This is a genomic window from Allobosea sp. NPDC055353, from assembly GCF_053644975.1.
This window is the reverse complement of record NZ_JBSHMC010000002.1, coordinates 385266-607559: the sequence shown is the minus strand read 5'-3', so window position 1 is coordinate 607559 and position 222294 is coordinate 385266. Positions and strand designations below refer to the sequence as shown.

Sequence of the window (222294 nt, the reverse complement as noted above, 5' to 3'; positions counted from 1 at the left end):
GCGGGGTCGTCGCAGCCGGGGAGATTGCCGTACATCGGGAAGGTGCGGTTCTCCGCGCGGTCCGCAGGATGGACGAAGCGGCCGTTCGCTGCATTGGCCGCGAAGCCCGTGATGCAGGCGATGGAAACAAGGGCGGTTCGCAGCAGGGCGCGGCGCATCGAATCAGGCCTCGTATGGGAGGGCGAAGTTGGCGCGCACGATGGCGGTGCGCCGGGCGCCGGTCAAGACGGCAGAGACGCCATGCGGAGAAGTTGGGCCGGCACGAATCCGCCGCGCTGGCGCGATCCGCGGCAATCGGACAGATTGATCGGATAAACATGGGGAAACGACATGACGGACTGCTTCGACGATCCGACGGCGCGCATCGAGGATGCGGATGCCTTGCGCGGCCATATCGGCCCGGTCTCGCCCCTGGCGACCGGCAAGGTGCTGCGCCGGCTCGACCAGTTCTGTCGGGATTTCATCGCGCTCTCGCCGTTTCTGGTTCTCGCGAGCTGCGATGCCGAGGGTAATGCCGATGCCAGTCCGCGCGGTGACGGGCCGGGCTTCGTGCGCGTGCTCGACGACAATACCCTGCTGATCCCCGACCGGCGCGGCAACAACCGGGTCGATTCCTTCGGCAACATCCTTTCGGCCCCGGGTGTCGGGCTCGTCTTCATGGTGCCGGGGATTCCGGAGACCCTGCGCGTCAACGGCAAGGCGCATGCGACGCGCGATGCCGCTCTGCTGGCGCCTTCCGTCATGCAGGAACGCGTGCCGGTGACCGGGCTCGTCGTCACGGTCGAGGAAGCCTATTTCCATTGCGGCAAGGCGCTGATCCGCTCGAAGCTGTGGGACCCGGCCTCGCAGGTGCCGCGCAACTCCTTCCCGACGCTCGGCCGCATCATCGCCGACCAGACCAAGGCGGTCGATGGCGACGAGGCCGACCGCAATCTCGAGGAAGCCTATCGCCTGCGCCTGTATTGAGAGTGCCCGCTCAGCCCTCGCGCATGCCGCGGGCTGAGCGATCCTGCCGGCGGCGGTACAGCAGCGTGCCGAGTTGCCAAGCGGCGAAGGCAAGGAAGCCAAGGCCGATCAGGCTGCGGTTGCGGGCCGATTCCGAGAGATTCGCAAAGCTCCTGTCATAGGAGAGCAGCAGGATTTTCCCTGCGCTCGTCGCCTCGTAGACGAGCCCGGCATCGGGATCGACGAGGAAGCGCAGCGGCTGGCCCCAGCGAATATTGCCCAGGCCATCGACCCAGAGGTTGCGCGGCGGTGCGTAGGTCTGGAGCATCCGGCCGGATGCGACGAGGGGAAGGAGCTGGGTGCGATAGCCGCCGCGATTGCGGCCGATGCCGTCGCTGATAATGGGCATCTCGACCGAGATCGGGCCGACATGCTCGGCAACCGACAATCGGTCTCGGGGCAGGGGGCTGGCCAGCCAGCCTGAGAGCGCCATGAAGAGGCCGAAGCCGGCCGCACCGAGGCCGACGGTGACGATCCAGGCGTCTGCTGGCTTCCGATCCGTCGGCGTGCCCTTTCGCGTGTCAGCCCTGCTGGCGGATCGTAGCCGCTTTCACGACGGGTTTGTAGGGCGCTACGGTGGCCCGCCGCTCCAGGACGAGCAGGACGAGGCCGGCCGCGACGATCAGCGCCGCGCCGCAGAGCATGGCCGGGGTCGGCCAGTCGCCGAAGATGAACCAGCCGAAGACCAGCGCCCAGACGATCAGGGTGTATTGATAGGGCACGACGACCGAGGCCTCGGCCAGCTTGAGCGAGCGGGTGACGCAGATATGCGCGCCCATCGCGACGATGCCGAGCAAGGCGAGAAGGGCGGCGTCCTTCAGGCTTGGCGTCACCCAGCCGAAGGGCAGGAGCGCAAGCCCCATCAGGAGCGCGCCCAGCGTCTGCCAGGCGACCAGCGTGACGTCCGGCGTGCCGCGCAATTGGCGGCCGGCGATCATCATCGCGGCGAAGAAGAAGCTGCCGAGCACGGCAATCAGGGCCGGCATCGACAGGCTGGCGCCGCTCGGATTGAGCGAGACCGCGACGCCGGCGAAGCCCAGCGCAAGGGCGAGCCAGCGCCGGCCGTCGATGCGCTCGCCAAGAAGCAATGCCGCGAGGATCACCACCCAGACCGGCGCTGCGAGCCAGATCGTCATGGCGTCCGCGAGCGGCAGGTAGCTCACCGCGAGATAGAACAGTGCGACTTCGCCCGAGCTGAACAGGACGCGCAAGGCCTGCAGACCGGGACGCTCCGGCCGCAATGTCCGCTGCACGCCCTGCTTGAAGACGAAGGGCAGGATGACGACGAGCGCCGCCAGGCTGCGCACCACCAGGAGCTGCCCGACCGTGTAGGTCGCGACCAGCCATTTGCCCATCACGTCGTTCAGCGAAAACAGCAGGATGCCGATGAGCATCATGGCGATGCCGGTGAGCGAGGCGTTGCGGGCGGTCATGTCAGGCGAGGGTTTCCAAGGACGAGCCACCACTGGCCGAGTTGGGAGCGCGTGGCAATCCGCACCACCGCATGCCTGCATGAGTTCTCTATATTAAGTATTGACTTAATTAAGTGATTGTAAAATTATTCGGCCATGGATCGCTTTGCCGCCCTTGCCGACCCGACGCGTCGCAGCATCATCGAGATGCTGGGCGAGCGGGCGCTTTCGGCGGGAGAAATCGCTGCAGGCTTCAGCGCCAGCGCACCGGCGATCTCGCAGCATCTCAAGGTGTTGCGCGAAGCAGGGCTGGTGAGCGTCGAGGTTCGTGGACAGCAGCGGATCTATCGGCTCGACCCGGCAGGGCTCGCGGCGTTCGACGCCTGGCTCGGCAAGGTCCGGCGCTTCTGGGGGCACCATCTCGATATCCTGGAGCAGGAACTCGCAAAGCCCGAACCGGGCGAGGGAGACAACCGATGAACGAATACGGTGTCGTGCTGGAAAGCGGGGCGGTGCGCTTCGAGCGCCTGCTGCCGGGGCCCGTCGAGCGGGTCTGGTCCTATCTCACCGAGTCGGAGAAGCGCGGGCGATGGCTGGCCTCAGGCGCCTTCGACTTGCGGGTCGGTGGCCAGACGGAGATGCTGTTCAAGCATTCTGAGATCACCGACGAGACGCCGCCGGAAGCCTATCGCGAGGTGCACGAGAATGGCGTGCGTTCGACCGGGACGATCACGCGTTGCGAGCCGCCGCGGATCATCGCCTTCACCTGGGGTGGTGGCGGGGAGCCGGAATCCGAGGTCGAATTCGAGCTTGTCCCGAAGGGCGAGAAGGTTCTGCTGGTGCTGACGCATCGCAAGCTTGCGAACAAGGCCGAGATGACCAGCGTCTCTGGTGGCTGGCACCTGCATCTGGGCTTGCTGGAGGACCTGCTCACCGGCGCTCCGCGGCGCGGATTCTGGTCGCGCCTCAAGATGCTCGATGCAGAATATGCTGCGCGCTATGCCGACCTGCCCGAGCCGGGGCAGGGCTGATCAGAGGCTCGCCGCCGCCCGCGCCGCCTGGTCGTACTGGCCGGAGAGCGAGCGCATGGCGGCGGCGATCTCGGAGAGCCGGGCCGGGTCGGCACTGGTGGCGCGGATCGACTTGACCAGGAGCTGCTCGCGGATCTGGGCATAGCGCCGGCAGGCTTCCTCGCCGGCTGGCGTGACCTCGACGGTCTTTTCCTTGCCCTTGCGGCCGCCCTTCAGCAGCTTCAGGCGCTCGAGCTTCTTCAGCGAATAGTTCACCAGATGCGTGTCCTCGATATTGAGGACGAGGCAGATATCGGCCAGCCGCTTGGCCTTGCCGCGGTGGTTGACGTTGTGCAGCACGAGCACGTCGAGCGGCGAGAGATCGGCGATGCCGGCCGCCGCCATGCAGCGGATCATCCAGCGCTGGAAGGCATGCACGCTCATGCTCAGCGCGAATTCGAACTCCGACAGAGCCGGCAGCGCTCCCGAGGCGAGATGCCCGGAAGAGACGATCGGGCCGAGGTCGTCGGGGGCCGGGGAGGTCATCGCGCTCGATCATCCTGAAGAAAAGAGCTTCGTCATCCCGGACACGCCGCGCGAGCGGCGCCGATCCCGGATCCATGCCTGAGCCGTTCCGGCATGGATCCCGGGTCTCCCTCCGGTCGCCCGGGATGACTGCTATCGTGTTTCGATGTGCGGCGAGGTTGCCCGCCTCACATCTTCTTGTAGGCGTCGACGATGGCCTGGCCCTCGGCGCCGGCCTTCTTCAGCCAGTCGGCGGTGAGCTGCTCACCGGCCTTCTTGAAGCCGGCAGCGAGCGCGGGCGAGGGCGCCTGGACCTTCATGCCCTTGGCCTTGAGCTGCTCGATGTACCAGCCGGCCTTGTCCTGCCACATCTTCCAACCGCGCTCCTCGGCCGTTGCGGAGGCCTTGAGGATCGCGTCCTGCGTCGCCTTGTCGAGGGCGTTGAAGGCCGCCTTGTTGACGAAGGTGGCGTCCTTCGGAATCCAGGCCTGCGTATCGTAGAAATGGGTCAGCGATTCCCAGACCTTGGAATCGTAGCCGGTGCCGCCCGACGACATGAAGGAATTGACCACGCCGGTCGCCAGCGCCTGCGGCAGTTCCGCCGCCTGGATCGTGACCGCCTGCATGCCGAGCAACTCGCCGAGGCGGGCGGTGCCGACATTATAGGCGCGCCATTTCAGCCCCTTCATGTCCTCGATCGTGTTGATGTCCTTCTTGGTGTAGACGCCCTGCGGCGCCCAGGGGACCATGAAGAGGAGCTTGATGCCCTGCGCGTCGAGCTTCTTCTCGATCGCGGCCTTGGACGCGGCGTAGAGCTTGCGCGAATCGGCGAAGGAGGTCGCCAGGAAGGGCACGACGTCGATGCCGAAGATCGGGTCCTCGTTCTCGTGGTTCGAGATCAGGACCTCGCCCATCTGGGCCTGGCCGGTCTGGACCGCGCGCTTGATCTCGGGCGCCTTGAACAGCGAGGCGTTGCCGTGGATCGTGATCGAGAGCTTGCCACCGGTGGCCGCCTCGACGTCCTTGGCGAAGAGGACGAGATTTTCCGTATGCGGATTGTCGTTGGGATAGGCGGCAGGCAGGTTCCACTTGGTCTGGGCCGAGGCCGATGCGGCGCCAAGCGTCAGGGCAGTGGCGGCGACGCCGGCGACGAGGAGGCCCTTGATGAAGTCCTTGCGATACATGGTGTTGTCTCCGTTCCCTTGGTTTTGATGCGTTATCATTGAGGCGGAAAGGCCATCTGAGGCAAGACCATCACGATCCACGGGAAGATCGTGATGATCGCGACCGCAGCGACCAGCAGGAAGAAGAACGGCAGCGCCGCCAGCGCGACCGTGTTCGAATCCTTGCCGGACATCGTCTGCAGCACGAAGAGGTTGAAGCCGACCGGCGGCGAAACCTCGGCCATCTCGACGATCAGCACGAGGAAGATGCCGAACCAGACGAGGTCGAACCCGGCCGTCTTGATCATCGGGATGACGATGGCGGTGGTCAGCACGATCATCGAGATGCCGTCGAGTGCGGTCCCGAGGATGATGTACATCACGGTGAGCGCAGCGATCAGCGCGTAGGGCGAGAGGTGCAGTGAGTCGACCCACTCGGCCAGCGCCGCCGGGATGCCGGTATAGGCCATCGAGGTTGACATGAAGGAGGCGCCAGCCAGGATCAGCATGATCATGCAGGTGATCCGGGTGGTGCCCATCACGCTCTGCCAGAACGCTTCCTTCGTGAGGGAGCCGGACCACCAGGCGATGCCGAAGGAGCCAAGCACTCCCCAGGCGGCGCACTCGGTCGCCGTCGCCCAGCCGAGCAGCAGCGACAGGAAGACCAGCAGGATGAGCAGCATGCAGGGGATGAGCTGCGCCGATTCCCTGAGCTTCTCGCGCAGCGGCATCTTCGGCTCGCGCGGCGGCGACTGGTCGGGATGCAGCAGGTGCCAGACGATGATGTAGCCGGAATAGAGCGCCATCACGAGCAGGCCGGGCAGGAAGCCCGCGAGGAAGATCTGGATGATCGAGACATTGGCCGCCACCGCATAGACGACCATGGTGATCGAGGGCGGGATCAGGATGCCGAGCGTGCCGGCGCCGGCGAGCGAGCCGAGCGCGAGCTTCTCGTTGTAGCCGCGCCTCTTCAGCTCGGGCAGGGCGATCTTGGCGACGGTGGCGCAGGTCGCGGCGGAGGAGCCGGAGACCGAGCCGAAGATGCCGCAGGCGAGCACGTTGACGTGCATCAGGCGGCCGGGCAGCCAGTTGAGCCAGGGCGCGAGGCCGCGGAACATCTCTTCGGAGAGCTTCGTTCGGTAGAGAATCTCGCCCATCCAGATGAAGAGCGGCAGTGCGGCCAGCGTCCAGGAGGCGCTGTTGCCCCAGATGGTGGTCGCCAGCACGGAGCCGGCGGGAATGCCGCCGCCGACGAACTGCATCGCAACCCAGCCGCAAGCCATCAGCGAGATGGCGATCCAGACGCCGCCGGCCAGAAAGACGGCCAGCAGCAGCAGGAGCAGCCCGGAGATTTCGATCATCGACATGGCGTCAGACTCCGCTCGCCATGGCGCGCTCGACGATCTCTTCGTCCGACTGCGCAGGGGGCTTCTCGTAGCGCGGCTCCCGGCCGCGGATGACGACATGGACGAACTCGTCCAGCATCGCGATGAACAGGATGATCAGGCCACCGGAATAGCCGAGCTGCGGTATCCAGAGCGGCATCGGCACGACGCCGCCGGCGACGTCGTTGAAGGCATAGGACTGCCAGGTCATGATCGCCGCGTGCCAGGCGAAGAAGCCGGAGAAGCCGAGGCCGAGGATCAGCGAGAACACCTCGAAGACCCAGCGTCTGCGGCCCTGGAAATGGTCGATCAGCAGGCCGACGCGAATCATGTCGCCGGACTTGAAGGTGTGGGCGAGGCCGAGGAAGGCCAGCGCCGCCATGCACCACGAGGCGAAATCGTCGCCGGCCGGGATGTTGAGGCCGATCTCGCGGCCGATCGACATGCCCATCATCAGCAGGAAGATCAGGATGAGGAAGATGCCAGCCGCGTAGCCGGCCCAGAGATAAAGCGTATCGAGCGTGCGGCGGATCATGGCGCGCGCCGCTCCTGCCGAACAGGAGCGCATCCGCGCCCGGTTGCCAGGGTTGCTCGCATCGTCGCATCCTCCGCTTTCGCGCCGGCCTGGCCCCTCAGCCATGTTCCAGCCACAATCGGGATCGTAGCCGGCAGAATCGCCTTGTCAATAACTCATCGACGATTTATCGATAAAACGTCAGCGTAAATCATGGCTGGCTTGGCGGAGGGGAGAACGTCTTATGTCGGCGGCGCATTGGGACTTCTGGATCGATCGCGGCGGCACTTTCACCGACGTGATCGGACGCGATCCGGCTGGCAATCTCCATGCCAGGAAGCTGCTCTCCGAAAATCCCGGCGCCTATCGCGACGCCGCCGTGCAGGGCATCCGTGACCTCCTCGGCCTCAAGGTGGGCGAGCCGATCCCGGCCGAGGCCATCGGCGAAGTCCGCATGGGCACCACCGTCGCCACCAATGCGCTGCTGGAACGCAAGGGCGATCGGACGCTGCTTGTCACCACCAAGGGCTTCCGCGACGCGCTGCGCATCGGCTACCAGGCGCGGCCGGACATCTTCGCCAAGCAGATCATCCTGCCCGAAGCGCTGTACGAAGCGGTCGAGGAGATCGACGAACGCGTGCTGGCCGACGGCACGGTCGAGCGCGCGCCTGACGAGGCGGCTATCCGCGACGCCTTGCAGGCACAATACGATGCCGGTTTCCGTGCTCTCGCGATCGTCTTCATGCACGGCTATCGCTACACGGCTCACGAGCAGGTCGCGGCCCGGATCGCGCGCGATATCGGCTTCCCGCAGGTTTCGGTCAGCCACGAGGTCTCACCGCTGGTGAAGCTGGTCGGGCGCGGCGACACCGCCGTGGTCGATGCCTATCTGTCGCCCATCCTCGGCCGCTATGTGCAGCAGGTTTCCGAGGAGCTCGACGTCGCCCGCACCGGCGCGCGGCTGATGTTCATGATGTCCTCGGGCGGGCTCACGGCCGCCGAATTGTTCCAGGGCAAGGACGCGATCCTGTCCGGCCCGGCCGGCGGCGTGGTCGGCCTCGCCGAGACCGGCCGCTCGGCCGGGTTCGACAAGGTGATCGGCTTCGACATGGGCGGCACCTCGACCGACGTCGCCCATTTCGACGGCGAATATGAGCGCGCCTTCGAGACCGAGGTTGCCGGCGTGCGCATGCGCGCCCCGATGATGCTGATCCATACGGTGGCGGCGGGCGGCGGCTCGATCCTGCATTTCGACGGCGCGCGTTTCCGCGTCGGACCGGATTCGGCCGGCGCCAATCCGGGGCCGGCCGCCTATCGCCGCGGCGGACCGCTCGCGGTGACCGATGCCAACGTCATGGTCGGCAAGCTGATCCCGTCCTATTTCCCGGCGATCTTCGGGCCGCAGCAGAACGAGCCGCTCGATGTCGCGATCGTCCGCAACAAGTTCGCGGTGCTGGCGGCCGAGGTCGGCGACGGGCGCAGCCCTGAGGAGGTCGCGGACGGGTTCATCCAGATCGCCGTCGCCAACATGGCCGAGGCGATCAAGAAGATCTCGGTCCAGCGCGGCTATGACATTACCCGCTATGCGCTGAACTCCTTCGGCGGCGCCGGCGGCCAGCATGCCTGCCTCGTGGCCGATGCGCTCGGCATCAAGACGGTGCTGCTGCATCCGTTCTCCGGCTTGCTCTCGGCCTATGGCATGGGCCTCGCCGAAATCCGCTCGACGCGGACATCGGCGCTGGACGTCGCGCTCGACGGTGAGGCCAAGGCCGCGATCGAGGAGGTCGCCGCAAAACTCGCCGCCGATGCCAAGGCGGAGGTCGCCGGCCAGGGCGTGGTGGAGGGCGACATCGCGATCCATGTGCGCGCCCATATCCGCTATTCCGGCACCGATACCGCGATCGCGGTTCCGGCCGGCACGCGCGCCTCCATGCAGGAGGCCTTCCAGACCGCGCATAAGGCCCGCTTCGGCTTCATGGACGAGACCAAGGCGCTGGTCGTCGAGGCGGTCGAGGTCGAGGCGGTCGGCGGCGGCGCGAAGTTCGAGGAGGCTGCGTCTTCCGAGCAGGCGGGCGAGCCGGTTGCTGCCGAGCGCACGCGCTTCTTCGCCAAGGGGCAGTGGCATGACGCGGCGATCGTGCGGCGCGAGGCGATGACGCCCGGCCAGAGCATCACTGGGCCCGCGATCATCATCGAGCCGAACCAGACCGTCGTCGTCGAGGAGGGCTGGAGCGCGAAGCTCACGGCTCGTGACCATCTCGTGCTCGTCCGCGTCAAGGCGCTGGTGCAGCAGGCGGCGATCGGCACCAAGGCCGACCCGGTCATGCTCGAGATCTTCAACAACCTGTTCATGTCGATCGCCGAGCAGATGGGCGTGACGCTGCAGAACACCGCCTATTCCGTGAACATCAAGGAGCGGCTCGACTTCTCCTGCGCGGTCTTCGACCAGACCGGCGCGCTCGTCGCCAACGCGCCGCATATGCCGGTGCATCTGGGCTCGATGGACCGTTCGGTCGAGACCGTGATCGCCAACAACCCCGTCATCAAGCCGGGTGACGTCTATTGCCTGAACGCGCCCTATAACGGCGGCACGCATCTGCCGGATATCACGGTCTGCACGCCGGTCTTCGACCCGCAGGAGAAGGACATCCTGTTCTGGGTGGCGAGCCGCGGCCACCATGCCGATGTCGGCGGCACGGCGCCCGGCTCGATGTCGCCGCTCGCGACGAAGATCGAGGAAGAGGGCGTCTATATCGACAATTTCAAGATCGTCGATCAGGGCCGCTTCTGCGAGGAGGAACTGGTCAAGCTCTTGACCGGCGCACGCTATCCGGTCCGCAACGTCGTGCAGAACGTCAACGACCTGAAGGCGCAGATCGCCGCCAACGAGAAGGGTCTGGCGGAGCTGAAGAAGATGATCGGCTCCTTCGGCCTCGACGTGGTGCAGGCCTATATGGGCCATGTCCAGGACAACGCGGCCGAGAGCGTGGCGCGGTTGCTCACCAAGCTGCACGATTCCGAATTCACCTATCCGATGGACCAGGGCTGCGCGATCAAGGTGAAGATCACCATCGATCGCGAGAAGCGCGAGGCGACGGTCGATTTCACCGGTACCTCCGAGCAGCGCCCGGACAATTTCAATGCGCCGGCGCCGGTGACGCGGGCCGCCGTGCTCTATGTCTTCCGCGTCATGGTCGACGACGCGATCCCGATGAATGCGGGTTGCCTGCGTCCAATTCGGATCGTCGTGCCGGAAGGCTCGATGCTGGCGCCGCGTTATCCGGCGGCGGTGGTGGCAGGCAATGTCGAGGTGTCGCAGGCGGTGACGAACACGCTGTTCGGCGCTCTCAAGGCGATGTCCTGCTCGCAGGGCACGATGAACAACCTGACCTTCGGCAACGACCAGTACCAGTATTACGAGACGATCTGCTCGGGCTCGCCGGCCGGTCCCGGCTTCGACGGCACGTCGGGCGTGCATGTCCACATGACCAATTCGCGCCTGACCGATCCGGAGATCCTGGAGACGCGCTTCCCGGTCGTGCTGGAGGATTTCCACATCCGGAAGGGCTCGGGCGGCAAGGGTGAGTGGACGGCTGGCGACGGCACCTCGCGCACCATCCGCTTCCGCGAGACGATGGATTGCGCGATCCTGGCTTCGCATCGCCGGGTCCGGCCCTTCGGCGTCGATGGCGGCGAGGCGGGCGAGCTTGGCAAGACGCTGGTGCGCCGGCTTTCGGGCGCGGTCGAGGAGCTGAAGCCCTCCGATCAGACCCTGCTCCAGGCCGGAGAGGCGGTGACGGTGATCACGCCGACGGCCGGCGGCTATGGCAAGACGAAGAGCTGAGGCGCATTTGCCGTCATGGTCGGGCTTGTCCCGACCATCCACGTCTTCGCTGGTCGAAAGTCGCGTTCAAGACGTGGATGCTCGCCACAAGGGCGAGCATGACGCGTAAGCGTTCGTGCCTCTGGTCAGAATGCGCGGATCATCCTTAGCTCCGTCTCCTGACCATGGAGACGGACATGCCCCAGACCTGGATGATCACCGGTGCCAATCGCGGTATCGGACTTGCCATCACCATCGAATTACTGCGCCGGGGCGACCGCGTGGTCGCGGCGGCGCGCAATCCCTGGGGTGGAGCGCTCGCCGAGCTTGCGGCCGAGCATCCGGCGGCGCTGATTCCGGTCGAGCTCGACGTCACTTCCGACGCCAGCATCGCCGCGGCGAAGGAGGCCCTGGCCGGGCAGCCGATCGACGTGCTCCTCAACAATGCGGGCCTCTACGGCCCGCGCGACCGGCAGAGCGGGCTCGATGTCGATTTCGACGCCTGGCGTGAGGTCTTCGAGGTCAATGTCTACGCGCCGATCCGGGTCGCACAGGCGTTCCTGCCGAATGTCGAGGCCGGGCAGGGCCGCAAGATCGCGACGATCTCGAGCCGCATGGGCTCGCTCTCCGCCAATCCGGGCAATGCGCTGATCTACCGCTCGTCAAAGTCGGCGGTGAACATGGCCATGGTCGTGTTCGGCAACAGCGTGCGTTCGCGCGATGTCAGCGTGATGCTGTTCCATCCCGGCTGGGTCCAGACCGACATGGGCGGCAGCGGTGCCGACATCACGCCGGCTGAGAGCGCCAAGGGCCTGATCCGCACCATCGACGCCTCGGGCATGGCGCAGACCAACAGTTTTCGCGATTATACCGGCGAAGCGATCGCCTGGTGACGGTCGGCCGCCTCAGCTCGCCCGCGTCGAGGCGAGCCAGAGACCGCCGCCGACCAGGAAGCCGCCGCTGAGCTTCGACAAAAGCCGGACGCGGCTGCGCGACAGCAGGTGCCCGGCCTTGCCGGAAAGCAGGGCATAGGCGCCGTCGCTGAGCGCGGCGAAGACCAAGGCCGTCGCGCCCATGATCGCGATCTGGGTGGGGTGGTCACGCGCTGGGTCGAGGAATTGCGGGAAGAAGGCGCCGAAGAACAACAGCGTCTTCGGGTTGCTCAGCGCAACCAGCGCGCCCTGCAGGAAAAAGCCGCCGCGCGGCGGCTTCGCCGGAGCCTTGCCGTCGAGATCGGCGCCGGCCGAGCGGAACATCTTCCAGCCCAGCCAGATCAGGTAGGCCGCGCCGGCCAGCCGTACCCACTCGAACCAGTGGCCGAGCGCTGCGATGACCGAGCTCAATCCGATGCCGGCGACGAGGACCATGATGCCGAGCCCGGCCTGGGTTCCTGCCACGTTGAGGAGGCCGGCGCGGGTACCGTGCTTCAGGCTGTTGGCGACGATCAGCGTGACCGTCGGCCCGGGTACGATGATGATGACGATGCAGGCGATGAGATAGGCGGCATAGACTTCAAGCGACATGGCGCTGACCTCCGGCAATGCCGCACAGTGATCTGCCGAACTTGGCCGCCTGTCCAGATGCTTCGCCTTGCTGCGGACGGGAGGTCGCGATGGTGCTGACGGGTTTTGAGGTGAAGCCGCTGACGCCCGAGCGCTGGAGCGATCTGGAGGATCTCTTCGGCCCGCAGGGGCCCTGCTATGGCTGCTGGTGCAACCATTTCCGGATGCCGCAGCGCTTGCGCAAGCCCCTACTCGGCGAAGGTGCGCGGCAGCTCTTCGAGGATCGCGTGAAGAAGGGCCCGCCGCCCGGCGTGCTCGCCTATGCCGAGGGCAAGCCGGTCGGCTGGCTGCAGGTCGGGCCGCGCGCCGATATCCCGGAATGGAACAATCCGCGTCGCGCCTCGACGCCGCTGCCAGATGCGCCGGCAGAGGACACCGGCAACTGGGCGGCTTCCTGCTTCTTCGTGCGCAAGGGCTTTCGCGGCAAGGGTGTCACCGGCGCGCTGCTCGACGGGGCCGTCGCCTTCGCACGCGCGAGCGGGGCGCGCTTGATCGAGGCGGCGGCCATGGACAACCAGGACAAGCGCAGCACTGAAGGGCTCTATGTCGGGCCGGAAAGCGTGTTCCTGCGCGCCGGCTTCGTGGAGGTCGCCCGCCAGAAACCCGGGCGGCCGCTGCTCAGGCTGATGCTCCGGGCATAGTCGCCGCGGTCAGCGCGAGAGGCCGTTCAGGAAGGCCGTCAGCCGGTCGAGCGCCTGCTGCCCTTCCGGGCGGTCGAGATCGAACTGGTACTCATGCGGCAGCTTGGGAGCGAGCTCGGGCGGGAAGAACAGGGTGTCGACTCTGACGCCGCGGTCCCGCAGGGCCTGCGCCATTGCCACCGATTGCGGCGCCAGCGGATCGCCGTTTCCAACCGAGATGAAGCTCGGTGGGAAGGCCTCCGTGACATAGCGCGGGACGGAGGCCTGGGTCAGGCGCTCGCTGTCCAGCGGGTTGGCCACGCCGAAATAGGCGGAGAGGACCGAGCGGACGAAATTGCCGAAGAAGCCCGTCAGGTCGATGGCGGTGAGGTCGAAGGCGCCGCAGAACAGCACCGTGCCCCGCAGGCTCGCGGGCGCGATGGCCGGCTTCAATCCGAGCAGTTCGCCATAGTCCTTGCCGGTCAGGCCGGCCGCGAGCTGGGCGGCGATATGCGCGCCGGCCGAATCGCCTGCGAGAACGATGCGCGTCGGGTCGAGGCCGAGGCGCTGCCCTTCGCGCTGCAGGAAGCCGAGCGCAGCATTCGCCTGCAGGACCGGTGTGGGATAACGGCCGGTCGGCGCGCGGGTATAGCCGACTGCGACGACCGCGAAGCCGCGCCCGGCGAGGATCTTGAGATAGGGCGCGACATCGCCGCGATCCCCGGCGACGAAGGCGCCGCCATGAATCCAGACCACGGTGGGGCGCCCCGGTTCGACGCGGCCACCCGAGGGGAGATAGACGTCCAGCCGTTCTTCCTCCGCGCTGCCATAACGGATGTCGCGCTGCTCGCGGATGCCGAAGGGGACGTGGCCAGCGAGCGCGGCCGTGGTCTTCGAGGCGCCATAGGCGAAGGCGAGGCGCGTCAGCAGCGTCGTGGGCCAGGGCGACAGAGCGAAAGCGGCATAGCCGATGAAGGCAAGGCCGAGACAGAGCAGCAGAATCCGTTTGGCGCGTCGTCTCATGATGCGAAGCTAGGCCGGCCTGCGATCCCGGGCAATCGGGTCGAATTCCGATCGACGGGGCAACGGGGTGGATTATTGTATAACCGGCTAAACTATTGATATTATTGCGTCATCACGCTTCGCGTTAACCTCGTGTTCGTTTGCCTCTGCCACATGGACGGCAGCTACGAGACTGAGGCGGCGATGCGGCGACTGGGACTGACGGCGAAGATCATGATTCTCTTCGCCCTGCTGGCTCTCGCCGGGGCGCTGGGCCTTGCCAGCGCCTTGCGTGGTTTTGATGAGGCAAGGCGCATCGATGCCGCCGCCTTCTCGGATATCCGCCTCGCCGGCAGCGCCTCGCTTTTGTCCAGCCGGATCGCAGCCGCCGCGCTGCTCAGCCGGGTCGACACGGACAGCTCCCCGCAGGAGATCGAGGCGATGATCGGCAAGCTGGATGCCGCCATCGAACTGGTCGACGCGGCGCGGGCGCATCTGATCTCCGCCCTGCCGGCGAGCCTGCGCGAGGCCAATCCGACGCTCGATGCGCGGATCAAGACCTTCATCGCCTTCCAGCATGGCATCGTCGATATCGGCCAGCGCATCTCGGCCAAGGCCGCCTTGCTGGAGGCGGGCGCGGCTGAGGCGCGCGTCAATGTCGACGAGATCGTTGCGACGACCGCGGCCTTGCGCGACGAACTTGCCAAGCGGGCAGGCGAGACCTCGATCCGCGCCAGCGCGCGAGCAGAAGCTGTTCGTCTGCGGACGATCCTTTTCGCGGTACTTCTCCCGCTGGGCGGCGGGCTTCTGGCCCTGCTGATGCTGCGCAGCCAGTTGACGCGGCCCTTGCGCGATCTGATGGAGGCGATCCGGCAGGCGGTGGCGTCCGACCGGATCATCGACGTTCCGCATCGCGACCGGGCCGACGAGATCGGCCAGCTTGCCCGCGTCGTGCGCCAGCTCAGCGAGATCAGGGCGACCTTGGTGACCCGTGAAAGCGAGGCCGATGATGCGCGGCGCCTCGAACAGCTGCGCAATGCCGAGTTGGCCGGGATCGCCGACGAGTTCGAGGTGCGGCTCGGCGTCCTGCTCGGCGAGATCGGCCGGTCGAGCGAGGTGCTGCGCATGGCATTGCAGGATGCGGCGGTTCGCGTGCACCAGATCTCGCGGAGCACCGAGACGGCGGCCGCTTCCGTCGATGGTGCGGGGATTGATGCGCGACGCTCCAGCGAGGCGGCGCTGCGGCTGGATTACGTCGTCGGCCAGATCAATCGCGAGGTGAGGCGGGTTTCGGAGATGGCGACCGGGGCGACCCGCGAGGCGGCCGGGACCCATGCGCTGGTGACGCGCTTGAGCGAAAACGCCGCCCAGATCCGCGATGTCGTGGGCATCATCGACGCCGTGGCGCGCCAGACCAATCTGCTCGCCCTCAACGCGACGATCGAGGCTGCGCGTGCGGGCGCCCATGGCCGCGGCTTCGCAGTGGTCGCCGCCGAGGTGAAGACGCTCGCCAACCAGGCCTCGGACGCCGCCGGGCGGATCGTCAGCCGGATCGCGCAGGCCGATGAGGCATTGTCCCATGCCGCTGAGGCGGTGTCCGCTATCGGCGCGAGCGTTGCGGCGGTCGAGCAGACCGGGACCGAGATCGCGACGATGGTCGGCTCGCATGTCGAATTGCTGGGTTCGCTCGGCGAGACCGTGGCGCGCATCTCGGATGTGACCGGCACGGCTGCGCTGGCGATGGGGGAGATCGCGGCCGCCAATCTCCAGACCGTCGGCCAGGCCGATACCGGGGCTGCGAGCGCGAGGGAGCTCGACCGGCGGATCAATGCCCTGCAGGCGGAGGCTGCGGCTTTTGTCCGGCGTTTGCGTGCCGCCTGAGCGGTTTCGGGTGCGCCGGGCTTGCCTCACAGCCCGACTCGGCCCCATCTGCGTCATGCCTTTTTCGACGATGATTCTGCGATGAGCTGGTCGCCCCAGCAGGATATGGCTTTGACCGCCGTGGCGCGCTGGCTGCAAACCGGCGAGCCGCAACTCTTCCGCATGTTCGGCTATGCCGGCACCGGCAAGACCACGCTCGCACGCCATATCGCCGAGGCCGTCGACGGCGACGTCGTCTTCGCCGCCTATACCGGCAAGGCCGCGCTCGTGCTGCGCAACAAGGGCTGCCATGGCGCGCAGACCATTCATTCGCTGATCTATCGCTCGCGCGGCGTCGACGAGGAAAGCCCGATCTTCGCGCTCAACCGCGACAGCGCAGCGGCCAAGGCCAAGCTGATCATCATCGACGAATGCTCGATGGTCGACGAGGAGCTGGGGCGGGACCTGCTCTCCTTCGGCACGCCGGTGCTGGTGCTGGGCGACCCGGCGCAGCTTCCCCCGGTCAAGGGCGGCGGCTTCTTCACCGAGCAGGAGCCGGACGTGATGCTGACCGAGGTCCACCGGCAGGCGGCGGACAATCCGATCGTGCGGATGTCGATGATCGTGCGCGAGGGCGGGCAGCTCGAACTCGGCGATTACGGGCCGAGCCGGGTGATCCGGCGCCATGAGATCAATCCGGAGATCGTCATGGGGGCCGATCAGGTGCTGGTCGGCATGAACAAGACGCGGCGCAACTACAATGCCCGCATCCGCCAGTTGATGGGCCGCACCGATAACAGCCCCGTCGCCGGCGAGAAGCTGGTCTGCCTGCGCAACGACAAGAGCAAGGGGCTGCTCAATGGCGGCTCCTGGATCGTGCAGGAGATCAAGACCTCGAAGAAGGGGCTGGTGACCATGCGGGTGACGCCGGAGGACGATGCCGGCGCCAAGGCGGTCAAGGTCTCGGTGATGCCGAATTTCTTCGACGGCACCGAGGAGGAGATCCCGTGGGAGCTGCGCAAGCACACCGACGAGTTCACCTTCGGCTATGCGCTGACCGTGCACAAGTCGCAGGGCTCGCAATGGGACGATGTCGTGCTCTTCGACGAGAGCTTCGCCTTCCGCGAGCATCGGGCGCGCTGGCTCTATACCGGCCTGACGCGCGCGGCCGAGGCGGTTACGGTCGTGGTCTAGGCTCTGGTGCGAAGGGAGCGATCATGGCGAAGGACGAGGTTCAGGATGCGGCGGCTTCCCGGCTGATCGACGAGAAGATCGAGTCGCTCTCCGACTGGCGTGGCGCGACGCTGGCGCGGATGCGCGCGCTGATCCGCGAGGCCGATCCCGATGTGGTCGAAGAGGTGAAGTGGCGCGGCGTGCCGGTCTGGTCCCATGGCGGGATCATCTGCACCGGCGAGACCTATAAGAGCGTGGTCAAGCTGACCTTCGCCAAGGGTGCTTCGGTTGCCGATCCCGCTGGACTGTTCAATTCCAGCCTGGACGGCAATGTCCGGCGCGCCATCGATATCCGTGAGAACGAGGTGATCGACGCCGAGGCCTTCAAGGCGTTGATCGATGCGGCAGTGGCCCTGAACACGTCCCGGCCGCGGCGCCGCTAAGGCTGCCCGGCCCATCAGATACGAAAAAGGGCCGCTGATGCGACCCTTTCGTTACACGCCTGCTTCCCGGAGCTGCGTTCCAGGGCTCACGCCCATTCGCGCTGCTTCAGCTTCGCCTCATAGGCGTCGATCTTCGTGCCCTTCTCCATGGTCAGGCCGATATCGTCGAGGCCGTTGAGCAGGCAGTGCTTGCGGAAGGGATCGATATCGAACTTGATCTCGCCGCCGTCCGGACCCTTGATCGTCTGGTTCGCGAGATCGATCGTCAGCGTCGCGTTGGAGCCGCGCGCGGCATCGTCGAACAGCATGTCGAGCTGCTCCGGCGTGACCTTGATCGGCAGGATGCCGTTCTTGAAGCAGTTATTGTAGAAGATGTCGGCGAAGCTGGTGGAGATCACGCAGCGGATGCCGAAATCGAGCAGGGCCCAGGGGGCGTGCTCGCGCGACGAGCCGCAGCCGAAATTGTCGCCGGCGACGAGAATCTCCGCTTTGCGGTAGGCCGGCTGGTTCAGCACGAAATCGGGATTCTCCGAGCCGTCCTCCTTGTAGCGCATCTCCGAGAACAAAGCGGTGCCGAGGCCGGTGCGCTTGATCGTCTTCAGGTACTGCTTGGGGATGATCATGTCGGTGTCGACATTGACCACCTTCATGGGCGCGGGCGTCGAGGTCAGGGTGGTGAAGGGCTGCATGGCGAAGACTCCGATGGGCCTTTTGGCGATGTTCTTGCGATGAAGGGTTTCAGAGCTGCGAGGTCAGCAGCTTGAAGCTGGCGAAGGTGAAGAAGGCGGCGAGGCAGGCCTCGACCTTGCGGCGGATACGGCGGTAGCCCGCGATCATCGATGCCGTCGAAAACAGCACGGCATAGAACTGATTGATCGCGAGCGAGATCAGCATGCAGCCGCCGATGATGGCATAGAGCACGACGGATGGTGTGTCCGGCCGCAGGGCGAGCGCGATGATCGCCGTCCAGCTCAGGATCGCCTTCGGGTTGGTGATGTGCATCAGGTAGCCGCGCAGGAAGGTGCGGCGCCCCGAAGCGGCGGCCTTGACCGGAGGCATCTCGGCGCGCATGGCCGAGCGTGCCGAACGCCAGGCCAGGAACAGCAGATAGAGGCCGCCAACGATCTTGATGGCATAGAGCGCGCCGGGATGAGCCACGATGATGCCGGTGACGCCGATCGCGGCGAGGATGCCCCATGTGAGGGAGCCGGCGGTAACGCCGAGCGCCAGGGTGGAGCCGGCGCTGCGCCCGCGCTCCATCGAGGTCGCCATGACCTGGAGATTGCTCGGGCCGGGGCTTGCGACCGCCAGGATGAAGGCGGAATAGACCAGCATCAGGCCGGGCAGGTTGCGGATCAGTTCGTCGAGCATCGCCTAGCGCTCCGCCGCGGCTTCGATGGCTTCCATGTCCTCGTCGGAGAAGCCGAAATGGTGGCCGATCTCGTGGATCATGACATGGCTGACGATGGCCCCCAGGCTCTCGTCATGCTCGGCCCAGTAGTCGAGGATCGGCCGGCGATAGAGATGGATGGTGTTGGGCATCTGGCCGGTCTGCGGAGCATAGCCCTGCTGCGGCAGGCCGACGCCGCTGAATAGGCCGAGCAGGTCGAAGGGACTCTCCGCCTCCAGCTCCTTGAGCACGTCGTCCTCAGGAAATTCGGTGACGTTGAAGATCACGTCGGAGCAGAGCGCGCGGAATTCCTCCGGCAGGCGGTCGAAGGCGGCCTGGGCCAAAACCTCGAACGCCTCCTGCGACGGCGCCTTGGCCCCGTCCCAGTCGATCTCCGCGGCTTTTACGACCCTCGCGTCCACGGCCTTGCCCATCACCAGATCTTCAATTGGTAGCCGAGCCACCAGGCCAGCACGATGACGCCGAGGAGCGAGAGGGAGCGGCCGATGCGCCGGCCCCAGAGCTCGACCTTGTCGCCCTCAGGCGCATCGGCGCCCGAGAAGTGATCGGCCGCCCGGCCCATTGAGGAGCCGAGCAGGCTTTCGCTGTCGCGCTTGACCCGGTCCAGCGCCGCCTTGGATTCGGCTTCGCGGGGATCGTTCGACATGGTCAGTTCCCCGCTTGTCCGCCTCAGCCCAGCGTGCGGACGTCGACGAAGCGGCCGGTGAGGGCCGCCGCCGCCGCCATCGCCGGCGAGACCAGATGTGTCCTGCCGCGATAGCCCTGACGACCCTCGAAATTGCGGTTCGAGGTCGAGGCGGCGCGCTGGCCGGGCTTGAGCTGATCCGGGTTCATGCCGAGGCACATCGAGCAGCCGGGCTCGCGCCATTCGAAGCCGGCGGCGAGGAAGATCTTGTCGAGCCCCTCGGCCTCGGCCTGCTCCTTCACCAGACCGGAGCCGGGAACGATCATGCCGTAGTCGAGGCTTTCATGGAGCTTCTTGCCCTCGACGATGCGGGCGACGGCGCGCAGATCCTCGATGCGGCCATTGGTGCAGGAGCCGATCCAGATCACGTCGAGCTGGATGTCAGTCATCTTGGTACCGGCGGTCAGGCCCATATACTCGAGCGCGCGCTTCTTCGAGGCGCGCTTGACCTCGTCAGCGATCAGCTCCGGATCAGGCACCGCGCCGGTGACCGAGATCACGTCCTCGGGGCTCGTGCCCCAGGAGACGATCGGCGGCAGGTTGGCGGCGTCGAGGCGGATCACGCGGTCGAAATGCGCGCCCTCGTCGGTGCGCAGCGTCTCCCAGTAGCGGACGGCGGCGTCCCAGGCGGCGCCCTGCGGCGCCTTGGGACGGCCCTTCAGGTAGGCGAAGGACTTCTCGTCCGGCGCGACCATGCCGGCGCGGGCGCCGCCCTCGATCGACATGTTGCAGAGGGTCATGCGGCCTTCCATGGTCAGGCCGCGGATGGCCTCGCCGGCATACTCGATCACCGAGCCGGTGCCGCCGGCGGTGCCGGTCTCGCCGATGATGGCGAGCGTGATGTCCTTGGCGCCGACGCCGGGTGCAGGCGTGCCGTCCACCTGGACGAGCATGTTCATCGCCTTCTTCTGGATCAGCGTCTGGGTGGCGAGCACATGCTCGACCTCCGAGGTGCCGATGCCGTGGGCGAGCGCGCCGAAGGCGCCATGCGTCGAGGTATGCGAGTCGCCGCAGACGATCGTGGTGCCGGGCAGGGTGAAGCCCTGCTCGGGGCCGACGATGTGGACGATGCCCTGACGCTTGTCGAGTTCGTTGAAATACTCGACGCCGAAATCCCGGGCGTTCCTGGCGAGCGCCTCGACCTGGATGCGGCTTTCCTCTTCCGCGATGCCCTTGCTGCGGTCGGTCGTCGGGATGTTGTGGTCGACGACGGCGAGCGTCTTCTCGGGTGCGCGGACCTTGCGGCCGGTCATGCGCAGGCCCTCGAAGGCCTGCGGGCTCGTCACCTCATGGACGAGGTGGCGGTCGATATAGAGCAGGCAGGTGCCGTCCTCCTGCCGGTCGACGACGTGGTCGTCGAAGATCTTGTCGTAGAGGGTGCGGGGTCCGGTGGTCGCAGTCATGGCTTGAGGCCTCGGTCTTCGGAAATCTGCGTGAAGATTGATGCGCCGGCTCGCTTTGGCCGGCACGCAAAAACGGTTCGCCTGTCGCCGGCCGCACGGAGGCGGCCGGTCTCAGGCGCCGGTAAGGCCTGCGGCAATCGAGGCGGTAAAGCGGCCGAAAAAGCGCCATGGCAGCCGGGCATGGTCGTGCAGCGCGGCAAAATCCTGCGTCGTCGGCAGGGGCGGCAGATGGCCCTCTCCCTGCACGACGCTGAAGCGCTGCAAATGATGCTCACACGGCGACATGGCTACTGTTTAGCAGTTCCAATCAAGCCGGACAATCGGCGCCGTTGCAGCTGCGCCATCAGCGTGACGCAGAGGTATCGACGCTGACGACAACGGACATGCCGGGCGCCAGCCGCTCGGCGAGAGGCTGGTCGGGGTCGACGGCGATGCGCACCGGCACGCGCTGCGCGATCTTGATGAAGTTGCCGGTGGCGTTGTCGGGGCGGATGACACTGAACTCCGAGCCGGCTGCCGGTGAGAAACGCTCGATCCTGCCGGTCAGGCGGGCGTGACGCAGGGCATCGACGGTGAAGCTCACCGGCTGGCCGGCGCGCATGCCGGCAAGCTGCGTCTCCTTGAAATTGGCGACGACCCAGACCTGGTTCGGCACCAGCGCCATCAATTGCGTGCCGGCCGAGACATATTGCCCGAGCCGGGCCGAGACTTCGCCGAGCCGCCCGTCCTGCGGGGCGATGATGCGGGTATTGCCGAGGTCGATTTCGGCGAGATGGACGGCGGCCTCGGCGCCCTCGACCGCCGCGACCAGCGACTGGCGGTTGACGATCGCGGTCTGGATGTCCTGCCGGGCGACATCGACGGCGGCATTGGTCGCGGTGATCGCGGCACGGGCCTGGTCGAGCGCCTGCTGGCTCTGGTCGGTCGAGGTCTGGCTGACGACGCCGCGCTCGCGCAACGGTTCGATGCGGCCCCAGTTGGCCTCCGCGGTACGCAAGGCCGCCTCGGCGCTGGCGACATTGGCGACGGCGGCGCGCAGGCGGGCTTCGGCGGCGGCGCGCGACTGGTCGGAATTGGCGAGCCCGGCACGCTGGGCGGCGAGGCCGGCGCGGGCCTGCTCCAGCTTCTGGGCGTAGATGCGGTCGTCGATGCGCAGGAGCAGGTCGCCCCGCTTCACCGTGGCGAAGTCCTGCACCGGCACCTCGGCCACATAGCCCGCGAGCTGCGGCGCGATCACGGTGATCTGGCCGCGGACATAGGCGTTCTCGGTCACCTCGATCGCGCTGGAGAAGGGCGGCAGGCGCCAGGCGTAGAGGATGACGGCGAGGCCGATGAGGCCGATGGCGAGTGCCACATAGGTCGAGACGGAGCGGAGGATGCGGGTCATGGCGGGGCTGGGCGGTCAGGGAGCGGGTTGAACGGCGGGAGGGGCAAGGCGCTTGCGCAGTTGCAGATAGGCGAGGTGGGAGAGGAGGCCGAGCAGCGCGAGGCTCGCGATGGCCGAGATCAGCATGAAGGCGTCGTTATAGGCGAGAACGATGGCCTCCTGAGAGGCCCGCTGGGTGAGCAGCGTCACGCCTTCCGCCCGCAGCAGCGTCGGGTCGGTCAGGACATGGCTATAGATGCCGCCAAACTGGTTGACGCGCTGGGCGAAGAACGGCTCGGACAGGACAAAATGCTCGGCCAGCACGTTGAAATGGAACGTGGTGCGCAACGTGATGAAGGTGCCGAAAAGAGCCGAGCCGAGCAGCCCGCCGATGCTCTGCGTGAACAGGAAGACGGTGATGAAGCTCAGGATATAGATCGGGCCGCGCGCGATCGCGCCGCCCATGCCCTGCGCCATTGCCGCCGGCAGGAAAAGGCCGGAGCCATAGGCGACGAGGGCCTGGCTCAGCCAGATGTCATGCGGACGCGTCTGGCTGGTGGCGCCGCTGTCGAGCCAGGCGCCGAGCGCAACGCAGGCGAGCGCGGTGCCGTAGAACCAGTTCTCCCGGCCGGGCCGCAGCAGCAGCGCGCAGGTCACGCCGCCGGCCAGGATCGCGCAAAGGATCAGGCCGTAAAGCGGCATGGTCTGTTCATTCTGGATGCCGAGTGCCTGAAAGAAATTCGAGGCGCCGACCGTCTGCTCGGCCAGCACGATGCGCATCAGGAGAATGGCGCCGGCGAAATGCAGCGTAGCCGGACTGGTCAGCCAGCGGATGTCGATGAGCGGGCTGTCGCGATGCAATTCGACGATCACCGCCAGCGTCAGGCAGATCACGGCGCAGGCGAAGAGCCAGCCCAGCCAAGGCGCCTCGAACCACCAGTAGATGCGCCCTAGGCTGAGGGCGACGGCGATCGAACCGAAGCCGATCGCGATGAGCAGGTAGCTGACGATGTCGAGGGGGCCGATCCATTTGACGCGCGGCGGCGTGGTCAGCGGCAAGGCGAAGACGAAGCCGAAGGCGACCATGGCGAGGCCCATCTCGAAAAGCGTCAACCCGTGGAAGCCGCCGAGCTCCAGCAGCCAGGGCGAGATCAGGCGCGTCACGGGGATGCCGAGCGTGGTGTTGGTCAGCGCGAGCGACAGGCCGACGGTGAGCTTCTTCTGCGGCGGCAGCGGCTCGATCATGTAGAAGAAGGCGAGCGAGGACATCGGCGCCGCCGCCATGCCGCTCATGAAGCGCACGACCACGGCCGATGGCAGGTCATGGACGAAGGCGAGGTTCAGGAAGGCGGCAAGGACGAAGCCGGCGAGGCTGATCTCGGCGAAATTGCGCAAGCCGTACTGCATCCGGATCTTGATCAGCGCGATCGAGAGCGAGACGTTCGGGGCCATATAGGCGGCGATCAGCCAGTTGGTCTCGGCCAGCGTGGCGCCGAGCTCGCCCTGGATCTGGTAGACATTGGTGTTGACCAGGTTCGCGCCGATCTGCTGGGTCATGGCCAGCGTCACCGAAGCCAGCATATAGGCGAGCGCCCGGGCCGGCGGCATGGTGAGCCCCGTGGGAGCCGGTGCCGGCGCGGCAGGCGCAGCGGTGGTTTCGGGCGCGCTCATGGCGCGGCGTTCCGCCCGGCGGCGATATTGCGCGAGGTGCGGCGCAGGACGTCAAGCGCCGCTTCCATCTCCGCGGGGGCGATGCCCTGCAGGATGCCGGCGCGCAGCTCGGTGAGGAAATTCAGGATGTCCTGCGCCTGGGCCCGGGCGCTTTCGGTCAGGAAGACGCGGCGTGCACGCCTGTCGCCCTCGACGGCGCGGCGCTCGATCATGCCGTTGCGTTCCAGCCCGTCGAGGAGCCGAACCAGCGTCGGCTGCTCGATGTCGAGCAGGCCGGCGAGGTCGGACTGGATCGGGCCGTCATCCCGCGCGAGTTCCATCAGCAGGCGTGCCCGCGACAGGGTCAGGCCCATGCCGCGGGCACGCTCGTCGACAAGCGCTCTCAGCTTGCGGTTGACGGCGGCAAGTTCGCCGGTGAACGCGGCCTGAAGCTGGATGAGGTCCATAGGAGCAACATAAATAGCATGCTAATGATTGTCATACTTATATGCGCTCTTGGCGCATATCAAGCGATAGTAAAGCTGTTTGGTATGCGTTTTAAGAATGACCATTTCGGTCCGCGGGCAATAAAAAACGCGGCCCCGAAGGACCGCGTTCCAATCTTTTTGCGCTGAGGCTTCGGCTTACTTGCCGGCGGCCTTCTGGCCCTTGGCGGGCTTGGCATCGACGCGCTCGGCGATACGGGCCGACTTGCCGCGACGATCGCGCAGGTAATACAGCTTGGCGCGGCGCACCTTGCCCTTGCGGATGACCTTGATCGAATCGAGGTTCGGCGAGAACAGCGGGAAGACGCGCTCGACGCCCTCGCCGTAGGAAATCTTGCGAACGGTGAAGCTCTGGTTGAGGCCGCCGCCGTTGCGGGCGATCACGACGCCTTCATAGGCCTGGACGCGGCTACGCTCGCCTTCCTTGACCTTGACGTTGACCTGCACGGTGTCGCCGGGCTGGAAGGCGGGAATGGCCTTGCCTTCGCTCAGCTTGGCAATCTGCTCGGCGTCGAGCTGTTCGATGATGTTCATGGGTCTCTCCATGGCCGTTGTCGCGTGTGTTCACGCGGGCGTTACGGCGCGCTGTTTTCAGTTGAGTGCGGGGCCTTACAGGAGCGCGGGGAGTTTGTCGAGCGGCAATGCCGGCTTGTTGGCGGCGCTGCCGGCATGCATAGCCTGTGCGGAAGCGACAAGCTACCGGACGAGATGCCATGACCGATCCCGTTATCAAGACCGCCCTCGTGACCGGAGCCGCGCGCGGCATCGGCCTCGCCACCGCCAAGCGCTTCCTGACCGAGGGCTGGCAGGTCGGCCTGCTCGACATAGACGGGGCGGGGCTCGAGCGGGCCGCGGCCGAGATCGCCACGCCGGAGCGGACGCTGGTGCTGACCTGCGACGTGGCCATGCCCGCCCAGCTCGAATCCGCCTTCGCCGGCATGGCCAAGCGCTTCGGACGGCTCGATGCCCTCGTCAACAATGCCGGCACGGCGGTGTTCAAGCCGATGCTCGAAACCAGCCATGACGAATGGCAGCGGGTGCTGGCGGTCAATCTCACCGGGCCGTTCCTGGCGACGCAGCTCGCGGCGCGGGCGATGGCGGACAATGGCGGCGGCGCCGTCGTCAACATCACCTCGATCTCGGGACTGCGCGCCTCGACCCTGCGCGTCGCCTACGGCACCTCGAAGGCCGCGCTCGCCCATCTCACCAAGCAGCAGGCGGTCGAACTCGCGGGGCTGGGCATCCGCGTCAACGCGGTCGCGCCGGGGCCGGTTGAGACGGCGATGGCCAAGGCGGTGCACAGCCCGGAGATCCGGGCGGATTATCGCGATGCCGTCCCGCTCGGCCGCTACGGGCTGGAGGAGGAGCTGGCCGAGGCCATCTTCTTCCTCTGCTCCGACCGGTCGAGCTATATCACCGGGCAGGTCCTGGCCGTCGATGGCGGCTTCGATGCCGCCGGTATCGGGCTCGCGACGCTTCGCGGCGAGCGGCGCAATCTCTGACGGCGGTACTGCAACCAGCTCGCAGCGGCTTCGCGCCACATTTGTCATTCCGGGGCTTCGCGCAGCGAAGAGCCCGGAACCCACGACTGGGCGAGCGGCTGGCAACGCGGCATGAAATGTCCCACCCAGTCGTGGATTCCGGGTTCGCGCCTGTGGCGCGCCCCGGAATGACAAAAGGTGGTGCAGCAGATTCAGTCGGCTGCGGAAAACGTCCCTACCCCATCGCCTCACGCTTCTTCAGCAGCTCGTTGAGCATGTCCTGCTGCTCGCCGAGCCGGTTGGCGAGGGCTTCCTCCACGGCGGCGCCGGAGGCTCCCGTCGCTTGTTCCATCAGCTCGGAGATATTGCGCCGGAGGAGGGCGATGCGCTCGTCCAGGTCCATTTGCGAAGCATTCTCGGGCATCGGCTGTCTCCATGCATCCCTGCGGCCGCTGCGGCGGTCCGCCCATAGAATGTCCGGCGATCCTTCAGGTTCCCCTGCTTCGGAGACGCAGGGAGCGTGAAGGTGCCGGCTCGCTTCTCGTGCGGGCAACCCCGCGGATCTCCCGATGAAATCACGGGTCCCGGCGGAGCGATAGCCGTTCCGATACCGGTGATGGTCCGGGCCTCGCCCGTTCGCCGCGACCGTGCCGATAAAGCGCTTGCGTCCGCTCCCGATCGGCGCGAACCTCTCCTCAACTGCCTCTCCGACGGCCGCCCGACCCCGTCGGGCCCGAGCGACCGCCGCCCATCCGGTGTGAGCGCATTCGCTGTTCCCGCCGGCTTCCACCGCGCCGGAGCCGGGGCCGCTCGAACCTCTCCTCCATCGCGGCCAGCCCCGAAGGAGGAAGTCATGCCTGCATCGGCTCAGAATGGCGGTCCCGCAAACGGCACCCGACGCGCGGGGCCGCGATGCATCGCGATCGTCGGCCCCTTCCAGAGCGGCAAGACCACGCTGCTCGAAAGCATCCTGATGCGATGCGGCGCGCTGACCCGCACCGGCACGGTCAAGGGCGGCAACACGGTCGGCGATGCGGCGCCGGAGGCGCGCGCGCACCAGATGAGCACGGAGCCCACGGTCGCGACCGTCGATTTCCTCGGCGATACCTTCCATTTCATCGACTGCCCCGGCTCGGTCGAGTTCCTGCACGAGATGCGCCATGTGCTGCCGGCAGTGGATGCGGCCGTCGTGGTCTGCGAGGCGGATGACAGGAAGGCGCCAGCGCTGGAGCTCGTGCTGCGCGAGCTGGAGGAGGCCGACATCCCGCGCTTCCTGTTCCTGAACAAGATCGACACGGCTTCGCGCCGGGTGCGCGAGACGCTCGGCATCCTGCAACGGGCCTCGCGGACGCCGCTGCTGCTGCGCCAGATCCCGATCTGGAAGAACGGGATCGCGGTCGGCTTCATCGACCTCGCGCTGGAGCGGGCCTTCATCTATCGCGAGCATGCGCCGAGCGAGATCGTGCCGCTGGCCGTCGACGAGGCGGGCCGCGAGAAGGAAGCGCGGTTCTCGATGCTGGAGCGGCTCGCCGATTACGACGACGACCTGATGGAGGAGCTGCTGGGGGACATGGAACCGCCGCGCGACCGCGTCTTCGACGATCTCGCGCGCGAGTTGCAGCATCGCCATGTCGTGCCGGTGCTGATCGGCGCAGCCGAGCGCGGCAATGGCGTGACGCGGCTGCTCAAGGCGCTCAGGCACGAGGCGCCCGGTCTCGCCGAGACACGCGGGCGCGCCGGCATCCTCGCCGAGGGACCGCCGCTCGCCCAGGTGATGAAGACCTGGCATTCGAGCCAGGGTGGCAAGGTCTCGCTGGCGCGGGTGATGCGCGGGCGGCTGGCGGAGGGCGATGTCGTGACCTCGTCCGGCGGGGCGGAAGCCCGTATCGCCGGTGTCCTCGCCCTTAAGGGAGCGGAGCAGAGCCGAAAGCCTGCGGCGGAGGAGGGCGAGGTCGCCGGCTTCGCGAAGCTCGACGGCATCGCGACAGGCGAGGCCTTCATGCTCGGCAAGACGCGGGCGAGCGTGGTCAGCGCGGTCGCGCCGCCCGAGGCCGTCCATGCCTTCGCCATCGCGGTGAAGGACCGCAAGGACGATGTCAGGCTGGCGGCGGCCTTGCAGCGCCTGACCGAGGAAGACACCGCGCTCGCGGTGACTCAGGTGCCGGAACTCGGCGAAACCCGGTTGTCGGGCCAGGGCGAGATGCATCTGCGCGTGGCGCTCGAAAAGCTCGCCGGCCGCTATGGCGTGACGGTGACGAGCAAGGCGCCGCAGGTCGGTTATCGCGAGACGATCCGCGGCCAGGCGGGAGCGCGGGGCCGGCATCGCAAGCAGAGCGGCGGCCATGGCCAGTATGGCGACGTGGTGATCGAGGTCGCGCCGCTGCCGCGCGGGGAGGGCATCCAGTTCGTCGACAAGATCACCGGCGGTGTCGTGCCGCGCCAGTATATCGGCTCGGTCGAGGCCGGCATGCGCGATTTCTGCGAGAAGGGGCCGCTGGGCTTCCCGATCGTCGATGTCGCGGTCGCCTTGACGGACGGCTCGTATCACACCGTCGATTCCTCGGACATGGCGTTCCGGCAGGCGGCGCGGCTGGCGATGAGCGAGGCGATGCCGCAGGCCAAGCCGGTGCTGCTCGAGCCGATCCTGTCGGTCGATGTGGTCATCCCTTCCGAGGCGATGTCGCGGGCCTCGGCGCTGATCTCGGGCCGGCGCGGGCAGATCCTCGGTTACGATACCCGCGCGGGCTGGCGCGGCTGGGACCAGATCAAGGCGCTGGTGCCGGAAGCCGAGATGACCGGCCTGATCGTCGAGTTGCGCTCGGCCACCTCGGGCGTCGGCTCGTTCAGCGCGCGCTTCGATCATCTGGCGGAACTCGCCGGCAAGCCGGCCGAGGCGGTGGTTTCCGCGCAGGCGCTGACCCTCGCGCAAGCGCGCTGATTCTGCCTTGGACCCACCCTTCGCTCCGGGAGCCGTCATTCGGCTCCCGGTTTGGGCTTGATTTCATGCAGGGCGAACTGTTTAGATGTAAACATTCCACGGTCGATGGCGGTCGGCGCTTGCGCTGCCGGCCGCTGTTCCGCACTGTACGATCATGAAAATGCACCGGAACCCGCCGTGAGGCGGCCAACCGGGCAACTGGAGGGAACGATGACTGCGACCGGCGCCACGCAGGCCAGGAATGCCTCGCGCCCGTGGCTCGCGCATTATCCGCCGGCCGTGCCGCCCGAACTCGACGAAGCGAAGATCGGGACGCTGGCTGACCTGATCGGCTCCGCTTGTTCCACCCATGCCGATCGGCCGGCGTTCGAGAGCTTCGGCAAGGCGATCACCTTCGCCGAGACGCGCCGCGCCGCTGAGTCCTTCGCCGGCTGGCTGCAGGCGCAGGGCCTGAAGAAGGGCGATCGTGTCGCCCTGATGATGCCGAACATCCTGGCCTATCCGGCAGCGATCTTCGGCGTGCTGCTCGGCGGCTTTACCGTCGTCAACGTCAATCCGCTCTACACCGCGCGTGAGCTGACGCACCAGATCAACGATGCCGGGGCGCGGGTGCTCGTGGTGATCGAGAACTTCGCCCATGTCGTCGAGGAAGCGAAGCCGAACCTGAAGCTCGACGCCATCGTCATCGCCACGGCCGGCGACCTGATGGGCTTCAAGGGCAAGATCGTCAATTTCGTCGCGCGCCGGGTCAAGAAGGTGGTGAAGCCTTACGATCTTCCCGGCTCCATCGGTTTTCAGCAGATCCTGCACGGCGGTGCCCGGATGACGCCGGTGACGGTCGTGCCTGAGGATGTCGCCTTCCTGCAATATACCGGCGGCACGACCGGCGTCGCCAAGGGCGCGACGCTGACGCATCGCAACGTCGCCGCCAACGTCCAGCAGGCTGGTCTCTGGCTCGAATGGATGCTGGAGCCGCCGCTCGGCCGCAGCGACTACCAGCACGTCATGGTGACGGCGCTGCCGCTCTACCACATCTTCGCGCTGACCTGCTGCTGCATGTTCCTGCTGCGTATCGGCGCCAAGAGCCTGCTGATCGCCAATCCGCGCGACATACCCGGCTTCATCAAGACGCTGAAGGCGAGCCGCTTCACGCTCTTCTCGGGGGTCAACACGCTCTACAATGCGCTCGCCAACCATCCCGAGATCAAGGAAGTCGACTTCTCCGAGATGCGCTTCGCGGTTGCCGGCGGCATGGCGACGCAGGCCGCGGTCGCCAAGCAGTGGAAGGCCGTGACCGGGCGCCCGATCATCGAGGGCTACGGCCTGTCGGAGACCTCGCCCGTCGCCACCATCAACCGGCCCGATATCACGGAGTTCAGTGGTACGATCGGCTATCCGATTCCCTCGACCGAGATCGCGATCCGCGACGCCGAGGGCAACGACATGCCGCTCGGCGAGGCCGGCGAGATCTGCATTCGCGGGCCGCAGGTGATGGCGGGCTACTGGAACCGCCCGGACGAGACCGCCAAGGCGATGACCGCCGACGGCTATTTCCGCAGCGGCGACGTCGGTATCATGCTGCCGGACGGGCAGACCAGGGTGGTCGACCGGATGAAGGACATGGTGCTGGTCTCCGGCTTCAACGTCTATCCTAACGAGGTCGAGGACGTGCTGGCCTCGCATCCCGGCGTGCTGGAATCGGCCGTCATCGGCCTGCCCGACGAGCATTCCGGCGAGGCTGTCACCGCCTTCGTCGTCCGCAAGGATCCGACCCTGACGACGGATGCGCTGCGGGCCTACTGCAAGGAGAACCTCACCGGCTACAAGGTGCCCAGGCAGATCTTCTTCCGCGAGAGCCTGCCGAAGACCAATGTCGGCAAGGTGCTGCGCCGGGCGCTGCGCGAGGAGGTCGTCGCCAGGCACTGACGCTGGGCGACGGTCGACAGCCGGTCGGGCAACGTGCCATCTCTTGTCGGCTTTCGCCGGGACGGGTGACCGTCTCGCGCCGCCGGAGATCCTTGCCGCTTGCCCCATCGCCTTGCCGAATTGCCGCTGCTGCGCCGCCTGAAGCCCGGCCTCCATGTCTATGAGGAGGAGGCGTTGAACGCCGAGCCGGCGCTCGCCCTGCTCGGCGATCCGATCACGCCGGTCGATGCCTTCTTCATCCGCAATAACGGCCATCTGCCGGAGATCGACGAGAGCGGCTGGACGCTGACCGTCGATGGCGAGGTCGAGCGTCCGGCCGTCTGGACCGTCGAGGGTCTGCGCCAGCGCTTCGAAACCGTCACGGTCACCGCCGTCCTGGAATGCGCCGGCAATGGCCGTTCGCAGTTCTCGCCGGCGACGGACGGGCTGCAATGGCGGCTCGGCGCTGTCGGCTGCGCGCGCTGGACCGGGGTCAGGCTGGCGGATGTGCTGGAACATGCCGGCCCCAGGCAGGGGGCGGTCTATACGGCCCATCACGCGCCGGACCGGCAGATCGGCAAGCCGGATAAGGCCGCGCTCTCGCGCGGCTTGCCGATGGCCAAGGCGGTGGCTCCCGAAACCCTGATCGCCTTCGCCATGAACGACGAGCCTCTGCCGCGCCTGCATGGCGGGCCGTTGCGCATCGTCGCACCGGGCTATCCCGGTTCGGCCTGGCAGAAATGGCTCGACCGGATCACGCTGCGCGATATCGAGCATGACGGCGAGAAGATGCGCGGCACCGATTATCGTTTGCCGATCCATCCGGTGCGCCCGGGCAAACCGCTCGATCCGGCGAATTTCGCTGTTATCACCAACATGCCGGTGAAATCGCTCATCACGGCTCCATCAGACGGTTTCGTGGTGAAGCAAGGCGAGCGGCTGAAGGTCGCGGGCTTCGCCTGGAGCGGGGCCGTGCCGTTGGAAGCCGTCGCAATTTCCAGCGATGGCGGCGAGAGCTGGCGCGATGTCGAATTGCAGCCGGGTGAGGGGCGTTTCGCCTGGCGGCGCTTCGAGGCGGAGATCGCGGCTGAACAGCCGGGCCCCTTCGTCGTCATGGCGCGGGCGCGCGATGCCGAGGGCGGCGTCCAGCCGCTGGAACCGGCCTGGAACCCGCGGGGATACTGCAACAATCAGGTCCAGCGCGTGCGCGGCTCGGTTGTCGTGTGAGGCTTTGAACCTTTTGGCGAGTTGCTGCGTCTAATATGCGGGTCTGCCATTCCGGGCATGGCTCTGCCGCCTCGGTCACTCCTCCTCCCATCGGCGACCGAGGCGGCCACTCTTCCCAGGAAAATGAGCTCAGGCCGCCAACAACGCCTTGCCGTCGGCGGCGTGGCCGGTGACCGGCACGATCTCGCCCGGCGCGATGTCGCTGGCGAAGCGGATCAGCGTGAAATCCTCGGCGCGGCCGGTATTGCCGCGTTCGGTCAGCACTCTGAGCGGACGGCCGATACGCTCACGGAGATGGCGTTCCTGCGCGGCGCCTCCCGCCACACGCAGCCGCGCGGCGCGCTCCGAGACGATCTCTCCCGAAAGCTGCGGCATCCGCGCAGCCGGCGTGCCGGGGCGTGCCGAGTAGGGGAAGACATGGACGAAGCTGAGCCCGCATTCCGCGACGAGGTCGAGCGAGCGGGCGAACATGGCCTCGTCCTCGGTCGGAAAGCCCGCGATGAGATCGGCGCCGAAGACGATATCGGGACGCAACGCCCGGATCTCGGCGCAGAAGCGGATGGCGTCGTCGCGGCCGTGGCGACGCTTCATGCGCTTGAGGATGAGGTCGTCGCCGGCCTGCAGTGAGAGATGCAGATGCGGCATCAGGCGGGCCTCGGTCGCGAGCAGGTCGCGCAAGGTATCGTCGACCTCGACGGCGTCGATCGAGGAGAGGCGCAGGCGCTGTAATTCAGGCAAGGCGCGCAGGATCGCCCCGGCGAGCGCTCCCAAGGTCGGCTCATCGGCCAGGTCGCGGCCATAGCTGGTGAGGTCGACGCCGGTCAGAACGATCTCGCGGGCGCCTGCTTCGAGCAGGGTGCGGCATTGCGCGACGACATCGGCGATGGCGAGCGAGCGCGAATTGCCGCGGCCGAACGGGATGACGCAGAATGTGCAACGATGATCACAGCCGTTCTGGACCTGGACGAAGCCGCGCGTATGGCTGGCGAAGCGGCCGGTGACAGGCGCGCGCAAGGCTGTGCGGGCCATGATGTCGCCGACATCGAGCTTGTCCGCAGGGGTGTCGGGATGGCCGAGGCTGTTGGAGCGAGCGAGCGCCGTCCAGTTCTCGGGGCGCAGCTTCTCGTCATTGCCGAGGACGCGGTCGACCTCCGGCATCTCGGCGAAGCGCTCGGGTTCGATCTGCGCGGCGCAGCCGGTGACGATGACGGGCCTGTCCGGCTGCTCGCGCTTGAGGCGGCGCACGGCCTGCCGCGCCTGCCGGGTTGCCTCGGCGGTGACGGCGCAGGAATTGACGATGGCGGCGTGCTTCAGCCCGGAGACTTCCGCCTGGAGCCGCAGCGCCTCGCTCTCGACGATGTTGAGGCGGCAGCCGAAGGTGACGACCTCCAGCGGCATCAGGCGGCGCTCGAAAACAACGCCGGGTCGAGCGTGCCTTCCCATTCGAATTCGACCGGGCCGGTCATCAGGACATGGCCGTCGCGCTCGCGCCATTCGATGGCGAGATCGCCGCCGGGCAGGCTGACGGTTGCCTTGCGTGCCGTGAGCTCGCGGCGCACGCCTGCGACCAGTGCCGCGCAGGCGCCCGAGCCGCAGGCCTGGGTGATGCCGGCGCCGCGCTCCCAGACGCGCAGCACGATATGGTCGGGCGCCTTGACCGCGGCGAGCTCGATATTGGCGCGGTCCGGAAAGATCGGGTGGTTCTCGAGCAGCGGGCCGATCTGTTCGAGATTGTAGGCATAGGGGTCCTCGACGAAGAAGACCGCGTGCGGATTGCCCATGTTGACGGCGCAGGGCGTGTGCAGGATCGGATCGTCGATCGGCCCGATCTGCAATTCGAAGCGGCTGGTATCGTCGAAAGGCTCAGCTAGCGGGATCTGGTCCCAGTCGAGGCGCGGCGCGCCCATGTCGACGGTGAAGAGCGTTTCGCCCTCGCGGAAGGCCGGCAGCAGGCCAGCCTTGGTCTGGAGCGTGAGCCGGGTCTTGTTGAGATCGCCCATCTGCGGATCGGCGATCATCGCCCAGGCGACGCAGCGCGTGCCGTTGCCGCAGGCGCCGGCTTCCGAGCCGTCGGTGTTGTAGATGCGCACGAAGGCGTCGGTCCCGGGCGTCGCGGCATCGTGAAGGACCATGAGCTGGTCGAAGCGGGCGCGGGGCTCGGAGGCGATCGCGCGGGCTTCCGCTTCGCTGACGACATGCTTGGTGCCGCGCAGGTCCAGCACCGTGATCTGGTTGCCGAGCCCGTTCATCTTCAGGAACCGGCGATTGGCCAGAGCGTTCATTTGGTCACACGTCCCGTGAATAGTGGGTCTATGGCGGAGACGACGTGAAAAAGCCACCCTCGTCCCCGTTCCCTAGGACAAGGTGGACATTCTATGTTGCGCCGCAAGGGCGCGAATCGCGTGAAACTCAGGGCCGTCATGATGCGGTATTCCCGGATTTGTGTTCTGACGCTTGCCGGCCTGGCGAGCCTGTCGAGCGGAATGGTCTTTGCCCAGGCACGCGTGGCGCCACCGACCGCCGTCGAAACCGCGCCGCTCGCACCGCCGCCCGGCGTCAGCCCTGCCCAGGTGCCGTCCGCACCGGCGCAGACGCCGCCCGTGCCGGTGCCTGATCCCCAGCCGGGGCCGCAGCCGGTCCAGCCGGCCCCGCCGCCGCCGAACCCGGTGACGCCGCAGCCGGTGCAGCCCGCGCCGACGCTACCGGGGCCGGCCGAGCCGCAGCCGGTACAGCCGCCGCCGACCCTGCCGCCTCCGGGCCAGTCCCTGCCGGCGCCGCCCGTGCAGCAGCAGACCGGCGTGCCCGATCCCAATGCGACCTTGGCCGGCAAACGCGGTGATGCCAGCGATATCGACGAGATCACGCTCGCTGCGAAGCCTGTCCTGCTCCTTTCGGGGCAGGCAAGCTGGGACCAGGGCTTCCAGAAACTGTCCGAGAGCTTCAACGCCCTGCGCGCCGAGGCGCAGAAGGCGGGCCTGCCCGTTGCGGGCCGTCCGCTGTCGCTGTTCGTCGAGACGACGGATGACGGCTTTCGCTTCGATGCGATGCTGCCGGTCGCCGCGCCCGCCGGAGGGCCGCCTCCCGCCTTCGGCGACGGCGTGAAGCTGAGCGCCTCCCCGACGGGCAAGGCCCTGCGCTTCCTCCATGTCGCGCCCTATGACGACATCGATTCCACCTACGAGACGATCACGGCCTATCTGGAAGCCAAGAGCATCACCGTGAAGGATGCTTTCCTCGAGGAATATGTCAGCGACCTCAAGGACCCCGGCGATCCGAACCTTGAGATCAACGTCTACGTTCAGCCGAAATAGTTTTCGCTGTCATTCCGGGGCGATCCGCAGGATCGAACCCGGAACCCACGACCGGGCGAGCCTTTGCCCGGTTTGATTCCTTGAGGTTGCACCCAGTCGTGGGTTCCGGGTTCGGCGCGATGCGCCGCCCCGGAATGACAAGGGCCCTCAAACGCTCCAGCTCAGACCTGGCCGCATCGGCCTGAAGCGCTCTTCCGGCAGGCCAGCCTCGGCGAGCGCGGCCTTCAGCGCCTCGGGCGGGCGCTCGACGCCCTCGTCGGTGAGCTGGAAGGTGCCCCAGTGATGGCCGATCGCCTGCTGTGCCCGCAGCGCCAGCATGACCTTCACCGCCTCGTCAGGGTTCATGTGGTTGTCCGACATGAACCAGCGCGGCTCATAGGCGCCGATCGGCAGCACGGCCAGATCAAACGGCCCGTGCTTGCTGCCAAGCTCCTCGTAGAGCGAGCCGTCATGGTAGCCGGTGTCGCCGATATGGAAGATCTTCGTGGCTGGTGTTTCGAGGATGTAGGAACACCACAGCGCCATCCGCCGGTCGAAAGCGCCGCGCGCCGACCAGTGATAGCTCGGCACCAGCGTGATGGCGACCTTATCCGAGAGGGTGAGTCGATCGTTCCAGTCATGCGCCTCGGCGCGGGCGTCGGGGATGCGGGCGCGGACGATCGAGTCATTGCCGAGTGGCATGATCATGCGCGGTTGGTCTCTGGCATGCAGCAGGGCCAGCGTCTCGATGTCGAGATGGTCGTAATGGTTATGCGTGATCAGCACCGCATCGATCTTCGGCAGATCGGCGAAGGCGACGCCCGGCGCGTTCACACGCTTGGGCCCGATGAAGGAGAAGGGGCTCGCGCGCAGCGAATAGACGGGGTCGACCAGCAGGCTGAGGCCGGCGATCTGATAGAGGAAGGAGGCATGGCCGAGATGGACGATCCTGACGCCCTCGACGCTGGCCGGGGGCTTGTCCTGCGGCGGCGCCTGATAGGCGAGGGGGAAGGCCTCGCGTTCGCGCTTGCCGGTCTGCCAGCGCAGCACGTCGGCGAGGCCCTTGTTCACCGTGCGGCCGTCGCTGAAGAGGAGGCCGTTGAAATGGTCGCTGACGGGGCCCTGGTAATAGGGATTGCGCGAGCGGGAGATCGCAGCCCAGGCAGCGCCGGTCGAAGCCAGCAATGCACCGAGGCCAACGAAGGAGAGAAGCTTGCGGCGGGTCATGGTGTAGAACAGGTAGGCGGCCGCGACGCAGCGTCAAGACCGCCCTTCCGGATTGGCCGATCAGTTGCTGCCGGAGCGGATCGCGACCGTGGCGACACCGGCGCCGATCAGCAGCGTGCCGCCGGCCTTGTTGAACATTCCGATCGCACGGGGATTGCCGATCACGGTCCGTGCCCGCGAGGCGATCAGCGCGTAGCCCATGGCATTGGCGAAGGCGAGCGTGATGAAGGTCGCCTCGAAGATCAGCATCTGCGTCCAGAAATCGCCTTTGGTGTCGAGGAACTGGGGCAGGAAGGCGACGAAGAAGGTGATGCTCTTCGGGTTAAGCGCGGTCACCAGCCAGGCGTGGCCGAGCATCTTCCAGCCTGGGGCGGCGTCCTCGCGTGGCTTGGCGTCGAGCGTGCCGCCGGCGCGGAAGAGCTTGATGCCGAGCCAGACCAGATAGGCTGCGCCGATCCATTTCAGCGTGGTGAAGACCAGGGCGGAGGTGGCGAGCAGGGCACCGACGCCGAGCATCGACAGCGTCATCGCGATGAAATCACCGAGCGCGACGCCGACGGCGATCGGAAATGCGGTGCGCCAGCCCTGGCCGAGCGCATAGGAGATGACGAGGAGGATCGTCGGTCCGGGGATGACGAGGAGGACGGCGGTGGCGGCGGTGAAGGCGATCCAGGCTTCGAAGGTCATGATGGTGGTGGCTCCGCTAAAGACCAGAGCCATCACCAGAAGCGGGGGTTTGTAAAGGGGCGAATTGCGCCCCTTCCAGGCCGGTTCAGAGCGCGCGGCGGAGGAAGTCGCAGAGCGCCGTACGAACGGCAGCTTCAGGAGCCATCTGGCCGGGCTGCACGGTGAAGGCGATGTCGATGCGCGTGCCCGTGGGCTGCTTGCGGGTGGTCACCTTCAGGAGCTGCGGACGGCCGGAGCCGGTGACTTCCTGGACGGCGGTGATCGTGCCGCTCGCCTTGTCGGTCCGGATGTCCATGAAGTCGCGGTCGGCCTGGATCGCCCTGGTGATGATAGGCAGCACGGCGGCTTGGGATTTCCTGGTCAGCTCCCAGGTCTTGTAGGTAATCTGAGAGACCATCGGCACGCCGGCGGAGCTGAAATTGGTCATGCAAGGTTGAGCTTGCCCCTGCGTCATGCCTGCGATCAGCAACGGAGCAGCGAGAGCGAATGCTATTCCTGGAAATTTCGTCATTGCAATGCGTATCCTCTATCAAAGAACGCAATTGCTAGCTGCAACGACCAGTTCCTGTCATCTCGGAATTTCCGTTCATCAACGCCTTTGGATGGGGGCGATCGGGCCGGTATCGAGCGTCACACGCGGTTCGGGATCGGCCGCGACGACCAGCGCCCACCAGACGCGGTAGCTGGTGCGCGGATCCTTGGAGAGCGCGATGCCGTAGCGGGTCGCCTCCTTCATCCGCAGATTGGTGTCGTGGCCGGGCGACTTGCGCCAGCCGTCGAACGCCTCCTCGACCGAGAAATAGCCGCCGCCGAGATTTTCAGCGGCGCGGGCGCTGTCGACGCCGGCTGCATGGATGCGCGCGGTGAAATTGCCTCCGGCATCATGCGAGAGCGCGTTGGCCTTGACCATGGCATCGGCCTGGCGCTGGGCCATCGCCATCAGGCGCGGGTCCGGCCGGACCGGGCCGAGGCCGTTGCTGGCGCGATAGGCGTTGAGAATGCGCCCGGCCTGGGCCGGATCGAGCGAGACGGCCGCGACCTTCTCGACCATGCGCGGATCGAGCGGGCCTTCACGCCTTGGATCGCCGGCACAGGCGGCGAGCAGAAGGGCGAGGGCCAGCAAGGTCGAGGCAGGTTTCAGTTTCATGGGCCGGCATGTTTTGCGAATCGGGCGCGCAGCGATGCTGTCAGATCGGGGCCATTCTACGGCCGAGCCTCACAATTTCGTGTAGAAGTTGAAACGCCTATAGTGGAAGGGCGCCGCTCCGGGGCGTCATTCTCGGGCTTGACCCGAGAAACTCGGAAGGTGAGGTGTGGGGAGCCCTTCGGCGGGAGATGCTCGGGTCAAGCCCGAGCATGACGGCCAAGAGCCGGCTCCGCTGGCTCGCAAAACTTGACTTTCGCCACAGTCTTCCGCTTTAAGACTGCATCCGTTTCGCCGACATCGCCGAAACCACATCCGCCGACCGGGCCGCGCAAGCCGCTTTCATGAGCCCGGAGGTCAACGCCCGACAGCGCGATTGCGCCCTCGGGCGCGAAACCGTTTGGCGATGAGGCTCTGGCGCTGAAGGCTTCCTGAGGCAAGCAGGCAGGTCCGCATGTTCGGCACGCTGAGCGACAGGCTCTCCGGCATCCTCTCGGGGCTGACCCGCAGGGGTTCGCTGACCGAGGAGGACGTCAACGCGGCTCTCCGCGAGGTTCGGCGCGCGCTGCTCGAGGCCGATGTCGCGCTCGAGGTCGTCCGGTCCTTCACCGACAAGGTGCGCGAACGCGCCGTCGGCGCCGAGGTGCTGAAGTCGATCACGCCCGGCCAGCAGGTCATCAAGATCGTCAACGACGTCCTGATCGAGACGCTGGGCGGCGAGGGCGAGAGCATCAATTTCGATGCCGTGCCGCCGGTCCCGGTCCTGATGGTGGGTCTGCAGGGTTCGGGCAAGACCACTTCCACGGCCAAGATCGCCAAGCGCCTGACCGAGCGCCACAAGAAGAAGGTGCTGATGGCGTCGCTCGATACGCGACGCCCGGCCGCCATGGAACAGCTCGCCATTCTCGGCCAGCAGGTCGGCGTGCAGACGCTGCCGATCGTCGCCGGCCAGTCGGCCGTGCAGATCGCCAGGCGCGCGGTCGAGGCCGCCCGCCTCGGCGGCTACGACGTCGTGATGCTCGACACCGCCGGCCGCGTGACGCTCGACGATACGCTGATGGCCGAGGTCGCCGAGGTGAAGGCCGCGACCAATCCGCATGAGGTGCTGCTCGTCGCCGACGCTCTGACCGGTCAGGACGCGGTCAACACGGCGCGCGCCTTCGATGCCCGCGTTGGCCTGACCGGCATCGTGCTGACCCGTATGGACGGCGATTCGCGCGGTGGTGCGGCGCTCTCGATGCGCGCCGTCACCGGCAAGCCGATCAAGCTCGTCGGTATCGGCGAGAAGGTCGACGAGCTCGACGAATTCCATCCCTCGCGCGTCGCCAACCGCATCCTCGGCATGGGCGACATCGTCTCGCTGGTCGAGAAGGCGGCGCAGACGATCGATGCCACGCAGGCGCAGGCCACCGCGCAGCGCATGGCCAAGGGCCAGTTCGACCTCTCCGACATGCGCGCGCAGCTCCAGCAGATGGAGAAGATGGGCGGCATCGGCGGCGTGATGGGCATGCTGCCCGGCATGAAGCAGGCGCAGTCCCAGCTCGCCAATGCCGGTGTCGGCGACACGATGTTCAAGCGCATGATCGCCGCGATCGACTCGATGACGCCGGCCGAGCGCAAGAATCCCGACCTGCTCAAGAACAGCCGGAAGAAGCGCATCGCGGCCGGCTCCGGCACCTCTGCCGAGCAGATCAACAAGCTGCTCAAGATGCATCGCGGCATGGCCGATGCCATGAAGATGATGAGCAAGCAGAAGGGCGGCATGCTCGGCAAGCTCGGCTCGATGTTCGGGCTCGGCGGCGGCCTGCCTGCCGGCATGCCCGATCCCTCGAAGATGGATCCGGCGCAACTCGCGGAACTGCAGAAGCAGCTCGGCGCGGGCGGCGGTCTGCCCTCGATGCCGCCGGGCGGTTTTCCCGGCCTGCCGAAGGGCGTCACCCCGCCGGCCGGGATGATGCCGAAGCTGCCGGGCCTCGGCGGCAATGGCCTGCCCGGCCTGGGTAATCCGTTCGGGGCCAAGAAGAAGTGATTCCCGTTCTGGAAACAGAGCGGTTGCGGCTGCGCGGCTGGACGGCCGCCGATTTCGACACGCTCGTCGATTTCTATGCCGATGAGAACCTGACCCGCTATGTCGGCGGCATCAGCGACCGCTGGGATGGCTGGCGCCGTTTTTCCGCCATGGCCGGCCATTGGGCTCTGCGCGGCCACGGCCTCTGGGCGGTGGAAGCGAAGGCGGACCAGCGGCTCGTGGGCTGGTGCGGCCTGCTTTCGCCGGAAGGCTGGCCCGAGCCGGAGATCGGCTGGAGCCTGTTCGCAGGCGAGCATGGTCGCGGCTATGCGACCGAGGCTGCGCTGCGCGCCCGTGACTATGCCTATCGTGACTTGGGATGGACCACGCTGATGAGCCTGGTCCACCCCGATAACCGACCCTCGATCCGCGTCGCCGAGCGTCTCGGCGCGCGTTTCGAGAAACCCTTCGTGATCCGTGGCACCGAGGTCGGCATCTACCGGCACCCGGCCGCCACGCCTGCGAAACACTGAACCAAAACCAAACCTGACCGGAGAAGACCCATGTCCCTCAAGATTCGCCTGACCCGCGGCGGCGCCAAGAAGCGCCCGTACTATCGCATCGTCGTCGCCGACGCCCGCTCGCCGCGCGATGGCCGCTTCATCGAGAAGATCGGCTCCTATGACCCGATGAAGCCGAAGGATTCGGCCGAGCGCGTCGTGCTCGACACCGAGAAGGTCCAGGCCTGGCTCGCCAAGGGCGCCCAGCCGACCGACCGCGTGCTGCGCTTCCTCGATGCCGCCGGCCTCGCCAAGCGCCCGGCCCGCAACAACCCGAACAAGGCTGTTCCCGGCGAGAAGGCCAAGGAACGCGCCGAGAAGAAGGCCGAGAAGGCCGCTGCTCCGGCTGCTGAAGAAGCCGCCGAGGCGTGAGCCTGATCGTCCGCACGTCAATCTCGGGCGGGGCGCAGCCTCGGCCCGAGGGTTTTCTCAAGGAGATGCCCGGCTCAAGGCCGGACATGGCGTGCTGACATGAACGACCTCATCCTGCTCGGTGTCGTCGGCGCGCCGCATGGCGTGCGCGGCGAGGTCAGGATCAAGACCTTCACCGGTGATCCCCTCGGGATCGCCGGTTACGGCCCGTTGTCCGACGGCAAGGGCCGCAGTTTCGAGATCACCGATATCCGCCCCGCCAAGGAGGTGGTCGTCGCCCGGCTCAAGGGCGTGACCACGCGCGAGGCGGCCGAGGCGCTGAATGGCACCGAACTGTTCGTCGCCCGCGACAAGCTCTCGGCCGGCGAGGACGAAGACGAGTTCCTGCATGCCGATCTGATCGGCTGCAGCGTGGTCGGGCCGGACGGCACTGTGCTCGGCAGCGTCACCGTGGTCGAGAATTACGGGGCCGGCGACCTGCTCGACATCGAGACGCCGGACGGGCGCTCCGTCCTGATGCCCTTCACCAAGGCCTTCGTGCCGCGCATCGACATCGCCGCGCGCCGGATCGAGGCCGAGCCGCCGCTTGGATTGTTCGAGCCCGACGATGACAAACGATAGGCCGGCCCGCGCCCTGATCTTCGACATGGACGGCACCATCGTCGACAATATGCGTTTCCATGACGATGCCTGGGAGAGCTGGCACGTCAGCAACAAATTGCCCTTCGATCGCAGCACCTTCGCGGCGCGCACGGCCGGCATGGCCGGCAACGAGATCATCTCGTCGTATTACCCGCAGGCGGCCGTGGCCGAGCTCGATGCGATGAGCGACGCCAAGGAGGCGCTCTACCGGGAATCCTACCTGCCCCATGTGACGCCGACTGCCGGCTTCCTCGAACTGATCGCGCGCGCCGAGGCGGCGGGCGTGCCGATGGCCGTCGGGACAGCGGCTCCGCCGGCCAATATCGAGGTGGTGCTCGATACGCTCGGCCTGCGCCAGCGCTTCGCGACCATCGTCTCGCCGAGCCAGGGCTTCCGCGGCAAGCCGCATCCGGACATGTTCCTGGCCGCGGCCGAGCGGATGAAGGTCGACCCCGCTGACTGCATCGTCTTCGAGGATGCGCCGCTCGGCGTCGAGGCGGCGCGGCGCGCCGGCATGCGCGCCGTGGCGCTGCTGACCATGCTCGGTCCCGAGGGCTTCGCGGGCTACGACAACCTGATCGCCTCGGCTCGCGATTTCACGGCGCTGGACGGGCTGCCGGCGCTGCGCTTCAGTTAGTCAGTCTTTTCCAACCGCGGGTCATCCCGGACAAGCGGCGAAGCCGCGCCGATCCGGGATCCATGCCTGAGCCGTTCCGGAATGGATCCCGGGTCTGCGCTTCGCTTAAGCCCGGGATGACAGGTTGGAAGCAATTGCCGTAATCCAAGGTCGACCATGTCCTTCCGCGCCTCGATCCTGACGCTCTATCCGGAGATGTTCCCGGGGCCGCTCGGCATCTCGCTGGCGGGCGAGGGGCTGCGCAAGGAGCTGTGGTCGCTCGATACCCATCAGATCCGCGAGCACGGCATCGGCCGCCATCGCAATGTCGACGACAATCCGGCTGGCGGCGGTGCCGGCATGGTGCTGCGCTGCGACGTGCTGGCGGCGGCGATCGACGCGGCCGTGCCGGCGGATGATGCGCGTCCGCGCCTGCTGATGTCGCCACGCGGCCGGCCGCTCAAGCAGGAACAGGTTCGCGATTGGGCAGAGGGTCCCGGCCTGGTCATCGTCTGCGGGCGCTTCGAGGGCGTCGACGAGCGCGTGATCGAAGGGCGCAACCTGATCGAGGTCTCGATCGGCGACTACATCCTCTCCGGCGGCGAGATGGCGGCGCTGACGCTGCTCGATGCCTGCGTCCGCCTCATCCCCGGCGTGATGGGCAAGGTCGCTTCGGGCGAGGACGAGAGCTTCGAGAACGGGCTGCTCGAATACCCGCATTACACCCGCCCGCGCGACTGGGAGGGCAGGGGCCTGCCCGAGGCGCTGCTCTCCGGCGATCATGCCCGCATCGCGAAATGGCGGCGGGCGGAGGCGGAGCGGATCACGCGGGAGCGGCGGCCGGATCTCTTGAATCCTTCTCCCCTTGGGGGAGAAGGTGGCAGCGCGAAGCGCTGACGGATGAGGCAAGGAGGGCGTCGCGCTGCCCTCATCCGCCTGCCGGCACCTTCTCCCCCGAGGGGAGAAGGGCACTAACGATATTCCGTCACCGGCAGCTTCTCGGCCAGCCAGCCGCCCGGCCCGAGCATGCCGCCCCGCACACCCGCAAGATCGCGCCAGCCACGCCCGGCGAGCTTCTGTGCCACGGCAACCGCCTGCGCACCCGTGCGGTCGATCAGGACGATGCGCTTGCCGGGATTGTCGAGGCGAAGCCCGGCGATCCTGACCTCGAAGGCCGGTGCGTCGATGTCGAGAGCGAGAGCACCCTGCGGCAGGCCGGTATCGGCCCATTCCTGCGCATTGCGGATATCGACGAGCAGGATGCGCTTCGCCTGCGCCGCCTCATGAGCCTCGCGGGGCGAGAGCGTCGCCGCCGACTGCCCGAAAACGAAAGAGGCCGGGAGCATGAAGCTCCCGGCCAGAACGATCCGGCGCGTTGCGGCGCCTTTGGTCATGGTGCTCAGCGCAGCTCGGCGCAGAAGCGCTGGATGCGGCGGCAGGCCTCTTCCAGCTTCTCGTCCGAGGTGGCGTAGGAGATGCGGAAATTGGGGCCGAGGCCGAAGGACGAGCCGTGCACGGCCGCGACGGCTTCCGCTTCCAGCAGGCCCATGACGAGGTCTTCGTCGGTCTCGATCTTCTTGCCGTTCGGCAGGGTCTTGCCGATCAGGGCCGAGCAGTCGGGATAGACGTAGAACGCGCCTTCCGGCACCGGGCACTTCAGGCCGCGGGTCTGGTTCAGCATGGAGACGACGAGATCGCGGCGGCGCTCGAAGGCCTTCCTGAAGACCGGGATGTGATCCTGCGTGCCGTCGAGCGCCTCAACCGCGGCCCATTGCGAGATCGCCGAGGTGCCGGACGTCTGCTGACCCTGGACAAGGTCCATGGCGTTGATGAGCGTTTGAGGGCCAGCGGCGTAGCCGATGCGCCAGCCGGTCATGGCGTAGGACTTCGAGACGCCGTTCATGGTCAGCGTGCGCTCGTAGAGGGCGGGCTCGACCTGCGCCGGGGTGACGAAGGTGAAGTCGCCATAGACGAGATGCTCGTACATGTCGTCGGTGAGGATCCAGACATGGGGATGGCGCATCAGCACATCCGTGAGCTTCTTCATCTCGGCATGGCTGTAGGCCGCGCCCGACGGGTTCGAGGGCGAGTTCAGGATCACCCATTTGGTCTTCGGGGTGATCGCCTTCTCGAGGTCCTCGGGCTGCAGCTTGAAGTCGTTCTTGAGATGGGTCTCGGCATAGGTCGCCGTGCCCCCGCAGAGCGCGACCATCTCGGGATAGGAGACCCAGTAGGGCGAGACGCAGATGACCTCGTCGCCGGGGTTCAGCGTGGCCAGCAGCGCGTTGTAGATGACGTGCTTGCCGCCGGTCGAGACGATGGTCTGGCTCGCCTTGTAGTCGAGGCCGTTCTCGCGCTTGAACTTGCGGGCGACGGCCTCGCGCAGCTGCGGGATGCCGGAAACCGGGGTGTACTTGGTCTCGCCGCGCTTGATCGCGGAGATCGCCGCTTCCTTGATATTGTCCGGCGTGTCGAAATCGGGCTCGCCGACGGAGAGCGAGATCACGTCCTTGCCCTGGGCTTTCAGGTCGCGGGCCTTCTGCGTGATCGTGATGGTCGCGGACGGCTTCACGCGCTTCAGGGCATCGGCAAGAAAGGCCATGGGACTGATCTCCGGGGGAGGCGGACGGGTGAGCGCGGAAAAGGCGCGCGCGTGGTTTATGACTCAAGGCCAATGATCGCAAGCGCAACTGCTTGATGTTTTGCAGAAGCGTCATGAATTCCGGGCGGTTTGCTCTTGCACCGCGAGCATGCGAAGGCCCGTCCATGACAAGCTCTGCCGGACCGATCGCCGTTTATGTCGATGCCGACGCCTGCCCGGTGAAGGACGAGGTCTATCGTGTCGCCGGCCGCCACGGCCTGCATGTCTTCGTTGTCGCCAACAGCTTCCTCAATGTGCCGCGCGAGCCCTGGATCGAGCGTGTGACAGTGCCCGGCAATTTCGACGCGGCCGACGACTGGATCGCCGAGCGGGTCTCGCGCGGCGCGATCGTGATCACCGCCGACATCCCGCTGGCCGATCGCTGCATCAAGGCCGGGGCGGATGTGATCGGGCCGACCGGAAAACCCTTCACCGAGGCCTCGATCGGCATGGCGCTGGCGACCCGCGACATGATGGAAGACCTGCGCGCGATGGGCGCGGCCAGCGGCGGGCCAAAACCGTTCTCGGCGAAGGACCGCTCCGCCTTCCTGCAGGCGCTCGACCTCGCGGTCCAACGGCTGAAGCGGGCCGGCTTCGGCGCCTGATCCCTCAGATCTCCGAGAAGTCGCCGCCGCGCCCCTTGCCGGCAGCGAAGCGGCCGGCACCAGCCGCGCCTTCCGTCGCGATGGTGCGGACGCCGCGCTGCCACTCCTGCCGGAGAGCTTCCTGAACGGCCAGACCATGGCCGGCGATGGCGCTGGCACGGTCGGTACGGACGGCACCCTGCGGGAAGCGCGCGATCTCCTGCGCCATCGCCTCGGCTGCCGCACGGGCCTGACCTTTCGGGGCGACCGTCTCGCACAGGCCGATACGCAAGGCTTCTTCGGCGGCGACCTTGCGGCCGGTCATGATGATTTCGAGCGCGCGGCCCTGGCCGACGAGGCGAGGCAGACGAACCGTGCCGCCATCGATCAACGGAATGCCCCAGCGCCGGCAATAGACGCCGAAATAGGCATCCTCCGCCATCACCCGGATGTCGCACCAGAGCGCGAGTTCCATGCCGCCCGCGACGGCCGGCCCCTCGATCGCGGCGACCAACGGCTTGCTCATCTCCAGCCGCGAGGGGCCCATCGGCCCGCGGGGCGTCGTGCCGCCGGCGGCGGGAAAGGCGAGCTCTTCGACGATCTCGCTTTCGAAGCGCCCGGCATCGGTAAAGGCCTGGGCATATTTCAGGTCCCAGCCGGCGCAGAAGGCGCCGCCTTCGCCCCAGAAGACGATCGCCGCTATGTCCTCGTCGCCGTCGAGTTCGAGGAAGGCGCGCGTGAGCGCATCGGCGCTGTCGGGGTCCATCGCATTGCGCGCTTCCGGCCTGCTGTGGACGACCGTCGCGACCTTGCCCTGCCTCTCGATCCGTACCGCCATTGTCCGCCCTTCCTTTGTTTCCCATGCAGATTAAGCCGTGTTTTCGAGCCCATATCTGGCGCTGGACGCATGGCGCCTTTGCCCGTAAATCTCGCCGGAAAGCAGGCCCGCCATCCAGGCGGGTATCCGGGAGGAAGTCCATGTCGTTGACCCGCCGTTCCACGCTCGGCCTGATGGCCGGCGCCGTATTCGCTCCGTCCATCGTCCGGGCCGAGAGCTTTCCCAGTAAGGTCATCACCCTGGTCGTGCCCTATCCGGCGGGCGGGCCGACCGATGCCATCGCACGCTTCGTGGCGCAGGATCTGACGATCGCCTTCGGGCACAATGTCGTGGTCGACAACCGCGCCGGCGCCTCGGGCGCCGTCGGCACGCGCGCCGTCGCCCATGGCCCGGCGGACGGCTACACCATCGTCTTCGGCAACAACCAGACGCATGGCAACAACATGTTCCTGCTGAAGGAGCCGGGCTACGACGCGGTGAAGGATTTCGCGCCGCTCGCCGGCGTCGGCGCCTTCGAGCATGCCTTCGTCGTGCGCAACGGCCTGCCGGCCAAGAACATCCAGGAGCTGATCGCGCTCGCCAAGGCCGATCCCGGCAAGCTCAACTATGGCTCGACCGGCGTCGGCTCCGGCTCGCATCTGGCGATGGAGCTGTTCATGCAGCGCACCGGCATCAAGATGACGCATGTGCCGTTCCGCGGCGCCGCGCCGCTGGTGCAGGAAATCATCGCCGACCGCATCGATGTCGCCAACTCCACCTTGCCGAGCGTGCTGGAACAGATCAACGGCGGCGCGCTCAGGGCGCTGGCCCTGGCGAGCCCGGAGCGCAATCCGCGCGCCAAGGACATTCCGACGCTGCGCGAGCAGGGCGTGAGCAATGCCGACGCCGATTCCTGGGCGGCCTTTTTTGCCCCGGCGAAGACGCCGGACGCCGTGCTCGACACGCTGTCCAAGGCGGTGATCGCCTCGCTGAACAAGCCCCAGACGCGGGAGGCGATCCTGAAGCTCGGCTTCACGCTCAAGGTGCGCGATCCCGCGGCGTTCAAGCCCTACCACGCCCAGGAAATCGCGACCTGGAAGCAGATCATCGCGGATGCCGGCGTGAAGCCGGAGTAAGCGGGCACCGTCTCAACCATTCCGGCTGGCGCATCGCTCCGGCCGGAATGGCCGCGCCGATCGCCTCACTTCGTCGTGAGTTGGCTGCAACGGCTTGGCGGTCGGCAGCGTTCCCCTCTATCTCCGGTCTGTCGATCGGATGAAGCGAGGAGCGGACCATGCGGCGGTTGGGACTGGTTGGGGTGCTCGGGACGGTGCTGTTGGTCGCGGGCCTGTCGCTGCCTGCGTCTGCCCAGAAGCGCTACTCCTCGAGCGCCGGGGAGCTTTCGGTCGAGACCGTCGCAAGCGGGCTCGAAAACCCCTGGGGCCTCGCCTTCCTGCCGGATGGACGCATGCTGGTCACGGAGCGGCCGGGCCGGCTTCGGCTCGTCGAGACCGATGGCAAGCTCTCGCGGCCGATCACCGGCCTGCCGAGCGTGATGGCGCGCGGGCAGGGCGGTCTGCTCGGCATCGCGCTCGATCCCGCCTTCGCCCAAAACCGCCTCGTCTATCTGTCCTTTTCCGAGCCGCGCTCGGGCGGCAACGGCACCAGCGTCGCGCGGGGCCGGCTGAACGAGCGGGGCACGGCGTTGACGGCGGTTGAAGTGATCTTCCGGCAGATGCCGACGATCAGCTCCAACATGCATTTCGGCTCGCGCCTCGTCTTCGACCGGACGGGTGCGCTCTTCGTCACGGTGGGCGATCGCTACAGCCAGCGCGACCAGGCACAGAACCCGGCCAATCATCTCGGCAAGATCATCCGTATCCGGCCGGAGGGCGGGACGCCTGCCGACAACCCGAAGAAAGACGGCTGGGCGCCGGAGAACTGGTCGATCGGCCATCGCAACGTGCAGGGCGCGGCGCTGCATCCCGATACCGGGCAGCTCTGGACCGCAGAGCATGCGGCGCGCGGCGGCGACGAGGTCAACACGCCCAAGGCCAGGCTGAACTATGGCTGGCCGGTCATCACCTATGGCATCGACTATTCCGGCGCGAAGATCGGCGAGGGTACGGCGAAGCCCGGCATGGAGCAGCCGCTGTTCTACTGGGACCCGTCGATCGCGCCGTCCGGCGCCGCCTTCTATACCGGATCGGCCTGGCCGGCCTGGAAGAACTCGCTCTTCGTCGGCGCGCTCGCCGGGCAGATGCTGGTCAGGCTCTCGACCGAGGGCGAGAAGGTGACGGGCGAGGAGCGCCTGCTCACCGATATCGGCGCGCGCATCCGCGATGTCGTCCAGGGACCGGACGGCTTTCTCTACCTGCTCAGCGACGATGCCGACGGGAAGGTGCTGCGGGTGCGGCCCGCTCGCTAGGCGCCGGTCACGGCCCGCAATCCCATTCGCGCTCGATGACGAAGACCTTGCGGGTCGCGAGGCTGCCGTTCGGATCGTAGAGATCGCCGACATAGTATTCGGTGCCGGCGGCGTCATGGGCGCTGCGCTCGACCTGGAGCGACCAGCCGTAGCCGACCTGCTTGCTGCCCTGCCAATTGCGGTGGACGGCGCCCGCTGAGGGACCGGAGAGGATGCGCGCGTTCTCGTCGCTCGGGCTGCAGGTCGGGCCGGCGAGGGCTGTGGCGGGAGCGAGCATGAGGCCGCAGAGAATCAGTGCCGTCTTTTGCAAGGCAGTCGGTCCTGTCGAGGGAGGTGGAAGCGCGGCGCTCAGGCCTTGGCGTGGAAGATGAAGAAGGCGCCGGCCGCGATCAGGGCAAAGCCGACCGCATGGCTCCAGGTCAGCGATTCCTTCAGCCAGAATACCGAGAAGCCGGCGAAGACGGTCAGCGTGATGACCTCCTGCATGGTCTTGAGCTCGGCGGCGGAATAGACGGCGGAACCGATGCGGTTCGCCGGTACGGCCAGCATGTATTCGGGCAGGGCGATCATCCAGCTCGCGAGGATGGCGAGCCAGATCGCCGTGCTCTTGTAGCTGAGATGCCCATACCAGGCGAAGGTCATGAAGATGTTCGAGCCGAACAGCATGGCGATCGGCAGGAGATGGGCCATTGAGAGCGAGGGCATGCCGGAGGCCTTCTGCGCGGCGGCGGGACAGGTTGGCTGCATTCCGGCGTTCAGCCGAAGCGCAGCTTCATGGTGATGATGGCGAGGACGAGCAGCAGTGTCAGTGCATTGGCCGCGATGACCGGCCAGGACAGGATCTGGATGCCATAGCTCAGCCAGAGCGCGGTGCCGGTCGCGAAGAGCCCTTGCGTCCACAGGGAGATCGCGCGCGTATCGCGGGTGCGGATGGTCCGCCAGGCCTGCGGCAGCCAGCACAGGCTGGTCAGCGTGGCGGCGGCGAAGCCGAGGAGTTCGACAGCGGCTGGCGACATGGCGGGCGAATCGCAGGAGGGATGCAGGCTTCCCAATAGCCGGTTTCGCTTCTTCGTGCCGCCATTCTCGATGGTTAACCTCCCTTAACCACAGCGCCCTAGTTTCGCGTCATTCAAGCGATTCGGTGGAGACCCATGCGCGCGATCACATTGGCCTTGCCCCTCATCCTCATCGCCTCCGCCGCCTCGGCGCAGGGCGGCTTCCAGTCCTGCCTCAACGGGTTGCGGTCGGCCGCCGCCGCCAAGGGCGTCTCGGGCGCGACCTTCGACCGGGCCATGGCCGGCGTCGAGCCGGACATGAAGATCATCGAAGCCATGAACAATCAGCCGGAGTTCAAGACGCCGATCTGGGACTATCTCGGCACGCTGGTCGACGAGGAGAAGGTCGCGGAAGGTCGCGCGATGCTGCGCCAATACGCCTCCATCTTTGCCGCCGCCGAGCGGCGCTTCGGCGTCGACCGCCACACCATCGCCGCCGTCTGGGGCGTCGAGAGCGATTTCGGCAAGGCGCGTGGCAAATGGCCGCTGGTGCAGTCGCTCGCGACGGGCGCCTGCCTGGCGCCGCGCCGCAATGCCTTCTTCAAGGGCGAGCTGATCGCGACGCTGCAGATCATCCAGCGTGGCGACGTCAGGCCCGAGCGGCTGTTCGGCTCCTGGGCCGGCGCCTTCGGGCATACCCAGTTCATCCCCTCGACCTATCTCAGGCTCGGCGTCGACGGCGATGGCGACGGCCGGCGCGACCTGGTCGATTCGATCGCCGATGCGTTGCATTCGACCGCGAATTTCATGGACAAGGCCGGTTGGGTCACCGGGGCGGTCTGGGGCTACGAGGTGCGTGTGCCGGACGGCTATCGCGGCGCGGCCGGCCGCAATCCGAAGCGTTCGCTGTCGCATTGGGCGGCGCAGGGCATCGTGAAATACGACGGCTCGCGGCTCGACGGCCATGGCAATGCCGGGCTCCTGATGCCGGCGGGCCGCAACGGGCCGGCCTTCCTTGTCTTCAAGAACTATGACGCGGCCTACAGCTACAATGGCGCGGACTCCTACGCGCTCGCCATCTCGCTCCTGTCCGACCGTTTGCGCGGTCGGCCGGGCGTGCAGGGCGACTGGCCGACCGACGATCTGCCGCTGTCGCGCGAGCAACGCCGCGAACTCCAGCGCCTGCTGATCGCGCGCGGCTACAATGTCGGTGAGCCGGATGGCGCCGTCGGCTCGCTGACCCGTGCAGCGATCAAGGAGATCGAGGCGAAGATCGGCATGCCCCAGACCGGGCGGCCGGGCGAGAAGGTGCTGCGCGCGCTGAAGGGCGGGCGGGTCTGAGTTCAGCATCGAGGTGTGTCCGCTTTGTCATTCCGGGGCTTCGCGAAGCGAAGAACCCGGAACACACGGCTGGGCAGGTCGCCATGGTCTCGTTCCGTCGTAACGACCGAGGTCTCACCTGGTCGTGGGTTCCGGGTTCAGGCCTGCGGCCTGCCCCGGAATGACAAATGGCACCGCCTCGCAGAAAACGGGTGGCGTCGCGGGAGGGCTTGAGAAAAGCCTTCCCGCCGCATCTGAAGCTTCCGGAGACGCCATGACCCGCCGCCTGATTTCCACCGGCTCGCCCTTCGAGCGCAGTTTCGGCTATTCGCGTGCCGTGATCGACGGCGATCTCGTCTTCGTCTCCGGCACGACCGGCTACGACTACGCCACCATGATCCTGCCGGACGATCCGGCAGAGCAGGCGCGCAACATCTTCCGCACGATTGGAACCGTGCTGGAGGAGGCGGGCTCGTCGCTGTCGCAGGCCGTGCGGGCGCAGTATTTCGTCACCGATCGCAGCTATTGCGAGCCGGTGCTCGCCGTCTGCGGCGAATTCTTCCGCGAGATCAGGCCCGCTGCCGGCATCTATGTCGTGGCCGGGCTGCTCAAGCCGGAAATGAAAATCGAGATCGAGGTCACGGCTCGCCTGCCGAAGGCCTGAGGGCGCCACGAGCATTTCCGCGCTTCTTCGAATCGCGGAAATGCTCGTGGTCGTTGTTTTGTCGCAGTTTCTTCACGCGAACCGGTGCCCACTTCGCTCGAAAATGCTCTCGCCCCGCACAGGGCAGGGCTGCATCGCGACGCTTGCGCGCGCGTCGCAGCCCCCGTAATCACCCGCCAACGCAAACACGCGACGAAGCGAGGCGATCCATGGCGACCCACAAGCTCCTGCTGCTCCCCGGCGACGGCATCGGCCCCGAGGTGATGGGCCAGGTCGAGCAGATCGTCTCCTGGTTCGGCAAGCAGGGTCTCGGCTCCTTCGAAATCGAGAAGGGCCTTGTCGGCGGTGCGGCCTATGACGCGCACAAGCAGGCGATCTCCGAAGGCGACATGAAGCTGGCGCAGGACGCTGATGCCGTGCTGTTCGGCGCGGTCGGCGGACCGAAATGGGCGGATGTGCCCTACCAGCACCGCCCGGAAGCCGGCCTGCTGCGCCTGCGCAAGGATCTCGGCCTGTTCGCCAACCTGCGCCCCGCGATCTGCTATCCGGCGCTGGCCTCGGCCTCCTCGCTGAAGCCCGAGGTCGTCGAAGGCCTGGACATCCTGATCGTGCGCGAGCTCACCGGCGGCGTCTATTTCGGCGAGCCCAAGGAGATCGTCACGCTGGAGGATGGCTCGAAGCGCGGCATCGACACTCAGGTTTACACCACGCCTGAGATCGACCGGATCTGCCGCGTCGCCTTCGAGCTGGCCCGCACCCGCCGCAACAAGGTCTCCTCGGCCGAGAAGCACAACGTCATGAAGACCGGCGTGCTCTGGAAGCAGACGGTCACCGCGCTGCATGCGGCCGAATACAAGGATGTCGAGCTCGAGCATGTGCTCGCCGACAACTGCGCCATGCAGCTCGTGCGCTGGCCGAAGCAGTACGACGTCATCGTCTGCGACAACCTGTTCGGCGACATCCTCTCCGACGTCGCGGCGATGCTGACCGGCTCGCTCGGCATGCTGCCTTCCGCCTCGCTCGGCGCCGAGGACCCGACTACCGGCAAGCGCAAGGCGCTCTACGAGCCCGTCCACGGCTCGGCGCCGGACATTGCCGGCAAGGGCCTCGCCAACCCGATCGCGATGATCGGCTCCTTTGCCATGGCGCTGCGCTACTCGTTCGGCGCGGGCGAGGCGGCGGATCGGCTCGAAGGCGCGATCGCCGACGTGCTGGGCTCCGGCACCCGCACCAAGGACATCGCGGCTCCCGGCGCCAACGCCGTTTCGACCAGCGAGATGGGCCAGGCGATCATCAAGGCGCTGGAAGCGCGGAGCTGATATCTGCCGGACGTGACGAGGGAGAGAAATTCTCTCTCCCTCGTGAATTGCCGTTACCCCGCTTTCGTGGCCTAACAACCGCCAACGAAAACGGAGTATGTCCGTCATGCTGATCAAACGCCGTGCCGGCTGGGACATGCCGGAAAACCAGGCCACGCCCGAGAGCGTGTTCCTCAACCGCCGCCAGTTGATGGCCGCAGGCGCCGGATTGATCGCAGGAGCGGCATTGCCGGGCAGCGCGACCGCGCAGACGCCCGATCCGACTCTCGATCTCTACCCGGCCAAGCGCAACGCGGCTTACGTGCTCGGCGTGCCGCAGACGGCGGAAGACGACGCCGCCAACTACAACAATTTCTACGAATTCGGCATGTCGAAGGACATCGTCGACGCTTCGCGTCGGCTCGCCACACGGCCCTGGAGCATCCAGGTCGACGGCCTCGTCGAGAAGCCTTTCGAGATCGGCTTCGACGATCTCATCCGCAAGCTGCCGCTGGAGGAGCGGCTCTATCGCTTCCGCTGCGTCGAGGCCTGGGCCATGGCGGTGCCGTGGACCGGCATCCCTCTCAAGTCCTTCGTCGCGCTGGCCAAGCCGCTTGCGGGCGCAAAATACATTCGCTTCGAGACCTTCATGAATCCGCGCGTCGCGCCGGGGCAGAGCCAGCGCTGGTATCCTTGGCCCTATACGGAGGGGCTGACGATCGCGGAGGCGGCGAACGAATTGCCGCTGCTGGTCACCGGCATCTACGGCAAGCCGCTGCCGACGCAGCACGGCGCGCCGATCCGCCTGATCACGCCGTGGAAATACGGCTTCAAGTCGGTGAAATCGATCCGCAAGATCAGCTTCGTCGCGGAACGCCCGAAGACTTTCTGGGAGGGCTTGCAGGCCTCGGAATACGGCTTCTGGGCCAATGTGAACCCGGCCGTGCCGCATCCGCGCTGGAGCCAGGCGAGCGAGCAGATCCTGGGCTCGCGCGAGCGGCGGCCAACCCAGATCTATAACGGCTATGGCGAGCAGGTCGCGGGCCTCTACAAGGGGCTGGAGGGCGAGAAGCTCTTCATGTGAGGCAGGCGCTCGATGTGAGCTAGGCACTCGACAGGTTTCGGGTGCCGTCTCCTGCCGTCGGCGTGATAGATCTCATGTCATCCCAAGCCGGAACGACACGAGTCGAGCATGGCCAACCAGCATTTCCATCTGTTCGAGACCACGATCGGCCCCTGTGCCGTCGTCTGGGAGGGCGAGCGCTTCATCGGCGCGCAACTGCCCGAGCGGGACGAGGAGGCGGCGCGCAAGCGCCTGTCGCGGCGTTTTCCCGAAGCCGATGAAGTGCCGGCAGAAGGCTTCGTCGCCGAGGCGGTGGCCGGCATTCGCGCGCTGTTCGACGGCGAGAAGCGCGACCTCTCCCATCTGCCGGTGGCGCTGGAAAACGTCTCCGACTTCAACCGTAAGGTCTATGAGGTCGCGCTCGCCATCCCGCATGGCGAGACGCTGACCTACGGCGAGGTGGCACAGCGCATCGGCGATCCCGGTGCGGCGCGGGCGGTCGGTGTCGCGCTCGGCCAGAATCCGTGGCCGATCATCGTGCCCTGCCATCGTATCCTGGCCGCTGGCGGCAAGACCGGCGGCTTCTCGGCCGAGGGCGGCGTCGAGATCAAGCTGCGCATTCTGACCATCGAGAAGGCGCGCACCAGCGCCGAGCCCAGCCTGTTCGACGCCCTGCCGCTGGCGGCCCGGCCCGGACGGCACTGAGGAGCGGGAGGCCACCTGGCCTCTCGCAGCTTGAAATCACGCAATGTCCCCCTTGCAGCCCCGCTGCTTGCGTGCTCGGGCGCGCGGCCTCTACTGTTCCGGCCTTTCCACCCTCCACTGGGGACTATCATGGCCAAACTGAAGCTCGCCGTCATCGTGGGCAGCAACCGCCGCGAATCGATCAACCGCAAGCTGGCCGAGGCGCTGGTGAAGCTGGGCGCCGGCGCCTTCGACGCGACCATCGTCCAGATCGACGACCTGCCGATGTTCAACCAGGACCTCGAGCCGAACCGGCCGGAATCGACCCTGCGCCTCAAGCGCGAGATCGAGGCGGCCGACGCGATCCTAATCGTCACGCCCGAGCACAACCGCTCGATCCCGGCCGTGCTGAAGAACGCCATCGACTGGGCCTCGCGCCCCTATGGCAAGAATTCCTGGGCGGGCAAGACCGTCGCGGTCACCGGCACCAGCGGTGGCGCGGTCGGCACGGCCGTCTCCCAGAACGAATTGCGCATGATCCTGACCAACCTCGCCGGCGTCGTCGTCGGCAGCCAGGTCTTCGTCACCTTCAAGGACGATCTGATCGACGCCCAGCACAACATCACCAACGAGGCCACGCGCGGCTTCCTGCAAGGCTTCATCGATAATTTCGCCAAGATCGCCGGCAAGCTCGCCGCCTGATGGAAGCAAGCTCTGCGCTTGCTTAAGGCGTCGCCTCCGGGCGGCGCCTTTTTCGTTTGGTGAGCTCCAATTGCACGCTGGGCCGTCATTGCGAGGAGCGGAGCGACGAAGCAATCCAGGGGGATTGGGCTGAACGGTTCGACCCAGTCCCCCTGGATTGCTTCGCTATGCTCGCAATGACGACAAGGTCGGGCACGGAGCCGTCGGGCGAGACCGCGGGAAGAAGCGCGCGTCTCGAAAGCCGCCAGCCGTCAGGCAAAAAAGAGCCGGCGTCCCCAAGGGGAGCCGGCTTTGTAAGTTTGAAACATCTGGCGAAACCGCCAAACATCTCAGAGGGGAACGGCTGAAACGAACTCAACGCCGGGAGGAGATTGCGGAGCCCGTTTCGAACAACCGTGAGTTCAATATCGGCTATGACCTGCCGTTTTGCAATGCAACATATCTTGGGGCCGCCATGCGCTGATTGCATGAACCAAGGGCAGATGGCGTGAATTTGAGCCTAAATGATTGAGAAATATGCGTTCATTGCAGGGGCGGAGCTGCGCGGAAAGGTTGCAGGTCCTCCGAAAACCGGGATTTCGTCTGCTCCTGAACAGTTTTCAGGCGAACTGTCCGAATATGGCGCATGCGAAACGCAGGAATGGTCACAAAACCGCCAGAATCAAATCGGGCGCCTTCCGGCGCCCGATTCTTCGCGTAGGCAGGCGAAATCAGTAGGTCCAGCGCTGGGCCTTCTGGATGAGGAAGTCGCGGAAGACCTGGACGCGGGCGACCGACTTCATCTCCTCGGGATAGACCAGATAGCTTTCGAGCTGCGGCATCTCGGTCTCGCGCATCAACTGCACGAGGGGCGAGCCGGTCTCGATCAGGTAATCCGGCAGCACGGCGATGCCGGCACCCGAATCCACCGCGCGCTTCATCGCAGTGATGTTGTTGACCGTCAGGTGGATCGGCCGCGGATTGCGCTGGTCGCGCCCCATCGTGCCGAGCCAGTGCACCGCCGTCAGATAGGACGGCGAGGTGCCGCCGAAGGAGAGGATGCGGTGATTGTCGAGATCGTCGTAGCTCTTGGGCTCGCCGAAGCGCTTCACATAGGCCGGTGAGGCGTAGACGTGGAAGTGCACCGTGAAGAGCTTGCGCTGGATCAGGTCCGGCTGCTGCGGCTGGCGCAGGCGGATCGCGATATCGGCCTCGCGCATCGACAGGTCGAGTTCCTCGTCGGTGAGGATGAGCTCGACCCTGATGTCGGGATAGAGGTCCAGGAACTCGGCGAGGCGTGGCGTCAGCCAATGGCCGCCAAGGCCGCGCGTCGCTGTGACCTTGAGCTCGCCTGAAGGATGCTCGCGCGTCTCCGAGAGCTGCGAGCGTGTCCGCTCCAGCCGCTGCGTCATCTCGCGCGCCGCCCGCCAGAGCAATTCGCCCTGCTCGGTCAGGATCAGGCCGCGCGTATGCCGGTGGAACAGAGGCGCGCGCAGCTCACGCTCGAGCGCCCCGATCTGCCGGCTGACGGCCGATTGACTCAGGCCGAGAACATCGCCAGCTTTCGTAAAGCTGCCTGACTCCGCGACCGTATAAAAGATTCTAATGCGGTCCCAATCCACCGCGCTTCCCCCGCTATGCGTTTTTTGCATGATGGGGGATAAAGGCGTGGTGCGTCAATGTCTGTGTGGCAGAAGTCTGCGTTATTCGCCGTGAATCTGGTGACGCAACCCATCAGAGTCAGTGATGGGTTGCGCCAAAGGCTTCATTCCGCTGCTTCGCGGCGATCCAGCGCGCTGGCCGCGAGCCAGCGTTCGGCATCGAGCGCGGCCATGCAGCCCAGGCCGGCTGCCGTCACCGCCTGACGGTAATGCTCGTCGGTGACATCGCCGGCGGCGAAAACGCCCTCGACATTGGTCCGGGTCGTACCGGCCTCGACATCGAGATAGCCGGATTCGTTCATGGCGAGCTGGCCGACAAAGAGCTCTGTCGCCGGCTTGTGGCCGATGGCGATGAAGACACCGTCGGTCTTCAGTTCGCTCTCGGCGCCGGTCTTGAGGTTCTTCAGGCGCAGATGCGTGACACCGGGCGGGGTGGTGCCGCCGCAGATCTCGGCGATCTCGCTGTCCCAGATCACTTCAATCTTCGGGTGCTTGAACAGGCGCTCCTGCATCACGCGCTCGGCGCGCAAGGCATCGCGGCGGTGAATGAGCGTCACCTTGCTGGCGAGATTGGCGAGGTAGAGCGCTTCTTCCACGGCGGTGTTGCCGCCGCCGACGACCGCAACCTCCTTGTTGCGGAAGAAAAAGCCGTCGCAGGTGGCGCAGGCCGAGACGCCGAAGCCCTGGAAGGCCTGCTCGGAGGGCAGGCCCAGCCACTTGGCCTGGGCGCCGGTCGCGATGATCAGCGCGTCGCAGGAATAGGTCTCGCCGCCATCGCCCCAGAGCCGGAACGGGCGCTGCGAGAGATCGACACGGGCGATGTGGTCGGAGACCATCTTGGTGCCCATGTGCTCGGCCTGGGCGCGCATCTGCTCCATCAGCCAGGGGCCCTGGATGACGTCGGCGAAGCCGGGATAGTTCTCGACATCGGTGGTGATCATCAACTGGCCGCCGGCCTGCATGCCGGAGATCAGCACCGGTTCCATCATGGCGCGGGCGGCGTAGATCGCAGCGGTGTAGCCGGCCGGGCCGGAGCCGACGATCATGACGCGGGCGTGGGTGTGGGCCATCGTCTCAGTTCCTCTCCTGCGGGCTCGGGGCCGCAGTCTCGATCCGTCAGATACGCAGGCGTCGCGCCGAAACAAGAGCGGCCCGGTTCAGGAGCCCGTGAACCTCAATGCCGCCCGGTGGCGCAGCCAGCCTTGCCGTATCGCATCGGCTATGATCGGCGTTGAGTCTATCGGTTCGTAAGCCTCGCCTTCAAGGCGTCCACAGAAGCGATGCACAACGCCCTCGCGTTCCAGTGCCGAGATAAGCGCCGCGATCTTGGGGTGGCCTCCCGTCGGCTCGAAGACCAGCACGGGCACGCCTGCTGCTGCGGCCTCGCCGATCATGTTGGTCGAGTCGGCCGTCACGACCACCGCATCAGCATTGGCGAGCAGGGCGAGATAGGGATTCTCGCCCGTGCCGTCCCACCACCAGCCGCCATGCCTGGCGAAGACGGCAGCGACGGCAGCAGCCAGCGCGGGTGAGGTGCGTCGCGACGGCGAGCCCATCAGGTTCGCGCCCGAAGCGGCGAGCTCGTCGAGATGCTTGGCGAGGCGCTCGATATCAGTCTGATCGAAGCGGTGATGCCGGCTGTCGCCACCAACAAGCACCGCGACGCGCGGCGCGCTCAAGCCGGCGATAGCCGCGGGTGGCGCGGCGCGGGCGGCGGCCAGCTTCCCGGGCGTCAGACGATGCGGCGAGGTGGTGGTGACCAGGACGTTGTCGCCGCGCAGCCGGTCATGGCCGGAGACCCAGATCAGATCGGCCGTGCCGGGGCCGGTGCGCGGGTCCTTGAGGAAGACGGTGTAGGTCGCGCCGTTCGAAGCCTGCTTCAGCGCGCGCAGATAGGCGACGGCGCGCCGGCCCGACGCGATTGCGATGTCGGGGAAGGGGGGCTTGAGCGGGCTTGCCGGCCGGTCCGGCGCCTCGCGCGGATCGATCGGCCCGCGCGGCATCAGCCAGGCCCAGGGGCGGCGCGGTTTCACCCGGCGGATTTCGGGTTCGACGCCCAATCGTTCGGCGACGCCCAGGCACTGGAGTTCGTCGCCGGCCTTGCCGTCGGTGAGGACCCAGACGGTCGGCCCCGGATTGTCGTGCATGGCGGTCTGGGCTTGTGGCATGCGCCTTGTATCGCTTGGCCGCGCCGTCTACACCAGCGCGACCTTCACGCGGGAATGTTCGTTGCGCCCCAAACTCGACGATATCGACCTGCGCATCCTGCGCGAGCTCCAGGCCGATGGGCGCATGACCAATGTCGAGCTCGCCAGCCGCGTCGGCATCTCGCCGCCGCCCTGCCTGCGGCGCGTGCGTGCGCTGGAGGGAGCCGGGCTGATCCGCGGCTATCATGCCGATCTCGACGAGCGGAAGTTGGGCTTCGAGGTCGTCTGCTTCGCCTACGTGCATCTGGCGAGCCAGGCGGAGGCGGATCTCGTCGCCTTCCAGGAGCGGATTCGTGCCTGGCCCACCGTGCGCGAGTGCTGGACGCTCTCGGGCGATATCGATTTCTCGCTGAAATGCGTCGCGGCCGACCTGAAGGCCTTCCAGGACTTCGTCGCCGAACTCACGGCGATGCCGAATGTCCGCAATGTCCGCACCGCGCTCGCCCTCGACCGGGTCAAGGACGAGCCGATCGTTCCCTTCGGCTGACAGCCGCGTCCTCAGCCCGCGAGATAGTGCCTGATCCACCAGGCATTGTTACGGGCGAGTGCCCTGAGGCGAAGCGGGTCGATATCCGCCACCAGGGGATTGCCGGCGCCGCTCGACGATTCCGTGGAGCGGATCGGGTAGCTGGCGAGCGGCCGGCCGCTGCGGTCGTAGAGCGTGGCCGTGCTTTCGAGATAATCGTCGCTGGCGCCCGAGAAGCGACCGCCCCGGATATCGCTGGCGAGCCAGAGGCGGCCGATGGTGACGACGAGGCGCGTTCCGGCGCCGCGTTGCAGCGTCGGTCCGAGAATCTCGGTCAGGGTTTTCGCCAGTTCGGCCTTCACCATCGGCAGGTTCGGCCCCCACGCCTCGACGACCGAGGGCAGGGCCTCGACCCTGATGCTGCCGACTGCAGCCCCTTGAGCCGCAGCGGGTGAAATGGCCGGCGCCAGGGCCAGCGCGGTGGCGCCGAGCGCGGATGCCAGAACATGTCGACGCGTCATCATGGTCGGATCTCCGAAAAAGCCTGTCGCTTCAATGTAGGTGCGAAGCCGCGATAGTCCATGGCCGCAGCCTTCCCGCCGATCATGCCCGGGGGTGGTTGCCAAGTCGTGTCGAAATGCGGCCTATCGAGGCGGGGGAGACGCGCGGCCCGTCGCGCGCGGCAGACAAGGGGGCACTATCGTGGATCGCTGGTTGACGGAGTTCGTGAAGCTCTGGGTCGTGATCGACCCGATCGGGACCCTGCCGGTCTTCCTGGCCGTCACGGCGGGCTTGAGCGCCGCTGCTGCGCGGCGCATCGCGCTGCACGGCTCGCTCGTCGCCTTCCTCGTGCTGCTGTTCTTCATCCTGCTCGGCCAGGTGCTGCTGAGCGCGATGGATATCGAACTGAGCTCCTTCCAGATCGCCGGGAACATCGTGCTGTTCCTGTTCGCGCTGACGATGATCTTCGGCGAATCGAAGCTGGAGGAGGACCAGAAGCTGCTGCGGTCCTCCGATCTCGAAAGGGCGGTCTACCCTCTGGCCATCCCCAGCATCGCCAGTCCGGGGGCGATGCTGACCGTCATGACCGTGACTGACAATTCGAAGTTCAGCCTCACCGAGCAGGCCGAGACCGTCGGCCAGATCGCGATCATCTTCGCGGTCATGCTGGGGCTGTTGTTTTGCGCCTCGCGGATCATCGCGGTGATCGGCAATGCCGGTGCCAGCGTCATCAGCCGCGTGATGGGGCTGATCCTGGCAAGCGTCGCCGTGGACGGCATCATCAAGGCGATGCGGGTCGTGCTGGCGGGGTAGGTGCCAGCAGGGCGTCATGGTCGGGCTTGTCCCGACCATCCATGTCTTTGCTATTCGAAAGCGGTGTTCAAGGCGTGGATGCTCGCCACAAGGGCGAGCATGACGGGTGTGGAAAAGCGTCGACTCAGCGGAAGACGACGCTGACGACTTCGTAGGACTTGCCGCCGCCGGGCGTGTTGACCTGGACGGAATCGCCGACCTTCTTGCCGATCAGCGCGCGCGCGATCGGCGAGCCGATCGAGACCTTGCCGGACTTCACGTCCGATTCCGGTTCGCCAACGATCTGGTAGCTCTTCTCTTCCTCGGTATCGTCATCGATCAGCTTGACCGTGGCGCCGAACTTGATGGTCTCGCCGCCGAGCTTGGAGACGTCGATGATGTCGGCGCGGCCGATCAGCGATTCGAGCTCCATGATCCGGCCCTCGTTGAGCGACTGGGCTTCCTTGGCCGCGTGATATTCCGCGTTCTCGGAGAGATCACCCAGCGCGCGCGCTTCGGCGATCGCGGTGATGATGCGCTGGCGCTGGACCTGCTGACGGTCTTTCAGCTCGGCCTCCAGGGCAGCGAAGCCGCCCGCGGTCATCGGAACCTTTTCCATTCTTTCCGTCCCATAAGCTCCGAAAGCGCGGCCCACCGGCGGCATATCGACCGCCGGTTCCCGCGCTTCCGCTCAATATCCGAATTCGCGACGAACGGCCTGTCAGGCCGCGCGTTCGAAATACGACTGCAAGGATCGTACTTCGAGATCGCCGCTGCAATAGGCCTTGATGCCCTCCGCCGCCGCGATCGCGCCTGCCAAGGTGGTATAATAGGGCACCTTGTGCAAGAGGGCGGTGCGCCTCAGCGGGCGGGAGTCCGCAAGAGCCTGCGGCCCCTCGGTGGTGTTGAAGACGAGCTGGATCTCGCCGTTCTTGAGCGCGTCGACGACGTGCGGGCGCCCCTCCAGGACCTTGTTGATCTTGGAGGCCGCGATGCCCTGCTCCTGCAGGTGGCGCAGCGTCCCGCCGGTGGCGAGGATGCGGAAGCCGAGATCGGCGAGGATGCGGACCGCCGGCAGGATGCGCGGCTTGTCCTCGTCGCGCACGGAGACGAAGACCGTGCCCTTGACCGGCACCTTCGAACCGGCGCCGAGCTGGCTCTTGGCGAAGGCGGTGTCGAAGGAGCGGTCGAGGCCGATGACCTCGCCCGTCGAGCGCATCTCCGGCCCGAGCAGGACGTCGACGCCGGGGAAGCGCGCGAAGGGGAAGACCGCCTCCTTGACGCCGACATGGGTCAGCGCCGGCGGCTTCAGGCCGAAGCTCGCGAGGCTTTCACCGGCCATGACGCGCGCCGCGATCTTGGCCACGGGGACGCCGATCACCTTGGCGACGAAGGGCACCGTGCGCGAGGCGCGCGGATTGACCTCGAGCACGTAGATATCGCCGTCCTTGATGGCGTACTGGACGTTCATCAGGCCGCCGACATCGAGCGCCAGCGCCATCGCCCTGGTCTGGCGCTCCAGCTCGGCGATCGTCTCGGCCGAGAGCGAGCGCGGCGGCAGCGAGCAGGCCGAATCGCCGGAATGGATGCCGGCTTCCTCGATATGCTCCATGATGCCGGCGACGAAGACGTCCGTGCCGTCGCAGAGGCAGTCGACATCGACCTCGATCGCGTCCGACAGGTAGCGGTCGAACAGCAGCGGGTTCTTGCCGAGCACCGTGTTGATCTGGCCGGTCTTGTCGTTCGGGTACTTGGCCTTGACCTCGGAGGGGATCAGCGAGGGCAGGGTGCCGAGCAGGTAGTCCTCGAACTGGACCTCGTCGCGGATGATCGCCATGGCGCGCCCGCCGAGCACATAGGACGGGCGCACGACGAAGGGCAGGCCGAGCTCGGAGACGATGATGCGAGCCTGCTCCACCGAGTAGGCGATGCCGTTCTTGGGCTGCTTGAGGTGCAGCTTGTCGAGCAGGCGCTTGAAGCGGTCGCGGTCCTCGGCGAGGTCGATCATATCAGGCGAAGTGCCGAGGATCGGAATGCCGGCCTCTTCCAGAGCGTTGGCGAGCTTCAGCGGGGTCTGGCCGCCGAACTGGACGATGACGCCCATCAGCGTGCCGTTCTGCTTCTCGGTCTCGAGGATCTCGAGGACGTCTTCCGCCGTCAGCGGCTCGAAATAGAGCCGGTCGGAGGTGTCGTAGTCGGTCGAGACCGTCTCGGGGTTGCAGTTGACCATGATGGTCTCGTAGCCGGCGTCGCGCAGCGCGTAGCAGGCATGGCAGCAGCAATAGTCGAACTCGATGCCCTGGCCGATGCGGTTCGGCCCGCCGCCGAGAATGACGATCTTCTTGCGGTCGGACGGATTGGCCTCGTCGGCGGCCTTGCCGGCGAAGGGCATGGCATAGCTCGAATACATATAGGCGGTCGGCGAGGCGAATTCGGCCGCGCAGGTATCGATGCGCTTGTAGACCGGGCGGACCTCAAGCGAACGGCGCAGGGTCCTGACCTCCGCCTCGCTCTGGCCGGAGACGGCGGCGAGGCGCTTGTCGGAGAAGCCCATCGCCTTGATCTGGCGGAAGGCGCCGGGCGTGGTCGGCAGGCCGATCTGGCGGATCTTCTCCTCGGTCTCGACCAGCTCGCGCATCTGGGCGAGGAACCACGGGTCGATCTTGCAGCTCTCGTGGATCTCCTCGTCGCTGAAGCCGGCGCGCATGGCCTGGGCGACCTGGAGGATACGGTCCGGCGTCGGTGTCGAGATCGCCGCCTTGATGGCGTTGCGGTCGTCGCCCTTGCCGTAGCCCTCGATCTCGATCTCGTCGAGGCCGTCGAGCCCGGTCTCCAGCGAGCGCAGCGCCTTCTGCAGCGATTCCTGGAAGGTGCGGCCGATCGCCATGGCCTCGCCGACCGATTTCATCGCGGTGGTCAGCGTCGGCTCGGAGCCCGGGAACTTCTCGAAGGCGAAGCGCGGGATCTTGGTGACGACATAGTCGATCGTCGGCTCGAAGGAGGCCGGCGTCGCGCCGCCGGTGATGTCGTTCTCGATCTCGTCGAGCGTGTAGCCGACGGCGAGGCGCGCCGCGACCTTGGCGATCGGGAAGCCCGTGGCCTTCGAGGCGAGAGCGGAGGAGCGCGAAACGCGCGGGTTCATCTCGATGACGATCATGCGGCCCGTGGCAGGATCGATCGCGAACTGGACGTTGGAGCCGCCGGTTTCGACGCCGATCTCGCGCAGCACCGCCAGCGAGGCGTCGCGCATGATCTGGTATTCCTTGTCGGTCAGCGTCAGGGCAGGCGCGACGGTGATCGAATCGCCGGTATGGACGCCCATCGGATCGAAATTCTCGATCGAGCAGACGATGATGCAGTTGTCCGCCTTATCGCGGACGACCTCCATCTCGTACTCCTTCCAGCCGAGGACGCTCTCCTCGATGAGGACTTCGCTGGTCGGGGAGGCGTCGATGCCGCGCTCGACGATGTCGATGAACTCGCCCTTGTTGTAGGCGATGCCGCCGCCGGTGCCGCCCATGGTGAAGGACGGGCGGATGATGGCGGGCAGGCCGATATCCTCCAGCGCGTCGAGCGCCTGGCCGAGCGTCTTGATGTGGTGCGAGCGCGGCGTGTCGAGGCCGATCTTGGTCATCGCCTCGCGGAAGAGCTCGCGGTCCTCGGCCTTGTCGATCGCCTCGGCGGTGGCGCCGATCATCTCGACGTTGAACTTCTCCAGCACGCCCATCTTCTTGAGAGAGAGCGCGCAGTTCAGCGCGGTCTGGCCGCCCATGGTCGGCAGCAGCGCGTCGGGGCGCTCCTTCTCGATGATCTTGGCGACGATCTCGGGGGTGATCGGCTCGACATAGGTCGCATCGGCCAGGTCCGGATCGGTCATGATCGTCGCCGGGTTCGAGTTGACCAGGATGATCCGGTAGCCCTCGGCCTTCAGCGTCTTGCAGGCCTGGGTGCCGGAATAGTCGAATTCGCAGGCCTGTCCGATGATGATGGGGCCGGCGCCGATGATCAGGATGGACTTGATGTCTGTGCGCTTGGGCATGATCTCGACCGGTCTTGGGCAGGCGCGCGCAAGGCCGCTCCGGTCGGGCGAGCGGAGCCGTGCGAGCGTCTGAATGAATGCTAGGCGCTCGCTATAGACGGCGAAGGTCGCGGGGGAAAGCTAAAAGCGCTTTCCCCTTCGCTCAACGCACAGGGCTTGCGCTCAACGCACAGGCCTTGGTGCTGGGATAACCAGATCGATCTCCAGCGGACGGGGCTGCCGGCGCTTGCGCCGCATGGCGACGAAGAGCACCGCGAGCGCCGCGACCTCGCAGGCCGCGCCGACGAAGCCGAGCGGCCAGGTGCCGGCATGGCGCATCACCTGCTGGCCCAAGGCCGCGCCGGCCGCGATGCCGAAATAGAGCGCCGAGGCATTCAGCGAGAGCGCGACCACAGCCGCATCCGGCGCCATCGCCGCCAGGCGCGACATCTGCGAGGGATGGCCGGCCCAGCCCGCCGCGCTCCAGACGAAGAGCGCGAAGGGAATCGGCCAGATCGCCAGGGCCGGCGGCAGGCTGACCGCGATCAGCGAGGCGGTGAAAAGCGCTGCGGCCAGGATCGACAGCACCACGGCAAGCGAGCGCTCGGGGCCGAAGCGATCGCTGGCGATGCCGCCGAGCTGGTTGCCGATCGCCGAGCCGATGCCGGAGACGACGAGCGTCGCGGCGAGCCAGGGGCCGGTGATGCCGGCATGGTTGGTCAGGAACGGCGCGATATAGGTGTAGAGAACGAAGGCGCCGGTGGTCCACAGCATGGTCGTGGCGAGCGCCAGCAGCACGTCGCCGCGGCCCGCGACCTGAAGCCGCTCGCGCATCGTGTTTGTGCTGTGCGGCAGGCCCCTGGGCAGTTGGACCAGAAGGCCCGCCAGCGAAAGCGCGCTCAAACCCGCGACGATCAGGAAGGCGAGGTGCCAGCCGCCGAAACCGACGACGGCCGTGCCGATGGGGATGCCGAGAATCAGCGATACCGTCATGCCGCCAGTGACGAGCGCGATGGCGCGGCCGCGCCGCTCGGGGGCGGATACCGCGACGGCGACCGCATTGGCGGCAGGCATGAAGACGCCGGCGGCGAGCGCCATGACGATGCGGGCGGCCATCACCACCCAGAAGTCGTTGGCAAAGGCGGCGCCGAGATTGGCGAGGCCGAAGACGGTCATCGCGCCAACCAGCACGGTCTTGCGGTCGGCATCGCCGAGGACGGTGGAGAGGATCGGCGAGCCGATGGCGTAGGCGAGGGCGAAGATCGAGATGAGCAGGCCGGCGGTGTCGACGGAGACCGCGAGGCCGGAGGCGAGATGGGGCAGGATGCCGGTGACGATCAGGCTGCCCGTGCCGATGGCGAAGGCGCCGCCGGCGAGCGAGAGAAGGCGCGTATCCATGGGAATGATCCTTGCGGATGATCGCTGTTTCGAAAGCACGGTTCGAAATTCAAGGATCGTTGAAATAAACCTGCCTCGCAATTACCACAAGGGTAATTTCAATGAATGTTGAATATTGTCAGGAGCGGCGGCATCGCCTATCTCGGAGGCGATGAAGCCGGTTTTTCACCCCGATATCGAGGACGTCGCGCCTGCCGACGTGTTCGGCGCGCTGGCCGATCCGATCCGGCTCGGCATCCTCGTCGCGCTCTCGGACGTCAACGAGGTCGACAAAGCGCGCTGCAGCCATTTCATCGCCTTCGCCTCGCCTTCGCTGCTGTCCTACCATTTCGCCAAGCTGCGCGAGGCCGGCATCACCCGCATGCGGGTGGAGGGCACGTCGCGCTATCTCAGCATCCGGCGCGAGGAGCTGAACCAGCGCTTTCCGGGACTGATCGACAGCGTGATCGAGACGGCGCGGCGCGATCCCAACCTGCCGCGGCTCGGGCCGGAATGGCTTTCCGGCAGCGACGAGGCGCAGGGTCAGTCTTCGTCTCGTTGACAGGCCTCCGAACAGGTTTAACGTCTTTGCTTCCGCGATGGCGTCGAGCCGGTTCGCGATACGGCACCGGCCACGCCCCAACCCGAGGAGCATGGCCATGCGTACTGCCGACCCTCAGAAACTCGATGCTTTGGTGGGGCGTCTCGTCGGTGATGTCGGCGCTTCCGTTACCGGCGCCCTGATCGTGCTGGGCGACCAGCTCGGCCTTTACAAGGCGATGGCCGACGGCAAGCCCGTCACCTCCCAACAATTGTCGGAGAAGACCGGCCTCAAGGAGCGCTATCTGCGCGAATGGCTCGCCGGCCAGGCATCGGCCGGCTATGTCGACTATGACGAAGGCAGCGACAGCTTCAGCCTTTCGGCCGAGCAGGCGATGGCCTTCGCCGAGGAGGACAGCCCGGCGTTCTTCGCCGGGGCTTTCGAGATCGTCCAGTCGATGTGGGTCGACGCGCCGAAGGTTGAGGAGGCCTTCCGCAGCGGCTCTGGCCTCGGCTGGCACGAGCATAGCAAATGCCTGTTCCGGGGCACCGAGCGCTTCTTCCGGCCGGGCTACAACGCGCATTTGACGGCGGACTGGATTCCGGCGCTGAACGGCGTCAAGGCCAAGCTCGAACAAGGCGCGACCGTTGCCGATGTCGGCTGCGGGCACGGGTCCTCGACCATCCTGATGGCGCAGGCCTATCCGCAATCGCGCTTCCACGGCTTCGACTATCACGGGCCCTCGATCGAACGGGCGCGGGAGGCGGCGGAGAAGGCCGGCGTCGGCGACCGCATCACTTTCGAGCGTGCGTCAGCCAAGGATTTCCCGGAGCGGAAATACGATCTCGTGACCATGTTCGACTGCCTGCACGACATGGGCGACCCGGTCGGAGCCGGCAAGCATGTGCGGGAATCGCTGGCCGAGGACGGGAGCTGGATGATCGTCGAGCCCTTCGCGCACGATCATCTCAAGGACAATCTCAATCCCGTCGGCCGGATCTTCTACGGCGCCTCGACCATGATCTGCACGCCGGCCTCGCTCTCGCAGGAGGTCGGGCTCGGGCTGGGTGCACAGGCCGGCGAGATGCGGTTGCGCAAGGTCGCGATGGATGCGGGCTTCCAGCATTTCCGCCGCGCAACCGAGACGCCGTTCAACATGGTGTTCGAGGTCAGAGCCTGAAGCCGCCTGGCTAATCACTGTTCGGCAGGCGCCTGTCGGGCGCTTGCCGTGCGATCCGTGTTGTCCACCGGCGGCGCAGAAGCGGGTTGAGTTTGCGAAGCGATAATGTAATGTTATAGTATTGCATTATGCCTTGGAGCTTCCCGTGCCTTCCATCCCCCTCGCTGCCGCCGGCCTCGCCGGTTGCCTGCTCGCCTCCGCGGCGCTCGCCCACGATCATGCGCCCCTGCGTGGGCGCCTGGTCTTCGCCGATCATGAGAAGCCGGTCGTCCGCATCCTCGACCTCGACAGCGGCGAGGTCACGCACAGCTTCGACGTGCCCAAGGCCAATCCCGGTTTCGCCGGCGTTTCCGGCGGGCGCTATGTCGTGATCAAGACCGGAGACGAGGCCGGCACGCTTGGTATCCTCGATACCGGGCTGATCGCGGAATCCCACGGCGATCATGTCGATCTCGACAAGGCTCCGCCGAAGCTGCTCGATTTCTCCGTGAAGGGCAATCGGCCGGCGCATGTGCTCTCCGGCCATGGCCAACTTGCGCTGTTCTTCGACGGGCTGCGGCCCTGGGAGGGCAAGAGCGAGCCGAAGGCGGTGCTGGTTGCGATCGATAGCCTCGCCAAGGACAAGCCTGCCGTTACGGTCTGGCCGAGCCCGGCGCCGCAGCACGGCATCGCGGTGCCGCTCGGCAACCGGCAATGGCTGATGTCGATCCCCAATCCCGCTTATGCCAGGGGCGACGACCGCAGCGCCTCGTCGCGGCCCAACGGCTTCGAGATTCTCGCCGAGGGTAAGGACTGGAAGCGCGTCGCGCTGTTCGACGATGCCGGAAAGCCCGACGCCTCCTGCAAGCTCTTCCACGGTTCGGCCGAAGCGCGCGGCGGACGCCATGTGTTCGGCTGCGCCGAAGGTGAGGGCGGCGGTTTGCTGGTGTTGTCGAAGGCCGGCAAGGGGACCAGTGCGGCATGGAGCGGGCGCAAGCTCGGCTATCCCGACGAGCGCCGCGTCAGCGCGCTGAAGTCGCGCGAGAGCGGGCGCCATCTTGTCGGCAATTACGGGCTGAAGGCGCCCTATGATGCGCTGCTGCGGATCGACCCGGACGCGAAGGCGCTGAAGATCGAAGACGTGCTGGCGGTGCCGGGCGGGCAGGCCGCCTGCCAGTTCGAGCTCAGCGGCAATGGCAGCCGGCTCGCCAATCTGACGCCGGACGGCAAGCTGAGGATCTACGAGATCGCGCCGGCCTGGAAGGAGCTGGTCGCCTTCGAAGCGGTCCCGGCCTTCGACTGCGCCTATGGTGCCAAGACGCCGACGCCGAGTCTTGCCGTGATCGGCGGCAGCGCCTTCGTCAGCGATCCCGCCAATGGGCGCATCCGCGAATTCCATCTGGATACGCTGAAGCAGGGGCTCGACATGCCCGTCGGTGGCATGCCGGCCAATCTGGCTGGCAGCGACGCCGGCTGACGGGCTTCCGCGAACCTACGGCATCCTCTAGGAAGCGCGGATGCCGCTTCGCCAGTATCCGCGCCAGTTCCGCCAGCTCGCCGCCTATGTCCTGGCCGGGGGGCTGACCGCCGTCGCGCATTACGGCGTTCTGATCGGGCTGGTCGAGCTTGGCCACGTCGATCCCGTGCCGGCGACGCTCGCCGGCTTCATCGTCGGCGCGCTGGTGTCCTACGCACTCAACCGCTGGATGACCTTCGATGCGACACGCACGCACGCCCAGGCCGGCTGGCGCTTCGCCCTGATTGCCGCTGGCGGCTTCGTGCTCACCGGCATCCTGATGCATCTCTTCGTGGCGCGGGCGGGCTTGCCCTATCTGCCGATGCAACTGGTCACCACAGGCGTGGTGATGGTGTTTTCCTTCCTCGGCCACAAGTTCTTCAGCTTCGCGGACAGGGCGGCGTGAGCCATAGGCTCGCACCGCCCTGTCCGGCTGTTACGGCGTCGGGGCGACGGTCAGCGTGAGCTGCCTGCGGCCGACACGGCCTTCCTTGTCGGTAGCCTCGATCTCGATGACGTGGCTGCCGCTCGGGACAAGGACGGAAGGCGCGTCGATCCCGGCCGGCGTGATGAACGGCTTGATCCGCTGCGTGATATCGATCGGCGGCTGGCGCCGGTAGAAAACGCGCACGGTCGCCGGGTCGATCGGCACGCCGTTGCTCGGCATGAAGCGCACGGCGAGGCGGAAGGGCTTGCCGTCGACGCCCTTGTCCGGGGTCGGCAGCGTGTCGATGCCGGGGCCGCGCGTCAGGTTGCGCGTGCTCGCCACGGTCTTTGGCGGGGCCGGCAGGCCAGCCTCCTCGCGGGTGATGAGGAGGATCGGATCGGCGGCTTGGGCCGCCGACAGCATGGCGGCGGTAGCGAGAACGGCAGGCAGCATGTGCCGAGCGAGCACAGACTTCATCATCGTCCTATTTCACTCCCAGGATTGCGGCGATGAGACCGGCGACCGCGGAAATGGCGGTGCCGGCCATCAGGATGGTGGTTTCGATGGTCTTCAGCGTTTCCATCGGCACCTTGCCGTGGACGGCCTGCAGCCCCTTTCGCAGTTCCGGCAGCGAAACGAGGCCACGCGCGGTCAGCGCAGCCTGCGTCACGCGCAGCAACATCCCCGAGAACATCGAGGCGCCGATGCTTAGCGCGTAGAACGAAGTCTCGCGCCAGGCTGCCGGCCCCTGCGGAAGGAGCGGTATGTTGTCGTGCCAACTCAGCAACGCGTTCATGGTCGCGACGGAAAAAATCGCGAAGGCGATGGCAACGCCGATATCGAAGGCGATCAGGCGCGGGCGGAGGCCGAAATAGATCAGGCCCGTCAGGAACGGGATCGCGATCGAGGACAGGCGCAGGGCCCAGAGCGGCAGGTCGAGCCAGAGGATGACCGCGCAATAGGCGAGCAGCAGCAGCACGAGGCCGAAGGGCAATACCCAGAAGCGCCGGCGCACGACCGGCAGGGCGCGCGGCTCGGCTTCCCGCCAGGGCCCGGCAGGCTCGACGGCGGCAGCTCTTTGAGGTTCCGCCTCCCAGGTGCGGGCTATGGCAGCGCGATCTTCTTCCGCGCTTTTCTCGAAGGCGGTGAGGCGCTGTTCCAGCGCTTCGAGGCGATGCAGCAACGGCAGCACGGGGGTGAGGTCCCGGCCGCAGCAGCGGCACGACAGCACGCCCCGATTGAGCGCGGCATCGCAGTAGGGGCAGACGAACTGGTCCTGCACGGAAATCTCGCGCCTTAAGGGGCAAGCCGCGCTCAAAGCCATATCTGATCCGCGAGATCAAGGCGTTTGGCGAATTTCCGTTAGGTAATACCGATGCAAGACGCCGAATTTCCTGCTCGAATTCTACTTTCGTCTATATCTTGGCCTTGGTTGCCTTGAACGTCATCCGGTGCGGATTGTGCCCGAAGTTCTTGGGTTGCTGCACATCGGCGAAGCCCGCTTCACGGATCAGGGCGGTGATCGCGTCCGCGGTATAGGTCGAAAGGCCGTACTGCGCCCTGAGCTTGCGGTAGTCCGAGAAGACGGTCCGGACGAGGCCGCCAAGCGCAGCCAGCAGGAAGCCGCCGCGCCAGGCGAAGGCGAGCAATTGCGAGGCGTCGGTCAGCGGGCTGACATCGGGCGGGATGACGTCGGCGACGACCAGTGCACCGCCGGGCTTCAGCCGGTCCCGCCAGATTTCGAGCAGCGCCTTCAGTTCGTCGCGCGAGAGATACTGGAGCAGGGAGTTGGCAACGACGAGATCGAGCGAGGCCGGGGGCAGGGCCTCGACCTCCTCCGGCGAGACCACGACGATATTGTCCTTGCGGCCGAACTGGGCGCGCAGCTTGTCGCGGACGTTCGGCGCCGCCTCGCAGAGATAGAGCTTGCCGCAGGCCGCGGCGACACGGGCGGCATCCAGCGCCTCGCCGCAGCCATGGTCGAGAACAGTGGCGTCGCCGGCCGGGATATGCGCGATGAGATCGGTCGCGATGGCGCGGTAATGCAGGGCCTTGTGGCGCGGCGAGACGTAGATCGAATGCTCGCCATTCCAGAAATCGCGCCAGGACATGTGTTCGGTCGACCCTCGGGTTGCAGAAATCTCTCGATGACTACGCACAAGCCGGGTGGCTCTGCAACAGCCGGGGGTTTCGAGGGCGCGGGGTTTCGGCTTTAGTTGGCGAATCGAGACGGGGGGCGTCCATGTTGCTGCTGCCGCGATTGCTCAAGCGGTTCATCCGCCACGGCCGCCTGACGGTCATCACGCCTGACGGCAAACAGCATGTCTTCGGCGCGGGGCCGGCGGAGCTGCTTTTCGCCGGCGTCACCAAGACGGCGCCAGCCGTCACCGTGCGCTTCCACGACAACCGCGTCGAGCGCGAGCTCTTCCTCAATCCCGAGCTCGCTCTGGCCGAAGGCTACATGGATGGGCGGATCGATTTCGAGGAAGGGACGATCCACGACCTGCTGACGCTGTTCTGGCTGCAGCGTAAGGAAATGCGCAAGGACCCGCTGCAGCAGGCGATCCGGAAGGTGCGGTTCAAGATCCGGCGCTGGCGGATGCACAACCCGCTCGGTGTCGCCGGCAAGAAGGTCAAGCATCACTACGACATCCCGACCGACTTCTATCGGCTCTGGCTCGACGAGACGATGACCTATTCCTGTGCTTACTGGCATACGCCGGAAGTCGGATTGGAAAACGCGCAGAAGGCGAAGCTCCGGCATCTCGCGGCCAAGTTGAAGATCGAGCCCGGCATGAGCGTGCTCGATATCGGCTCGGGCTGGGGGGAGCTTGCGATCTACCTCGCCAAGGCCTGCGGCGCGAAGGTGACCGGGCTTAACGTCTCGCCCGACCAGATGGCGGCCGCCCAGAAACGGGCCGAGGCGGCCGGTGTCGGCGATGCCGTGACCTTCATCAACAAGGACTATCGCGAACTTGGCGGCACGTTCGATCGCGTCGTCTCGGTCGGCATGATGGAGCATGTCGGCGTCGCGCATTACGGCGAGTATTTCGGTGGGATCCGCGAGCTGCTGACGCCGGATGGGATCGCGCTCGTCCATTGCATCGGCCGCGTCGGCCCGCCGGGCTTCACCGGGCCGTTCTTTGACAAGTACATCTTCCCGGGCGGCTATGCGCCGGCTTTGTCGGAGGTGTTCGCGGCGCAGGAGCAGACGGGCCTGTGGGCCTCCGACTGCGAGTTCTGGCGCCGCCATTACCACTGGACGCTGGAAGCCTGGCGCGAGCGCTTCATGGGCAAGCGCGAAGAGGTCGTCGCGATGATGGGCGAGCGTTTCGCGCGGATGTGGGAATTCTATCTCTGCGCCTGCTCGATCTCCTTCGATATCGGCGGCGACATGGTGTTCCAGCTTCTGCTCGGCCAGCATAAGAGCGCAGTCCCGATCATCCGCGACTATATCGCGGATGATGAGAAGGCGCTGGAGGCGAGAGGGTTCTGAACGGGGCCGCTTTCCGTCATTGCGAGCGAAGCGAAGCAATCCAGGCAGACCGGGTCGAAGCGCTCTGCCCTCCCGCCCCTGGATTGCTTCGTCGCTTCGCTTCTCGCAATGACGGCAAGGGCCGAGTCAGGCGCTTCACCGCTTGAGGTTGACGACGACGACCCCGGCGAGCGCCATGGCGCCGCCGATCAGCCCGAAGACGGTGGGGATTTCGCCGAGCCAGAGGAAGCCGATCAGCATCGCCATCGGCGGTACGGCGTACTGGAAATTCGAGGCGCGGGCGGCCGGCAGGCGCGAGAGCGTGATCGCCCAGGTGCCATAGGCGATCAGGCTCGGCACCACCGCGAGATAGACCACCGACCAGAAGGAGATCGCGGGGGCGGCCTGCGCCTGCGCAATTGCGCCGGGCAGGAAGGGCAGCAGCACGAAGCCGCCGATCGCCATGTTCCAGGCCGCGACATGGAGCGGCTTGTAGCGGGCGAAGAGCGGCTTCTGCACGACCGTGGTGATGGCGTTGCAGAAGGCGGCGCCGAGGATCAGCAGCACGCTGATGCCGATCTCGACATCGAGCCCCTTGCCGAGCGCGATGACGCCGATGCCGGCGAAGGAGATGGCCGTGCCGAGCCAGGCCGTCAGGCTGAAGCGCTCACCGAGGATCATCATGGCGAGCACGGCCGTCATGATCGGGTTGGTGTTGATGATGAAGGCAGCCGGGCCCGCCGGCACGACGCGCTGCCCGAAATTCAACAGCAGCGCATAGCCCGCGATGAAGATCACGCCGCCGACGAGGAAGCGCCAGATGTCGCCAGGCTCAGGCAATTTTGCTCGCGTCGCGAGGAGGAAGAGCGCGGCCGGAACGCCGGCGAGCGCGAAGCGCAGCGCCGCCATTTCGGCCGGGCCGAAGCCGGCCAAGCCAGCGCGGATCGCCGGGAAGGAGGAGGCCCAGGCCATGACCGTGAAGGTCACGGTGAAGACCAGCGTCGGGTCGAGGCGCTGGCTGCCGGAGGCGAGGGCGGGAGAGGCGCAGCTTGAGGAGGACATGATGTCGTTCCTTCGATGGGAAGAAGTTGCTCCCGATAAGCGCTTCGGCGAGCTGATTGACAAACGAACAATTCGCGCATGAGCTGTGAGAATGGATCACAGCTCGAACCTGCCGCCGCTCGATACCCTGCGTGCCTTCGAGGCGGCTGCCCGCACCGGCAGCTTCTCCTCGGCGGCCGAGGCGCTGAACCTGACCCATGGCGCGGTCAGCCGGCAGGTCGCCAAGCTGGAGCATTGGCTGGGCCTGCGCGTCTTCCTGCGGCAGGCGCGCGGCGTGTCGCTGACGCCGGAAGGCCAGCGCCTGCTCCAGCGCACGCAGGAGGCTTTTGCGCTGATCGCCGACAATTCCGAGCGCTGGCGTGAGGTGAGGGGCGCCTCGGTCGTGCGGGTCAGCGCGCCGCCTTCGGTCTGTGCGCTCTGGCTGATGCCGCGACTGGCCGTGCTGGAGGCCGGGACGCCCGCGCTGCGGATCGTGCTGCAGGTCGAGCACCGCAAGGTGGATTTCGAAGAAGAAGGCGTGGATCTCGGGATACGTTGCGGGCGCGGCGGCGCGCCGGACCGGCTCTCGCTCAAGCTGTTCGAGGAATGGTGCTTCCCGATCGCATCGCCGCAACTCGCTGCTGAGATCGGGAAGGGCGCGCCGCAACGCCTCCTTGCCCAGCCGCTGATCCACGACTCGGATGCCGCCGGCTGGAAGGCCTGGTTCGCGGCGCAGGGACTGGATTATCGCCCGCGCCCGCAGGACCGGCGCTTTGAGGACTATAATCTCGTGCTGGATGCCGCAGCGCATGGGCTCGGCATCGCCCTGGCGCGTCCGCCGCTGGCGCGCGAGCAACTGGCGGCGGGGAGAATCGTCCGTGTCGACGAGCGGGAGGCGCTGAACCCGGTTTCCTACTGGCTCGACCGGCCGCTGGGGGCTTTGCGGCCCTCAGCTGCGGCACTGGCCGAGCGGATCGCGCTAGAAGCGGGTGCCGGCCGAGGGGATATCGCGGCTTTTCTCAGCCGGGAGGCCAGAGCAGCCTGATCAGCGCAAGCTGTGCCGCGGAGCCGCAACCTCGCCGCGCTGGCTCGCGCGGGCCATCTCGAAGCTGTCGGCGATGCGCCGTGCCCGGACGATGAAGGCCTGTGCGATATCGGGCGGACAGACCTCGTGCGCCGTGATCTCGAACAGATCGAGCCAGCGGTCGAAATGCTTGCCTTCCAGCGGCAGGATCAGGTGCGGGCGCATCGGACGGCCATCATAGCGGCCGGTGCGCAGCATCACGCCGCTCCAGAAATCGGTGATCTTGCCGATATGGTGGTCCCAGTCCTCGACCGCGGCCGCGAAGACCGGGCCGATCAGCTTGTCCTCCCGGGCTCGCGCATAGAAGGTGCGGACGAGCTCGGCGATCATCGGCTCGCGCAGGTCGGGATGGGCAGCGCCCGGGTAGATCAGGGGATTGTCGGTCATCGCAGGATTGTTCGCGTTTCCGGTATTCTCTTAGGAGAGGGGCGCGAAGGCTAGGCCTGCGCGACCTCTGCGACCTTGTGAGGCAGGGCGGCGGACTGTGCGGGTTCGGCATGGCCTTGTTCCAGGAACAGCCGCATCTCCTCGGCGAGCGCGAAGAAGCGATCGCGCACGGCCTTGGCATGCGGATTGGCGCGCTCGATCGCCATGAAGACGTTGGGGGCGTCGTAGCGGACCATCTCGGTCGCCTGCATCAGGAGGTCGAAGCTCGCCGTGGTCATCGTCCTGGGCAGGGGTTCCATCCGGACCAGGATCTTGGCGATGAGATGGGTCAGGCCCTGCACCATCGCAACCTCGCGGTCATGCGCGTCGGCGGTGGTGACGATCACCTTGAGCTTCAGGACATGGCGCAGGAAGGCAGCGATCCGTGCTGTGCTGCGACTGCGGATCGGGCAAAGCGCGATCTTGAGGCCGGCAAGCCCGTTGCGGGCGCTCTGCGGGCCGAAGAGCGGGTGTGTGCCGATGATCTCGACATCGTCGGGCAGCGCCGCCTGCATGGCGCGGGCCGGGCCGATCTTGACCGAGCCGACATCGAGCACGATGGCGCCAGCCCGCAGATGCGGGCTCAGTGACGCGATCGCCTCGGGGATCGCCGGGACGGGCACGGCGAGGATGACGAGGTCGCAGGCCGCGACGTCCGCAACGGTCGCAGACTGCAAGCCCTTTCCGTTTGCATCGGCCGCGGGCGCGGCTGCCGGATCACAGACGCGCAGCGCGAAATGCGGCTGGAGCTGGCGGGCCATCAGGCGGCCGAAGGCGCCGAAACCCATGATGCCGATGGTGGAGATGGTTCTGATCTTGGAGGACATCGTTTTCGCTCGGTGGTGAGCCGCGATGCCGGGTGATCTGCCTGAATTCAACCGCCAGCGCGGCGGTTGAACATGGGAATGCCACCGCCTCTATGAGGACGGGGCGTAATAGCCGTGAAGGAAGGCGAACAGGCTGATCATGGCTCGCTTAAAGCGCGCGAGGCCGGCGCTTGTCAATCGAGCGGGGGCGAATAGGCGGTCAGCGTCATCAGGCGGTCCTCGATCGCGCCGACCATGTCGCCCTGCTCGATCTTGGTGACGCGCTTGATCTCGATCCATTCGGGATCGGCCATGAAGCTCGCCCAGGCCGCCGCCTTCGTCTCGGCATCGGGCCAGGCGAGGATATAGGCGAATTCGGTGCGGGCGGCGCTGGCCGTCTCCCACATCGCCATGATCCTGAAGCCGTGACGCGCCATGATGCGGGCGGCATGGTCGCGGAAACGGGCATGGAAGGCCGCCTTGTTGCGCTCGAAGATCTCGTAGATGCGCAACTGGTGGATCATGCCTGTCTCCTTCGGCATCAGGACGGCCCTCAGGCCGCCTTCTTCGCCTTCTCGGCCGCCATCAATTCGGTGAAGCGGATGAAGAGGTAGTGGCTGTCCTGCGGGCCGGGCGAAGCTTCCGGGTGGTGCTGGACGCTGAAGGCCGGGCGGTCGGTCAGCGCGATGCCGCTGTTCGAGCCGTCGAAGAGCGAGACATGGGTCTCGACCGCATTGCCCGGCAGGCTCGCCGGATCGACAGCGAAGCCGTGGTTCATCGAGACGATCTCGACCTTGCCTGTGGTCTTGTCCTGCACCGGATGGTTGGCGCCGTGATGGCCCTGCTTCATCTTCATGGTCTGGCCGCCGATGGCGAGCGCCATCATCTGGTGACCCAGGCAGATGCCGAAGGTCGGGACCTTCCGGTCGAGCAATTGCTTGATCACCGGCACGGCGTATTCGCCGGTCGCGGCCGGGTCGCCCGGGCCGTTGGAAAGGAAGATGCCGTCGGGATTGAGCGCGAGGATGTCCTCGGCGGTCGCGGTCGAGGGCACCACGGTGACGTCGCAGCCGGCCTTGGCGAGCAGGCGCAGGATATTGCGCTTCACACCGTAATCGATGGCGACGACCTTGAACTGGCTGCTGTCGCGCTTGCCGTAGCCGGCCGGCCAGATCCAGGGCGTCTCGTCCCAGTCATAGCGCTGCGCGGCGGTGACCAGCGGAACGAGGTCGAGACCAGCCATCGAGGGCAGCGCGGCTGCCTGCTTCTTCAGGCGCTCGATGTCGAAGACGCCGTCCGGGCTATGGGCGAGGATCGCGTTCGGCATGCCGTTGTCGCGGATCAGCGCGGTCAGCGCGCGGGTATCGACGCCGCAGATGCCGACGATGTTGCGAGCCTTGAGCCAGGCGTCGAAATGGCGGTTGGCACGCCAGCTCGACGGCTCGGTGATGGCGGCATGGAGCACGCAGCCGCGCACGCCGGAAGAGGCGGCAGCGTTCACCGTCTCGGTGTCCTCCTCGTTCACGCCGACATTGCCGACATGCGGGAAGGTGAAGGTGATGATCTGCCCGGCATAGGACGGGTCGGTCAGGATTTCCTGGTAGCCGGTCATCGCCGTGTTGAAGCAGACCTCGCCCGGCGCCTCGCCGATGGCGCCGAGGCCGAAGCCTTCCAGCGCCGTGCCGTCGGCCAGCACGAGGAGTGCGGTCGCGTGCGGTTCGGTCCAGCCGCCTGCGGCGGGGTTTCCTTCGGTGGCGGTCATGTCTATGTCTCGGTCCAGGCCGCGCCAGCGGCAGAATGCGGGGGCGGGGTTGTCGAAATCCACTCCGCCGGTCTGGAACGCGAGCCTTAAAGAGCCGGGCCCGGCCCGTCAATCAAAGCCGGCGCAGGCCGCACAAAAGAAAAAGGAACAACGAGATGACGAGCCTGCGCGAGCGCTTCACGGCCGACATGAAGGAAGCGATGAAGGCCGGCGAAAAAGCCAAGGTCGCGGCGATCCGCCTGATCAGCGCGGCGCTGAAGGAAAAGGATATCGAGGCGCGCGGCGCCGGCAAGGGCGAGGCGACCGCCGACGAGATCCTCGGCGTGCTCCAGAAGATGATCAAGCAGCGCCAGGAATCGATTGCGATCTACGACGCCAACAACCGCCCCGAGCTCGCCGAGGGCGAGCGCGTCGAGGTCGCGGTGATCTCGTCCTACCTGCCCAAGCAGATGTCCGACGACGAGGTGAAGGCCGCGATCGACAAGGCCGTGACTGATACCGGCGCGACCGCCGTCAAGGATATGGGCAAGGTCATCGCCAGCTTGCGCGCCGCCTATGCGGGCCAGATGGATTTCGGCAAGGTGAGCCCGATGGTGAAGGCCGCGCTCGGCGGCTGAACCTGAAGCTTTCGGCGATATTTCGCCACATCCGGCGGCCAGCTTTGGCGGCAAAGGAGGAATCCGATGCCGCATCTGACAAGCAAAGCCGCTGTCCTGGCCTGTCTCGCTTTGGGCGCGACGGGTCTCGCCCCGGCCCGGGCCGCCGGCTGGGACGCAAGCTACAACATGGGCACGCTCGCCGTCGGCGTCGCCACGCCCGAGAAGGCACGCCTGACCTTCTATTGCGGTGACGCGGCCGCGGCGCGCGCCAACCCCGCGATCAAGGGCGGGCCCTATCTGGAATTGTCGCTGCCGAAAGCTGCCGGGCTGGAGAAGGTCGCATCGATCACGATGGTGATCGATGGCAAGGGAACGACGATTCCGGTTGCCGCGAAGCCGGATATCGACAGCGTTTCCTTGAGCTGGGAGCCGGGCAAGAGCTTCGGGCGGCGCCAGATGAAAGGGGTCGTCGCACGGCTTGCCAAGGCAAAGGCGATTGCGGTCTCCGTCGCGGGAAGCGACGTGCGACTACCGGTGGAGGGCGCCGCGAAGGCGCTCGGCGAGGACCCGCTCGGCTGCAAGTGACGCCTGCTGACGCGCCCCTGTTGAATGCTGCGGATAACCCGGTTTCAGGCGATTGTCTGTTGGCTTCCGGGGCGCGGAGGTCCAGATAGAGCCCCATGAAATTCCCGCCCTCCGTCCTTGATGAGATCAAGGCGCGGCTGCCTGTCTCGGCGGTCGTGGGCAAGCGCGTGCGCCTCCAGAAGGCAGGGCGCGAATGGAAGGGGCTCTCGCCCTTCAATGCCGAGAAGACGGCCTCCTTCTTCGTCAACGACCAGAAGGCGTCCTTCTTCGATTTCTCGTCGGGCAAGAACGGCGACATCTTCAAGTTCGTGATGGAGACCGAAGGGCTCTCCTTCCCGGAAGCCGTCGAGAAGCTCGCGGCCGAGGCCGGCGTCATCCTGCCGAAGATCACGGCGGAGGCGCAGGTCCAGGAGGAGAAGCGCAAGGGGCTGCACGAGGTCGTGGAGCTCGCGGCGCAATTCTTCGAGGCCGAGCTGATGGGCGATCGCGGCGGGGGAGCAAGGCGCTATCTCGCGACGCGCGGGCTCGACGGCGAGGCGCGCACGCGCTTCCGCCTCGGCTATGGCCCGGTCGACCGTTTTGCGCTGCGCGATCATCTGGCGGGCAAGGGCGTTCCAGCCGAACTGATGATGGAGGCGGGGCTGCTCGTGCATGGCGAGGAGATCGCCGTGCCCTATGACCGCTTCCGCGACCGGGTGATGTTCCCGATCCATGATGCGCGGGGACGCGTGGTCGCCTTCGGCGGGCGGGCGATGAGTTCCGAGGTGGCGGCGAAATACCTGAACTCGCCGGAGACACCGCTCTTCCACAAGGGCTCGCTGCTGTTCAACCACCACAATGCCCGCAAGGCCGCGCATGACACCGGGCAGGTCGTGGTCGTCGAGGGCTATGTCGACGTCATCGCGATGTCGCTGTCAGGCTTCCCGCAGAGTGTGGCGCCGCTCGGCACGGCCCTGACCGAGGATCAGCTCGGCCTGCTCTGGCGCATGGCCGACGAGCCGGTGATCTGCCTCGACGGCGACAAGGCCGGCCGCAAGGCCGCGAGCCGGGCGATCGACATCGCGCTGCCGCTGCTGGAGCCGGGCAAGTCTCTTTCCTTCGCCCTGCTGCCGGACGGGCAGGACCCGGACGACCTCGCTCGCTCGGGCGGGCGGCAGGCGATCGCGGAGGTGGTCGCGGCGGCGCGCCCGCTGGTCGACATGCTCTGGCAGCGCGAGGTCGAGGCCGGCCCGCTCGATACGCCGGAGCGGCGCGCCGCCTTCGAGCGGCGCCTGAAGGAGCCGCTTGGCCAGATCCGGGACGAGACCACGCGCAAGCATTACCGCCGCGAGATGGACGAGCGGCTGGCACAGCTCTTTGCCAGCGCCGCCCCGGCGCGGCCGGAGCGCGGCGGCGGAGGCGGGCATTTTCAGCGCGGCCGGGGCGGGCAGTCGCCGCGCGGCGGGTTCGGCCGGCAGGTGCCGCCCTGGCTTGCCGGGCCGCTCAAGGCGTCCAGCGCGGTGACACAGTCGCGCATGATGGCGAAGCTGCGCGGCGAGGACCAGCGCGAGGCCTTCATCCTGCTGGCGCTGGCGAGCCATCCCGATCTCATCCTGCGCTGCGCCGACGAGATCGCAGAGCTTTCGCTGGACGGGACCGCGGCCGAGCGTTTCCGGCAGGCGCTGCTCGATTCCGTCGAAGACACGCTCGACCGGGAAACTCTTGCGAATCGGCTGGCCCAGCCGCGAGTCCGGGAAGCGCAGGGCCATCTCATGGCCGTGACCGGGCCGGCCGAGCGGCTGAAACTCGCCCAAGATGCTGATCCTGAATCGGTTTTCGACTCGATTCATCAGGCTCTCGTCTTGCATCATCGCGCGCGGACGCTAAATAGCGAGTTGAGAGCAGCCGAGCGCGCCTTGGCTGACGACGCGACCGAAGCCAATTTCGCCTGGATCAAGGACGTCAAGGCCCGCCTCGAGACGATCGAAGGCACCGAGGCCATGTCCGAGGATTGATCGCCCAGCGAATGGTGGACGCGGGTCTTGCGCGCGCAAGCTGTCGGGTGGTTCACGATTCGTCAACGACGTCTGGTGCCATCTGCGAGCAATGATTTGGGTGGGTGAGCGCGCCGGGCCTGCGGTCGCGCCGCCCTTTTATGCGTCGGTATATGGCTTTCTCGGCCAGAGCCGGCGCGAGTGCGGAGCGCTGATTGATGGCGACTAAAGCGAGCGAACGGGAAAAGACCGATCAGGTCGCGCCGGATGCCCCCCCGACTACCGACGGCCCGTTGCTCGACCTGACCGATCAGGCCGTAAGGCGGATGATCAAGCTCGCCAAGAAGCGCGGCTATGTCACCTATGACGAACTGAACGAAGTTCTACCCTCCGAGGAATTCTCCTCCGAGCAGATCGAGGACGTGCTCGGCCAGCTCAGCGAGCAGGGCATCAACGTCGTCGACAACGAGGACCCGGAAGCCGCCGGCGAAGAGCGCGCAGCCCGCAAGGACGGTGGAGCCGACGAGGAAGAGCCCGAGGGCGGCGACATGGTCGACGCCTCGCGCCAGACCCTGCCGGTCGAGACCAAGCGCAACCTGGAGCCGACCGAGCGCACCGACGATCCCGTCCGCATGTATCTGCGCGAGATGGGCTCGGTCGAATTGCTCTCGCGCGAGGGCGAAATCGCCATCGCCAAGCGCATCGAGGCCGGCCGCGAGGCGATGATCGCCGGGCTCTGCGAGAGCCCGCTGACCTTCCAGGCCATCATCATCTGGCGCGACGAACTCGTCGACGGCAAGGTGTTGCTGCGCGACATCATCGATCTCGAAGCGACCTATGCCGGCCCCGACGGCAAGAACCCGGCCGTCGCCGGCGAGGAAGAGGCCGAGGAGAGCGAGCAGGCCGAAACTCCGGAGGGCGAGACCCCGCCGGACATGGACGACGACGACATGGAAAACAACGTGTCGCTCTCGGCCATGGAGGCCGAGCTCAAGCCGCGCGTGCTCGAAACCTTCAACGCCATCGCCGACGACTACAAGAAACTGCGCCGCCTGCAGGACCAGGACATCGCCAACCGGCTGGAGAACACCAAGCTCTCGCCGTCGCAGGACCGCAAGTACAAGAAGCTCAAGGACGACATCATCACCGCGGTGAAGTCGCTCTCGCTCAACAACAACCGCATCGAGGCGCTGGTCGAGCAGCTCTACGACATCAACAAGCGCCTGATCGGCCACGAGACGCGCCTGCTGCGCCTCGCCGAGAGCTACGGTGTCGGCCGCGAGGACTTCCTCAAGCAGCATGTCGGCGGCGAGCTCGACCCGAAATGGGTCCTGCGCGTCTCCAAGCTCGGCTCGCGCGGCTGGAAGGAATTCGTCGCGGCGGAGCTGGAGCGGATCAAGCAGCTCCGCGAGGAGGTGCACACGCTCGCCTCCGAGACCGGCCTGGAGATCCAGGAATTCCGCAAGATCGTGCTGATGGTCCAGAAGGGCGAGCGCGAGGCCCGTCAGGCCAAGAAGGAGATGATCGAGGCCAACCTGCGTCTCGTGATCTCGATCGCCAAGAAGTACACGAACCGCGGCCTGCAGTTCCTCGACCTGATCCAGGAAGGCAATATCGGCCTGATGAAGGCGGTCGACAAGTTCGAGTACCGCCGGGGTTACAAGTTCTCGACCTACGCGACCTGGTGGATCCGGCAGGCGATCACCCGCTCGATCGCCGACCAGGCCCGCACGATCCGCATTCCGGTCCACATGATCGAGACGATCAACAAGATCGTCCGGACCTCGCGCCAGATGCTGCACGAGATCGGCCGCGAGCCGACCCCGGAGGAATTGGCCGAGAAGCTGGCCATGCCGCTGGAGAAGGTGCGCAAGGTCCTGAAGATCGCCAAGGAGCCGATCTCGCTCGAAACTCCGATCGGCGACGAGGAGGATTCGCATCTCGGTGACTTCATCGAGGACAAGAACGCGATCCTGCCGATCGACGCAGCGATCCAGAGCAACCTGCGCGAGACCACGACGCGCGTGCTGGCCTCGCTGACGCCGCGCGAAGAGCGCGTGCTGCGCATGCGCTTCGGCATCGGCATGAACACCGACCATACGCTCGAAGAGGTCGGCCAGCAGTTCAGCGTCACCCGCGAGCGCATCCGCCAGATCGAGGCGAAGGCGCTGCGCAAGCTGAAGCATCCGAGCCGCTCGCGGAAGCTGCGGAGCTTCCTCGACAACTGAGATCAGAGCGGCTTTCTGCCGACCACGAACAAGGCCCGCTTCCGCACTGCGGAGGCGGGTTTTTCTTTGGGCGGCTCATGGCGCCCTTCGTTGGATCGTTTGTCCCACGAACGTAGGATGCCGCCGGGCCGGCCGCTGGCCAGTCTGCCGCCGCCTTGTGGCCCGGAGGTTGCTCATGCTGCCCTTCACCTATGACGCGCTTGCCGAACGCTTCGCCACGGTTCGTCCCTGGGCGAAAAAGACGATCGGCGACAAGACCAATCGCTGTGCCATTTGCATGGGCTATACGCTGCGGCTGACGCCGTCTGAGGACGATGCGACGATCGAGAAGCTGGCGGAGGTCGCAAGCCAGGTGAACGCCGATGCCGGACCCGCTGGCGGCGCGCGTCCGCTGACCACGCTCAGCGCCAACTTCTTCATCCGGGCGGCGGAGCTGGAGCCGCGCGTCAGGCGGGTTTATGGCGAGCCGGACATCCAGGGCGTCTCCAACAAGGTCTGGCGCTCGGTTCTCGGCAAGAAGGGCGTGCTCTATCTGGAGGACTGCTACCAGACAGAGGGCGACAAGAGCACGTCGTTCCTGTTCTTCCAGCGCGTGAACGGCGATCACTGGGACCTGTTCAACGGCATCAACATGGTCGCCGAGGAATACCTGCTCAGCGGCAACAGCCATGCGGGCCAGCTCTGCTTCTGGATGGCGCGATAGCTTTTCGTGTGGCGAGCGCATGGGGGCTCGCCAAGAAAAAAGGGCGCCGATGGCGCCCGTTCGTCGGGACCGGAATGGCCTTACAAGGTCCGCGCCAGCGCGACGAGTTGCTCCCAGGCTGCGCCCCAGCCGTCGTGGAAGCCCATCTCCTCGTGCTGCTTCTTGCCGGCGGCATCCTTGTGATAGGCGCGGGCGATGTAGAGCGTACCGCTTGCGTTCGGCTGGATCGTCACCGAGGCGGTCATGAAGCCACCCTCGATCGGGCGGAAGCCCGGGCCGAGCGCATCGGTGAAGAGCAGGAAGGTTTCCGGCACCACCGCCAGCACGCAGCCGTTATTGTCGTGCTTCTCGCCGTTCGGTCCTTCCATCACCGTGTGGAACTTGCCGCCGGGACGCAGGTCGAGTTCGCAGGCGGTCGTCTTCCAGGGCGCGGGCGTGAACCACTGCATCAGCAGCTTCGGCTCGGTCCAGGCGCGCCAGACCAGGCGCGGTGGTACGTCCGTCTCGCGCCGCAATTCGAGGTCGAGCGCCGGGTCGAAGGCGGTCGCATGCGTATCGGTCATCCGTTGTCCTCCTGATTTTGCAGTTGCAGCACCAGCCGGTCGAGCTGGTCGAGGCGTCTGGTCCAGAGCGAGCGCTGCGCCTCCAGCCAATGTTCGGCCGCGGCGAGCGGTTCCGCCCGCAGGGTGCAGGTGCGCACGCGCCCGGCCTTGCGGGTGGCGACGAGACCGCAATCCTCCAGCACCTTGAGATGCTGCAGGAAGCTGGGAAGCGCCATCTCGAAGGGCTTCGCCAGTTCGCTCACCGAGGCCGGCCCACGGCCGAGCGCCTGGACGACCGCCCGGCGCGTCGGATCGGACAGCGCGCGGAAGGTATCGTCGAGGGCAGGCTGGGTTGCGACCATGCGCCTCGATAACGTGCCGGTAATACTTAGGTCAATGCCTAAGTTTTGAGGGGGCGGCGGGACCTTGATCTTCGCTGCGGGAGAGGGCTTCCTGCGCATCCCGTTTCCGGAGGCACCCATGTCGCCCGAATTCCTCCTCACCTCCCTCATCATCGTCGCTTCGCCGGGAACGGGCGCGATCTACACCATCGCCGCTGGCCTGACGCGCGGCTCGCGGGCGAGCGTGCTCGCGGCCTTTGCCTGTACGCTCGGGATCGTGCCGCATCTGATCGCGGCGATGATGGGGATCGCGGCGCTGCTGCATGCCAGCGCGCTGGCTTTCGCCATCGTCAAATATGCCGGCGTCACCTATCTGCTCTACATGGCCTGGCAGACGCTCCGGGAGCATGGCGCGCTCAAGGTCGAGACCAGGGCGGATGCGCGCTCGGCCTGGCTGGTGCTGCGCGACGGGCTGGCGCTCAACCTGCTCAATCCCAAGCTCTCGATCTTCTTCGTCGCCTTCCTGCCGCAGTTCATCGCGGCCGACGAGGCAAGCCCGATGGCGCGCATGCTGGAGCTCTCCGGTGTGTTCATGGCGATGACCTTCATCGTCTTCGCGCTTTACGGGCTGTTCGCCGCGGCGATGCGCGACAAGGTCATCAGCCGCCCGGCGGTGATGGCGTGGCTGCGTCGCAGCTTCGCCGCCGCCTTCGTCGCGCTCGGTGCCAAGCTCGCGCTGACCGAGCGCTGATGGCGCGGCAGGCGATCCTGAGCGTCGAGACGCACGGGCCGGGGCTCTACGAGTTTACCGACCGCGCCATCTCCTTCGTCAAGGCCGGTGGCGAGGTGAGCGGGCTTTTGACGCTGTTCGTGCGCCACACCTCATGCTCGCTCCTGATCCAGGAGAATGCCGACCCGGATGTACGCCGCGATCTCGACGCGTTCTTCCGCCGGCTGGTGCCATCGGCGGATGATCCGGCGATGGCCTATCTCGTCCATCGCGACGAGGGGCCAGACGACATGCCGGCTCATATCAAGGCGGCGCTGACGTCGGTCTCGCTCTCGATTCCGGTGATGGGCGGGCGCCTCGCGCTCGGCACCTGGCAGGGCATCTATCTGTTCGAGCACCGCCAGCGGCCGGATCGGCGCGAGGTCGCCCTCCACCTTTCGGCGTGAGATCAGGCCGGCGGCGCCACCACGAGCGCGACGAGACGCCGGACGACCGGCAAGACCAGGAGCAGCGTCGGGAAGGCCACGACCCAGGACAAAGCCCAGGAGGCTGGCCAGGTCTGGAGAAACGCGGTGGTCGGACCGAGGGCTTTCAATGTCGAGATGCCGGAGACGACGAAGGTCATCAGGATCGACAGGAAGAACGGCATCACCACGCCGGCGTAGCGGGCGGGGAGGCGAGGGTAGGCGGCGCTGGTCATGGGACAGGCTTTCGCAAGGGGCAGGCCGTTCGGACGCATCCGATACGACTTGCGCCGAATGGATGCGTCGTCTGACGTGAGACGCTTACGAACGGGAGCGAAGCCCGATCGCGGCTGCATAGTCGATCGGAACGGGGTTGCCAAGCCGCCTACCGCGCCGCGAACATCTCAGGCTCCGGCAGCGGCTCCCAGGCCTCGCCCGCGCCGATGAAGCAGCTCCTGCCGGAGGGCGTGGTGGCCAGCAGCGTCCAGCTGCCGGTCGGTCCGACATAGAGTTCGAACAACACGCCGCTCTCGGCCAGTCCGCTGCCGATCATGCGCTCGCCGAAGGTGTCGCGCAGCTGGCCGACGACATGGTTGCGATCGGCGCAGGGCGGGCCGCGCGGCGAAGGGGACTGGGCGAGTACGGACGTCGCCAGCGTCGCGCCGGCCAAGCCCGCGATCATCAGGAATTTGCCGAGTGTCATGACCACCTCCCTGTCCGGAGGCAGCCGCTGGAGCGGCAGGATATCGGGAAGCCTTGCGGCTGCCCTGAACATTATCAATGTGGGAAGCGGCGAAACGCCGTTCAAGCGGCGGAGCCGACGATGGCGTTTGCTCGATCAGGCGAAACAGCGCTCCCCTTGGCGCGGTTCCTGCCCTATACCGGGCCGCAAGCAATGCGGAGGCACCATGTCTTTCTTCAAATCGCTGTTCGGGGGGCGCAAGCCGGCCGAGGACAAGCCTGCTGGCCCGGTCAAGAGCATCGAGCATAACGGCTTCACGATCCATGCCACGCCCTACCAAGAGGCGGGCCAGTACCAGCTCTGCGGCGTCATCGAGAAGGTCGTCGACGGCGAGACGAAGAGCCATCGTTTCATCCGGGCCGACCGCTTTCCCGGACAGGCCGAGGCCGCCGACTTCACCCTGGTGAAGGGCCAGCAGATCGTCGACATGGAAGGCGACCGCATCTTCCGCTGAGGCGAGAGCGCAGCAGTTTGGAATGATTCCTGCCGCTAACGCGCGGCAGGGCTGCCCCGCAGGCGCTTGCCCGGCGGATTCCAGTCGCTAAAGCTGCCCGGAGAAGAGCCATCTCCCAAGATATGGCCGCCGAGGAAGCATGTCCCAGGACGCCGACCGCTACCAACCCGATTCGTCCTATGCCTGGCTGAGGCTCGCCGTCGCGCTGCTGGTCGGTACGATCGCCTGCGTCGGCTCCTGGTCGGTCGTCGTCGTCCTGCCGGCGATGCAGGGCGAGTTCGACACGCTGCGGGCCGGCGCCTCGCTGCCCTATACCTTCGCCATGCTCGGCTTCGGCGCCGGCAACATCATCATGGGCCGGGTGGCGGATCGCTACGGCATCATGGTGCCGATCGTCATGGGCGCCTTCCTGCTTGCGGCCGGTTATGCCGCAGCGGCGATGTCGCATTCGCTCTGGCAGTTCGCGCTGGCGCATGGGCTCTTGATCGGCATGGGCAGTGCCGCCGGCTTCTCGCCGCTGATCTCTGACCTGTCGCACTGGTTCCGCAAGCATCGCGGCCTTGCCGTGGTCTGCGGTGCCTCCGGCAGCTATCTCGCCGGCGTGTTCTGGCCGCAGATCATCACCTGGGGCGTGGCCAACCATGGCTGGCGCGCGACCCATTTCGGCATTGCCGTCGTCACGCTGGTGGTGCTGCTGCCGCTCGCGCCGTTCTTCCGGCGCCAGCCGACGGCGGCGACCATGGCCGCGGCGGAGGCGAGCAGCGCCGGCGCGCGCGGCGATCTCGGCCTCAGCGCCGGCCAGCTCCAGCTCCTGCTCTGCGTCGCGGGCTTCGCCTGCTGCGTCGCCATGGCGATGCCGCAGGTCCATATCGTCGCCTATTGCGGCGATCTCGGTTACGGCGTCGCACGCGGCGCCGAGATGCTCTCGCTGATGATGCTGCTCGGCATCGTCAGCCGCATCGGCTCGGGCTTCGTCGCGGACCGCATCGGCGGCGCGGCGACGCTGGCGCTGGGCTCGCTGATGCAGGGCGTGGCGCTGTTCCTCTATCTCTGGTTCGACGGGTTGCAGTCGCTCTATGTCGTCAGCGGCATCTTCGGTCTGTTCCAGGGCGGCATCGTGCCGATGTATGCCGTCGTCATCCGCGAATACCTGCCGGCCAAGCAGGCGGGCATCCGGATCGGGCTGGTGATGTCGGTGACCGTGCTCGGCATGGCCTTCGGCGGCTATCTCTCGGGCGTGATCTTCGACTATTTCAGCTCGTACCGGATGGCCTTCCTCAACGGGCTCGCCTGGAACCTCGTCAATCTCAGCATCGTCTGCTGGCTGATGCTGCGGGCCCGGCGGTCGCTGCCGCCGCTTCAGGTCGCGGGCTGAGAGGGCCGGTAAGTGCCGAAGCACCAGACATGCCCTTCCGGGTCCTTGCAGATGAAGTCGCGGCTGCCATAGGGCTGGTCGGTCGGCTCCATGCAGATTTGGGCGCCGGCCTTGCGGGCGCGTTCGCAGCGCGCGTCGATATCGTCGGTGGCGATATAGGGCGAGGCGGTGGTGCCACCGAGCTCGACCGGGCGCGAGACCAGCTTGCCGAACTCGTTGCCCTCGGATGAGCCGAGCATCACGAAGCTCGAACCCATCCTGAGCTCGCCGTGGAGGAGCGTCCTACCGTCCTCCGAATAATAGGCAGCGTGCTTCTCGAAGCCGAAGGCCTCGATCAGCCAGTCATACATCCGCGGCGCATCGGCATAGCGCAGCGAGATGATGATCATCGGCTCGGGCTTGGGAGTGCTGGCGCTGGACATGGCATCGATCCCTGTTCGCGTGGCCTGCCGCGATTGTCGGCGACATCGCCGGGCAACGCAAAGCGTAGCCGCTTGCGCGCCCGCCGCAGCGTCAGCATCATCGGCCAAGCGGATTCCCCGCCTGCCTGAAGGACGCCCATGAGCCCTGCCACTGACGGACCCGAGGAAGCGCCGCGCGGGACGCTGACCGTGCGCACGATCGCCATGCCGGGCGATACCAACGCCAATGGCGACATCTTCGGCGGCTGGGTGATGTCGCGGATGGACCAGGCCGGCGGCATCGCCGGCGTCGACCAGGCGCAGGGGCGCGTCGTCACCATCGCGGTCGAGGCGATGACCTTCATCCGGCCGGTCAAGGTCGGCGACGTGCTGAGCGTCTATACCGAGATCGAATCCATTGGGCGGACCTCGATGAAGATCCATGTCGAGGCCTGGGCCAAGCGCTTCCGCACGACGCTGCACGAGAAGGTCACCGACGCCACCTTCACCTTCGTGGCGATCGACGAGGAGGGGCGGCCCCGGCCGGTGCCGAAGCCGGAAGGTTAAGGGAATTTAACCTCCTCTAACGTAACATGAATCCCGCTTCTGCCGCGGTGATTCAAAAGAATCCACTTTTAAGCGTTCTTTAAGCGCAATTGGAGGATGCTGCGCTCCAGACCGGGGGTGCGCCTCGGCTGGGGGACTTCCATGGCCTTTCGACGCTGCATGCGGATCCGCCCGCCTGGCTCATATGCCGGGGGAGGGAGGGGATTCGCGCATCAGTCTGATGATCGAGGCCGGTTCAGGGTGAACCTGAGCGGAAGTGTCCTCCTGTTTTCCGAGCTCCTCCCCAGCGTTGCGTGAATTCCGGAGTACGACTTCATGACGAAAGCCAAGCCCGCGCGTGAGGGCAAGCCGTTGCGGATCGGCATCGCGCCGCGCATCTACGCCGCTCTCGGCGTGATGACGGCCCTGACCATCGTCTCATCCTCGGTCGCCTGGTTCTCCTATAACAGCGTCGACCAGACGGTCGACGATCTGGTCGGGCAGAAGATGCCCGTCGTGGAACTCGCGCTCGAGCTCTCGCAGGCGGCGACGCAGTCGACTGCATTGGCGGCTCGCTTCAGCGAAGTATCGACCCTCCAGCAGCGCTCGGCCCTGACCGGCGAGCTCGACAGCGTCGAGGCGCGCCAGCTGGAGCTGCTGCGGCGCATCGCCGAGCAGGGCAAGGTCGACAAGTCCAAGCCGCAATCGGCGATCGACGACCTGGCGCGGCAGATCAACGACATCAACGACCTGACGGGAGAGCGGCTGCGCAACGCCGCCGATACCGCCACCGCGCTGGCCGCTCTGTCCAAGGCCCGCGAAGGTTTCAGCGCCATGGCCGATTTCGAGACGGCCGACGCCCAGTTCAACGTCAAGATGAACATCACCAGCGCCGCGCAGCTCAGCGGCGCCGAATTCGATGCCGCCCTGTCCAAGGTGCTGGACAAGGATCTGTCCTCGCTCCAGACCGCCCAGGCGCTCCAGCTTCAGATCAGCGAGACGGTCGGCCTGCTGCGCGAGATTTCCCAGGTCGACAGCACCGAAAAGCTCGAGTTCGCCAAGTCGCGCCTGAAGGCCCAGCTCGGCCAGGTTCGCGGCCTCCTGACGGCGGCGGACATGCTGCAGGCCAACCCGGCGCGTGGGCAGGCGGTCAGTGCCGTGACCGATCTCGGCGAAGGCGCCGGCGGTCTCGTCGCCATCCGCGAGCGCGATCTCGCGACGCAGGCCGCGATCGTCGCAGGCCTGAAGAATCTCGACCAGGCGGCGCAGAAGGTTCGCCGCGAAGTCGGCGAGCTGGTGACGGCTGCCCGTGGTGGCGCCATCGCCGGGCGCGACTCGACCAAGGCCCTGATCGAGCGGAGCGAGCTCACGCTCGCCGCCATCGGCATCGGCGCGCTCCTGATCGCGTTCGCACTGTCCTTCTTCTTCGTCCGCCCGATGATCATCGGGCGCCTCAACCGGCTCTGGGCCGCCACCCGTGCGATCGCCGACGGCGCGCTGGAGACCGTGGTCGACACCAAGGGCAATGACGAGATCTCCGATATCTCGAAGAGCGTGCTGCTGTTCCGCGACAACGCGGTGGCGTTGCGTGCCGCCGAGCTCGCCAAGGTCGAGGACGAGGCGCGGGCGCAGGAGCAGCGCCGCGAGATGATGCGCGAATTGGGCGAGGCCTTCGGCGTCGTCGTCGCGGCCGCCGCGGCCGGCGACTTCACTCAGCGCGTTGCCGCGCAGTTCGCCGACCCCGAGCTCAATGCGCTCGCCGGTTCGGTCAACACGCTGCTGGAGACGGTCCAGACCGGCCTGCTGGAGACCTGCGACGTGCTCGCCGAGCTCTCGGCCGGCCATCTCTCGACCCGGATCGAGGGGCTCTACCAGGGTGCCTTCGCCGAGCTCAAGGACGGCACCAATGCGCTCGCCGAAGAGTTCGAGAGCACGCTCGCCCGCCTGGCCGAGACGGTTACCGCCGTCCGCAGCGCGACCAGCGAGATCCTCGACGGCGTCACCGATCTCGCCGAGCGCACCAGCGAGGAGAGCAACGCCGTCTCGATGGCGACCAATCAGCTCGGCGCCTTCGCCGGCACCGTGAAGAAGACCGCGAGCGAGGCGGCCCAGGCGACCGGCATGGCGCAGGGGGCCGAAGAGCGCGCGCAGCAGGGCGAGAAGGTCGTGGCCTCGGCGCTGGAAGCGATGCAGCGCATCCGCCAGTCCTCGAGCAAGATTTCCGAGGTCATCGCGATGATCGACGAGATCGCCTTCCAGACCAACCTGCTGGCGCTGAACGCCGCGGTCGAGGCGGCGCGCGCCGGCGATGCCGGCAAGGGCTTCGCCGTCGTCGCGACCGAGGTGCGCAGCCTCGCCAAGCGCTCGGCCGATGCCTCGAACGACGTCAAGAAGCTGGTCGAGGCGGCACATGGCGACGTCAAGGTCGGCGTTGGCCTGGTCGAGGAAACCTCGGCGATGTTCGGCGCGATTGTCTCCTCGGTGAACGAGCTGACCGGGCTGATGAACGGCATCTCGCAGACGGCCCGCAGCCAGGCGAGCGACGTCTCGGCGATCAACACCGAGATCGACGGCATCGGCACGATGGCGCACCAGAACGCCGCGCTGGTCGAGGAGACGAACGCTGCGCTCGCCCTGACCGACGAGCAGACGCGGGCGCTGACCGAGCATATCGGCCGCTTCACCTTCCGCCAGGGCCACGCGGCCGAGCATGACGAGCGTGAGGTCCCCGCCGCAGCATGACGCGCGCGATCGGAGCGATCCCGCTCCCCTGAACGCAACAGGGCCTCTCGGCCGGCCGGGAGGCCCTTTCGATTCCGGCCGCATGTGCCTTGCTTGCCGGGCGGCGGCGATGCTAGGCGAGGAGCGGGCCGGTAGCTCAATGGTTAGAGCTCGCTGCTCATAACAGCGCCGGTGCCGGTTCGAGTCCGGCCCGGCCCACCACTTCCGTTTCAGATCAATGCCTTGGCCAGAGGATTGTGCCGAGGCATTCTGGTGCTCGATCCGGCCTCTAGGCGAGCGGCTTGAGTTTGGCCTCGATCCGCGCCCGCTGTGGCTCGAGGAAGGGTGGCAGCGCCAGCCGTTCGCCGAGCGTCTCAAGCGGTTCGTCGACCGCGAAGCCGGGGCCGTCGGTTGCGATCTCGAACAGGTTGCCGCCCGGCTCGCGGAAATAGAGCGAGCGGAAATAGTAGCGCTCGACCTCGCCGCTGGAGGGAATCCGGTTCTCCGTCAGATGACGCGACCAGCCCTTCATGCCTTCGAGGTCCGGAGTCCGGAAGGCGACGTGGTGGACGCCGCCTGCGCCTTGTCGCGCGACGGGCAGGCCAGGCTGGACCGCAACGTGCAGCTCCGCGGCCGGGCCGCCTTCGCCCATCGCGAAGACATGCACCTCGCCTGCGCCGTCCGGCGAGGCGTAGCTGCGTTCGCGGCGCATGTTCATGACCTGCGTCAGCACGGCTTCGGTCGGGCCGAGACCGGGCACGCTGATCGTGATCGGGCCAAGCCCGCGGATCTGGTGCTCGGCCGGAACGGGGCTGCCTGACCAGGCATAAGCATCGCCCGTGCCGCCATCATCGATGAAGCGCAGGCGCTGGCCCTCCGGGTCCTCGGCGTCGAACGATGCCCGGCCGTCCAGCAGCGACACGTCGTCCTTGGCGTAGCCGCCGGCCGAAAGGCGCTCGTGCCACCAGTTCAAGCTGTTCTCGCCCGAGACGCGCAGAGCCGTGCGCGAGATCGAGTGCGTGCCGCGCCGTTCGGGCGCAGCCGGCCAATCGAAGAAGGTGATGTCCGTGCCGGGGCTCGCCTGTCCGTCGGCATAGAACAAATGATAGGCCGAGGTGTCGTCCTGGTTGACGGTCTTCTTGACGAGGCGCAGGCCAAGCGTGTCGGTGTAGAAGCGCTTGTTTCCGGGCGCATCAGCAGTGATCGCCGTCAGGTGATGGATGCCGCTGAGTTGAAGAGCCATGATCGTCCCTTTCTGGTTTGTCCTGCCAGATATCGAGGCGCCGGCTTGGCACAGTAGGTGTCGTTTCAAGAACGGGTTGTTCGAGAATTGCGAACAGATGGTCCTTGCGACCTGATGTCACCATTTCTGGTTTGGTGTGCAAATCCGAATTGGTTCCGCGTCCTGCCATGACATCGCCCAGAAATGACCAAACCGGCTTCAGCCTGTGACCGCATTTGCACGGCCTGATACGGCTTCCATCGGCAAAACACAGGAGGATACTCCATGCGAACCGCCATGATTGCCATCGGCACTGCATTGATCGTCTCGGGCAGCGCGATGGCGCAAGCTCCGGCGTCGCCGACAGCACCCGCGCAATCGGCTCCCTCCACTCAAAAGGAAACGACGATCAAGTCGATCAGCGTCGTCGACATGGACGCATTGCCGGCTGCCGCCCAGGAGCAGGTCAAGCAGCAATCGGCGGCGCAGCCGGCCGGACAGCTTCAGCAGATCCAGGCCACGATCGAAAACGAGCCGAAACTGAAATCGGCCCTTGCCGTGAAGGGCTTCACGTCCCGGGACGTGGTGATGGCTGCGCTCGACAGCGAGGGCGAATTGACCATCGTCGCGAAACGGGCGGCGTAAACGGGATCGATCACCCCTCCCGGAGGATGCGGACGAGTTCCGTCTCGACCTCCGGGGGATGGCCGAGGGCTTCGAGCTTCGCGACCGTCGCTTCGATCGGATAGTCGAAGCTGCGGAGTTCGAGGACGCCATCCTGCCAGACCGCATAGCTCGGCCGAGGCTTGCCGCCGCGCGGCTGGCCGATGCTGCCGGGATTGACGACGGTCTTGGTCCCGATCCTCCGGATGAAGGGCATATGCGTGTGCCCGACCAGCAGCACGTCGGCATCGACGCTTTCCAGCTCGGCCGCCCAGCCATCCGCATCCTCCAGCAGGTAGCCATAATGCGGGTCCGACGGCGTGGCGTGGACGAGCCGGAACCGGGTACCGTCACGCACGGCCTGGACGGTCAGCGGCAGCTCGCGCAGATAATGCTTCTGCTCTTCGCTCAGCTCTGCCGAGGTATGACGGCGTGTCGCCTCGGCGATGGCGCGGAATTTTGGCGTCCAGCGGCTGTCGTCGTCAAAGCCGACGGCATGGTCGTGGTTGCCCTGGATCGCGATATCGGCCCGGTCTTGGACGATCTCGACGACTTCGCGCGGCTGCGGACCGAAATTGACCTGATCGCCGAGCACCCAGAGCTCGTCATAACTCTCGGAAAACGCCCGGAGCGCGTCAAGGTTGCCGTGGATGTCGGAGATGATCGCGATCTTCATAGGCTGGCTCGTCAGATTGTCGCGGATGGCTCATACGCGCATGAGCCATCCGTAGGTCCTGCTTAAGCCTGGCGCTTCGCGAAGGCGAGCCCGACCGGGGCTCAGACCGGGATCAGCGTCGCGACATGGCGATCCGTCGGGCGATCGCTTTCGGCAAGGCCTGCGGTCACGCCGGCGCGGTCGGCCGGGCTGCGGTTCTGGCTGAGCTTGCGCTTGCCTTCGAGTGTCGCGATCGGCATGCGCAGGCCGACGATGCCGCGCAACTGCGCCTGGATGAACTCGGGTGGCGCGTCGGAGACTGCCCAGGGCGCAGCGCGTTCGCCCTCGTGCAGATTGGTGAGGCGCGTCACGACATCGAGCAACCGGGCGGGGTCGTCGAAGAACTCGACCGGGCCGGAGGCGTGGACCGTGACGTAATTCCAAGTCGGCACGACCTTGCCGGTTTCCTGCTTCAGCGCATACCAGCTTGGCGTCACATAGGCGTCGGGCCCGGCGAAGATGGCGAGGCCGTTGCCGATGACGGGTGCGTGCCATTGCGGATTCGCCCTGGCGAGATGGCCGTAGATCACGCCATGCTCACCCTCCGCCTCATCGATGAAGAGCGGCAGCGGGGTCGCCAACGGGCCGTCCACCGTTGCGGTGATGAAGGTTGCGAGGCGCGCGGCCCGGATCGTGGCCAGCAGGCTGTCCCGGTCCTCGTCGCGAAAAGCCGGTGGGGTATACATGCGGGAACTCCTTGTGCCGGCGCCGTCATGCCTGCAATCTGGACCGATCGGAATATCCAGTTCTGAAGGTTTTCTGTGGTCCAGTTGGAAGCGCAGGGCGTCGCCCGTCGGATCATCGCCGCGATCAAGCAGCGGATCCATGGCGGCGAATACAGGCCCGGCGATCGCCTGCCGTCGAGCCGGGCGCTCGCCGTCGAATGGGGCGTGTCGCGCACCACGGTCACGGCTGCTTATGCGCAGTTGATCGCGGAAGGTTATCTGCTCAATCGCCCCGGCGCGCGTGCGGTCGTCGCGCGTGGGCTTGCCGCGGCGCCGGCACCCAAGGTTGCTGCGCCTGCAAGCGAGCGGACCCTGTCCGATTTCGCGCGGCGCCTGCTGTCCTTCCCCGCACCAGCCCGGTTCCAGACCTATCGCGTCGCCGATCTCCGCTATGGCGACCTGAACGGAGCGGATTTTCCGATGCTGGCCTGGCGCCGCGCGCTCAACCGGGCGAGCCTGCGCCGCGCCGAGCGTCTGCGTTACAGCGATCCGCAGGGCTCGGCTCCACTCCGGGCCGCCCTGCAGAGCTATTTGTGGCGCGCCCGCGGGATCAGCTGCGCGCCGGAGCAGATCATCGTGGTCAACGGCTCGCAACAAGGTCTCGATCTCTGCGCCCGGCTGCTGCTCAATCCTGACGATCGCTTCGTCATGGAGGATCCCGGCTATGTGCTGGCGCGGCATGCCTTCGCTGCCGCGGGCGGCGTGGCGGTCCCTGTTGCCGTCGATCGCGAAGGCATTCGGACGGACGGGTTGCCGACGGCGCGCGCAGTTTATGTCACGCCATCCCATCAGTATCCGCTGGGAAGCGTGCTTTCGGCGGCGCGGCGACGGGCCTTGCTGGACTGGGCCGCCGAGGCGCGGGCGGTGATCGTCGAGGACGATTATGACGGCGAATACCGGCACGGCGTCGCGCCAATTCCGCCCTTGCAGGCCTCCGCGCCGGATAAGGTCATCTATCTCGGCACGGTCTCGAAGACGCTCTCGCCGACATTGCGGCTCGGCTATCTCGTCGTGCCGCTCGATCTCTGCGGCGTCTTCGCGGAGGCCAAGCGCCTGACCGACCGGCATACGCCGCTGCTGGAGCAGGAGGCGCTGGCGGAGTTCCTCACCAGCGGGGGCTACGAGCGTCATATCCGCAGCATCCGCCGGCGGAATGCGGAGCGCAGGGCTGCGCTGTTGCAGGCTCTGGCAGTGGAATGCGGCGCGCGCCTGACCGTGACCGGCGCGGATACGGGCCTGCATGTCGTCGCCTGGCTGAACGGTGTTCCGGCGGAGCGCGAGGCGGCGGTTGTGGAAGCGGCCCGCGAGGCGGGGGTCGGCCTCTATCCGATCGGGCCGCTCTATGCGTCCGGGGCGGAGCGCCCACCAGAGGCCGGTTTCGTCATCGGCTATGCCGCGCATGATGTCGACGTGATCCGGCGCGGCGTTGCCGGGCTGGCCAAGGTGCTTGCGGCTATCGGCTGACCGTCAGTTTCGCAGGCCGCCGAGCATCAGGTCGCAATAGTCCTGAGCGAAGGACGCGGCGCGGCGGCCCTTGCCTGGCTTGAACCAGCGCACCATCCAGTTGAGCATCGAGAGCACGGCGCGGCTGGCGGTGTCGATATCGATCGGGCGGAAGGCGCCTTTGGCGACGCCGTCGGCGATGATCTGCCGCAGGGCCTGCTCGTGCTCGCCGCGCAGTTTCTGCGCCTCGGCGATCATCACGACATTCTCCATGCCGCCATAGCCGACGAGCATGGTGAGGAAGCCATCGTAGTGCTCCTCGAAGAAATCGGCATGGGCGGTCATGAAGCCGGCCAGCGCCTCTTCGGGGCCGGAGGTTTGCATCGTGGCTTGCAAGACATGCTGGCGTAAACCCTCCAGCGTGCGCACGATGATCGCCTCGTAGATCTCCTTCTTGTTCGGGAAATAGTGATAGATCGCGGCTTTGGTGACCCCGACGGAGGCGGCGAGTTCTCCCAGCGACGTCCCGTCATAGCCGTCGCGGGCGAAGAGCCGGGCGGCATCGTCGAGGATGCGGTTGCGTGCATCCGGAATGATCGGCGGGCGTCCCTGGCGCTTCGGTTTGATTTCGGTGTTACCGGGTGCCGACATGGCTTAAGTCAGCCGATCGCGCCGGAGGACCGCAGCCGTTCGATCTGCTCAGGTCCAAGGCCGAGATGCTCGGCCAGAACCGCGTTGGTATGCTGCCCGATCGCAGGCGGCGGCGTCGGCTCCCGGCCGGGGCTTGCGGACATGCGCAGCGGACTGCGGACCGAGCGGAAGCTGCCGATGGCCGGAGCGGGCACGGAGACGACGCTCTGGCGCAACGCCGCGATGTCGCTGGTCAGGGCCTGGCCGACGCTGCGGACTTCGCCGGCCGGGACGCTGGCGGCACGCAGGTCAGCGAGCAGCGCGGGCAGACTCAGGCTTGCGAAATGCTGTTCGAGCAGGGGGAGCAGCGTGTCGCGATGCTCGGTGCGCTTGCGGTTGGTCGCGTAGCGCGGGTCGTCGGAAAGATGGGCCAGGCCGATGACCCGGCAGAAGCGGCGGAACTGCTCTTCAGTCCCGACGGCGATGGCGATTCGGCCGTCGCTGCAGGCGAAGATCTGGTACGGCGCGATGCTGGGATGGGCATTGCCGTAGCGGCCGTGTTCCTTGCCGGTGTTGAGATAGCCCGAAGCGACATTCGCGAGGAGGAACAGGGCGCTGTCGTTGAGGCCGATATCGAGCCACTGCCCCTCGCCGGTGCGCTCGCGCATGTAGAGCGCGGCGAGCACCGCCTGCACCGCGTTCATGCCGGTGACGAGGTCGATGAAGGCGACGCCGAGCCGCATCGGCTCGCCGTCGCGCTCGCCGGTGATCGCCATGAAGCCGGATTCGGCCTGGATGATGAAATCGTAGCCGGGGCGTTCTTCGAGTTCGTGCCCGCGCCCGTAACCGGAGATCGAGCAGACAATCAGGCGTGGATTGATGGCCTTGAGATCGTCATAGGTCAGCTTGAACTTGCGGAGCGAAGCCGGCCGGAAATTCTCGACGAGGATATCGGCCTTGCGGGCGAGCTCGACGATGATCTCGCGACCCTCAGTCGTGCCGATATCGACGGCGAGGCTTTTCTTGTTGCGGTTGGCACCGAGATAATAGGTCGAGATGCCCTCGACCGAGGGCGGCATCCAGCCGCGCGTGTCGTCGCCGGCGCCGGGCTGCTCGATCTTCCAGATCTCGGCGCCGAGATCGCCCAGCGTCATGGTCGCCCAGGGGCCGGCGAGAACGCGGGTGAGATCGAGAACCTTGATGCCGTCCAGTGCCGCGCCCATCGCCTGTCGCCTCGCGTTCCCGATATTTACTTACCGGCTGGAAGGTATTTAACTGCCCCGCCTTGTCAAGGAAGCCCGAGCGGCCGGGCGAGAGCAAGCGAGGGAGACGGCGATGGCCTTGGACAGCGAGACGATGCAGGGGCTGCTGGAGAGTGTGGCGCGCTTCGTCCGCGAGCGCCTGCGGCCTCTGGAGCATCAGGTCGCGCAGGAGGATCGCATTCCGCCTGAGATCCGCCGGGAAATCGCGGAAATGGGGCTGTTCGGCCTGTCGATCCCGGAGGAATATGGCGGCCTCGGCCTGACGATGGAGGAGGAGGTCCGCGTCGCCTTCGAGCTCGGCCGGACCTCGCCGGCCTTCCGCTCGCTGATCGGGACCAATAACGGCATCGGCTCGCAGGGGCTGATCATGGACGGCACGCAGGAGCAGAAGCAGCGCTATTTGCCGCGACTGGCCTCGGGCGAGATCATCAGCTCCTTCGCGTTGACCGAGCCGGAGGCGGGTTCGGATGCGGCCTCGCTGAAGACTTCGGCGCGAAAGGTCGAGGGGGGCTATGTCCTCAACGGCACCAAGCGCTTCATCACCAATGCCCCGCATGCCGGGCTGTTCACGGTGTTCGCACGCACCGATCCGTCGCAACCCGGCGCGAAGGGTGTTTCGGCCTTTCTCGTCGAAGCGGGCACGCCGGGGCTCTCGCTTGGGCCGATCGACAAGAAGATGGGCCAGAGTGGCTCGCATACCTCCGACGTGATCTTCGAGGATTGCCGCGTGCCGACTGACGCCCTGCTCGGCGGGCGCGAGGGGCAGGGTTTCCGCACGGCGATGAAGGTACTCGATCGCGGGCGGCTGCACATCTCGGCGGTCTGCGTCGCGATGGCCGAGCGCGTGATCGAGGACAGCCTGCGCTATGCCGTCGAGCGCAAGCAGTTCGGCCAGCCGATCGCCGAGTTCCAGCTCGTGCAGGCGATGCTCGCCGACAGCCGGACGGAGGCCTATGCGGCGCGCTGCATGGTGCTGGAGACGGCGCGGGCCAAGGATCGGGCCGAGGATGTTGCGACCGACGCCGCCTGCTGCAAGCTCTTCGCCAGCGAGATGGTCGGGCGCGTGGTCGATCGGGCCGTGCAGATCCACGGCGGGGCCGGCTATATCGCCGATCACGGCATCGAGCGCTTCTACCGGGATGCGCGCCTGTTCCGGATCTACGAGGGCACCTCGCAGATCCAGCAGATCGTCATCGCCCGCAACATGGTGAAGGCGCTGGGCTGAACGAACTCAGCGCCGTTCGTCGAGCGCGTCGCGGACGCCGTCGCCGAGCAGGTTCACCGCCAGGATCAGCAGGCAGAGCCCGGCGCCGGGCAAGGCGATCAGCCAGGGGTCGAACAGGATGTGCTCGCGCCCTTCCGCGATCATCAGGCCCCAGGAGGGCGTCGGCGGCTGGGCGCCGAGGCCGAGGAAGGAGAGCGCGGCCTCCAGCAGGATGACGTTGGCGATCTCCAGCGTCGCGACCACGATCAGCGTGTTGCGCAGGTTCGGCAGGATGCCGTGCAGCATGATGTAGAGATGCGAGGCGCCGAAGGACTGGGTCGCCTGCACGAACTCGCGGCTGCGCAGGCTTTGCGCCGCGGCGCGCACGACCACGGCGAAACGGTCCCAGAGCAGGAGGCTCAAGACGATCGCGAGCGTCTTCAGGGAGGCGCCGCCCAGCGCCACCGCCGCGAGCGCAACCAGCACGATCGGCAGCGAAAGCCGGGTCGTCACGATGAAGCTGATCGCCATGTCGGTGCGGCCGCCGAAATAGCCGGCGGCGAGGCCGAGCATCGTGCCGATGAATCCGGCGCAGAGCGTGACGCCGAGCCCGATCAACAGCGAGACGCGGGCGCCATAGAGCAGGCGGGCGAGATAGTCGCGGCCGAGATGGTCGGTGCCGAGGAGGTGTGCCGGGTCCGAGCCCGGATACCAGAAGGGCGGGATCATGCGCTTGCCGAGATCCTGCGCAATCGGATCATGGCTCGAGAGCCAGGGCGCGAAGATCGCGACGAAGACGATGACGGCGAGCAGGCCACCACCGATGCGGATGGCGCTGCTGGCGCTCAGGCCCTTGAAGAGCTTGCGCCGGCGGATGGCGGGGCTGTCGGCGATCGACATCAGGCGCTCCTCAGGCGGGGATCGAGCCAGGCATTGATCAGGTCGGCCACTGTCGTCAGCGTGACGTAGATCAGCGAGAGGATCAGGATGATCGCCTGCACCACCGGCAGGTCGCTGCGCAGCAGCGATTCCCAGGCGAGGCGCCCGAGACCGTTGATGGCGAAGACGCTCTCGATCACGATCGAGCCCGAGAGCATCAGGCCGAACTGCACGGCGGCGAGCGAAACCAGAGGCAGCACCGCGTTGCGCAGGGCGTGGACCAGCAGCACGCGTGGCTGCGAGGCACCCTTGGCACGGGCGGTGCGGATATAGTCGGCGGTGAGCACGTCGATCATGCCGGCGCGGGTGAGGCGCATCAAAGCGGGCATGGCGTAGTAGCTGAGCACCACGACGGGCAGGATATAGCCCTGCCAGCTCTCGGTGCCGGAGATCGGCACGAGCCCGTACCAGACGCCGAAGACGACGATCAGGATCAGGCCGAGCCAGAAGCTCGGGATCGCCTGGCCGAGCACGGCGAGCATCAGGGCGATACGGTCGATCGTGCCGCCGGGCTTGAGCGAGGCGAGGATGCCGAGCGGGACGGCGACCACGAGCGCGAGCAGGAAGGCGAGAGAGCCGAGGACGAGCGTGACCGAGAGCCGCTCCGCGATGATCGGCGCCACCGGCAGGTTGAAATAGAGGCTCGTGCCGAAATTGCCGGTGAAGGCATTGCCGATCCAGCTCAGGAACTGCAGCGGGATCGGCCTGTCGAGGCCATAGGCCTGCCGGATCAGTTCGACATCCTGCGCCCGGCCGGCCTGGCCGGCGAGGACGACGGCGGGATCGCCCGAGACGAACATCAATCCGAAGGCGACGGCCGAGACGGCGAGCGCCACGAGGGCGGCGACGATCAGGCGGCGCGCGAGAAAGGGCAGCATGACGGCTCCGGGAATAGCGGGTCGGCCTGCCTGGCAGGAGAGGCGCCGCTACCGGGCGAAAACCAGTAGCGGCGCGGCGATGCGGATGAAGCTGTTACTTCCAGCTCGACAGCCACCAGCGGGCGAACTCGTCCGGATGGGGCTTGAAGGTCAGGTCCTTCGACAGGCCGTAATTGATGTTGAAGTCGTACATCGGCAGCCAGTAGGCCTGATCGGCGATCTTCTTCAGCGCCTTGGCATAGTTCGCCTCGCGCAGCGCGCGGTCCTGCGAGATGTCGGCCGCATTGACCAACTCCATGACTTCCTTGTCCTGGACGAGGTCGTCGGCGCCGCCGCCGAAGAAGTTGGAGATGATGAAGGCGACGTCGCCGGTGCCGTAGCTGCCCCAGTTGGTGAAGAAGGCCGGCAGTTCGCCCGCGCGCCATTTCTGCACGCCGGCGGCATATTGCTGCTCGTTCAGCGTGGTGCGGATGCCGACCTTGCCGAGATCGCTGGCGATCGCCTCGGCGACCGGACGCGGCATGGCGGCAAAGACCATCTCGATGTCGACGCCGTTGGCGAAGCCGGCTTCCGCCAGCAGCGCCTTGGCCTTGGCGGGATCGTAGGCGTATTTCGTCACGTCCTGGGCGCAGCCGAACTGCTTGGGGTTGCAGGCGGCGTTGAGGACCTGAGAGGCGCCGCCGGCGAAGGCCTTGACGATGGCCTCGCGATTGACGGCGTGGTTGATCGCCTGCCGGACCTTGAGATTCTTGGTCGGGTAGTCCTTGCCCTTGCCGGTCACGGTCATGCCGACATAGGAGATGCGCATGATCGGGCCGTTGACGATCTGCACGCGGCTGGCGAGGCGCGCGGCCTGGTCCGGCGGGATGCGCCAGGTCCAGTCGAGCTTGCCAGCCATCAATTCGGCGAACTGGGTGTTGAGCTCGGGGATGGTGCGCACGACGATCTTGCCGATCGCGGGCTTGCCCTTGGGGCTGCCGGCATAGTGGCCGTCGAAGCGCTCGAAGGCGTAGCGGATGCCGGGCGTCATCTCGGTGAGCTTGTAGGGGCCGGTGCCGACCGGCTTGGCCGCCATGCCGGCGGAGCCGACCTCCTTGAAATAGGCGGCCGGATAGATCGGCAGCGCATCGGCGAGCATCTCGACCGCGCCGGCGAAGGGCTTGGCCATCTTGATGCGGACCTGGAAGTCCGAGACCTTCTCGACCTTGTCGATCCAGTCGACGGCGATGCGGAAGCGCGTGCCGTAAGCCGGGTCGAGCACGGTGGTCAGCGTGTAGACCACGTCGTCGGCGGTGAACTTGGCGCCGTTATGGAAGGTCACGCCCTCGCGCAGATCGAATTCCATCGTCGTCGGATCGACGAAGCGCCAGGCCTTGGCCAGCGCCGGCTTGATCTCGCCGGTATCGAGATCCTTGTAGAGTAGCCCATCATAGATGTGCCGGGCGAGGATCAGGCCCTCGCGGCCGGCGATCTTGTAGGTGTCGAGCGCTTCCGGCTCGAGCGCGAAGGCGGCGTTCAGCGTATCGTCGGCCTTGCCGGCGAAGGCCGGCACTGGCGCCAGCGCGAAGGAGGCCGCCAGCAGAGCGCCGGCCAGCGCGGTCGTTCCCAAAATTTTCATCGGTCTGTTCCCCTGTGTTTTCTGGATGATCCATCCGGCCGGAGCGCGCCTCTATGGGCGATTCTGCGGCCGGGGCCTACGAGGCCCGCGATTTTTCGAAGAGCTTTCGCGCGCCGTTGATCTCGTCGATCCGTTCGCCCTTGCGGACGCGTTCGATGATGCCGGGCTCTGTCGCCTGCATGCCGGCGCAGGTCCGGGCCAGCGTCTCGGCCTCAGTGGGATCGATGATGCAGACGCCGTTCTCGTCGGCGAGGACGAGGTCGCCGGCGCGTATCGTAACACCGCCGCATTGAACCGTTTCGCCGATCGTGCCGCCCTTGCCGAGCAGTTTGGTCGTGAGCGGCGAGCGGCCACGGCACCACACCGGCAGGCCGGAGGCCCGGATCGCCGCGACATCGGTGACGAAGCCGTCGATGACCACGCCGACGATGCCGGCGGCCTGGGCTGCTGCGGTCATCACCGCGCCCCAGCAGGCATGGCGCTCGTCGCCCTGGCGGTCGATGACGAGGATGTCGCCGGGTTTGGCCTGTGTCAGGGCGCAGGAGAGCACCGCGCCGTCATCGGGCGGAACGCTGACGGTGAAGGCCGGCCCGCAGACGCGCGGGCCCTCGATGACGCACTGGATCGCGGGGACCATGAAGCCCTCGGTCAGGATATGGCCGAGCGTCGCGGTCTCGATCTTACGGAAGAGCGCGGCGCGCTGTGCGATCGAGGCTTCGGCCGATGATCCGGTCGCTGTCATGGTCGCCCTTGCGCTGGAGGATGTCGCGTTCTGCCGAACCTACGGAAGCGGTGAAACCGGGTCCAATAGACAGTTCCTATGCTAAGCATAGGCTTGCCGCGGCAGCGGGTTTGCATAAGGGACCGGAACCCCCATGGGAAGAGAGAGGCTCGCTTGAGCGGAACGAAGCCGAAGCTGCACCATCTCAACTGGAATCTGCTGCATACCTTCCTCGTCATCGTCGAGGAACGCAGCATCACGCGGGCAGCCGACCGGTTGCTCGTGCGCCAGCCGACGGTCAGCGCGGCGCTGCAGCGGCTGGAAGAGACGCTGGGAGGCCAGCTGATCCAGCGCGACAGCCGGCGCTTCGTCCTGACCAAGCGCGGCGAATTGCTCTACAAGGAATGCGTCGACATCTACCGCAGCGTGGCGCGCATCGGCGACCGGCTGTCTGAGGATCATGACGACCTGACCGGGCTCGTGCGATTGCTCGTCGTGACCCATGTCGTGCTGCCGCCGCTCGACCGGACGCTGACGCTGCTCAACCGCAAGCATCCCGGCGTCAGCGTGCGGATCGACGTCGCCAACAGCCAGGATATCGTCCGTGCGGTGTCGCAGAAGCTCAGCCCCTTCGGCTTCTGCCTGCTCGCCAAGCCCTTGGCCGGGCTCGATTGCCGGCCGCTGCTGCGCGAGGAATTCGGCATCCTGTGCGGGCGCGGGCACCCGCTCTTCGGGCTCTCGGACGTGCCGCTGGCCGAACTGCGCGACGAGCCCTTCGTCGCGCTCGCCTGCGGGCAGGACGGCGCGCTGGAGCCGATGGTCTCGGTTCGGGAAGGGGCGGGGCTCGGCAGCCGGGTCGTCGGCTCCAGCCCCAATCTGGAAGAGGTCACAAGGATGATCGCAGCCGGGCTCGGCATCGGCATCCTGCCGCTGGCCTCGGTGGCCGAGGCGCTGGAGAGCCGCTCGCTGTGGAACCTCGCGCGACCCGAGGACCTGCTCGGCGCCGATCTCTACTTCGTCTCGAACCCGGCGATGCAGCTCAACGCCGCGGAAGAGGCCTTCCTGCGGCTGTTCGAGCAGCAGCGCCTTGCGACGGAGGAGGAGCCGGCGGCGGAGGTCGCTGAGCCGGAGTTCAGCGATCCGCCCGTGCCATGACGGTGTGAAGCAGCACGTTGAGGCCGGGTTCGAGGTCCTCCTTCGTGCAGAGTTCGGCATTGTTATGGGTAATGCCGCCCTTGCAGGGCGCGAAGATCATCGTCGTGGGCGCATGGCGCGCGACGAAATAGGCGTCGTGCCCGGCCTGGCTGAGGATGTCCTGCGTGCGATAGCCCAATGCCAGCGAGGTCTGGCGGACGCTGTCGATCAGCTCCTGCGCGAAGATTTTCCCGCCCCATTTCCAGACATCGAGGATCTCAGCCGTGCAGCCGGCGCGGGCGGCGGATTCTCCGACGGCGCGGCGGACGCGCTCGGCCATGACCTCCGAGGTTTCCGGATCGGGATGGCGCACGTCGCAGACGGCCTGGGCCCAGTCTGACAGGATGCCCGGCTTGTTCGGCCAGGCGGCGAGGCGCGCGGCCGTCGCCTTGCCGCCGCCGGCAGCATAGGCCCAGCCGATCTCGTCGGTCTCGACCAGCAGGCGGGCGCCGGCCAGAAGGGCGTTGCGGCGGCGCTCCATCGGCCAGGGGCCGGTATGAGCGGTCTCGCCCTTGAACTCGACGAGCATGCCGGTGCTCGGGAAGCCGCCGGTGACGACGCCGACCTGCATGCCGTCGCGGTCGAGATAATAGCCCTGCTCGATATGGAACTCGACATAGGCGTCGAAGGCGTGCGGTGCCGCTTCCATTTCGCCGCGATAGCCGATCCGCTCCAGCTCCTGGCCGATCGTGCGGCCCTCCTCGTCGGTGCGCCCTTGCGCGAAGTCGAGCGTATAGGCGCCGACGAAGCAGCCGGAGCCAACCATCGGCGGCGAGAAGCGCGCGCCTTCCTCATTGGTCCAGTTGACGATCTCGATCGGCCGGCGCGTGCGGTGGCCGAGCGCATCGAGCGTGCGGCAGACTTCGAGCGCGCCGAGCACGCCGGCGATGCCGTCGAAGCGGCCGCCATTGATCTGGGTGTCGAGATGGCTGCCCATCACCACCGGCGGCAGGCTGTCATCGGTGCCGGCGCGGCGGGCGAAGATGTTGCCGATGCCGTCGACACGCACGGTGAGACCCGCCTCGCGGCACCAGCCGACGAAGACGTCACGGATGTCCTTGTCGGCATCGGAGAGGGCGAGGCGCGAGAGGCCGCCCGGCCGGCCCGGACCGATCTCGGCCGAGCGCTCGATCGTGGTCCAGAACCGCTCGATGTCGATACGGGCCGTGTCGAGGCTGGGCATGACGGTCTCCTCTCCGCCGGATTGGGCGGGAGCTGCTGCGGGGCGAACAGGTCCGCTCTGCCAGAGCGAGCGAACCATCCGCCGCAGGATTTCAGGCCGGGGGCGGCGCAGGCAAATAGATATTGCCTATGCTAGTCATCGGCGCGCCCGCGTCAGCGCAATTGGCCAGCCGCTTCGGCCGCTCGTTGCCGCGGCCGGACGATCGCCCAGGAGCCGACGAGCACGATGATCTCGGAGAGCGCGCCGCCGAGCAGCGCCCAGGACGGCGAGACCGTCAGCAGCAGGATGAAGACGACGAGCAGGCCGGCGGCGGCGGCGATCGCCGAGAGGATGGCGATCGAGCGATAATCCTGCGCGATCTCCAGCCAGATGCGCGGCATGACATAGAGCATCGGCAGGCTGCTCATCACCCAGGCGAGCACGGATATCTCGAAGAACCGCGCGCCTTCGAGGCTACCGGGCTCGATGAAGGGCAGGGCGATCAGGACGGCGACGCCATAGAGGAAGCCCAGCCCTGCCAGGGCCGGTGGCCACCGGCGCAATCGCTGCCCGACCCCGGCGAAGTCGCGATGCGCCATGAGCGTCGATAGCTCGGGATGCAGCATATTGGCGAAGCCGGCGGAGACGATGCGCAACGGCGCGAAATTGACCAGCGCCGCTGCGATCGGGGCGTAAGCGGCCGGGCCGGCCATGGCCGCGACCATCAGGGCCATGCCCTGGCCCTGCAGATTGGTGATCGTCACGCTCAGCACCGACCATTTCAGCTCGCGCCAGAGCCGCCGGTAGCGCCGCCAGACATGCCGGCCGAGGCTGGGCCGGATGGCGCCCCGTCCAGGAACCAGCATCATCGCGATGCCGAGCGCATTGGCTGTGGCCATGACGATGAAGGTATGGTGGAGGATGTGGGTGTCGTTCCAGATCACCCAGGCCGTCCCCGCCGCGCCGCTCAGCGTGAAGGCGAGGTCGCTGGCGCTGACGAGCATTTGCCGGCCGCGGGCGAAGAAGACCATGCGGATATGCGCCCGCATCGCCCACAGGCCGACGAAGGCGCCGCCGAACAGCGCACCCTCGTCGAGCCAGACGCTGAGAGCGCCGGTGACGGCGAGGCCGAGCAGAAGCGACAACAGCATCGCCGCCGAACCGAAGCTGACCTCATAGGCGCCTGCCGCACCGGAACGGCGGCTCTGGGCGATCGCGATGCTGGCGGGCAGGGCGGTGAGCGCGCGGATATAGGTCAGGCCGAGGCCGCCGACGACCATAACCAGCGCGAAGATACCGTAGTCGCGTGCCGGGACCGAATGCAGCAATGCAATGTTGAGGCCGAGATGGAAGGCGCTCTGCATCGCCTCGCCGCCGACCATGACGACGAGCCGCAGGATGATGCGGCGGATAGCCTGGAGGTTCATCGCAGGCCGGCCGGGCTCTGGCGCAGCATGTCGTCGGCGACGGCGGCGATGGCTTGTGCCACGGCCTGCTCGCTGAACAGAGCGGTGAAGCGCTCGCGCCCGGCCCGGGCCATCGGCGCGAGGATGTCCGGTTTGCCGACGATCTCTGCAAGAGCCTTCGCGAGCGCGTCCGCGTCACCCGGCGGCAGCAGACGGCCGGTTATGCCGTCTTCCACCACCTCGCGCAGACCGCCGATGGCGGAGGCGAGCGGCGGGCGGCCGAAGGCCATCGCCTCGATCGCGACGCGGCCGAGGGATTCAGGCCGGCGCGACGGCACGGCGACGATATCCGCCCAGCGATAGAGCGGGGTCGGGTCGTCGAGGAAGGGCTCGACGCTGACATGGGAGGCGAGGCCGGCGCTGGTCACGGCTTCGCGCAGGGCGATTTCGAGGCCGGGATCCTCGAAGGCGCTGCCGACGATGCGGGTCTCGATCCGGTCGCGAATCTCCGGCGGCAGGGAGGCCAGCGCCGCGAGCAGGATTTCCTGGCCCTTGATGCGGTTGATCCGGCCGAGCATCAGCACGCGCAAGGAGCGCTTGCCGTCATAATCGGTCGGCGCCCAGTCGGCAGGGCCGGCGACGCCGTTATAGATCACGTCCGAGGGAAGGGTGGGCGGGGGCTCGAAGGCCTCGCGCGTCGCCCGCGAGTTGAAGATCAGCCGGGCACGGCCCCAGAGGATGAGGCGGCGCAGCAGCGTGCGGGTCGCGCCTTCGGGAATCTCGTGGATGTGCTGGAGCGCCTTGCCCGGGAAGGACCGGGCGGCGAGGACGTGATCAACGATGACCGAGGTGTTGATGTAGACGAGATCGCAACGCCTGAAGCGTCGTGCGGCCCGGAGAACGGCGCGGGGGAGGACGACCGGCGCGGTTGCGATCAGCCGGGGCAGGTCCTTGCGCCTGAGCACCCAGAGCGGCTCGAGCACGATCCGGCTGGCGCTGCCTTCGAGCAGCCCCCGGATCGGCCCCTCGCGTGGCAGAACGACCTCGATCTCGGCGGAAGGATAGGCTTGGCGCAGGGCCGCGACGCTTTCGGCGAAGCTGCGATCCGAGCCATAGAGCTCGTAACCCTGGTGAATGCAGGCAATGCGGAGGGTCACGATCCATTTCCGTTCGAGGCCGCGGCGGCCCGTTCCGGCACGTCCGGAATTCGGGAAAGCAGACCCTAACCATTCCAAATGAAAGGAGGATAAATCACGGTTCTTCAAGGCATAATAGGAGATGCGATGCTTCACTCGCGATTCTGCGCGAGCCGGTTTGGACAGTTCGAAAATGGCTACCCCTCCCACCCTGCTGATCCTCGGAACACGCGGGATTCCGGCAGCGCATGGCGGTTTCGAGACCTTTGCGGAGAAACTGGCGCTCTTTCTCGTCGAGCGTGGCTGGCGCGTCGGCGTCTATTGCCAGGATGAGGTGACGACCGTCACGCAGCGCTTTCGCAGCGAGATGTGGCGAGGCATCGAGCTGATTCGCACGCAGGTCTCCTCGGAGGGCCCGCGCGCCACGCTGGAATTCGACTGGCACTGCGTGCGGGACGCGGCGCGGCGCGAAGCTGTCAGCCTCGTGCTGGGCTATAACGGGGCCGTCTTCCTGCCCTGGCTGCGCCTCGCCGGGCGGAAGGTCCTGACCAATATGGACGGCATCGAATGGCGCCGGCCGAAATGGTCTTTTCCGGTCCGTGCCTGGTTCTGGGTCAATGAATGGATCGCGGCCTGGTCGTCGCATCGGCTCGTTGCCGATCATCCGATCATCGCCGATCACCTGGCGACCCGCCGCCCACGCTCTGCCACGGCGATGATCCCCTATGGCGGCGTGCCGATCCCGTCGGCGTCGACGGCCCCGCTCGCCAGGCTCGGCCTCGAAAGCGGGCGCTATCTCGTCTCGATCGCCCGGATCGAGCCGGACAATTCGATCCTGACGCTGGTCGAGGCCTTCTCGCGCAAGCCACGCGGCATGAAGCTCGTGGTCCTCGGCACGCTTTCGGACGAGATCGAATACCATCGCCGGATCGTGGCCGCGGCCGGGCCGGAGGTGCTGACGCCCGGCGCGATCTATGATGCGGGCATCGTGCAGGCGCTGCGCTTCCATGCCCGCGCCTATATGCACGGTCATACCGTCGGCGGGACCAACCCGTCGCTGGTCGAGGCGCTGTGGGCGGGCAATCCGGTCATCGCGCACGACAATCCCTATAACCGCTGGACGGCGGGCGATGCGGGGCTGTTCTTCTCCGACGAGACAAGCTGCTCCGAGGCGATCGAGCGGCTGATCATCGACGACGCTCTCGTCGCGGCCCTGAAGGTCGCGGCGCTGGCGCGGGCACGGGAGAGCTTCGAGTGGGAGACCGTGCTCGAACATTACGAGCGGGAGGCGCTGGCTCTGATGAACCGGGGCGCCGAGCCGGAACTGACCGCCGTCAAACTGGCGGACAAGGGCTGCGGATGAGCTTCAGCCGCCGGGCCGTTCTGGCGGGCGCTGCAGGAGCGGTTCTCCTCGGCCGGGATCGGGCGCGGGCGGCGGGTCCGATCGTCCTTCGGCGCGGGATCAACCTGTGGCCCTGGTTCTCGCTGACGCGGGAATTTCCGGCGCCACGCACCGACTATGACTGGCCGCCTTTCCAGCTCGACCGACCGGTTCCGACCGCGCGCGATCTCGGGCAGTTGCGGCGGGCGGGCTTCGATTTCGCGCGCATCCCCGTCGACCCCGGCCCGATCGTGGCCGCCGCACCGCGGCAGCGGGCGGTCCTGCTCGATCAGGTCATGGCGGCAGTCGCGTCGGCACTCGGCCAGGATCTTGCGGTCGTGCTCAATCTCCACGCGAATGCCGCGACGCATCACTGGACGCCGGCGCATTTCTTCGGCAGCGAGACCGCTCCCGGCTTTCCCGCCTATCTCGCACTGATCGCCGAACTGGCGCGGCGACTCGCCCGGCTGGATCCGGACCGCGTCGCGCTCGAACCGGTCAACGAGCCGTTCCAGGCCTGCGGCGCTGCCGAATGGGAGCGGCTCCAGAAGCGAATGCTCGGCGCCGCCCGCAGCGCCGCGCCCGGCCTGACCCTGGTCGCGACCGGAGCCTGCGGCAGCATGATCGCCGGGCTGGAGCCGCTGAAGGCGAGGGCACTGGCGGCTTTCGAGCCGCTGCTCTTCACCTTCCATTTCTACGAGCCCTATCTGTTCTCCCATCAAGGCGCGAAATGGATGAGCGAGCCGTTCTATCCGGCCCTCAACGCGGTGCCGTGGCCGGCCTCGCGGGGAACGCTGGAGACGACGCTGGCCGCCGTCCGCGCCCGGATGGCGGAGCTCGGCCAGCCGGCAACGGGACGCGGTGCGGCCACCTACCGGGAGACCGAGCGGGTGCTGCAGGAGTATTTCGACGCCCGGCCGGACCGGCCCTTCATCGAAGGCTATCTGCGGAACGTTCGAGCCTGGTCGGAGCGCGAGGGCGTCGCGTCCGGCCGCATCCTGATGGGCGAGTTCGGCGCCGTCCGCACAGGGGCGGGCATCGCCGCTTCCGCGCCCGCCGACCGGGCGCGCTATGTCCGGGATGTCAGGCTGAGCGCTGAGACGCTCGGCTTTCCCTGGGCCTTCTGGAACCTGTTCGACAGCCTCGGCCTGCTGGTCGACGATGTCAGCCGGCGGCCCGACCCGGCCATGATCGAGGCGCTCGGCCTGCGGATGCCCGGTTGAGCGGGATGGTTCGGGCCGAAGGTTCCGGCCGGTAGAGGCAGAGCACGACGATCGCGAATTTGGCGGGCAGCGTGGTTTTCGTCGCGATGCTCTCCGAGCCGTTCAGGAGGATGATCCAGACGACCATCGGCAGCCAGACGCCGCCGGCCCGCCCCAGCCGCGCGAGCTCGTACATGAACAGGCCGAAGGCCACGGTGACCAGCGCGGTGACGATCGCGCCCTGGTAGAGGATCATGCGGATGAAGGGGTTCTCGATGCCCCATTCCAGGCCGTTGACGCGCCGGAGCGTGTCGACGAGCTCGTTGTCCGGGCCGAAGACGAGGTCGCCCAGCGAGAACATGCCGAGCAGGTCGAGCATTTCCTTGCGGGCATTGGCGCTGCCGCCGTCGGAAATGAAGCGCGTGGCCAGATCGTCGAAGAAGCCGATCACCGCCAGTCCGCCGATCGCGACCGGCAGCAGCGCCGCCAGCAGGCAGCCGATCGCGGCGCCGACCAGCGAGACCCTGCCGCGGCGCAGCGAGGCGAACAGCATGACGAAGCCGTAGCAGAGGCCCAGTGCCAGCGAGGCCAGAAGCGCGGTGCGCCCGCCGAAGACGACGAGAGCGGCGCTCTGCAAGGCGATCAGCGTGCCGCGCACGGACGGCGACAGGGGGCGGGCGCCGCTGATCAGCGCCATCAGGTAGCAGGCCGTGATCATCGCATTGGCGAGGGGATGGCCATGCAGCGCCGCCGATCGCGTATCGGTCTCGAAGGCGATGCCGTCGAAGCGGTAGGGGAACAGCCTGATCTGGGTGACGAATTCGGCGAGCGCGAGCAGGGCGTTCAGCGTCATCACGACATGCAGCAGCGTGGTCAGCGTCGCCATGGTCTCGTCATCGGCATCGGCCAGCAGGAAGACGAGGAGGCAGGCGGCGACATAGGTGTCGACCAGACCGCCGATGCCGGCGCCGCCGCGCAAGAGGGTCACCACGATGACGGCGATGGTGACGACCAGCATCAGCAACGTTGCCGGCCGGGCGCTGGCGAGATGGATGCCGCGGCTGACCGGGTCGCCGCTGGCGATCAGGCTCCAGCAGAAGACCAGCACGATCATGTAGGTCGAGGGGTGGATCTTGGTGGCGGCGGAGCCGGCGAGGCCGTCGTAATTATAGCCGACAAGCCAGAGCATGCCGCCGGAGACGCAGAACAGCACGAGCGCCGCGGCGAGCGTGCCGATGCGGCTCAGGCCGCCGAGGCGCGCCCAGACCGGTGTCGCCCGAAGCCCTGCGGCGGCGCCGGGGCCGGAGGCGCGCATCAGGCGCGCCCGCCCGAGTCGACGAGGATCGTCGCCGTGATGGTGCGGCCCATGATGCGCGCGGCTTCCATGGCCTGGACGATGTCCTGCTGGCGCGTGCCATAGAGCCGCGCGACCAGCACGATCTCCTCGGCCATGCCGACGAGCGGGGCGATCCGGACATTGCGGCCAAGCGCGCCGCCATCCATCACCACGAGATCGAAATGGCGGCTCGCATCGGCCAGCATCCGCGTCGCGAAGGTGCGGCCGACGCCCTTCTGTGGCGGGGCCTTGCGGCGCCCGCCCGACATCATCGCGACATCCTTGCTGGCGCCGAAATGGATCGCCGCCTCCAGGCTGCTTTCGCCACGGAGCAGGTCCATCAGGCCGGGGCCGGTGTCCTCCGGCGCCTTTTCGAGATCGGCATCGACCAACAGGACGCGCTCGCCCTGTTGCACGGCGGCTTCCGCAAGGAGATCCGTCACGCGCTCGCGATCGGCCGCGTCGGCCTCGACCGAGGTCAGGAGGAGGCTGCGGGCCGCCGTCGCACCCGTTTCAGGCGCGTTGAACAGGCGCAGCAGCGCGAGCCCGGCCTCGCCATCGGCTTCCGCTGGCGCGGGTGGCGCCTTCCACAGGCGCCAGCGACGTTTCGTGGCGGGCTTGCGGGGGCGCATGATGGCGATGACCGGCACGCCCACCAGCGCCTCCGTCTGGGAACGGGACATCAGATGAGGCGCGGCGTATTCCCCGATCAGCGCGAGGCCCGCGCCAAGGCCGAGGCCCAGCATTCCGGCGGCGGCGACAAGCGGAAGGGTCGGCGGCCAGCTCTTCTGCTGCGGCGGCTGCGCCCGGCTGATGATGCGGGCATTGGTGGTGTCGAGATTGGCCTGCTCGCGGGTTTCCTGGGCGCGCAGCAGGAAATTGGCATAGACGGTGCGGGCGGCCTCGAGATCGCGCTGGAGATCGCGCAGCCGGACCGAGGCCTGGTCTGCTCCCTGCGTTTGCCGGGTCAGGGCTTCCAGCTTCCCTGCGAGCAGCTTCTCGTTGCCGAGCGCGCGCTCGTAATCGGTGCGCACGGATTGCTCGACGCGGGCGATTTCGGTCGCGATCATCTGGCGGATATGGACGAGCTGGCTCTGGGCCGCGCCGATCGAGGGATGGCGCGGGCCGAGCTGGCTCTGCAGATCGGCCGCGCGCTGGACCAGCGTCGCCTCCTGCTCGCGCAGCTTGGCGACGACCGGCGACTGGATCGCCTCGGTCGAGCTGCCGGCGAGGCTGCCGCCGCTGCGGCGCTGCTGGGCGATCTGCTCGACCTGGGATTTGAGCGCGGCCGTCCGCGCCTGGGCTGCGGAGAGCTGGTTGCTGATCTCGCCGAGCTGCTGGTCGCTGATCAGCCGACCGGAGGAGGCGACGAGATTGTTCTCCTGGCGATAGCGCTCGACGGCATTCTCGGCTTTCTCGACACGCTTGCGCTGTTCGTCGAGCCGGGCGGTCAGGGAATCGGCAGCCTCGGTCGCCGCCTTGCTGCGGGCATCGGCCTGGTCTGCGAGATAGGCCTCGGCGATGGCATTGGCGAGTTTCGCGGATTTCTCCGCATCCTTCGTCGTCACGACGACGTCGACGACGAAGACCTTGTCGGCGCGGCGCACCGAAAAGATGCGGCGCAGATTGGTCAGCGTGCGCGTTTCCGCCGGGGTCAGGCTGCCATCGGCATTCGGCGGATCGGCGGCGCCCCGGCCGAAAAGGCGCGAGAACAGGCCCCGACCATTGAACTCGCTATCCTCCGCGAGATGCGTGGCGCGGATCGCGCGCATCAGCACGCTGGTGGACTGGATGACGCTGGTCTGGCTCTCGACCTGCGCCAGGCCGCCATCCGGAGAGACGGTGCTGGGATTGACGTCGTTGCTGACGACGTTGCGATCACGCGGGTCGATCAGGAGCTGGGCCGAGGCGGTATAGAGCGGCGAGGTCACGACGCCATAGGCCAGCGCCAGGCTCGCCAGCAGGCCGGCGATGCCCAGGATCATGAAACGGCGGTGCCAGAGAATGCGCCAGAGCTCGGAAATCTCGACAGCGCCATCCGGGCGCCGGCGATAGCCTTCCCGAGGAGCCGGCTGCACCGCTTCCTCCTGCCGATGATCGCTCGCAGCCAGGCTGGCCATTCCTCTACTCTACTCAACGCAACAATGCCGGCACAGCGGCTTTTCCAGGCCGCTGCACCTCCGGGACCATGCCAGCGACTCCTTAACAAGCCCCGTTCGGCCGTGGCTCCGCTGCGGCGTCAGGGCTAACGAAATCGAAATCCCGGCATGGCAGGCTGCCCGCTGCTGGCGCGCCGCTCGGCGCGCGCCGCCGCGTGGGATGGGGCATGCGACTGACGTTGACGATCGGTGCTTCGCCGTTGCGGCGATGGCATCTCCTGCTGATCGATCGCCTGAGCGGTATTCCGGGCCTCGATCTGTCGATTTCGCTGCCTGAGGTCGATCCGGCCGACCAGAGCGGGCTCGGCCTTCTGTTTCGCGTGGAAGGCCTGCTCCATGGCCTGCGGCCCGATAGCCTGTTCGCCACGGCGTCCCGCAGCGATGTGACGATTCCGATCGGCTGGCCTGCGGGAGCTGCCGATCTGGTTCTGGATCTCGGCAACGGAGCGACAGGCGTGCCGGAGCGTCGCTGGACCCTGCATGTCGACGGAGAGGCGGGAGAGGGCGCTCTCGTTGCTGCCTTGCTCGCCGGGCGGATGCCGCTGGTCGAACTGAAGGAAGGCGGCGAACTGATTGCCGCCGGCCGTCCGGGAACCGAATATGGCCGTGTCCTCCTGGCGACGCTGGATGATGTCCTCAGCCGGCTGGTGACGCTGATCGTTGCCGCCGTGTCCGGCGGGCGACTGCGTGTTCCGGCCCTGCCGGTCACGGAAGCCGGGCAGCCGGCGACGTCCGCGCCGCAGGCCGGCATCGCGAAGGCCATCGTCAAGGCCGGGGTCTCGAAAGCGCTCGCACTGGTCTACCGGGCCTGTTTCCACGCGCCGCATTGGCGGGTCGGCTGGCGCAGGTTCGACGGCCCCGACCTGTTCGCACTGAAACGGCATCCCGAGAGCGGCTGGACCGACCTGCCGGATGACGGCACCCGCTTCTATGCCGATCCGTTTCCGATCCTGCACCAAGGCAAGCTCACGCTCTTCGTCGAGGATTTCGTCCATGCGACCGGCAAGGGCATCATTTCGGCGGTCGAGTTCGGGCCGGATGGTCCGTTGGGCAGGCCCGAGCCCGTCTTCGAGCAGCCGGGGCACCTGTCCTATCCCTTCGTCTTCGCGCGGGACGGGGAAATCTGGATGATTCCGGAAAGCTGCAGCGCGGGGCGCGTCGACCTGTTCCGGGCCACCGCTTTCCCGGGCGGCTGGGTGAAGGAGGCCACCCTGATCGAGGGCATCGTCGCAAGCGACGCCACCCTGATCGAGCGGGACGGGCGGTGGTGGCTGTTCGCGACGGTGCGCGATGGCGGCGGGGCGTTCTCCGACGCGCTGCATCTGTGGTCGGCGCCGGATTTTCGGGGCCCCTGGACCCCGCATCCGCGCAATCCCGTGCTGATCGACATCGCCTCGGCGCGCCCCGCCGGCCGCATGGTCCTGCGTGACGGCCAATTGCTGCGCCCGGTGCAGGATTGCCGCCAGGGCTACGGCAAGGCGCTCGGCATCGCCCGCGTCACCCAGCTCGACGATGCCGGTTTTGCGCAGGACATCGAGACCATCCTGGAGGCCGGTCCGCTCTGGCCCGGCCGTCGCCTGCACAGCCTGAACAGTGCCGGCGGCTTCGAATTCATCGATGGCTCGGCGATGGTTCGGCGGAATCCGCTGGCTCGGCGGAAGCCGGCGGACGCGAGCGCCAGTTCCTGAGGGCATGGCCGGCGCCATCGGCCATCATGGCGAGCCGTCCGACCAGCGTGCGCGCGCCGGTCACCGAATCCAGCGTCTCGGATTGCGTGGCGAAGCGCCGCTTGAAATCCTCGCCGCCGCACATGAAGTCGACCATCTCCTGCCCCTGGTCGATCGACCACTGGATATAATCCATCATCAGGACCATGCCGGGTGAGGCGCGCTCGAATTCCAGGTCGTAGGTGGTGATGAAGGCCATCATCCGCCGGCGCTGGACGACGTTGATCGAGACCGCGACGACGGTGCCGGCCAGTTCCAGCACGAAGACATGCAGGATGCCGAGCCGGGCCATCACGCCGACCAGCGCGGCAAGCGCCGGCGTGCCCTCGTCGAACAGGTCGGAGGCGCGGCCGTGCCGCTCCAGCCATTTGCGCTTGAGGGCGGCGACGCGGGCGAGCACCGGCTCCAGCGGCTCGTCCGTTTTCATCAGGCGGAAGTGAAGCTCGCCGCTTTCCTCCATGAATTTCCGGCCGCGTCGGTAGTTCTGCCGCGTCTTCTTCGACTGCGCCTCGAACCAGTCCGTGCCGCGCTGCCAGGGACCGGCGACGCGATAGCTGATCTCGCTGCGATGGTTGGGGCGCAAGGTGCCGGCCGTGACGTCCGAGGCGATGATGCCCCGGATGGCGGCATCCGGCAGGAGCCGGTTCAGATAGAGCATGTCGAAGCGGCCGGCTGCGGCGATTTCCCACCACAGCGCGGCGACGGCGTCGCGGTTCCGGTCTGGGGCGAGGAGCGCGTCGCCATAGTCGCTATGCTCCTTGGCAGCCCATTCCAGGACGGTGACGCCGCGGCGCCGGATCGTGGCGAAGGGCAGCACGGCTTCGAGCTCAGCGCCGTTCCAGACCAGGCCGATCACGAGGTCGCGGTCGTCGCGGCGTGTCGCGGTGCGCCACCAGGCATCGATCCAGGCATGGCTCTGGAAGACGAGGCCGTCGGCACGCTGCCACAGGGCGTTCCAGGCCGGCGCGAGCGCGGCGAACTCCTGATAGGAGGTGATCGTCTCGATCTCACGGCCGCCTGCCGCAGCGAGCCGCTTCTGCCCGCTCACGATCGGGTTTCCTCGATATCCGGCGTGGCCTGCTGCTGGCTGGCGCGGGGGCGCAGGCGCAACCTGATCTGCCGCCACATCCGCTTCAGCGGCATCAGATAAAGGCCGGAGAGGGACTGGTAGTCGCGGACATTGCGCTCCATCAGCCCAAACCTGAAGTCCTCGTCGGGCTTCGGCACGCAGAGCGTCCCGAAGAAGCGATCCCAGAACGAGAACAGCAGGCCGAAATTCTTGTCGTAATGGCGCGGGTCGACGCTGTGATGCAACTGGTGCCAGTGCGGGCACAGGACGACGTTGTTGAGCGATCCGAACGAGATCTTGAAATGGGTGTGCCTGACGAAATCCATCATCAGGATGTTGCGCATCACATAGACATTGATGCCGAAGACGGTGAGCTCGACCAGGTTGAGCGAGACCAGCGACCAGATGCCGAAGCAGATGCCGGGGATCACGCCGTCCCAGGCGCGGTTCATCAGTTCGTCGAGCGGGTGGACGCGGTCCTTGGTGATGCCGACCATCACCTCCGCGGAATGATGGACCTTGTGCAGCTCCCACAGGATCGGGAAGCGGTGTTGCGCGACATGGTAGAAATAATAGGAGATGTCGTAGGCGAGCAGCATCGTCACGGTGAAGATCACCGTTGTGACTGGTCCGGCCGGGCCGGGGATCAGTGGCGCGTCGATCTGGAAGAGCGCCGCCAGCAGCCGGTTGGTCGCATAGCCGACGGCGACGACGAAGGTGATGCCCGCCGGCAGCATCAGGAAGGGCATGAGCGCCTTGCGGGTGACCCAGAACAGCAGGTCGGCCTTGGCTGAAGGATGGGTGATGATCTCGTGGGGAAACACGAAATCGAAGAACTCGCGGAAGCTGCGCTCCTTCGTTGTCCTGAGATAGGCGACCAGCGCGCTCACGAGCGCCGTCAGCAGGAGCATCCCGGTCGCGACCAGGCTCGTCGCCGAGATCTTGTCGAGGATCTTGCCGATAAAATCGGCCATTTGCGCAAACATCGGCATCTCAATCATCGATGCGGGGCCACATGGCTGGCCCGCGGGTGATTAAACGTTTAGCCGAGGGGATGAAAGGCCAAGGCCCAAGGTTAAGCCATTTCTGGTTAAGCCCGGACGACCGCGTTTGCAGAATGTGGAGGGTCAGCGATCGGGCGAAAGCTCCGCATAGACCAGGCGGTTGCGACCTTCATTCTTGGCGCGGAACAGAGCGAGGTCGGCGGCATTGACCAGCCGGGCGGGGTCGCCCTCGGCATCCGGCCAGGCGGTCGCGACGCCGACGCTGATCGTCACCCGGTCAGTGCGATGAGCGATGTTCAGGTCGCGCACGCCCTGCACCAGTCGCTCGGCGACATGGCTTGCGCCTTCCTGCGGCACGCCGGTCAGGATCACCACGAACTCCTCGCCGCCGAAGCGCGCGGCGAGGTCGGTCGAGCGGGTCGAGCCGTCCTGGATCACGCGCGCGACCTGCTTCAGCACGTCGTCGCCGGCGAGATGGCCATAGGCGTCGTTGTAGCGCTTGAAATGGTCGACATCGATCATCAGCACCGAGAGCGGGCTTTCGGTGCGCTGGCAGCGCTTCCATTCGGCGGCGAGGTACTCGTCGAAATAGCGGCGGTTGCCGAGGCCGGTGAGGCCGTCGATCCGGGTCAGGCGCTCCAGTTCGAGATTGGCGCGCATCAGCTCGCGCTGACTTTCGCGCAGCGCGCGATAGGCCTCGTCGCGCTGGAGATGATCGAGATAGGCGCGGGTGTGGTAGCGCACCCGGGCGATCAGTTCGATCTTGTCGGGCAATTTGACGAGATAGTCGTTGGCGCCGGCCTGGAACGCCTCGCTCTTCGTCGAGGGGTCCTCCTTGGTGGAGAGCACGATGACGGGCACGGCATGCAGCGCCGGATGCTTGCGATATTGGCGGACGAGGTCGAGCCCGTCGACGCCGGGCATGACGAGGTCCTGGAGGATGACCGTCGGCTTGACGCGCTGGGCTATGGCGATCGCCTCCAGCGGGTCGGTGCAGTAGTGAAAATCGAGATCGCCGTGATGGGCGAGCGCGCGCCGCACCGCCTCGCAGACCATGACCTGGTCGTCGACCAGCAGGACCATGGACAGGTAGCTGTCGGCCGGAGGCGGGACGTCGGGCAGGGAGGGTTTCGTTTCGCCTGTCATGGGGCAACCTTCATCAGGACGACGGAGCGCACGCCTCGGTCAGGCGAGGGGCGATCGCGGCCAGCGGTAGAATCTCGGCGGCCGCGCCGATGGCGGCTGCAGCCTTGGGCATCCCGTAAACCGCGCTTGTGGCTTTGTCCTGCGCGATCGTCAAACACCGCCTGTCGCGCAACAGTTTCAGGCCACGGGCGCCATCGCGGCCCATGCCCGTCAGCAGGACGCCGACCGGGTCTCCCTGCCAGCTTTCCGCGACGCTCTCGAAGAACACGTCGACCGACGGACGATAGGGGTAGTCGCGCGGCTCGGCCCGATAGCCGAGCTCGCCGCCCGCCTTGAAAACGAGATGATCGGGGCTTGCCGCGATCAGCACAGTGCCGCGCTCCGGCCTGTCGCCTTCGCAGGCGGGCCGAACGGGCAGGCGGCAATGCTGGCTGAGCCAGCTGGCGAAGCCCGGCACGAATTGCTCGTCGAGATGCTGGACGAGGATGATCGCGGCCGGGAATTCGGGGGACAGGCCGCCGAGCAGGGTCGCGACCGCCGCCGGCCCCCCGGCCGAGGCGCCGATGGCGACGAGACGTTGGGAGAGAGAGGCCGGCGCGAGTGGCCGGCGCGGGCTCGGAGACACCCGCGGCAGGTTGTGCGACAGGCGGCCGATCGTCGCGATGCGCGCCAGCAGGGCGGCCGTCTGCGCCGAGGTATGGCCGCCGAGGCCGACGCTGGGAATGTCGACCGCATCGAGCGCGCCATGGCCCATCGCCTCGTAGACGCCGGAGACATTGGCATCGACGCTGGCGGTGACCAGCAGGATCGGGCAGGGCGTCTCGGCCATGATCCGGCGCGTCGCCTCGATGCCGTCCATCTCCGGCATGTTCAGGTCCATCAGGATCAGGTCGGGCCGGTCGCGCCGGCAGGCCTCGACAGCCTCGCGGCCGTTCATGGCTATCCACGCCACTTCGTGCTCTGCCGTCGAAGCGATGACGCGTCGCAACAGCTCGACCGCCATCGGCAGGTCGTTGACCAGACCGATCCTCATGGAACGCCCCCACAGCGCATGCCCGGATTCATGGCTCGCCGATCAGGTCGACGACCGCATGGATCAAAGTTTCGTCGTGGAAGCTGCCTTTGGTCAAATAGTAATCCGCGCCGGCATCGAGGCCGCGGCGGCGGTCCTCCTCGCGGTCCTTGTAGGAGACGATCATCACCGGCAGGTTGCGCAGGTTGGGATCGCGCTTGATCAGGGTGACGAGTTCGATGCCGTCCATGCGCGGCATGTCGACATCGGTCACGACGAGGTCGAACGCATCCGAGCGCACCGCGTTCCAGCCGTCCATGCCGTCGACGGCGACCTCGACCTCGAAGCCGTGATGGGCGAGCAGCTTGCGTTCGAGTTCGCGCACCGTCAGCGAATCGTCGACGACGAGCACGCGCTTGCGCCGTTTCTGACCCGTCCGCGTCACGCTGCGTTCCAGCGTCCTGAGGCGCCCGCCCGAGACCAGCTTGTCCATCGAGCGGATCAGGTCCTCGACATCGAGGATCAGGACGGGCGAGCCATCCTCCATCAGGGCGGCGGCGCTGACATCCTTGACCTTGGCGAGACGCGGATCGAGCGGCCGGACGACCAGCTCGCGCTCGCCGAGGAAGCGGTCGACCACCAGCGCGTAGAGATTGTCGCCTTCGCCGACGACGACCGTCGCCAGCTCCGCGCCGTCCGCTGCCGCTTCGCCTCGGCCAAGAATTTCATGGGCCGTGACGAGCCCGATCTGCTGCTCGTCATGGCGGAAATGCGGGCGGCCTTCGAGCAATTCGATCTTGTCTCGCGGCAAACGCAAGGCGCGGACGATCGCGGTCAGCGGCAAGGCATAGGGCTCGCCGTCGATCTCGACGAGGAGCGCGCGGATCACCGACAGGGTCAGCGGGAGCTGGAGTTGGAAGCGTGTGCCGATGCCGGGCTCGGAAGCGACAGTGACCTGGCCGCGGACCTGCCGGACCATGGCCTGCACGGCGTCGAGGCCAACGCCGCGGCCGGAAATGTCGCTGACCGTCGCCTTCATCGAGAAGCCGGGCAGGAAGAGGAATTCGAGCAGCTCCTCCTCGCTGAGGTCCCAGGCCGTCTCGGCCGTGGTGAGGCCGCGCGCCAGCGTCGCCTGGCGGAGCGCCTCGATATCGATGCCGCCGCCGTCGTCCGAGACGATGATCTGGATCAGACCGGCATTGTGCCGCGCCTCCAGGCGGATCAGGCCCTCAGTCGGCTTGCCGGCGGCGCGGCGCTGCTCGGGCGCCTCGATGCCGTGATCGACGGCATTACGCAGGAGATGGCCGAGGGGCGCGTCGAGCTGCTCGAGGATGTCACGGTCGATGCTGGTGGCGCCGCCGACGATGTCGAGGCGCACCGTTTTGCCGAGCGCCCGGCCGATATCACGGACATTGCGCTGGAAATGGCGGACGCCGTCCTCGAACGGCCGCATACGGCTTGCCAGCGTCTCGTCGTAGAGCCGGTTGGCGAGATCGGTCGCGCGCCGGTCGACCGTGTCCATCTCGTCGAGGCGCTGCGCGAGGAGCGCCTGGCCCTCCGCCAGCTTGAGCTGTGCGGCCGCTAGCGCCTGCGTGGCGCGGTCGTCGCCATCGGCGGGTATCGCGGCCCGCAGGTCCTCGAAACTCTTGGCGAGCTCGGCCTGGACGCGCCGCAGTCGCAAAAGTCCGTCATTGAACGGCCGCAGGCGGCGCGCCGACATCAGCGATTCACCGGCGAGGCCGAGCAGGCGGTTCAGGCTGTCGGCGGTGACCCTGACCATGCGCTCGCCGGTCGCGGAATCACCGATAGGCGCAGGCGTTTCGGGGAGGGCAGCAGGCGGGGGAGGCGGCTCTGCGCCGGGTGCCATGCCCGCCAGGTTGGCGTCTGGACCGGATGCGCCCGGCGAGGGTGCGTCGCTCGTCTGGGAAGCGCCGCGCAAGGTCTGTGCGAAGGCCTCGATCCGGTCCCTGGTCTGAGTGTCCGGCTCGCCTGATCCGGAAGCGATTTCGCCGAGCAGGTCGATGCCGGCGAGCAGCGCGTCGATATGCCTGCGGTTCAGCCGGATCTTGCTCTGCTGGGCGGCGACGAGGCATTCCTCCATCTCGTGCGCGACCTGCACGGCGGGCGTTAGATCGATGATGCGGGCGGCGCCTTTCAGCGAATGGGCGGCACGCATGCAGGCTTCGAGATGGGCGGCCGCGGCCGGATCACGTTCCAGGGCGAGCAGGCCGGTCGTGAAGGCCTGCGACTGCGCCGCGAGCTCGGCCCGGAACAGGTCGAGCATGGAGAGGTCGCTGAGGTCCTCGCCGCTCATGCGATGCTCCGGTCGATCAGGGAGAGCAGACGCACCGCATCGAGGCAGCCGACCGCGCGACCGTTCCACGGGATCATCGTTTCCACGACGCTGGCGGCCGCGCGGCCGACCGTCGCGGGCACCGCGCCGCGCTCATGGGCGCGATAGCCGTGCAGGCCGTGGACCTCGTCGACCTCGAAGGCGACATGGCTTGCTTCATCGCCGGTGACGACGAGGCGCGGGAAGACGGCAATCCGTTCGGTGCCGCGCGCTGCGGCTGCCGCGCCGATGCCGAGCAGGGCGGGCAACGAGACGCAGATGAGGAGTTCGCCGCGGACATTGACGATGCCGCGGACAGCCTCGCTGCGACGATGCGGCAAGGAATGGACCGGGCGCGGCTCAGCGATCTCGCGGCAGATCGCGGCGGGCAGGCCAAGCCATTCCTCGCCGATGCGGAAGATCAGAACGCTGTCGATCTCCTCGCCTTCGGGCGCCTTCTCATCGAGCCTGGCGAAATGTCGTGTCCATTCGTCGCGATAGCCCGGCGGCACGGGGCGATCGAGCAGCTTGCGGGCGATCTGCGCATGGGTCGGGCAGTTGCGACAATGGAGATGCTCGTCCAGTTCCGGGCAGGAGCGGTCGCCGCTGACGCCGATCTCGCGCCAGCACTCCTCGATGTCGTCGGTCGTCATCGGATCGGTATCGGCGGACATCAGGTGCCGCTCCGCTTCGTCAGCCGGTCGAGCCGGTCGGCCAGGGCCTTGGCGCCGCTATGGTCGCCCAGGCGCTGCTGGAGCAGCCTGAGCTGGGCCAGCGCCCGCTGGTGATCCGGCGCGAGATAGAGCGCCTTGCGGTAGTTCCGCATCGCGTGCTCGGCGGCGTCGGCCGCATCATGGGCGAGGCCGAGCCAGTAGAAGGCATCCGGCGAGGGGCCGAATTCCGCGATATGGCGCTCGGCGGCTGCGCTCACCTCGGCGAGCCGCCCGGCATCGGCGGCGCGCTCGATCCCGGCAAGGCTGGCGGCTGCCCGATCCGGTGCAGGTGCGGCTGGCGCGGCGGGGGGCGCCTTCTGCGTGAAGGGACGCGGCGTCGAAAGCGGGGCGGCCGTCCTGGCCTGGAACGAGGGGGCAGCCTTCGCCGGCGTCGGCCGCGGCTTTCGCGCAACCGGCGGCTCGGCGGGTTTCACGCGGGCGGCCTGTGCCTTCACGAACGCGAATGCCCGCGGAAAGCGCACCGATGCGAAGCCGAGCAGGGGCGGCAGGCCGGATTCGGCCGGGCCGACCAGCAGCAGACCGTCATCGGCCAGCATCTGCCGGAGCCGGGTCAGCGCCGCACCTTGCGTCTCGCGATCGAAATAGATCAGCAGGTTGCGGCAGAAGGCGATGTCATAGGCCTCCTGGCCGGCAGGCGTTGCCGTGGCCAGCACATTGCCAAGGCGGAAGCGGACCTGCCGGCGGACGATGTCATGCGGCTTGAACCCGCCTTCGCAGGCCTCGAAATAGCGATCGCGAAAGGCGATATCCGCGCCGCGGAAGGAGTTCCTGCCATAGATGGCGCGCTCGGCGTGGACGAGGTTGCGGGTGCTGATGTCGATCGCATCGATCTGGAAGCTGCCATCCGGAAAGCCGGCATCGAGCAGGGCCATCGCGATCGAATAGGGTTCCTCGCCGGTCGAGCAGGGCAGGCTGAGCAGCTTCAGCGGGCGGTTGCCGGCCCGGTTCTCGCGCAGATGCCGGACCATCGCGCCGAAGGCCTCGCGGTCGCGGAAGAACCAGGTCTCGGGGACGATGACGGCATCGACCAGCTCCTGCCGCTCGGCGGGGTTGCCCGTCACGAAAGCCCAGTAGGCGTGGAGGTCCGGGATGGCGCAGGCCGTCATCCGGCGCTTCAGGGCATGGCGGATGACGGAGGCGCCGACCGTCTCCATGCTCAGGCCGATGGTTTCCCTGAGCAGCGTCTCGAAATCCCGGATCGGAGCGATCTCGTCCATCACGGCTCTGCCGCTTGCTGATGGAACAGGATGTCGCGGATTTCGGGCGTGAGCAGGGCCTCGCCCCGGACCCACTGGATCAGGCCGCGCTCGTCGCTCGCGACCGGGCCGAGATAGGACGGCATGCCGGCCTCGACGCCGGATGTGGTGAAATCCATCGGATCGCGCTCAATGGTCTCGACGGCCTGTTCGACCAGCAGGCCGAGAAGGTCGTCGCGGCCGGGGCCAGAGGGATAGCGCAACAGGATGATGCGGGTGCTCAGGCGCGGCTCGGCCGGGCGCCCGAGCGCCAGCAACGCGAGATCGATGACAGGCACCGGCCGGCCGCGATAGCTGATCGCGCCGGCCACGCCCGTGGGCGCGCCGGGCAATTGCTTGGTCGCGAGCAGCGGCAGCACGGCCGCGACCTGCCCGGTGTCGAGCACGTAGCGGTCCCGCCCAAGCTGGAACATCAGAAACAGCATCGCGCGGTTCCGTTCCGCCTTTCCGTCTGGAGCATTTCCGCGTTTCTCCGAATCGCGAAAATTCTCCAAGCTATTGTTTTGGCGCATTTTCTTCACGCGAACCGGTAGCCACTTCGCTTGAAAATGCTTTATGCGCGCAGCTTGAAGCGCGAGATCGAGCTGCGCAGCCCGTTCGAGACCTGGTTGAGCTCGTCGATGGCGAGCGTCGACTGCTGCAGGGATTCGACCGTCTGCTGGGCGGCCTCGCTGAGCTGGGACAGCGCCTCGCTGATCTGGCCGGCGCCGGTCGCCTGTGCCTGCATGCCCTCGTTGGCGCCCTCGAAGCGCGGCACCAACCCCTGAACCTGCTCGATGATCTCCGAGAGCTGGCCGCCGACCTGCTGGACCTCCTGCATGCCGCGCCGCACCTCTTCCGAGAACTTATCCATGCCCATCACGCCCGCGGCGACGGCCGACTGGATGTCCTTGACCATCTGTTCGATATCGTAGGTCGAGACGGCGGTCTGGTCGGCGAGGCGGCGGATCTCGGTCGCGACCACGGCGAAGCCCCGTCCGTACTGCCCGGCCTTCTCGGCCTCGATCGCGGCGTTGAGCGAGAGCAGGTTGGTCTGGTCGGCGACCTTGGTGATGGTGGTGACGACCTGGTTGATGTTGCCGGCCTTCTCGCTGAGGATCGCGAGCTTGGCGTTGATCGCGCCTGCGGCCTCCATCACCTGCCGCATCGTGCTTTCCATGCGCGCGAGCCCGGCCTGCCCGCCGTTCGCGAGGGTGGCGGTCTGCTCGGCGACGGCCGAGACCTCGTCCATCGTATGGGCGAGCTCGTTGGAGGTTGCGGAAATCTCCTTGGCGGTGGCGCCGATCTCGGTCGTGGTGGCGGCGATCTCGTTGGCGGTCGCCTGCTGCTCCTTCGAGGTCGCGGCGACCTCGGTGATCGAGGTGTTGACCTGGATGCTCGACTTCTGGACCTGGCCGATGAGCCCGGCGAGATCGTCCGCCATGGCGTTGACGCCGTCGGCGAGCGTGCTGAACTCGTCGCGCCGGGCGAGCGTCAGGCGCTCGCTGAAATCGCCCTGCCGCATGTGATCGACGATGCCGAGCAGCTTGCCGAGCGGCACCGTGACAGCCCGGAACAGCAGGTAGCCGCAGAGGATTGCGAGGACGACCGCGATCACGAAGCAGACGATCAGGCCAAGCTCCGCGGCGCGGACGATCGAGACGATCTTCCGGGTCGAATCGTCAGCCTCAGCCTTGTTGAAATCGACCATCTCGCGCAGCGCGCCGCGCATCTTCGCGGCTGTGGGCTCAAGATCGCTACGGACGGCAGCGGATTGATCGGGAGCTTGACCGCTTGCGATCGCCTGCCTGCCGGCGGCCAGGATCGCATCCTCGGCTGCTGCGAACTGATCGAGGAGCTGTGCCGCGGCAGCGTGATTGCGCCGATCGGCTTCGGAAATGATCGTGCCTTCGTAGGATTTGAGCAGCTCGCGCATCCGCGTACGGTTGGCCAGGAGCGCATCGGAAACCTGGCTCTTCGCCGCGATGGTGTCGGCGCGGCCCATCTCCCTGGCCAGGCGTGTGGCATCGGCCCAGACCACCATCAGCTGCGCGCTGTAATAGAGGCCCGGAACGGTCTTGGTCTCGACCTCGACCACCTCCCGCTCCGTCTGCAGGAACCAGAAATAGCTGGCGCCGGCCATGGCAGTCATCACCGCGAGGATCGCGGCGAAGCTGATCAGGATGCGGCGGCGTATCGTCAGGCTCTTCATCGCTCAATCCATCGTCGCTGCACGCCCGGTCGCTTCCGGCTGCTGCATGAGCCAAATCGTTCGCAGATCATCGTTAGCGAGGAGTTATTGCGTCTCCGTTGCGGAAACGCGTCGCAATGATAGCTGCTGAGCGCCGCAGCGGTGCCGTCAGGCGCTGCGGGCCTGCGGCAGGAAGCGTTCGGCGGCGAAGGGCGAGGGGTCGCACAGTGGCGGCGCGCCGGTCATCATTTCCGCGAGCAGGCGGCCGGTCGCTGGTCCTAAAGTGAAGCCGTGATGGGCATGGCCGAAGGCGAACCACAGGCCGCGATGCCGGGGTGCCGGGCCGATGATCGGCAGCATGTCGGGCAGGCAGGGGCGGGCACCGCGCCAGGGTTCGGCGTCGAGCCGGCGGCCCAGCGGCACGATCTGCCGGGCGATCCGCTCGGCCTGGTCGAGCTGCCAGGAATCCGAGGGCTCGTCGCGGCCGGCGAGCTCGATCCCCGTGGTCAGGCGGACGCCGCGCTGCATCGACGTCAGCACGAAACCGGCCTGGGCATCGCAGAGAGGATGCTGCGGCGCAGCTCCGTCGGCGCTGTCGTAATGCATGTGGTAGCCGCGCTTGAAGCCGATCGGGAAGCGATAGCCGAAGCGCTCGATGAGGTCGCTCGACCATGGGCCGAGCGCGACGACGGTCTCCGGTGTGCGCCATTCCGCACCGTCGATCGACAGGCGCCACTGCCCGTCCTCCTGATGCAGGCCGGTCGCGTCGGCCGGCTTCAGCAGGCCGCCGCGGGCGACGAACAGCGCAGCATAGGCGCGCGTCACCGCGCCGGGGTCTCTGACCGTGACGGGGTCGCGCCAGTGCACCGCGCCGGCAGTGCTGCCGGCGAGCAGCCCGGGTTCGAGGCGACGCAGCGCGTCATCGTCGAGCAGGTCATAGGCGAGGCCGTAGGCAGCCAGTTCGGCCGCCCCACGGGCCGCCAGATCGAGGCCTTTCTGCGTGCGATATAGCTCGATCCAGCCTTCGCCGCGCATGAGGGCCTCGGTGCCGGCCGCTTGCGTCCAGCGCCGGTGCTCATCGATGCAGCGCTCGATCAAGGGCAGGATGGCGCGGCCGAGCTTGTCGAGCCGGTTGGGGGCCGAGTTCCACCAGTAGCGCGCGAGCCAGGGAGCCATCTGCAGCAAGGCCGCCGGCCGATAGCGCACGGCGATCGAGCGGTTCGAGGCCAGGCTCGCCAGTGTCGCGAGATCGCGCGGGAAGGCATAGGGCACGACGGAGGAGCGCTCGATCAGCCCGGCATTGCCATGGCTGGTTTCGGCGCCCGGCTCGCCGCGATCGACGAGCAGTACGCTCTTGCCACGCTCCTGCAGGTGCAGCGCCACGCTGACGCCGACGATGCCAGCGCCGAGCACGATCACATCGGCCTGTCCTGTCGCGGTCGCCATCGTCTTTGGAATCCGTTCCATCTGCCCCAAGCCGGGCATAGCGGAAACGAGCCCCAGTTGAACAGGTTTTGCAAGAAAATAAAAAACGTTTGACAGTCTGAAAGAAAAATTTCTTGATCTTCCGGAACGCGGGAGTGCCGATGTCGCAGACGCTTCGCCAGAGATTGCAGGCCTGCCTCGCCAGCGGCTCGAAAGCCGACAAGGCGCTGGCGAGCTACATGCTGGCGCAGATGCCGAGCCTGCCGTTCGAGACGGCGGCGAGCCTGGCCGAGAAGGTCTCGCTCAGCGAGCCGACGGTCGGGCGCTTCTGCCGGACGCTCGGCTACAAGAGCCTGAAGGACCTCAAGGCCAGCCTCGCCGAGGAAATCGGCGACCGGCCCTGGCTGATCAGCGACCGCCTGCGCGATTTCCAGCAGCGCAGCCTTGCCGGCGACGACCAGTTGGCGCGCAGCCTCCAGCTCGAGATCGCCGGCCTCGTCCGCATCTACGAACTCGCCCAGAGCGAAGAGTGGAAGCGGGTGGCCCGCCGCCTGGCGACGGCGCCTTCCGTCCATGTCACGGGCTTCCAGACAGAGCGCGGCCTCGCGCAATACCTTGCCAACCAGCTCCAGTATTTGCGCGACGGCGTGCATCTGGCCGATCTTGCGGCCGGAAATTTCTCCGACCTGCTGCTGTCGGCGGAGAAGGAGCGCTGCCTCGTGATCTTCGAAGCGCGGCGCTATTCGCGCATGGCCAAGGTGCTGGCCGAGCAGGCGAAGGCGGCGGGCATCAAGACCACGCTGATCACCGATTCCTTCTGCGACTGGGGGCAGGGGCTCATCGACGAGATGCTGGTCGTCTCGACCGAGTTCAACCTGTTCTGGGACTCGACCGCCCAGATGGCGAGCCTCAGCAACCTCCTGATCAACGCGGTCTTCGTCGAGCTCGGGCCGCAGGTCGAGGCGCGGCTGAACCGGATGGCCGCGCTCTACGGCCATTTCACCGGTCATGCCGGGGACAGTTCCGGCCCGCTCGACTGACGGCCGGGACCTAAGCCGTTTGCAACATCTCGAAAACAAAGGGGAAGCGGGATGAAGACGATGATCAAGGGGAGCCTGCTGGCGCTGGGCCTGTCGGCGCTCGCGGCCAGCACGGCGCTGGCCCAGGAAGCCACGTTCGTGATGACCGCGCGCCTCGTCGGTGCGCCGACCTACAACCCGATCAAGGCGACGAAGCTCAACACGGCGACGACGCTGATCTTCGACCGGCTGGTGGTGCAGGATGCCGACCAGAGCTTCCACGGCCAGCTCGCGACCTCCTGGGAAACGAGCCCGGACGGCATGCTCTGGACCTTCAAGCTGAAGCCCGGCGTCAAGTTCCACAATGGCGAGCCCTTCAACGCCAAGACGATCGAATGGTGGGTGCCGCAGTTCAAGGGCACCGAGAATGCTTTCACCGTCGAGGCGATCGACAAGGTCGAGGTCGTCGACGATCTGACGGTGCGCTTCCATATGAAGCATCCCGACCCGAACCTGCTGTTCAACCTCGCCAGCTCGTTCATGTGTGTGCCGGAGCCGAAATCCTACGAGGCGCTCGGCGACAAGTTCGGCGTGACCGAGGCGATCGGCACCGGCCCCTACAAGATGCAGCAGTTCACCGTCGGCCAGCAGACCGTGCTCGTCCGCAATGACGACTACAAATGGGCCTCCGACCTCTCGAAGAACCAGGGGCCGGCCAAGTTCAAGAAGCTGACCTTCCGCGAGATCGGCGAGGAATCGACCGCCTATCTCGAACTCAAGACCGGCGGCGCCGACCTGCTCGTCAACGTGCCCACCGACTTCCTGCCGCGCATCCAGGCCGACAAGGCGGTGAAGCTCGTGACCATCCCAGGCAACGAGCTGGTCTATATGCCGATCAACACCAGCGTCGAGCCGTTCACCGACATCAAGGTGCGCGAGGCGACCGCTTTCGCCGTGAACCAGAAAGAAATCCTGACCAGCCTCTATGGCGGCAATGGCGCCGTCGCCGATACTTTCCTGATCTCCTCGCTGAAGGAGGCGCAGGTCGATCCGAAGTACAAGATCTCCTACGATCCGGAGCGCTCGAAGAAAGTGTTCGACGCGGCCGGCTGGAAGCCGGGCCCCGACGGCATCCGCGTCAAGGACGGCAAGCGCCTCGAGGTGAAGCTCTGGGCCCAGAACGGCACCGAGTTCAAGCGCCTTGCCGAGATCGTCCAGGCGCAGCTCAAGGCCGTCGGCATGCAGGCCGAGATCAGCATCATCGATGCCGGCTCGATCAATGCGCAGTACCGCAAGAAGACCGAGCACCAGCTCGCGATCCGCTCCTATCAGTGGACCAATGCCGATATCGTCGACTGGTTCTTCGCGGCCAAGCGCGCCGGCTACCCCAATGTCTCGATGTTCAACGATCCCGAGGCGGAAAAGCTCAACGACATCGCCATGAACAAGTCCAAGACCTGGGACGAGCGCGTGGCGAACTTCACCAAGTACCACGAGTACGTGCTGTCGCAGTATCCGTTCGCGCCGATCTACCAGCCGGTGCAGAGCGTGGCCTATGGCAAGCGCATCACCGTGCCCGAGACGATCCGCGGCACCGGCTTCTACGGGCCGACCATGCTCGACATCGCCCCGGCCAACTGAGCCGGAACGACGTATCACGCGGGAGATCGATCCTTGCTGCGCTTCGCGATCCGGCGCCTCGCCATGCTGGTGCCGGTCTTCCTCGCCGTCTCGCTGGTGATCTTCATGATCATCCATCTCGTGCCGGGCGACCCGCTGGAGCATCTGATCCAGGTCGGCTCGTCGCCCGAGCAGCGGGCGCAGATGATCGCGCGCTACGGGCTCGACCAGCCGCTGCTGGTCCAGTACGGGCGCTGGCTTGCCAAGGTCGTCACGGGCGATTTCGGCGACGCCATCGTGATGCGCCAGCCGGTTTCGCAGCTCATCGCCGAGAACATGCCGCACAGCCTCGCGCTCGGCGGCACGGCGCTGCTCTTCTCGACGGTGGTCGGGATCGTGACAGGCGTGCTCGCGGCCTCCTTCCGCGACAGCCTGTTCGACCGGGCGGTGATGGGCTTCATCCTGCTGGGATCGACGCTGCCGAGCTTCTGGCTGGCGCTTTTGATGATCCTGATGTTCGCGGTGCAGTTCGAATGGTTCCCGGTCTCGGGCGCGCGGACATGGGACGCGCTGGTGCTGCCGGCGCTGACCATCGGCATCGGCGGCACGGCGCTGATCGCCCGCGTCACCCGCGCGGCCATGGTCGAAATCTCGCAGCGGGACTTCGTGCGCGTGCTGCAGGCCAAGGGCGTGCCCTTCTGGCGCATCCAGCTCCGGCACGTGCTGCAGCAGGCGATGCTGCCGGTGATGACCATTTTGGGCCTGCGCATCGGCTGGATTCTCGGTGGCGCGGTCACGGTCGAATATGTCTTCGCCCGGCCAGGGCTCGGCTCGCTGCTGATCACCGGGCTCGGCCAGCGCGACTATCCGCTGGTGCAGGGCTGCCTCTTGATGCTGGCGATCGCGGTGATGCTCGGCACGCTGATCGGCGACCTCGCCCAGGCGGCGCTCGATCCGCGCCTGCGCGAAGCGATGGGTGCACGATGACAGGTGCGCGATGAGCCGCAAATCCCTCGCCGGCCGCATCCTCCGCTCGCCACGCGGCGCCATCTGCGCGCTGTTCCTGCTCGCGCTCGTGCTCTGCGCGATCTTCGCGCCCTGGATCGCACCTTACGACTACGCCGCGCAGAAGCTCTCCATGGCCAACACGCCGCCCTCGGCTGCGCATTGGCTCGGCACCGACGAGTTCGGGCGCGACCTGCTCTCACGGATCATCCAGGGTGCGCGCACCTCGCTCAGCGTCAGCGTGCTCTCGATCGCCTTGTCGGTGCTGATGGGCGCGACGTTGGGCGCCGCCGCCGGCTATTTCGGCGGCATCTTCGACAGGATCGTCACCGTCTTCGTCGACCTGACCTGGTCCTTTCCGGACATCCTGCTGGCGCTGATCCTGATCGCGATCCTGGGGCCCGGACTGCATTCGACGGCGATCGCCATCGCGATCGCCTATCTCGCGCAGTTCACCCGTTTGACGCGGGCGCAGGTGATGGCGCTGAAGGGCGAGCTCTTCGTCGATGCGGCGGTGACGGCGGGCGCCAGGCCGGGGCGCGTGCTCTTCCTGCATCTCCTGCCCAACGCGATGACGCCGGTCATCGTCGCCGGCATGCTGGCGACGGGCGATGCGATCGTGCTCGAAGCGACGCTGGGCTTCTTCGGGCTGGGCGCGCAGCCGCCCGTCCCGAGCTGGGGGGCGATGATGAGCTCCGGCACGGCGCAGATCTTCATCGCGCCCTGGATCATCATCTTTCCCGGCCTCGTCATCGCCACCACCGTCATCGCCATCAACCTGTTCGGCGATGCGCTGATCGAGGCGCTCGATATCCGCCGTCCGCTGCGGGACGGCTGACGACCACCATCGGACACAGAGAGAAAACCGCGAGGAACGCCATGAGCTTCACCGTCCTGACCGCCGAGTTCTCGCATGAGAGCAATACCTTCAGCCGCTGCCCGGCCGACTACGCTGCCTTCACCGATCGCGGCATCCAGCTCGGCGATGACGCGATCGCCGCGCGGGCCGAGGCCAACACGCCGATCGCCGGCTTTCTCGATATCGGCCGTCCGGCGGGGTGGAAGGTCATCCATGCGATCAGCGCCGCCGCCCAGCCTTCCGGGCCGGTGACGCGCGATGCTTTCGACCGGATCGCCGGCGTCATCGTCGAGGCTGCAAAGACCCATGCCGGCAAGATCGACGGCGTGCTGCTCGGCCTCCACGGCGCCATGGTGACGGAGTTCTGCGAGGACGGCGAGGGCGAGTTGCTGGAGCGGGTCCGCGCCGTGCTCGGGCCGGACGTGCCGATCGGCATCACGCTTGATCCCCATGCCAACGTTACCCGCAAGATGACCGATCTCGCCAATATCGTCGTCTCCTACAAGACCTATCCGCATGTCGATGTCCGCGAGACCGGCAAGCTTGCGGCCGGCATCATGCAGCGGACCATGAAGGGCGAGATCAGGCCGGTGACGCTGCGGGCCGAGCGGCCGATGCTGGAGGAGGTCAATGGCGGGCGTACCGATATCGGCCCGATGGTCGAGCGCATCGCCAAGGCCAAGGCCTATGAGAAAGAGGCGGGCGTCTTTGCCGTCAGCGTCAATGGCGGCTTCGGCAATGCCGATATCCACGAGGTCGGCCCGACCGTGCTCGTCACCTGCGACGGCGAGCGCGAGAAGCATCAGGCCTTCGCCGAGGCGATGGTCGAGGACATGTGGCAGCGCCGCTTCGAGAAGGTCACGGACTTCCTCTCGGTCGAGGATGCCGTTGCCGAGGCGCAATCCTATGTCGGGGCGAAGGGGCCGCTGATCATCGCCGACTACGCCGACAATCCCGGCGGTGGCGGCTATGGCGATGCGACCGGCCTGCTCAAGGGCATGATCGCAGCCGATCTCAAGGACGCCTGCTTCGGGCCGATGGTCGATCCGGAGGTCGCCGCCGAACTGCGCAAGGGCAAGCCGGGCTCGACCGTCTCGGTCAAGCTCGGCGGCAAGGTCGATCCCGCGATCGGCGGCGGGCCGCTTGAGCTGACCGGCACGCTCGTCAGCACCAGCGACGGCGATTGGGTCGGCGACGGCCCGATGATGGGCGGGTTGCAGGCGAGCTGGGGGCCCTGTGCCGTGCTGCGCGTCGGCGATATCGAGATCCTCGTCACCACCATCCGCGCCCAGATGAACGACCTGCAGCAGTTCCGCGCCTTCGGCATCGACCCGGCAGCCAAGCGCGTTGTCGGATTGAAGTCGATGCAGCATTTCCGCGCCGCCTTCGAGCCGATCGCCGGCAAGGTCATCGTCTGCGACAGCGGGGCGCTCTGCACCCCCGATCTCAGCAAGCTGCCCTATCGCCGGGTGCGGCGGCCGCTCTACCCGCTCGACAAGGTGGCGTGAGGCCGCGAGCAGAGCCGAGAAATCGACGGGGCCGGTGCGGCAACGCACCGGCCCTGTTCGCATCGGCGCGGGAGTGCGGTACCCTATCTAAATTTTGAGATTCGATTGCCCTGCGAGAGGCCCGATGTCCATCCGCTTCGATGAGATTGGCAAGCGCCTCAAGGCCTATCGGCTGGGGCGTGGGCTTCCGGCGGAGGATGTCGCCGAGAGCCTGGGAATTTCGCGGGCGGCCGTCTACCGGATCGAGAGCGGCGGCGTCGTCAAGATCGAGACGCTGGAGCGGCTGGCTGCCGTGCTGGAGACGACGGTCGCGTCGCTGCTCGGGGCCGGTGTCGAGTATTATTCGAGCCCGGTCAGCTATTTCGAGCGCATGCGGCAGATCGAGGAGCAGTCCGATCAGGTCGTGGCGCATTTCCCGCCGCTCTCCTACCTGCTGACCTCGGCGGCTTATTCCGACTTCCTCCGGGCGACCCTGATCGAGGCTCTGCCGGCCCATCTCGCCGACCGCGACGGGGCTGTGTCCGAGATCGACGCGATCATCGCGATCCTCGACGAACGCAAGGCGACCCGGAAGCGCCGGCGGCTCAGCGTCGTCAACTTCGTCAATGTGCTGGAGATCGAGCGCTGGCTGAAGCTCGGCGTTGTCGGCCGCTTCAGCCTGCCGCCGGAGGAGCAGGCGCGCCGGCGCCGGGCGGCCCGTCACGAGGTCGAGCACCTGATCGCACTGATCGAGGCCGAGCCGATGGGCGTGCAGATCGGGCTGATCGAGGAAACGCTGCCCAATATCACCTTCCAGCTCTTCCGCAGCGAGGAACGGACGCTGCTGGGCCTGAGCCCCTATCGGCTGGGCGGGGAACTGCCGAATGTTCGCTCCGGCATCGCCATGCTGACTGCCGACGAGCAGCCGGTGCGGCTTTACGAGCAGTTGAGCGACGATCTCTGGAGCCGCGCCCGCAAGGGCGGCGAGGCTGGCGCCGCGCTGCGGGCGGTGGTCGAGCGGTCGGGCATCGCGCCGGGCTGACGCCTGTCGATTTCGCACCGAAACACGCCGTCATCGCGGGCGGCCGGCAGGGTTGAGCCCGCTCCTGAGCACCAGGCTTACGGCGTCATGGTCGGGCTTGTCCCGACCATCCACGTCTTCTACGCCGAGGTCGCGTTCAAGACGTGGATGCTCGCCACAAGGGCGAGCATGACGATGGCTGGAACAATGTCGTGTCCATGTGTTCCGGGCTCTTCGCTGAAGGGAAGCTCGGAACGATAGGAGCAAGTCGTTTTTACCATTGTCGCAAAATTGAGATTTGATCTTGTAATTGAGATTAAGCTGTGCGACGGATTCGCATGGCGCCGGGCGCGGCTATGGTCCGGCGGCTTTCAAAATTCTCGTGGCGGGGCCGGAGCCCAGGACCACCAAGCGGCGCGCAAAGCGCCCCGAGAATGAGGGCTCAAGGCCCGAACTCATGAGCAGGATCTGCGCAGGGGCGGACGCGCATGCGTGCGTCGGTTCACTGTTTTCCGGTGCCCGGCGGCGGTTCGAGACAACAAAAGGGGCTTTCATCATGAGCGATATCGAGGCATCGAGCGTGGGCTCGATCGAGGGTTCCGGCCCGACCGAGGTCGACGGCAAGGCGCGGAAGGCCTTGTGGGGTGCGGCGATCGGCTATGCGATGGACGGGTTCGACCTCTTGATCCTCGGCTTCATGCTGCGGGCGATCTCGGCCGACCTCCAGCTCAGCCAGGCGCAGGCCGCCTCGCTGGTCACCGCGACGCTGGTCGGCGCCGTGCTCGGCGGCATCGGCTTCGGCATGCTCTCGGACCGTATCGGGCGCGTCCGCGTGCTGACCTGGACCATCGTCCTCTTCGCCGTCTTCACCGGCATGTGCGCCTTGGCGCAGGGCTATTGGGACCTGCTGATCTACCGCACCATCGCGGGCTTGGGCCTCGGCGGCGAGTTCGGCATCGGCATGGCGCTGGTCGCCGAGGCCTGGCCGGCCTCGAAGCGGGCGCGCGCCTCTTCCTATGTCGGTCTCGGCTGGCAGGTCGGCGTGCTCGCCGCGGCCATCGCCACCCCGATCCTGCTGCCCACGATCGGCTGGCGCGGCATGTTCGCCATCGGCATCCTGCCGGCGGTCGCGGCCTATTTCATCCGCCACTCCCTGCACGAGCCCGAGGTCTTCGTCGCCCGCTCCAAGGACCGGCCGAAGGAATCGGCGCTGCGCCTGCTGGTCAAGGACCGCGAGACCACCAAGCTCAGCCTCGGCATGGTCATCCTCTGCTCGGTCCAGAACTTCGGCTATTACGGCGTGATGATCTGGCTGCCGAACTATCTCGCCACGCGGTTCGGCTTCCAGCTCACCCAGTCGGCGGTGTGGACGGCGGTGACCATCGCCGGCATGGCGCTCGGCATCTTCGCCTTCGGCCATATCGCCGACCGGATCGGCCGGCGCCCGGCCTTCTTCGGCTACATGATCGGCGCTGCCGTGATGGTCGTGGTCTATTCGCGCCTGACCGATCCGATGCAATTGCTGGTCGCCGGCGCGGTGATGGGCTTCTTCGTCAACGGCATGCTCGGCGGCTATGGCGCGCTGATCAGCGAGCTCTTCCCGACCGCGGCCCGCGCCACCGCCCAGAACGTCCTGTTCAACATCGGCCGCGGCGTCGGCGGCTTCGGCCCGGTCGTCGTCGGCGCAATCGCGGCGGCTTATGGCTTCCAGACCGCCATCGCGCTGCTCGCCACCCTCTACATCCTCGACCTCATCGCCATGTGGCTCCTCATCCCCGAGAAGCGCGGCGCCGAATTGACGTGAGGCAGGCATGAGCCAGCAACCCATCATCACGGCCGGCGGGTGTTCCGCCGGCTGGAAGCCAAGCATCGTCGCCGAGCTGGCGCGGGTCGTGCGCCACGCGGCGGTCAATGCCGAGTACCGCCATCTCGTGCTCGATTGCAGCGATGAGGCGGCCGCGGCGCAGCCCGGCCAGTTCTTCCAGTTGCTCTGCCCGCACCCGGTGGGCGAGCAGCCCTTCCTGCGCCGGCCAATGAGCCTTTACGGTGCCGACCCGGAGAAGCGCCAGGTCGAATTCCTCTACAAGGTCACCGGGGCAGGCACGCGCGGCCTCGATACGCTCGTGCCGGGCGACAGCCTCGACATCATGGGCCCGCTCGGCACCGGATTCACGCTGGACGAGAGCATGGGCCATATCGTTGCTGTCGGGCGCGGGGCGGGGCTCGCGACACTGGCACCGCTTGCGGCTGCGGCGAAGGCGAAGGGGATCAAGGTCACTGCCATCCTCAGCGCAAGGCGGCCGGAATTGCTGGTCTCGGTCGATCTGTTCGCAGGTCATGGGGCTGCGGTCATCGCGGTCACCGATTCCGAGCAGACGAGCGGCCCGGCCAATGTCGAGCGTATCCTGCGCCGCGAGATCGCCGAGGGGCGCTGCGACGCCTTCTTCACCTGCGGGTCGAGCCGCCTGATGCGCGTGCAGCAGCGCCTTGCCCGCGAATTCAACCAGCCCGGACAGGTCGCGATGGAGCAGCAGATGGCCTGCGGAATCGGGCTTTGCTATTGCTGCGTGCGCGACTTCAACGTCGATGGCGAGATCGTCAATCGCCGTGTCTGCTGGGACGGGCCGGTCTTCGACCTGATGGAGGCGCTGCCATGAACGCCGCCGCCGTGAGGCCCGCGATCGATCTCTCTGTGAAGGTCGGCGGGCTCACCTTGCGCAATCCCGTCATGCCGGCCTCGGGCACCTTCGCCGAGGGGCTGGAGAAGGTGATGGACTTCAACCGGCTCGGCGCCTTCGTCACCAAGACGATCACGCGCGAGTTGCGCGCCGGCAATCCGCTGCCGCGCGTGGTCGAGCGGCCGGGCAGCCTGATCAATGCGATCGGCATCCCCTCGAAGGGCGTGCCCTATTTCGTCGAGACCACGATGCCGCATTACGCGGCCTATGACACGCCGCTCGTCGTCTCGATCTCGGCGCCGACGGCGGAGGGTTTCGCCAGTCTCGCGGCCGAGCTCTCGATCCCCGGCATCGCCGCGATCGAGGCCAATATTTCCTGTCCGAACATCGAGGAGGACGGCAAGGCCTTCGCGATGCGGGCGGAGTCGACCGAGAAGGTGACGCGCGAACTGCGCCGGGCGACCAAGCTGCCGCTCTGGGTCAAGCTCACGCCCAATACAGGGGACGTGCCGGAGGTGGCGCGCGCGGCCGAGGCCGCAGGCGCGGACGCTGTCGTCGTCGCCAACACCATCCTGTCGATGGCGATCGACCTCAAGACCTTCAAGCCCTGCCTCGGCAACATCATGGGCGGGCTCTCCGGCCCGGCGATCAAGCCGATCGTGCTGCGCCAGGTCTTCCAATGCGCCAAGGCGGTGTCGATCCCGGTGATCGGCTGCGGCGGCATCTCCACCGCCGATGACGCCATCGAATACATGCTCGCCGGTGCCACTGCCGTGCAGGTCGGCACCGCGACCTTTCTCCAGCCGGCGGCGATGACGACGATCATCGACGGGCTCGAGACCTTCTGCCTGCATCGCGAGATCCCGCGCGCTGCCGACCTGATCCGCGGCGTCGTGATCGAGGAGGCGGACGAGCCCGAACTCTCCTGGCTGGACCCGGTGTCATGAGCGTCGCCGCGATCGAACGCCCGAACGGCTTTGCGGGGAATGCAGAGGACCGGGCGCTGGCCGAGGCATTGTTTGATGCGCTGAAACAGGCGACCGGCGACGGCGTCGGCATCACGCGCGAGGCTTATGGGCCGAAGGAAAGCGAGGCGCTCGACATCGTCGAGGCACGGGCGCGTGAGCTGGGGCTGGCGACGGAGCGCGATGCCGGGGCCAATCTCGTGATGACGCTGGAAGGCAGCGAGCCGGACCTGCCTTTCCTTGCCTGCGGCTCGCATCTCGATTCGGTGCCGCAGGGCGGGAATTTCGATGGTGCGGCCGGTGTCATCGCGGGGCTCGCCGTCATCGCCGGCTTCCGGGCCGAGGGATTCGTGCCGCGCCGGACGATCAAGGTCTATGGTCTGCGCGGTGAGGAAAGCTCGCGCTTCGGCCGGGCCTATATGGGTTCGAGCGCGCTGTTCGGGAAACTCTCGGCCGCCGATCTCGCGGTGAAGGATGCGAAGGCCGGACGCACGCTCGCCGACTGCATGGCCGATGTCGGCGTCGATATGGGCCGCGTCAGCAAGGGTGAGCCATTGCTCGATCCAACCGCGGTCTTCGCCTGGATCGAACTGCATATCGAGCAGGGGCCGGTGCTGGTCGCGCGCGATTTGCCTGTCGGCATCGTCACCGGCATCAGGGGCAATATCAGGCACCGCACGGTGGAATGCGTCGGCGAGGCCGGCCATTCCGGCGCGGTGCCGCGCTGGCTCAGGCGAGACGCGGTCTTCGCCACCGCCGAGCTCATCACCCATCTCGACCGGCATTGGCGCACGCTGCTGGAGCGCGGCCGCGACGTCGTCGTGACCTCCGGCGTGTTCGGTACCGATCCGCAGGAGCATGCCATTGCGCGCATCCCCGGCAGGGTGAATTTCTCCTTCGAGGTGCGCAGCCAGAGCCGCGAGACGCTGGAGGCCTTCTACGACCTCTTCCTTTCGGAATGCGGGATGATCGGCGAGGAGCGCGGCGTCGATTTCAAGCTCGACCGCCGGCTGGAGGCCGAGCCCGCCGTGATGGACGCCGGCTGGATCGACAGGCTCAAGACCGCGGCGCGCGACCTCGGCCTGCCCGATGAGGAGATTCCGAGCGGGGCAGGGCACGACTCGGCGGTTTTCGCCAATGCCGGCATTCCCAGCGCCATGCTCTTCGTGCGAAACGAGCACGGCTCGCACAACCCGCACGAGGCGATGGAGATCGACGATCTCCTGGCCGGCATCGCGGTGATGCGGGCAGCGATCCGGGAGGCGGTGCGATGACGGTGACTCAGGCGATCCGCCCGGAGCGGGAGATCAGCCATGCGGTCGCGCGGCTGCTGCTGCGTGCCGGCGCCGTCCATGTCAGCCGGCAGCAACCCTTCGTGCTGGCGGCCGGCTGGGCGAGCCCGGTCTATGTCGATGTCCGCCTGCTGCTCGGCGAACCGGACCTGCGCCGCGCGGTCACCGAACTGGCGGCGAGGCATGTCCGCGCAGGCTTTTCGGATGGCGGTTTCGATGCGGTCGTCGGCGCGGAGACGGCCGGCATTCCCTTCGCCGCCTGGCTTGCCGATGCGCTGGACCTGAAGCTGCGCTATGTCCGCAAGCGCCCGCTCGGCGTCGGCCGCAATGCCCAGGTCGAGGGCGGGCCGGTCGATGGCCTGCGCGTCCTCCTGATGGACGACCTGACCACGGATGGCGCGAGCAAGCTCAATTTCGTGCGTGGCCTGCGCGCGGCGGGGGCCGATATCGGCGACGTGCTGACGATCTTCTATCATGACGCCTTCCCCGGTGCCGGCGAGCGCCTGACCGAGGCGGGACTAAGCCTGCATGCGCTGGCGACCTGGGCCGATGTGCTCGCGGCCGACGACGAGAACCGGCTGGCGCGCGAGGATCGCGCCGAGATCGAGCGTTTCCTCGCCGATCCCGTTGCCTGGTCGATGCGCCATGGCGGCCGTTCCAGCCTGACGCCGCGCGTCTGAGGCGCGGCCTTCAGATTCAGGCCGGAGCGACGGTGGCCTTGCGGGCGATCATCTGCCGCAGCAGGACGGGCGCGCCGATGATGAGACCGGCCACGACCGAATAGGGCGTGGCGAGGATCATCGGCAGGGCCGCGAGCGCAAGGACCAGGCGCTCCCACATCGCGAGCGGCGCCAGAAGCCAGCCGGAGAAAGCGGCCGAGAGCAGGGTGATGCTGGCGAGGCAGGCGGCGGTCGAGCCGATGAACTCCATCCAGGTGAAGCCCGGTGCCATGATCAGCATGGAGGGCGAGAACACGAAGACGAAAGGCACCAGCACCTTGCCGAGCGCCAGCCGGAAGGCGGTGTTGCCGGTCTTGAACGGGTCGGCGCCGGCCATGCTCGCGCCGGCATAGGCGGCGATCGCGACCGGCGGCGTGATGTCGGCGAGGACGCCGTAATAGAAGACGAAGAAATGCGCCACGAGCGGGTTGACGCCGAGCATGCCGAGCGCAGGCGCCGCCACCGTCACCATGATGATGTAGTTCGCCGTGGTCGGCACGCCGCAGCCGAGCAGGATGCAGACCATGCCGGTCAGCAGCAGCGTGAAGAACAGCGTCGCGCTCTTGATGTCGAAGGGCAGGAACGGGGCGATGTCGATGAGGCCCTTGGCCCATTGATCGGCGAGCGAGGTTACGATCCAGGAGATCTTGAAGCCGACGCCGGTCAGCGTGACCACGCCGACAATGATGCCGACGGTCGCAGCCGCGGCGCCGACGCCGATGGCGTATTTCGCGCCGAGGACGAAGGCATCGACCATGTCGTTGACGCGCCTGCGGCCCTCGGTCGAGCGCAGCAGCACGCCATGCGCCATGACGGCGAAGGCGGCGGTCACCAGCGCCGCGTTCACGCCCGGCACGCGCAAAAGCTCGGTCGGTGCGGCGATGCCGATGGCGAGCGCCAGGGCCAGGGCCGCGCCTGCCCGGTAATGCGCGAGGCCCACCAGCATGCAGCCGGTGATGCCCCAGAAGGCGGCGAGATAGGGTGTGTAGCCGGTGAAGAGCACGACGATCAGCGCGAAGAGCGGGGCGATGGTCGGCCAGTCGCGGGCGAAGACCTCGCGCAGCTTCGGCGCCTCGGCATCGGTCATGCCGCCCATGCCGGTGCGGCGGGCCTCGAAATGCACCTGCATCAGCACGCCGAAGAAATGCATGAAGGCCGGCACGATCGCGGCGATGACGATGGTCGCATAGGGCAGGTTGAGGAACTCGACCATCAGGAAGGCGGCGGCGCCCATGATCGGCGGGGTGATCTGGCCGCCGGTCGCAGCGGTCGATTCCACCGCTGCCGCGAAATGGCGCTGGTAGCCGAGGCGGATCATCATCGGGATGGTGAGCGAGCCGACCGTGACGGTGTTGGCGACCGAGGAGCCCGAGATCATCCCGAACAGGGCCGAGCCGAAGATCGAGACCTTGGCCGGGCCGCCGGCGAAGCGGCCCGCGACGGCGGCGGCGACGCCGAGGAAGAGGCGGCCGAGGCCGATGCGCGTGGCGAGAACGCCGAACAGCACGAAATGGAAGACATAGGTCGCGACGACGCCGAGCGCGACGCCGTAGACGCCCTGGCTGGTCAGGTAGAGATGGTTGACGAGGTTCGACCAGGTCGAGCCCGGGTGCAGGAAGATGCCGGGAAACCAGTTGCCGAAGAGCGCGTAGACGATGGCGAAGAGCGCGATCAGCGGCAGGCCCCAGCCGATGGCGCGTCGCGTCGCCTCGATCATCAGGACGATGGTGATCGTGCCCATCGCGACATCGAGCGGCGAGGGATTGCCGACGCGGAAGACGAGATCCTCGAAGATCCAGGGCACGTAGAGGCTGGCGATGGCGACCGCGACCGCGCAGATCCAGTCATAGAGCGGCACGCCGCCGGGGCGGAAGACGGTCGAGGGATAGACGGTGCCGGCCTCGCTCTTGCGTGCGCCGAAGACGAGGAAGATCAGCCCGAGCACGAAGGCGAGGTGGATGCCGCGATGCGTGGTCTCGCGCAGCAGGCCGAAGCCCGCAGTGTAATAGTGGAAGGCCGAGAGCGCGAGCAGCAGGCCGCCGATCAGCAGCGCGGTGCCATGCGGCACCTTGCGGAACTGCATTTCCGGATCGAGTTCTTCCTCGAGCTTGGCGAGTTCGGCGGCGGAGGGCTGGTTGGCCATGGGACACTCGACGGAGAACCCCTCTCCCGCATCGAAATCGGATACATCCGACTTCGACACTCTGCGAGAGGGGCAGGGGTGAGGGAAGGACGGCAAAGAAAAGGACGGGGATGGAGACGTTGCGCCGGTATCGGCAACGGCAGGCCCTCACCCCAGCCCTCTCCCATCCGGGAGAGGGAGCACCGGCGGTGGTTCGCGCGCCTTACTTCAGCAGGCCGGCTTCCTTGTAGAACTTCTCGGCGCCCGGATGCAGCGGCACGCCCTGCAGGCCCGACAGCGCGGTCTCCTTGCGGATCACCTTGCCCTTGGCGTGGCCGGCATCGAGCGCGGCGCGGGCCTTGTCGCTCCACAGGCCCTTGGTCACGGCATAGACGGTGTCGGCCGAGATCTTGGACGAGGTGACCCAGTGGGCGCCGACCGCGACGGTCTTCACCGCGCCGACATCCTTGTAGGTGCCGGCCGGGATCTCGTCGGCGGCGAAGAAGGGCGAGTCCTTGGCGAGCTTCTCGGCCGGGGCGCCGGTGATCGGCAGGATATCGATGCCCGAGCCGGTCGAGGCGAGCTCCGAGATCGCCGCCGCCGGGAAGCCGCCGGTGAAGAAGAAGGCGTCGACCGAGCCGTCCTTCATCTTCTCCGCCGCCTGGTTCGGCTTGAGATACTCGGCGGTGATGTCCTTCTCGGTGACGCCGAAGGCCGCGAGGATCGCCTTGGCATTGAGCAGCGTGCCGGAGCCGGGCTCGTCGAGCGAAACCTTCTTGCCCTTGAGATCGGCGACGCTCTTCACGTTCGAAGCCTTGCGAACGACGAGATGGACGCTCTCGGGATAGAGATTGGCGATCGAGCGTAGTTCGGCGACCTTCGGCTTGCCCTCGTAGACGCCGGTGCCGGAATAGGCCCAGAAGGCGACGTCGGCCTGGACGAAGCCGGATTCAGCCGCGCCGCCGACGATGGCGTTGACATTGGCGACCGAGCCGTTGCTGGCGACGGCGGTCGCGACGAGCTGCGGCGGGGCGGAGATCGCGTTCGCGATCAGGCCGCCGATCGGATAATAGGTGCCGGCCGTGCCGCCGGTGCCGATGCGGAAGAAGGCCGGGGCCTGGGCGACGGCGATGCCGGCTACCAGCGCCACGGCGCCGAGCGCGAGGCCGGCGGCGGTCAATTTCGAACGAAGACGCGGAGACATTCAGTCAACCTCCCATGAAAGCGGGCAATCTCGGCAGGATCGGGCGCGGGATCAATCGGAAATTGGACTCAGGTGGTGCGATCAACAGCGACATGGCCGAATCTGACGGCTTTCGGGGTGCGAAAGCGGAGCCAGGCATGCAGTGAGGGCATTCCCGTGGTGCCGGCTCATGAAATTGTGCCGGCGCCAGCGATCCTCTAGAGCCTTCAACCGCGTCCCGAGGCGGGAATCGGCCTGCCGGAGACGCCGCGGGACTAAGCCCAGATGACCGCCAGCGCGCCGACCGCTTCCCTGCCGCAACGCGCCATGATGCCGGTGCTGATCGCGCTGAGCTTCACGCATCTGCTCAACGACATGATCCAGTCGCTGATCCCGGCGATCTATCCGATCATCAAGGAGGCCTACCGGCTCGATTTCGGACAGATCGGCCTGATCACGCTGACCTTCCAGGTCTCGGCCTCGCTGCTGCAGCCGGCGGTCGGGCTCTACACCGACAAGCACCCGATGCCCTATTCGATGGTGGTCGGCATGGGCTTCACGCTCTCCGGCCTGATCGGCCTCGCCTATGCCGGCAGCTACGGGTTCCTGCTGCTCTCGGCGGCTTGTGTCGGCATCGGCTCCTCGATCTTCCATCCCGAGGCGACGCGGATGGCGCGTAACGCTTCCGGCGGGCAGCATGGTCTGGCGCAGGGCATCTTCCAGGTTGGCGGGCAGACCGGCGGGGCGCTCGGGCCGTTGCTTGCCGCCTTCATCATCGTGCCGCGCGGGCAGGGCAGCCTCGCCTGGTTCTCGGTCGCGGCGCTCATCGCGATGATGCTGATGGTCTGGACCGCGGCGAGCTATGCACGGCTCGACAAGGCGAGGCCCCCGAAGGCCGCAGCGGCTGCGGCGCCCGCCCGTCCGGGCAAGCGCTCGGTCGCTTTCGCGATCACCATCCTGATCATCCTGCTGTTCTCGAAGAACGCCTATTCGGCGAGCTTCACCTCGTTCTACACCTTCTACCTGATCGGCAAGTTCGGCATCTCCGTGCAGAACTCGCAGGTGATGCTGTTCCTGTTCCTCGGCTCCTCGGCTGTCGGCGCATTGGCCGGTGGCATGCTGGGCGACCGGATCGGCCGCAACAAGATCATCTGGTTCTCGATCCTGGGCGCGCTGCCGTTCACGCTGATCCTGCCCTATGCCGACCTGTTCTGGACCGGCGTGCTGACGATCCTGATCAACCTGATCATGTCGAGCGCCTTCGCCGCGATCCTGATCTATGCGCTGGAATTGCTGCCCGGCCGCGTCGGGTTGGTCGGCGGCTTCTTCTACGGGCTGTCCTTCGGGCTCGGCGGGCTGGCCGCCGCGCTGCTCGGCGAGTTCGCCGACATCCTCGGCATCGAGGCGGTCTACAAGATCTGCTCGTTCATCCCGCTGATGGGCCTGCTCGCCTGGTTCCTGCCGCGCCTCAGCGAGGGCACGCGCGGCGCCAGGGTCGGGCATTAGGCGGCAAGCACTGGCACTAGAACCACGCGGTCATCCCGGGCTTGACCCGGGATCCATGCCGGAACGCTTCCGGAAAAGGTTCAGGAATGGATCCCGGATCTTCGCTTCGCTGCGTCCGGGATGACCGCGATTGCTGAGGTGACTGAAGCTGTCGGCGTCAGAGCGCGAGCTTGCCGGCCTTGGCGGCGGCGTAGCGTTCGTTGACCTTCTTCCAGTCGACCACGTTCCACCAGCCCTTGAGATAGTCGGCGCGGCGGTTCTGGTATTTCAGGTAATAGGCGTGCTCCCAGACGTCGTTGCCGAGCAGGACCATCTGCTTGTCCATGATCGGACTGTCCTGGTTCGGCTTGCCGAGCAGCGCGAGCTTGCCGGCCTTGTCGACGGTGACGAAGACCCAGCCGGAGCCGAAGACGCGCAGGCCCGCCGCCTCGAAATCCGCCTTGAACTTGTCGAAGCCGCCGAGGTCGCGGGTGATCGCGGCGGCGACGTCGCCGGTGGGAGCGCCGCCGGCACCCGGCCCCATCACCTCCCAGAACATGCTGTGATTGGCATGGCCGCCGCCATTGTTGCGGACGAGTGTGCGGATGCTCTCGGGCAACTGGCCGAGATCGGTGATCAGCTCTGCGACCGAAGCCTTGGCGATGACGCCGTTGTCCTTGGCAGCATTGTTCAGCGCGGCGACATAGGCCGCATGGTGGCGGTTGTAGTGGATGTCCATGGTAGCCGCGTCGATATGTGGCTCGAGCGCATTGGCCTCGTAGGCGCGTTTGGGCAGCGAAAACGGGCCGGCCGGTGCTGCCGGCGCGGCGGCCTGCGCCCAGACCTTCGGGGCCGCGGCGACGGCGAGCGCAGCGGCACCCAGGCCGATCAGGCTGCGGCGGGAGACGGCGGACATTGCGGTCATGGAATTCCTCCGGAAAGCGTTGCGGCGTGTCGGCTTCCTGCTCAACGCGCGTGTCCCGTTGCGGGTCCGTCGTCGATCGCTCCAGCTATAGCACGGCCCGGCGCGGCGGTTGACCCAAGGGCAACATCACAATCCCGCCGTGCATGACGAAAGTGGTAAATCGCCCGATCGCGCTCTTAACCGGCGATTTACCGCGTTTCTCTACGGTTCCGGCAAGAAATCTTCCCGGGTTGAAGGGGCGTCCCGCCATGCACGCACTGGCTCGCAAGCTCGATCTGCCCGTTGACGCGGTAGTGCAGGACCTTGCCGGCGAGCCGACAGAGGCCGGTGCCGAGCGCGCGGTGCGCGAGATTGCCGCCCGTTTCGGCAAGCTCAGCGCCGAGATCACCGATATCGCGGGGCGCGTCGGCGATGTGACGCAGCAATTCGACCAGCAGACGGCGGGCTTGCGCCGCGTGGTCGGCGCGGTCGAGCAGGTGTCGCAGGCGAACAACGCGATCCGGCAGGCGGCCGAGGGTGCGCAGGCTGCCGCGTCCGGTGTCCGCAACGGCCTCGAGCGCGTGACCAAGTCGGTGCGGCTCGGGCTCAATGCAGCGCAGGCCGATATTGCGACGCTGTCGCAGGAAGCCCAGTCGATGTCGCAGGTGCTGGCGCAGGCCGTCGGCGACGCGCACAAGGCGCGGGCGTCAAGCGACGCGATCCAGTCGATCACCCGCGAGATCCAGCTCCTGTCGATCAATGCCGGCGTCGAGGCGGCCCGCAGCGGCGAGGCCGGCAAGGGCTTCGCGGTCATCGCTGCCGCCGTGAAGGCGCTGGCCGAACAGACCCGCGCGGCGACGGCGGCGAGCGCAGCCCAGCTCGACCTGCTGGTCAAGGCGGTCGACGCCGTCGCCCGGCGCAGCCAGGAAAACGCGCAGACGGCGCAGCGCGCGCAGGCGGGCAGCCAGAATATCTCGCTGCAGATCGGCGAGTTCGACAGCTTCGGTCGCTCCGTCGTCGAATTGATCGGCGAGATCGAGGCCGTATCGCGCCCGACGCGGGAGAATGCCGAGGCCTGCGCCAAGGCCGGACAGGACCTCGCCGGCCTCGTGGCCGGGGTCGATGCGTCTACCGACAATCTCGAGCAGGCGGGACAGCGCACCGAGGCGCTGGTCGCGATCAGCGAGGGCATCCTTGGCTCGATCGCGGCGTCTGGCGTGCGGACCGCCCAGTCGGAGCTGATCGCGACCGCCATGGAGACGGCGGGCACGATCGGCGAATTGTTCGAGGCGGCGCTGGCGCGCGGCGATCTCACGCTCGCAGACCTGTTCGACGAGGCCTATCGGCCGATCCCGGGATCGGATCCGGTCCAGCACATGACCCGCTTCGTCGCCCTCACCGATCGGCTGCTGCCGCCGCTGCAGGAGGAACTCCTGACCTCGAACGGGCGGATCGTGTTCTGCGCTGCGGTGGACCGCAACGGCTTCCTGCCGACGCATAACCGCAAATATGCGCAAGCCCAGGGCAGCGATCCGGTCTGGAACAACGCCAATTGCCGGAACCGGCGGATCTTCGACGACCGCACCGGGCTCGCCGCCGCGCGCAACCGCAAGCCCTTCCTGCTGCAGAGCTACCGGCGCGACATGGGCGGCGGGCAGTTCCTGGTGATGGAGGACCTGTCGGCGCCGATCATGGTCAAGGGCCGGCACTGGGGCGCCTTCCGCTTCGGCCTCAAGGTCTGACGCTTCGTCCGTGCCTGCCCTGTCGAGTTGAGTGAGCGAGTTCCCGAGTCAGCGCCATGCATATCGCGCCATCCTTCCCCAACCTGTCGGTGCTGCTCATCGATCCGAGCCCGCATTACCGCCGTATCGTGCGCACGATGCTGTATCAGGCGCAGCTCAATCGCATCTTCGAGGCGGCCGACCTTTCCTCGGCGGCTTCGACCTTCATCCAGAAGCAGCCGAACATCGTCATCCTCGACTGGGACATGCCCGAGGGCAACAGCATCAAGTGCCTGGCAGCGATCCGTTCGTTCAAGACCTCGCCCTTCGCCAAGGCGCCGGTGCTGGTGATGATGGAACGGCCGGACCGGCGCTCGGTCGTCCAGGCGGCGAAGCTCGGTGCGCATGAGATCATCACCAAGCCGATTTCGCCCAACAATCTCTGGCTTCACCTGTCGGGCGTCATCAACGTGCCGCGAAAATACCGGGAGGCGACCGGCAAGATCACGCTGGTGCCGCGCGCGATCAGCAACAACATGTTCTGAGGCTCGTGGCTGCGTGCCGCAATTGCCACGAAAGCGCCAAGAGTATTGATAGGCGCCTCCCCATTTAGCGAAGTTTTTACCAGTTTGCCGCGATGCTCCAGGCGCAATCCTGGGTCGCCCTCCATGCTCATCACCGTTTCGCTTCCCCCTTTCCTCGGCCGCTCCGAGGCCGCGGCGTTCCGCAACCAGCTTCTGGTGGCGCTGGAACAGCGGGAAAGCATCGCCGTCGAATGCGCCGAGGCGGGAGCCCTCCCCAGCCTCTGGATTCAGCTTCTCCATTCCGCAGCCACCAGCGCCGCCGCGCGGGGGCTTTCGGTCACGCTCAAGGCGGCTTCCGAGGAATGCCGCGAATCCTTGCGGGCGATCGGCTTCGATGCCGCTCACAGCGCTCTCGTTCTGGAGTGACAGGCATGAAAATCCTGGCGATCGACGATACCAAGACCCTGCTCAGCCTGCTCAGCCTGACGCTGCGCAATGCCGGCCACGAGGTGGCCGAGGCCGAGAACGGCGAGGACGGCCTCAACAAGTTCGAGCAGTTCAAGCCCGATCTCGTGATCACCGACCTGAACATGCCGATCATGGACGGCATCGAGTTCACCCGCGCCTGCCGCTCGCGCCCGGCCGGGCAGAACACGCCGATCATCGTGCTGACCACGGAGAACGGCGCCGAGATCAAGGCGGAGGGCCGCCGCGCCGGCGCCAGCGCCTGGATGGTCAAGCCTTTCGAACCCAACACGCTGCTCGGCCTCGTCGCGCGCTACCAGAACTGAAGGTCGGCCGATGGACCCGTTGGCAGAACTCAAGCAGACCTTCTTCCAGGAATGCGAAGAACTCCTCGGCGCGCTGGAGCAGAAGCTCCAGGCCCTCGATGAGGGCTCCGTCGATCCCGAGGACGTCAATGCCGCCTTCCGCGCCATTCACTCGATCAAGGGTGGGGCCGGCGCCTTCGGCTGCACGGAGCTGGTCGGCTTCGCGCATGTCTTCGAGGCCTCGCTCGACCATCTGAGGTCCGGCCGCGTCGCCGTCGAGGATGCGCCGTTCACGCTGTTCCTGCGCTGCGCCGATGCCGTCGCCGATCTCGTCTCGGCCGCCCGCAACGACGAGCCCGCGACCGAGCGGCCGGATCTGCTGGCCGCGCTCGAGCAGGTCGGCAAGGAGCCGCAGGCACCCGTCGCCGCGCCAGCTCCGGTTGCGCCCGCTTCGGCCCCGGTCGCCCCTGCTGCCGACAACGATGCGCCCATCGGCATCGCCGCGCTCGGCAACCTGCTCGCCATGGTCGAGGCGAAGACGGCGGCTCCCGCCGCTGCCGCCGACGATGGCTGGGACGACGAACCCGCTGCCGCGCCTGCCCCTGTCGCCGGCAAGCCAGGCCGCGACGTGCAGTTGCGCATCGCGCCGGAAACAGATCTGTTCCGCCGGGTGATCGAGCCGCGCGTCGTCCTGGGCTCGCTGCCGGCCGCCGACATCGTCTCGATCCGCTGCGACCTGAGCCAGGTGCCGCCGCTGGAAAGCCTCGATGTCAGCGATTGCTGGCTGCGCTTCGATGTGGCCTTGCGCACCGAATTGTCGGTCGAGGACCTGCACGGCCGCTTCGACTTCAGCCTGGCGAACGAGGAATTCGAGATCGCCTTCGCCGAGGAGGCCGTGGTCGCGGCACTCCCGGCGAGCGAGCCGGAGGCCGCTGCACCCGAGGTCTCTAGCGCGGTTGCCGCCGACCTCTCGGCGATCCTGGCCATGCTCGGCCCGGCACCGGAAGCGGCGAACGAGCCCGATATCAAGCCCGCCCCGGAGACAGCGGTCGCCGCGGCGCCGGTCGTCGCCGCGGAAGCGCAAGCGGCCGCCCGCGCCGCGCCGCGTGCTCCGGCTGCCCCCGATGCCTCCGCACGCCAGCGCCAGGCCGTCAGCGTGCGCGTCGATCTCGACCGCATCGACAAGCTGATGAATCTCGTCGGCGAGATCGTCATCACCCAGTCGATGCTGGTCGAATGCGTGCGCTCGCTGCCCTATGACGTCCACGCCAAGACCGCCGAGGGCATGCTGACCCTGTCGCGCCAGACGCGGGAGTTGCAGGACCATGTCATGGCCGTGCGGGCGCAGCCGGTGAAGGCCGTGTTCCAGCGCATGCCGCGCCTGGTGCGCGAGCTCGCCCAGACGCTGGGCAAGGAAGTGCGCCTCGTGCTCGAAGGCGAGAACACCGAGGTCGACAAGACGATCATCGAGGAACTCGCCGATCCGCTGACCCATATGATCCGCAATTCGATGGATCACGGGCTGGAGACGCCCGACGAGCGCATCGCGGCCGGCAAGCCGCGCGAGGGCACGATCAGGCTGATCGCCGAGCATCGCGCCGGCCGCATCGTCATCTCCGTCACCGATGACGGGCGCGGCATCGGCCGCGACAGGCTGCTCGCCAAGGCGCGCTCGCGCGGTCTCGTCGGCGCCGACGAGAAGCTCGCGCCCGAGGAGATCGACCAGCTCATCTTCGCCGCCGGCCTGTCGACGGCCGAGGTCATCAGCGACGTGTCGGGCCGCGGCGTCGGCATGGACGTCGTGCGCCGCAACGTCGAGTCGCTCGGCGGCCGCATCAGCGTCGATTCCGAGCCGGGCCGGGGCTGCAAGTTCACGCTCGCCCTGCCGCTGACGCTCGCCGTGCTCGAAGGCATGGTGATCCGCTGCGGCGACGACCGCTACGTCATCCCGATCGCCTCGGTGATCGAGACGCAGCATCTCGCCTCGACGCCGATCGAGCGGCTGCCCTTCGGCCAGGAGGTGCTGCGCTGGCGCGGCGAGGTGACACCGCTCTATCGCCTCGGCGACGTGATGGGTTCGATGGGCCAGACCAACGAGAACATCGTCATCATCGCCGAGACCGAGCGCGGCAACAATGTCGGCATCGCCGTCGACGAGATCGTCGGCCAGCAGCAGGTCGTCGTGAAGAGCCTCGAGGCCAATTACGGCGCGGTCAACGGTGCCTCGGCGGCAACGATCCTCGGCGACGGCCTCGTCGCCCTGATCCTGGACATCGACTCGATGCTGCGGCTGGCCGCTTCCGGCAGCCGCTCCCCCCAATCTGACCTCAAGATGGCTGGATGACCATGAGCCTCCAACTCGGCGAAAAGCACTTCTCGTCGGCGCAGCCGGAATCGGCGGCGCGCCGCATCGTGACCTTCAAGGTCGGCGACCGCACCTTCGGCATCGATGTCGGCATGGTCCGCGAGATCAAGGGCTGGCAGGCGACGACGCCGCTGCCGCATGCGGCCCCGCATGTGCGCGGCGTGCTCAACCTGCGCGGCGTGATCCTCGCGGTCTACGACCTGCGGACCGCGATCGGGCTTGGCGCCACCGATGCCACTGCGACCCATGTCATCGTGGTCGTCGATGTCGAGGACAAGACCGCCGGCCTGCTGGTCGACTCGGTTTCGGACATCGTCGACGTGCCGGTCAGTGCGGTGCGCCCGGCGCCGGAGCTGGAGCGTGACGAGCACGGCCTGATCGAGGGCCTCGTCCTGCTCGACACCGACATCGTCGCGCTGCTCGACCTCGCGGCGGTGATCCGCGACGGTGGCGCCGAGGCCCAGATCAAGACCAGCCGGGCCGCCTGACCTTTTCGAGACCAGCCCGAGCGTAGCGTTCAAGAAGCGGGCGAGAACAAGAAACGATCGACCCATATGGGCAGCGCGCTCGGCCCCTTCTCACGTCTCTCGGTCAGCCAGCCGCTGCTCGCCGCCGGTTCGGCGGCGCTCGCCGGCAGCCTGGCATCCTACGCGGCACTGGCCGGTGCTCCCGCGCTGGGGGCTGCCGCCGTTGCGGGCGTCGCATTGCTCGGCGGCCTTGCCGCCTGGGGCGCGGCCCGTCCGCTCGCGCGCAGCGCGGCGGCTGCGGCTCGCCTGGCCGAAGGCGTCGAGGTCACGCTTCCCGACGCATCCGGATCGGGTGAAGGCGCGGAGCTGTCGCGCGCGCTTGCTGCCATCCGCGAGCAGGGCCAGGAAGCCGAAAGGCTGCGCGCCGCGCTCGATCAGGGCCGCGCCAGCGTCATGCTCTGCGATCCCGATGGTCGGGTGGTCTATGTCAGCAAGGCGCTGCTGCGCTTCTTCGGCGAGGCGCAGGAAGATTTTCGCGCGGCCTTTCCGGGTTGCTCGGCCAAGGACATGCTGGGCCGCGTCATGGAGCGCGTGCAGGGCGAGCATCAACCGACCAGCGGCCAGCCGGTGCGCCTGACGCTCGGCCGCCGCACGATCTGCCTGACCCTGACGGCCATCACGCAGGGCGATGGCCGCAGCCTCGGTACCGCCGTGGAATGGCGCGAGATGACCGGGGATCTCAAGCTCGCGGCCGAGATCGTGGCGCTGGTCGAGGCGGCCGAGGCCGGCGACTTTTCCCGCCGCCTGTCGCCGGAAGGGCAGCCGCTGCCGCTCGGCCACGCGGTCAAAGGCCTGAACCGGATCAACGCCGCCCTCGAGGATACGTTCGACCAGATGGCCCATGCCGTCTCGGGGGTAGTCGAAGGCGATTTCGATCGATCGATCCCTGTGACCAGTCAGGGCAGCCTCGGTTTTCTTCAAGACAGCCTCAACGAGGCCTTCGGGCATGTCGGCGCGACGCTCGCGACCATTCGCGACAGCGCGGGCCGGGTTTCGCAGGCCGCTGCCGAGGTCGATGCAACGACCACGGAGCTTGCGGCAGGCGCCGGGCGGGCGGCTGCCGAGCTCGCCGAAGCGTCCGCCGCAGCCGAGCAGGTCGCGTCGTCGGTTGGGCGCAGCAGCATTCGTACGCGCGAAGCCGGCGAGCTCGCCGGCGAGACGATGAGTGTCGCGCAGCAGGGGCAGGGCGTCGTCGCCCGCGCCGTCGACGCGATCGGGCGCATCGAAAGCTCGTCGCTGAAGATTTCCGAGATCGTCGGCGTGATCGACGAGATCGCCTTCCAGACCAACCTGCTCGCTCTGAACGCCGCCGTCGAGGCGGCGCGCGCGGGCGATGCTGGCAAGGGCTTTGCGGTCGTCGCCTCCGAAGTGCGCTCGCTGGCGCAGCGCTCGGCGCAGGCCGCGAAGGATATCAAGGGTCTGATCGCCTCGTCGAACGGGCAGGTCGCCGAGGGCGTCGGCTTCGTTCGCGAGACCGGCACGGCGCTGGAGCGCATCGTCGCTGCTGCCGGCAAGGTCGCGACGACCGTGTCCGAGATTTCCACTGCGACCGCCGAACAGGCGCAAGGTGCCGGCGAGATGGGTCGCAGCGTGACGAAGATGGACAAGGGCACGAGGCAGAACGCCGATCTGGCCCGGCGCAGTGCTGAGGCTGCTGCCGCGCTCGCCGAGCAGGCGGCGGCGCTTCACGCCTCTATCGAAGCGTTCAGCGCGGGTCATGCGGCAGCCGGCGACGCCTTGCCGCCACGCCGCAGCAGCACGCCACAGGCAATCGCGCCGCCGTCACGGATGATGCCGCAGCCACAGCCGCGCCGCGTCGCCGCTGGCGGCCGCATGGGGATTTGAGAGATGAACAGATCCGCTCCGTCCAATCCCTTCGCGCTCGCCCAGCCTGCCATGGCCGACGTCACGCTGACGCGCGACGACATGAAGTTCATCGCGACGCTGGTCTATGAGCAGGCCGGCATCGTCATCCGCGAGCACAAGGAGGCGATGACGCGCGGGCGGCTGGCGCGGCGCGTCAAGGCGCTCGGCATGGGCTCGGTCGCGGAATACTGCGCCTTCCTCAAGACGCCGCAGGCGGCGGGCGAGCTGCCGGAGCTGATCAATGCGGTGACGACCAACCACACCGCCTTCTTCCGAGAGCGCCACCATTTCGACCATCTGCGCAAGGACGTGATGCCACGGCTCCTGCAGGAGCGAGGTGGGCGGCGCGGCCGAATACGCATCTGGTCGGCCGCCTGCTCGTCCGGCGAGGAACCCTATTCGATCGCTGCCTCCTGCCGCGACGTGATGGGTCCGCGCAGCGATGTCGATTTCAGGATCCTGGCGACCGATATCGATACCGATATCCTGGTGCGGGCCGAGGCCGGCATCTATCCGGCGGAGCTGTTCGAGCGCCTGCCGGCCGATGTGAAGCCCTTGCTCAAGCTCGAAGGCGGGGCCGGGCGGGGCGACGCCCGCATCGTCGAGGACCTGCGCCGGATGATCGCCTTCAAACGCCTGAACCTGATCGAGAAATGGCCGATGAGCGGCCCGTTCGACGTGATCTTCTGCCGCAACGTCTTCATCTATTTCGATACGCAGACCAAGGCCTCGATCCTCGACCGTTTCGTGGCGCTGCTGGCGCCCGGCGGCTTCCTCTATCTCGGGCATTCGGAATCGCTGCCGCAACCGCATCCGAAGCTGCGCCTGATCGGCCGGACCATCTACGAGAGAACCGCATGAGCGTTTCACGGTCCTCCCGCCGTTATTTCGATCCGCGTTTCCAGGCGACGATCATCACGGTCGCGCCGGGCGAGCACGAGATCACCTCCGCCAAGGACGAGATCGTCGCGACGGTGCTCGGCTCCTGCGTCTCCGTCTGCATGCGCGATCCCATCGCCGGCGTCGGCGGCCTCAACCATTTCCTGCTGCCGAAGAACAACGGCAACGCCGATCCCAGCGCCGGCGAGCGCTATGGCGACACGGCCATGGAAGTGCTGATCAACGACCTGCTCAAGCGCGGCGCCAAGCGCAACAATTTCGAGGCGAAGGTCTTCGGCGGTGCGCGCGTGCTCTCGGGCGCGACGATGCTCGCCATCGGCGACGGCAACATCGCCTTCGTCAACGAGTTCCTGAAGGTCGAAGGCATTCCCGTGGTCTCGCGCGATGTCGGCGGCACGCGGTCGCGGCGCATCCATTACCAGCCCTCCACGGGCCGGGCCTGGGTGCAGCACGTCCAGCCGACGGCGCGCGACAGCGGCCACGAGCAGGAAATCGCTTATCTCAACCGGCTCAAGACGCAGCCGGTGGCCGGTGAAGTGGAGGTCTGGTGATGAATATGCCGCTATCCTCCGCAGGCCCGGTCAAGGTCCTCGTGGTCGACGATTCCATCCTGATGCAGAAGCTGATGACGCAGATCATCGACTCTGCGCCGGGCTTCAAGGTGATCGGCGTCGCCGGCAGCGCCGAAGAGGGCTGGGACGCGATCCAGGAACTCCGGCCCGATGTCCTGACGCTCGATCTCGAACTGCCGGGCCGACACGGCCTCAAGCTCCTGGCGCGCGTGCTCAAGCAGGATCCGCTGCCGGTGCTGATCGTCTCGGCCTTCGGCGGGCCGGGCGCCGACAACACCATCCAGGCGCTGGAGCTCGGCGCCATCGACTTCATCGAGAAGCCCGATGGCACGACCCATACGCTCGACGGCTTCATGAAGCATCTCGTCGCAGCGCTGCAGCGCGCGGCGGCCAGCCGCAAGATGCTCGCCGCCGCGCGGCAAGTGGCGCTGGCCGGGGCCGTGCCCGCTCGTCCGGCGGCGGCTCCGCCGCGAGAGACGGCGCGCAGCGGCAAGACCTCGCTGATCGCGATCGGCGCCTCGACCGGCGGCGTCCCGGCCGTTCAGACGGTGATGCGGGATCTCGCTCATCTCAGGCTGCCGATCGTCGTGGTGCAGCATATGCCGTCGGGCTATACGGCAAAATTCGCGGCCCGGCTCGCGACCGCGACCGGTCTCGATGTCCATGAGGCCGTCGACGGCGACAGGCTGAAGCCAGGGATGGCCGTGGTGGCGCCCGGTGGCTCGCGCCATCTCGAGATCGAGGAGCGGCGCGGCGAGTTCGTCTGCGCGCTGCGCGAGGGGCCGCTGGTCAGCGGTCATTCGCCTTCCGTCGACGTGATGTTCCATTCCGTGGCACGCAGCGCCGGCAGCCATGCGGTCGGCATCCTGCTCACCGGCATGGGGCGCGACGGCGCTGACGGTTTGTTAGCCATGCGCAAAGCCGGGGCCGAGACGTTAATCCAAAGCGGTGAGACCTGCGTGGTAAACGGGATGCCGAAAGCGGCCTATGAATTGGGAGCGACCGAGCGGGTCGTTCCGCTTACCCAGATTGGTACCGCGGTCAGCCAGTTGATCGGCGAGAGGCCGAACCTGCGCACCGCGTAAGGAGATTGTGATGTCAAAGGCCAGAAGCGAATACCGCATCCTGGTGGTCGACGACCAGAAAAGCATGCGCGGCCTGGCGACCTATTTCCTCAAGCAGATCGAGTTCCAGGACATCGACGAGGCGGAGAACGCCCGCGAAGCGCTGATGAAGATGCAGACCAAGCGCTACGACCTGCTGCTGCTCGACTGGAACATGGACGGCATGAGCGGCATCGACCTCCTGCGCGCGATCCGCTCGGTGCCGGAACTGAACCAGATCAAGATCATCATGGCGACCTCGGAGCGTTCGGTCGACAAGATGGACGAGGCGACCAGCAACGGCGCCGACCACTACGTCGTGAAGCCCTATGAATTGCGCGATCTCGAAGTGCGGGTGAAGAAGGTCCTCGCCTGCTGAGGATTGCCTGCCGGGGCCTGCCGGTCTCGCCATCGTGAAGCGGAGCCCCGCGCCGGCCGGCTGCGGGGCTTTCTGCTTTGGGGCATGATGCCGCCCGTTCGGTTGTCGGATCGGAGAGAAGCCATGCTGCCGTCGCGCCGCCAGATCGTCGCCGGGATCGCCGGAGCGGCTTCTGCTAGTCTCATCTCTCGCGAGGCTGCGGCGCAGGCTCTCACCGGCGCCCATGCTTTCGGCTTCGACAAACCGGGGGGCGGGCGCCTGCCGCTGGCCGATTATCGCGGCCGGCCGATCCTCGTCGTCAACACCGCGACGCGCTGCGGCTATGCCGGGCAGATGGCGACGCTGGAGCAGCTCTGGCAGCGCTACCAGATGCGCGGCCTGATGCTCGTCGCGGTGCCGAGCAATGATTTCGGCGGGCAGGAACCGCTCGACGGCGCCGCCATCGCCGAGGCCGCCCGGCAGAGCCACGGCGCGACCTACACCTTCGTCGAGAAGAGCGTGGTGCGCGGGCCGGAGGCGCATCCGTTCTATCGCTGGGCCGCCTCGGAGAAGCCGGCGGACACGCCGCGCTGGAACTTCCACAAATACCTGGTCGGCCGCGACGGCACACTGCTCGGCGGCTTTCCGGCCGCGACCGATCCGCTCTCGCCGCAGCTCGTGCAGGCGATCGGGCGGGAGTTGGCGGCGGGGTAAGCTTCCTCATCCGCGCCATAAAAAGCGCGGCTGGGCGGTAGCCGACTTACTTCTTCGGCCGGAACGCCGCGATCACTGCCGGATCGGTCTCCAGCCACGGCCCTTCGATCAGGTCGATGCAATAGGGGATCGCCGGCATCACCGCGTCGAGGCACTCGGCGATGGCGCGGGGGCGGCCGGGCAGGTTGACGATCAGGGATCTGCCCCGGATGCCCGCGGTCTGGCGCGAGAGGATCGCGGTCGGAACCTTGGCGAGGCTGACCTGGCGCATCAGTTCGCCGAAGCCCGGCATCGGCTTCTCGACGACATCCTCGGTCGCCTCCGGCGTGACGTCGCGCGGGGCGGGGCCGGTGCCGCCGGTGGTGACGATCAGGCAGCAGCCTTCGCGGTCGGCGAGATCGCGCAGCGTTTCGGCGATCGCTGCGCGGTCGTCGGGGATGACGCGTGCCACCGCTTCCCAGGGCGAGGTCAGGACCTTCGCGAAATAGGCCTGGATCGCCGGCCCGCCCTCATCGGCGTAGATGCCGGCCGAGGCGCGGTCGGAGACCGTGACGATTCCAATCCGGGCTGTCGCGGTCATCGGCTCTCTCCTGCGGGCGGGCCTGCTCTATCGGTGGCGTGGATGAATGGTCAAGTCGGCTCCCCCATGTCAGGAAGGGCCTCGCTCATGTCGATCCCGCCAAGGCGTCGTCGCGCTACTGGATCGACACCCTGCATTTCAACCCGGAGGTCGGCCGCTGGCTGCTCGGGCGGATCGGGCTCGGGCGGCCTCCCGCAGGCGCCGCAGCCACATCCGGCTGAGGGCCGCAACCTGCGCTGCGCCGGGGCGGCCGGGGCCGACGCGGATGATGGCATTGGCCATCTCGCGACGCTCGCCCCAGACATAGGTGCCGGCATCGACCCCTTCGCCGGCGCCGCTGTCGAAGAAGGCCGGCGGCGTCCCGTTGAAATCGGCCTGCAGCATGGCGATCGTCAGGGTCCGGCCCGGCGAATGGCGGCCTTGCGTCTCGTCATAGGCGATCTTGAGAAAATGCCGGCGGTTGCCGCTCTCGACGAGCAGGCCCATGGCGATGGCGCGGCCGTCATGCAGCAGGGTGTCGATCAGCAGCGTGTCGTCGTTGGCGCAAAGCTCGGCCAGGCGGCGGATATAGGCGGCGTCCGCCGGCAGGCAGGCGATGGCCGTGCCGGCTTCACCCTTCCAGCCGGAAGCTTCGAGCGTCAGGAAGGCGTCGAGCGCCTCCAGCGCGCCGCGGCCCCGGTTACGCCGGAAGGTGAGGGCGCCCTGCTTCGCCACGGCCCGGAACTGCTGCATCCGCTTCTTGTAGGCGGAGCCGAGCGCGCGGCGCAGATAGCTCTCGAAGCTGTCCTCCGGGCGCGGGGTCATCACCGGCCGAACCCAGCGCTCATAGGTCGAGATCGCGCTGCCGGTCTGGCGGCAGGCTTCGGAGAGGGCGGCATAACAGGGGCCGTCGAGCGGCAGCAGCGGAAGCAGCAAACGGTGGGGCAGGTCGCGTGAGGCGAGCAGATAGCGCATCAGGGCGCGGGCCGCTTCCGATGCATGGTCGCGATCGAGCACCGGCAGCGAAGAGACTTCGTAGAGCGGCACGAGCGGTGAAGCGAGAGCGGGGGTGAAGCCGCTGCGCCAGCCCTTCACGCGCCGGAAGGCCCAGATTCCGACGAGCTGTTCGAAGTCGAGCGCTTCGCTGAGCCAGGCGCAGAGCACGACGATCTCGTCCTCGGGGATGAGCAGGGTCGCGGCCGAGATGGCAGCCGGTGCCATATGCGGATTGGGCTCGAGCGCATGGCGCGCGAGCTCCGCGAAAACCGGCCCCAGCTCCGCGTAAGCGGCGGGGCCGAGGCGCCTGACGACGATTCCCGTGCTCAAGACCGATGGCCGTCCCGGTTCGGCAGACGCCATTCGCCGCGCAGGGCGAGCACGAAGGCGATCACCTGCGCCGTGGCGCGGTAGAGCTCCTCGGGGATCTGGTCGTCGAGCTCGACCGCCGAGAGCGCCTGCGCGAGGATCGCGTTCCGCTCGACCTCGACATCATGCTCCCTGGCTGTCTCGACGATGCGCTCGGCCAGTTCGCCACGGCCCTTGGCGGTGACGCGCGGCGCGCCATGCCCGTCATATTCCAGCGCGACGGCGATGCGGGGCGGCCGTGGCGTGCTCATGACAGGCGGTCCAGGAACTGGCCGGCGGTCGGCTGCATCACGTGGGGCTGGCCGGTATGGATGTCGATGACGCCGCTGGCGAAATCGGCATCGAGCAGCGCGCCTTCGAGGCCGGGCGCGGCGCCGCGCAGCAACTGGCTGGTCTCCTCGCGCTCGGCCCAGATCGAAACGCCGACATCGCGGCCCTGCAAGGTGACGACGCCTTGCAGCGGCCCCATCGGCTCGACATCGAGCGCGAAGCGGATGCGCCAGAGCGGCAGGCTCGCCCCTTGCGCGTTGCGGCGCGGGGTGTCCCGCTCGACCTGGAGCGGCAGGATCGCTGTGCCCTGATGGAAGGCTATCGGGATTTCGGCGAGCCAGCGCTGCGGTGCTTGCGTGCCGTCCTGCCGGGTGGGCTCGAGCGGCAGCGAGGCGTATTGCGCGAGCTTGATCCGGTCGAGCGCGGCTTCGGTCTGGTCGAGCAGCGTCTCGGCGATGGCGAGCGGCTTCTCGGCCGGGTGAAGCGTCGGCTCGACGGCGGGTTGCGGCGCGAGCGGGCCGTCCCGGCGCGGCGGGGCGAGGCGGGCGGGCTGGTCGGTGGAAGCGAGGTCTGCCTGTCGATCCACCGCCTGGCCGTTGCCCTGCTCCTGTCGACCCGCCTTCGGGTCCGGCGACAGGGCGTCGATGATCGGCAGCAAGGTCTCGCGCAGCGCCTGCAGCCCGGCCTTGAGGTCACCCTGCCGGGGTTGCGGCAGGCCCGCGGCCTGCCGCGTGTCGAGGAAGAGCCCGGAGGCCTGGAAGGCCTGCTTAAGCCCTGCCGCCGTCGGCGCCTGCCGCTCGGCCGGAACGGCCTGGGCGAGCACCTGCTGGATCGTGGGCGGCAGCGTTTTCGGCAGGGCCAGCGAAATCGTTCCCTGCGCCAGTGCGCGCAGGTTGGCGAAGAGCGGGGCAAGCCCCGCCTGCCGCTGCAGGACGGGACCGAGCAGCGGTCCGGCGATCGCGCGGGCGATCGCGGCTGACGGGATGGCGGGGAAAGCGGCTGGCGGGACGGCTGCGGTCGCTGTCGAGGTTGCCGGGGGCGTGCTGGCCGGAGCTTGACCGGCGAGCGCTGGGGAAGCGGGCGCCGCAGTGGCCGGTGCTGGAACAGAGGCTTGAGCCGCAGCAGGGCCGAGCGTTTGCAGGGCTTGCTGCAAGAAGGCCTGCTGCATCGCCACCGGGGAGGGCGGGTGCGCGGCCTGTGCGACAGCCGGCGCGGCCGGCGTAGCAGTCTGTGGAGCAGGCGAGGGTGCCGGCGCTATCGGCGGGCGGACCGAAACCGGTGATGTGGGGGCTGCATCCGGTTGCGCAGGCGTGGGCGCAGGGACTGGTTGCGGCGGGGCTTGCCCGGGCGCTGGCGTATTGGGCGGGCGTATTTCGACCAAGGTAGCGCGGAGATCGCCGCCTTGCTGTTCGGGTGGATCGAGGCGCAGCAGCAGGGTGGCGCCCGGCTGCAGGGCCGCCTGCCTCGCCTGCGGACCGGCCAGGACCAGCGCGACCCTGGTCTCGCCGATCATGGCGGTCGCGGTGCCGTCCGGTTCCAGCGAGGCGAGCCTGGCCTGCACCGTCCGGCCAGCCGCCAGCTCTCCGCCTGCGTCGAGCGCCTGCAGCAGGGTGGCGAGGGTCTGGCTCTTGACGAGCTGGGCGAGATTCATCGGGTGACCACGTGAGGACGCAGTACCCTGTCACGAAAGATTAAGCATTTCCTTGCCGACCGGCCGCGTCGTGCAGGGCGTGCCTGCGCGCCGGGCGCTGGCCTCGGACGCGCCGCTGCGGCAGGGTTGGCCATCGCGTTCGAGGATTTCAGCCATGGATTACCGCCGTCTCGGCCGTTCCGGCCTCAAGGTTTCGCCGCTCTGCCTGGGCACGATGATGTTCGGCGGGCCGGCCGACGAGGCGACCTCGCGCCGGATCATCGACAGCGCGCACGACGTCGGGATCAATTTCATCGATACGGCCGATGCCTATAACGAGGGCCAGTCCGAGGAAGTGACCGGCCGCGCCATCGCCGCCCATCGCTATGACTGGGTGCTGGCGACGAAGGTCGCCAATCCCATGGGCAAGGGGCCGATGCATGGCGGGCTGTCGCGGCGCTGGGTCCTGCGCGCCTGCGAGGACAGCCTGCGCCGGCTCGGCAGCGAGACCATCGACATCTACTACCTCCACAAGGAGGATCACACGACGCCGCTGGAAGAGACGGTGCATGCGATCGCCGATCTCGTCCGGCAGGGGAAGATCCGGCATTTCGGCGTCTCGAACTATCGCGCCTGGCGATTGGCCGAGATCTGCCGGCTCTGCGACGAGCTCGGCATCGACCGCCCTGTGGTGAGCCAGCCCTATTACAACGCGATGAACCGCATGCCGGAGGTCGAGCATCTGCCGGCCTGCGGCTATTTCGGGCTGGGCGTCGCCTCCTACTCGCCGCTGGCTCGCGGCGTTCTGACCGCGAAATATGCGCCGGGGCAGGCGCCGGCGGAGGGCACGCGCGCCGGGCGCGGCGACCGGCGGATGATGCAGGCGGAGTGGCGCGAGGAGAGCCTGGTCATCGCCCAGACGATCAAGGACCATGCGGCGCGGAAAGGGCTGACGCCGATCCAGTTCGCGGTGCGCTGGGTGCTGAACAACGCCTTCGTCACGGCGGCGATCGCCGGCCCGCGGACTTTCGAGCAGTGGGAAGCCTACCTTGCCGCGCTCGATGCCGGCTTCGACGCGGAGGACGAGGCGCTGGTCGACCGGCTGGTGCCGGCCGGCCATCCCTCGACGCCGGGCTACAGCGACCCGGCCTATCCGCTCGAGGGGCGCGTCAGCCGCGCCTGAGGGGCGACTGCCCTCAGTTCATCATGCAGAAGCCGTTGACCACGACATCCGTCTGGCACCACGGCTTCTTGACTTCGCTGTTCGCGGAGAGGCGCAGCGGCACGGATTCCTCGCGCTGGGCAGTCGCCGGCGGGAAAGGGACGCGCTGGGGCTGGCCAGTCGCGGCCTGTGAGCGGTTCGCGCCGGCGGCGATGCCGGGCACGACGACGACGCTGCGACTGGTCTTGGCTGGCGCGGCCGAGCTGCGCCCGCCAGCGCGGAACTTGGCGGCCTCGGCCTGAACGGGCAGCAAGGTGGCGGTCGCGAGCAGGCAGGCGAGGGTGGCGATGCGGCGCATGAGAACGGTCTCCCGGTTATCGACAGGATGCCGCGATCTGCCGCAACGGCAAGGAAAGCCTGGAATCAGTCTCAGCGAGGCGTTAACGCCGGTTCTCAGGCGGCTGCGCGCGCCCGGGTGAAGCTGTCCCAGGCCGCCATAGCGCCCTGGGCGATCATCTCCAGCATGGGCCGCGAAGCGCCGTCGCGCGCCTGGATCGACATGCCCTGCTGGACGGTGACGTAGTAGCTCGCGACCGGATGCGGATCGAACGCGGCCGGCAATTCGCCCTCGGTGACGGCGCGCCGCAGTCGCTCCTCGATCATGGTCACGCTGCCGGCCCGCATCTCTCGCAGGATGCGGCTGGTCTCGTCGCCGACGCCGATGGCGTTGACCGCCGATAGAACGACCATGCAGCCGGGCGGGCGGCCGGGCCGGGTGAAGATCCGGGCGCTTGCCATCAGATAGCCTTCCAGAGCCGCGCGGGCCGTCGGAGCGTTCAGCAGGGGCGAGAGGATGTCGTCGCTCTCGGTCGCAGCGAAGTGATGGATGGCCTCGCGATAGAGCTCTTCCTTGCTGCCGAAGGCGGCGTAGAGGCTCGGCGAATTGATGCCCATCGCCTCGGTGAGGTCGCTCATCGCGGCGGCCTGGTAGCCGCGCTCCCAGAACACCTCCATGGCGCGCTCCAGCGCTGCCAGCCGGTCGAAACTGCGTGGACGGCCCCGTTCGGCCATGCGTCGCCTCCTCGAAATTATTCTGTATCGTTCGTTATATATTTTACTTGACGACGGCTGGCAAGCGCGCCAGTTATTATGTATCGATCATTATAGAAATGGAGTTTGCCATGTTACGCCTTGCCGGAAAGCGCGCTCTCGTCACCGGCGGCAGCCGCGGAATCGGCGCCGCCATTGCCCGCAGGCTCGCCACTGAGGGCGCCGATGTCGCGCTGACCTATGAACGCTCTGCCGACAAGGCGGCTGCGGTCGTGAAGGAGATCGAGGCCCTCGGCCGCAAGGGCTTTGCCATCGCTGCCGACAGTGCCGATCCGGACGCCGTAAAACGCGCAGTCGATGAGGCTGTGAAAGCGCTCGGCGGGCTCGATATCCTCGTCAACAATGCCGGGATCTATCGCGGCGGCCCGGTCGCCGACTGGAGCCTCGCCGATATCGACGCGACGCTCGCCGTCAATGTCCGCGCGGTGGTGCTGGCCTCGCAGGCTGCGGCGGCGCATCTGGGCGAGGGCGGGCGGATCATCTCGACCGGCTCCTGCCTCGCCGACCGGGTGGTTGAGCCCGATATCACGCTCTACGCGATGAGCAAGGCGGCGCTGATCGGCTTCACCAAGGGGCTGGCGCGCGATCTCGGGCCACGCGGCATCACCGTCAACATCGTCCACCCCGGCTCGACCGATACCGACATGAACCCTGCCGGCGGCCCGGGCGCCGATGCCCAGCGCGCGCGCATGGCGATCCCGCGCTATGGCCAGCCGGAGGACATCGCCGGGCTCGTGGCCTATCTCGCCAGCGAGGAGGCGCGCTTCATCACCGGCGCCGGTTTCGCCATCGATGGCGGCGTGAACACCTGACGCCGAGCCGGTTCGAAGGAAGCCCGTCATGGTCGGGCTTGTCCCGACCATCCACGTCTCCCTTCGCGTTGCGCGGTGCTCAAGACGTGGATGCTCGCCACAAGGGCGAGCATGACGGGGGCGGCTTCGTGTCTGGCCCTAGTGCCCGGGCAGTACGATCATGGTGGGCTTGGCCGGCAATGTCGCCTTGCCCAGCGTGATCGTCGCATGGTCGCGGCGCTCCACCGGCCAGAGGTCCTGCGTGCGGGCAAGGAAGCGGTTCAGCGTGCCGCCGCCGAAGAAATGCATGGGGATCATCACCCGCGCCTGGATCGATTTCAGGACATCCAGCATGCCGGACTGGTCGAGCGTATAGCTGCCGTCGACCGGGAAGAGCACGATGTCGACCCGGCCGAGCGCCTGCAGATGGCCGGGCTCCAGCGGATGATGCAGATGGCCGAGATGGGCGATGCAGAGCTCGCCGATCTCGAAGATGAAGATCGAATTGCCGTCATAATCCGTGCCGCCCTCGTAGGTGCGGATGTTCGTCGGCACGTTGCGGACGCGGACATCGCCGAAGGTGAGGTCGTGCTGCGCCGCGCCCCGGCCGGACAGGTCCCAGCCGGGCAGGACATGCTTGATCGCCGGGTCGGGATTGCGCGAGTTATGGGTCGAGTGCGCCTTGTTCATCGTGGCGATGTCGGGCGTCACCGGCGGGCGGACATAGTCGTTGTAGTCGGTCGCGATCTTCACGCCGCCCGGCGTCTCAATCAGGAAGGTGGCGTGGCCGACGAAGGTCAGCCTGGCTTCGTCCTTCGCCAGTTGCACCCGCTGGATCGGCAGACGCAGGCTCGCCATTTCCGGCCGGCAGCCGGGCTCGTTCGACTGGGCACGGGCGGGAGCAATGGCAAGCAGAGCGAGCGCGAAGCTCGCAAGGACACGCAACAGGACGGCGGGCAGGCTCATCGGCGGGCTCCGGCATCACTCAGGCCATGGGAGCTTCCGGCAAAATCCGGGCCGGGGGAAGGGCGCCTGGATCGCTCTACCGGTTTTGTGAAAGGCACCTGCTCCACCGGCAGGCGGTTGCGGGCGGCGCGCCCGGTCGCTACATAGCGGCCAGATTTCCCGACATCCCCGTGTCGCAGCCCCCCGAAAGCGGAGTCCGCTCGCCTCATGTCCCGCCAGTTCATCTACCATATGCGCGGCCTGTCCAAGACCTATCCGGGCGGCAAGCAGGTGCTGAAGGACATCCATCTGTCCTTCTATCCGGATGCCAAGATCGGCGTGCTCGGCGTCAACGGCGCCGGTAAGTCGACCCTGCTCAAGATCATGGCTGGCTTCGACAAGGAGTGGACCGGCGAGGCCTGGGTCGCGGAAGGCGCGCGCGTCGGCTACCTGCCGCAGGAGCCGAAGCTTGAGGAGACGCTGACCGTCCGCGAGAACGTGATGCTGGGCGTCGCCCCGCAGAAGGCGATCCTCGACCGCTACAACGAGCTCGCCATGAACTACTCGGACGAGACCGCCGACGAGATGACCAATCTCCAGGACGAGATCGAGGCCAAGGGCCTGTGGGATCTCGATTCCAAGGTCGACCAGGCGATGGACGCGCTGCGTTGCCCGCCTGACGACTGGGCCGTCGACAAGCTCTCGGGCGGCGAGCGCCGCCGCGTCGCCATGTGCAAGCTGCTGCTGGAGCAGCCGGAACTGCTGCTGCTCGACGAGCCGACCAACCATTTGGACGCCGAGACCACCGCCTGGCTCGAAGGCCATCTGCGGACCTATCCGGGCGCGATCCTGATCGTCACCCACGATCGCTACTTCCTCGACAACGTCACGAGCTGGATCCTCGAGCTCGATCGCGGCCAGGGCATCCCTTACGAGGGCAACTACTCCGCCTGGTCGGTGCAGAAGCAGAAACGCCTCGCCCAGGAAGGCCGCGAGGACGTCTCGCGCCAGAAGACACTGGAGCGCGAAGCCGAATGGATGGCCGCTTCGCCCAAGGCCCGCCAGGCCAAGAGCAAGGCCCGCATCCAGCGCTATGACGAGCTCGTCCAGAAGGCCAACAACAAGGGGCCGGACACCGCGCAGATCATCATCCCGATCGCCGAGCGGCTGGGCAACAATGTCGTCGATTTCGAAGGTCTCTCGAAGGGCTTCCAGGACAAGCTCCTGATCGACGATCTCTCGTTCAAGCTGCCGCCGGGCGGCATCGTCGGCGTGATCGGCCCCAACGGCGCCGGCAAGACGACGCTGTTCAAGATGATCACCGGGGTCGAGAAGCCGGATGCCGGCACGATCAAGGTCGGCGAGAGTGTCCAGCTCGGCTATGTCGACCAGAGCCGCGACTCGCTCGACGACAAGAAGAACGTCTGGGAGGAGATCTCCGGCGGCAACGACATCATCTATCTCGGCAAGAAAGAGATCAATTCGCGGGCCTATTGCTCGGCCTTCAACTTCAAGGGCGGCGACCAGCAGAAGAAGGTCGGCTCGCTCTCGGGCGGTGAGCGCAACCGCGTCCACCTCGCCAAGATGCTGAAGTCCGGCGCCAACCTGCTGCTGCTCGACGAGCCGACCAACGATCTCGACGTCGACACGCTGCGCGCGCTCGAAGAGGCGCTGGAGGACTATGCCGGTTGCGCCGTGATCATCAGCCACGATCGCTGGTTCCTCGACCGCATCGCGACCCATATCCTCGCCTTCGAAGGCGACAGCCATGTCGAGTGGTTCGAGGGCAATTTCGCCGATTACGAGGAAGACAAGAAGCGCCGCCTCGGCATCGACTCGACCATTCCGAAGCGGATTCAGTACAAGAAGTTCTCGCGCTGAGCGCCTGATATCTGATTTAAAAAGCCTCGCGGCGCCGCAAGGTCCGCGGGGCTTTTTCATGTGTTGCTTTAAGACGGTTCGGCACGGCGAAGCGGCTGGGCACCGCAGGCGCTGGACTACAGTCGCGCCGCGGCCTCAACTGACGGCATGCTCACTCTCGACCATCTCACGGTGATCGCTCCGACGCTCGCAGAGGGCGTCGCGCATGTTCGTGACTGCCTCGACCTCGATGTGCCTTTCGGCCAGCGGCACGGCTATATGGTTACCCATAATCACCTGCTTCAGCTCGGCGACATGGCCTATCTGGAGATCGTCTCGCTCGATCCCGACGGGGTGAAACCCGGGCGCGCCCGCTGGTTCGGGCTCGATGACCAGAAGCAGGTCAGGCGGGATTGGGATGCCGGCCGTCGCTTGCGCGGCTGGGTCGCCCGCACCGATGGGATCGACGATGTCCTGAAGGGCAGGGAAGCGATCTTCGGCCGTAAGATCGGGCTGCCGACGGACGCTTCGGCCTTCGATTTCGCCATTCCCGATGATGGCTCGCTGCCCTGGGGCGGGGCGGCTCCCTCGATCATCGATCGGCGCGGCAAGCCGCGCTCGATGGCGACGATCGCCGATCTGGGCGCCCGATTGCGCGGGTTCTCGCTGGAGCATCCGGAGGCCGAGGCCATCGCAGCGCTGTTGCAGGAACTGCGGACGGAGCGGGGGCCTGTCGTCAGTCACGGGCCGGAGCTGCGTTATCGGGCACAGATCGAAACGCCCGCCGGGCCCAGGGAATTGTCCTGATCGCAGCGCCTGACCAGTATGGCTCTACATCCGCTCGCCGGGGATCCGGCTCGCCTGCCTGACCCAGTCCGAGAACTGGGCTTCGTCGAAGGCGTCGTTCTCATGGATGTCGAGATAGCGCACCTCCTTCTGCTTCGAAGGGCCGGGCGGCACGGGGTTCAGCGCCGCGCCCTTGAAGAAGGAGACCTTCACATAGCGGGTGAAGCAATGGATGCCGAGGAACCAGGTCTGGTTGCCGGTGCCGTAGAGCGGCGAGTTCCACTTCACGGCCTTCGTGACATCGGGGAAGGCCTTGACGATCAGGTCGTCGATGCGCCGGCCGAGCGCGCTCTTCCAGCCGGGCATGGCGGCGATATAGGCCTGCACCGGCGCGTCACCGTCGCCCTTCGGAATCTGCGGGTTGCCGCCGGATAGAAGGCGTGGCGGGGCGTCTGAACTCATGCGGTCGCTCCTGCCGGGTAAGTCCCGGTGCGGCATGTTATGGAAGCCGATCGGCTGCTGGCAACCGCAGTGTTCGTCGCCGGAGTACCCCGCTGCGACGCTATGTCATGACCCCCGCCAGCCGGGCTTGCAGCGTTTTTCCTTTGGGAATCAATGTAATTTAGCCGGGGCTACGAGTGGCAGGCAGACCCGCCATGCAGTTCTCGTCTGACGACTTAAGTTATGATTAAGGCAGCGGCTCCTAGGAGCAGAGTCGCGTCCAAAGCAATTCTACGCCTTGGAACTGATAAATCCGATCCGGGACTGGTCAAGTTATTGATCGTGTTCTTGCTGCCATGACGTGAAGGTTGATTATGACTAGCCAGTATATCCAGGGTATGGTGCAGGATGTGAAGGAAGGCGGCCTGTCGCGGCGCTCCTTCATCCAGAAGATGGCGGCGCTCGGTATCACCGCGCCGATCGCGACCCAGATCCTCTCCTGGAACGATGTTGCGATGGCCAATGCCACGCTCGAATACAAGCCGACCAAGGCCGGCGGCGGCGGACCGCTGAAGATGCTGCTCTGGCAGGCCCCGACCCTGCTCAACCCGCATTTCGCCTCGGGCACCAAGGACCAGATCGCGTCGCGCGTGTTCTACGAGCCGCTCGCCGGCTGGGACAAGGAAGGCAACCTGATCCCGCAGCTCGCGGCCGAGGTTCCCAGCAAGGCCAATGGCGGCCTGTCCGAGGACGGCACGACCGTGACCTGGAAGCTGAAGAAGGACGTGAAGTGGCATGACGGCAAGCCGTTCACGGCCGACGACGTCGTCTTCACCTGGGAATATGCCGCCGACCCGGCGACCGCCGCCTACACCACCGGCGCCTACAAGGACATCAAGGTCGAGAAGGTCGACGATCTCACCGTCAAGGTGATCTTCGCCAAGCCGACGCCGTTCTGGGCCGATCCCTTCGTTGGCGTCGCCGGCATGATCATCCCGAAGCATCATTTCGGCGAGTACAAGGGCGCCAAGTCGCGCGAGGCTCCGGCCAACCTCAAGCCCGTCGGCACCGGCCCCTACAAGTTCGCCGATTTCAAGCCGGGCGACATCCTCAGCGGTACCCGCAACGAGAGCTACCACGTCGCCAATCGTCCGCATTTCGACACGTTCGAGATCAAGGGCGGCGGTGATGCGGTCTCGGCGGCGCGCGCCGTCCTGCAGACCGGCGAATACGACTACGCCTGGGATACGCTGGTCGAGGACGAGGTCCTCAAGCGCATGGAGATGGGCGGTCGCGGCAAGATCAGCGCTGCGCCGGCCGGTGACATCGAGTTCATCACGCTGAACACGACCGATCCGTGGACCGAGGTCGATGGCGAGCGTTCCAGCGCCAAGACCAAGCACCCGACCCTGTCGGACCCGGCCGTGCGCCAGGCGATCAACCTGCTGATCGACCGCGACTCGATCCAGAAGTTCATCTATGGCCGCGCCGGCGCTGCCACGGCGAGCTTCGTGAACGAGCCCAAGCAGTTCAAGTCGGAGAAGCTCAAGTACGAGTTCAGCATCGAGAAGGCCAACAAGATCCTCGACGAGGCCGGCTGGAAGAAGGGCTCGGACGGCATCCGCGAGAAGGATGGCAAGAAGCTCAAATACGTCTTCCAGACCTCGATCAACGCTCCGCGCCAGAAGGTGCAGGCCATCATCAAGCAGGCCTGCCAGCGCGCCGGCATCGATATCGAGCTGAAGTCGGTGACGGCCTCGGTGTTCTTCTCGTCGGACGTCGCCAATCCCGACACCTATACCAAGCTCTATACCGACATCGAGATGTACACGACCACGCAGCCGCAGCCCGATCCGGAGCGTTTCCTCAACCAGTTCACCTCCTGGGAAGTCGCCAGCAAGGAGAACAAGTGGCTGGGCCGCAACGTCTCGCGCTACACGGATCCGGCTGCCGACGAAGCCTACAAGGCCGCGCAGAAGGAGCTCGACCCGGCCAAGCGGGCCGCCTACCTGATCAAGGTCAACGAGATCTTCTGCGAGGCCAACGTCATCCTGCCGATCCTGTCGCGCAAGAAGGTTGTCGCTGCGTCGAACACCCTCTCGCATGATCATTCGGGCTGGGATGTCGACACCTGGAACCTCGCGTCCTGGTATCGCGCCTGAGGCAAAAATCGCCCTTGTGGAGAGTGATCTCCGCAAGGGATGCGCAATGAAGAAGGCCCGGCGGAGGTATCCGCCGGGCCTTTTCTATGGTCGTTCGTTGCGTGGCTGGGGAGCCGCGTCAGCTCGCCAGCCGCTTGATCGCCCCGGCGCGGCCGCCGACGAGGATGCGCTCGTCCACGTCCTTGATGTCGCGCAGGCCGCAGAGCGCCATGGTTGTGTCGAGCTCCTTGCGGATGATGTCGAGCGCGGCGGTGACACCCGGCTCGCCCATGGCGCCGAGCCCGTAGAGGAAGGCGCGGCCGATGAAGGTGCCGTGGGCGCCGAGCGCGACCGCCTTCAGCACGTCCTGGCCCGAGCGGATGCCGCCGTCGAACAGCACCTCGATGCGGTTGCCAACCTGTTCGACGATGCCAGGCAGGGCCTCGATCGAGGAGAGCGCGCCATCGAGCTGGCGGCCGCCATGGTTCGAGACGATCAGCGCGTCGGCACCGCTCTTGGCCGCCATCTCGGCGTCTTCCGGATCGAGGATGCCCTTGAGGATCAGCTTGCCGCCCCATTGCTCCTTGATCCACTGGACGTCGTCCCAGTTCAGCTGCGGGTCGAACTGGCTGGCGGTCCAGGAGGAGAGCGAGGACATGTCGGCGACGCCGGTGACATGGCCGACGATGTTGCCGAACTGCCGGCGCGGCGTGTCCAGCATCTTCAGGCACCAGCGCGGCTTGAAGGCGAGGTTGATCAGGTTGGCGATGGTGGGCTTCGGCGGAGCGGAGAGGCCGTTGCGGATATCCTTGTGACGCTGGCCGAGGATCTGCAGGTCGAGCGTCAGCACCAGCGCCGAGCAGCCGGCCGCCTTGGCACGCTGGATCAGGCGGGAGATGAAGTCGCGGTCCTTCATCACATAGAGCTGGAACCAGAACGGCGCGCTGGTGTGGTTCGCGACATCCTCGATCGAGCAGATGCTCATGGTCGAGAGCGTGAAGGGCACGCCAGCCTTGGCGGCGGCCTTGGCGGCGAGGATCTCGCCATCGGCGTGCTGCATGCCGGTGAGGCCGGTGGGGGCGAGCGCGACCGGCATCGTGACCGGCTGGCCGATGATCTCCGAGGCGAGCGAGCGGTTGGTCATGTCGACTGCGACGCGCTGGCGCAGCTTCACCTTGGCGAAATCGGTCTCGTTGGCGCGATAGGTACCCTCGGTCCAGGCGCCGGAATCGGCGTAGTCGTAGAACATGCGCGGCACGCGGCGCTTGGCCAGAAGGCGCAAGTCTTCGATGGTCAGGGGCTGGGCCATGTCTCGTCTCGCCGTTGGCGTCCCGTCTTGTCCTTCCGGCTTGCTCGCATGCTGGCGGACGGGGCGCAACCGTTCGCCGCGCAAACGGGCCTGCGTCAGGAGATCGCCCTGTGCCAAGACACGGAGCATGCTGACGAAACCTTGACGAAGGGCGGCAGGGCCTGCCTGAGCTTTCATCTCGACAAGGATCGGTTTTCGGTCAATCCTACCTTACCGGCATAGGGGCCATGCGTTCAGTGCCGGTGAGAGACGCTTTGGCTTCGAGGGATGTGGCGATGGCGACCGGAACCGTGAAATGGTTCAATACTGAGAAGGGGTTCGGCTTCATTCAACCGGCGGAAGGCGGCAAGGATGTGTTCGTTCACATCACGGCCGTGAAAGAGGCCGGCATGATGACGCTGACGGAAGGGCAGCAGGTTTCGTTCGAGTTGAAGACCGAGCGCGGCAAGACGGCCGCGGGCGATCTGAAAGTGCTCTGAGACTGCTCTGTTGCCGTGAGGTTCGCCTGCCGCGCGTGGCGGGATGCTGGCGAGCGCGTGCCTGAAAGATAACGACCGGATCGGCGTTGTCGCCGTATGTCCGGCGCTGCTTCTTTGATCCGACATGATGCACCGAAAGCTCCGTCCAGGTCTGGCCTGCGGGGTTTTCTTGCTTGAGAATCCGTGGGATGCGCGGAGTCGGACGCACCAGCGGCCCTCTGGTTCTTTCGCTCACGCACAAGCGCCGCGCGGCTGACGCGGGAAGATCGCGCGCCCATCCGTCTCGGCTTCGCCGAGCTACCTTATCCCGGCGGGGAGAAGGAAGAGTCCGTCCTATCTTCCGCACGACAATCCGCTTGCACGAACGGCGCGTTCGATATAAAGATATCTTTATATCTTTTTCCTTGTCGACAGAGGACGCCAGCGCGTGCGGCAGCCGACGACATTGTCTTCCGATGTGCTTCTCGCGGGCCTGCGCGCCGCCGGCGAGGAGACGCGGCTGCGCATTCTCGCGCTGCTCTCCGAGGGCGAGCTTTCCGTCTCCGATCTCACCGACATTCTCGGCCAGTCGCAGCCGCGCATCTCGCGCCATCTCAAGCTGCTCGCCGAGGCCGGGCTGGTCCGGCGCTCGCGCGAGGGGGCCTGGGCCTTCTTCCGGCTCGACGAGACCGGGCCGGGCGGTGCCTTTGCCGCCTCGTTGGCCGCCTGGCTCGACCTGAGCGATCCGGTGCTCGCGGCCGATCGCGAGCGGCTCGCCGCTGTCAGGGCGACGCGGGCCGAGGCCGCGCAGTCCTATTTCGCCAGCGTCGCGCGCGATTGGGATCGTCTGCGCGGCCTGCATGTGCCTGACCATGCCGTCGAGGCGGCTGTCGAGGAGGCGGTCGGCGAGGGCTCGCCCGGCGCGATGCTCGATCTCGGTACCGGTACGGGCCGGATGCTGGAGCGGATCGCGCCGAAATTCGGCCGGGCCGTCGGCGTCGACGCCAACCATGCGATGCTGGCGGTGGCGCGTGCCAATCTTGAGCAGACGGGGCTGTCGCGCGTCGAATTGCGGCAGGGCGACATCTATGCGCTGCCCTTCGCGCGGGGCTCCTTCGATCTCGTCGTGATCCATCAGGTGCTGCATTTCCTCGATGATCCCGGCCGGGCCGTGCGCGAAGCTGCCGCGATGCTGGCGCCTGGCGGGCGCCTGATCGTCGTCGATTTCGCGCCGCACGAGATGGAGTTCCTGCGGACCGAGCATGCGCATCGCCGGCTCGGCTTCTCCCGCCAGCAGATCGCCGCCTGGTTCAGCGAGGCCGGCCTGTCCTGCGATCTTTCCCGCGAAGTCACCCTGGCCGATGGCGGCTCCGGCCAGCTCCCGGTCATGCTCTGGCGCGGCCGCGACCGGCGCGTCCAGGCCGATCCGCCGGCCCGCACGATCAATCTAGAGGTTGCGTGATGAATGCTTTCCGCCCCAGCCGCCACGGCTCGCGCCGTCCGCGCGTGTCCTTCGAGTTCTTTCCGCCCAAGACGGAGGAGATGGAGGTCGCGTTGTGGGACAGCGTGCGCCGGCTCGAGCCGCTCGGACCGAGCTTCGTCTCGGTGACCTATGGCGCTGGCGGCTCGACCCGCGAGCGCACCCACGCCACCGTCAAGCGCATGGTCGACGAGACCGGGCTGAAGCCGGCGGCGCATCTGACCTGCGTCTCGGCCTCGAAGGCCGAGGTCGACGAGGTCATCCGGTCCTATTGGGATGCCGGCGTGCGCCATGTCGTGGCGCTGCGTGGCGATCCGGCCGGCGGGCTCGGCACTCCTTACGAGCCGCATGCGGACGGATATCACCAGACCTCCGACCTCGTGGCGGGCCTGAAGCGCATCGGCGATTTCGAGGTGACGGTCTCGGCCTATCCGGAGAAGCATCCGGAGGCCGCTTCGCTCGAGGCCGATATCGATGCGCTGCAGAAGAAGGTCGATGCCGGCGCGACGCGGGCGATCACCCAGTTCTTCTTCGATAACGACGTCTATTTCCGCTATCTCGACAAGGTGCGCGCGCGCGGCATCGAGATCCCGATCCTGCCCGGCATCGTCCCCGTCCAGAACTTCAAGCAGACCGCCAACTTCGCCCGCAAGACCGGCGCCAGCGTGCCGCAATGGCTGGCCGACCGGTTCGAGGGGCTGGAAGACGACGTCGCGACGCGCCGTCTCGTGGCCGCCGCCGTCTGCGCCGAGCAGGTGCTCGACCTGATCGACCGCGGCGCCACCGACCTGCATTTCTACACGATGAACAAGGCCGACCTCGTCTATGCCATCTGCCATCTCGTGGGGTTGAAGCCCGAGAAGCCGGCGGCGCAGGCCGTGGCGGCGGAGTAAGCCTGATGTCCGACTTCATTCCCGCTCCCGTCGACGGCGCCGAAATCGAGCGCTCGCTGCGTCAGGCCGCGCGCGAACGCATCCTCGTGCTCGACGGCGCGATGGGCACGCAGATCCAGAACCTGAAGCTCTCGGAAGCCGATTTCCGCGGCGAGCGCTTCAAGGGCTTCAATCACGACCTCAAGGGCAATAACGACATCATCGCGTTGACCCAGCCCGAGGCGCTGCGCGACATCCATCTCGCCTATTTCCGGGCGGGCGCCGATATCGTCGAGACCAATACCTTCTCGGGCACCTCGATCGCCCAGGCCGATTACGGCATGGAGGCCTATGTCTACGAACTGAACGTCGCCTGCTCACGGCTCGCCCGCGAGGCGGCCATGATCGCCGAGAAGGAAGACGGGCGCCGCCGTTACGTGGCCGGCGCGATCGGCCCGACCAACCGCACGCTCTCGATCTCGCCCGACGTCAACAATCCCGGCTTCCGCGCCGTGACCTTCGATCAGGTGCGGGATTCCTATGCCGAGCAGGTCAGGGGCCTGATCGATGGCGGCTCCGAATTGCTGCTGATCGAGACGATCTTCGACACGCTCAACGCCAAGGCCGCGATCGTCGCGATCGAGCAGGTCTATCGCGAGAAGGGCATTCGCCTGCCGGTGATGATCTCCGGCACGATCACCGATCTCTCGGGCCGCACGCTCTCGGGCCAGACGGTCGAGGCTTTCTGGAACGCGGTGCGCCATGCCGCGCCGCTGACCATCGGCCTCAACTGCGCGCTCGGCGCACGCGAGATGCGGGCGCATATCAAGGACATGTCGCGCATCGCCGGCACGCTGGTCTGCGCCTATCCGAATGCCGGCCTGCCCAACGAATTCGGCCTTTATGACGAGCGGCCGGAAGCGACCGCCGACATGCTGGCGGAGTTCGCCGATTCCGGCTTCGTCAACATGGTTGGCGGCTGCTGTGGCACCACGCCGGACCATATCCGCGCCATCGCCCAGGCTGTCGCCGGCAAGGCGCCGCGCCAGATTCCCGAACCCAAGCCCTGGCTCCGTCTGGCGGGTCTTGAGCCCTTCACGCTCGACGAGACCATTCCCTTCGTCAATGTCGGCGAGCGCACGAACGTCACCGGCTCGGCCAAGTTCCGGAAGCTGATCACGGCCGGCGACTATGCCGCCGCGCTCGACGTGGCGCGCGACCAGGTCGCCAACGGCGCGCAGGTCATCGACATCAACATGGACGAGGGCCTGCTCGATTCCGAGAAGGCGATGACCGAGTTCTGCAACCTGATCGCCTCCGAGCCCGATATCTCGCGCGTGCCGATCATGGTCGACTCGTCGAAATTCCCGGTGATCGAGGCCGGTCTGAAGACGATCCAGGGCAAGCCGATCGTCAACTCGATCTCGATGAAGGAGGGCGAGGAGGCCTTCCTCGAGCAGGCGCGCATCTGCCGGCAGTACGGCGCGGCGGTCGTCGTGATGGCCTTCGACGAGGTCGGGCAGGCCGACACCTTCCAGCGCAAGATCGAGATCTGCACGCGGGCCTACAAGCTGCTGACCGAGACGATCGGCTTCCCGCCCGAGGACATCATCTTCGACCCGAACATCTTCGCGGTGGCGACGGGCATCGAGGAGCACGACAACTACGGCAACGACTTCATCAACGCGACGCGGGCGATCCGCGAGACCTTGCCGCATGCCCATATCTCGGGCGGCGTCTCGAACCTGTCCTTCTCGTTCCGTGGCAACGAGAAGGTCCGCGAGGCCATGCATTCGGTCTTCCTGTACCATTGCATCAAGGCCGGCATGGACATGGGCATCGTCAATGCCGGCCAGCTCGGCAGCTACGACGATCTCGATCCCGAACTGCGCGAGCTTTGCGAGGACGTCGTCCTCAACCGCCGCAAGGATTCGACCGAGCGCCTGCTGGAGGCTGCGCCGCGCTTCAAGGGCGATGGTTCGGTCGCTGCGTCCGGCAAGGACCTCGCCTGGCGCGAACTGCCGGTCGAGAAGCGGCTGGAGCATGCGCTCGTCGCCGGGATCACCGAGTTCATCGAGGCCGATACCGAGGAAGCGCGCCAGCGGGCCGATAAGCCTCTGCACGTCATCGAAGGCCCGCTGATGGCCGGCATGAACGTGGTCGGCGACCTGTTCGGCGCCGGCAAGATGTTCCTGCCGCAGGTGGTGAAGTCGGCCCGCGTGATGAAGCAGGCCGTCGCCTATCTCATGCCCTATATGGAGGAGGAGAAGCGCCTCAACGGCGGCTCCGAGCGCTCGGCCGCCGGCAAGGTGCTGATGGCGACCGTGAAGGGCGATGTCCATGACATCGGCAAGAACATCGTCGGCGTCGTGCTCCAGTGCAATAATTATGAGGTGATCGACCTCGGCGTGATGGTGCCGACCCAGAAGATCCTGGAGACGGCGCGCAAGGAGAAGGTCGATATCATCGGGCTCTCCGGGCTGATCACGCCCTCGCTCGACGAGATGGTGACGGTCGCCTCCGAGATGGAGCGCGAGGGCTTCGACATCCCGCTGCTGATCGGCGGGGCGACGACCAGCCGCGTCCATACGGCCGTGAAGATCCACCCGGCCTACAACGCCGGCCAGGCGGTGCATGTCAACGACGCCTCGCGCGCCGTCGGCGTGGTATCGAGCCTGCTCTCGTCCGAGCAGAAGCCGGGCTATGTCGCCGGCGTTCAGGCGGAATATGCCAAGGTCGCCGAGGCGCATCGCCGCTCGGAAGCCGACAAGCAGCGCCTGCCGCTGGCCAAAGCGCGCGCCAATCCCTTCAAGACGGATTGGGCAGCCTACCAGCCGCCGAAGCCGAGCTTCCTCGGCACCCGTACCTTCCGCACCTATGACATCGCCGATCTCGTGCCGGTGCTCGACTGGACGCCGTTCTTCCAGACCTGGGAACTGAAGGGCCGCTTCCCGGCGATCCTGCAGGACGAGAAGCAGGGCGAGGCCGCGCGCGCGCTCTGGGACGATGCGCAGTCGATGCTGAAGCGCATCGTCGAGGAGCGCTGGTTCAATCCGAAGGCGGTGATCGGCTTCTGGCCGGCGAATGCGGTCGGCGACGACATCCGCCTCTATACCGGCGAGAGCCGGGCCGAGGAGCTCGCGACCTTCCACGGCCTGCGCCAGCAGCTCCTGCGCCGCGACGGCAAGCCCAATCTTTGCCTCTCGGACTTCGTCGCGCCGGAAGGCGTCGCGCCCGACTATATCGGCGCCTTCGCCGTCACGGCCGGGGCTGAGGAGGAGCGGATCTCCGAGAAGTTCGCGCGCGACAACGACGACTACCGCTCGATCATGGTCAAGGCGCTGGCGGATCGTTTCGCCGAGGCCTTCGCCGAGCGGATGCATCAGCTCGTGCGCAAGGAGTTCTGGGGCTACGCACCGGACGAGGCCTTCTCGAACGAGGACCTGATCCGCGAGGAGTATCGCGGCATCCGCCCGGCGCCGGGCTATCCGGCCCAGCCCGACCATACCGAGAAGGCGACGCTGTTCCGGCTGCTGGAGGCCGAGCGCCGCGTCGGCGTGAAGCTGACCGAGAGCTATGCGATGTGGCCGGGCTCCTCGGTCTCGGGGCTCTATTTCTCGCATCCGGAGGCGTATTACTTCGGCGTCGCCAAGGTCGAACGCGATCAGGTCGAGGATTATGCCGCGCGCAAGGGCATGACGATCGAGGAGGTCGAACGCTGGCTGGCGCCGATCCTCAACTACGACACCTCAGCCTATCGCCTGCAGGCGGCCGAGTAGTTGCCTTCCAGCGCTGCTGCGGGCATCACGCCTGCCGCAGCGAGGGAGCGCGTTCGTGACGACTGACGAGGCAAGGCTGATCCGCAAGGCGGAGCCGGCGGACCAGCCGCGCATCCATGCCATCCGCATGGCCGTGCGCGAGAACATCCTGAGCGATCCCTCGAAGGTGACGGCCGAGGAGGTCGCCTGGTATCGCGAGCAGGCGATCTTCCTCGTGGCGGAAAGCGCGGGCGAGGTCGCCGCCTTCGCCTGCGCCAACCACCAGACCGGATTGGTCTGGGCTCTGTTCGTCGATCCGGCGCAGGAAGGGCAGGGCCATGGCCGGGCGTTGCTCGATGCGGCGCTGGCCGGGTTGAAGGCGGCGGGGCATGCCCAGGCCTGGCTCGAAACCGGGGCGGGCACGCGGGCGGAGCGCTTCTATGTCCGCCACGGCTGGCGCGACATGGGCCGGGGCCTCGACGGACAGGTCGTCTTCACGCGGCAACTCTGAGCTTTTGGGCGGCCTAACCCGAGAGCGCTGTTCGGCTGACGGCCGTGACCGGGCCGTCGAAGACGCGGATGCAGTCTCCGCCGGCGAGGCCGGCGACATGGAGTGCCGCCTCGGCTTCCGCGAAGATCTCGTTCTGCTCGCAGCAGCCCTCCGTCTTCAGTAGGGCCGCGCCGATCGAGGCCGTGAAATCGATGACGAGGTAGCCGCGCGGGATCGGCCGGCACAACAGCTTGCGCGTGCCGGTGAGCATCGCGGCCAGGTAAGCCTTGTCGCCTGGCATTCGCAGCAAAAGGGCGAAAGCGGCCGGGCCCGTCTGGTCGATTGCGAGGGCATCGGGAAAGAGCCGGCGCAGGCGCTCGCCGAAGCAGCGGATGACGTCGTCGCCGGCGGCCCGGCCATGGTTTTCGACGATTGTCGGAAAGCGATCGATCTCGAAGATCGCGAGAGCGAGGCATTCGGGTGCCCGGCCCCGGTCCTGCCGGACCTGCCTGAGGATGTCGGTGAAGCTGCGGCGTGCTGCGGGGCTCGTTGGGGACTCCGCTCGCGTGAGGCAGGAGACGCTGTTCCACAAGCCCTTCTCGGCGGTGACATCCTGCTTCGAGCCGAAGATGCGGCTCGGCCGGCCATGCTGATAGCCGACGCCGACGATGAGGCGCATCCAGCGCTTGTCGCCATTCACCGCCCTGATCCGGCAATCGAGCGCGAAGCCCTGCCCGGTGCGGATGGCGTTGCTGCGATGCTGCTCCATCTCGCGCCGGGACCCCTCCTCGTAGAGGTCGAGGGTCGCCTTGCGGTAGATTTCGCTGCCGCGCTGCAGGCTGAACAGGTCGTAGACCCCGTCGGTCCAGCTCAGGGTCTCGTTGGCGAGGTTGCATTCCCAGGCGCCGAGCGCGGCGGGCGCGAGCGAGCGCTCGTAGAGCGGCCTGGTGGCTGCGATGAGCTGCTGGCTATCCACGGCGCCCTCCTGCCGGTCGACCGGTGGAAGGCAGCCTAGGCCCGCGAGCGTTAAGCGAACCTTGCGTCACGCGGATATTCCACCGTTCATTGGTGCGCCGCTGCCCCGCTCTTTCGGCGCACACCCGTTCAGGCCGTCCGCGAGCCCTGCGCGTCCGCGAGCAGGTCGCGCAGCGTCGTGATCGTCGAGGAATCGGCGATGCCGTCGACCTTTTCCGGGCGCCAATGGCGCTGGAAGGCGGCGACGATCGCTTCGAGCCTGTCGTCGAAGACGCCGTCGACCGTGACGCCGTAGCCGAGCATCGCGAACATCGCCTGAAGCGCCTCGACCGGCTGGCCGCTCTCGCCGCGCGCGAAGAAGCGCCCGCCGCGGATCGGGGCCGGCTCGCTCCACAGGCCGACGCCGCCCTCACTGAGCCGCCGCCACGGGAATTTCTCGCCGGGATCGATCTTGCGGCCGGGCGCGATGTCGGAATGGGCCAGCACGCGCTCCGGGGGGATGGACCAGCGTTCGCAGATATCGCGGCAGAGGTTCAGCGTCGCGACGATCTGCTCGTCCGGGTAATCGGGCAGGCCGCCGGGATGACCGGGATTGGCGATCTCGATGCCAATCGAGCAGGAGTTGATGTCGGTCTCGCCGGCCCAGTGCGAGGCGCCGGCATGCCAGGCGCGCCGGCCTTCCGGCACGAGCTGGAGCGTGTGGCCGTTCTCGAAGACGAAATAATGCGAGGAGACCTGCGCGACCGGGTTGCAGAGCCATTGCAGCGCTTCGCCCGCAACCGGCATGCCGGTGTAGTGCAGGATCAGCATGTCGGGCCGGCGGCCGGGCGTGCCGTCCGGGTTCTTCCGCTCGCCATGGTTGGGCGATGGGAAGATCTTTGCGGCAAAGCGGCTGTCGGGCCTGGCAACGTCCGGCGGGGCGATATCGGTCATATGGGCGGCTCAGGCGGGTTGGGGCGCGAGGCTGCGGCTCATGCCGCGTTCTTTCTGGATCGCGTCCCAGGCGGCATTGATGGCGGCGATGCGGCGCGTCGCGATGGCGATCGCCTCCGCGGGCAGGCCGCGAGCGATCTCGCGGTCAGGATGGGTTTCGGCGACGAGGTGGCGGTAATGGCGCTTCAGCTCGGCGTCGCCCATCTCGCGGCTGGCGCCGAGCACGAGATAGGGGTCGTCCGGGCGGCGGGCATGGCGGGCCTCGATCCGGGCGAAATTGGGCTCGGTGATGCCGAAGATACCGGCGACCGACTGGAGATAGGCGTGCTCGGCCTCGTGGATCGCGCCATCGGCAGCAGCGATCAGGAAGAGGCCGTCGAGCACGTCCTCCAGCAGGGCAGGCTCGTCCTTGAAGGCGCCGGCGATCTGCGAGGCATAGGCCTCGAAGCCGGCGCTGGTCTGCTTGGCGAGATCGAACAGGGCCTCGATGCGCTGCTGCTGATCGGGCGGGACCTCGACGATGCGGCGGAAGGCGGTGATCTCGTCGCAGGTCACGACGCCGTCCGAGCGCGCCATCTTGGCAGCGAGCGCGACGAGGCCGGTGGTGAAGACGAGCTCGCGCGGTGCCGGGCCGAACGGCGCGCCCTCGCGATCGACCAGGACATGGCCGGCGAGCGCGCCGACGAGCGCGCCCAGCGGACCACCGATCACGAGCCCGAGCCCGCCGCCGCCCAGAGCGCCCCAGAAAGAGGAAGCCATCACACAATCGATCCCGGTGAATCTGAATGCGCGGATGATGGAAGAAGGGGGGTTGTTCGCGCAAGAGCACCCGGTGCGACGGCCTGCCGCGCCAAAAAAGCACATCCGGCCGGGAGTGAGGCTGAAATGAGGCGGCTGGTTCGCGTGCTTGATTCGCTTCCGGGGGCGGGGAGCCGGCGAAGTTTTTCAGTGGAGCCAATACATATGAATACTGAATAGTTAAATATAGAATATATTCCTGTTTACGCTAATTGTTATGCGTTTTCCTATGGAATATGCCAGATTATCGACACATTCGACCATCAGTTGAGCGCCCCCATCGGCCAGTCATGGCTCAATGGGGTTCAATTCGACATGCGATATATCTGTGGTGGTCTCGCGGCTGCGTGCCTGATTAGCCTCTCCGGGGGTGCCCTGGCCGAGGATTTCGTCAACGCGGAAACGGACCCCAGGGCTATCGTTCTTCGCGACGCCGAGATCGCCCGCGCCAAGGCCGCCGAAGGCAAGGGCGAAGAGGCCCAGGCCGGGGCTCCCAAGGCGAAATCCGCGACCCGCGCCGCCAAGGCAGAAGCCGTCAAGGTTGAGACCGAAAAGCACGAGAGCCGCGCCAGCCGCGCGCTGGCGGCTCCGGCCGGAACCGAGGGCATCAAGGCCATCGTCGCGCGGCATGCCGCCGCCAATGGCGTGCCGTTCTCGCTGGCCGATGCGGTCGTGCGCGTGGAAAGCCGCTACAATCCCCGCGCCTCGCATGCGGGCAATTACGGCCTGATGCAGATCCGCCACCAGACGGCGCGCGGCCTGGGCTATTCCGGCAGCGCCAGCGGCCTGCTCGATGCCGAGACCAATGCGCGCTACGGCATGAAGTACCTCGCCATGGCCTACAAGATGGCCGGCGGCGACACCTGCCGCACGGTGATGAAGTACCAGAGCGGCCATATGACGAACCGGATGAGCGGCGCCAACCGCGCCTATTGCGCCAAGGTGCGCACCATTACCGCCCGCAACTGACGGTCGTCGCACGGCAAGGCTCGCCATCCCGCGAGCCCTCGTCCTGAGGAGCCATTCCGAAGGGAATGGCGGCTCGAAGGGCGTTTCAGGAGGCGCTGGAATTCGCTGGAGCATCCTTCGAGACGCAGCCTCCGGCTGCTCCTCAGGATGAGGGCTTGGTTCCTAGGCGATTCTCCACGCTTGACGCGGGCCGCGCCAGCGCGCATCTCCCCCTCGCCAGTCGGCCGGACGGCCGCTCTCGCTCGCGAGGGAGGAAAGTCCGGGCTCCACGGAAACACGGTGCCGGATAACGTCCGGCGGGGGCGACCCCAGGGAAAGCGCCACAGAGATCGAACCGCCCTGCGCTGGAGAGCTTCGGCTTTTCCGGCAGGGTAAGGGTGAAAAGGTGCGGTAAGAGCGCACCGCGGACCCGGCAACGGGGACGGCATGGCAAGCCCCACCGGGAGCAAAACCGAATAGGGACGATGCTGCCTGCGCAAGCGGGCAGGGGCAGGTTTCTGTGCCTGGTCGTCCGGGTTGGTTGCTCGAGGCGCGCAGCAATGCGCGTCCCAGAGGAATGGCCGTCACGTTATCGGAGCAATCCGGTAGCCATCCAGAACCCGGCTTACAGGCCGGCTGGCACCTCACTTCCCAGCGTTCGACGCTACTCCCAAAATGCGCGTCATCCCGGGCGACCGAAGGGAGACCCGGGATCCATTCCGGAGCGCTTCCGAGGAAGGTTCAGGCATGGATCCCGGATCTCCGCTTCGCTGCGTCCGGGATAACGCACGTGGTCGTTGATGGTGGCCTCAGGTTACCGTCGTCTCGACCGGGATGTTGCCCTTCGTCGCGTGCGAATAGGGGCAGACCACATGGGCCTTCTTGACGAGGTCCTCGACTGCAGCCTTGTCGAGGCCGGGCACGGAGACGGTCAGCTTCGCGGTGATGCCGAAGCCCTGGCCGTCGTCGCGCGGGCCGATGCCGATATCGGCCGAGACCTTCGCATCGTCCGGAATCTTCACCTTCTCCTTGCCGGCGACGAACTTGAGCGCGCCGAGGAAGCAGGCCGAATAGCCGATGGCGAAGAGCTGCTCCGGATTGGTGCCGTCGCCGCCACCGCCGCCGAGTTCCTTCGGCGTATTCAGCACGAGCTTGACGTTGCCGGTATCGGTCGCGGCCTGGCCTTCGCGGCCGCCGGTGGCGGAACCATGGGCGGTGTAGAGCGTCTTCATGAGCGGTGTCCTTCCTGGGGTGAGCTGATGGTTGTTATTTAGATTGTGCGCAATTATATTGTCAACAATTAATTTTATCGGAGCTGAGGGTGGTTGATAATCAGGTTGCTTTCGGCTTTCCGTGAAGCTGGGCTAAGGGCGAGGTATGATGGCTGAAAAGGATAGGGCCGGAGACGGGATGCCGCGTCTGGAGCAGCAGCTCTGCTTCGCGATCTATCAGGTCGGCCATGCCTTCAATCGGGCTTATCGCCCGATCCTGGCCGCGCTCGGGCTGACCTATCCGCAATATCTGGTCATGCTGGTGCTCTGGGAGCAGGACGGGCTCACGGTGAAGGAGCTCGGCGAGCGGCTGATGCTGGACTCGGGCACGCTGACGCCGCTGCTGAAGCGGCTCGAAGCCTCCGGCCTGATCCGGCGCGAGCGCGACGTCCGCGATGAGCGGCAGGTGCGCATCCATCTTGCCGAGAAAGGCGAGGGGTTGCGCGAGCAGGGGCGCTGCGTCCAGGAGGCTGTCGGCGAAGCGCTGGGCGGGACGGCGGGCGATGCGGGGCGATTGCGCGACCAGCTCGGTCTCGTCCGCGATGCGTTGCTGACGTCGGCGCGCGAGGATTGAGCGGGGGCTTTTTGCGGTAGACGCTACCCTTGTCATTCCGGGTTCGCGCCTGCGGCGCGCCCCGGAATGACAAGGGCGGTTCCCTCCCTGCGCCTTCCGAACGGGGCCGCCTCGCGGCCTGCCGGAAATAGCGGCGCGATTTCGTAAAAATTTTTCGCAGCGGTGACCCGATGTATCGCCGGCCCACGCGGCCGGGTGGTGCCGAATTGCGCGTGCTTACGGATACTTAACCTTAACAAGCTGTGATGCCGGAGAGACCCGGCAGGTGCGTCGCTGCGCCTGTGATTCCATTGACGCCCATAAAGGCCCATGCTATCCCAAATCATCCCGTCGAAGCCGGCAGGCAATCCAAGGGTCAAGCTCCGTGTGCCGCGCGGAATTTGGCTTGCGGGCGTGCCTTGCCCGCCTCGACGGGGGGACTTTTCGCCGCTTGCCCATCTCAGCGGTGGCGCCTTGAAGAGCAGGCCGGGAGGCGGCGTTGACGGACCGCTTCGTCTCGAATTTCACGAACCGGCTCGACGCCAAGGGGCGCGTCTCCATTCCCTCCAGTTTCCGGTCGGTGCTGGCGAAGGACGGCTACGAGGGGCTCTATGTCCATCAGGGCCTCGACCTGCCGGCGCTGGATGCCGGCGGCAATGCGCTCCGGGCTACGATCGACGATATTCTCGCGCGCTTCTCGCCGTTCTCGGACGAGTGGGAATTGCTCTCGACGGCGCTGAACGGCACCTCGGAGGTGCTGAAGGTCGATACGGAGGGGCGGATGGTGCTGAGCGAGGCGCTGAAGGCGCATGCCGGGATCGGCGACGCCGTGACCTTCGTCGGCCACGGCCACAAATTCCAGATCTGGGAACCGGAGCGGTTCCGCGCCCATCTCGAGACGGCGCGGACAAGGTTGCGCGACGTGAAGCGCACGCTCGGCAGCTTGACCATCCCAACGGGAGGCATGGGCACATGAGCGACCATGGCGACCGTTCCGGCGGAGCCATTGGCGGACCGGTTCGTCATGTGCCCGTGTTGCTCACTGAGGTTCTGGAGGCGCTCGCGCCGCAGTCCGGCGGGCGCTATCTCGACGGCACTTTCGGGGCAGGGGGCTATTCGCGTGCGATCCTCGATGCCGCGCCTGAGGTCACCCTGCTCGGGCTCGATCGTGATCCGACCGCGATCGCTGGCGGGGCCGATCTCGTGGCCGCGATGGCCGGACGATTGACCCTGTCCCAGGCCAATTTCGGCGAACTCGCTGAGGAGGCCGAGCGCTTCAGGATGGCGCCGCTCGACGGCGTCGTGCTCGATATCGGCGTCTCCTCGATGCAGATCGACCAGGCCGAGCGCGGCTTTTCGTTCCGCTTCGACGGGCCGTTGGACATGCGCATGAGCAGCTCCGGGCAGAGCGCCGCCGACCTCGTCAACGAGGCCGAGGAAGGGCTGCTCGCCAATATCTTCTACCACTATGGCGAGGAGCGCCGCTCGCGTGCCGTCGCCCGCGCCGTGGTCGAGGCCCGCCGTAAGGCGCCGATCACGACGACCAAGCAGCTTGCCGATCTCGTCGCCGGGATCGTGCGCGGCGAGCCCGGCGGCGCGCATCCGGCGACGCGCGTCTTCCAGGCGCTGCGCATCGCGGTCAATGACGAACTCGGCGAACTGGTCCGGGCGCTGCACGCGGCCGAGACGGCGCTGAAGCCGGGCGGGCGGCTCGTCGTGGTCACCTTCCATTCCCTCGAAGACCGCATCGTCAAGCAGTTCTTCGCCGAGCGCTCCGGCCGGGTGCCGGCGGGCTCGCGCCATGCGCCGGCAGTGGCCGTTGCGCAGCCGACCTTCAGGCTGGTCGAGAAGGGCGCGGTCGCACCGTCAGAAGCCGAGATGCGCGCCAATCCGCGGGCGCGCTCGGCCAAGTTGCGCGCCGCCGAACGCAACGACGCGCCGGGTCGCCGGGCCGATGCCGGGCTCGTCGCGCTCTCCATCGTCCCCGCCCCGCAGCCGCGCCGGAGGCCCTGAGCGTGATCAAGCTCCTGCACATCATCGCCATCGGCGCGCTGGTCTCCTCGGCGGTCTATGCCTATTCGATCAAATACGAGACGACGCTGGCGACCGAGCATCTCCAGAAGCTCAAGGGCAAGACCCAGCGCGAGCGCGACGCGATCCAGGTGCTCAAGGCCGAGTGGCAGTTCCTCAACCGGCCCGACCGGGTCCAGATGCTGGCGGAGCGCCATCTCGACCTCCAGCCCTTCGTGGTGACGCAGGTGGTCAAACCCTCGGACATCCCGAATCGCGGCCCGAAGGTCGATGCCATCGGCCGCAAGCTCGAGGATCTCGGGCTCGGCCTGCCGACCGAGACCCCCAGGGATCGCAAGGCGAGCGCGACGACGCCGGGAGCCATGCCATGAGGCAGTCGATGCATCACGAAGCGACGGAGCAGCAGGCCGAGGCGACGGAACCCGTCGTGAAGCGCGGGCGCCTTGCCTGGTTGCGCGACGTCTTCCGCATGAGCGGGGAAAAGAGCGAGCCGCGCGTCGGCCTCGTCATCCTAGGCTTCTCCGCCCTGTTCCTCGCGATCATCGGCCGGCTGGTCTATCTCGGCGTCGCTCCCAACGAGCAGGTCGGCCTGCGCCGCGCCACCTCCAACGCCATCTCCGCCGCCCGGCCCGACATCGTCGACCGCAATGGCGATGTCATGGCGACCGATATCCGCACGGTCTCGGTCTTCGCCGAGCCACGCCGCATCCTCGACAAGGACGAGGCGACCGAGTTGCTGACGGCCGTTCTGCCGGACCTCGACGCCAAGGAGCTGCGCGACAAGCTCGGCACCAAGAAGGGCTTCGTCTGGGTCAAGCGCGAGATCACGCCGCGCCAGCAGGCCGAAGTGCACCGGCTCGGCATTCCCGGCGTCGGCTTCGTGCCCGAGAACAAGCGCGTCTACCCGAACGGCAATGCCGCCGCGCATGTGCTCGGCTTCGCCAATATCGACAATGTCGGCATCGCCGGCATCGAGAAATACATCGACTCGCAGGGCCTGCAGGACCTGAACGGCGCGGGCCTCGCGACCGAGGCGTCCGACCTGAAGCCGGTCAAGCTTTCGATCGACCTGCGCGTCCAGCACCTGCTGCGCGACGAACTGTCCAAGGGGCTCGAGCGCTTCAAGGCGATCGCGGCGGCGGGCGCGATCATGGACGTGAACACAGGGGAGGTGATCGCGCTGGTCTCGCTGCCGGATTTCGACCCGGGCAACCCCGTCGACGCGCTGGAGAAGGACCGGATCAACCGGATGAATGTCGGCGTCTACGAGATGGGCTCGACCTTCAAGGCGCTGACCATCGCGATGGCGCTCGATTCCGGCAAGGTTAATATCAATTCGAGCTTCTCGACCGCCGGCGGCATGATGCGGTTCGGCCGCCAGGTCATCAAGGAATACCATGGCACGGGCCGCACGCTGACGGTGCCGGAGGTGTTCCTGCATTCGTCGAACATGGGCTCGATCAAGATGGCGCTCGCCGTCGGCGTCGAGGGCCACAAGGCCTTCCTCAAGAAGATGTGGCAGCTCGACCGGATGACGACGGAGCTGCCGGAAAGCGCGGCGCCGATCGTCCCGCAGCGCTGGGGCGAAATCAACACCGCGACCATCGCCTTCGGCCACGGCCTCGCCGTCGCGCCGCTGCAGGCGCTGGCGGCGGTGGCGGCGCTGGTGAATGGCGGCTACCTGATGAAGCCGACCTTCCTGGTGCGGTCCGAGGAGGAGGCCCGCAAGGTCGCGACGCGCGTCATCAAGCCGGAGACCTCCGAGGCGATGCGCTTCATCATGCGGCTCAACGGCGAGAAGGGCTCGGCCCGCAAGGCGAATATCGAAGGCTATTTCGTCGGCGGCAAGACCGGCACGGCCGAGAAGGTCATCAACGGCCGCTACGCCAAGAACAAGAACTTCACGACCTTCACGGCGATCGCGCCCTCCGACAAGCCGAAATACCTGTTCCTGGCGATCTATGACGAGCCGAAGGGCTATGCCGAGAGCGGCGGCTATTCGACCGCGGCGTGGAATGCCGGCGTCACGACCGGCCGGGTGATCGAGCGCGCCGCGCCGATCCTGGGGCTGAACCCCCGCTTCGATCCGCCGCCGTCGCCGTTCCCGCTGATGGCGAGGCTCGGTGCCTGGGGTTCGCGCTGATCTCGACCTATAACGGTGGCCATGACGATGACCGGATACCGCCTCGGAGACCTCTTCCCCGAGATGTTCGAGACTGAGGCCGCCAGCCAGCAGGTGCATGGCGTTGCCTTCGACAGCCGCAAGGTGACGGGGGACGACGTCTTCGTCGCGCTCGCTGGGGCCAAGGCGGATGGCGCCCGCTTCATCATGGATGCTGTCGGGCACGGCGCCGTCGCGGTGGTCTCGGGTGGGCCGCGCCCCGCGGATCTGCCGGCCGGCGTCGCTTTCGCACAGGTCGAGGACCCGCGCCTCGCGCTGGCGCTCGCTGCGGCGAAGATCCACCCGCGCCAGCCCCGGACCATCGTCGCGGTGACCGGCACCAGCGGCAAATCCTCGGTGGCCGATTTCACCCGCCAGATCTTTCAGGCGCTCGGCCATGAGGCGGCGAGCGTCGGCACGATCGGTGTGGTCACGAGCAAGGGCGCCGATTACGGCTCGCTGACGACGCCGGACCCGCTCTCACTGCACGCCTCGTTCGACAGGCTCGCGGGCGAGGGCATCACGCATCTCGCCATGGAAGCGTCCTCGCATGGGCTCGACCAGCGCCGCCTCGACGGTGTGCGGCTGAGCGCCGGCGCCTTCCTCAATCTCGGGCGCGACCATCTCGATTATCATCCGAGTGTCGAGGAATACCTCGCCGCGAAGCTCCGGCTCTGGGAGCTGCTGCCGGACGGCGCGCCGGTGGTGATCAACCGCGACGAGCCTTATGCGGACGCGGCAGCCGAGGCTGCGGCCAAGGCCGGGCATCCGATCATCGGCATCGGCCGCAAGGGCGAGACGTTGACGCTGCTGCGCAACGAGCGCGACGGCTTCTCGCAGCGCCTGACGGTCGGCTTCGACGGGCAAGAGCTCTCCGTCGCCTTGCCGCTCGTCGGCGATTTCATGGCCGGCAATGCGCTGGTTGCGGCTGGCCTCGCCATCGCGACCGGTGAGGACAAGGCTGCGTCGCTCAAGGCGATATCCGGGCTCATTGGTGTTGCCGGACGACTCGAACGCATCGGCGAGGCCAATGGCGGGCTCGTCGTCGTCGATTACGCCCATAAGCCGGATGCGCTCGTCGCGGTGCTGACCACGCTCAGGCCCTATGCGACCGGGCGCCTGATCTGCGTCTTCGGCTGCGGCGGCGATCGCGACAAGGGCAAGCGCCCGCTGATGGGCGCGATCGCGGCCGAGAAGGCCGATATCGCCATCGTCACCGACGACAATCCGCGCAGCGAGGACCCGGCGACGATCCGGGCCGAGATCATGGCGGCATCGCCGAGGCTCCAGGAGATCGGCGACCGCGAGGAAGCCATCCGTGCCGCGGTGAAGATGCTTAAGCCTGGGGATTTGCTGGTCGTGGCCGGAAAAGGCCATGAATCCGGCCAGATCATAGGCGACCGCACGCTGCCTTTCTCGGATCAGGACGTGGTTCGCAAGGCGCTATCGGAGATCAAGTGATGAGCGCCCCGCTCTGGACCGGAGACAAGCTGATCGCTGCGCTGCGCGCGCGGCCCGAGGGCGCCGTGCCGCCGGTCGTGACCGGGGCGTCGATCGATACCCGCACGCTGGAGCCCGGTGACGTCTTCTTCGCGATCACCGGCGAGGCCCGTGACGGGCATGATTTCGTCAGAGGCGCGCTCGACAAGGGCGCTGCGCTCGCCGTGATCGACGAGGCGCATGCGGCTGAGTTCGAGGGGGCAGGCGCGCTCGCCGTCGTGCCGGACGTGCTGAAGGCGATGGAGCATGCCGGCACCGCGAGGCGTGCCGAACTCAAGGCCGGCATCGTCGCCGTCACCGGCTCGGTCGGCAAGACCGGGACCAAGGAGGCGCTGCGCCTCGTGCTCTCGCGCCAGGGCAAGACTCATGCGCCGGTCGCTTCCTACAACAACCACTGGGGCGTGCCGCTGACGCTCGTCCGCACGCCGGCCGACATCGCCTATGGCGTCTACGAGATCGGGATGAACAGCCCCGGCGAGATTCTGCCGCTGGCGCGGATGGTGCGCCCGCAGGTCGCGATCATTACCACGATCCAGCCGGTGCATCTCGCCGCCTTCGCCTCGCTCGAAGGGATCGCCGAGGAGAAGGCCGGGGTCTACTGGGAACTCGAAGAAGGCGGCACGGCGATCGTCAATGCCGACATCCCGCAATCCGAGCTGCTGCGCGACATCGCCAGATCCGGTCCGGCCGGGCGGATCGTCACCTTCGGGGAAAGCCCGGATGCCGATGTAAAGCTCATCTCCTGCGCGCTGAAGCCGGACATGTCGGTGGTCGAGGCCCGTGTCCTCGGCGAGCCCGTGACCTATCGGCTCGGCAGCCCGGGCAAGCATATCGTGCTGAATTCGCTCGGCGTGCTCGCGGCCGTCCATGCGCTCGGCGCCGATCTCGCGCTGGCGGCGCTGGCGCTGGGCGATCTCAAGCCGCCGGCCGGGCGCGGCGCGCGCCAGGTGCTGCAGGCGCCGGGCGGCAGGATCACGCTGCTCGACGAGAGCTATAACGGCAACCCCGCCTCGATGCGGGCCGCGATCGAGAATCTCGCCCGCCTGCCGGTCGAGGGGCGCGGCCGGCGCATCGCCGTGCTCGGCGACATGCTGGAGCTTGGGCCCACCGGCGCAGAGCTGCATCGCGGGCTGGCCGAGCCGCTGGTTTCGAACGGGATCGACAAGGTGTTCACCTGCGGCCCGCTGATGAAAGGGCTCCACGAGAGCTTGCCTTCCGCCATGCGGGGGGCTTATGCCGCCACGGCGAGCGAACTGGAGCCGCTCGTGCTCGATGCGATCCGCGGCGGCGACACTGTCACGGTCAAGGGATCGCTGGGCACGCGCATGGGTCCGATCGTCAAGGCGATCCTCGCGCGCTTTCCTGCCGTGCCTGCCGAAGACTGACCTGCAAGAGAGCCCAGAAGCATGTTCGCCCTGCTCGCCGAACTGTCCGGCACCTTCCCGGTGCTGAACGTTTTCCGCTACATCACCTTCCGCGCCGGCGGGGCGACGGCGACGGCGCTGCTCTTCCTGTTCTTTTTCGGACCCTCCGCCATCTCCTGGCTCCGGATCAAGCAGGGCAAGGGCCAGCCGATCCGCACGGACGGCCCCGAATCGCATCTCGCCAAGCGCGGCACGCCGACCATGGGCGGGTTGATGATCCTGACGGGGGTGTTCGTCGCGGTGCTGCTCTGGGGCAACCTGCGCAACCCTTATGTCTGGATCGTGCTCGGCGTCACCGCCTCCTATGGCGCGATCGGCTTCTATGACGACTATCTCAAAGTCACCAAGCAGTCGCACAAGGGCTTCTCGGGCAAGGCGCGCATCTCGATCGAGGTCGTGGTCGCGCTGATCGCCTGCTATTTCATCATGCAGACGCAGCCGCCGGCGATCGGCTCGGATTTCGCGATGCCCTTCCTCAAGGAAGCGATCATCCCGCTCGGCATCCTGTTCCCGCTGGTCGCATCCTTCGTCGTGGTCGGCGCCGGCAACTCGGTGAACCTGACCGACGGGCTCGATGGGCTCGCCATCGTGCCGGTGATGATCGCGGCCGGTACCTTCGGCTTCATCTCCTATCTCGTCGGCAACGCGATCTTCGCCAACTACCTGCAGATCCACCATATCCCCGGCGCCGGCGAACTCGCGGTGATCTGCGGCGCAGTGATCGGCGCCGGCCTCGGCTTCCTCTGGTTCAACGCGCCGCCGGCCCAGATCTTCATGGGCGATACCGGTTCGCTCGGCTTAGGGGGCCTGCTCGGCACCATCGCGGTCGCGACCAAGCATGAGATCGTGCTGGCCATCGTCGGCGGCCTCTTCGTCGTCGAGGCGCTTTCGGTGATCATCCAGGTCTTCGTGTTCAAGCGCACCGGCAAGCGCGTCTTCCTGATGGCGCCGATCCACCACCATTTCGAGAAGCTGGGCTGGACCGAGCCGCAGGTCGTGATCCGGTTCTGGATCATCTCGGTCGTGCTGGCGCTGGTCGGCCTCGCCACGCTGAAGCTGCGCTGAGATGACGCCCGTCACCGTTTTCGCCGGGCGCCAGGTCGCCCTGTTCGGCCTCGGCGGCTCCGGGCTTGCGACGGCACGCGCGCTCAAGGCGGGCGGTGCCACGGTCGCGGCCTGGGACGACAACGAGAAGAGCCGGGAGAAGGCGGCTGCCGATGGCATCGCCGTCGTCGATCTGGCGGGCGCCGACTGGTCGGGCTTTGCGGCTTTCGTGCTCTCGCCCGGCGTGCCGCTGACCCATCCCGAGCCGCACTGGACCGTCGGCAAGGCCAAGGCTGCCGGTGTGCCGATCATCGGCGATGTCGAACTGTTCTTCCTCGAGCGGGCGAAGGTGGCGCCGGGCTCGCCGGTCGTCTGCATCACCGGCACCAACGGCAAGTCCACCACGACGGCGCTGATCGCGCATGTGCTCAAGGAAGCCGGCCGCGACGTGCAGATGGGCGGCAATATCGGTACCGCCGTGCTGGCGCTGGAGCCGCCGGCCGAAAACCGCATCCATGTCATCGAGTGTTCGAGCTACCAGATCGACCTCGCACCTTCGCTCGCGCCCACCGTCGGTATCCAGATGAACCTGACGCCGGATCATCTCGACCGGCACGGCTCGCTGGAGAACTATGCCGCCATCAAGGAGCGGCTGGTGACGGCGGCCGATATCGCGGTGGTCGGCATCGATGACGAGGCCTCGAAGCAGATGGCGCGCCGTCGCGCTGCCGGCGGCCGCCCGCTGGTGAAGATCAGCGGCGAGCAGCCGCTCGACGAGGGAGTCTTCGCCGGTGTCACCGCTAATCAGGGGCGGCTCGATACCCGCATCGTCGAGGTCAAGGACGGCAAGCCGCGCGTCGTCGCCAATCTCGCCGGTATCGGCTCATTGCGCGGTTCGCATAATGCGCAGAACGCGGCGGCGGCCTTCGCCGCCTGCTCGGCATTAGGCCTGAGCGCGGAAGAGATCGCCGAGGGCTTCAGGACCTATCCGGGTCTGGCGCATCGCATGGAGGAGCTCGGCCGGATCGGCCGTGTCGTCTTCATCAACGATTCCAAGGCGACCAATGCGGATTCGACCGAGAAGGCGCTGACCTCCTTCCACGGCATCTTCTGGATCCTCGGCGGCAAGGCCAAGGACGGCGGCATCGAGTCGCTTCGCCGCTATTTCCCGAACATCGCCAAAGCCTACCTGATCGGGGCGGCGAGCGAGCTCTTCGCCGCGACCTTCGACGATGACGGACGCGTCGGCTACGAGCGCAGCGTCACGCTCGACAGGGCGTTGGCCGATGCCGCGCGCGACGCGCTGGCGGCGACAGGCGAGGGCGAGATCGCGGTGCTGCTCTCGCCGGCCTGCGCCTCCTTCGACCAGTTCCCGAATTTCGAGGTCAGGGGCGATGCCTTCCGCAAGCTGGTGACAGCCCTGCCGGGCTTCGAGCCGTTCGGCAAGACGAAACCGCGATAGATCGCGGCGCTGCCGTCATTCCGGCACGCGGCCCGTGAGCCGGAAGAACAGGTTGGACGTCACCTGCACGGCAGGATCGGACAGGTGGTTCTCCAGCGCCGCCATCTCCTTTTCGAGGTCGGCTCGGGCGATGAAGCCTCCATCGACGAGCTTGTCACGGATGTTGTCGATGAGGCCGCGCGGGAACCAGCGGCGTTCATGGCCGGCGGGAAAGACATGGAGAATGGCGTCGACCTCGATATCGACCACGCCTGCATCCCGGAACAGCCGATGGATCTTCCGGCCGACCGACAGATCGATCCCCTGTGCCTGCGCATAGGCCGCGTAAGCCTCGATGAGGCGGCTCCAGGCCGGCAGGGGCGGATCGAGGCAGTGCGGAAGATAATCGGCCTCGAAGCTCGCGACCCAGCCGCCGGGCCGCACCAGGGAGACCAATTCACGCACGATCCGCTCGGGCTCCGGCACATTCACCAGCAGCAGCCGCATATGGGCGCCGTCGAAGGCCGCTCGCGGCAGGCCGGTCTCATAGGCATCGCCCTCGCGCAGCTCGACCTGGGGCAATCCGCGGTCGGCGATGAAATGGCGCGCCAACTCGACGAAATGGCTGCCGCGATCGATGCCGAGGACCGAACCGGTCGGGCCGACATGCTCTGCCAGCAGATGCAGGACACCGCCGGGGCCGCAACCGAGATCGACGACGCGCTCCCCGCGCTTTATGCCGATCCGATCGAGCTGTGCCCGGGAGTCGGGTGCGAGATTCAAGATCTGACGCTTGAGCCGATCGACTTCGGCCTCGGCCCGCCCAAGCAGATAGATGTCCGGCTTCGTCATCACGCCTCCATCCTGGTGCGCCGGGGCCGTTTCCGACCCGGCTGAACCGTTATGGTTTCATGACCTCGCTTCTTGCTGGCGCGAAGCCACGTTCGTGGGCTCGAAAGCCGCTCCAGACGATCGGTCTCAGCCGCGCCGGGCGGCCTCGATCTTGGCGACATCGATCTTCTGCATCGTCATCATCGCGGCGAAGGCGCGCTTGGCCTCCTCGCCGCCGACGGCGAGCGCCTCACTCAGCACGCGCGGCGTGATCTGCCAGGACAGACCCCATTTGTCCTTGCACCAGCCGCATTCGCTCTCCTGGCCGCCATTGCCGACGATGGCGTTCCAGTAGCGATCGGTCTCCGCCTGGTCCTCGGTGGCGATCTGGAAGGAAAAGGCCTCGCTGTGCTTGAACATCGGCCCGCCATTGATGCCCAGGCAAGGAATGCCGAGGACCGTAAAGGTGACGGTCAGCGTGTCGCCGGCCTTGCCCGAGGGAAAATCGGTGGGGGCGCGGAAGACCTCGTTCACCGCGCTGTCGGGGAAGGTTTCGGCATAGAACCGGGCGGCAGCCTCGGCGTCCTTGTCGTACCACAGGCAGATCGTGTTCTTGGCGATGGCCATGATCAGTCCTTTCGCTGTCGAAACTGGTGCAGGGTGCAACTCCTCCCATGGGACGACAATGCGTGTCAGGAGCGGCCTTTGCATCTGACCGGCAGCATGAGACCGATTTGAGGCGCTCGGCCGATCGAAGCGGACAAGCCTGCGTCGAAGAGGCGGTAAAATCCGGCGCGCCGCTGTGGATCGTGCTGCGCTGAGCCCGCCGATCCCGCGCATCGGAATCAATCGGTTAACCATTCATTGACAGAGTGATTCGTCATGCAGGCGCGGCCTTGGTTGCGCGGAATTTGTCGATGGGATGCCCGTCATGGTCTCGCGCGCGGAACCTTCTCTCAGTGGCCGCTGGTGGTGGTCGATCGACCGCCTCATCCTGACCGCACTCGTCGCCCTGATGGTCTCGGGCGTCGTGCTGCTGATGGCGGGCGGACCGCCGGTGGCCGAGCGGCTCGGGCTCTCGACCTTCCATTTCGTCAACCGGCAAGCAGCCTATCTCGCCGTCGCGCTGGTGATCTTTCTCGGGGTGTCGCTGATGACGCCACGCCAGGTGCGCCGCGCTGCGCTGCTGATCTATATCGGCTCGCTCGTCATGGTGGTGGCGACGCTTTATTTCGGCGTCGAGGTGAAGGGCGCGAAACGCTGGCTGACGCTCGGGCCGCTGGGCTCGGTCCAGCCATCCGAATTCCTCAAGCCCGCCTTCGTCGTGATGGCGGCCTGGGCCTTCGCCGAGGGCACGCGCCGGCCCGACCTGCCGGGCACGATCCTGGCGCTGCTGCTGCTGCCCTTCACCATCGTGCCGCTCGTCCTGCAGCCGGATTTCGGCCAGACCATGCTGGTCAGCCTGGTCTGGTGCGGGCTGTTCTTCGTTGCAGGCCTGCACTGGTTCTGGGTGATCGGGTTAGGGGGCGTCGGCGCCGCCGGCATCTTCGTCGCCTATGAGCTGGTGCCGCATGTCCGCGCCCGCATCGAGCGCTTCATGGACAAGGGCTCGGGCGACTCGTTCCAGGTCGACACGGCGCTGGAGAGCTTCGCGCAGGGCGGCTGGCTCGGGAAGGGACCGGGCGAGGGCACGGTGAAGCGCATTCTGCCCGACGCCCATACCGACTTCATCTTCGCCGTCACGGCCGAGGAGTTCGGCATCGTCGTCTGCATGCTGCTGGTCGCGCTCTTCGCGGTGATCGTGATCCGGGCGCTGTTCGTGGCGCAGAAGGCGGAGGACCCGTTCATCCGCCTCGCCGTCACCGGCCTAGCGCTGCTTTTCGGCATCCAGGCGGCGATCAACATGATGGTCAACCTGCACATGATGCCGGCCAAGGGCATGACGCTGCCCTTCATCTCCTATGGCGGCTCCTCGCTGCTCTCGCTCGCGGTCGGGACGGGCTTCCTGCTGGCATTGACCCGGCGGCGGCCGCGCTCGGTCGAATTCGGGCGCTGATCCGATGACGACGGACAAGCTCGTCATGCTGGCTGCCGGCGGGACCGGCGGCCATCTCTTCCCGGCCGAGGCATTGAGCCACGCGCTGCATGCCAAGGGTATGCGCGTCGTGCTGATGACCGATACGCGCGCCGCCGAATACGCCGGGAGCTTTCCGGCCGAGGCCGTGCATGCGGTGCCGGCGGCGACCCCGTCCGGCCGCTCGCCATTGCAGAAGGCGGCGGCGCTGTTCAACATCGCCAAGGGCACTTTCGCGGCGCGCGGGATCATCAAGCAGGTCAGGCCGGCCGTCGTCGTCGGCTTCGGCGGCTACCCGACCGTGCCGCCGGTGCTCGGCGCTTCACTCGCTGGGGTGAAGACCCTGATCCACGAGCAGAACGCCGTGATCGGCCGGGCCAATCGCTTCCTCGCCGGCCGTGCCGACGTGATCGCGACCGGCTTCGCCAAGGTCGGTGGGCTGACCGAGGCACAGCAGGCCAAGTGCCGCCATGTCGGCAACCCCGTGCGTCCCGCGGTGATCGCGGCGGCCGGCCACGATTACGACTGGCCGGGCGAAGGCAGGATCAGGCTCCTCGTCTTCGGCGGCAGCCAGGGTGCGCGCATCATGGCGGACATCGTGCCGCCGGCGCTCCAGCTCCTCACCGATGCCGAGCGCGCGCGCCTGAGCATCGCCCAGCAGGCGCGGGCCGAGGATGACGAGCGCGTGCGCGGGATCTACGAGAAGCTCGGCGTCAAGGCGACGATTGCGCCCTTCTTCAAGGACCTGCCGGCGCAGATGGCGGCGGCGCAGCTCGTCATCGCCCGCTCCGGCGCCTCGACCGTGGCGGAACTCACCGTGATCGGCCGCCCGGCCTTGCTGGTGCCGCTGCCGGGCTCGCTCGATCAGGACCAGGCGGCCAACGCCGCCTTCCTCGAAGGCGTGGGCGGAGCTGTCCGCATTCTCCAGCCGGACTTCACGCCGCGCCATCTTGCCGCCGAATTGTCGAAGCTTATCGCGCAGCCTGCCCACTTGACGACGATGGCCGCAAACGCGAAGAGCGCCGGCATCCCCGATGCCGCCGACCGCCTGGCCGATCTCGTGATCGCCACGGCCAACCTTCCGCACTGACAGGATTCAAGACCCATGAAGCTGCCGCCGAAGCTCGGCTCCATCCATTTCGTCGGCATCGGCGGCATCGGCATGTCCGGCATCGCCGAGGTCCTGCACAATCTCGGCTACAAGGTGCAGGGTTCGGACGCTTCCGACGGCGCTAACGTCAAGCGCCTCGCCGACAAGGGCATCACCACCTTCGTAGGACACAAGGCGGAGAATCTCGGCGAGGCCGAGGTCGTCGTGGTCTCGACCGCGATCAGGCGCGACAATCCCGAACTGCTCGCCGCCCGTGAGCAGCGCCTGCCCGTGGTGCGCCGCGCCGAGATGCTGGCCGAGCTGATGCGGCTCAAGAGCTGCGTCGCCATCGCCGGCACCCATGGCAAGACGACCACGACATCGCTGGTCGCGACGCTGCTGGAGAAGGGCGGGCTCGATCCGACCGTGATCAATGGCGGCATCATCAACGCCTATGGCACCAATGCCCGCATGGGCGAGAGCGACTGGATGGTGGTCGAGGCCGACGAGTCGGACGGCACCTTCCTGAAGCTCCCGGCCGACGTCGCGATCGTCACCAATATCGACCCCGAGCATCTCGACCATTTCGGCACTTTCGACGCGATCAAGGCGGCTTTCCGCTCCTTCGTCGAGAACCTGCCCTTCTACGGTTTCGCGGTGATGTGCATCGACCACCCGACGGTGCAGGGGCTGGTCGGCCAGATCACCGATCGTCGCGTCGTCACCTATGGCGAGAACCCGCAGGCCGATTTCCGCCTGATCGACATCGACCTCTCGGGCGGGCAGGCCAAGTTCACGCTGCTCATCCGCGACCGCAAGACCGGCCGCGACGAAGTGATCCGCGATCTCGTCATGCCGATGCCGGGCCACCACAACGCGCTGAACGCCACGGCTGCGATCGCGGTCGCCTATGATCTCGGCATTCCCGTGCCTGTTATCCGCGAGGCGCTGGCCGGTTTCGGCGGCGTCAAGCGCCGCTTCACCAAGACCGGCGAGTGGAACGGCGCGCTGATCTTCGACGATTACGGCCACCATCCGGTCGAGATCGCCGCCGTCCTCAAGGCCGCCCGCGCCTCGACGAAGAGCAAGGTCATCGCGATCGTCCAGCCGCACCGCTATACTCGCCTGTCGAGCCTGTTCGACGATTTCGCCGCCTGCTTCAACGATGCCGATACCGTGATCGTGGCCGACACCTACGCGGCCGGCGAAGCGCCGATCGCCGGTGCCGACCGTGATTCGCTGGTCGCCGGCATCAAGGCCCGCGGCCATCGCCATGCGCTGCCGCTGGAAAGTTCCGACAAGCTCGCCGGCATGGTGGCGGAGCTGGCGGGGCCGGGCGACTACGTCGTCTGCCTCGGCGCCGGCAACATCACCCAATGGGCCTATGCGCTGCCGGGGGAACTGGCGGCGCTCAGGGGTGACACCTTGCCTCTTGCTTCCCTTCTCCCCTTGCGGGAGAAGGTGGCGCGATAGCGCCGGATGAGGGGTCGCGCGACGATTTTCACCGTCATCGCATGACATCCTCGCCCTTTTGGAAAGGGACGGCGCGACCCCTCATCCGTCCCGGCTTCGCCGGGCCACCTTCTCCCGCAAGGGGAGAAGGGCCAGCGCGGTTAGCACCATGCCCTTCGCAGACCTTTCCTCCGACATCCGCGCCTCGGCTCCCGATCTGCGGGGCCGGCTTCTCGCCAATCAGGAGCTTTCGGGCCTGACCTGGTTCCGCGTCGGCGGTCCCGCGCAGATCCTGTTCACGCCGGCCGATGACGAGGACCTCGCCTATCTGCTCTCGAAGCTGCCCGAGGACGTTCCCGTCACGGTGATCGGGCTTGGCTCCAACCTGATCGTGCGCGATGGCGGCATCCCCGGCGTCGTGGTCAGGCTCGGCGGCAAGGCCTTCGGCGAGATCGCGCTGGAAAGCGGTGACCGCCTGCGCGCCGGCACGGCCGTGCCGGACGTCAAGGTCGCGCGCGCTGCGGGCGATGCCTCGCTCGACGGGCTTGCCTTCTATCGTGGCATTCCCGGCTCGATCGGCGGGGCGCTGCGGATGAATGCCGGCGCCCATGGTGGCGAGACGACTGATGTTCTGGTCTCGGTGCGCGGCGTCACCCGCAAGGGCGAGATCGTGACGCTCTCCCATGCCGAGATGGGTTTCACCTATCGCAACAGCGCGGCCTCGACCCGCGACATCATCTTCACCTCCGCCCTGTTCCAGGGCCGGCCGGGCGATCAGGCGGAGATCCAGGCCGAGATGGACCGGGTGACCCAGGCGCGCGAGGCGGCCCAGCCGATCAAGGAACGCACCGGCGGCTCGACCTTCAAGAACCCCGAAGGCGGCAAGGCCTGGAAGCTGATCGACGCTGCCGGCTGCCGCGGCCTGCGCGTCGGTGGGGCGCAGGTCTCGGAGATGCACTGCAACTTCCTGATCAATACCGGCGGCGCGACGGCCGCCGATGTCGAGGGGCTGGGCGAGGAGGTCCGCCGCCGGGTCAAGGACAATTCGGGCTTCGAGCTCCAGTGGGAGATCAAGCGGCTCGGCGTTGCGGCGTAGCTGCCGGGCTTTGAAAAGGGCAGGGGCACTGCAAGCCGGTTAACTCCCCGTTAACCAAGTTTAACGAGGTTGGACGCATCGCAGGAGCGAAGCGTCGATGACCAGACATGTTGCAGTGCTGATGGGCGGTTGGTCCGTCGAGCGGGAGGTCAGCCTCAACAGCGGCGCGGCCTGTGCGCGCGCGCTGGAGAATGTCGGCTACCGGGTCACCCGCGTCGACGTGCAGCGCGACATCGCCGAGGTGCTGGCGAAGCTCAAGCCCGATGTCGCCTTCAACGCCCTGCATGGCCGCTTCGGCGAGGACGGCACGATCCAGGGCGTGCTCGAGATCCTGCGCATTCCCTACAGCCATTCCGGCGTGCTGGCCTCGGCGCTGGCGATCCGCAAGGACCGGGCGAAGACGGTGGTGAAGGCGGCCGGCGTGCCGGTCGCCCACGGCGTCAACGTCTCCCGATTCGCCGCCGCCAAGACGCATGTCCTGCCGCCCCCTTACGTGCTCAAGCCGATCGACGAGGGCTCCTCCGTCGGCGTCGTCATCGTCAAGAAGGGCAGGGAGCACCCGCCTCAGGAAATCGCCCGGCCGGACTGGCCTTGCGGCGAGATGCTGCTGGCCGAGACCTTCATCGCCGGGCGCGAGCTGACCTGTGCCGTGATGGGCGAGCGCAGCCTCGGTGTGACCGAAATACAAGCCGCAACCGGTGAGTTTTACGACTACGACGCGAAGTACGCGAAAGGCGGCTCGATCCACATCTGTCCGGCTCAAATTTTACCGAAAATTTACCAGCAGATCGAAGAGTGTGCGTTAACGGCGCATCAAGCAATCGGATGCCGGGGCGTCAGCCGATCTGACTTCCGCTACCACGACGAGAGCGACACGCTCGTCTGGCTGGAGGTCAATACGCAGCCCGGGATGACCGAGACCAGCCTGGTGCCCGAGTTGGCTGCCCATGCGGGCCTGGATTTCGGTGAGCTCGTCAAATGGATGGTGGAGGACGCCTCCCTCGATCGGTGAAAGCGATGACGACGAAGACCGTTGCCATGCCCCGATTCGCGCCTGCCCGGCCGCTCTCCCGGCTCCCGGTCGCGCACGCCGCTCCCCAGCTTCTGGTGGGTGAGCAGCGCCAGGGTCGCTGGATGCGCCGCTCGCGCCGCAGCGCCATCGCGGTGCCGCTCGCCCAGCGCCTGCCGGCGAGCCTCGGCACCTGGCTGGCGCTCGGCTTCCTCACGCTCAGCCTCGGCACGGGCTTCGTGCTCGGCGGCCACTGGCAGACCATGCAGGACAATTACGGCGAGCCGCGCCACATGATCGCGCGGGCGCTCGGCTTCGGCATCGACCGCGTCACCATCTCCGGCCTCTCGGGGCTGTCCGAGCAGGAGGTCCTGGTCGCGGCCGGCATCGATTCGAAGACCTCGCTGGTGTTCTTCGACGCCGACGAGGCCCGCAAGCAGCTCGAGGCGACGCCGCTGATTCGCGAGGCCGCCGTCCGCAAGCTCTATCCGGGCGAGGTCTCGATCGCGCTCACCGAACGCGAGCCCTACGCGCTCTGGCAGGTGAAGGGGGAGCTCTTCGTGATCGCGGCTGACGGCACGGTGATCGACAAGATGGATGACGGCCGCTTCGCCTATCTGCCGCTGGTCGTCGGCAAGGACGCCAACAACCGCGCCGCCGAATATCTGGCGATCCGCAGCCAGGCCGGCCCCTTCGCCCAGCATATCCGCGCCGCGACCCTGGTCTCCGGGCGTCGCTGGAACCTGAAACTCGACAACGGCATGGATGTGCGCTTGCCCGAGACCAAGCCGGAAGCCGCGGTGCAGCGCCTCGTGTCCCTGGAGAGCGACTATCGCATCCTCGAGAAGGACGTGCTCGCCATCGACCTGCGCCAGCCCGACCGGGTGACGATGCGGCTCTCGGAAGAGGCCGCCGCCGCCCGCGCCGACCAGCTCAAGAGCAAGTCCAGGAAGAAGAGGGGCGAGGCGTGAACCACGTCACCTCCCAGGGTCTGACCCCGCGCATGCGCCCGCTCTCGTCGCGCAAGAGCGCGACCTTGTCGATTCTCGATATCGGCACCAGCAAGGTCGTCTGCCTGATCGCCGAACTCAGCCCGGCCGAGACCAACGAGCGGCTGCGCGGACGCACCCATGTCGCCCGCATCATCGGCATCGGCCATCAGCGCTCGCTCGGCCTGAAGGGCGGGGCGATCGTCGATCTCGAAAGCGCCGAGCGCGCGATCCGCGCCGCCGTGGACGCAGCCGAGCGCATGGCCAAGGTCGAGGTCCAGTCGGTCATCGTCAACCTGACCGGCGGGCGCATCGGCTCGCAGCACTACGCCGCCAGCGTCGACCTGCGCTCGGGCTCCGTCGGCGACGCCGATGTGAAGCGCGTGCTGGCGACCGCCGCGACCCATGCGCTGCGCCCCGGCAAGGCGGTGCTCCATGCCCTGCCGACCGGCTATGCGCTGGACGGCGTGCCGGGCGTGCTCGATCCGCGCGGGCTGATCGGCGGCAAGCTCTCGGTCGACATGCATGTCGTCGCCAGCGAGGCGGCGGCGGCGCGCAACGTCATGCTCGCGGTCGAGCGCTGCCATCTCGAGGTCGAGGCGGTAGTCGCGACCCCCTATGCGTCCGGCCTCTCGGTCCTCGTCGACGACGAATCGGAGATGGGCGTCGTCCTCGTCGATCTCGGCGGCGGCTCGACCTCGCTCGGCGTATTCTCGGGCGGGCATCTCGTCCATGCCGACGCGATCGCCGTCGGCGGCAACCACATCACCATGGACGTGGCGCGCGGCCTCTCGACCCGCGTCTCGGCGGCCGAGCGGCTGAAGACGCTGCACGGCTCCTGCATCGCCAGCGCCTCGGACGAGCGCGACATGATCTCGGTCCCGCAGGTCGATGACGACGAGCGCGACATGCCGAACCATCTCGCCAAGTCGCATCTGGTCCGGATCATCAAGCCGCGCGTCGAGGAGATCCTCGAACTGGTGCGCGACCGGCTGAACAATGCCGGCTTCTCGGCCCAGGCCGGGCGGCGTGTCGTCCTCACCGGCGGCGCCTGCCAGCTCACCGGCCTGCCGGAAGTGGCACGGCGCATCCTCGGCGGCCAGGTCCGGACCGGCCGCCCGCTCGGGATCAAGGGCCTGCCGGAAGCGGGCAAGGGCCCGGCCTTCGCGGCGGCGGTCGGCCTCTTGGTCTATCCGCAGGTCGCCCATGTCGAGCATTTCGAGCCGCGTGCCGCCGGCGCGCGCTACTTCGCAACCGGGACGGACGGCTACTTCTCGCGTGTCGGGCGGTGGCTGAAGGACAGTTTCTGATCATGGCGCGAGCCATGGTCGAGAATTGAGTGAGTACGGTTCGTTCGAGAGGGCGGGCCGCGGCGTCAAACGTAGCAATCGGGACGGCTCCCGCCAGGCGCCGGACAAGGGATCAAAAGAGGCAACCATGGCGATGAATCTGCAAGCCCCGGACATCCGGGAACTGAAGCCCCGGATCACGGTGTTCGGCGTCGGCGGCGCCGGCGGCAATGCGGTCAACAACATGATCGAGGCCGGCCTCGACGGCGTCGACTTCGTCGTCGCCAACACCGACGCGCAGGCTCTCGCCCTGTCGCGCGCCTCCCGCATCGTCCAGATGGGCCTGCAGGTCACCGAAGGCCTCGGCGCCGGCTCGCAGCCGGAAGTCGGGCGCGCGGCGGCCGAAGAGGTCATCGACGAGATCCGTGACCATCTGGCCGGCGCTCACATGGTCTTCATCACCGCCGGCATGGGCGGCGGCACCGGCACGGGCGCGGCCCCCGCGATCGCCCGCGTCGCCCGCGACATGGGCATCCTGACCGTCGGCGTCGTCACCAAGCCGTTCCAGTTCGAAGGCCAGCGCCGCATGCGCATGGCGGAGGCCGGCATCGGCGAGCTGAACGAGGCGGTCGATACCCTGATCGTCATCCCGAACCAGAACCTGTTCCGCGTCGCCAACGAGACCACCGGCTTCGCCGACGCCTTCGGCATGGCCGACCAGGTGCTCTATTCGGGCGTCGCCTGCATCACCGACCTGATGGTCCGCCCCGGCCTGATCAATCTCGACTTCGCCGACGTGCGCGCCGTGATGCGCGGCATGGGCAAGGCGATGATGGGCACCGGCGAGGCGCAGGGCGAGAAGCGCGCGCTGACCGCGGCCCAGGCCGCGATCAACAATCCGCTGCTCGACGACGTCTCGATGAAGGGTGCGCGCGGCCTGCTGATCTCGATCACCGGCGGGCGCGACATGAAGCTCTATGAGGTCGACGAGGCCGCCACCCGCATCCGCGAGGAGGTCGATTCCGAGGCCAACATCATCGTCGGCGCGACCTTCGACGAATCGCTCGAAGGCACCGTGCGCGTCTCCGTCGTCGCGACCGGAATCGACAAGCCGATCTCGTCCCAGGCCGAGAACGACGACACCGAGGCGCGCATCGCCCAGGTGGCGGAGCGCCTGAAGGCCGAAGCCCGCCTGCGCAGCAACGCCGCTGTTGCCGCTGCCCGCCCGGTCGCGCCCGCCGTGCCGGCGATCGAGACGGCCCGCGTCGCCCCGCTGCCGGAGCCTGCTCCGGCAGCCCATGTCGCGCAGGACATCCGCATCGAGCCGGTGCAGCCGCGTCCGGTGATGGCCGCTCCGGCGCCGGAGCCCGTCCAGCATGCCGAGCCGAGCCTGAATTTCGATGAGAGCTTCATCCCGCCGATGCCGGAACGCGCGGTCGTCCGCCCGACCCGCATGCCCCGCGTCGAAGACCTGCCGGCCCCCGGCCAGGCCCAGCTCAATGCGCATCGCGGCGTTCAGCCCGCGCCGCAGCCGCCCAGCGCCGTGGAGCAGAAGCGGATGTCGCTGATGCAGCGCCTCGCCTCGGTCGGCTTCGGTGGCCGCAAGGACGATGAGATGACGGAGCCGCAGCAGGCGCCGGTGCGTCAGGTCCAGGCTCCGGTCGCCCCGCCGATGCCGCAGGCCCCGGCGCCGAGCGCCGCCCATGCCGAGTATATGCGCCGCCCGGTGCAGCAGCAGCCGGCCTCGCGCCCGGCGCAGGGCCAGCTCGATCCGCATGGCCGCGCTGCTCCGACTCGCTCCAGCGAGGAAGATCATCTCGAGATCCCGGCCTTCCTCCGCCGCCAGGCGAACTGAGTCGGAAGGCGCCCGGCAGCGCCGTCTCACGGCTTTGCAACACAACCCGCCGCGGCATTCCGCGGCGGGTTTTGGCGCGTTAAAAAATCGTTATCTTTCAGCTTGTTATAGTCCGTCCTCGATCGCTTCCCCGTTGTAACACAGCGAAAGAAAGCGTGATTTTGAGAGGCGGCCTCAAAAGCTTATGTTGCGGCCGCATCGGGACAACGGCCTCGTCGGGACCATTCCGGCCTGGCCTTGAAGACATCGCCGGCTGGACGATCCCTGCATCGGCAGGTGACCGCGGCCTTCGCGATCAGGATTGGATAACGGTATGACCTTCGATCGGCAGACGACCTTGCGGGCAGCCGTGACCCTGACGGGGATCGGCGTTCATTCCGGCGCCCCCGCGAGCATCTGCCTGAAGCCGTCCAGCGCCAATACCGGCGTCGTCTTCCTGCGGACAGGCATCGAGGGCATGCCGCCCCAGCTCATTCACGCCAAGCACACCAAGGTCAGCGCCACGGAGCTCTGCACCGTGATCGGCGACCGCGGCCCGGCCTCGGTCTCGACGATCGAGCACCTCATGTCGGCCTGCGCGGGCCTCGGCCTCGACAACGTGCTCGTCGAGATCGACGGGCCGGAAATGCCGATCATGGACGGCAGTGCCCGCGAATTCGTCGTTGCCATCGAGGCGACCGGCATGACGACGCTCACCGCGCCGCGCCGCTATCTCAAGGTCCTCCAGCCGGTCCGCATCAAGCAGGGCCGCGCCTTCGCCGAACTGGCCCCGGCCGAGCACGGCTTCCGCCTCGATGTCGAGATCGATTTCGACAGCGTCGTGATCGGCCGCCAGCGCAAGATCTTCGATCTCGACGCGCAGGCTTATGCCAGCGAGATTTCGAAGGCCCGCACCTTCGGCTTCATGCGCGATGTCGAGCAGCTCTGGAAGGCGGGCTTCGCTCAGGGCGCCTCGCTCGAGAACACCGTCGCGGTCGGCGATGACAAGGTCATCAACCCCGAGGGCCTGCGCTACGGCGACGAGTTCGTGCGCCACAAGGTGCTCGACGCGATCGGCGACCTCGCGCTGGCCGGCTATCCGATCATCGGCGAGTTCCGCTCCTATTGCGGTGGCCACCGGATGAATGTCCGCATCCTCGAGGCGCTTTTCGCCGATCGTGCGAATTTTGCGATCGTCGAATCCCAGCCGGTCTTCGCGGCGCCGCGCGCCGTGCAGATGGCTGCGTCAGCTCCGGCCGCCTTCGCGCCGGATTTGCACTGAAGCGCGGCGAAACGCGACTTCGCCTTCCAATCGCCTGTTTCTTGTCCCAGATGCCGCAGCGATGCGGAATCACGTCATAACCGGTTTTCGGCAGTGGCGCGGGGGAAGCGTCTGAGGTAAGGCATGCTTCCCGCCAGCGGGGACGATCGAAAGAGGACGGACGACGTGAGCGTGACGCGGCAAAGCCTTCCGGCAATCCATCGCGGTCTTTCTCCGCGCAGGGGCATCGCCCTTGCGCTGGGCGCCGCCATGCTGCTCGGCGGCTGCGATACCCTGTCCTCGCTCAATCCCTTCGACAAGCCCGAGGTCTACAAGCCGGACCTGACGCCGCCGACGCCGGCTGACAAGCTCTACAACGAAGGCCTGGCCCGTCTGCAGAACGGCGATAGCGAGGGCGCCTCGAAGAAGTTCGAGGACATCGACAAGACCGCGCCGTTCTCGCCCTATGCCCGCAAGGGCCTGCTGATGACGGCCTATACCAATTTCCAGGCCTCGAAGTGGGAGGAGGCGATCACCGCCTCGAAGCGCTTCATCGCGCAGAACCCGGCGAGCCCCGACGCCGCCTATGCGCAGTACATCCTGGCGATGTCCTATTACAACCAGATCCCGGACGCGACCCGCGATCAGGAGCGGACGGCCCAGGCGATCCAGGCGCTGGAGCAGCTCATCGCCAACTATCCGAAGTCGGAATACATCATCGACGCCAGGGAAAAGCTCCTGGTGGCGCGGGATCAGCTCGCCGGCAAGGAGATGAATGTCGGGCGCTACTATCTGGAGAAGCGCAACTATACCGGCGCGGTGAACCGTTTCCGCGAGGTCATCATCAAGTACCAGACCACGCGCCATGTCGAGGAGGCGCTGATGCGCCTGACCGAGGTCTATATGGCGATGGGCATCACCAACGAGGCGCAGACGGCGGCGGCCGTCCTCGGGCACAACTTCCCCGATAGCCAGTGGTACAAGGACGCCTACGCCCTGCTGCAGAGCGGCGGCCTGGAGCCGCGCGAAGATCGCGGTTCCTATATCAGCCGTGCCTTCCAGGGCTTCTCGCGCACGGTCGGCGGCCTGGTCGGACTGAACCGCCTCTGACGAGCGAGGGCGCCCCTTGCATGACGAGCCACGGGCGATCCTGCCGGCTCCGAAGGATGGGTTGAGCGTCGATGCTGGCGCAGCTCTCGATTCGCGACATCGTCCTGATCGACAGGCTCGACCTCGGCTTCCATGAGGGGCTGAGCGTGCTCACCGGCGAGACCGGTGCCGGCAAGTCGATCCTGCTCGACGGTTTCGCGCTGGCGCTCGGCGGGCGCGGCGATGGCTCGCTCGTGCGCCATGGCGAGGCTCAAGGCCAGGTCAGCGCCGTGTTCGACCTGCCGATGACGCACCCGGCCCGCAAGCTGGCGCAGGCGCAGGAGATCGACACCGACGGCGATCTCATCCTGCGCCGCGTGCAATATGCGGACGGCCGCACCCGCGCCTTCATCAACGACCAGCCGGTCTCGGTGCAGATCCTGCGGATGGTGGGCACCGCCATCGTCGAGATCCACGGCCAGCATGACGACCGCGCCCTGACCGATCCGGCCCAGCACCGCACGATCCTCGATGGTTTCGGCGGGCTGGAGGCAGAGGCCGAGGCCGTAGCAGGGGCGAGCGAGACGCTGAAGCGGGCGCGGCAGGCCCTGCAGTCGCAGCGCCTGCGCGTCGAGGCGGCGCGCAAGGAAGCGGATTTCCTGCGCCATGCCGTCGAGGAACTCGGCAAGCTCGCGCCGCAGGCGGGCGAGGAGGATGCGCTCGCGACCATCCGTCAGGCGATGATGCAGGCGGAGAAGGTCGCGCGCGATCTCAACGAGGCCTATGAGGCGGTCGGCGGACAATCCTCTGCGGTGCCGACGCTCGCCGCCGTGCTGCGCCGGTTGGAGCGCCGTGCGAGCCAGGCACCGGAGCTGGTCGACCCCTCGATTGCCGCGCTCAACACCGCGATCGTCGCTTTGGAAGAGGCCGGCGAGGCGCTCGCCGCCGCGACGCGCGCCGCCGAATACGATCCGCGCGAGCAGGAACGCACCGAGGAGCGGTTGTTCGCGCTCAGGGCCGCAGGCCGCAAATACGACGTGCCGGTCGATGGCCTGTCCATCCTGGCGGCGACGATGGCGAGCGACCTTGCCGCGCTCGACGAAAGCGAGACCTCGCTCTCCCGGCTCGAAGCGGAGCTGATGGAGGCTGAAACGGCCTTCCTCGGGCAGGCGCAGGCCCTGTCCGAGGCGCGCCAGGCGGCTGCGGCAAAACTGGATACGGCCGTGAAGGCCGAATTGCCACCGCTCAAGCTGGAGCGGGCCCGCTTCATCACCCGGATCGAGAGCGACGCCAACGCGCGCGGGCCGGAAGGCTTCGACAAGGTCGAGTTCTGGGTCGAGACCAATCCGGGTACGCGACCGGGCCCAATGATGAAGGTCGCCTCCGGGGGCGAGCTCTCGCGCTTCATGCTGGCCCTCAAGGTCGTGCTGGCCGAGCGCGGCTCCGCCCCGACGCTGGTCTTCGACGAGATCGACACCGGTGTCGGCGGCGCAGTCGCCGATGCGATCGGCGAGCGGCTAGCGCGATTGGCCGGTCAGGTCCAGGTGATCTCGGTGACGCATGCGCCGCAGGTCGCGGCCAAGGCCGGGCAGCATTTCCTGATCGCCAAATCGGCGGAGGAGGGCGAAGCCTCACGCACCGTGACGCGGGTTACGGCGCTGGAAGACCAGGCGCGGCGCGAGGAGATCGCACGGATGCTGGCCGGCGCCTCGATCACCGAGGAAGCGCGCGCCGCCGCCGGGCGCCTGCTGCAGGCGGCGGGCCTGCGCGGCTGAAGGCTGTCCTGGGCCGGACGCTTACTCAGCTTACGCGGGGAACCCTCTCCCATAGGGAGAGGGCAGGGTGAGGGGTAGGCCGCTCACCGAATTGCCGTGAGGTGGTTGCTGCTGCTGTGAAGTGGGCGCCCAACTGGTCCAAGGGCCTACACCTCACCCTGCCCCTCTCCTTACAGGAGGGGTTCTCCGCGCGTGCTGGGTATGACGTGGTTTCGGCCGCGGACTACACAGCGACCAATTCGTAGCCCGCACCCTTCTTCACGACCCGCGTGAAACCCTCGACATGACCACCCGAGACGAGCCAGTTCTCGTGCGCGGCGCGCTCCAGGATGCCGCGGCGGGAGGCCAGCGCGGTCGCGGCGTCGAAATCATAGACGAAGCCGATATCCGGGTCCGAAGCCTGGAGGTCGGAGAGATGCAGCGCATCGCCCCAGAGCAGCAGGCTCTCGCCGGCGCCCTCGATCAGATAGCCGCTATCGCCGTAGGTATGGCCGGGCAGGGGGATCAATGTGATGCCCGGATGGGCCCCACCAGCCGGGACAGCGCGGATGCGGCCGGCATAGTGCTTCTTCAAACTCGCGGCGATGGCGAAGGCGCCCTGCTTCTTCTCCGGGGTGCGTGCGCGGTTGGCCTCGTCGCCATAGAAGCCGAAATCCGCTTCGGGGACGATGATCTCGGCATTCGGGAAAAATGGGCTGTCGCTATTGAACAGGCCGAGAGCATGATCGCCATGAAGATGCGTGATCAGGACGTGGGCGACGTCTTCGGGCGCGATGCCCGCAGCCGTCATCGCAGCCGGGGCATGGCCCATCGCTTTGCCCCAGGACGGGCCGGTGCCGGCATCGAGGAGGGTAATTCCGCTCGCGCCCTTCAGGGCAAAGCAGTTCACGACGATGCTGACCTTCGGCTTGCCCCAGCGCGAGACCGCCTCATTGCGGGCGGCCTCGCCATCGGCATGGATGAGCACGTCGAGCGGCGCCTCGAAGATGCCGTCATGCAGGACTTGGACCTCGTAGGCGCCGATGCGGCGGGAGTGCTGGACCATGGGCTGTTCTCCGCTTCGGCATCGCGCGCGTTCGGTGAGGCCGGGAAGCTAGTGGGGGCGGCGCCTCGCCGGCAAGGTGCGTCCGGCCCGGCTCAGCCCTGCGCCGGGCGCGGGAATGCCGCATTTCCTTTTGTATCGCTTTAGTTTAAGAGCCGCTGTCATCCGATGGTGCAGCTGCCCGTTAGATCGCCATGCGTCCTTCCCGACGCCGGGGGTGCGATCTGATTATTTGTTTTGGCATCGGATTTTCCGAAAAGCGCATTCCGCTTGTCGGTCCGATTGTCTAGTGCCGCCTGAACCTATCGCCACGCTTCGCGCCGTTCCTTCATCTTACGCCGCAACCCTTAGGCCCATATCGCATGTCCTTTTCTCTCACGAGCCCGCCGCTCGCGCGCGCGCTCGCCGATCGCAATTACTCCGACCCGACGCCGGTGCAGAGCGCCGTCCTCGAAGACGGCGCCCGCGGGCGCGACCTGCTGGTCTCCTCGCAGACCGGCTCCGGCAAGACCATCGCCTATGGCCTCGCCATCGGCGAGACCCTGCTGGGCACAGCCGAGAAGCTCGGCCCTGCGGCCGAGCCGCTCGCCCTGATCATCGCGCCGACGCGCGAACTCGCCTTGCAGGTGCAGCGCGAACTTGCCTGGCTCTATGCCCAGACCGGCGCGCGGGTGATCTCCTGCGTCGGCGGCATGGACCCGCGCCGCGAGGCGATGCTGCTCGACGAGGGCGCGCATATCGTCGTCGGCACGCCCGGCCGCCTGCGTGACCATATCGAGCGGCGTCGCCTCGACGTCTCCGCGCTCAAGGCGGTCGTCCTCGACGAGGCTGACGAGATGCTCGATCTCGGCTTCCGCGACGATCTCGAATACATCCTGAAGACCACCCCGGCGGAGCGCCGCAGCCTGCTGTTCTCGGCGACCTTCCCGAAGGCGATCGTCCAGCTCGCGCAGAGCTACCAGCGCGATGCGCTGCGGATCGAGGTGGAAGCGACGCGGCGCGGCCATGCCGACATCGCCTACAAGGCCGTGCGCGTCTTCCCGAAGGAAGCCGAGCTCGCGGTCGTCAACCTGCTGCGCTTCCACAATGCGCCGGTGGCGCTGGTCTTCTGCAACACCCGCAATGCCGTGCGCCATCTCGAGGCGATCCTGCTCGAGCGCGGCTTCACCTCCGTCGCGCTATCGGGCGAACTCGGCCAGAACGAGCGCAACGCGGCGCTCCAGGCGCTGCGCGACGGCCGGGCGCGGGTCTGCGTCGCGACCGATGTCGCGGCGCGCGGCATCGATTTGCCGGGGCTCGATCTCGTCATCCATGCGGAGCTGCCCAACGATTCCGAGGTGATGCAGCATCGCTCGGGCCGCACCGGCCGCGCCGGCAACAAGGGCACGAGCGTCCTGCTGGTGCCGCAATCGCGCCGCCGCAAGGCCGAGCGCCTGCTGATGGAAGGCAAGGTCGAAGCCGAGTGGATCGCCCCGCCGACGGCGGAGGAGATCCGCGTGCTCGACCAGGAGCGCCTGCTCTCCGATCCGTTGCTGAACGGCGACGGCTCCGAGGACGATGCCGGCATGATTGACGCGCTGATGGCGGGCCGCGAGGCGCGCGATATCGCCGCCGCGCTCGTCCGGCTCTACCGCACCCGCCTGCCGGCCGCGGAAGAGGTCGGCGATCCCGGCTTCGGCCGCGACGAGCGTCGGCCGGTCCGTACGAACGAGGATTATGCTGCCAAGCGCCGCCCGTTCGGGCGCGACGAGGGCGAGGATGGCGAGCGCCCGCGCAAGCCGGCCGGCCCGCGTGGCGACACCGTCTGGTTCCGGCTCGATATCGGCCGCAAGCAGGGTGCCGATCCGCGCCAGCTCCTGCCGATGCTGTGCCGCCGTGGCCGGATCACGCGCGACGAGGTCGGCGCGATCCGCATTTTCGACCGCGAGACCAAGGTCGAGATCGATGCCGACGTCGCCGATCGCTTCTATGATTCCGTGCGGATCCCGGATCGCGACAAGATCGTGATCGAGCCGACGACGGAGGCCGAGCGCCGCCCCGCCAAGTCCTTCGCGGACAAGGCCGAGCGTCCGGCCGCGCCCCGCAAAAGCTGGGGTGACGATCAGGCTGCTGCCGTGGATAGGCCGCAGCGGCCGCGTTTCGAGCCCCGGGATGCGAATCAACGCGCGCCGCGGAGCGACGAGCGCAAGCCGTATCGCGCCGACAGCAGGCCTCCGCGCGACGATGCGCGCCCGCCGCGCCGCGACGACGGCAAGCCCGGTGGCGGCTTCAAGAAGCCATATGAGGGGAAGGGCAAGCCCTTCGCCGCTAAACCCTTCGCGGGCAAGCCCGCCGGCGGGCGCCCGGCGGGTGGCAAGCCCTTCGGCAAGGGCAAGCCGCGCGGCGACAATCGCGGCTGAGCTTCAGCCTTTACACAAAAGCGCCGTCATTCCGGACAAGCAGCGAAGCTGCACCGATCCGGAATCCATCGTAGGGCTTAAGCGCTCTATGATGGATTCCGGGTCAAGCCCGGAATGACGGCGCGATTTCTTTGAGAATGGCGCATCCCAGGCGCCGGTGGCCGTCGGCGACCGTTCTCGCCCTCCTTCCTCAGCGCAGGCCGAGGAAGGAAAGGATCGCGAGAACGACGACGATAAGACCGATGATATAAATGATGTTGTTCATGAAAAGCCCCCTGGCTGACTGGAGCCTTGCGGCTCGATCTGGCAGGGGGTGAACCCGTTTTGGGCGCCAAAGGTTCCCCTTGGCGCCTGTGGACCTCAGTCCACCAGCTTGCGGTAGAGATGCCAGGTGGCGTGACCGAGCACCGGCATGACCACGATCAGGCCGACCAGCATGGGCAGGCAGCCGAGCACCAGCAGCCCGGTCACTATCAGGCCCCAGTACATCATCACGCGCGGATTGGCCTCGACGGCGGCGATCGAGGTGCGGATCGCGGTCGGTGCATCGACATGCCGGTCGATGATCAGCGGGAAGGACACGACCGAGATCGAGAAGGCGAGGATGGCAAGCAGCAGGCCGACCGCATTGCCGATCACCATCATGATCCAGCCATCCGCGGTGGTGAACACGGCCCTCAGGAAATCGGCTGTCGAGACATCGGCCGGCAGGCCGAGGATACCGCGATAGAGGAACCAGGCGCTGAACAGCCAGGCGAGAAAGAGCCCGGTCAGCATCGCGCCGAGCAGGGCGATCTGTCCGATCGAACGCGAACGCAGCACCGCGAAGGCGTGAACCCAGGATGTATCCATGCCCTTCTCGCGGCGGCGGCTGATCTCATAGAGCCCGATCGCGGCGAAGGGGCCGAGCAATGCGAAGCCCGAGAGCAGCGGGAAGAGCAGGGGGAAGATGTTGTAGCTGACTGTGAGTTGCGCCAGCAGGATGCCGGCGACGGGATAAATCAGCGCGATGAAGACGAGATGGCTCGGCTGCGCCTTGAAATCGTCCCAGCCGCGCAGCAGCGCCTCGTGCAGATCCCGCGTGGTGATGGTCCTGATGCGCGGCTGCGAGAGCGCGGCAATATCATGAACTGTGCCGTCGAGATTGGCCATGGCGTGTCTCCCGGTTCCGGCCCGGTTCGCCATATGGCTGTCGACGTGAACCTTGGCGTCAACGGCCTGCGGCGTCGAGCTTCCAATTCCCAGCCCGCAAACTATACGCGCCAAAGCCGGTTTTGTCGCAAGCTTTCGGGGCGGCACCGCCTTGCACCGACTGCAAAAAGGCTGCTGCCCTTCCTCGTCACGATCATCTCGCCTAATGCTGTCCCATGAGCGACGCCGACGATTCCGCCCCCTCCGAAACGCCGATCGCAGAGCTGACACCGCGCAAGGCGAAGGCCGAGCACAAGCTGCTGGCGGCCGCGGTGCAGGCCGCGAACGACGCCTATTTCCAGGACGACCAGCCGATCATGGACGATGCGGCCTATGACGCGAAGCGTCGCCGGCTCGTCGCGCTGGAAGAAGCCTTTCCGACGCTGAAGCAGGAGAGCGACGTCAGCGCCAAGGTCGGCGCCAAGCCTTCCGGCAAGTTCGCCAAGATCCGGCATCGCGTGCCGATGCTCTCGCTCGACAATGCCTTCTCCGACGAGGCCGTCGCCGAGTTCGCGGCCCGCGTCTATCGCTTCCTCGGCCGCAAGGAGGAAGACGGCATCGCCTTCACCGCCGAGCCGAAGATCGACGGACTTTCGCTCTCGCTGCGTTACGAGAAGGGCGAGCTGGTCGCTGCCGCGACGCGCGGCGACGGCGAGGAGGGCGAGGACGTCACGCTGAACGCCCGCACCATCTCCGAAATTCCCAAGACGCTCGCCGGGCCGGATGTGCCGGAGATCGCCGAGGTGCGCGGCGAGGTCTATCTGGGACACGCCGATTTCGCCGGGATCAACGAACGCCAGCGCGAGAAGGGACTGCCGGAATTCGCCAATCCGCGCAATGCGGCGGCGGGCTCGCTGCGCCAGCTCGATGTCAGCGTCACCGCCGCGCGTCCCTTGCGCTTCTTCGCCTATGCCTGGGGCGAGATGCCGGTGCTGCCGGCGCCGACGCAATCGGGCGTGGTCGAAGCGTTCCGGCGCTGGGGTTTTCGCACCAATCCGCTGATGAAGCGCTGTGAGAGTGTCGCCGAACTGATCGCACAATACCGGCTGATCGAGAGCCAGCGCGCGACGCTCGGCTACGATATCGACGGCGTCGTCTACAAGGTCGACGATCTCGCGCTGCAGGCGCGGCTCGGCTTCGTTTCGCGGGCGCCGCGTTGGGCAATCGCGCATAAATTCCCGGCCGAGCTCGCGACCACCCTGCTTGAAGCCATCGACATCCAGGTCGGGCGCACCGGCGCACTCTCGCCGGTGGCGCGCCTGAAGCCGGTGACGGTCGGCGGCGTCGTCGTGACCAATGCGACGCTGCATAACGAGGACTATATCCGCGGCTTCGATTCCAAGGGGCTGCCGATCCGCGACGGCACCGATATCCGCATCGGCGACACCGTCACGGTGAAGCGGGCGGGCGACGTCATCCCGCGTGTCGAGGCGGTCGATCTTTCGAAGCGCCCGGCGGATTCGAAGCCGTACGAATTCCCGATGCTCTGCCCGGCCTGCGGCAGCCATGCGACGCGGGAGCTCAACCCGCGCAGCGGCAAGGAAGACGCCATCCGCCGCTGTACCGGCGGCCTGATCTGCCCGGCGCAGGCGGTCGAGCGCCTCAAGCATTTCGTTTCGCGCGACGCGCTGGATATCGACGGGCTCGGCGACAAGCAGATCGAGTTCTTCCACAGCGATGCGGAGCTTCCCGTCAGGGAGCCGGCCGATATCTTCACGCTGGCGGCACGCGACGCTGCCAACCCGCTGAGGAAGCTCAAGGCCAAGGAGGGTTTTGGCGCCCAGAGCGTCGCCAAGCTGTTCGAGGCGATCGAGGCTCGGCGCACGCCGCCGCTCAACCGCTTCATCTTCGGGCTCGGCATTCGCCATATCGGCGAGACGACGGCGCGTCTGCTGGCGCGGCATTACGGCTCGTTCGAGGCGCTGCGGGCGGCGGCCATCGCTGCTGCCGACGAGGCCTCGCCCGAGCGGCAGGAACTCGGCGCCATCGACAGTGTCGGTCCGACCGTGGTCGAGGCGCTGATCGAATTCTTCGGCGAGCCGCATAACGAGGAACTGCTCGACCGATTGCTGGCGCAGGTCTCGCCGCAGCCATTGGAGGCCGTCGCCTCGGCCAGCCCCGTCGCCGGCAAGATCGTGGTCTTCACCGGCGCGCTGGAGCGGATGACCCGCGACGAGGCCAAGGCGATGGCCGAGCGGCTCGGCGCCAAGGTCGCGGGCTCGGTGTCGTCGAAGACCGATCTCCTTGTCGCCGGGCCGGGCGCCGGCTCCAAGCTCAAGGATGCGGCCAAGCACGGCGTCGAGGTGATCGACGAGGCGGGCTGGTTCGATCTGGTGGGCGGGTAGGGAACTGTCCATTCCCCGTTGTCATCCCGGGCGGAGCGGAGCGAAGACCCGGGATCCATTCCGGAACCATTATCGGGAGCGTTCCGGAATGGATCCCGGATCGGCGCCGCTTCGCGGCTTGTCCGGGATGACAGCGTGGATCGAGCGGGGAACTACTCCGCCGCCCTCACCGCCGGCGTGAACATGGCCGCTGGCGGCGCCTCGCCCGCCGCCCGGACCTGGCTCGGCGCCAGGCCGGTGATGCGCTTGAAGGCGCGGCTGAACGAGGCTTCCGACTCGTAGCCGAGGCGCTGGGCCACCACCGCGATCCGCAACTTGTCGCGGGCGAGCCATTGCCGGGCCTGATGCATCCGCACCTGCGCGACATAGCGGGCGGGTGTTTCGCCGACGACCTCGGCGAAGCGCTCGGCGAAGCCGGAACGCGAGGCGCCCATCAGCTCGGCGAGGCTCTCGACCGTCCAGTCGGTCTCGGGATGGGCGTGGATCGCGGCCAGCACCTTGCCGACCGTCGGGCAGCGCGCGGCTGCGACCCAGCCCTTGGCGGCGCCGCAGCCGCCCTCGACCCAGGCGCGGATGATCGCGGCCGCCAGCACATCGGCGAGGCGGGCGAGGATGCCGCCGGCGCCGACGCGGTCCAGCATGACCTCACGCCCCATCGCCTCCAGCAGATGCGGGATGCCGGGCTCGTTGGCGATGAAGTCACTCATCCGCATCAGGTCGGGCATCAGGCGCAGCAGCGGGTGGTCGAAATCGACATTGAAGGTCATGCGGCCGGTGAAGAGCAGCATATGTGCGCCGGTGCCGCCGCCTTCGACATCGAAGATGTTGCCGTAGGCCTCGCGCACCCGGCAGTCGCAGGGCGGTGAAGCGACGACATCCGGCGAGCTCGCCAGCACATGGCCGCCGCCGCGCGGCAACAGCACGGCATCGCCATCCGCGAGCTTCAGCCATTCACCGGCCGGCGTCTTCAGCCAGCAACTGCCGCGCGAGATGAAATGGAAATAGGCCTGATGGGTCGGCGGGTAGACGACGCCCCAGGGCGAGGCCAACTGGCAGCGGCTGTAGTCGACGCCGTCGAGCCTCAGGCCCCGGAGCATCTCGGTCAGGTGGTCGGTGGAAGCAGTCATGGCAATCCTGGACGAACGGTCATGAGATGCGGATGATATAGCATGGAAACTCCATGGGGCCACGCCCATCTTCCGGCGACCTCATGGAGAACCCCATGTCAGATTCCCTGTCTGCCACTGCACTCGAATTCGACGATACAGCCGAGGAGGCCCGCGACAAGCCGGCCTGGGCTGCCGTCACATCCCTGACCTTTGGCGTCTTCGGCCTCGTCACGGCCGAGTTCCTGCCGGCGAGCCTGCTCACCCCGATGGCGGCCGATGTCGGCGTCTCCGTCGGCGCCGCCGGGCAGGCGGTGACTGCGACCGCCGTGGTCGGCGCCATCGCCGGCCTCGCCGCGGCAATCGTGACGCGCGGCATCGACCGGCGCATCGTGATCTGGTCGCTGACCGTCCTGCTGATCGTCTCCAGCGTCATCGCGGCAATCGCCACCAACCTGACCACGCTGCTCTTCGCCCGCGTCCTGCTCGGCATCGGGCTCGGCGCCTTCTGGTCGATGGTCGCGGCGACCGCGATGCGGCTCGTGCCGCCCAGCGCCCTGCCCAAGGCGATGTCGCTGATCTTTGCCGGCGTCTCCCTCGCCACCGTCAGCGCCGCGCCGATCGGAGCCTATCTCGGCAATGTGATGGGCTGGCGCTTCGTATTCTGGCTTTCGGCGCTGGTCGGCGTCGCGACGCTCGTTATCCAGATCGCGGTGCTGCCGCGTCTGCCGGCGCGCGGCTCGCCCGATATCCGCACGCTGTTCCGCCTGCTCGGCCAGCCCAGCATCGCGCTCGTGCTCGCCGGCATCGTCGTGGTGATCTCCGGCCATTTCGCGGGCTTCACCTATGTGCGCCCGTTCCTGGAGCAGATCCCCAAGCTCTCGGTCGAGGCGATCTCGCTCGTCCTGCTGGCCTATGGCGTCGGCGGCTTCTTCGGCAATTTCGCGGGCGGGGCGATCACCGCGCGCAGCGCCAAGGCCTCGGTGATCTTCGGTGCCTTCCTGATCGCCGCGGTGGGCGTGAGCCTGCTCTTCGTCGGATCGTCGCCGATCGCCTCCGCCATCGCGGTTGGGCTCTGGGGCTTTGCCTTCGGTGCGCTGCCGGTCGGCTTCCAGACCTGGCTGGTGCGCGTCGCCCCGGAGGATGAGGCCGAATCGGCCGGCGGCCTGATCGTTGCCGCCTTCCAGATCGCGATTGCGAGCGGTGCCATCTTCGGCGGTTTGCTGGTCGATGGCTTCGGGACGCTCGGGGTCATCGCCTATGCCGCGGCCGCGACGTTGGTCGGTGGGACGGGCGTGCTGCTGCTGGGCTCGAAGAGCCCCGAGCGGGTCGGTGCAGGGGCGGCTGCGCACGCCCTCTGACGCTCCATCCAAGAATGGCAAAACCGATCGGGCGCGTGATGCGCCCGATCACTTTTCTTCAAGACAGTATGGCGGGCTTCTGCGCTATCCTTGGGCATGCAGTCGATCTCGCAGGAACAGGCCTTGCTGGAGACCCCGCTCAGGGCGGGGGAGAGCGCGCACCTGTTCGCCACGCGCCGCTTCGACGGGCTCGAGTTCCTCGCCGCGACCTTCCGTACCCATGCCTATGCCCCGCATGCCCATGACACCTATGCGATCGGGACGATCGAGATGGGCTGTGAGGTCTGGCATGCGCGTGGGCAGAAACTCTATGCCGGCCCCGGCGATATCGTGATGAACCACCCGCTCGACGTCCATGACGGCGCGCCGAGCGAGGGCGGCTATCGCTACCGGATGAGCTACCCTTCCGTCGAATTGATGCAGGAGATCGCAGCGTCGCTGACGGGCGGCGA

The 222294-nt window shown here is 67.1% G+C and carries 212 protein-coding genes, 1 tRNA gene and 1 other RNA gene (2 of these 214 running past the window's edge); 116 read left to right on the top strand and 98 right to left on the bottom strand.

Features of this window, described 5'->3' with window-relative positions; translation table 11 throughout:
* On the bottom strand, positions 1 to 158 hold the 5' portion of the coding sequence (locus ACWIEX_RS16240; RefSeq protein ID WP_454034044.1) for a hypothetical protein. 301 nt of this gene lie to the left of the window's left edge; the window shows 158 of its 459 coding nt (coding positions 1-158); it begins with the start codon at positions 156 to 158; its stop codon lies beyond the left edge, outside the window.
* 172 nt (positions 159 to 330) lie between these two features.
* On the opposite strand from ACWIEX_RS16240, the gene ACWIEX_RS16235 reads away from it, so the two are divergent.
* On the top strand, positions 331 to 966 hold the full coding sequence (locus ACWIEX_RS16235) for a pyridoxamine 5'-phosphate oxidase family protein (RefSeq protein ID WP_454034043.1): 636 nt from the start codon (positions 331 to 333) through the stop codon (positions 964 to 966).
* 10 nt (positions 967 to 976) lie between these two features.
* Here ACWIEX_RS16235 and ACWIEX_RS16230 read toward each other — a convergent pair whose 3' ends face one another.
* Complete coding sequence (locus ACWIEX_RS16230; protein ID WP_454034042.1) at positions 977 to 1393, bottom strand: hypothetical protein; 417 nt, start codon at positions 1391 to 1393, stop codon at positions 977 to 979.
* 133 nt (positions 1394 to 1526) lie between these two features.
* Entirely contained in the window at positions 1527 to 2438 is a 912-nt protein-coding gene (locus ACWIEX_RS16225) for a DMT family transporter (protein WP_454034041.1), read from the bottom strand.
* A gap of 135 nt (positions 2439 to 2573) precedes the next feature.
* On the opposite strand from ACWIEX_RS16225, the gene ACWIEX_RS16220 reads away from it, so the two are divergent.
* Both ACWIEX_RS16220 and ACWIEX_RS16215 read left to right on the top strand, forming a co-directional pair.
* A complete protein-coding gene (locus tag ACWIEX_RS16220) occupies positions 2574 to 2897 on the top strand; it encodes an ArsR/SmtB family transcription factor (RefSeq protein ID WP_454034040.1) in 324 nt (107 codons plus the stop codon).
* Entirely contained in the window at positions 2894 to 3448 is a 555-nt protein-coding gene (locus ACWIEX_RS16215; RefSeq protein ID WP_454034039.1) for an SRPBCC family protein, read from the top strand. Before ACWIEX_RS16220 ends, ACWIEX_RS16215 begins: the two co-directional genes overlap by 4 nt.
* Here the strand turns inward: ACWIEX_RS16215 and ACWIEX_RS16210 are convergent, their stop codons facing one another.
* The 4 genes from ACWIEX_RS16210 to ACWIEX_RS16195 form a co-directional block, all read right to left on the bottom strand.
* A complete protein-coding gene (locus ACWIEX_RS16210) occupies positions 3449 to 3973 on the bottom strand; it encodes a winged helix DNA-binding protein (RefSeq protein WP_061969424.1) in 525 nt (174 codons plus the stop codon). It abuts the gene before it with no gap.
* 167 nt (positions 3974 to 4140) lie between these two features.
* Entirely contained in the window at positions 4141 to 5136 is a 996-nt protein-coding gene (locus ACWIEX_RS16205; RefSeq protein WP_454034038.1) for a TRAP transporter substrate-binding protein, read from the bottom strand.
* Between the two features lie 35 nt (positions 5137 to 5171).
* Positions 5172 to 6482: a TRAP transporter large permease gene (locus ACWIEX_RS16200; RefSeq protein WP_454034037.1), complete on the bottom strand. Its 1311-nt coding sequence runs from the start codon at positions 6480 to 6482 to the stop codon at positions 5172 to 5174.
* Between the two features lie 4 nt (positions 6483 to 6486).
* Positions 6487 to 7035 carry a TRAP transporter small permease gene (locus ACWIEX_RS16195; RefSeq protein WP_454034036.1) on the bottom strand — a complete coding sequence of 183 codons (549 nt, stop codon included), beginning with the start codon at positions 7033 to 7035 and terminating at the stop codon, positions 6487 to 6489.
* A 223-nt stretch (positions 7036 to 7258) separates the two neighbouring features.
* On the opposite strand from ACWIEX_RS16195, the gene ACWIEX_RS16190 reads away from it, so the two are divergent.
* Both ACWIEX_RS16190 and ACWIEX_RS16185 read left to right on the top strand, forming a co-directional pair.
* The gene (locus ACWIEX_RS16190; protein ID WP_454034035.1) at positions 7259 to 10858 is read left to right on the top strand and encodes a hydantoinase B/oxoprolinase family protein; all 3600 of its coding nucleotides are present in this window, start codon (positions 7259 to 7261) and stop codon (positions 10856 to 10858) included.
* Positions 10859 to 11034: 176 nt separating this feature from the next.
* Entirely contained in the window at positions 11035 to 11730 is a 696-nt protein-coding gene (locus tag ACWIEX_RS16185) for an SDR family oxidoreductase (protein WP_454034034.1), read from the top strand.
* Positions 11731 to 11742: 12 nt separating this feature from the next.
* Here ACWIEX_RS16185 and ACWIEX_RS16180 read toward each other — a convergent pair whose 3' ends face one another.
* A complete protein-coding gene (locus tag ACWIEX_RS16180) occupies positions 11743 to 12360 on the bottom strand; it encodes a LysE family translocator (RefSeq protein WP_454034033.1) in 618 nt (205 codons plus the stop codon).
* Between the two features lie 89 nt (positions 12361 to 12449).
* On the opposite strand from ACWIEX_RS16180, the gene ACWIEX_RS16175 reads away from it, so the two are divergent.
* Entirely contained in the window at positions 12450 to 13040 is a 591-nt protein-coding gene (locus ACWIEX_RS16175; protein ID WP_454034032.1) for a GNAT family N-acetyltransferase, read from the top strand.
* A gap of 9 nt (positions 13041 to 13049) precedes the next feature.
* On the opposite strand, the gene ACWIEX_RS16170 is transcribed toward ACWIEX_RS16175, so the two are convergent.
* Positions 13050 to 14042 (bottom strand): alpha/beta hydrolase, encoded by a 993-nt coding sequence (locus ACWIEX_RS16170; protein WP_454034031.1) that lies wholly within the window; start codon positions 14040 to 14042, stop codon positions 13050 to 13052.
* Between the two features lie 213 nt (positions 14043 to 14255).
* On the opposite strand from ACWIEX_RS16170, the gene ACWIEX_RS16165 reads away from it, so the two are divergent.
* From ACWIEX_RS16165 to ACWIEX_RS16155, 3 genes are all read left to right on the top strand, one after another.
* Positions 14256 to 15902 carry a methyl-accepting chemotaxis protein gene (locus ACWIEX_RS16165; RefSeq protein ID WP_454034030.1) on the top strand — a complete coding sequence of 549 codons (1647 nt, stop codon included), beginning with the start codon at positions 14256 to 14258 and terminating at the stop codon, positions 15900 to 15902.
* Between the two features lie 81 nt (positions 15903 to 15983).
* Entirely contained in the window at positions 15984 to 17075 is a 1092-nt protein-coding gene (locus tag ACWIEX_RS16160; RefSeq protein WP_454034029.1) for an ATP-dependent DNA helicase, read from the top strand.
* A 23-nt stretch (positions 17076 to 17098) separates the two neighbouring features.
* The gene (locus tag ACWIEX_RS16155; protein WP_454034028.1) at positions 17099 to 17497 is read left to right on the top strand and encodes a DUF1801 domain-containing protein; all 399 of its coding nucleotides are present in this window, start codon (positions 17099 to 17101) and stop codon (positions 17495 to 17497) included.
* A gap of 86 nt (positions 17498 to 17583) precedes the next feature.
* Here ACWIEX_RS16155 and leuD read toward each other — a convergent pair whose 3' ends face one another.
* The 10 genes from leuD to rplS all read right to left on the bottom strand — a co-directional run bounded on the left by leuD (position 17584) and on the right by rplS (position 25052).
* On the bottom strand, positions 17584 to 18186 hold the full coding sequence (gene leuD / locus ACWIEX_RS16150; RefSeq protein ID WP_454034027.1) for a 3-isopropylmalate dehydratase small subunit: 603 nt from the start codon (positions 18184 to 18186) through the stop codon (positions 17584 to 17586).
* Positions 18187 to 18235: 49 nt separating this feature from the next.
* Complete coding sequence (locus ACWIEX_RS16145; protein WP_454034026.1) at positions 18236 to 18868, bottom strand: LysE family translocator; 633 nt, start codon at positions 18866 to 18868, stop codon at positions 18236 to 18238.
* Positions 18869 to 18871: 3 nt separating this feature from the next.
* Positions 18872 to 19321: a metallopeptidase family protein gene (locus tag ACWIEX_RS16140; protein WP_454034025.1), complete on the bottom strand. Its 450-nt coding sequence runs from the start codon at positions 19319 to 19321 to the stop codon at positions 18872 to 18874.
* Positions 19321 to 19554, bottom strand: coding sequence for a hypothetical protein (locus ACWIEX_RS16135; RefSeq protein WP_454034024.1), 234 nt, complete (start codon positions 19552 to 19554; stop codon positions 19321 to 19323). Before ACWIEX_RS16135 ends, ACWIEX_RS16140 begins: the two co-directional genes overlap by 1 nt.
* A 23-nt stretch (positions 19555 to 19577) precedes the next feature.
* Complete coding sequence (leuC, locus tag ACWIEX_RS16130) at positions 19578 to 20996, bottom strand: 3-isopropylmalate dehydratase large subunit (protein WP_454034023.1); 1419 nt, start codon at positions 20994 to 20996, stop codon at positions 19578 to 19580.
* 111 nt (positions 20997 to 21107) lie between these two features.
* Entirely contained in the window at positions 21108 to 21260 is a 153-nt protein-coding gene (locus ACWIEX_RS16125) for a hypothetical protein (RefSeq protein WP_156407152.1), read from the bottom strand.
* Positions 21261 to 21339: 79 nt separating this feature from the next.
* Positions 21340 to 22383 carry an HlyD family secretion protein gene (locus ACWIEX_RS16120; protein WP_454034022.1) on the bottom strand — a complete coding sequence of 348 codons (1044 nt, stop codon included), beginning with the start codon at positions 22381 to 22383 and terminating at the stop codon, positions 21340 to 21342.
* A gap of 15 nt (positions 22384 to 22398) precedes the next feature.
* Positions 22399 to 24033, bottom strand: a complete 1635-nt coding sequence (locus ACWIEX_RS16115) for an efflux MFS transporter permease (RefSeq protein ID WP_454034021.1) — start codon at positions 24031 to 24033, stop codon at positions 22399 to 22401.
* Positions 24030 to 24479, bottom strand: a complete 450-nt coding sequence (locus tag ACWIEX_RS16110) for a MarR family winged helix-turn-helix transcriptional regulator (protein ID WP_454034020.1) — start codon at positions 24477 to 24479, stop codon at positions 24030 to 24032. The genes ACWIEX_RS16115 and ACWIEX_RS16110 overlap by 4 nt, the downstream gene beginning before the upstream one ends.
* A gap of 177 nt (positions 24480 to 24656) precedes the next feature.
* Entirely contained in the window at positions 24657 to 25052 is a 396-nt protein-coding gene (gene rplS, locus ACWIEX_RS16105; protein ID WP_091856317.1) for a 50S ribosomal protein L19, read from the bottom strand.
* A gap of 179 nt (positions 25053 to 25231) precedes the next feature.
* Here rplS and ACWIEX_RS16100 point away from each other — a divergent pair, with 179 nt between their 5' ends.
* The gene (locus ACWIEX_RS16100; protein ID WP_454034019.1) at positions 25232 to 26020 is read left to right on the top strand and encodes an SDR family NAD(P)-dependent oxidoreductase; all 789 of its coding nucleotides are present in this window, start codon (positions 25232 to 25234) and stop codon (positions 26018 to 26020) included.
* Between the two features lie 214 nt (positions 26021 to 26234).
* Here the strand turns inward: ACWIEX_RS16100 and ACWIEX_RS16095 are convergent, their stop codons facing one another.
* Complete coding sequence (locus ACWIEX_RS16095) at positions 26235 to 26423, bottom strand: hypothetical protein (protein WP_061969378.1); 189 nt, start codon at positions 26421 to 26423, stop codon at positions 26235 to 26237.
* Positions 26424 to 26852: 429 nt separating this feature from the next.
* Between ACWIEX_RS16095 and ACWIEX_RS16090 the strand changes: the two genes are divergently transcribed.
* The 3 genes from ACWIEX_RS16090 to ACWIEX_RS16080 all read left to right on the top strand — a co-directional run bounded on the left by ACWIEX_RS16090 (position 26853) and on the right by ACWIEX_RS16080 (position 32069).
* On the top strand, positions 26853 to 28937 hold the full coding sequence (locus ACWIEX_RS16090; protein ID WP_454034018.1) for an elongation factor G: 2085 nt from the start codon (positions 26853 to 26855) through the stop codon (positions 28935 to 28937).
* 210 nt (positions 28938 to 29147) lie between these two features.
* Entirely contained in the window at positions 29148 to 30863 is a 1716-nt protein-coding gene (locus ACWIEX_RS16085) for an AMP-binding protein (protein ID WP_454034017.1), read from the top strand.
* A 99-nt stretch (positions 30864 to 30962) separates the two neighbouring features.
* Positions 30963 to 32069: a sulfite oxidase gene (locus tag ACWIEX_RS16080; RefSeq protein WP_454034016.1), complete on the top strand. Its 1107-nt coding sequence runs from the start codon at positions 30963 to 30965 to the stop codon at positions 32067 to 32069.
* A gap of 129 nt (positions 32070 to 32198) precedes the next feature.
* Here the strand turns inward: ACWIEX_RS16080 and mtaB are convergent, their stop codons facing one another.
* Together mtaB and dapF are read right to left on the bottom strand one after the other, a co-directional pair.
* Positions 32199 to 33467, bottom strand: a complete 1269-nt coding sequence (gene mtaB, locus ACWIEX_RS16075; RefSeq protein ID WP_454034015.1) for a tRNA (N(6)-L-threonylcarbamoyladenosine(37)-C(2))-methylthiotransferase MtaB — start codon at positions 33465 to 33467, stop codon at positions 32199 to 32201.
* The gene (gene dapF, locus ACWIEX_RS16070; protein WP_454034014.1) at positions 33467 to 34351 is read right to left on the bottom strand and encodes a diaminopimelate epimerase; all 885 of its coding nucleotides are present in this window, start codon (positions 34349 to 34351) and stop codon (positions 33467 to 33469) included. Before dapF ends, mtaB begins: the two co-directional genes overlap by 1 nt.
* Positions 34352 to 34489: 138 nt before the next feature.
* On the opposite strand from dapF, the gene ACWIEX_RS16065 reads away from it, so the two are divergent.
* A complete protein-coding gene (locus ACWIEX_RS16065; protein ID WP_454034013.1) occupies positions 34490 to 35380 on the top strand; it encodes a GyrI-like domain-containing protein in 891 nt (296 codons plus the stop codon).
* A gap of 147 nt (positions 35381 to 35527) precedes the next feature.
* Here the strand turns inward: ACWIEX_RS16065 and ACWIEX_RS16060 are convergent, their stop codons facing one another.
* The 4 genes from ACWIEX_RS16060 to ACWIEX_RS16045 form a co-directional block, all read right to left on the bottom strand.
* On the bottom strand, positions 35528 to 36586 hold the full coding sequence (locus ACWIEX_RS16060) for an MBL fold metallo-hydrolase (protein WP_454034012.1): 1059 nt from the start codon (positions 36584 to 36586) through the stop codon (positions 35528 to 35530).
* 60 nt (positions 36587 to 36646) lie between these two features.
* On the bottom strand, positions 36647 to 37273 hold the full coding sequence (locus ACWIEX_RS16055; protein WP_454034011.1) for a LysE family translocator: 627 nt from the start codon (positions 37271 to 37273) through the stop codon (positions 36647 to 36649).
* An 85-nt stretch (positions 37274 to 37358) separates the two neighbouring features.
* Positions 37359 to 37700: a hypothetical protein gene (locus ACWIEX_RS16050; RefSeq protein ID WP_454034010.1), complete on the bottom strand. Its 342-nt coding sequence runs from the start codon at positions 37698 to 37700 to the stop codon at positions 37359 to 37361.
* A gap of 162 nt (positions 37701 to 37862) precedes the next feature.
* Entirely contained in the window at positions 37863 to 38420 is a 558-nt protein-coding gene (locus ACWIEX_RS16045) for a CAP domain-containing protein (protein WP_454034009.1), read from the bottom strand.
* Positions 38421 to 38871: 451 nt separating this feature from the next.
* Between ACWIEX_RS16045 and ffh the strand changes: the two genes are divergently transcribed.
* The 6 genes from ffh (at position 38872) to trmD (ending at position 43512) form a co-directional block, all read left to right on the top strand.
* Positions 38872 to 40446, top strand: coding sequence for a signal recognition particle protein (ffh, locus tag ACWIEX_RS16040; protein ID WP_454034008.1), 1575 nt, complete (start codon positions 38872 to 38874; stop codon positions 40444 to 40446).
* On the top strand, positions 40443 to 40958 hold the full coding sequence (locus tag ACWIEX_RS16035; protein ID WP_454034007.1) for a GNAT family N-acetyltransferase: 516 nt from the start codon (positions 40443 to 40445) through the stop codon (positions 40956 to 40958). Before ffh ends, ACWIEX_RS16035 begins: the two co-directional genes overlap by 4 nt.
* A 30-nt stretch (positions 40959 to 40988) precedes the next feature.
* Positions 40989 to 41357 carry a 30S ribosomal protein S16 gene (gene rpsP, locus ACWIEX_RS16030; protein WP_061969352.1) on the top strand — a complete coding sequence of 123 codons (369 nt, stop codon included), beginning with the start codon at positions 40989 to 40991 and terminating at the stop codon, positions 41355 to 41357.
* Positions 41358 to 41456: 99 nt separating this feature from the next.
* A complete protein-coding gene (rimM, locus tag ACWIEX_RS16025; protein ID WP_454034006.1) occupies positions 41457 to 41978 on the top strand; it encodes a ribosome maturation factor RimM in 522 nt (173 codons plus the stop codon).
* Positions 41965 to 42636 (top strand): HAD family hydrolase, encoded by a 672-nt coding sequence (locus tag ACWIEX_RS16020; protein WP_454034005.1) that lies wholly within the window; start codon positions 41965 to 41967, stop codon positions 42634 to 42636. The genes rimM and ACWIEX_RS16020 overlap by 14 nt, the downstream gene beginning before the upstream one ends.
* 156 nt (positions 42637 to 42792) lie before the next feature.
* Positions 42793 to 43512: a tRNA (guanosine(37)-N1)-methyltransferase TrmD gene (gene trmD, locus ACWIEX_RS16015; protein WP_454034004.1), complete on the top strand. Its 720-nt coding sequence runs from the start codon at positions 42793 to 42795 to the stop codon at positions 43510 to 43512.
* Between the two features lie 74 nt (positions 43513 to 43586).
* On the opposite strand, the gene ACWIEX_RS16010 is transcribed toward trmD, so the two are convergent.
* Positions 43587 to 43961 carry a rhodanese-like domain-containing protein gene (locus ACWIEX_RS16010; protein WP_454034003.1) on the bottom strand — a complete coding sequence of 125 codons (375 nt, stop codon included), beginning with the start codon at positions 43959 to 43961 and terminating at the stop codon, positions 43587 to 43589.
* A 53-nt stretch (positions 43962 to 44014) separates the two neighbouring features.
* Positions 44015 to 45217, bottom strand: a complete 1203-nt coding sequence (locus tag ACWIEX_RS16005; protein ID WP_454034002.1) for a pyridoxal phosphate-dependent aminotransferase — start codon at positions 45215 to 45217, stop codon at positions 44015 to 44017.
* A gap of 164 nt (positions 45218 to 45381) precedes the next feature.
* Between ACWIEX_RS16005 and ACWIEX_RS16000 the strand changes: the two genes are divergently transcribed.
* Positions 45382 to 45861 (top strand): YaiI/YqxD family protein, encoded by a 480-nt coding sequence (locus ACWIEX_RS16000; RefSeq protein WP_454034001.1) that lies wholly within the window; start codon positions 45382 to 45384, stop codon positions 45859 to 45861.
* 4 nt (positions 45862 to 45865) lie between these two features.
* On the opposite strand, the gene ACWIEX_RS15995 is transcribed toward ACWIEX_RS16000, so the two are convergent.
* Complete coding sequence (locus ACWIEX_RS15995) at positions 45866 to 46678, bottom strand: crotonase/enoyl-CoA hydratase family protein (RefSeq protein WP_454034000.1); 813 nt, start codon at positions 46676 to 46678, stop codon at positions 45866 to 45868.
* A gap of 140 nt (positions 46679 to 46818) precedes the next feature.
* Here ACWIEX_RS15995 and ACWIEX_RS15990 point away from each other — a divergent pair, with 140 nt between their 5' ends.
* Together ACWIEX_RS15990 and ACWIEX_RS15985 are read left to right on the top strand one after the other, a co-directional pair.
* The gene (locus ACWIEX_RS15990; RefSeq protein WP_454033999.1) at positions 46819 to 47793 is read left to right on the top strand and encodes a Bug family tripartite tricarboxylate transporter substrate binding protein; all 975 of its coding nucleotides are present in this window, start codon (positions 46819 to 46821) and stop codon (positions 47791 to 47793) included.
* A gap of 158 nt (positions 47794 to 47951) precedes the next feature.
* Entirely contained in the window at positions 47952 to 49085 is a 1134-nt protein-coding gene (locus tag ACWIEX_RS15985; RefSeq protein WP_454033998.1) for a PQQ-dependent sugar dehydrogenase, read from the top strand.
* Between the two features lie 7 nt (positions 49086 to 49092).
* On the opposite strand, the gene ACWIEX_RS15980 is transcribed toward ACWIEX_RS15985, so the two are convergent.
* From ACWIEX_RS15980 to ACWIEX_RS15970, 3 genes are read right to left on the bottom strand one after another with little or no spacing between them, the layout of a single operon-like run.
* Positions 49093 to 49395 (bottom strand): hypothetical protein, encoded by a 303-nt coding sequence (locus ACWIEX_RS15980; protein WP_454033997.1) that lies wholly within the window; start codon positions 49393 to 49395, stop codon positions 49093 to 49095.
* 38 nt (positions 49396 to 49433) lie between these two features.
* On the bottom strand, positions 49434 to 49790 hold the full coding sequence (locus ACWIEX_RS15975) for a DMT family protein (protein ID WP_061969331.1): 357 nt from the start codon (positions 49788 to 49790) through the stop codon (positions 49434 to 49436).
* A 50-nt stretch (positions 49791 to 49840) separates the two neighbouring features.
* Complete coding sequence (locus ACWIEX_RS15970; RefSeq protein WP_061969329.1) at positions 49841 to 50101, bottom strand: SemiSWEET family sugar transporter; 261 nt, start codon at positions 50099 to 50101, stop codon at positions 49841 to 49843.
* 135 nt (positions 50102 to 50236) lie between these two features.
* Between ACWIEX_RS15970 and ACWIEX_RS15965 the strand changes: the two genes are divergently transcribed.
* From ACWIEX_RS15965 to ACWIEX_RS15940, 6 genes are all read left to right on the top strand, one after another.
* Entirely contained in the window at positions 50237 to 51421 is a 1185-nt protein-coding gene (locus tag ACWIEX_RS15965; RefSeq protein WP_454033996.1) for a lytic murein transglycosylase, read from the top strand.
* A 253-nt stretch (positions 51422 to 51674) separates the two neighbouring features.
* The gene (locus ACWIEX_RS15960) at positions 51675 to 52064 is read left to right on the top strand and encodes a RidA family protein (RefSeq protein ID WP_454033995.1); all 390 of its coding nucleotides are present in this window, start codon (positions 51675 to 51677) and stop codon (positions 52062 to 52064) included.
* A 209-nt stretch (positions 52065 to 52273) separates the two neighbouring features.
* Positions 52274 to 53383: a 3-isopropylmalate dehydrogenase gene (leuB, locus tag ACWIEX_RS15955; protein WP_454033994.1), complete on the top strand. Its 1110-nt coding sequence runs from the start codon at positions 52274 to 52276 to the stop codon at positions 53381 to 53383.
* 106 nt (positions 53384 to 53489) lie between these two features.
* A complete protein-coding gene (msrP, locus tag ACWIEX_RS15950; protein ID WP_454033993.1) occupies positions 53490 to 54446 on the top strand; it encodes a protein-methionine-sulfoxide reductase catalytic subunit MsrP in 957 nt (318 codons plus the stop codon).
* Between the two features lie 108 nt (positions 54447 to 54554).
* Positions 54555 to 55130, top strand: a complete 576-nt coding sequence (locus ACWIEX_RS15945; protein ID WP_454033992.1) for a methylated-DNA--[protein]-cysteine S-methyltransferase — start codon at positions 54555 to 54557, stop codon at positions 55128 to 55130.
* Between the two features lie 129 nt (positions 55131 to 55259).
* Positions 55260 to 55811, top strand: a complete 552-nt coding sequence (locus ACWIEX_RS15940) for an NADPH-dependent FMN reductase (protein WP_454033991.1) — start codon at positions 55260 to 55262, stop codon at positions 55809 to 55811.
* A gap of 710 nt (positions 55812 to 56521) precedes the next feature.
* Here ACWIEX_RS15940 and ACWIEX_RS15935 read toward each other — a convergent pair.
* From ACWIEX_RS15935 to ACWIEX_RS15925, 3 genes are all read right to left on the bottom strand, one after another.
* Positions 56522 to 57412, bottom strand: a complete 891-nt coding sequence (locus ACWIEX_RS15935) for a LysR family transcriptional regulator (protein WP_061969317.1) — start codon at positions 57410 to 57412, stop codon at positions 56522 to 56524.
* A 143-nt stretch (positions 57413 to 57555) separates the two neighbouring features.
* Positions 57556 to 58521, bottom strand: a complete 966-nt coding sequence (gene trxB, locus ACWIEX_RS15930) for a thioredoxin-disulfide reductase (RefSeq protein ID WP_454033990.1) — start codon at positions 58519 to 58521, stop codon at positions 57556 to 57558.
* Positions 58522 to 58608: 87 nt separating this feature from the next.
* Positions 58609 to 59619, bottom strand: a complete 1011-nt coding sequence (locus ACWIEX_RS15925) for a mitochondrial fission ELM1 family protein (RefSeq protein WP_454033989.1) — start codon at positions 59617 to 59619, stop codon at positions 58609 to 58611.
* A gap of 61 nt (positions 59620 to 59680) precedes the next feature.
* On the opposite strand from ACWIEX_RS15925, the gene ACWIEX_RS15920 reads away from it, so the two are divergent.
* A complete protein-coding gene (locus tag ACWIEX_RS15920) occupies positions 59681 to 60145 on the top strand; it encodes an Lrp/AsnC family transcriptional regulator (protein ID WP_454034800.1) in 465 nt (154 codons plus the stop codon).
* 11 nt (positions 60146 to 60156) lie between these two features.
* Here the strand turns inward: ACWIEX_RS15920 and ACWIEX_RS15915 are convergent, their stop codons facing one another.
* Positions 60157 to 60648: a hypothetical protein gene (locus ACWIEX_RS15915; RefSeq protein ID WP_454033988.1), complete on the bottom strand. Its 492-nt coding sequence runs from the start codon at positions 60646 to 60648 to the stop codon at positions 60157 to 60159.
* A 178-nt stretch (positions 60649 to 60826) separates the two neighbouring features.
* Here ACWIEX_RS15915 and ACWIEX_RS15910 point away from each other — a divergent pair, with 178 nt between their 5' ends.
* A complete protein-coding gene (locus ACWIEX_RS15910) occupies positions 60827 to 61438 on the top strand; it encodes a MarC family protein (RefSeq protein ID WP_454033987.1) in 612 nt (203 codons plus the stop codon).
* 124 nt (positions 61439 to 61562) lie between these two features.
* On the opposite strand, the gene greA is transcribed toward ACWIEX_RS15910, so the two are convergent.
* The 3 genes from greA to ACWIEX_RS15895 all read right to left on the bottom strand — a co-directional run bounded on the left by greA (position 61563) and on the right by ACWIEX_RS15895 (position 66833).
* Positions 61563 to 62036 (bottom strand): transcription elongation factor GreA, encoded by a 474-nt coding sequence (greA, locus tag ACWIEX_RS15905; protein WP_061969309.1) that lies wholly within the window; start codon positions 62034 to 62036, stop codon positions 61563 to 61565.
* A 102-nt stretch (positions 62037 to 62138) separates the two neighbouring features.
* Positions 62139 to 65456: a carbamoyl-phosphate synthase large subunit gene (gene carB, locus ACWIEX_RS15900; RefSeq protein WP_454033986.1), complete on the bottom strand. Its 3318-nt coding sequence runs from the start codon at positions 65454 to 65456 to the stop codon at positions 62139 to 62141.
* Between the two features lie 162 nt (positions 65457 to 65618).
* Entirely contained in the window at positions 65619 to 66833 is a 1215-nt protein-coding gene (locus ACWIEX_RS15895; protein ID WP_454033985.1) for an MFS transporter, read from the bottom strand.
* 151 nt (positions 66834 to 66984) lie between these two features.
* Between ACWIEX_RS15895 and ACWIEX_RS15890 the strand changes: the two genes are divergently transcribed.
* The 4 genes from ACWIEX_RS15890 (at position 66985) to ACWIEX_RS15875 (ending at position 70434) form a co-directional block, all read left to right on the top strand.
* Positions 66985 to 67374 carry an ArsR/SmtB family transcription factor gene (locus ACWIEX_RS15890; RefSeq protein ID WP_454033984.1) on the top strand — a complete coding sequence of 130 codons (390 nt, stop codon included), beginning with the start codon at positions 66985 to 66987 and terminating at the stop codon, positions 67372 to 67374.
* A 97-nt stretch (positions 67375 to 67471) separates the two neighbouring features.
* Positions 67472 to 68533, top strand: coding sequence for a class I SAM-dependent methyltransferase (locus tag ACWIEX_RS15885; RefSeq protein ID WP_454033983.1), 1062 nt, complete (start codon positions 67472 to 67474; stop codon positions 68531 to 68533).
* Positions 68534 to 68678: 145 nt separating this feature from the next.
* Positions 68679 to 69989 (top strand): hypothetical protein, encoded by a 1311-nt coding sequence (locus tag ACWIEX_RS15880; RefSeq protein ID WP_454033982.1) that lies wholly within the window; start codon positions 68679 to 68681, stop codon positions 69987 to 69989.
* A 40-nt stretch (positions 69990 to 70029) separates the two neighbouring features.
* Positions 70030 to 70434: a GtrA family protein gene (locus ACWIEX_RS15875; protein ID WP_454033981.1), complete on the top strand. Its 405-nt coding sequence runs from the start codon at positions 70030 to 70032 to the stop codon at positions 70432 to 70434.
* Between the two features lie 30 nt (positions 70435 to 70464).
* Here the strand turns inward: ACWIEX_RS15875 and ACWIEX_RS15870 are convergent, their stop codons facing one another.
* The 3 genes from ACWIEX_RS15870 to ACWIEX_RS15860 all read right to left on the bottom strand — a co-directional run bounded on the left by ACWIEX_RS15870 (position 70465) and on the right by ACWIEX_RS15860 (position 72566).
* Complete coding sequence (locus ACWIEX_RS15870; RefSeq protein ID WP_454033980.1) at positions 70465 to 70935, bottom strand: hypothetical protein; 471 nt, start codon at positions 70933 to 70935, stop codon at positions 70465 to 70467.
* 4 nt (positions 70936 to 70939) lie between these two features.
* A complete protein-coding gene (locus ACWIEX_RS15865; protein WP_454033979.1) occupies positions 70940 to 71737 on the bottom strand; it encodes a hypothetical protein in 798 nt (265 codons plus the stop codon).
* Positions 71738 to 71870: 133 nt separating this feature from the next.
* Entirely contained in the window at positions 71871 to 72566 is a 696-nt protein-coding gene (locus tag ACWIEX_RS15860; protein WP_454033978.1) for a class I SAM-dependent methyltransferase, read from the bottom strand.
* A 131-nt stretch (positions 72567 to 72697) separates the two neighbouring features.
* Between ACWIEX_RS15860 and ACWIEX_RS15855 the strand changes: the two genes are divergently transcribed.
* Complete coding sequence (locus tag ACWIEX_RS15855; RefSeq protein ID WP_454033977.1) at positions 72698 to 73951, top strand: class I SAM-dependent methyltransferase; 1254 nt, start codon at positions 72698 to 72700, stop codon at positions 73949 to 73951.
* A 135-nt stretch (positions 73952 to 74086) separates the two neighbouring features.
* On the opposite strand, the gene ACWIEX_RS15850 is transcribed toward ACWIEX_RS15855, so the two are convergent.
* A complete protein-coding gene (locus ACWIEX_RS15850) occupies positions 74087 to 74992 on the bottom strand; it encodes a DMT family transporter (protein WP_454033976.1) in 906 nt (301 codons plus the stop codon).
* A 91-nt stretch (positions 74993 to 75083) separates the two neighbouring features.
* Between ACWIEX_RS15850 and ACWIEX_RS15845 the strand changes: the two genes are divergently transcribed.
* Positions 75084 to 76016 carry a LysR substrate-binding domain-containing protein gene (locus ACWIEX_RS15845; RefSeq protein WP_454033975.1) on the top strand — a complete coding sequence of 311 codons (933 nt, stop codon included), beginning with the start codon at positions 75084 to 75086 and terminating at the stop codon, positions 76014 to 76016.
* Here ACWIEX_RS15845 and ACWIEX_RS15840 read toward each other — a convergent pair whose 3' ends face one another.
* The 4 genes from ACWIEX_RS15840 to carA form a co-directional block, all read right to left on the bottom strand.
* The gene (locus tag ACWIEX_RS15840) at positions 76017 to 76442 is read right to left on the bottom strand and encodes a group III truncated hemoglobin (RefSeq protein ID WP_454033974.1); all 426 of its coding nucleotides are present in this window, start codon (positions 76440 to 76442) and stop codon (positions 76017 to 76019) included. It abuts the gene before it with no gap.
* A 50-nt stretch (positions 76443 to 76492) separates the two neighbouring features.
* Positions 76493 to 77308, bottom strand: coding sequence for a prephenate dehydrogenase/arogenate dehydrogenase family protein (locus ACWIEX_RS15835; RefSeq protein ID WP_454033973.1), 816 nt, complete (start codon positions 77306 to 77308; stop codon positions 76493 to 76495).
* Positions 77309 to 77481: 173 nt separating this feature from the next.
* The gene (locus ACWIEX_RS15830) at positions 77482 to 77811 is read right to left on the bottom strand and encodes an NIPSNAP family protein (protein WP_061970231.1); all 330 of its coding nucleotides are present in this window, start codon (positions 77809 to 77811) and stop codon (positions 77482 to 77484) included.
* 29 nt (positions 77812 to 77840) lie between these two features.
* Entirely contained in the window at positions 77841 to 79049 is a 1209-nt protein-coding gene (gene carA / locus ACWIEX_RS15825) for a glutamine-hydrolyzing carbamoyl-phosphate synthase small subunit (RefSeq protein WP_454033972.1), read from the bottom strand.
* A gap of 155 nt (positions 79050 to 79204) precedes the next feature.
* Between carA and ACWIEX_RS15820 the strand changes: the two genes are divergently transcribed.
* From ACWIEX_RS15820 to ACWIEX_RS15800, 5 genes are all read left to right on the top strand, one after another.
* Positions 79205 to 79666 carry a GatB/YqeY domain-containing protein gene (locus ACWIEX_RS15820; protein ID WP_454033971.1) on the top strand — a complete coding sequence of 154 codons (462 nt, stop codon included), beginning with the start codon at positions 79205 to 79207 and terminating at the stop codon, positions 79664 to 79666.
* 66 nt (positions 79667 to 79732) lie between these two features.
* The gene (locus tag ACWIEX_RS15815) at positions 79733 to 80233 is read left to right on the top strand and encodes a hypothetical protein (RefSeq protein WP_454033970.1); all 501 of its coding nucleotides are present in this window, start codon (positions 79733 to 79735) and stop codon (positions 80231 to 80233) included.
* A 95-nt stretch (positions 80234 to 80328) separates the two neighbouring features.
* Complete coding sequence (gene dnaG / locus ACWIEX_RS15810) at positions 80329 to 82227, top strand: DNA primase (RefSeq protein WP_454033969.1); 1899 nt, start codon at positions 80329 to 80331, stop codon at positions 82225 to 82227.
* Positions 82228 to 82424: 197 nt separating this feature from the next.
* Positions 82425 to 84434 (top strand): RNA polymerase sigma factor RpoD, encoded by a 2010-nt coding sequence (rpoD, locus tag ACWIEX_RS15805; protein ID WP_454033968.1) that lies wholly within the window; start codon positions 82425 to 82427, stop codon positions 84432 to 84434.
* Between the two features lie 175 nt (positions 84435 to 84609).
* Positions 84610 to 85137, top strand: coding sequence for a T6SS effector amidase Tae4 family protein (locus tag ACWIEX_RS15800; RefSeq protein WP_454033967.1), 528 nt, complete (start codon positions 84610 to 84612; stop codon positions 85135 to 85137).
* An 80-nt stretch (positions 85138 to 85217) separates the two neighbouring features.
* Here the strand turns inward: ACWIEX_RS15800 and ACWIEX_RS15795 are convergent, their stop codons facing one another.
* On the bottom strand, positions 85218 to 85700 hold the full coding sequence (locus tag ACWIEX_RS15795) for an SRPBCC family protein (protein WP_454033966.1): 483 nt from the start codon (positions 85698 to 85700) through the stop codon (positions 85218 to 85220).
* A complete protein-coding gene (locus ACWIEX_RS15790; RefSeq protein ID WP_454033965.1) occupies positions 85697 to 86041 on the bottom strand; it encodes an ArsR/SmtB family transcription factor in 345 nt (114 codons plus the stop codon). The genes ACWIEX_RS15795 and ACWIEX_RS15790 overlap by 4 nt, the downstream gene beginning before the upstream one ends.
* Before the next feature lie 118 nt (positions 86042 to 86159).
* On the opposite strand from ACWIEX_RS15790, the gene ACWIEX_RS15785 reads away from it, so the two are divergent.
* Both ACWIEX_RS15785 and ACWIEX_RS15780 read left to right on the top strand, forming a co-directional pair.
* Positions 86160 to 86771: a LysE family translocator gene (locus ACWIEX_RS15785; RefSeq protein ID WP_454033964.1), complete on the top strand. Its 612-nt coding sequence runs from the start codon at positions 86160 to 86162 to the stop codon at positions 86769 to 86771.
* The gene (locus ACWIEX_RS15780) at positions 86771 to 87196 is read left to right on the top strand and encodes a secondary thiamine-phosphate synthase enzyme YjbQ (protein ID WP_454033963.1); all 426 of its coding nucleotides are present in this window, start codon (positions 86771 to 86773) and stop codon (positions 87194 to 87196) included. Before ACWIEX_RS15785 ends, ACWIEX_RS15780 begins: the two co-directional genes overlap by 1 nt.
* A gap of 2 nt (positions 87197 to 87198) precedes the next feature.
* On the opposite strand, the gene ACWIEX_RS15775 is transcribed toward ACWIEX_RS15780, so the two are convergent.
* Positions 87199 to 87450: a DUF2798 domain-containing protein gene (locus tag ACWIEX_RS15775; RefSeq protein WP_454033962.1), complete on the bottom strand. Its 252-nt coding sequence runs from the start codon at positions 87448 to 87450 to the stop codon at positions 87199 to 87201.
* Between the two features lie 149 nt (positions 87451 to 87599).
* Positions 87600 to 87917 carry a hypothetical protein gene (locus ACWIEX_RS15770; protein WP_454033961.1) on the bottom strand — a complete coding sequence of 106 codons (318 nt, stop codon included), beginning with the start codon at positions 87915 to 87917 and terminating at the stop codon, positions 87600 to 87602.
* A gap of 205 nt (positions 87918 to 88122) precedes the next feature.
* Here ACWIEX_RS15770 and ACWIEX_RS15765 point away from each other — a divergent pair, with 205 nt between their 5' ends.
* Both ACWIEX_RS15765 and ACWIEX_RS15760 read left to right on the top strand, forming a co-directional pair.
* A complete protein-coding gene (locus tag ACWIEX_RS15765; protein WP_454033960.1) occupies positions 88123 to 88410 on the top strand; it encodes an HlyU family transcriptional regulator in 288 nt (95 codons plus the stop codon).
* A gap of 139 nt (positions 88411 to 88549) precedes the next feature.
* Positions 88550 to 89785 (top strand): MFS transporter, encoded by a 1236-nt coding sequence (locus ACWIEX_RS15760; RefSeq protein ID WP_454033959.1) that lies wholly within the window; start codon positions 88550 to 88552, stop codon positions 89783 to 89785.
* On the opposite strand, the gene ACWIEX_RS15755 is transcribed toward ACWIEX_RS15760, so the two are convergent.
* Complete coding sequence (locus tag ACWIEX_RS15755) at positions 89770 to 90207, bottom strand: VOC family protein (protein WP_454033958.1); 438 nt, start codon at positions 90205 to 90207, stop codon at positions 89770 to 89772. The two genes, ACWIEX_RS15760 and ACWIEX_RS15755, sit on opposite strands and share 16 nt — an antisense overlap.
* A 138-nt stretch (positions 90208 to 90345) precedes the next feature.
* Here ACWIEX_RS15755 and ACWIEX_RS15750 point away from each other — a divergent pair, with 138 nt between their 5' ends.
* From ACWIEX_RS15750 to ACWIEX_RS15740, 3 genes are all read left to right on the top strand, one after another.
* A complete protein-coding gene (locus ACWIEX_RS15750; protein ID WP_454033957.1) occupies positions 90346 to 90753 on the top strand; it encodes an acyl-CoA thioesterase in 408 nt (135 codons plus the stop codon).
* A 315-nt stretch (positions 90754 to 91068) separates the two neighbouring features.
* Entirely contained in the window at positions 91069 to 93474 is a 2406-nt protein-coding gene (locus ACWIEX_RS15745; protein ID WP_454033956.1) for a methyl-accepting chemotaxis protein, read from the top strand.
* A gap of 125 nt (positions 93475 to 93599) precedes the next feature.
* Positions 93600 to 93675: transfer RNA gene (locus tag ACWIEX_RS15740), tRNA-Ile, on the top strand.
* A 67-nt stretch (positions 93676 to 93742) separates the two neighbouring features.
* On the opposite strand, the gene ACWIEX_RS15735 is transcribed toward ACWIEX_RS15740, so the two are convergent.
* Positions 93743 to 94696 carry a ring-cleaving dioxygenase gene (locus tag ACWIEX_RS15735; RefSeq protein ID WP_454033955.1) on the bottom strand — a complete coding sequence of 318 codons (954 nt, stop codon included), beginning with the start codon at positions 94694 to 94696 and terminating at the stop codon, positions 93743 to 93745.
* Between the two features lie 264 nt (positions 94697 to 94960).
* Between ACWIEX_RS15735 and ACWIEX_RS15730 the strand changes: the two genes are divergently transcribed.
* Positions 94961 to 95320, top strand: coding sequence for a hypothetical protein (locus tag ACWIEX_RS15730; protein ID WP_061969248.1), 360 nt, complete (start codon positions 94961 to 94963; stop codon positions 95318 to 95320).
* Between the two features lie 10 nt (positions 95321 to 95330).
* Here ACWIEX_RS15730 and ACWIEX_RS15725 read toward each other — a convergent pair whose 3' ends face one another.
* Both ACWIEX_RS15725 and ACWIEX_RS15720 read right to left on the bottom strand, forming a co-directional pair.
* The gene (locus ACWIEX_RS15725; protein ID WP_454033954.1) at positions 95331 to 96014 is read right to left on the bottom strand and encodes a metallophosphoesterase family protein; all 684 of its coding nucleotides are present in this window, start codon (positions 96012 to 96014) and stop codon (positions 95331 to 95333) included.
* 101 nt (positions 96015 to 96115) lie between these two features.
* A complete protein-coding gene (locus ACWIEX_RS15720; protein WP_454033953.1) occupies positions 96116 to 96739 on the bottom strand; it encodes an FMN-binding negative transcriptional regulator in 624 nt (207 codons plus the stop codon).
* 75 nt (positions 96740 to 96814) lie between these two features.
* Here ACWIEX_RS15720 and pdxR point away from each other — a divergent pair, with 75 nt between their 5' ends.
* Positions 96815 to 98242 carry a MocR-like pyridoxine biosynthesis transcription factor PdxR gene (gene pdxR, locus ACWIEX_RS15715; RefSeq protein WP_454033952.1) on the top strand — a complete coding sequence of 476 codons (1428 nt, stop codon included), beginning with the start codon at positions 96815 to 96817 and terminating at the stop codon, positions 98240 to 98242.
* A 3-nt stretch (positions 98243 to 98245) separates the two neighbouring features.
* On the opposite strand, the gene ACWIEX_RS15710 is transcribed toward pdxR, so the two are convergent.
* Positions 98246 to 98872, bottom strand: a complete 627-nt coding sequence (locus tag ACWIEX_RS15710) for a TetR/AcrR family transcriptional regulator (protein ID WP_454033951.1) — start codon at positions 98870 to 98872, stop codon at positions 98246 to 98248.
* 8 nt (positions 98873 to 98880) lie between these two features.
* Positions 98881 to 100074: a CaiB/BaiF CoA transferase family protein gene (locus tag ACWIEX_RS15705; protein ID WP_454033950.1), complete on the bottom strand. Its 1194-nt coding sequence runs from the start codon at positions 100072 to 100074 to the stop codon at positions 98881 to 98883.
* Positions 100075 to 100186: 112 nt separating this feature from the next.
* Here ACWIEX_RS15705 and ACWIEX_RS15700 point away from each other — a divergent pair, with 112 nt between their 5' ends.
* Entirely contained in the window at positions 100187 to 101338 is a 1152-nt protein-coding gene (locus tag ACWIEX_RS15700) for an acyl-CoA dehydrogenase family protein (protein WP_454033949.1), read from the top strand.
* Positions 101339 to 101344: 6 nt separating this feature from the next.
* On the opposite strand, the gene ACWIEX_RS15695 is transcribed toward ACWIEX_RS15700, so the two are convergent.
* The 4 genes from ACWIEX_RS15695 to ACWIEX_RS15680 all read right to left on the bottom strand — a co-directional run bounded on the left by ACWIEX_RS15695 (position 101345) and on the right by ACWIEX_RS15680 (position 105494).
* A complete protein-coding gene (locus ACWIEX_RS15695) occupies positions 101345 to 102217 on the bottom strand; it encodes an ABC transporter permease (RefSeq protein ID WP_454033948.1) in 873 nt (290 codons plus the stop codon).
* The gene (locus ACWIEX_RS15690; protein WP_454033947.1) at positions 102217 to 103134 is read right to left on the bottom strand and encodes an ABC transporter permease; all 918 of its coding nucleotides are present in this window, start codon (positions 103132 to 103134) and stop codon (positions 102217 to 102219) included. Before ACWIEX_RS15690 ends, ACWIEX_RS15695 begins: the two co-directional genes overlap by 1 nt.
* 94 nt (positions 103135 to 103228) lie before the next feature.
* Entirely contained in the window at positions 103229 to 104752 is a 1524-nt protein-coding gene (locus ACWIEX_RS15685; protein ID WP_454033946.1) for an ABC transporter substrate-binding protein, read from the bottom strand.
* A 76-nt stretch (positions 104753 to 104828) separates the two neighbouring features.
* The gene (locus ACWIEX_RS15680; RefSeq protein ID WP_454033945.1) at positions 104829 to 105494 is read right to left on the bottom strand and encodes an RraA family protein; all 666 of its coding nucleotides are present in this window, start codon (positions 105492 to 105494) and stop codon (positions 104829 to 104831) included.
* A 153-nt stretch (positions 105495 to 105647) separates the two neighbouring features.
* Here ACWIEX_RS15680 and ACWIEX_RS15675 point away from each other — a divergent pair, with 153 nt between their 5' ends.
* Positions 105648 to 106628: a LysR family transcriptional regulator gene (locus ACWIEX_RS15675; RefSeq protein ID WP_454033944.1), complete on the top strand. Its 981-nt coding sequence runs from the start codon at positions 105648 to 105650 to the stop codon at positions 106626 to 106628.
* On the opposite strand, the gene ACWIEX_RS15670 is transcribed toward ACWIEX_RS15675, so the two are convergent.
* The 3 genes from ACWIEX_RS15670 to ACWIEX_RS15660 all read right to left on the bottom strand — a co-directional run bounded on the left by ACWIEX_RS15670 (position 106606) and on the right by ACWIEX_RS15660 (position 110392).
* On the bottom strand, positions 106606 to 107850 hold the full coding sequence (locus ACWIEX_RS15670; RefSeq protein ID WP_454033943.1) for a Zn-dependent hydrolase: 1245 nt from the start codon (positions 107848 to 107850) through the stop codon (positions 106606 to 106608). The genes ACWIEX_RS15675 and ACWIEX_RS15670 overlap by 23 nt on opposite strands.
* Positions 107851 to 108002: 152 nt before the next feature.
* Positions 108003 to 109256, bottom strand: coding sequence for a hypothetical protein (locus ACWIEX_RS15665; RefSeq protein ID WP_454033942.1), 1254 nt, complete (start codon positions 109254 to 109256; stop codon positions 108003 to 108005).
* A complete protein-coding gene (locus ACWIEX_RS15660) occupies positions 109253 to 110392 on the bottom strand; it encodes a glycosyltransferase family 4 protein (protein ID WP_454033941.1) in 1140 nt (379 codons plus the stop codon). The genes ACWIEX_RS15665 and ACWIEX_RS15660 overlap by 4 nt, the downstream gene beginning before the upstream one ends.
* A gap of 172 nt (positions 110393 to 110564) precedes the next feature.
* Here ACWIEX_RS15660 and ACWIEX_RS15655 point away from each other — a divergent pair, with 172 nt between their 5' ends.
* Both ACWIEX_RS15655 and ACWIEX_RS15650 read left to right on the top strand, forming a co-directional pair.
* A complete protein-coding gene (locus ACWIEX_RS15655) occupies positions 110565 to 111734 on the top strand; it encodes a DUF1972 domain-containing protein (protein WP_454033940.1) in 1170 nt (389 codons plus the stop codon).
* Positions 111731 to 112975, top strand: a complete 1245-nt coding sequence (locus ACWIEX_RS15650) for a glycoside hydrolase family 5 protein (RefSeq protein WP_454033939.1) — start codon at positions 111731 to 111733, stop codon at positions 112973 to 112975. Before ACWIEX_RS15655 ends, ACWIEX_RS15650 begins: the two co-directional genes overlap by 4 nt.
* Here ACWIEX_RS15650 and ACWIEX_RS15645 read toward each other — a convergent pair.
* Together ACWIEX_RS15645 and ACWIEX_RS15640 are read right to left on the bottom strand one after the other, a co-directional pair.
* Complete coding sequence (locus ACWIEX_RS15645) at positions 112917 to 114269, bottom strand: VpsF family polysaccharide biosynthesis protein (protein ID WP_454033938.1); 1353 nt, start codon at positions 114267 to 114269, stop codon at positions 112917 to 112919. The genes ACWIEX_RS15650 and ACWIEX_RS15645 overlap by 59 nt on opposite strands.
* Positions 114269 to 116410, bottom strand: coding sequence for a GumC family protein (locus ACWIEX_RS15640; protein WP_454033937.1), 2142 nt, complete (start codon positions 116408 to 116410; stop codon positions 114269 to 114271). The genes ACWIEX_RS15645 and ACWIEX_RS15640 overlap by 1 nt, the downstream gene beginning before the upstream one ends.
* A gap of 206 nt (positions 116411 to 116616) precedes the next feature.
* On the opposite strand from ACWIEX_RS15640, the gene ACWIEX_RS15635 reads away from it, so the two are divergent.
* On the top strand, positions 116617 to 118137 hold the full coding sequence (locus ACWIEX_RS15635) for a glucosamine inositolphosphorylceramide transferase family protein (protein WP_454033936.1): 1521 nt from the start codon (positions 116617 to 116619) through the stop codon (positions 118135 to 118137).
* Here ACWIEX_RS15635 and ACWIEX_RS15630 read toward each other — a convergent pair.
* From ACWIEX_RS15630 to ACWIEX_RS15585, 10 genes are all read right to left on the bottom strand, one after another.
* Positions 118061 to 119224 (bottom strand): GNAT family N-acetyltransferase, encoded by a 1164-nt coding sequence (locus ACWIEX_RS15630; protein ID WP_454033935.1) that lies wholly within the window; start codon positions 119222 to 119224, stop codon positions 118061 to 118063. The genes ACWIEX_RS15635 and ACWIEX_RS15630 overlap by 77 nt on opposite strands.
* Positions 119221 to 120219 carry a sterol desaturase family protein gene (locus ACWIEX_RS15625; protein WP_454033934.1) on the bottom strand — a complete coding sequence of 333 codons (999 nt, stop codon included), beginning with the start codon at positions 120217 to 120219 and terminating at the stop codon, positions 119221 to 119223. The genes ACWIEX_RS15630 and ACWIEX_RS15625 overlap by 4 nt, the downstream gene beginning before the upstream one ends.
* A 153-nt stretch (positions 120220 to 120372) precedes the next feature.
* Complete coding sequence (locus tag ACWIEX_RS15620) at positions 120373 to 121395, bottom strand: GGDEF domain-containing response regulator (RefSeq protein ID WP_454033933.1); 1023 nt, start codon at positions 121393 to 121395, stop codon at positions 120373 to 120375.
* Positions 121396 to 121408: 13 nt separating this feature from the next.
* Complete coding sequence (gene cheB / locus ACWIEX_RS15615) at positions 121409 to 122428, bottom strand: chemotaxis response regulator protein-glutamate methylesterase (RefSeq protein WP_454033932.1); 1020 nt, start codon at positions 122426 to 122428, stop codon at positions 121409 to 121411.
* A 28-nt stretch (positions 122429 to 122456) separates the two neighbouring features.
* Positions 122457 to 124721, bottom strand: a complete 2265-nt coding sequence (locus ACWIEX_RS15610; protein WP_454033931.1) for a hybrid sensor histidine kinase/response regulator — start codon at positions 124719 to 124721, stop codon at positions 122457 to 122459.
* On the bottom strand, positions 124718 to 125413 hold the full coding sequence (locus tag ACWIEX_RS15605) for a chemotaxis protein CheW (RefSeq protein ID WP_454033930.1): 696 nt from the start codon (positions 125411 to 125413) through the stop codon (positions 124718 to 124720). The genes ACWIEX_RS15610 and ACWIEX_RS15605 overlap by 4 nt, the downstream gene beginning before the upstream one ends.
* Entirely contained in the window at positions 125413 to 126690 is a 1278-nt protein-coding gene (locus ACWIEX_RS15600) for a CheR family methyltransferase (protein WP_454033929.1), read from the bottom strand. Before ACWIEX_RS15600 ends, ACWIEX_RS15605 begins: the two co-directional genes overlap by 1 nt.
* Complete coding sequence (locus ACWIEX_RS15595) at positions 126690 to 127154, bottom strand: chemotaxis protein CheW (protein WP_454033928.1); 465 nt, start codon at positions 127152 to 127154, stop codon at positions 126690 to 126692. The genes ACWIEX_RS15600 and ACWIEX_RS15595 overlap by 1 nt, the downstream gene beginning before the upstream one ends.
* A 128-nt stretch (positions 127155 to 127282) precedes the next feature.
* Positions 127283 to 128920: a methyl-accepting chemotaxis protein gene (locus ACWIEX_RS15590; protein ID WP_454033927.1), complete on the bottom strand. Its 1638-nt coding sequence runs from the start codon at positions 128918 to 128920 to the stop codon at positions 127283 to 127285.
* A gap of 147 nt (positions 128921 to 129067) precedes the next feature.
* Complete coding sequence (locus tag ACWIEX_RS15585) at positions 129068 to 130345, bottom strand: NAD(P)/FAD-dependent oxidoreductase (protein ID WP_454033926.1); 1278 nt, start codon at positions 130343 to 130345, stop codon at positions 129068 to 129070.
* Between the two features lie 140 nt (positions 130346 to 130485).
* Here ACWIEX_RS15585 and ACWIEX_RS15580 point away from each other — a divergent pair, with 140 nt between their 5' ends.
* The 11 genes from ACWIEX_RS15580 to ACWIEX_RS15530 all read left to right on the top strand — a co-directional run bounded on the left by ACWIEX_RS15580 (position 130486) and on the right by ACWIEX_RS15530 (position 142950).
* The gene (locus tag ACWIEX_RS15580) at positions 130486 to 131364 is read left to right on the top strand and encodes a MurR/RpiR family transcriptional regulator (RefSeq protein ID WP_454033925.1); all 879 of its coding nucleotides are present in this window, start codon (positions 130486 to 130488) and stop codon (positions 131362 to 131364) included.
* A 51-nt stretch (positions 131365 to 131415) separates the two neighbouring features.
* A complete protein-coding gene (locus tag ACWIEX_RS15575) occupies positions 131416 to 132984 on the top strand; it encodes an ABC transporter substrate-binding protein (RefSeq protein WP_454033924.1) in 1569 nt (522 codons plus the stop codon).
* A 33-nt stretch (positions 132985 to 133017) separates the two neighbouring features.
* A complete protein-coding gene (locus ACWIEX_RS15570; protein ID WP_061969193.1) occupies positions 133018 to 133950 on the top strand; it encodes an ABC transporter permease in 933 nt (310 codons plus the stop codon).
* 10 nt (positions 133951 to 133960) lie between these two features.
* On the top strand, positions 133961 to 134806 hold the full coding sequence (locus ACWIEX_RS15565) for an ABC transporter permease (RefSeq protein ID WP_454033923.1): 846 nt from the start codon (positions 133961 to 133963) through the stop codon (positions 134804 to 134806).
* Positions 134807 to 134847: 41 nt separating this feature from the next.
* The gene (locus tag ACWIEX_RS15560) at positions 134848 to 136335 is read left to right on the top strand and encodes a M81 family metallopeptidase (RefSeq protein ID WP_454033922.1); all 1488 of its coding nucleotides are present in this window, start codon (positions 134848 to 134850) and stop codon (positions 136333 to 136335) included.
* A 124-nt stretch (positions 136336 to 136459) separates the two neighbouring features.
* A complete protein-coding gene (locus ACWIEX_RS15555) occupies positions 136460 to 137356 on the top strand; it encodes a helix-turn-helix domain-containing protein (RefSeq protein WP_454033921.1) in 897 nt (298 codons plus the stop codon).
* A gap of 535 nt (positions 137357 to 137891) precedes the next feature.
* Complete coding sequence (locus ACWIEX_RS15550) at positions 137892 to 139139, top strand: MFS transporter (protein WP_454033920.1); 1248 nt, start codon at positions 137892 to 137894, stop codon at positions 139137 to 139139.
* A gap of 7 nt (positions 139140 to 139146) precedes the next feature.
* On the top strand, positions 139147 to 139992 hold the full coding sequence (locus ACWIEX_RS15545) for a dihydroorotate dehydrogenase electron transfer subunit (RefSeq protein WP_454033919.1): 846 nt from the start codon (positions 139147 to 139149) through the stop codon (positions 139990 to 139992).
* Positions 139989 to 140960, top strand: a complete 972-nt coding sequence (locus ACWIEX_RS15540; RefSeq protein WP_454033918.1) for a dihydroorotate dehydrogenase — start codon at positions 139989 to 139991, stop codon at positions 140958 to 140960. The genes ACWIEX_RS15545 and ACWIEX_RS15540 overlap by 4 nt, the downstream gene beginning before the upstream one ends.
* Entirely contained in the window at positions 140957 to 142252 is a 1296-nt protein-coding gene (locus ACWIEX_RS15535) for a hydantoinase/carbamoylase family amidase (RefSeq protein WP_454033917.1), read from the top strand. Before ACWIEX_RS15540 ends, ACWIEX_RS15535 begins: the two co-directional genes overlap by 4 nt.
* The gene (locus tag ACWIEX_RS15530) at positions 142249 to 142950 is read left to right on the top strand and encodes an orotate phosphoribosyltransferase (RefSeq protein WP_454033916.1); all 702 of its coding nucleotides are present in this window, start codon (positions 142249 to 142251) and stop codon (positions 142948 to 142950) included. Before ACWIEX_RS15535 ends, ACWIEX_RS15530 begins: the two co-directional genes overlap by 4 nt.
* A 16-nt stretch (positions 142951 to 142966) precedes the next feature.
* Here the strand turns inward: ACWIEX_RS15530 and ACWIEX_RS15525 are convergent, their stop codons facing one another.
* Both ACWIEX_RS15525 and ACWIEX_RS15520 read right to left on the bottom strand, forming a co-directional pair.
* Entirely contained in the window at positions 142967 to 145132 is a 2166-nt protein-coding gene (locus ACWIEX_RS15525) for a TRAP transporter permease (protein WP_454033915.1), read from the bottom strand.
* 202 nt (positions 145133 to 145334) lie between these two features.
* A complete protein-coding gene (locus ACWIEX_RS15520; RefSeq protein WP_454033914.1) occupies positions 145335 to 146315 on the bottom strand; it encodes a TAXI family TRAP transporter solute-binding subunit in 981 nt (326 codons plus the stop codon).
* Positions 146316 to 146579: 264 nt separating this feature from the next.
* Here ACWIEX_RS15520 and ACWIEX_RS15515 point away from each other — a divergent pair, with 264 nt between their 5' ends.
* On the top strand, positions 146580 to 147800 hold the full coding sequence (locus tag ACWIEX_RS15515) for an MFS transporter (RefSeq protein WP_454033913.1): 1221 nt from the start codon (positions 146580 to 146582) through the stop codon (positions 147798 to 147800).
* A 157-nt stretch (positions 147801 to 147957) separates the two neighbouring features.
* Here ACWIEX_RS15515 and ACWIEX_RS15510 read toward each other — a convergent pair whose 3' ends face one another.
* Positions 147958 to 148695 (bottom strand): superoxide dismutase, encoded by a 738-nt coding sequence (locus tag ACWIEX_RS15510; protein WP_454034799.1) that lies wholly within the window; start codon positions 148693 to 148695, stop codon positions 147958 to 147960.
* 257 nt (positions 148696 to 148952) lie between these two features.
* Here ACWIEX_RS15510 and ACWIEX_RS15505 point away from each other — a divergent pair, with 257 nt between their 5' ends.
* From ACWIEX_RS15505 to ACWIEX_RS15450, 12 genes are all read left to right on the top strand, one after another.
* Positions 148953 to 150425: a methyl-accepting chemotaxis protein gene (locus ACWIEX_RS15505; RefSeq protein WP_454033912.1), complete on the top strand. Its 1473-nt coding sequence runs from the start codon at positions 148953 to 148955 to the stop codon at positions 150423 to 150425.
* A 56-nt stretch (positions 150426 to 150481) separates the two neighbouring features.
* Positions 150482 to 150949, top strand: coding sequence for a response regulator (locus ACWIEX_RS15500; protein ID WP_061966736.1), 468 nt, complete (start codon positions 150482 to 150484; stop codon positions 150947 to 150949).
* A 123-nt stretch (positions 150950 to 151072) separates the two neighbouring features.
* A complete protein-coding gene (locus ACWIEX_RS15495; protein WP_454033911.1) occupies positions 151073 to 151354 on the top strand; it encodes an STAS domain-containing protein in 282 nt (93 codons plus the stop codon).
* Positions 151355 to 151359: 5 nt separating this feature from the next.
* Entirely contained in the window at positions 151360 to 151719 is a 360-nt protein-coding gene (locus ACWIEX_RS15490; protein WP_091856406.1) for a response regulator, read from the top strand.
* A 10-nt stretch (positions 151720 to 151729) separates the two neighbouring features.
* Positions 151730 to 154042, top strand: a complete 2313-nt coding sequence (locus ACWIEX_RS15485) for a chemotaxis protein CheA (protein WP_454033910.1) — start codon at positions 151730 to 151732, stop codon at positions 154040 to 154042.
* Entirely contained in the window at positions 154039 to 154551 is a 513-nt protein-coding gene (locus tag ACWIEX_RS15480; RefSeq protein ID WP_082617344.1) for a chemotaxis protein CheW, read from the top strand. The genes ACWIEX_RS15485 and ACWIEX_RS15480 overlap by 4 nt, the downstream gene beginning before the upstream one ends.
* Positions 154552 to 154617: 66 nt before the next feature.
* Entirely contained in the window at positions 154618 to 156435 is a 1818-nt protein-coding gene (locus ACWIEX_RS15475) for a methyl-accepting chemotaxis protein (RefSeq protein ID WP_454033909.1), read from the top strand.
* 3 nt (positions 156436 to 156438) lie between these two features.
* The gene (locus ACWIEX_RS15470; RefSeq protein WP_454033908.1) at positions 156439 to 157317 is read left to right on the top strand and encodes a CheR family methyltransferase; all 879 of its coding nucleotides are present in this window, start codon (positions 156439 to 156441) and stop codon (positions 157315 to 157317) included.
* Positions 157314 to 157907: a hypothetical protein gene (locus ACWIEX_RS15465; RefSeq protein WP_091856409.1), complete on the top strand. Its 594-nt coding sequence runs from the start codon at positions 157314 to 157316 to the stop codon at positions 157905 to 157907. The genes ACWIEX_RS15470 and ACWIEX_RS15465 overlap by 4 nt, the downstream gene beginning before the upstream one ends.
* Positions 157907 to 159013 (top strand): chemotaxis-specific protein-glutamate methyltransferase CheB, encoded by a 1107-nt coding sequence (cheB, locus tag ACWIEX_RS15460; protein WP_454033907.1) that lies wholly within the window; start codon positions 157907 to 157909, stop codon positions 159011 to 159013. Before ACWIEX_RS15465 ends, cheB (ACWIEX_RS15460) begins: the two co-directional genes overlap by 1 nt.
* Before the next feature lie 10 nt (positions 159014 to 159023).
* Positions 159024 to 159410: a response regulator gene (locus tag ACWIEX_RS15455; protein ID WP_047578914.1), complete on the top strand. Its 387-nt coding sequence runs from the start codon at positions 159024 to 159026 to the stop codon at positions 159408 to 159410.
* A gap of 123 nt (positions 159411 to 159533) precedes the next feature.
* A complete protein-coding gene (locus ACWIEX_RS15450; RefSeq protein WP_454033906.1) occupies positions 159534 to 160103 on the top strand; it encodes a glutathione peroxidase in 570 nt (189 codons plus the stop codon).
* 46 nt (positions 160104 to 160149) lie between these two features.
* On the opposite strand, the gene mog is transcribed toward ACWIEX_RS15450, so the two are convergent.
* The 5 genes from mog to ACWIEX_RS15425 form a co-directional block, all read right to left on the bottom strand.
* The gene (gene mog / locus ACWIEX_RS15445) at positions 160150 to 160683 is read right to left on the bottom strand and encodes a molybdopterin adenylyltransferase (RefSeq protein ID WP_454033905.1); all 534 of its coding nucleotides are present in this window, start codon (positions 160681 to 160683) and stop codon (positions 160150 to 160152) included.
* Between the two features lie 138 nt (positions 160684 to 160821).
* A complete protein-coding gene (locus tag ACWIEX_RS15440; RefSeq protein WP_454033904.1) occupies positions 160822 to 161988 on the bottom strand; it encodes a GNAT family N-acetyltransferase in 1167 nt (388 codons plus the stop codon).
* Positions 161985 to 162278: an EscU/YscU/HrcU family type III secretion system export apparatus switch protein gene (locus tag ACWIEX_RS15435; RefSeq protein WP_454033903.1), complete on the bottom strand. Its 294-nt coding sequence runs from the start codon at positions 162276 to 162278 to the stop codon at positions 161985 to 161987. Before ACWIEX_RS15435 ends, ACWIEX_RS15440 begins: the two co-directional genes overlap by 4 nt.
* Entirely contained in the window at positions 162275 to 163948 is a 1674-nt protein-coding gene (gene fliK / locus ACWIEX_RS15430) for a flagellar hook-length control protein FliK (RefSeq protein ID WP_454033902.1), read from the bottom strand. Before fliK ends, ACWIEX_RS15435 begins: the two co-directional genes overlap by 4 nt.
* Positions 163949 to 163978: 30 nt before the next feature.
* Positions 163979 to 164104 carry a hypothetical protein gene (locus tag ACWIEX_RS15425; protein WP_454033901.1) on the bottom strand — a complete coding sequence of 42 codons (126 nt, stop codon included), beginning with the start codon at positions 164102 to 164104 and terminating at the stop codon, positions 163979 to 163981.
* Here ACWIEX_RS15425 and ACWIEX_RS15420 point away from each other — a divergent pair.
* Positions 164103 to 165110, top strand: coding sequence for an aldo/keto reductase (locus ACWIEX_RS15420; protein WP_454033900.1), 1008 nt, complete (start codon positions 164103 to 164105; stop codon positions 165108 to 165110). The genes ACWIEX_RS15425 and ACWIEX_RS15420 overlap by 2 nt on opposite strands.
* Before the next feature lie 13 nt (positions 165111 to 165123).
* Here ACWIEX_RS15420 and ACWIEX_RS15415 read toward each other — a convergent pair whose 3' ends face one another.
* Both ACWIEX_RS15415 and ACWIEX_RS15410 read right to left on the bottom strand, forming a co-directional pair.
* Positions 165124 to 165447 (bottom strand): hypothetical protein, encoded by a 324-nt coding sequence (locus ACWIEX_RS15415; RefSeq protein ID WP_454033899.1) that lies wholly within the window; start codon positions 165445 to 165447, stop codon positions 165124 to 165126.
* A 95-nt stretch (positions 165448 to 165542) separates the two neighbouring features.
* Positions 165543 to 166160 (bottom strand): TetR/AcrR family transcriptional regulator, encoded by a 618-nt coding sequence (locus ACWIEX_RS15410; protein ID WP_454033898.1) that lies wholly within the window; start codon positions 166158 to 166160, stop codon positions 165543 to 165545.
* A gap of 110 nt (positions 166161 to 166270) precedes the next feature.
* On the opposite strand from ACWIEX_RS15410, the gene ACWIEX_RS15405 reads away from it, so the two are divergent.
* Complete coding sequence (locus ACWIEX_RS15405) at positions 166271 to 167011, top strand: SDR family NAD(P)-dependent oxidoreductase (protein WP_454033897.1); 741 nt, start codon at positions 166271 to 166273, stop codon at positions 167009 to 167011.
* 138 nt (positions 167012 to 167149) lie between these two features.
* Here ACWIEX_RS15405 and ACWIEX_RS15400 read toward each other — a convergent pair whose 3' ends face one another.
* Positions 167150 to 167956, bottom strand: a complete 807-nt coding sequence (locus ACWIEX_RS15400) for an MBL fold metallo-hydrolase (protein WP_454033896.1) — start codon at positions 167954 to 167956, stop codon at positions 167150 to 167152.
* Between the two features lie 207 nt (positions 167957 to 168163).
* On the opposite strand from ACWIEX_RS15400, the gene ettA reads away from it, so the two are divergent.
* Positions 168164 to 169816 (top strand): energy-dependent translational throttle protein EttA, encoded by a 1653-nt coding sequence (gene ettA, locus ACWIEX_RS15395; RefSeq protein ID WP_454033895.1) that lies wholly within the window; start codon positions 168164 to 168166, stop codon positions 169814 to 169816.
* 147 nt (positions 169817 to 169963) lie between these two features.
* The gene (locus tag ACWIEX_RS15390) at positions 169964 to 170602 is read left to right on the top strand and encodes a VOC family protein (RefSeq protein WP_454033894.1); all 639 of its coding nucleotides are present in this window, start codon (positions 169964 to 169966) and stop codon (positions 170600 to 170602) included.
* Positions 170603 to 170626: 24 nt separating this feature from the next.
* Here the strand turns inward: ACWIEX_RS15390 and ACWIEX_RS15385 are convergent, their stop codons facing one another.
* Complete coding sequence (locus ACWIEX_RS15385; RefSeq protein ID WP_454033893.1) at positions 170627 to 171079, bottom strand: DUF1801 domain-containing protein; 453 nt, start codon at positions 171077 to 171079, stop codon at positions 170627 to 170629.
* 317 nt (positions 171080 to 171396) lie between these two features.
* Between ACWIEX_RS15385 and ACWIEX_RS15380 the strand changes: the two genes are divergently transcribed.
* Entirely contained in the window at positions 171397 to 173184 is a 1788-nt protein-coding gene (locus tag ACWIEX_RS15380; RefSeq protein WP_454033892.1) for a peptide ABC transporter substrate-binding protein, read from the top strand.
* Between the two features lie 118 nt (positions 173185 to 173302).
* On the opposite strand, the gene ACWIEX_RS15375 is transcribed toward ACWIEX_RS15380, so the two are convergent.
* Positions 173303 to 174472 (bottom strand): alpha-hydroxy acid oxidase, encoded by a 1170-nt coding sequence (locus ACWIEX_RS15375; RefSeq protein ID WP_454033891.1) that lies wholly within the window; start codon positions 174470 to 174472, stop codon positions 173303 to 173305.
* Positions 174473 to 174747: 275 nt separating this feature from the next.
* Here ACWIEX_RS15375 and ACWIEX_RS15370 point away from each other — a divergent pair, with 275 nt between their 5' ends.
* The 5 genes from ACWIEX_RS15370 to ACWIEX_RS15350 all read left to right on the top strand — a co-directional run bounded on the left by ACWIEX_RS15370 (position 174748) and on the right by ACWIEX_RS15350 (position 181551).
* On the top strand, positions 174748 to 174951 hold the full coding sequence (locus tag ACWIEX_RS15370; RefSeq protein ID WP_061966761.1) for a cold-shock protein: 204 nt from the start codon (positions 174748 to 174750) through the stop codon (positions 174949 to 174951).
* Between the two features lie 427 nt (positions 174952 to 175378).
* Positions 175379 to 176392 (top strand): ArsR/SmtB family transcription factor, encoded by a 1014-nt coding sequence (locus ACWIEX_RS15365; RefSeq protein ID WP_454033890.1) that lies wholly within the window; start codon positions 175379 to 175381, stop codon positions 176390 to 176392.
* Positions 176392 to 177303, top strand: coding sequence for a methylenetetrahydrofolate reductase [NAD(P)H] (metF, locus tag ACWIEX_RS15360; RefSeq protein WP_454033889.1), 912 nt, complete (start codon positions 176392 to 176394; stop codon positions 177301 to 177303). The genes ACWIEX_RS15365 and metF overlap by 1 nt, the downstream gene beginning before the upstream one ends.
* Before the next feature lie 5 nt (positions 177304 to 177308).
* On the top strand, positions 177309 to 181061 hold the full coding sequence (metH, locus tag ACWIEX_RS15355) for a methionine synthase (RefSeq protein WP_454033888.1): 3753 nt from the start codon (positions 177309 to 177311) through the stop codon (positions 181059 to 181061).
* 55 nt (positions 181062 to 181116) lie between these two features.
* Positions 181117 to 181551 (top strand): GNAT family N-acetyltransferase, encoded by a 435-nt coding sequence (locus ACWIEX_RS15350; RefSeq protein ID WP_454033887.1) that lies wholly within the window; start codon positions 181117 to 181119, stop codon positions 181549 to 181551.
* A 13-nt stretch (positions 181552 to 181564) separates the two neighbouring features.
* Here the strand turns inward: ACWIEX_RS15350 and ACWIEX_RS15345 are convergent, their stop codons facing one another.
* The 3 genes from ACWIEX_RS15345 to ACWIEX_RS15335 form a co-directional block, all read right to left on the bottom strand.
* On the bottom strand, positions 181565 to 182506 hold the full coding sequence (locus tag ACWIEX_RS15345) for a diguanylate cyclase domain-containing protein (RefSeq protein WP_454033886.1): 942 nt from the start codon (positions 182504 to 182506) through the stop codon (positions 181565 to 181567).
* A 128-nt stretch (positions 182507 to 182634) separates the two neighbouring features.
* On the bottom strand, positions 182635 to 183438 hold the full coding sequence (locus tag ACWIEX_RS15340; protein WP_454033885.1) for a peptidoglycan recognition protein family protein: 804 nt from the start codon (positions 183436 to 183438) through the stop codon (positions 182635 to 182637).
* Between the two features lie 9 nt (positions 183439 to 183447).
* Entirely contained in the window at positions 183448 to 184197 is a 750-nt protein-coding gene (locus tag ACWIEX_RS15335; protein ID WP_454033884.1) for a TerB family tellurite resistance protein, read from the bottom strand.
* Between the two features lie 354 nt (positions 184198 to 184551).
* On the opposite strand from ACWIEX_RS15335, the gene ACWIEX_RS15330 reads away from it, so the two are divergent.
* On the top strand, positions 184552 to 185205 hold the full coding sequence (locus tag ACWIEX_RS15330) for a lytic transglycosylase domain-containing protein (RefSeq protein WP_454033883.1): 654 nt from the start codon (positions 184552 to 184554) through the stop codon (positions 185203 to 185205).
* Between the two features lie 216 nt (positions 185206 to 185421).
* Positions 185422 to 185828: RNase P RNA component class A (rnpB, locus tag ACWIEX_RS15325), an RNA gene on the top strand.
* Between the two features lie 165 nt (positions 185829 to 185993).
* Here the strand turns inward: rnpB and ACWIEX_RS15320 are convergent.
* Positions 185994 to 186416, bottom strand: coding sequence for an organic hydroperoxide resistance protein (locus ACWIEX_RS15320; RefSeq protein WP_454033882.1), 423 nt, complete (start codon positions 186414 to 186416; stop codon positions 185994 to 185996).
* Between the two features lie 178 nt (positions 186417 to 186594).
* Here ACWIEX_RS15320 and ACWIEX_RS15315 point away from each other — a divergent pair, with 178 nt between their 5' ends.
* The 9 genes from ACWIEX_RS15315 to murD all read left to right on the top strand — a co-directional run bounded on the left by ACWIEX_RS15315 (position 186595) and on the right by murD (position 196630).
* Positions 186595 to 187029: a MarR family winged helix-turn-helix transcriptional regulator gene (locus ACWIEX_RS15315; RefSeq protein WP_454033881.1), complete on the top strand. Its 435-nt coding sequence runs from the start codon at positions 186595 to 186597 to the stop codon at positions 187027 to 187029.
* Between the two features lie 478 nt (positions 187030 to 187507).
* Positions 187508 to 187984, top strand: coding sequence for a division/cell wall cluster transcriptional repressor MraZ (locus tag ACWIEX_RS15310; RefSeq protein ID WP_454033880.1), 477 nt, complete (start codon positions 187508 to 187510; stop codon positions 187982 to 187984).
* A complete protein-coding gene (gene rsmH / locus ACWIEX_RS15305) occupies positions 187981 to 189021 on the top strand; it encodes a 16S rRNA (cytosine(1402)-N(4))-methyltransferase RsmH (protein WP_454033879.1) in 1041 nt (346 codons plus the stop codon). The genes ACWIEX_RS15310 and rsmH overlap by 4 nt, the downstream gene beginning before the upstream one ends.
* 2 nt (positions 189022 to 189023) lie before the next feature.
* Positions 189024 to 189410, top strand: coding sequence for a cell division protein FtsL (gene ftsL, locus ACWIEX_RS15300; protein ID WP_061966771.1), 387 nt, complete (start codon positions 189024 to 189026; stop codon positions 189408 to 189410).
* On the top strand, positions 189407 to 191182 hold the full coding sequence (locus tag ACWIEX_RS15295) for a peptidoglycan D,D-transpeptidase FtsI family protein (RefSeq protein WP_454033878.1): 1776 nt from the start codon (positions 189407 to 189409) through the stop codon (positions 191180 to 191182). The genes ftsL and ACWIEX_RS15295 overlap by 4 nt, the downstream gene beginning before the upstream one ends.
* Positions 191183 to 191209: 27 nt before the next feature.
* The gene (locus ACWIEX_RS15290; RefSeq protein WP_454034798.1) at positions 191210 to 192661 is read left to right on the top strand and encodes a UDP-N-acetylmuramoyl-L-alanyl-D-glutamate--2,6-diaminopimelate ligase; all 1452 of its coding nucleotides are present in this window, start codon (positions 191210 to 191212) and stop codon (positions 192659 to 192661) included.
* Positions 192658 to 194085: a UDP-N-acetylmuramoylalanyl-D-glutamyl-2,6-diaminopimelate--D-alanyl-D-alanine ligase gene (locus tag ACWIEX_RS15285; protein ID WP_454033877.1), complete on the top strand. Its 1428-nt coding sequence runs from the start codon at positions 192658 to 192660 to the stop codon at positions 194083 to 194085. The genes ACWIEX_RS15290 and ACWIEX_RS15285 overlap by 4 nt, the downstream gene beginning before the upstream one ends.
* 21 nt (positions 194086 to 194106) lie before the next feature.
* Positions 194107 to 195189, top strand: a complete 1083-nt coding sequence (gene mraY / locus ACWIEX_RS15280; protein ID WP_454033876.1) for a phospho-N-acetylmuramoyl-pentapeptide-transferase — start codon at positions 194107 to 194109, stop codon at positions 195187 to 195189.
* A gap of 1 nt (position 195190) precedes the next feature.
* Positions 195191 to 196630, top strand: coding sequence for a UDP-N-acetylmuramoyl-L-alanine--D-glutamate ligase (gene murD, locus ACWIEX_RS15275; protein ID WP_454033875.1), 1440 nt, complete (start codon positions 195191 to 195193; stop codon positions 196628 to 196630).
* A 15-nt stretch (positions 196631 to 196645) separates the two neighbouring features.
* On the opposite strand, the gene ACWIEX_RS15270 is transcribed toward murD, so the two are convergent.
* On the bottom strand, positions 196646 to 197461 hold the full coding sequence (locus ACWIEX_RS15270; protein ID WP_454033874.1) for a methyltransferase domain-containing protein: 816 nt from the start codon (positions 197459 to 197461) through the stop codon (positions 196646 to 196648).
* Between the two features lie 126 nt (positions 197462 to 197587).
* On the bottom strand, positions 197588 to 198067 hold the full coding sequence (locus tag ACWIEX_RS15265; RefSeq protein WP_454033873.1) for a VOC family protein: 480 nt from the start codon (positions 198065 to 198067) through the stop codon (positions 197588 to 197590).
* 304 nt (positions 198068 to 198371) lie between these two features.
* Between ACWIEX_RS15265 and ACWIEX_RS15260 the strand changes: the two genes are divergently transcribed.
* The 11 genes from ACWIEX_RS15260 (at position 198372) to recN (ending at position 212398) form a co-directional block, all read left to right on the top strand.
* Positions 198372 to 199496 carry an FtsW/RodA/SpoVE family cell cycle protein gene (locus tag ACWIEX_RS15260; RefSeq protein ID WP_454033872.1) on the top strand — a complete coding sequence of 375 codons (1125 nt, stop codon included), beginning with the start codon at positions 198372 to 198374 and terminating at the stop codon, positions 199494 to 199496.
* Between the two features lie 4 nt (positions 199497 to 199500).
* Entirely contained in the window at positions 199501 to 200604 is a 1104-nt protein-coding gene (murG, locus tag ACWIEX_RS15255; RefSeq protein ID WP_454033871.1) for an undecaprenyldiphospho-muramoylpentapeptide beta-N-acetylglucosaminyltransferase, read from the top strand.
* A gap of 15 nt (positions 200605 to 200619) precedes the next feature.
* Positions 200620 to 202077: a UDP-N-acetylmuramate--L-alanine ligase gene (gene murC / locus ACWIEX_RS15250; RefSeq protein WP_454033870.1), complete on the top strand. Its 1458-nt coding sequence runs from the start codon at positions 200620 to 200622 to the stop codon at positions 202075 to 202077.
* 148 nt (positions 202078 to 202225) lie between these two features.
* Positions 202226 to 203152, top strand: coding sequence for a UDP-N-acetylmuramate dehydrogenase (gene murB, locus ACWIEX_RS15245; RefSeq protein ID WP_454033869.1), 927 nt, complete (start codon positions 202226 to 202228; stop codon positions 203150 to 203152).
* A gap of 97 nt (positions 203153 to 203249) precedes the next feature.
* On the top strand, positions 203250 to 204164 hold the full coding sequence (locus ACWIEX_RS15240; protein WP_454033868.1) for a D-alanine--D-alanine ligase: 915 nt from the start codon (positions 203250 to 203252) through the stop codon (positions 204162 to 204164).
* A gap of 5 nt (positions 204165 to 204169) precedes the next feature.
* A complete protein-coding gene (locus ACWIEX_RS15235) occupies positions 204170 to 205132 on the top strand; it encodes a cell division protein FtsQ/DivIB (protein WP_454033867.1) in 963 nt (320 codons plus the stop codon).
* Between the two features lie 32 nt (positions 205133 to 205164).
* Complete coding sequence (gene ftsA / locus ACWIEX_RS15230) at positions 205165 to 206460, top strand: cell division protein FtsA (RefSeq protein WP_061966784.1); 1296 nt, start codon at positions 205165 to 205167, stop codon at positions 206458 to 206460.
* Positions 206461 to 206587: 127 nt separating this feature from the next.
* Positions 206588 to 208294 carry a cell division protein FtsZ gene (gene ftsZ / locus ACWIEX_RS15225; protein ID WP_454033866.1) on the top strand — a complete coding sequence of 569 codons (1707 nt, stop codon included), beginning with the start codon at positions 206588 to 206590 and terminating at the stop codon, positions 208292 to 208294.
* Positions 208295 to 208607: 313 nt separating this feature from the next.
* A complete protein-coding gene (lpxC, locus tag ACWIEX_RS15220) occupies positions 208608 to 209555 on the top strand; it encodes a UDP-3-O-acyl-N-acetylglucosamine deacetylase (RefSeq protein WP_454033865.1) in 948 nt (315 codons plus the stop codon).
* 165 nt (positions 209556 to 209720) lie between these two features.
* Positions 209721 to 210644 (top strand): outer membrane protein assembly factor BamD, encoded by a 924-nt coding sequence (locus tag ACWIEX_RS15215; protein WP_454033864.1) that lies wholly within the window; start codon positions 209721 to 209723, stop codon positions 210642 to 210644.
* 71 nt (positions 210645 to 210715) lie between these two features.
* On the top strand, positions 210716 to 212398 hold the full coding sequence (recN, locus tag ACWIEX_RS15210; protein WP_454033863.1) for a DNA repair protein RecN: 1683 nt from the start codon (positions 210716 to 210718) through the stop codon (positions 212396 to 212398).
* A 223-nt stretch (positions 212399 to 212621) separates the two neighbouring features.
* Here the strand turns inward: recN and aidB are convergent, their stop codons facing one another.
* On the bottom strand, positions 212622 to 213443 hold the full coding sequence (aidB, locus tag ACWIEX_RS15205; protein ID WP_454033862.1) for an AidB family quorum-quenching N-acyl homoserine lactonase: 822 nt from the start codon (positions 213441 to 213443) through the stop codon (positions 212622 to 212624).
* Between the two features lie 359 nt (positions 213444 to 213802).
* Between aidB and ACWIEX_RS15200 the strand changes: the two genes are divergently transcribed.
* On the top strand, positions 213803 to 215839 hold the full coding sequence (locus tag ACWIEX_RS15200; protein WP_454033861.1) for a DEAD/DEAH box helicase: 2037 nt from the start codon (positions 213803 to 213805) through the stop codon (positions 215837 to 215839).
* A gap of 360 nt (positions 215840 to 216199) precedes the next feature.
* Here ACWIEX_RS15200 and ACWIEX_RS15195 read toward each other — a convergent pair whose 3' ends face one another.
* Positions 216200 to 216991 (bottom strand): DUF2189 domain-containing protein, encoded by a 792-nt coding sequence (locus ACWIEX_RS15195; protein WP_454033860.1) that lies wholly within the window; start codon positions 216989 to 216991, stop codon positions 216200 to 216202.
* Between the two features lie 215 nt (positions 216992 to 217206).
* On the opposite strand from ACWIEX_RS15195, the gene ligA reads away from it, so the two are divergent.
* A complete protein-coding gene (gene ligA, locus ACWIEX_RS15190; protein WP_454033859.1) occupies positions 217207 to 219375 on the top strand; it encodes an NAD-dependent DNA ligase LigA in 2169 nt (722 codons plus the stop codon).
* A 152-nt stretch (positions 219376 to 219527) separates the two neighbouring features.
* Here the strand turns inward: ligA and ACWIEX_RS15185 are convergent, their stop codons facing one another.
* Positions 219528 to 220502 carry an AraC family transcriptional regulator gene (locus ACWIEX_RS15185; protein WP_454033858.1) on the bottom strand — a complete coding sequence of 325 codons (975 nt, stop codon included), beginning with the start codon at positions 220500 to 220502 and terminating at the stop codon, positions 219528 to 219530.
* A 95-nt stretch (positions 220503 to 220597) separates the two neighbouring features.
* Here ACWIEX_RS15185 and ACWIEX_RS15180 point away from each other — a divergent pair, with 95 nt between their 5' ends.
* On the top strand, positions 220598 to 221842 hold the full coding sequence (locus ACWIEX_RS15180; protein WP_454033857.1) for an MFS transporter: 1245 nt from the start codon (positions 220598 to 220600) through the stop codon (positions 221840 to 221842).
* A 96-nt stretch (positions 221843 to 221938) separates the two neighbouring features.
* Positions 221939 to 222294, top strand: partial view of an AraC family ligand binding domain-containing protein gene (locus ACWIEX_RS15175; RefSeq protein ID WP_454033856.1) — the 5' end (the start) only. Its footprint extends 508 nt past the window's final position; the window shows 356 of its 864 coding nt (coding positions 1-356); it begins with the start codon at positions 221939 to 221941; its stop codon lies off the right edge, out of view.

Coding starts and splice junctions, on each gene's coding strand:
- ACWIEX_RS16235 (WP_454034043.1), top strand. CDS start 331: ATGACGGACTGCTTCGACGATCCGACGGCGCGCATCGAGGATGCGGAT.
- ACWIEX_RS16225 (WP_454034041.1), bottom strand. CDS start 2,438: ATGACCGCCCGCAACGCCTCGCTCACCGGCATCGCCATGATGCTCATC.
- ACWIEX_RS16220 (WP_454034040.1), top strand. CDS start 2,574: ATGGATCGCTTTGCCGCCCTTGCCGACCCGACGCGTCGCAGCATCATC.
- ACWIEX_RS16215 (WP_454034039.1), top strand. CDS start 2,894: ATGAACGAATACGGTGTCGTGCTGGAAAGCGGGGCGGTGCGCTTCGAG.
- ACWIEX_RS16210 (WP_061969424.1), bottom strand. CDS start 3,973: ATGACCTCCCCGGCCCCCGACGACCTCGGCCCGATCGTCTCTTCCGGG.
- ACWIEX_RS16205 (WP_454034038.1), bottom strand. CDS start 5,136: ATGTATCGCAAGGACTTCATCAAGGGCCTCCTCGTCGCCGGCGTCGCC.
- ACWIEX_RS16200 (WP_454034037.1), bottom strand. CDS start 6,482: ATGTCGATGATCGAAATCTCCGGGCTGCTCCTGCTGCTGCTGGCCGTC.
- ACWIEX_RS16195 (WP_454034036.1), bottom strand. CDS start 7,035: ATGATCCGCCGCACGCTCGATACGCTTTATCTCTGGGCCGGCTACGCG.
- ACWIEX_RS16190 (WP_454034035.1), top strand. CDS start 7,259: ATGTCGGCGGCGCATTGGGACTTCTGGATCGATCGCGGCGGCACTTTC.
- ACWIEX_RS16185 (WP_454034034.1), top strand. CDS start 11,035: ATGCCCCAGACCTGGATGATCACCGGTGCCAATCGCGGTATCGGACTT.
- ACWIEX_RS16180 (WP_454034033.1), bottom strand. CDS start 12,360: ATGTCGCTTGAAGTCTATGCCGCCTATCTCATCGCCTGCATCGTCATC.
- ACWIEX_RS16175 (WP_454034032.1), top strand. CDS start 12,450: ATGGTGCTGACGGGTTTTGAGGTGAAGCCGCTGACGCCCGAGCGCTGG.
- ACWIEX_RS16170 (WP_454034031.1), bottom strand. CDS start 14,042: ATGAGACGACGCGCCAAACGGATTCTGCTGCTCTGTCTCGGCCTTGCC.
- ACWIEX_RS16165 (WP_454034030.1), top strand. CDS start 14,256: ATGATTCTCTTCGCCCTGCTGGCTCTCGCCGGGGCGCTGGGCCTTGCC.
- ACWIEX_RS16160 (WP_454034029.1), top strand. CDS start 15,984: ATGAGCTGGTCGCCCCAGCAGGATATGGCTTTGACCGCCGTGGCGCGC.
- ACWIEX_RS16155 (WP_454034028.1), top strand. CDS start 17,099: ATGGCGAAGGACGAGGTTCAGGATGCGGCGGCTTCCCGGCTGATCGAC.
- leuD (WP_454034027.1), bottom strand. CDS start 18,186: ATGCAGCCCTTCACCACCCTGACCTCGACGCCCGCGCCCATGAAGGTG.
- ACWIEX_RS16145 (WP_454034026.1), bottom strand. CDS start 18,868: ATGCTCGACGAACTGATCCGCAACCTGCCCGGCCTGATGCTGGTCTAT.
- ACWIEX_RS16140 (WP_454034025.1), bottom strand. CDS start 19,321: ATGGGCAAGGCCGTGGACGCGAGGGTCGTAAAAGCCGCGGAGATCGAC.
- ACWIEX_RS16135 (WP_454034024.1), bottom strand. CDS start 19,554: ATGTCGAACGATCCCCGCGAAGCCGAATCCAAGGCGGCGCTGGACCGG.
- leuC (WP_454034023.1), bottom strand. CDS start 20,996: ATGACTGCGACCACCGGACCCCGCACCCTCTACGACAAGATCTTCGAC.
- ACWIEX_RS16120 (WP_454034022.1), bottom strand. CDS start 22,383: ATGACCCGCATCCTCCGCTCCGTCTCGACCTATGTGGCACTCGCCATC.
- ACWIEX_RS16115 (WP_454034021.1), bottom strand. CDS start 24,033: ATGAGCGCGCCCGAAACCACCGCTGCGCCTGCCGCGCCGGCACCGGCT.
- ACWIEX_RS16110 (WP_454034020.1), bottom strand. CDS start 24,479: ATGGACCTCATCCAGCTTCAGGCCGCGTTCACCGGCGAACTTGCCGCC.
- rplS (WP_091856317.1), bottom strand. CDS start 25,052: ATGAACATCATCGAACAGCTCGACGCCGAGCAGATTGCCAAGCTGAGC.
- ACWIEX_RS16100 (WP_454034019.1), top strand. CDS start 25,232: ATGACCGATCCCGTTATCAAGACCGCCCTCGTGACCGGAGCCGCGCGC.
- ACWIEX_RS16095 (WP_061969378.1), bottom strand. CDS start 26,423: ATGCCCGAGAATGCTTCGCAAATGGACCTGGACGAGCGCATCGCCCTC.
- ACWIEX_RS16090 (WP_454034018.1), top strand. CDS start 26,853: ATGCCTGCATCGGCTCAGAATGGCGGTCCCGCAAACGGCACCCGACGC.
- ACWIEX_RS16085 (WP_454034017.1), top strand. CDS start 29,148: ATGACTGCGACCGGCGCCACGCAGGCCAGGAATGCCTCGCGCCCGTGG.
- mtaB (WP_454034015.1), bottom strand. CDS start 33,467: ATGCCGCTGGAGGTCGTCACCTTCGGCTGCCGCCTCAACATCGTCGAG.
- dapF (WP_454034014.1), bottom strand. CDS start 34,351: ATGAACGCTCTGGCCAATCGCCGGTTCCTGAAGATGAACGGGCTCGGC.
- ACWIEX_RS16065 (WP_454034013.1), top strand. CDS start 34,490: ATGATGCGGTATTCCCGGATTTGTGTTCTGACGCTTGCCGGCCTGGCG.
- ACWIEX_RS16060 (WP_454034012.1), bottom strand. CDS start 36,586: ATGACCCGCCGCAAGCTTCTCTCCTTCGTTGGCCTCGGTGCATTGCTG.
- ACWIEX_RS16055 (WP_454034011.1), bottom strand. CDS start 37,273: ATGACCTTCGAAGCCTGGATCGCCTTCACCGCCGCCACCGCCGTCCTC.
- ACWIEX_RS16050 (WP_454034010.1), bottom strand. CDS start 37,700: ATGACCAATTTCAGCTCCGCCGGCGTGCCGATGGTCTCTCAGATTACC.
- ACWIEX_RS16045 (WP_454034009.1), bottom strand. CDS start 38,420: ATGAAACTGAAACCTGCCTCGACCTTGCTGGCCCTCGCCCTTCTGCTC.
- ffh (WP_454034008.1), top strand. CDS start 38,872: ATGTTCGGCACGCTGAGCGACAGGCTCTCCGGCATCCTCTCGGGGCTG.
- rpsP (WP_061969352.1), top strand. CDS start 40,989: ATGTCCCTCAAGATTCGCCTGACCCGCGGCGGCGCCAAGAAGCGCCCG.
- rimM (WP_454034006.1), top strand. CDS start 41,457: ATGAACGACCTCATCCTGCTCGGTGTCGTCGGCGCGCCGCATGGCGTG.
- ACWIEX_RS16020 (WP_454034005.1), top strand. CDS start 41,965: ATGACAAACGATAGGCCGGCCCGCGCCCTGATCTTCGACATGGACGGC.
- trmD (WP_454034004.1), top strand. CDS start 42,793: ATGTCCTTCCGCGCCTCGATCCTGACGCTCTATCCGGAGATGTTCCCG.
- ACWIEX_RS16010 (WP_454034003.1), bottom strand. CDS start 43,961: ATGCTCCCGGCCTCTTTCGTTTTCGGGCAGTCGGCGGCGACGCTCTCG.
- ACWIEX_RS16005 (WP_454034002.1), bottom strand. CDS start 45,217: ATGGCCTTTCTTGCCGATGCCCTGAAGCGCGTGAAGCCGTCCGCGACC.
- ACWIEX_RS16000 (WP_454034001.1), top strand. CDS start 45,382: ATGACAAGCTCTGCCGGACCGATCGCCGTTTATGTCGATGCCGACGCC.
- ACWIEX_RS15995 (WP_454034000.1), bottom strand. CDS start 46,678: ATGGCGGTACGGATCGAGAGGCAGGGCAAGGTCGCGACGGTCGTCCAC.
- ACWIEX_RS15990 (WP_454033999.1), top strand. CDS start 46,819: ATGTCGTTGACCCGCCGTTCCACGCTCGGCCTGATGGCCGGCGCCGTA.
- ACWIEX_RS15985 (WP_454033998.1), top strand. CDS start 47,952: ATGCGGCGGTTGGGACTGGTTGGGGTGCTCGGGACGGTGCTGTTGGTC.
- ACWIEX_RS15975 (WP_061969331.1), bottom strand. CDS start 49,790: ATGCCCTCGCTCTCAATGGCCCATCTCCTGCCGATCGCCATGCTGTTC.
- ACWIEX_RS15970 (WP_061969329.1), bottom strand. CDS start 50,101: ATGTCGCCAGCCGCTGTCGAACTCCTCGGCTTCGCCGCCGCCACGCTG.
- ACWIEX_RS15965 (WP_454033996.1), top strand. CDS start 50,237: ATGCGCGCGATCACATTGGCCTTGCCCCTCATCCTCATCGCCTCCGCC.
- ACWIEX_RS15960 (WP_454033995.1), top strand. CDS start 51,675: ATGACCCGCCGCCTGATTTCCACCGGCTCGCCCTTCGAGCGCAGTTTC.
- leuB (WP_454033994.1), top strand. CDS start 52,274: ATGGCGACCCACAAGCTCCTGCTGCTCCCCGGCGACGGCATCGGCCCC.
- msrP (WP_454033993.1), top strand. CDS start 53,490: ATGCTGATCAAACGCCGTGCCGGCTGGGACATGCCGGAAAACCAGGCC.
- ACWIEX_RS15945 (WP_454033992.1), top strand. CDS start 54,555: ATGGCCAACCAGCATTTCCATCTGTTCGAGACCACGATCGGCCCCTGT.
- ACWIEX_RS15940 (WP_454033991.1), top strand. CDS start 55,260: ATGGCCAAACTGAAGCTCGCCGTCATCGTGGGCAGCAACCGCCGCGAA.
- trxB (WP_454033990.1), bottom strand. CDS start 58,521: ATGGCCCACACCCACGCCCGCGTCATGATCGTCGGCTCCGGCCCGGCC.
- ACWIEX_RS15925 (WP_454033989.1), bottom strand. CDS start 59,619: ATGCCACAAGCCCAGACCGCCATGCACGACAATCCGGGGCCGACCGTC.
- ACWIEX_RS15915 (WP_454033988.1), bottom strand. CDS start 60,648: ATGATGACGCGTCGACATGTTCTGGCATCCGCGCTCGGCGCCACCGCG.
- greA (WP_061969309.1), bottom strand. CDS start 62,036: ATGGAAAAGGTTCCGATGACCGCGGGCGGCTTCGCTGCCCTGGAGGCC.
- carB (WP_454033986.1), bottom strand. CDS start 65,456: ATGCCCAAGCGCACAGACATCAAGTCCATCCTGATCATCGGCGCCGGC.
- ACWIEX_RS15895 (WP_454033985.1), bottom strand. CDS start 66,833: ATGGATACGCGCCTTCTCTCGCTCGCCGGCGGCGCCTTCGCCATCGGC.
- ACWIEX_RS15890 (WP_454033984.1), top strand. CDS start 66,985: ATGAAGCCGGTTTTTCACCCCGATATCGAGGACGTCGCGCCTGCCGAC.
- ACWIEX_RS15885 (WP_454033983.1), top strand. CDS start 67,472: ATGCGTACTGCCGACCCTCAGAAACTCGATGCTTTGGTGGGGCGTCTC.
- ACWIEX_RS15875 (WP_454033981.1), top strand. CDS start 70,030: ATGCCGCTTCGCCAGTATCCGCGCCAGTTCCGCCAGCTCGCCGCCTAT.
- ACWIEX_RS15870 (WP_454033980.1), bottom strand. CDS start 70,935: ATGATGAAGTCTGTGCTCGCTCGGCACATGCTGCCTGCCGTTCTCGCT.
- ACWIEX_RS15860 (WP_454033978.1), bottom strand. CDS start 72,566: ATGTCCTGGCGCGATTTCTGGAATGGCGAGCATTCGATCTACGTCTCG.
- ACWIEX_RS15855 (WP_454033977.1), top strand. CDS start 72,698: ATGTTGCTGCTGCCGCGATTGCTCAAGCGGTTCATCCGCCACGGCCGC.
- ACWIEX_RS15850 (WP_454033976.1), bottom strand. CDS start 74,992: ATGTCCTCCTCAAGCTGCGCCTCTCCCGCCCTCGCCTCCGGCAGCCAG.
- ACWIEX_RS15845 (WP_454033975.1), top strand. CDS start 75,084: ATGGATCACAGCTCGAACCTGCCGCCGCTCGATACCCTGCGTGCCTTC.
- ACWIEX_RS15840 (WP_454033974.1), bottom strand. CDS start 76,442: ATGACCGACAATCCCCTGATCTACCCGGGCGCTGCCCATCCCGACCTG.
- ACWIEX_RS15835 (WP_454033973.1), bottom strand. CDS start 77,308: ATGTCCTCCAAGATCAGAACCATCTCCACCATCGGCATCATGGGTTTC.
- ACWIEX_RS15830 (WP_061970231.1), bottom strand. CDS start 77,811: ATGATCCACCAGTTGCGCATCTACGAGATCTTCGAGCGCAACAAGGCG.
- carA (WP_454033972.1), bottom strand. CDS start 79,049: ATGACCGCCACCGAAGGAAACCCCGCCGCAGGCGGCTGGACCGAACCG.
- ACWIEX_RS15820 (WP_454033971.1), top strand. CDS start 79,205: ATGACGAGCCTGCGCGAGCGCTTCACGGCCGACATGAAGGAAGCGATG.
- ACWIEX_RS15815 (WP_454033970.1), top strand. CDS start 79,733: ATGCCGCATCTGACAAGCAAAGCCGCTGTCCTGGCCTGTCTCGCTTTG.
- dnaG (WP_454033969.1), top strand. CDS start 80,329: ATGAAATTCCCGCCCTCCGTCCTTGATGAGATCAAGGCGCGGCTGCCT.
- rpoD (WP_454033968.1), top strand. CDS start 82,425: ATGGCGACTAAAGCGAGCGAACGGGAAAAGACCGATCAGGTCGCGCCG.
- ACWIEX_RS15800 (WP_454033967.1), top strand. CDS start 84,610: ATGCTGCCCTTCACCTATGACGCGCTTGCCGAACGCTTCGCCACGGTT.
- ACWIEX_RS15795 (WP_454033966.1), bottom strand. CDS start 85,700: ATGACCGATACGCATGCGACCGCCTTCGACCCGGCGCTCGACCTCGAA.
- ACWIEX_RS15790 (WP_454033965.1), bottom strand. CDS start 86,041: ATGGTCGCAACCCAGCCTGCCCTCGACGATACCTTCCGCGCGCTGTCC.
- ACWIEX_RS15785 (WP_454033964.1), top strand. CDS start 86,160: ATGTCGCCCGAATTCCTCCTCACCTCCCTCATCATCGTCGCTTCGCCG.
- ACWIEX_RS15780 (WP_454033963.1), top strand. CDS start 86,771: ATGGCGCGGCAGGCGATCCTGAGCGTCGAGACGCACGGGCCGGGGCTC.
- ACWIEX_RS15775 (WP_454033962.1), bottom strand. CDS start 87,450: ATGACCAGCGCCGCCTACCCTCGCCTCCCCGCCCGCTACGCCGGCGTG.
- ACWIEX_RS15770 (WP_454033961.1), bottom strand. CDS start 87,917: ATGACACTCGGCAAATTCCTGATGATCGCGGGCTTGGCCGGCGCGACG.
- ACWIEX_RS15765 (WP_454033960.1), top strand. CDS start 88,123: ATGTCTTTCTTCAAATCGCTGTTCGGGGGGCGCAAGCCGGCCGAGGAC.
- ACWIEX_RS15760 (WP_454033959.1), top strand. CDS start 88,550: ATGTCCCAGGACGCCGACCGCTACCAACCCGATTCGTCCTATGCCTGG.
- ACWIEX_RS15755 (WP_454033958.1), bottom strand. CDS start 90,207: ATGTCCAGCGCCAGCACTCCCAAGCCCGAGCCGATGATCATCATCTCG.
- ACWIEX_RS15750 (WP_454033957.1), top strand. CDS start 90,346: ATGAGCCCTGCCACTGACGGACCCGAGGAAGCGCCGCGCGGGACGCTG.
- ACWIEX_RS15745 (WP_454033956.1), top strand. CDS start 91,069: ATGACGAAAGCCAAGCCCGCGCGTGAGGGCAAGCCGTTGCGGATCGGC.
- ACWIEX_RS15735 (WP_454033955.1), bottom strand. CDS start 94,696: ATGGCTCTTCAACTCAGCGGCATCCATCACCTGACGGCGATCACTGCT.
- ACWIEX_RS15730 (WP_061969248.1), top strand. CDS start 94,961: ATGCGAACCGCCATGATTGCCATCGGCACTGCATTGATCGTCTCGGGC.
- ACWIEX_RS15725 (WP_454033954.1), bottom strand. CDS start 96,014: ATGAAGATCGCGATCATCTCCGACATCCACGGCAACCTTGACGCGCTC.
- ACWIEX_RS15720 (WP_454033953.1), bottom strand. CDS start 96,739: ATGTATACCCCACCGGCTTTTCGCGACGAGGACCGGGACAGCCTGCTG.
- ACWIEX_RS15710 (WP_454033951.1), bottom strand. CDS start 98,872: ATGTCGGCACCCGGTAACACCGAAATCAAACCGAAGCGCCAGGGACGC.
- ACWIEX_RS15705 (WP_454033950.1), bottom strand. CDS start 100,074: ATGGGCGCGGCACTGGACGGCATCAAGGTTCTCGATCTCACCCGCGTT.
- ACWIEX_RS15700 (WP_454033949.1), top strand. CDS start 100,187: ATGGCCTTGGACAGCGAGACGATGCAGGGGCTGCTGGAGAGTGTGGCG.
- ACWIEX_RS15695 (WP_454033948.1), bottom strand. CDS start 102,217: ATGTCGATCGCCGACAGCCCCGCCATCCGCCGGCGCAAGCTCTTCAAG.
- ACWIEX_RS15690 (WP_454033947.1), bottom strand. CDS start 103,134: ATGCTGCCCTTTCTCGCGCGCCGCCTGATCGTCGCCGCCCTCGTGGCG.
- ACWIEX_RS15685 (WP_454033946.1), bottom strand. CDS start 104,752: ATGAAAATTTTGGGAACGACCGCGCTGGCCGGCGCTCTGCTGGCGGCC.
- ACWIEX_RS15680 (WP_454033945.1), bottom strand. CDS start 105,494: ATGACAGCGACCGGATCATCGGCCGAAGCCTCGATCGCACAGCGCGCC.
- ACWIEX_RS15670 (WP_454033943.1), bottom strand. CDS start 107,850: ATGCCCAGCCTCGACACGGCCCGTATCGACATCGAGCGGTTCTGGACC.
- ACWIEX_RS15665 (WP_454033942.1), bottom strand. CDS start 109,256: ATGAACCTCCAGGCTATCCGCCGCATCATCCTGCGGCTCGTCGTCATG.
- ACWIEX_RS15655 (WP_454033940.1), top strand. CDS start 110,565: ATGGCTACCCCTCCCACCCTGCTGATCCTCGGAACACGCGGGATTCCG.
- ACWIEX_RS15650 (WP_454033939.1), top strand. CDS start 111,731: ATGAGCTTCAGCCGCCGGGCCGTTCTGGCGGGCGCTGCAGGAGCGGTT.
- ACWIEX_RS15645 (WP_454033938.1), bottom strand. CDS start 114,269: ATGCGCGCCTCCGGCCCCGGCGCCGCCGCAGGGCTTCGGGCGACACCG.
- ACWIEX_RS15640 (WP_454033937.1), bottom strand. CDS start 116,410: ATGGCCAGCCTGGCTGCGAGCGATCATCGGCAGGAGGAAGCGGTGCAG.
- ACWIEX_RS15635 (WP_454033936.1), top strand. CDS start 116,617: ATGCGACTGACGTTGACGATCGGTGCTTCGCCGTTGCGGCGATGGCAT.
- ACWIEX_RS15625 (WP_454033934.1), bottom strand. CDS start 120,219: ATGGCCGATTTTATCGGCAAGATCCTCGACAAGATCTCGGCGACGAGC.
- ACWIEX_RS15620 (WP_454033933.1), bottom strand. CDS start 121,395: ATGACAGGCGAAACGAAACCCTCCCTGCCCGACGTCCCGCCTCCGGCC.
- cheB (WP_454033932.1), bottom strand. CDS start 122,428: ATGAGGATCGGTCTGGTCAACGACCTGCCGATGGCGGTCGAGCTGTTG.
- ACWIEX_RS15610 (WP_454033931.1), bottom strand. CDS start 124,721: ATGAGCGGCGAGGACCTCAGCGACCTCTCCATGCTCGACCTGTTCCGG.
- ACWIEX_RS15605 (WP_454033930.1), bottom strand. CDS start 125,413: ATGTCCGCCGATACCGATCCGATGACGACCGACGACATCGAGGAGTGC.
- ACWIEX_RS15600 (WP_454033929.1), bottom strand. CDS start 126,690: ATGGACGAGATCGCTCCGATCCGGGATTTCGAGACGCTGCTCAGGGAA.
- ACWIEX_RS15595 (WP_454033928.1), bottom strand. CDS start 127,154: ATGCTGTTTCTGATGTTCCAGCTTGGGCGGGACCGCTACGTGCTCGAC.
- ACWIEX_RS15590 (WP_454033927.1), bottom strand. CDS start 128,920: ATGAAGAGCCTGACGATACGCCGCCGCATCCTGATCAGCTTCGCCGCG.
- ACWIEX_RS15585 (WP_454033926.1), bottom strand. CDS start 130,345: ATGGCGACCGCGACAGGACAGGCCGATGTGATCGTGCTCGGCGCTGGC.
- ACWIEX_RS15580 (WP_454033925.1), top strand. CDS start 130,486: ATGTCGCAGACGCTTCGCCAGAGATTGCAGGCCTGCCTCGCCAGCGGC.
- ACWIEX_RS15575 (WP_454033924.1), top strand. CDS start 131,416: ATGAAGACGATGATCAAGGGGAGCCTGCTGGCGCTGGGCCTGTCGGCG.
- ACWIEX_RS15565 (WP_454033923.1), top strand. CDS start 133,961: ATGAGCCGCAAATCCCTCGCCGGCCGCATCCTCCGCTCGCCACGCGGC.
- ACWIEX_RS15560 (WP_454033922.1), top strand. CDS start 134,848: ATGAGCTTCACCGTCCTGACCGCCGAGTTCTCGCATGAGAGCAATACC.
- ACWIEX_RS15555 (WP_454033921.1), top strand. CDS start 136,460: ATGTCCATCCGCTTCGATGAGATTGGCAAGCGCCTCAAGGCCTATCGG.
- ACWIEX_RS15550 (WP_454033920.1), top strand. CDS start 137,892: ATGAGCGATATCGAGGCATCGAGCGTGGGCTCGATCGAGGGTTCCGGC.
- ACWIEX_RS15545 (WP_454033919.1), top strand. CDS start 139,147: ATGAGCCAGCAACCCATCATCACGGCCGGCGGGTGTTCCGCCGGCTGG.
- ACWIEX_RS15540 (WP_454033918.1), top strand. CDS start 139,989: ATGAACGCCGCCGCCGTGAGGCCCGCGATCGATCTCTCTGTGAAGGTC.
- ACWIEX_RS15535 (WP_454033917.1), top strand. CDS start 140,957: ATGAGCGTCGCCGCGATCGAACGCCCGAACGGCTTTGCGGGGAATGCA.
- ACWIEX_RS15530 (WP_454033916.1), top strand. CDS start 142,249: ATGACGGTGACTCAGGCGATCCGCCCGGAGCGGGAGATCAGCCATGCG.
- ACWIEX_RS15525 (WP_454033915.1), bottom strand. CDS start 145,132: ATGGCCAACCAGCCCTCCGCCGCCGAACTCGCCAAGCTCGAGGAAGAA.
- ACWIEX_RS15520 (WP_454033914.1), bottom strand. CDS start 146,315: ATGTCTCCGCGTCTTCGTTCGAAATTGACCGCCGCCGGCCTCGCGCTC.
- ACWIEX_RS15515 (WP_454033913.1), top strand. CDS start 146,580: ATGACCGCCAGCGCGCCGACCGCTTCCCTGCCGCAACGCGCCATGATG.
- ACWIEX_RS15510 (WP_454034799.1), bottom strand. CDS start 148,695: ATGTCCGCCGTCTCCCGCCGCAGCCTGATCGGCCTGGGTGCCGCTGCG.
- ACWIEX_RS15505 (WP_454033912.1), top strand. CDS start 148,953: ATGCACGCACTGGCTCGCAAGCTCGATCTGCCCGTTGACGCGGTAGTG.
- ACWIEX_RS15500 (WP_061966736.1), top strand. CDS start 150,482: ATGCATATCGCGCCATCCTTCCCCAACCTGTCGGTGCTGCTCATCGAT.
- ACWIEX_RS15495 (WP_454033911.1), top strand. CDS start 151,073: ATGCTCATCACCGTTTCGCTTCCCCCTTTCCTCGGCCGCTCCGAGGCC.
- ACWIEX_RS15490 (WP_091856406.1), top strand. CDS start 151,360: ATGAAAATCCTGGCGATCGACGATACCAAGACCCTGCTCAGCCTGCTC.
- ACWIEX_RS15485 (WP_454033910.1), top strand. CDS start 151,730: ATGGACCCGTTGGCAGAACTCAAGCAGACCTTCTTCCAGGAATGCGAA.
- ACWIEX_RS15480 (WP_082617344.1), top strand. CDS start 154,039: ATGACCATGAGCCTCCAACTCGGCGAAAAGCACTTCTCGTCGGCGCAG.
- ACWIEX_RS15475 (WP_454033909.1), top strand. CDS start 154,618: ATGGGCAGCGCGCTCGGCCCCTTCTCACGTCTCTCGGTCAGCCAGCCG.
- ACWIEX_RS15470 (WP_454033908.1), top strand. CDS start 156,439: ATGAACAGATCCGCTCCGTCCAATCCCTTCGCGCTCGCCCAGCCTGCC.
- ACWIEX_RS15465 (WP_091856409.1), top strand. CDS start 157,314: ATGAGCGTTTCACGGTCCTCCCGCCGTTATTTCGATCCGCGTTTCCAG.
- cheB (WP_454033907.1), top strand. CDS start 157,907: ATGAATATGCCGCTATCCTCCGCAGGCCCGGTCAAGGTCCTCGTGGTC.
- ACWIEX_RS15455 (WP_047578914.1), top strand. CDS start 159,024: ATGTCAAAGGCCAGAAGCGAATACCGCATCCTGGTGGTCGACGACCAG.
- ACWIEX_RS15450 (WP_454033906.1), top strand. CDS start 159,534: ATGCTGCCGTCGCGCCGCCAGATCGTCGCCGGGATCGCCGGAGCGGCT.
- mog (WP_454033905.1), bottom strand. CDS start 160,683: ATGACCGCGACAGCCCGGATTGGAATCGTCACGGTCTCCGACCGCGCC.
- ACWIEX_RS15435 (WP_454033903.1), bottom strand. CDS start 162,278: ATGAGCACGCCACGGCCGCCCCGCATCGCCGTCGCGCTGGAATATGAC.
- fliK (WP_454033902.1), bottom strand. CDS start 163,948: ATGAATCTCGCCCAGCTCGTCAAGAGCCAGACCCTCGCCACCCTGCTG.
- ACWIEX_RS15420 (WP_454033900.1), top strand. CDS start 164,103: ATGGATTACCGCCGTCTCGGCCGTTCCGGCCTCAAGGTTTCGCCGCTC.
- ACWIEX_RS15425 (WP_454033901.1), bottom strand. CDS start 164,104: ATGGCTGAAATCCTCGAACGCGATGGCCAACCCTGCCGCAGCGGCGCG.
- ACWIEX_RS15415 (WP_454033899.1), bottom strand. CDS start 165,447: ATGCGCCGCATCGCCACCCTCGCCTGCCTGCTCGCGACCGCCACCTTG.
- ACWIEX_RS15410 (WP_454033898.1), bottom strand. CDS start 166,160: ATGGCCGAACGGGGCCGTCCACGCAGTTTCGACCGGCTGGCAGCGCTG.
- ACWIEX_RS15405 (WP_454033897.1), top strand. CDS start 166,271: ATGTTACGCCTTGCCGGAAAGCGCGCTCTCGTCACCGGCGGCAGCCGC.
- ACWIEX_RS15400 (WP_454033896.1), bottom strand. CDS start 167,956: ATGAGCCTGCCCGCCGTCCTGTTGCGTGTCCTTGCGAGCTTCGCGCTC.
- ettA (WP_454033895.1), top strand. CDS start 168,164: ATGTCCCGCCAGTTCATCTACCATATGCGCGGCCTGTCCAAGACCTAT.
- ACWIEX_RS15390 (WP_454033894.1), top strand. CDS start 169,964: ATGCTCACTCTCGACCATCTCACGGTGATCGCTCCGACGCTCGCAGAG.
- ACWIEX_RS15385 (WP_454033893.1), bottom strand. CDS start 171,079: ATGCCGCACCGGGACTTACCCGGCAGGAGCGACCGCATGAGTTCAGAC.
- ACWIEX_RS15380 (WP_454033892.1), top strand. CDS start 171,397: ATGACTAGCCAGTATATCCAGGGTATGGTGCAGGATGTGAAGGAAGGC.
- ACWIEX_RS15375 (WP_454033891.1), bottom strand. CDS start 174,472: ATGGCCCAGCCCCTGACCATCGAAGACTTGCGCCTTCTGGCCAAGCGC.
- ACWIEX_RS15370 (WP_061966761.1), top strand. CDS start 174,748: ATGGCGACCGGAACCGTGAAATGGTTCAATACTGAGAAGGGGTTCGGC.
- metF (WP_454033889.1), top strand. CDS start 176,392: ATGAATGCTTTCCGCCCCAGCCGCCACGGCTCGCGCCGTCCGCGCGTG.
- metH (WP_454033888.1), top strand. CDS start 177,309: ATGTCCGACTTCATTCCCGCTCCCGTCGACGGCGCCGAAATCGAGCGC.
- ACWIEX_RS15340 (WP_454033885.1), bottom strand. CDS start 183,438: ATGACCGATATCGCCCCGCCGGACGTTGCCAGGCCCGACAGCCGCTTT.
- ACWIEX_RS15335 (WP_454033884.1), bottom strand. CDS start 184,197: ATGGCTTCCTCTTTCTGGGGCGCTCTGGGCGGCGGCGGGCTCGGGCTC.
- ACWIEX_RS15330 (WP_454033883.1), top strand. CDS start 184,552: ATGCGATATATCTGTGGTGGTCTCGCGGCTGCGTGCCTGATTAGCCTC.
- ACWIEX_RS15320 (WP_454033882.1), bottom strand. CDS start 186,416: ATGAAGACGCTCTACACCGCCCATGGTTCCGCCACCGGCGGCCGCGAA.
- ACWIEX_RS15315 (WP_454033881.1), top strand. CDS start 186,595: ATGCCGCGTCTGGAGCAGCAGCTCTGCTTCGCGATCTATCAGGTCGGC.
- rsmH (WP_454033879.1), top strand. CDS start 187,981: ATGAGCGACCATGGCGACCGTTCCGGCGGAGCCATTGGCGGACCGGTT.
- ACWIEX_RS15295 (WP_454033878.1), top strand. CDS start 189,407: ATGAGGCAGTCGATGCATCACGAAGCGACGGAGCAGCAGGCCGAGGCG.
- ACWIEX_RS15290 (WP_454034798.1), top strand. CDS start 191,210: ATGACCGGATACCGCCTCGGAGACCTCTTCCCCGAGATGTTCGAGACT.
- mraY (WP_454033876.1), top strand. CDS start 194,107: ATGTTCGCCCTGCTCGCCGAACTGTCCGGCACCTTCCCGGTGCTGAAC.
- murD (WP_454033875.1), top strand. CDS start 195,191: ATGACGCCCGTCACCGTTTTCGCCGGGCGCCAGGTCGCCCTGTTCGGC.
- ACWIEX_RS15270 (WP_454033874.1), bottom strand. CDS start 197,461: ATGACGAAGCCGGACATCTATCTGCTTGGGCGGGCCGAGGCCGAAGTC.
- ACWIEX_RS15265 (WP_454033873.1), bottom strand. CDS start 198,067: ATGGCCATCGCCAAGAACACGATCTGCCTGTGGTACGACAAGGACGCC.
- ACWIEX_RS15260 (WP_454033872.1), top strand. CDS start 198,372: ATGGTCTCGCGCGCGGAACCTTCTCTCAGTGGCCGCTGGTGGTGGTCG.
- murG (WP_454033871.1), top strand. CDS start 199,501: ATGACGACGGACAAGCTCGTCATGCTGGCTGCCGGCGGGACCGGCGGC.
- murC (WP_454033870.1), top strand. CDS start 200,620: ATGAAGCTGCCGCCGAAGCTCGGCTCCATCCATTTCGTCGGCATCGGC.
- murB (WP_454033869.1), top strand. CDS start 202,226: ATGCCCTTCGCAGACCTTTCCTCCGACATCCGCGCCTCGGCTCCCGAT.
- ACWIEX_RS15240 (WP_454033868.1), top strand. CDS start 203,250: ATGACCAGACATGTTGCAGTGCTGATGGGCGGTTGGTCCGTCGAGCGG.
- ACWIEX_RS15235 (WP_454033867.1), top strand. CDS start 204,170: ATGACGACGAAGACCGTTGCCATGCCCCGATTCGCGCCTGCCCGGCCG.
- ftsA (WP_061966784.1), top strand. CDS start 205,165: ATGCGCCCGCTCTCGTCGCGCAAGAGCGCGACCTTGTCGATTCTCGAT.
- ftsZ (WP_454033866.1), top strand. CDS start 206,588: ATGGCGATGAATCTGCAAGCCCCGGACATCCGGGAACTGAAGCCCCGG.
- lpxC (WP_454033865.1), top strand. CDS start 208,608: ATGACCTTCGATCGGCAGACGACCTTGCGGGCAGCCGTGACCCTGACG.
- recN (WP_454033863.1), top strand. CDS start 210,716: ATGCTGGCGCAGCTCTCGATTCGCGACATCGTCCTGATCGACAGGCTC.
- aidB (WP_454033862.1), bottom strand. CDS start 213,443: ATGGTCCAGCACTCCCGCCGCATCGGCGCCTACGAGGTCCAAGTCCTG.
- ACWIEX_RS15200 (WP_454033861.1), top strand. CDS start 213,803: ATGTCCTTTTCTCTCACGAGCCCGCCGCTCGCGCGCGCGCTCGCCGAT.
- ACWIEX_RS15195 (WP_454033860.1), bottom strand. CDS start 216,991: ATGGCCAATCTCGACGGCACAGTTCATGATATTGCCGCGCTCTCGCAG.
- ligA (WP_454033859.1), top strand. CDS start 217,207: ATGAGCGACGCCGACGATTCCGCCCCCTCCGAAACGCCGATCGCAGAG.
- ACWIEX_RS15185 (WP_454033858.1), bottom strand. CDS start 220,502: ATGACTGCTTCCACCGACCACCTGACCGAGATGCTCCGGGGCCTGAGG.
- ACWIEX_RS15180 (WP_454033857.1), top strand. CDS start 220,598: ATGTCAGATTCCCTGTCTGCCACTGCACTCGAATTCGACGATACAGCC.